Annotated in this window: 181 protein-coding genes, 1 tRNA gene, 2 pseudogenes and 1 riboswitch; of the genes and pseudogenes, 91 read left to right on the top strand and 93 right to left on the bottom strand. The window is 63.1% G+C overall.

Annotated features, from left to right (window positions below):
- Nucleotides 1-24: 24 nt before the first annotated feature.
- The 7 genes from NKJ89_RS14605 to NKJ89_RS14575 all read right to left on the bottom strand — a co-directional run bounded on the left by NKJ89_RS14605 (nucleotide 25) and on the right by NKJ89_RS14575 (nucleotide 6,831).
- The gene (locus NKJ89_RS14605; protein ID WP_352603345.1) at nucleotides 25-906 is read right to left on the bottom strand and encodes a branched-chain amino acid ABC transporter permease; all 882 of its coding nucleotides are present in this window, start codon (nucleotides 904-906) and stop codon (nucleotides 25-27) included.
- The gene (locus NKJ89_RS14600) at nucleotides 903-1,835 is read right to left on the bottom strand and encodes an ABC transporter ATP-binding protein (protein ID WP_352603343.1); all 933 of its coding nucleotides are present in this window, start codon (nucleotides 1,833-1,835) and stop codon (nucleotides 903-905) included. The genes NKJ89_RS14605 and NKJ89_RS14600 overlap by 4 nt, the downstream gene beginning before the upstream one ends.
- Before the next feature lie 122 nt (nucleotides 1,836-1,957).
- Nucleotides 1,958-3,061: a dimethylsulfone monooxygenase SfnG gene (sfnG, locus tag NKJ89_RS14595; protein ID WP_352603341.1), complete on the bottom strand. Its 1,104-nt coding sequence runs from the start codon at nucleotides 3,059-3,061 to the stop codon at nucleotides 1,958-1,960.
- A gap of 141 nt (nucleotides 3,062-3,202) precedes the next feature.
- Nucleotides 3,203-4,663, bottom strand: a complete 1,461-nt coding sequence (locus NKJ89_RS14590; protein WP_352603339.1) for an FAD/NAD(P)-binding protein — start codon at nucleotides 4,661-4,663, stop codon at nucleotides 3,203-3,205.
- Nucleotides 4,660-5,832, bottom strand: coding sequence for an FMNH2-dependent alkanesulfonate monooxygenase (gene ssuD, locus NKJ89_RS14585; protein ID WP_352603337.1), 1,173 nt, complete (start codon nucleotides 5,830-5,832; stop codon nucleotides 4,660-4,662). Before ssuD ends, NKJ89_RS14590 begins: the two co-directional genes overlap by 4 nt.
- Before the next feature lie 361 nt (nucleotides 5,833-6,193).
- Nucleotides 6,194-6,269: transfer RNA gene (locus NKJ89_RS14580), tRNA-Ala, on the bottom strand.
- Nucleotides 6,270-6,441: 172 nt separating this feature from the next.
- Nucleotides 6,442-6,831: a TIGR02300 family protein gene (locus NKJ89_RS14575; RefSeq protein ID WP_023761480.1), complete on the bottom strand. Its 390-nt coding sequence runs from the start codon at nucleotides 6,829-6,831 to the stop codon at nucleotides 6,442-6,444.
- Nucleotides 6,832-7,037: 206 nt separating this feature from the next.
- Between NKJ89_RS14575 and aroA the strand changes: the two genes are divergently transcribed.
- From aroA to rpsA, 3 genes are all read left to right on the top strand, one after another.
- Complete coding sequence (aroA, locus tag NKJ89_RS14570) at nucleotides 7,038-8,396, top strand: 3-phosphoshikimate 1-carboxyvinyltransferase (RefSeq protein ID WP_352603334.1); 1,359 nt, start codon at nucleotides 7,038-7,040, stop codon at nucleotides 8,394-8,396.
- A 254-nt stretch (nucleotides 8,397-8,650) separates the two neighbouring features.
- A complete protein-coding gene (cmk, locus tag NKJ89_RS14565; RefSeq protein ID WP_352603332.1) occupies nucleotides 8,651-9,301 on the top strand; it encodes a (d)CMP kinase in 651 nt (216 codons plus the stop codon).
- Nucleotides 9,302-9,509: 208 nt separating this feature from the next.
- Nucleotides 9,510-11,207, top strand: coding sequence for a 30S ribosomal protein S1 (rpsA, locus tag NKJ89_RS14560; RefSeq protein WP_013528183.1), 1,698 nt, complete (start codon nucleotides 9,510-9,512; stop codon nucleotides 11,205-11,207).
- Nucleotides 11,208-11,291: 84 nt separating this feature from the next.
- Here the strand turns inward: rpsA and NKJ89_RS14555 are convergent, their stop codons facing one another.
- The 3 genes from NKJ89_RS14555 to NKJ89_RS14545 all read right to left on the bottom strand — a co-directional run bounded on the left by NKJ89_RS14555 (nucleotide 11,292) and on the right by NKJ89_RS14545 (nucleotide 14,623).
- On the bottom strand, nucleotides 11,292-11,999 hold the full coding sequence (locus NKJ89_RS14555; RefSeq protein WP_352603330.1) for an SDR family NAD(P)-dependent oxidoreductase: 708 nt from the start codon (nucleotides 11,997-11,999) through the stop codon (nucleotides 11,292-11,294).
- A 189-nt stretch (nucleotides 12,000-12,188) separates the two neighbouring features.
- Nucleotides 12,189-13,778, bottom strand: a complete 1,590-nt coding sequence (locus tag NKJ89_RS14550) for a 5-guanidino-2-oxopentanoate decarboxylase (protein ID WP_352603328.1) — start codon at nucleotides 13,776-13,778, stop codon at nucleotides 12,189-12,191.
- Nucleotides 13,775-14,623: a dimethylarginine dimethylaminohydrolase family protein gene (locus NKJ89_RS14545; protein WP_352603360.1), complete on the bottom strand. Its 849-nt coding sequence runs from the start codon at nucleotides 14,621-14,623 to the stop codon at nucleotides 13,775-13,777. The genes NKJ89_RS14550 and NKJ89_RS14545 overlap by 4 nt, the downstream gene beginning before the upstream one ends.
- A gap of 216 nt (nucleotides 14,624-14,839) precedes the next feature.
- Between NKJ89_RS14545 and NKJ89_RS14540 the strand changes: the two genes are divergently transcribed.
- The 6 genes from NKJ89_RS14540 (at nucleotide 14,840) to NKJ89_RS14515 (ending at nucleotide 20,762) form a co-directional block, all read left to right on the top strand.
- On the top strand, nucleotides 14,840-15,655 hold the full coding sequence (locus tag NKJ89_RS14540) for an ABC transporter ATP-binding protein (RefSeq protein WP_352603326.1): 816 nt from the start codon (nucleotides 14,840-14,842) through the stop codon (nucleotides 15,653-15,655).
- Between the two features lie 54 nt (nucleotides 15,656-15,709).
- Nucleotides 15,710-16,507, top strand: coding sequence for a transporter substrate-binding domain-containing protein (locus NKJ89_RS14535; protein ID WP_352603324.1), 798 nt, complete (start codon nucleotides 15,710-15,712; stop codon nucleotides 16,505-16,507).
- A gap of 206 nt (nucleotides 16,508-16,713) precedes the next feature.
- Complete coding sequence (locus NKJ89_RS14530) at nucleotides 16,714-17,379, top strand: ABC transporter permease (RefSeq protein WP_352603358.1); 666 nt, start codon at nucleotides 16,714-16,716, stop codon at nucleotides 17,377-17,379.
- Nucleotides 17,379-18,188, top strand: coding sequence for an ABC transporter permease (locus NKJ89_RS14525; protein ID WP_023761471.1), 810 nt, complete (start codon nucleotides 17,379-17,381; stop codon nucleotides 18,186-18,188). Before NKJ89_RS14530 ends, NKJ89_RS14525 begins: the two co-directional genes overlap by 1 nt.
- 103 nt (nucleotides 18,189-18,291) lie before the next feature.
- Nucleotides 18,292-19,293 (top strand): Ldh family oxidoreductase, encoded by a 1,002-nt coding sequence (locus NKJ89_RS14520; protein WP_023761470.1) that lies wholly within the window; start codon nucleotides 18,292-18,294, stop codon nucleotides 19,291-19,293.
- Between the two features lie 494 nt (nucleotides 19,294-19,787).
- Nucleotides 19,788-20,762: a complex I NDUFA9 subunit family protein gene (locus NKJ89_RS14515; protein WP_352603322.1), complete on the top strand. Its 975-nt coding sequence runs from the start codon at nucleotides 19,788-19,790 to the stop codon at nucleotides 20,760-20,762.
- Nucleotides 20,763-20,787: 25 nt separating this feature from the next.
- On the opposite strand, the gene NKJ89_RS14510 is transcribed toward NKJ89_RS14515, so the two are convergent.
- Nucleotides 20,788-22,155 carry a cytochrome P450 gene (locus tag NKJ89_RS14510; RefSeq protein WP_352603320.1) on the bottom strand — a complete coding sequence of 456 codons (1,368 nt, stop codon included), beginning with the start codon at nucleotides 22,153-22,155 and terminating at the stop codon, nucleotides 20,788-20,790.
- A 212-nt stretch (nucleotides 22,156-22,367) separates the two neighbouring features.
- Here NKJ89_RS14510 and NKJ89_RS14505 point away from each other — a divergent pair, with 212 nt between their 5' ends.
- The 3 genes from NKJ89_RS14505 (at nucleotide 22,368) to gyrB (ending at nucleotide 28,279) form a co-directional block, all read left to right on the top strand.
- Entirely contained in the window at nucleotides 22,368-22,937 is a 570-nt protein-coding gene (locus NKJ89_RS14505; protein ID WP_352603318.1) for an NADPH-dependent FMN reductase, read from the top strand.
- A gap of 90 nt (nucleotides 22,938-23,027) precedes the next feature.
- Nucleotides 23,028-25,646 (top strand): caspase family protein, encoded by a 2,619-nt coding sequence (locus tag NKJ89_RS14500; RefSeq protein ID WP_352603316.1) that lies wholly within the window; start codon nucleotides 23,028-23,030, stop codon nucleotides 25,644-25,646.
- Between the two features lie 161 nt (nucleotides 25,647-25,807).
- The gene (gene gyrB / locus NKJ89_RS14495; protein WP_023761465.1) at nucleotides 25,808-28,279 is read left to right on the top strand and encodes a DNA topoisomerase (ATP-hydrolyzing) subunit B; all 2,472 of its coding nucleotides are present in this window, start codon (nucleotides 25,808-25,810) and stop codon (nucleotides 28,277-28,279) included.
- A gap of 13 nt (nucleotides 28,280-28,292) precedes the next feature.
- On the opposite strand, the gene NKJ89_RS14490 is transcribed toward gyrB, so the two are convergent.
- The 11 genes from NKJ89_RS14490 to NKJ89_RS14440 all read right to left on the bottom strand — a co-directional run bounded on the left by NKJ89_RS14490 (nucleotide 28,293) and on the right by NKJ89_RS14440 (nucleotide 42,064).
- A complete protein-coding gene (locus NKJ89_RS14490) occupies nucleotides 28,293-29,750 on the bottom strand; it encodes a hypothetical protein (RefSeq protein WP_352603314.1) in 1,458 nt (485 codons plus the stop codon).
- A 134-nt stretch (nucleotides 29,751-29,884) separates the two neighbouring features.
- Complete coding sequence (locus NKJ89_RS14485) at nucleotides 29,885-31,282, bottom strand: NAD(P)(+) transhydrogenase (Re/Si-specific) subunit beta (protein ID WP_352603312.1); 1,398 nt, start codon at nucleotides 31,280-31,282, stop codon at nucleotides 29,885-29,887.
- Nucleotides 31,283-31,288: 6 nt separating this feature from the next.
- A complete protein-coding gene (locus NKJ89_RS14480; protein WP_502904130.1) occupies nucleotides 31,289-31,714 on the bottom strand; it encodes an NAD(P) transhydrogenase subunit alpha part 2 in 426 nt (141 codons plus the stop codon).
- On the bottom strand, nucleotides 31,714-33,000 hold the full coding sequence (locus tag NKJ89_RS14475; RefSeq protein ID WP_352603308.1) for a Re/Si-specific NAD(P)(+) transhydrogenase subunit alpha: 1,287 nt from the start codon (nucleotides 32,998-33,000) through the stop codon (nucleotides 31,714-31,716). Before NKJ89_RS14475 ends, NKJ89_RS14480 begins: the two co-directional genes overlap by 1 nt.
- Before the next feature lie 84 nt (nucleotides 33,001-33,084).
- A complete protein-coding gene (locus tag NKJ89_RS14470; protein WP_023761460.1) occupies nucleotides 33,085-33,309 on the bottom strand; it encodes an aa3-type cytochrome c oxidase subunit IV in 225 nt (74 codons plus the stop codon).
- A 210-nt stretch (nucleotides 33,310-33,519) separates the two neighbouring features.
- Nucleotides 33,520-33,669 (bottom strand): DUF3096 domain-containing protein, encoded by a 150-nt coding sequence (locus tag NKJ89_RS14465; protein ID WP_013528205.1) that lies wholly within the window; start codon nucleotides 33,667-33,669, stop codon nucleotides 33,520-33,522.
- Between the two features lie 116 nt (nucleotides 33,670-33,785).
- Entirely contained in the window at nucleotides 33,786-34,556 is a 771-nt protein-coding gene (locus NKJ89_RS14460) for an N-acyl amino acid synthase FeeM domain-containing protein (RefSeq protein ID WP_023761459.1), read from the bottom strand.
- Nucleotides 34,557-34,791: 235 nt separating this feature from the next.
- On the bottom strand, nucleotides 34,792-37,107 hold the full coding sequence (locus NKJ89_RS14455) for a putative bifunctional diguanylate cyclase/phosphodiesterase (protein ID WP_352603306.1): 2,316 nt from the start codon (nucleotides 37,105-37,107) through the stop codon (nucleotides 34,792-34,794).
- Nucleotides 37,108-37,243: 136 nt separating this feature from the next.
- Entirely contained in the window at nucleotides 37,244-40,738 is a 3,495-nt protein-coding gene (locus NKJ89_RS14450) for an indolepyruvate ferredoxin oxidoreductase family protein (protein WP_352603304.1), read from the bottom strand.
- Nucleotides 40,739-40,923: 185 nt separating this feature from the next.
- Nucleotides 40,924-41,460: a hypothetical protein gene (locus NKJ89_RS14445; protein ID WP_352603302.1), complete on the bottom strand. Its 537-nt coding sequence runs from the start codon at nucleotides 41,458-41,460 to the stop codon at nucleotides 40,924-40,926.
- Nucleotides 41,453-42,064 (bottom strand): CGNR zinc finger domain-containing protein, encoded by a 612-nt coding sequence (locus NKJ89_RS14440; RefSeq protein WP_352603299.1) that lies wholly within the window; start codon nucleotides 42,062-42,064, stop codon nucleotides 41,453-41,455. Before NKJ89_RS14440 ends, NKJ89_RS14445 begins: the two co-directional genes overlap by 8 nt.
- Before the next feature lie 148 nt (nucleotides 42,065-42,212).
- Between NKJ89_RS14440 and NKJ89_RS14435 the strand changes: the two genes are divergently transcribed.
- The 4 genes from NKJ89_RS14435 (at nucleotide 42,213) to NKJ89_RS14420 (ending at nucleotide 46,713) form a co-directional block, all read left to right on the top strand.
- Nucleotides 42,213-43,118 carry a branched-chain amino acid ABC transporter permease gene (locus tag NKJ89_RS14435; RefSeq protein WP_352603297.1) on the top strand — a complete coding sequence of 302 codons (906 nt, stop codon included), beginning with the start codon at nucleotides 42,213-42,215 and terminating at the stop codon, nucleotides 43,116-43,118.
- Nucleotides 43,119-43,308: 190 nt separating this feature from the next.
- Nucleotides 43,309-43,893, top strand: a complete 585-nt coding sequence (locus NKJ89_RS14430) for a TRAP transporter small permease subunit (protein WP_352603295.1) — start codon at nucleotides 43,309-43,311, stop codon at nucleotides 43,891-43,893.
- Nucleotides 43,893-45,665, top strand: coding sequence for a TRAP transporter large permease (locus NKJ89_RS14425; RefSeq protein WP_352485807.1), 1,773 nt, complete (start codon nucleotides 43,893-43,895; stop codon nucleotides 45,663-45,665). The genes NKJ89_RS14430 and NKJ89_RS14425 overlap by 1 nt, the downstream gene beginning before the upstream one ends.
- A gap of 19 nt (nucleotides 45,666-45,684) precedes the next feature.
- On the top strand, nucleotides 45,685-46,713 hold the full coding sequence (locus tag NKJ89_RS14420; protein ID WP_352603356.1) for a zinc-dependent alcohol dehydrogenase family protein: 1,029 nt from the start codon (nucleotides 45,685-45,687) through the stop codon (nucleotides 46,711-46,713).
- A 161-nt stretch (nucleotides 46,714-46,874) separates the two neighbouring features.
- On the opposite strand, the gene NKJ89_RS14415 is transcribed toward NKJ89_RS14420, so the two are convergent.
- The gene (locus NKJ89_RS14415; RefSeq protein ID WP_023761451.1) at nucleotides 46,875-47,984 is read right to left on the bottom strand and encodes a TRAP transporter substrate-binding protein; all 1,110 of its coding nucleotides are present in this window, start codon (nucleotides 47,982-47,984) and stop codon (nucleotides 46,875-46,877) included.
- A 265-nt stretch (nucleotides 47,985-48,249) separates the two neighbouring features.
- On the opposite strand from NKJ89_RS14415, the gene NKJ89_RS14410 reads away from it, so the two are divergent.
- On the top strand, nucleotides 48,250-49,023 hold the full coding sequence (locus NKJ89_RS14410; RefSeq protein WP_023761450.1) for a gamma-glutamyl-gamma-aminobutyrate hydrolase family protein: 774 nt from the start codon (nucleotides 48,250-48,252) through the stop codon (nucleotides 49,021-49,023).
- Here NKJ89_RS14410 and NKJ89_RS14405 read toward each other — a convergent pair whose 3' ends face one another.
- From NKJ89_RS14405 to NKJ89_RS14390, 4 genes are all read right to left on the bottom strand, one after another.
- A complete protein-coding gene (locus NKJ89_RS14405; protein WP_352603354.1) occupies nucleotides 49,024-49,428 on the bottom strand; it encodes a hypothetical protein in 405 nt (134 codons plus the stop codon).
- Nucleotides 49,429-49,511: 83 nt separating this feature from the next.
- Nucleotides 49,512-50,495 (bottom strand): 2-hydroxyacid dehydrogenase, encoded by a 984-nt coding sequence (locus NKJ89_RS14400; protein WP_352603293.1) that lies wholly within the window; start codon nucleotides 50,493-50,495, stop codon nucleotides 49,512-49,514.
- On the bottom strand, nucleotides 50,492-51,514 hold the full coding sequence (locus tag NKJ89_RS14395) for a LacI family DNA-binding transcriptional regulator (RefSeq protein WP_352603352.1): 1,023 nt from the start codon (nucleotides 51,512-51,514) through the stop codon (nucleotides 50,492-50,494). Before NKJ89_RS14395 ends, NKJ89_RS14400 begins: the two co-directional genes overlap by 4 nt.
- A 191-nt stretch (nucleotides 51,515-51,705) precedes the next feature.
- Nucleotides 51,706-52,113: a DUF2000 family protein gene (locus NKJ89_RS14390; protein ID WP_352603291.1), complete on the bottom strand. Its 408-nt coding sequence runs from the start codon at nucleotides 52,111-52,113 to the stop codon at nucleotides 51,706-51,708.
- Between the two features lie 50 nt (nucleotides 52,114-52,163).
- Between NKJ89_RS14390 and NKJ89_RS14385 the strand changes: the two genes are divergently transcribed.
- Nucleotides 52,164-53,033, top strand: a complete 870-nt coding sequence (locus NKJ89_RS14385) for an AraC family transcriptional regulator (RefSeq protein WP_352603289.1) — start codon at nucleotides 52,164-52,166, stop codon at nucleotides 53,031-53,033.
- A gap of 27 nt (nucleotides 53,034-53,060) precedes the next feature.
- Here NKJ89_RS14385 and NKJ89_RS14380 read toward each other — a convergent pair whose 3' ends face one another.
- Nucleotides 53,061-53,531 (bottom strand): MarR family winged helix-turn-helix transcriptional regulator, encoded by a 471-nt coding sequence (locus tag NKJ89_RS14380; RefSeq protein ID WP_023761443.1) that lies wholly within the window; start codon nucleotides 53,529-53,531, stop codon nucleotides 53,061-53,063.
- 217 nt (nucleotides 53,532-53,748) lie between these two features.
- The gene (locus NKJ89_RS14375) at nucleotides 53,749-54,495 is read right to left on the bottom strand and encodes an intradiol ring-cleavage dioxygenase (RefSeq protein ID WP_352603287.1); all 747 of its coding nucleotides are present in this window, start codon (nucleotides 54,493-54,495) and stop codon (nucleotides 53,749-53,751) included.
- 200 nt (nucleotides 54,496-54,695) lie between these two features.
- Here NKJ89_RS14375 and NKJ89_RS14370 point away from each other — a divergent pair, with 200 nt between their 5' ends.
- From NKJ89_RS14370 to NKJ89_RS14360, 3 genes are read left to right on the top strand one after another with little or no spacing between them, the layout of a single operon-like run.
- Nucleotides 54,696-55,745, top strand: a complete 1,050-nt coding sequence (locus tag NKJ89_RS14370) for a CobW family GTP-binding protein (protein ID WP_352603285.1) — start codon at nucleotides 54,696-54,698, stop codon at nucleotides 55,743-55,745.
- Between the two features lie 18 nt (nucleotides 55,746-55,763).
- Nucleotides 55,764-56,129: an Imm45 family immunity protein gene (imm45, locus tag NKJ89_RS14365; protein WP_198032263.1), complete on the top strand. Its 366-nt coding sequence runs from the start codon at nucleotides 55,764-55,766 to the stop codon at nucleotides 56,127-56,129.
- Nucleotides 56,107-57,081, top strand: a complete 975-nt coding sequence (locus NKJ89_RS14360; RefSeq protein ID WP_352603284.1) for a WD40 repeat domain-containing protein — start codon at nucleotides 56,107-56,109, stop codon at nucleotides 57,079-57,081. The genes imm45 and NKJ89_RS14360 overlap by 23 nt, the downstream gene beginning before the upstream one ends.
- A gap of 8 nt (nucleotides 57,082-57,089) precedes the next feature.
- Here NKJ89_RS14360 and NKJ89_RS14355 read toward each other — a convergent pair whose 3' ends face one another.
- Nucleotides 57,090-57,542: a hypothetical protein gene (locus NKJ89_RS14355; protein WP_352603282.1), complete on the bottom strand. Its 453-nt coding sequence runs from the start codon at nucleotides 57,540-57,542 to the stop codon at nucleotides 57,090-57,092.
- 150 nt (nucleotides 57,543-57,692) lie between these two features.
- On the opposite strand from NKJ89_RS14355, the gene NKJ89_RS14350 reads away from it, so the two are divergent.
- Genes NKJ89_RS14350 through NKJ89_RS14340 form a run of 3 tightly spaced genes read left to right on the top strand, consistent with a single transcriptional unit; the run spans nucleotide 57,693 to nucleotide 61,223 of the window.
- On the top strand, nucleotides 57,693-59,072 hold the full coding sequence (locus NKJ89_RS14350) for an aspartate aminotransferase family protein (protein ID WP_352603280.1): 1,380 nt from the start codon (nucleotides 57,693-57,695) through the stop codon (nucleotides 59,070-59,072).
- Between the two features lie 32 nt (nucleotides 59,073-59,104).
- Nucleotides 59,105-60,490 carry a glutamine synthetase family protein gene (locus tag NKJ89_RS14345; protein ID WP_502904131.1) on the top strand — a complete coding sequence of 462 codons (1,386 nt, stop codon included), beginning with the start codon at nucleotides 59,105-59,107 and terminating at the stop codon, nucleotides 60,488-60,490.
- A 58-nt stretch (nucleotides 60,491-60,548) separates the two neighbouring features.
- Nucleotides 60,549-61,223, top strand: coding sequence for a UdgX family uracil-DNA binding protein (locus NKJ89_RS14340; RefSeq protein ID WP_352603350.1), 675 nt, complete (start codon nucleotides 60,549-60,551; stop codon nucleotides 61,221-61,223).
- Between the two features lie 62 nt (nucleotides 61,224-61,285).
- Here the strand turns inward: NKJ89_RS14340 and NKJ89_RS14335 are convergent, their stop codons facing one another.
- The 4 genes from NKJ89_RS14335 to NKJ89_RS14320 form a co-directional block, all read right to left on the bottom strand.
- Nucleotides 61,286-62,551 (bottom strand): glycerate kinase type-2 family protein, encoded by a 1,266-nt coding sequence (locus tag NKJ89_RS14335; protein ID WP_352603276.1) that lies wholly within the window; start codon nucleotides 62,549-62,551, stop codon nucleotides 61,286-61,288.
- Nucleotides 62,548-63,051, bottom strand: coding sequence for a heme-degrading domain-containing protein (locus NKJ89_RS14330; protein ID WP_023761432.1), 504 nt, complete (start codon nucleotides 63,049-63,051; stop codon nucleotides 62,548-62,550). The genes NKJ89_RS14335 and NKJ89_RS14330 overlap by 4 nt, the downstream gene beginning before the upstream one ends.
- A gap of 220 nt (nucleotides 63,052-63,271) precedes the next feature.
- Complete coding sequence (gene guaD, locus NKJ89_RS14325; protein WP_352603274.1) at nucleotides 63,272-64,588, bottom strand: guanine deaminase; 1,317 nt, start codon at nucleotides 64,586-64,588, stop codon at nucleotides 63,272-63,274.
- A 1-nt stretch (nucleotide 64,589) separates the two neighbouring features.
- Entirely contained in the window at nucleotides 64,590-65,807 is a 1,218-nt protein-coding gene (locus NKJ89_RS14320; protein WP_352603272.1) for a urate hydroxylase PuuD, read from the bottom strand.
- A gap of 132 nt (nucleotides 65,808-65,939) precedes the next feature.
- On the opposite strand from NKJ89_RS14320, the gene NKJ89_RS14315 reads away from it, so the two are divergent.
- The 3 genes from NKJ89_RS14315 (at nucleotide 65,940) to NKJ89_RS14305 (ending at nucleotide 69,202) form a co-directional block, all read left to right on the top strand.
- Nucleotides 65,940-66,860, top strand: a complete 921-nt coding sequence (locus tag NKJ89_RS14315; protein ID WP_023761430.1) for a LysR family transcriptional regulator — start codon at nucleotides 65,940-65,942, stop codon at nucleotides 66,858-66,860.
- A gap of 90 nt (nucleotides 66,861-66,950) precedes the next feature.
- Nucleotides 66,951-67,946, top strand: a complete 996-nt coding sequence (locus NKJ89_RS14310; RefSeq protein ID WP_352603270.1) for an LLM class flavin-dependent oxidoreductase — start codon at nucleotides 66,951-66,953, stop codon at nucleotides 67,944-67,946.
- Entirely contained in the window at nucleotides 67,943-69,202 is a 1,260-nt protein-coding gene (locus NKJ89_RS14305) for an LLM class flavin-dependent oxidoreductase (RefSeq protein WP_352603268.1), read from the top strand. The genes NKJ89_RS14310 and NKJ89_RS14305 overlap by 4 nt, the downstream gene beginning before the upstream one ends.
- Before the next feature lie 58 nt (nucleotides 69,203-69,260).
- Here NKJ89_RS14305 and xdhC read toward each other — a convergent pair whose 3' ends face one another.
- The 4 genes from xdhC to uraH all read right to left on the bottom strand — a co-directional run bounded on the left by xdhC (nucleotide 69,261) and on the right by uraH (nucleotide 74,407).
- On the bottom strand, nucleotides 69,261-70,139 hold the full coding sequence (xdhC, locus tag NKJ89_RS14300; protein ID WP_352603266.1) for a xanthine dehydrogenase accessory protein XdhC: 879 nt from the start codon (nucleotides 70,137-70,139) through the stop codon (nucleotides 69,261-69,263).
- A gap of 63 nt (nucleotides 70,140-70,202) precedes the next feature.
- A complete protein-coding gene (gene xdhB / locus NKJ89_RS14295) occupies nucleotides 70,203-72,554 on the bottom strand; it encodes a xanthine dehydrogenase molybdopterin binding subunit (RefSeq protein WP_352603348.1) in 2,352 nt (783 codons plus the stop codon).
- Nucleotides 72,554-74,029, bottom strand: a complete 1,476-nt coding sequence (gene xdhA / locus NKJ89_RS14290; protein ID WP_352603264.1) for a xanthine dehydrogenase small subunit — start codon at nucleotides 74,027-74,029, stop codon at nucleotides 72,554-72,556. The genes xdhB and xdhA overlap by 1 nt, the downstream gene beginning before the upstream one ends.
- A 3-nt stretch (nucleotides 74,030-74,032) precedes the next feature.
- Nucleotides 74,033-74,407, bottom strand: coding sequence for a hydroxyisourate hydrolase (uraH, locus tag NKJ89_RS14285; protein WP_352603262.1), 375 nt, complete (start codon nucleotides 74,405-74,407; stop codon nucleotides 74,033-74,035).
- 204 nt (nucleotides 74,408-74,611) lie between these two features.
- Between uraH and puuE the strand changes: the two genes are divergently transcribed.
- The 15 genes from puuE (at nucleotide 74,612) to NKJ89_RS14210 (ending at nucleotide 89,892) form a co-directional block, all read left to right on the top strand.
- Complete coding sequence (gene puuE / locus NKJ89_RS14280) at nucleotides 74,612-76,030, top strand: allantoinase PuuE (RefSeq protein ID WP_352603260.1); 1,419 nt, start codon at nucleotides 74,612-74,614, stop codon at nucleotides 76,028-76,030.
- Between the two features lie 10 nt (nucleotides 76,031-76,040).
- Nucleotides 76,041-76,907, top strand: coding sequence for a bifunctional allantoicase/(S)-ureidoglycine aminohydrolase (locus tag NKJ89_RS14275; RefSeq protein WP_352603258.1), 867 nt, complete (start codon nucleotides 76,041-76,043; stop codon nucleotides 76,905-76,907).
- Entirely contained in the window at nucleotides 76,904-77,395 is a 492-nt protein-coding gene (locus NKJ89_RS14270; RefSeq protein WP_352603256.1) for an ureidoglycolate lyase, read from the top strand. Before NKJ89_RS14275 ends, NKJ89_RS14270 begins: the two co-directional genes overlap by 4 nt.
- 69 nt (nucleotides 77,396-77,464) lie before the next feature.
- A complete protein-coding gene (locus tag NKJ89_RS14265) occupies nucleotides 77,465-78,058 on the top strand; it encodes a nucleoside deaminase (protein ID WP_352603254.1) in 594 nt (197 codons plus the stop codon).
- A gap of 61 nt (nucleotides 78,059-78,119) precedes the next feature.
- The gene (locus NKJ89_RS14260) at nucleotides 78,120-78,425 is read left to right on the top strand and encodes a type II toxin-antitoxin system MqsR family toxin (protein ID WP_352603252.1); all 306 of its coding nucleotides are present in this window, start codon (nucleotides 78,120-78,122) and stop codon (nucleotides 78,423-78,425) included.
- 2 nt (nucleotides 78,426-78,427) lie between these two features.
- Nucleotides 78,428-78,841: a type II toxin-antitoxin system MqsA family antitoxin gene (locus NKJ89_RS14255; RefSeq protein WP_352603250.1), complete on the top strand. Its 414-nt coding sequence runs from the start codon at nucleotides 78,428-78,430 to the stop codon at nucleotides 78,839-78,841.
- A gap of 78 nt (nucleotides 78,842-78,919) precedes the next feature.
- Nucleotides 78,920-80,905 carry a CocE/NonD family hydrolase gene (locus NKJ89_RS14250; protein WP_352603248.1) on the top strand — a complete coding sequence of 662 codons (1,986 nt, stop codon included), beginning with the start codon at nucleotides 78,920-78,922 and terminating at the stop codon, nucleotides 80,903-80,905.
- Nucleotides 80,906-81,059: 154 nt separating this feature from the next.
- On the top strand, nucleotides 81,060-82,643 hold the full coding sequence (locus NKJ89_RS14245) for an ABC transporter substrate-binding protein (RefSeq protein ID WP_352603246.1): 1,584 nt from the start codon (nucleotides 81,060-81,062) through the stop codon (nucleotides 82,641-82,643).
- 15 nt (nucleotides 82,644-82,658) lie between these two features.
- Complete coding sequence (locus NKJ89_RS14240; RefSeq protein ID WP_352603244.1) at nucleotides 82,659-83,615, top strand: ABC transporter permease; 957 nt, start codon at nucleotides 82,659-82,661, stop codon at nucleotides 83,613-83,615.
- Between the two features lie 8 nt (nucleotides 83,616-83,623).
- Entirely contained in the window at nucleotides 83,624-84,448 is an 825-nt protein-coding gene (locus tag NKJ89_RS14235) for an ABC transporter permease (RefSeq protein ID WP_352487669.1), read from the top strand.
- Nucleotides 84,448-86,103, top strand: a complete 1,656-nt coding sequence (locus NKJ89_RS14230; RefSeq protein WP_352603242.1) for an ABC transporter ATP-binding protein — start codon at nucleotides 84,448-84,450, stop codon at nucleotides 86,101-86,103. The genes NKJ89_RS14235 and NKJ89_RS14230 overlap by 1 nt, the downstream gene beginning before the upstream one ends.
- Before the next feature lie 59 nt (nucleotides 86,104-86,162).
- Nucleotides 86,163-87,002 carry an alkaline phosphatase family protein gene (locus tag NKJ89_RS14225; protein ID WP_352603240.1) on the top strand — a complete coding sequence of 280 codons (840 nt, stop codon included), beginning with the start codon at nucleotides 86,163-86,165 and terminating at the stop codon, nucleotides 87,000-87,002.
- Between the two features lie 241 nt (nucleotides 87,003-87,243).
- Nucleotides 87,244-87,810: a sigma-70 family RNA polymerase sigma factor gene (locus NKJ89_RS14220; protein ID WP_352603238.1), complete on the top strand. Its 567-nt coding sequence runs from the start codon at nucleotides 87,244-87,246 to the stop codon at nucleotides 87,808-87,810.
- On the top strand, nucleotides 87,807-88,475 hold the full coding sequence (locus NKJ89_RS14215; protein ID WP_352603236.1) for an anti-sigma factor: 669 nt from the start codon (nucleotides 87,807-87,809) through the stop codon (nucleotides 88,473-88,475). The genes NKJ89_RS14220 and NKJ89_RS14215 overlap by 4 nt, the downstream gene beginning before the upstream one ends.
- Nucleotides 88,465-89,892, top strand: a complete 1,428-nt coding sequence (locus tag NKJ89_RS14210; protein ID WP_352603234.1) for a S8 family serine peptidase — start codon at nucleotides 88,465-88,467, stop codon at nucleotides 89,890-89,892. Before NKJ89_RS14215 ends, NKJ89_RS14210 begins: the two co-directional genes overlap by 11 nt.
- Nucleotides 89,893-90,065: 173 nt before the next feature.
- On the opposite strand, the gene NKJ89_RS14205 is transcribed toward NKJ89_RS14210, so the two are convergent.
- The 3 genes from NKJ89_RS14205 to NKJ89_RS14195 form a co-directional block, all read right to left on the bottom strand.
- Nucleotides 90,066-90,983 (bottom strand): oxidoreductase, encoded by a 918-nt coding sequence (locus NKJ89_RS14205; protein WP_352603232.1) that lies wholly within the window; start codon nucleotides 90,981-90,983, stop codon nucleotides 90,066-90,068.
- A 50-nt stretch (nucleotides 90,984-91,033) separates the two neighbouring features.
- Entirely contained in the window at nucleotides 91,034-91,603 is a 570-nt protein-coding gene (locus NKJ89_RS14200; protein WP_352603230.1) for a TetR/AcrR family transcriptional regulator, read from the bottom strand.
- 299 nt (nucleotides 91,604-91,902) lie between these two features.
- On the bottom strand, nucleotides 91,903-92,925 hold the full coding sequence (locus NKJ89_RS14195) for a LacI family DNA-binding transcriptional regulator (protein WP_023761199.1): 1,023 nt from the start codon (nucleotides 92,923-92,925) through the stop codon (nucleotides 91,903-91,905).
- 364 nt (nucleotides 92,926-93,289) lie between these two features.
- Here NKJ89_RS14195 and NKJ89_RS14190 point away from each other — a divergent pair, with 364 nt between their 5' ends.
- The 5 genes from NKJ89_RS14190 to NKJ89_RS14170 all read left to right on the top strand — a co-directional run bounded on the left by NKJ89_RS14190 (nucleotide 93,290) and on the right by NKJ89_RS14170 (nucleotide 99,873).
- Nucleotides 93,290-94,645 (top strand): ABC transporter substrate-binding protein, encoded by a 1,356-nt coding sequence (locus NKJ89_RS14190; protein ID WP_352603228.1) that lies wholly within the window; start codon nucleotides 93,290-93,292, stop codon nucleotides 94,643-94,645.
- Nucleotides 94,646-94,897: 252 nt separating this feature from the next.
- Nucleotides 94,898-95,911: a carbohydrate ABC transporter permease gene (locus NKJ89_RS14185; RefSeq protein WP_023761197.1), complete on the top strand. Its 1,014-nt coding sequence runs from the start codon at nucleotides 94,898-94,900 to the stop codon at nucleotides 95,909-95,911.
- Between the two features lies 1 nt (nucleotide 95,912).
- Entirely contained in the window at nucleotides 95,913-97,067 is a 1,155-nt protein-coding gene (locus NKJ89_RS14180) for a carbohydrate ABC transporter permease (protein ID WP_352603226.1), read from the top strand.
- Nucleotides 97,068-97,071: 4 nt separating this feature from the next.
- Nucleotides 97,072-98,736 (top strand): beta-galactosidase BglA, encoded by a 1,665-nt coding sequence (gene bglA / locus NKJ89_RS14175; protein ID WP_352603224.1) that lies wholly within the window; start codon nucleotides 97,072-97,074, stop codon nucleotides 98,734-98,736.
- A 24-nt stretch (nucleotides 98,737-98,760) separates the two neighbouring features.
- Nucleotides 98,761-99,873 (top strand): ABC transporter ATP-binding protein, encoded by a 1,113-nt coding sequence (locus NKJ89_RS14170; RefSeq protein ID WP_352603222.1) that lies wholly within the window; start codon nucleotides 98,761-98,763, stop codon nucleotides 99,871-99,873.
- Between the two features lie 82 nt (nucleotides 99,874-99,955).
- Here the strand turns inward: NKJ89_RS14170 and NKJ89_RS14165 are convergent, their stop codons facing one another.
- The 3 genes from NKJ89_RS14165 to NKJ89_RS14155 form a co-directional block, all read right to left on the bottom strand.
- Nucleotides 99,956-100,192 carry a DUF680 domain-containing protein gene (locus tag NKJ89_RS14165; protein WP_352603220.1) on the bottom strand — a complete coding sequence of 79 codons (237 nt, stop codon included), beginning with the start codon at nucleotides 100,190-100,192 and terminating at the stop codon, nucleotides 99,956-99,958.
- An 80-nt stretch (nucleotides 100,193-100,272) separates the two neighbouring features.
- Complete coding sequence (locus NKJ89_RS14160) at nucleotides 100,273-100,482, bottom strand: DUF680 domain-containing protein (protein ID WP_023761192.1); 210 nt, start codon at nucleotides 100,480-100,482, stop codon at nucleotides 100,273-100,275.
- 71 nt (nucleotides 100,483-100,553) lie between these two features.
- The gene (locus NKJ89_RS14155) at nucleotides 100,554-100,751 is read right to left on the bottom strand and encodes a DUF680 domain-containing protein (RefSeq protein WP_023761191.1); all 198 of its coding nucleotides are present in this window, start codon (nucleotides 100,749-100,751) and stop codon (nucleotides 100,554-100,556) included.
- A gap of 509 nt (nucleotides 100,752-101,260) precedes the next feature.
- Nucleotides 101,261-101,462: riboswitch (cobalamin riboswitch) on the top strand.
- 115 nt (nucleotides 101,463-101,577) lie between these two features.
- On the opposite strand from NKJ89_RS14155, the gene NKJ89_RS14150 reads away from it, so the two are divergent.
- Both NKJ89_RS14150 and NKJ89_RS14145 read left to right on the top strand, forming a co-directional pair.
- Complete coding sequence (locus NKJ89_RS14150) at nucleotides 101,578-102,825, top strand: aromatic ring-hydroxylating oxygenase subunit alpha (protein ID WP_352603218.1); 1,248 nt, start codon at nucleotides 101,578-101,580, stop codon at nucleotides 102,823-102,825.
- 46 nt (nucleotides 102,826-102,871) lie between these two features.
- The gene (locus NKJ89_RS14145; protein WP_023761189.1) at nucleotides 102,872-103,972 is read left to right on the top strand and encodes an FAD-binding oxidoreductase; all 1,101 of its coding nucleotides are present in this window, start codon (nucleotides 102,872-102,874) and stop codon (nucleotides 103,970-103,972) included.
- Between the two features lie 18 nt (nucleotides 103,973-103,990).
- Here NKJ89_RS14145 and NKJ89_RS14140 read toward each other — a convergent pair.
- The 8 genes and pseudogenes from NKJ89_RS14140 to NKJ89_RS14105 all read right to left on the bottom strand — a co-directional run bounded on the left by NKJ89_RS14140 (nucleotide 103,991) and on the right by NKJ89_RS14105 (nucleotide 110,778).
- Nucleotides 103,991-104,394, bottom strand: a pseudogene (locus NKJ89_RS14140) (type II toxin-antitoxin system VapC family toxin).
- Nucleotides 104,391-104,624 (bottom strand): AbrB/MazE/SpoVT family DNA-binding domain-containing protein, encoded by a 234-nt coding sequence (locus NKJ89_RS14135; RefSeq protein ID WP_352603216.1) that lies wholly within the window; start codon nucleotides 104,622-104,624, stop codon nucleotides 104,391-104,393. The pseudogene NKJ89_RS14140 and the gene NKJ89_RS14135 overlap by 4 nt, the downstream one beginning before the upstream one ends.
- A gap of 71 nt (nucleotides 104,625-104,695) precedes the next feature.
- Complete coding sequence (locus NKJ89_RS14130; RefSeq protein WP_352603214.1) at nucleotides 104,696-105,442, bottom strand: FAD-binding oxidoreductase; 747 nt, start codon at nucleotides 105,440-105,442, stop codon at nucleotides 104,696-104,698.
- A complete protein-coding gene (locus tag NKJ89_RS14125) occupies nucleotides 105,439-106,050 on the bottom strand; it encodes a molybdopterin-dependent oxidoreductase (protein WP_352603212.1) in 612 nt (203 codons plus the stop codon). The genes NKJ89_RS14130 and NKJ89_RS14125 overlap by 4 nt, the downstream gene beginning before the upstream one ends.
- Nucleotides 106,051-106,192: 142 nt before the next feature.
- The gene (locus NKJ89_RS14120; protein WP_352603210.1) at nucleotides 106,193-107,722 is read right to left on the bottom strand and encodes a DegQ family serine endoprotease; all 1,530 of its coding nucleotides are present in this window, start codon (nucleotides 107,720-107,722) and stop codon (nucleotides 106,193-106,195) included.
- 263 nt (nucleotides 107,723-107,985) lie between these two features.
- Nucleotides 107,986-108,705 (bottom strand): MBL fold metallo-hydrolase, encoded by a 720-nt coding sequence (locus NKJ89_RS14115; RefSeq protein WP_352603208.1) that lies wholly within the window; start codon nucleotides 108,703-108,705, stop codon nucleotides 107,986-107,988.
- Between the two features lie 52 nt (nucleotides 108,706-108,757).
- Nucleotides 108,758-109,924 carry a diphosphate--fructose-6-phosphate 1-phosphotransferase gene (locus NKJ89_RS14110; protein WP_352603206.1) on the bottom strand — a complete coding sequence of 389 codons (1,167 nt, stop codon included), beginning with the start codon at nucleotides 109,922-109,924 and terminating at the stop codon, nucleotides 108,758-108,760.
- 86 nt (nucleotides 109,925-110,010) lie between these two features.
- The gene (locus NKJ89_RS14105) at nucleotides 110,011-110,778 is read right to left on the bottom strand and encodes a L,D-transpeptidase (protein WP_352603204.1); all 768 of its coding nucleotides are present in this window, start codon (nucleotides 110,776-110,778) and stop codon (nucleotides 110,011-110,013) included.
- Nucleotides 110,779-111,012: 234 nt separating this feature from the next.
- Here NKJ89_RS14105 and NKJ89_RS14100 point away from each other — a divergent pair, with 234 nt between their 5' ends.
- From NKJ89_RS14100 to xylB, 4 genes are all read left to right on the top strand, one after another.
- Entirely contained in the window at nucleotides 111,013-111,135 is a 123-nt protein-coding gene (locus tag NKJ89_RS14100) for a hypothetical protein (RefSeq protein WP_352603202.1), read from the top strand.
- A gap of 96 nt (nucleotides 111,136-111,231) precedes the next feature.
- Nucleotides 111,232-111,855, top strand: coding sequence for a LysE family translocator (locus NKJ89_RS14095; protein WP_352603200.1), 624 nt, complete (start codon nucleotides 111,232-111,234; stop codon nucleotides 111,853-111,855).
- 167 nt (nucleotides 111,856-112,022) lie between these two features.
- The gene (locus tag NKJ89_RS14090) at nucleotides 112,023-113,360 is read left to right on the top strand and encodes a tetratricopeptide repeat protein (RefSeq protein ID WP_352603199.1); all 1,338 of its coding nucleotides are present in this window, start codon (nucleotides 112,023-112,025) and stop codon (nucleotides 113,358-113,360) included.
- A gap of 80 nt (nucleotides 113,361-113,440) precedes the next feature.
- Complete coding sequence (gene xylB / locus NKJ89_RS14085) at nucleotides 113,441-114,895, top strand: xylulokinase (protein ID WP_352603197.1); 1,455 nt, start codon at nucleotides 113,441-113,443, stop codon at nucleotides 114,893-114,895.
- A gap of 194 nt (nucleotides 114,896-115,089) precedes the next feature.
- On the opposite strand, the gene NKJ89_RS14080 is transcribed toward xylB, so the two are convergent.
- Nucleotides 115,090-115,452: a nuclear transport factor 2 family protein gene (locus NKJ89_RS14080; protein ID WP_352603195.1), complete on the bottom strand. Its 363-nt coding sequence runs from the start codon at nucleotides 115,450-115,452 to the stop codon at nucleotides 115,090-115,092.
- A gap of 144 nt (nucleotides 115,453-115,596) precedes the next feature.
- On the opposite strand from NKJ89_RS14080, the gene xylA reads away from it, so the two are divergent.
- Together xylA and NKJ89_RS14070 are read left to right on the top strand one after the other, a co-directional pair.
- A complete protein-coding gene (gene xylA, locus NKJ89_RS14075) occupies nucleotides 115,597-116,922 on the top strand; it encodes a xylose isomerase (RefSeq protein WP_352603193.1) in 1,326 nt (441 codons plus the stop codon).
- Nucleotides 116,923-117,335: 413 nt separating this feature from the next.
- A complete protein-coding gene (locus tag NKJ89_RS14070) occupies nucleotides 117,336-117,545 on the top strand; it encodes a hypothetical protein (RefSeq protein ID WP_023761176.1) in 210 nt (69 codons plus the stop codon).
- A gap of 41 nt (nucleotides 117,546-117,586) precedes the next feature.
- Here the strand turns inward: NKJ89_RS14070 and NKJ89_RS14065 are convergent, their stop codons facing one another.
- Nucleotides 117,587-118,567 carry a GlxA family transcriptional regulator gene (locus tag NKJ89_RS14065; RefSeq protein ID WP_352603191.1) on the bottom strand — a complete coding sequence of 327 codons (981 nt, stop codon included), beginning with the start codon at nucleotides 118,565-118,567 and terminating at the stop codon, nucleotides 117,587-117,589.
- Between the two features lie 77 nt (nucleotides 118,568-118,644).
- Between NKJ89_RS14065 and bcoG the strand changes: the two genes are divergently transcribed.
- From bcoG to NKJ89_RS14030, 7 genes are all read left to right on the top strand, one after another.
- Complete coding sequence (bcoG, locus tag NKJ89_RS14060; protein WP_352603189.1) at nucleotides 118,645-119,562, top strand: 3-dehydrocarnitine:acetyl-CoA trimethylamine transferase BcoG; 918 nt, start codon at nucleotides 118,645-118,647, stop codon at nucleotides 119,560-119,562.
- 22 nt (nucleotides 119,563-119,584) lie between these two features.
- Entirely contained in the window at nucleotides 119,585-120,214 is a 630-nt protein-coding gene (locus NKJ89_RS14055; protein ID WP_023761173.1) for an HD domain-containing protein, read from the top strand.
- Nucleotides 120,211-121,314: a carnitine 3-dehydrogenase gene (locus NKJ89_RS14050; protein WP_023761172.1), complete on the top strand. Its 1,104-nt coding sequence runs from the start codon at nucleotides 120,211-120,213 to the stop codon at nucleotides 121,312-121,314. The genes NKJ89_RS14055 and NKJ89_RS14050 overlap by 4 nt, the downstream gene beginning before the upstream one ends.
- A 4-nt stretch (nucleotides 121,315-121,318) precedes the next feature.
- Complete coding sequence (locus NKJ89_RS14045) at nucleotides 121,319-122,482, top strand: acyl-CoA dehydrogenase family protein (RefSeq protein ID WP_352603187.1); 1,164 nt, start codon at nucleotides 121,319-121,321, stop codon at nucleotides 122,480-122,482.
- Between the two features lie 64 nt (nucleotides 122,483-122,546).
- Nucleotides 122,547-124,625 (top strand): acetate--CoA ligase family protein, encoded by a 2,079-nt coding sequence (locus NKJ89_RS14040; protein WP_352603185.1) that lies wholly within the window; start codon nucleotides 122,547-122,549, stop codon nucleotides 124,623-124,625.
- Nucleotides 124,618-125,400 carry a carnitinyl-CoA dehydratase gene (locus tag NKJ89_RS14035; RefSeq protein ID WP_352603183.1) on the top strand — a complete coding sequence of 261 codons (783 nt, stop codon included), beginning with the start codon at nucleotides 124,618-124,620 and terminating at the stop codon, nucleotides 125,398-125,400. Before NKJ89_RS14040 ends, NKJ89_RS14035 begins: the two co-directional genes overlap by 8 nt.
- Nucleotides 125,401-125,614: 214 nt before the next feature.
- A complete protein-coding gene (locus NKJ89_RS14030; RefSeq protein ID WP_352603181.1) occupies nucleotides 125,615-126,553 on the top strand; it encodes an alpha/beta hydrolase in 939 nt (312 codons plus the stop codon).
- A 28-nt stretch (nucleotides 126,554-126,581) separates the two neighbouring features.
- Here the strand turns inward: NKJ89_RS14030 and NKJ89_RS14025 are convergent, their stop codons facing one another.
- The 3 genes from NKJ89_RS14025 to NKJ89_RS14015 form a co-directional block, all read right to left on the bottom strand.
- On the bottom strand, nucleotides 126,582-128,240 hold the full coding sequence (locus NKJ89_RS14025; protein ID WP_352603179.1) for an FAD-binding dehydrogenase: 1,659 nt from the start codon (nucleotides 128,238-128,240) through the stop codon (nucleotides 126,582-126,584).
- Nucleotides 128,241-128,267: 27 nt separating this feature from the next.
- On the bottom strand, nucleotides 128,268-129,254 hold the full coding sequence (locus NKJ89_RS14020; protein WP_352603177.1) for a Gfo/Idh/MocA family protein: 987 nt from the start codon (nucleotides 129,252-129,254) through the stop codon (nucleotides 128,268-128,270).
- Nucleotides 129,255-129,370: 116 nt separating this feature from the next.
- Complete coding sequence (locus NKJ89_RS14015) at nucleotides 129,371-130,261, bottom strand: LysR family transcriptional regulator (protein WP_352603175.1); 891 nt, start codon at nucleotides 130,259-130,261, stop codon at nucleotides 129,371-129,373.
- Between the two features lie 96 nt (nucleotides 130,262-130,357).
- Here NKJ89_RS14015 and NKJ89_RS14010 point away from each other — a divergent pair, with 96 nt between their 5' ends.
- The gene (locus tag NKJ89_RS14010) at nucleotides 130,358-131,353 is read left to right on the top strand and encodes an aldo/keto reductase (RefSeq protein ID WP_352603173.1); all 996 of its coding nucleotides are present in this window, start codon (nucleotides 130,358-130,360) and stop codon (nucleotides 131,351-131,353) included.
- Between the two features lie 273 nt (nucleotides 131,354-131,626).
- On the opposite strand, the gene NKJ89_RS14005 is transcribed toward NKJ89_RS14010, so the two are convergent.
- The 8 genes from NKJ89_RS14005 to infC all read right to left on the bottom strand — a co-directional run bounded on the left by NKJ89_RS14005 (nucleotide 131,627) and on the right by infC (nucleotide 138,688).
- Nucleotides 131,627-132,229, bottom strand: coding sequence for a nucleotidyltransferase family protein (locus tag NKJ89_RS14005; protein WP_352603171.1), 603 nt, complete (start codon nucleotides 132,227-132,229; stop codon nucleotides 131,627-131,629).
- A 118-nt stretch (nucleotides 132,230-132,347) separates the two neighbouring features.
- Nucleotides 132,348-134,756, bottom strand: a complete 2,409-nt coding sequence (gene pheT / locus NKJ89_RS14000) for a phenylalanine--tRNA ligase subunit beta (protein WP_352603169.1) — start codon at nucleotides 134,754-134,756, stop codon at nucleotides 132,348-132,350.
- Nucleotides 134,753-135,175: a GFA family protein gene (locus NKJ89_RS13995; protein ID WP_352603167.1), complete on the bottom strand. Its 423-nt coding sequence runs from the start codon at nucleotides 135,173-135,175 to the stop codon at nucleotides 134,753-134,755. Before NKJ89_RS13995 ends, pheT begins: the two co-directional genes overlap by 4 nt.
- Nucleotides 135,172-136,269, bottom strand: a complete 1,098-nt coding sequence (pheS, locus tag NKJ89_RS13990) for a phenylalanine--tRNA ligase subunit alpha (RefSeq protein WP_352603165.1) — start codon at nucleotides 136,267-136,269, stop codon at nucleotides 135,172-135,174. Before pheS ends, NKJ89_RS13995 begins: the two co-directional genes overlap by 4 nt.
- A 146-nt stretch (nucleotides 136,270-136,415) precedes the next feature.
- On the bottom strand, nucleotides 136,416-136,817 hold the full coding sequence (gene rplT / locus NKJ89_RS13985) for a 50S ribosomal protein L20 (protein ID WP_006201247.1): 402 nt from the start codon (nucleotides 136,815-136,817) through the stop codon (nucleotides 136,416-136,418).
- A gap of 93 nt (nucleotides 136,818-136,910) precedes the next feature.
- Nucleotides 136,911-137,114, bottom strand: coding sequence for a 50S ribosomal protein L35 (gene rpmI, locus NKJ89_RS13980; protein WP_006201248.1), 204 nt, complete (start codon nucleotides 137,112-137,114; stop codon nucleotides 136,911-136,913).
- A gap of 204 nt (nucleotides 137,115-137,318) precedes the next feature.
- On the bottom strand, nucleotides 137,319-137,945 hold the full coding sequence (locus tag NKJ89_RS13975; protein ID WP_023761159.1) for a methyltransferase family protein: 627 nt from the start codon (nucleotides 137,943-137,945) through the stop codon (nucleotides 137,319-137,321).
- 206 nt (nucleotides 137,946-138,151) lie between these two features.
- Nucleotides 138,152-138,688, bottom strand: coding sequence for a translation initiation factor IF-3 (gene infC / locus NKJ89_RS13970; protein ID WP_013528312.1), 537 nt, complete (start codon nucleotides 138,686-138,688; stop codon nucleotides 138,152-138,154).
- A 207-nt stretch (nucleotides 138,689-138,895) separates the two neighbouring features.
- On the opposite strand from infC, the gene NKJ89_RS13965 reads away from it, so the two are divergent.
- From NKJ89_RS13965 to NKJ89_RS13950, 4 genes are all read left to right on the top strand, one after another.
- Nucleotides 138,896-139,684, top strand: coding sequence for an alpha/beta hydrolase (locus NKJ89_RS13965; protein ID WP_352603163.1), 789 nt, complete (start codon nucleotides 138,896-138,898; stop codon nucleotides 139,682-139,684).
- Nucleotides 139,685-139,688: 4 nt separating this feature from the next.
- Nucleotides 139,689-140,873 carry a benzoate/H(+) symporter BenE family transporter gene (locus tag NKJ89_RS13960; RefSeq protein WP_352603161.1) on the top strand — a complete coding sequence of 395 codons (1,185 nt, stop codon included), beginning with the start codon at nucleotides 139,689-139,691 and terminating at the stop codon, nucleotides 140,871-140,873.
- A gap of 75 nt (nucleotides 140,874-140,948) precedes the next feature.
- The gene (locus tag NKJ89_RS13955; RefSeq protein ID WP_352603159.1) at nucleotides 140,949-141,428 is read left to right on the top strand and encodes a DUF2852 domain-containing protein; all 480 of its coding nucleotides are present in this window, start codon (nucleotides 140,949-140,951) and stop codon (nucleotides 141,426-141,428) included.
- A gap of 112 nt (nucleotides 141,429-141,540) precedes the next feature.
- Nucleotides 141,541-142,299 (top strand): M48 family metallopeptidase, encoded by a 759-nt coding sequence (locus NKJ89_RS13950; protein WP_352603157.1) that lies wholly within the window; start codon nucleotides 141,541-141,543, stop codon nucleotides 142,297-142,299.
- Between the two features lie 3 nt (nucleotides 142,300-142,302).
- Here the strand turns inward: NKJ89_RS13950 and NKJ89_RS13945 are convergent, their stop codons facing one another.
- Nucleotides 142,303-142,521, bottom strand: a complete 219-nt coding sequence (locus tag NKJ89_RS13945) for a hypothetical protein (RefSeq protein WP_352603155.1) — start codon at nucleotides 142,519-142,521, stop codon at nucleotides 142,303-142,305.
- A 104-nt stretch (nucleotides 142,522-142,625) separates the two neighbouring features.
- Here NKJ89_RS13945 and NKJ89_RS13940 point away from each other — a divergent pair, with 104 nt between their 5' ends.
- The 6 genes from NKJ89_RS13940 (at nucleotide 142,626) to NKJ89_RS13915 (ending at nucleotide 148,235) form a co-directional block, all read left to right on the top strand.
- Nucleotides 142,626-143,285 carry a phosphoribosylanthranilate isomerase gene (locus NKJ89_RS13940; protein WP_352603153.1) on the top strand — a complete coding sequence of 220 codons (660 nt, stop codon included), beginning with the start codon at nucleotides 142,626-142,628 and terminating at the stop codon, nucleotides 143,283-143,285.
- Nucleotides 143,286-143,363: 78 nt separating this feature from the next.
- A complete protein-coding gene (gene trpB, locus NKJ89_RS13935; protein WP_352603151.1) occupies nucleotides 143,364-144,584 on the top strand; it encodes a tryptophan synthase subunit beta in 1,221 nt (406 codons plus the stop codon).
- 2 nt (nucleotides 144,585-144,586) lie between these two features.
- The gene (gene trpA / locus NKJ89_RS13930; RefSeq protein ID WP_023761150.1) at nucleotides 144,587-145,426 is read left to right on the top strand and encodes a tryptophan synthase subunit alpha; all 840 of its coding nucleotides are present in this window, start codon (nucleotides 144,587-144,589) and stop codon (nucleotides 145,424-145,426) included.
- Between the two features lie 48 nt (nucleotides 145,427-145,474).
- Nucleotides 145,475-146,401 carry an acetyl-CoA carboxylase, carboxyltransferase subunit beta gene (gene accD / locus NKJ89_RS13925; protein ID WP_023761149.1) on the top strand — a complete coding sequence of 309 codons (927 nt, stop codon included), beginning with the start codon at nucleotides 145,475-145,477 and terminating at the stop codon, nucleotides 146,399-146,401.
- Nucleotides 146,402-146,463: 62 nt separating this feature from the next.
- Nucleotides 146,464-147,789, top strand: coding sequence for a bifunctional folylpolyglutamate synthase/dihydrofolate synthase (locus NKJ89_RS13920; protein ID WP_352603149.1), 1,326 nt, complete (start codon nucleotides 146,464-146,466; stop codon nucleotides 147,787-147,789).
- Nucleotides 147,790-147,815: 26 nt separating this feature from the next.
- Nucleotides 147,816-148,235, top strand: coding sequence for a VOC family protein (locus NKJ89_RS13915; protein ID WP_352603147.1), 420 nt, complete (start codon nucleotides 147,816-147,818; stop codon nucleotides 148,233-148,235).
- Between the two features lie 34 nt (nucleotides 148,236-148,269).
- On the opposite strand, the gene NKJ89_RS13910 is transcribed toward NKJ89_RS13915, so the two are convergent.
- The 15 genes from NKJ89_RS13910 to NKJ89_RS13840 form a co-directional block, all read right to left on the bottom strand.
- Nucleotides 148,270-148,683: a PIN domain-containing protein gene (locus tag NKJ89_RS13910; protein ID WP_352603145.1), complete on the bottom strand. Its 414-nt coding sequence runs from the start codon at nucleotides 148,681-148,683 to the stop codon at nucleotides 148,270-148,272.
- On the bottom strand, nucleotides 148,680-148,928 hold the full coding sequence (locus NKJ89_RS13905) for a hypothetical protein (RefSeq protein WP_023810621.1): 249 nt from the start codon (nucleotides 148,926-148,928) through the stop codon (nucleotides 148,680-148,682). Before NKJ89_RS13905 ends, NKJ89_RS13910 begins: the two co-directional genes overlap by 4 nt.
- A 70-nt stretch (nucleotides 148,929-148,998) precedes the next feature.
- A complete protein-coding gene (locus NKJ89_RS13900) occupies nucleotides 148,999-149,280 on the bottom strand; it encodes a cupin domain-containing protein (protein WP_352603143.1) in 282 nt (93 codons plus the stop codon).
- A 244-nt stretch (nucleotides 149,281-149,524) separates the two neighbouring features.
- The gene (gene trxA, locus NKJ89_RS13895) at nucleotides 149,525-149,848 is read right to left on the bottom strand and encodes a thioredoxin (protein WP_352603141.1); all 324 of its coding nucleotides are present in this window, start codon (nucleotides 149,846-149,848) and stop codon (nucleotides 149,525-149,527) included.
- A 74-nt stretch (nucleotides 149,849-149,922) separates the two neighbouring features.
- The gene (addA, locus tag NKJ89_RS13890; RefSeq protein WP_352603139.1) at nucleotides 149,923-153,441 is read right to left on the bottom strand and encodes a double-strand break repair helicase AddA; all 3,519 of its coding nucleotides are present in this window, start codon (nucleotides 153,439-153,441) and stop codon (nucleotides 149,923-149,925) included.
- Complete coding sequence (gene addB / locus NKJ89_RS13885; protein WP_352603137.1) at nucleotides 153,438-156,572, bottom strand: double-strand break repair protein AddB; 3,135 nt, start codon at nucleotides 156,570-156,572, stop codon at nucleotides 153,438-153,440. Before addB ends, addA begins: the two co-directional genes overlap by 4 nt.
- Entirely contained in the window at nucleotides 156,569-157,297 is a 729-nt protein-coding gene (locus tag NKJ89_RS13880; protein ID WP_352603135.1) for a nucleotidyltransferase family protein, read from the bottom strand. The genes addB and NKJ89_RS13880 overlap by 4 nt, the downstream gene beginning before the upstream one ends.
- On the bottom strand, nucleotides 157,294-158,805 hold the full coding sequence (gene tsaE / locus NKJ89_RS13875) for a tRNA (adenosine(37)-N6)-threonylcarbamoyltransferase complex ATPase subunit type 1 TsaE (protein ID WP_352603133.1): 1,512 nt from the start codon (nucleotides 158,803-158,805) through the stop codon (nucleotides 157,294-157,296). Before tsaE ends, NKJ89_RS13880 begins: the two co-directional genes overlap by 4 nt.
- 8 nt (nucleotides 158,806-158,813) lie before the next feature.
- The gene (locus tag NKJ89_RS13870; RefSeq protein ID WP_352603131.1) at nucleotides 158,814-161,369 is read right to left on the bottom strand and encodes an ATP-binding protein; all 2,556 of its coding nucleotides are present in this window, start codon (nucleotides 161,367-161,369) and stop codon (nucleotides 158,814-158,816) included.
- 199 nt (nucleotides 161,370-161,568) lie between these two features.
- The gene (gene ahcY, locus NKJ89_RS13865; protein ID WP_023761137.1) at nucleotides 161,569-162,969 is read right to left on the bottom strand and encodes an adenosylhomocysteinase; all 1,401 of its coding nucleotides are present in this window, start codon (nucleotides 162,967-162,969) and stop codon (nucleotides 161,569-161,571) included.
- Nucleotides 162,970-163,145: 176 nt separating this feature from the next.
- Nucleotides 163,146-163,457 carry an HPr family phosphocarrier protein gene (locus NKJ89_RS13860; RefSeq protein ID WP_023761136.1) on the bottom strand — a complete coding sequence of 104 codons (312 nt, stop codon included), beginning with the start codon at nucleotides 163,455-163,457 and terminating at the stop codon, nucleotides 163,146-163,148.
- Nucleotides 163,454-163,855, bottom strand: coding sequence for a PTS sugar transporter subunit IIA (locus NKJ89_RS13855; RefSeq protein WP_023761135.1), 402 nt, complete (start codon nucleotides 163,853-163,855; stop codon nucleotides 163,454-163,456). The genes NKJ89_RS13860 and NKJ89_RS13855 overlap by 4 nt, the downstream gene beginning before the upstream one ends.
- 164 nt (nucleotides 163,856-164,019) lie before the next feature.
- A complete protein-coding gene (locus NKJ89_RS13850; protein WP_023761133.1) occupies nucleotides 164,020-164,484 on the bottom strand; it encodes an HPr kinase/phosphorylase in 465 nt (154 codons plus the stop codon).
- 149 nt (nucleotides 164,485-164,633) lie between these two features.
- On the bottom strand, nucleotides 164,634-166,418 hold the full coding sequence (locus NKJ89_RS13845) for a sensor histidine kinase (RefSeq protein WP_352603129.1): 1,785 nt from the start codon (nucleotides 166,416-166,418) through the stop codon (nucleotides 164,634-164,636).
- A 140-nt stretch (nucleotides 166,419-166,558) separates the two neighbouring features.
- Nucleotides 166,559-167,260: a response regulator transcription factor gene (locus NKJ89_RS13840; RefSeq protein ID WP_013528337.1), complete on the bottom strand. Its 702-nt coding sequence runs from the start codon at nucleotides 167,258-167,260 to the stop codon at nucleotides 166,559-166,561.
- 343 nt (nucleotides 167,261-167,603) lie between these two features.
- On the opposite strand from NKJ89_RS13840, the gene NKJ89_RS13835 reads away from it, so the two are divergent.
- The 3 genes from NKJ89_RS13835 to NKJ89_RS13825 all read left to right on the top strand — a co-directional run bounded on the left by NKJ89_RS13835 (nucleotide 167,604) and on the right by NKJ89_RS13825 (nucleotide 170,523).
- Nucleotides 167,604-169,214 (top strand): phosphoenolpyruvate carboxykinase, encoded by a 1,611-nt coding sequence (locus NKJ89_RS13835; RefSeq protein WP_352603127.1) that lies wholly within the window; start codon nucleotides 167,604-167,606, stop codon nucleotides 169,212-169,214.
- A gap of 85 nt (nucleotides 169,215-169,299) precedes the next feature.
- A complete protein-coding gene (arfB, locus tag NKJ89_RS13830) occupies nucleotides 169,300-169,737 on the top strand; it encodes an alternative ribosome rescue aminoacyl-tRNA hydrolase ArfB (RefSeq protein WP_352603125.1) in 438 nt (145 codons plus the stop codon).
- Between the two features lie 141 nt (nucleotides 169,738-169,878).
- On the top strand, nucleotides 169,879-170,523 hold the full coding sequence (locus tag NKJ89_RS13825; RefSeq protein WP_352603123.1) for an alpha-ketoglutarate-dependent dioxygenase AlkB family protein: 645 nt from the start codon (nucleotides 169,879-169,881) through the stop codon (nucleotides 170,521-170,523).
- On the opposite strand, the gene coaA is transcribed toward NKJ89_RS13825, so the two are convergent.
- From coaA to hisB, 9 genes are all read right to left on the bottom strand, one after another.
- On the bottom strand, nucleotides 170,510-171,469 hold the full coding sequence (coaA, locus tag NKJ89_RS13820) for a type I pantothenate kinase (RefSeq protein WP_023761128.1): 960 nt from the start codon (nucleotides 171,467-171,469) through the stop codon (nucleotides 170,510-170,512). The genes NKJ89_RS13825 and coaA overlap by 14 nt on opposite strands.
- Before the next feature lie 23 nt (nucleotides 171,470-171,492).
- Nucleotides 171,493-171,816, bottom strand: a complete 324-nt coding sequence (locus NKJ89_RS13815) for a phosphoribosyl-ATP diphosphatase (protein WP_352603121.1) — start codon at nucleotides 171,814-171,816, stop codon at nucleotides 171,493-171,495.
- Nucleotides 171,817-171,890: 74 nt separating this feature from the next.
- A complete protein-coding gene (gene hisF / locus NKJ89_RS13810) occupies nucleotides 171,891-172,685 on the bottom strand; it encodes an imidazole glycerol phosphate synthase subunit HisF (RefSeq protein WP_023761126.1) in 795 nt (264 codons plus the stop codon).
- Nucleotides 172,682-173,518: an arginase family protein gene (locus NKJ89_RS13805; RefSeq protein WP_352603119.1), complete on the bottom strand. Its 837-nt coding sequence runs from the start codon at nucleotides 173,516-173,518 to the stop codon at nucleotides 172,682-172,684. The genes hisF and NKJ89_RS13805 overlap by 4 nt, the downstream gene beginning before the upstream one ends.
- A complete protein-coding gene (gene hisA, locus NKJ89_RS13800; protein ID WP_352603117.1) occupies nucleotides 173,515-174,264 on the bottom strand; it encodes a 1-(5-phosphoribosyl)-5-[(5-phosphoribosylamino)methylideneamino]imidazole-4-carboxamide isomerase in 750 nt (249 codons plus the stop codon). The genes NKJ89_RS13805 and hisA overlap by 4 nt, the downstream gene beginning before the upstream one ends.
- Nucleotides 174,265-174,268: 4 nt before the next feature.
- Nucleotides 174,269-174,559, bottom strand: coding sequence for a DUF1330 domain-containing protein (locus NKJ89_RS13795; RefSeq protein WP_352603115.1), 291 nt, complete (start codon nucleotides 174,557-174,559; stop codon nucleotides 174,269-174,271).
- Nucleotides 174,560-174,565: 6 nt separating this feature from the next.
- Complete coding sequence (gene hisH / locus NKJ89_RS13790) at nucleotides 174,566-175,216, bottom strand: imidazole glycerol phosphate synthase subunit HisH (protein ID WP_352603113.1); 651 nt, start codon at nucleotides 175,214-175,216, stop codon at nucleotides 174,566-174,568.
- On the bottom strand, nucleotides 175,216-175,692 hold the full coding sequence (locus NKJ89_RS13785) for a DUF2628 domain-containing protein (RefSeq protein WP_352603111.1): 477 nt from the start codon (nucleotides 175,690-175,692) through the stop codon (nucleotides 175,216-175,218). Before NKJ89_RS13785 ends, hisH begins: the two co-directional genes overlap by 1 nt.
- Before the next feature lie 4 nt (nucleotides 175,693-175,696).
- Nucleotides 175,697-176,296, bottom strand: a complete 600-nt coding sequence (gene hisB / locus NKJ89_RS13780) for an imidazoleglycerol-phosphate dehydratase HisB (protein ID WP_352603109.1) — start codon at nucleotides 176,294-176,296, stop codon at nucleotides 175,697-175,699.
- Between the two features lie 213 nt (nucleotides 176,297-176,509).
- On the opposite strand from hisB, the gene hslV reads away from it, so the two are divergent.
- The 7 genes from hslV (at nucleotide 176,510) to NKJ89_RS13745 (ending at nucleotide 181,936) form a co-directional block, all read left to right on the top strand.
- Nucleotides 176,510-177,061 carry an ATP-dependent protease subunit HslV gene (gene hslV / locus NKJ89_RS13775; RefSeq protein ID WP_023761119.1) on the top strand — a complete coding sequence of 184 codons (552 nt, stop codon included), beginning with the start codon at nucleotides 176,510-176,512 and terminating at the stop codon, nucleotides 177,059-177,061.
- 53 nt (nucleotides 177,062-177,114) lie between these two features.
- Complete coding sequence (locus tag NKJ89_RS13770; RefSeq protein WP_352603107.1) at nucleotides 177,115-177,627, top strand: GNAT family N-acetyltransferase; 513 nt, start codon at nucleotides 177,115-177,117, stop codon at nucleotides 177,625-177,627.
- Entirely contained in the window at nucleotides 177,624-178,298 is a 675-nt protein-coding gene (locus tag NKJ89_RS13765) for a hypothetical protein (protein ID WP_352603105.1), read from the top strand. Before NKJ89_RS13770 ends, NKJ89_RS13765 begins: the two co-directional genes overlap by 4 nt.
- Nucleotides 178,289-178,774: a hypothetical protein gene (locus NKJ89_RS13760; protein WP_352603103.1), complete on the top strand. Its 486-nt coding sequence runs from the start codon at nucleotides 178,289-178,291 to the stop codon at nucleotides 178,772-178,774. The genes NKJ89_RS13765 and NKJ89_RS13760 overlap by 10 nt, the downstream gene beginning before the upstream one ends.
- Nucleotides 178,775-178,823: 49 nt before the next feature.
- The gene (locus tag NKJ89_RS13755; protein WP_352603101.1) at nucleotides 178,824-179,423 is read left to right on the top strand and encodes a DUF2585 domain-containing protein; all 600 of its coding nucleotides are present in this window, start codon (nucleotides 178,824-178,826) and stop codon (nucleotides 179,421-179,423) included.
- 4 nt (nucleotides 179,424-179,427) lie between these two features.
- A complete protein-coding gene (hslU, locus tag NKJ89_RS13750) occupies nucleotides 179,428-180,741 on the top strand; it encodes an ATP-dependent protease ATPase subunit HslU (RefSeq protein ID WP_352603099.1) in 1,314 nt (437 codons plus the stop codon).
- A 235-nt stretch (nucleotides 180,742-180,976) separates the two neighbouring features.
- Nucleotides 180,977-181,936, top strand: a complete 960-nt coding sequence (locus NKJ89_RS13745; RefSeq protein WP_502904129.1) for a DUF1402 family protein — start codon at nucleotides 180,977-180,979, stop codon at nucleotides 181,934-181,936.
- A 44-nt stretch (nucleotides 181,937-181,980) separates the two neighbouring features.
- Here the strand turns inward: NKJ89_RS13745 and NKJ89_RS13740 are convergent, their stop codons facing one another.
- The 3 genes from NKJ89_RS13740 to NKJ89_RS13730 are packed head-to-tail and all read right to left on the bottom strand — an operon-like array spanning nucleotide 181,981 to nucleotide 184,674.
- Nucleotides 181,981-183,219 carry an NAD(P)/FAD-dependent oxidoreductase gene (locus NKJ89_RS13740; protein ID WP_352603097.1) on the bottom strand — a complete coding sequence of 413 codons (1,239 nt, stop codon included), beginning with the start codon at nucleotides 183,217-183,219 and terminating at the stop codon, nucleotides 181,981-181,983.
- Nucleotides 183,216-183,530 (bottom strand): MocE family 2Fe-2S type ferredoxin, encoded by a 315-nt coding sequence (locus tag NKJ89_RS13735; RefSeq protein ID WP_352603095.1) that lies wholly within the window; start codon nucleotides 183,528-183,530, stop codon nucleotides 183,216-183,218. The genes NKJ89_RS13740 and NKJ89_RS13735 overlap by 4 nt, the downstream gene beginning before the upstream one ends.
- A gap of 52 nt (nucleotides 183,531-183,582) precedes the next feature.
- Nucleotides 183,583-184,674, bottom strand: coding sequence for a fatty acid desaturase family protein (locus NKJ89_RS13730; protein WP_352603093.1), 1,092 nt, complete (start codon nucleotides 184,672-184,674; stop codon nucleotides 183,583-183,585).
- 168 nt (nucleotides 184,675-184,842) lie between these two features.
- Here NKJ89_RS13730 and NKJ89_RS13725 point away from each other — a divergent pair, with 168 nt between their 5' ends.
- From NKJ89_RS13725 to NKJ89_RS13690, 8 genes and pseudogenes are all read left to right on the top strand, one after another.
- Complete coding sequence (locus tag NKJ89_RS13725) at nucleotides 184,843-185,874, top strand: LacI family DNA-binding transcriptional regulator (protein WP_023761110.1); 1,032 nt, start codon at nucleotides 184,843-184,845, stop codon at nucleotides 185,872-185,874.
- Nucleotides 185,875-186,169: 295 nt separating this feature from the next.
- Complete coding sequence (locus NKJ89_RS13720; RefSeq protein ID WP_023761108.1) at nucleotides 186,170-187,111, top strand: sugar ABC transporter substrate-binding protein; 942 nt, start codon at nucleotides 186,170-186,172, stop codon at nucleotides 187,109-187,111.
- A 101-nt stretch (nucleotides 187,112-187,212) separates the two neighbouring features.
- The gene (locus NKJ89_RS13715; protein ID WP_352603091.1) at nucleotides 187,213-188,289 is read left to right on the top strand and encodes an ABC transporter permease; all 1,077 of its coding nucleotides are present in this window, start codon (nucleotides 187,213-187,215) and stop codon (nucleotides 188,287-188,289) included.
- A 2-nt stretch (nucleotides 188,290-188,291) separates the two neighbouring features.
- Nucleotides 188,292-189,059 carry an ATP-binding cassette domain-containing protein gene (locus NKJ89_RS13710; protein WP_023761106.1) on the top strand — a complete coding sequence of 256 codons (768 nt, stop codon included), beginning with the start codon at nucleotides 188,292-188,294 and terminating at the stop codon, nucleotides 189,057-189,059.
- 172 nt (nucleotides 189,060-189,231) lie between these two features.
- The gene (iolG, locus tag NKJ89_RS13705; protein ID WP_352603089.1) at nucleotides 189,232-190,227 is read left to right on the top strand and encodes an inositol 2-dehydrogenase; all 996 of its coding nucleotides are present in this window, start codon (nucleotides 189,232-189,234) and stop codon (nucleotides 190,225-190,227) included.
- Nucleotides 190,228-190,263: 36 nt separating this feature from the next.
- Nucleotides 190,264-191,058, top strand: coding sequence for an SDR family oxidoreductase (locus NKJ89_RS13700; protein WP_352603087.1), 795 nt, complete (start codon nucleotides 190,264-190,266; stop codon nucleotides 191,056-191,058).
- Between the two features lie 91 nt (nucleotides 191,059-191,149).
- Nucleotides 191,150-191,402 (top strand): annotated as a pseudogene (locus NKJ89_RS13695) (type II toxin-antitoxin system prevent-host-death family antitoxin).
- Nucleotides 191,403-191,639: 237 nt separating this feature from the next.
- Nucleotides 191,640-192,731 (top strand): 3-deoxy-7-phosphoheptulonate synthase, encoded by a 1,092-nt coding sequence (locus tag NKJ89_RS13690; RefSeq protein WP_352603085.1) that lies wholly within the window; start codon nucleotides 191,640-191,642, stop codon nucleotides 192,729-192,731.
- The last annotated feature ends 244 nt before the right edge of the window (nucleotides 192,732-192,975 follow it).

Raw genomic sequence — 192,975 nt, 5'->3', positions numbered from 1 at the left:
CATCGTTCAGATCCTCTCGACGAGCTACTGGCCGACCCGGCAGGAAGGGCGGATGAGCAGGAATACGAGCGCGCAGCCATAGGCGAACCAGCTCTCGCTGCCGCCGCCGAAATAGTCGCCGATATAGACCTCGGCGAGCTTCTCGCTGGCGCCGATCAAGAGCCCGCCGACGATGGCGCCGAGGATGGAATCGAAGCCGCCGAGCACAAGCACGGGCAGCGCCTTGAGCACCACCAGCGACAGCGAGAACTGCACGCCGAGGCGTGCGCCCCAGAGCAGTCCCGCCACCAGCGCGACGAGGCCGGCGGCGGCCCAGACTGTCGCCCAGATCAAGGGCAGCCTGAGGCCGACCGCGAGTGCGGCGAACTGGTCGTCGGCGACAGCGCGGAAGGAGAGGCCGATGCGGGTGTAGCGGAAGAACAGCGACAGCAGGACAACCATGCCGGCGGCGACCACGGCGGCGAAGATGTCGAACTGGCTGATCAGCACGCCGCCGATTTCCAGCGGCACGTCCTCGATGCCGAGATCGAGGCCGTGGACCTGCGTGCCCCAGATCAGCTGGGCGGCGCCCTCGATGATGTAGGACAGGCCGAGCGTCGCCATGAACAGGGTGATCGGCGGCTTGTTGGTCAACGGCCGCAGCACCGTGCGCTCGATGGCGATGCCGATGGCCACCATGATGGCGAAGTTGATCACCAGCGCCAGCGCGAACGGAACCCCACGCTCGACAAGGCTGACGAAGGTGAGTGCGGCGAACAAGAGCATCGCGCCTTGCGCGAAATTGAGCACGCCCGAGGTCTTGTAGATCAGCACGAAGCCGATCGCGACCAGCGAGTACATGACGCCGGAAAGCAGACCGCCGACGAGCACTTCGATGAAGAACTGGTAGTCGAAGTCGGCGATCATATGCCTGCCCCGTCCTCATTGTCCGAGGCGACGCCGAGATAGGCATCGATGACGCGCTGGTCGTTTCTGACTTCCTCGGGTGTGGCATCGGCGATCTTGCGGCCGTAGTCGAGAACGGCGATGCGGTCGGACAGTCCCATGACGACGCCGACATCATGCTCGATCAGCACCACGGTGGTGGCGAAGCGGTCGCGCGCGGCGCGGACGAAGGCCGCCATCTCGCTCTTTTCGCTTGCAGTCATGCCGGCCATCGGCTCGTCGAGCAAAAGCAGGCGCGGCGCGGCGACCAGAGCGCGGGCGAGTTCGACCCGCTTCTGCAGCCCGTAAGGCAGTGTACCGGCAAGGCGATCACGAACAGCAGCAAGATCGAGGAATTCGAGGATCTGGTCGGCACGGCTGAGCGAGTCGCGCTGCTCGACACGCGAGCGGCCGATGCCCAGCACCTGGCCGGCAAAGTTGGAGCGGACCTTGTAAGCGAGGCCTGAAGCGACATTGTCGAGGACGCTGAGGCCCTTGAACAGCGCAAGGTTCTGGAAAGTCCTGGCGACGCCCAGATGCGCCAGCCGCTGCGTCGGGACCTGGGCATAGAAGATGCCGTCGAGCTGGACATGGCCGCGATCCGGCCGATAAACGCCGCTGATGACGTTGATCAGCGAACTCTTGCCGGCGCCGTTCGGACCGATGATCGCCCGTATCTCGCCGGGATGAACCGACAGGTCGATATCGGCCAGTGCTACGACGCCGCCGAACGACAGACCGATGCCTTGAAGCGAGAGCAGTGGAGCAGTGGCACCGGCAGCGGACCCTGCCGGCTCGTCACGGTCCTCGGACTGCTGCTCCCGCAGGCTTGACGGCAGGCCACGCGCAAAGACTTCCGGTGCATAGGCGGAAGCCTCCATCACTCCTAAGGCATAACTGGGCAGAGGCATTCCAACAGTCCTCGATGTCTTCAGCAGGCACGCAAATCCCCGTGGCCGCTCGACGGATCGAGCCTGCCGGGCAACCCTTCATTCGTTTGCTGGCTGGAACCAGTCCGGCCAGGCTGTGGGGGCTACTCTGCTGCCAGCGACGCTGCCGCCTCGGCGTTTTCCAGCTCGCGAACGAGCGGGATGACATGCTTGCCGAAATACTCGACTTCTTCCTGGAAGTGCAGGAAGCCGAGCAGGATGAGATCGGCACCGGCGCGCTTCAGGTCGACGATGCGCTCGGCGACTTGCCTCGGCGTGCCGATCAGGTTCGAACGGAAGCCGTCATTGTACTGGACCAGATCGTCGAAGGAGGATTTCGCCCAATTGCCCTCGCCCTCCGGCGAAGCCTTGCCGGCATTCTTGACCTCATGGCCAAAGGCGTTGACCGCCTTGGGATTGGCCTTGGCGATGATCTCGGCAAGCACCGCCCTGGCTTCGTCCTCGGTCTCGCGAACGACGGCAAAGGCGTTGACGCCGACCTTGACGGAATGGTTGTTGGCTCTCGCCTTGGACTGGATATCGTCGACCTGCTTCGCGATCTCGGCCGGCGTGTTGCCGTTGGTGAAGTACCAATCCGAGACGCGCGATGCCATATCGCGCGCGGCACGTGACGATCCGCCCTGGAAGATTTCGGGCAGCGGATGCGGCGGTTTCGGCTTCAGCGAATATTCGTTGAAACGATAGAAATCGCCGCGGAAGGTGAAGCTGTCTTCGGTCCATATTCCGCGCAGCGCACGGATGAATTCCTCCGAGCGGCGATAGCGCTCGTCATGGTCGAGCCAATGCTCGCCGATGGCGTGAAACTCGCCGCGGAACCACCCGGAGACGAGGTTGATCGCCACGCGGCCGTTGGTCAAATAGCTGATGGTGGCGATCTGCTTGGCCGCCAGCGCCGGGTTCCACGGTCCGGGCAGGATCGCTGCGATAACCTTGAGCGTCGTGGTCGCCGCCAGCAGATCATGGCTGAAGGCCACCGATTCATGCTGTTCGTCGGCGCCGTAGCCGGCGGTGAAACGGATCTGGCTGAGCGCGTAGTCGAAGCCGGACTTCTCGGCGATCTGCGCCAGCTTTCGGTTGTACTCGGCCGAATGATTGGTGCGCTGCTCGATGTTGGAAATCACCAGGCCGCCCGAAACATTGGGCACCCAGTAGGCGAATTTGATCGGGTCGGCTTCTGCGTGTGCCATAAACTGTCTCCCATTCAGGCCGTGTCGTTGATCGCTCCGGTCGCGCCGGCTTCCCGATATTTATTATGTTTATAGAATATATATACAAAGAAGGATTTTCCGTTTTTGGGGCCCTCATGGGACGGAAATACCAATTTCTGCTCAGCAGGTTGCCGATGTCAGCCCGCGAGCAGCATTGGCACTGACGGCCGGCGGCAGCGCTTCGACCAGCTTTGCAATTTCGGCCGCGACGTTCTGGGCATGGCGGGCGACCTCGGGCAGGCCCATAAGTTCGCCGAAAGTCCCTCGTGCCAGCGGGCCGGCGACGAAGAGTGTCGTGACCGACCTGCCATCCCGGTCGACGGCGCGGCTGTCGAGACCCGTCTCGATGCCAAGCCCGTATCGGTCAGCCTTGATCAGCCCGGCTTCAGTCAGCGAGCGCAATGCCGGGTTCAGTTGTAGCGCCTGCTGATGCGCCGGGCCGGTGGTGTTGATGATGGCATCGAAGCGCGTCGTCTCGATCCGCGTCTGCCCGCGCCGTTGAAAGCTGACAGCCAGGCTGCCGTCCTCATCGTTCGATGCGACAAGCCTGGCAGCAATGGTTTCGAATGTGCCGGCCGCATGGCGGCGGTCGAGCACGGAAGCGACCTGCGGGGCGATCCTGAAGCGATGCACGTCCCAGAACACCCGCAGCTGGCGGACCAGCCTTGCCCGCTCCGGTGGGGCAAGTGCGGCCCACAGCACCGGGCCCTGCAGGCGCAGCTGGTCGAAGACGGACTGCCAGTTGACATTGGCCACATGTGCCGCTGCCAGCGTCGCGCGAATGTTCTTGAGCAGGCCAAGCGCCGTCGTGGCCGGTGCGGACGCAAAGTCGCCGAAGGGTTCGCCCCTGAAGTCCGGGTGGCCGCGCGAGCGCAGCCCGCGGCGCGACAGCGCCAGGATGCGGCCGCGATGGCCACGGCGGTCGAGCTCGGCGACCATGTCGGCCGAAGTCAGTCCGGAGCCGACGATCAGCACCTGTGCGTCCGGCGCGATCCCGGCAAGCGCGGCTGGCGCGTACGGATCGGCGATGAAACCCGATGCTTCAGACAGCGAGGCCAGTGCGGTGGGAATTCCAGGCTGCGGATGCGTCGCTGCCAGGACGACGATGTCGGCGGCAACCGATCCGCTGGGCGTGTACACAGTCCAGCCCGTCCCATCCGTCTCACGCGTCACGCGTGTCGCGAGACCCTCGACATGACGGATAACGCCGGAACTGAGATGGGGCGCCAGATGCTCGGCAACATAGCGGCCGAACACGCGCCGGCGCGGATAGGCATCGCCGTTCTTCCAGATGGCGTCCGGGTCGAGTTGCAATTCTCCGCTGCCAGTCAACCAGCGCGCAAAATGCTGCGGATCGTCGGGAGCCATGCTCATTCTGGCGGCCGGAACATTAACCCGATGCGACGGCTCCTCGGTGGAATAGGCAAGACCGCCGCCGAGCACCGGCCGCGGCTCGATCACGGAAGTCGACAGGCGCTCCGGCCAATAGCTTCGCGCCAGCTGCCAAGCTACCGCCGAGCCGGAAAAGCCGCCGCCGATTATGGCGACGTGCAATCGCGGGACCGAAGGCAGCGCGTTCACGAGGCGCTTGCGAGCGACTTCGGCCGGTGATCGCCGGCGATGGTCTCGCCGAACGGGCCGGTGTTGACGGACGAGGCGGCAAGTTTGACCGGATGATCGGTCGGCAATTTCGGCAGCACCAGTTCACCGAAGCGATAGGCTTCTTCGAGATGCGGGTAGCCGGACAGGATGAACGTGTCGATGCCGAGGCGTCGGTATTCGTCGATGCGCTCAGCGATCGTGTCGGGATCGCCGACAAGCGCTGTTCCCGCGCCGCCGCGCACCAGGCCGACACCGGCCCAGAGGTTGGGCGCGATCTCGAGCTTGGCGCGGTTGCCGCCATGCAGCGCGCTCATCCGCGCCTGGCCGACCGAATCCATGCGGGCAAAGACCTTCTGCGCCGAAGCGATCGTCGTGTCGTCGAGCCGGCTGATCAGCCTGTCGGCGGCGGCCCACGCCTCTTCGGTGGTTTCGCGGACGATGACATGCAGGCGAATGCCGAAGGAGAGCTTGCGGCCGGCCTTCTGCGCCAGTTCGCGCACGCCATCCAGCTTGCGCTCGACATCGGCGGGCGGCTCTCCCCATGTCAAATACTTGTCGATCTCCTGCGCCGCCACCACGGATCCGGCGTCGGACGAGCCACCGAAATAGAGCGGCGGATAGGGCGTCTGCACCGGTGGAAACAGCAGCCTTCCGTCCTCGATGCGGAAATGCTTGCCCTGGTGCTCGACCGTCTCGCCGCTCAGTACCCGCTTGTAGATCTGCAGGAACTCCTGGGTCACCTCGTAGCGCTCGGCATGCGACAGGAAGATGCCATCGCCCTTGTTCTCCAGCGGATCGCCGCCGGTGACCACGTTGATCAGCAGGCGCCCGTTGGAAATGCGATCCAGCGTCGCGGTCATGCGCGCGGCGAGCGTCGGCGACTGCAGGCCGGGCCGCACTGCGACAAGGAAACGCAATCGCTCGGTCAGTGGCGCCAGCGCCGATGCGATCACCCACGAATCCTCGCATGCCCGGCCGGTCGGCAACAGCACGCCGTAGTAGCCCAGCGTATCGGCTGCCTTCGCCACTTGCGTCAGATAGGGCAGATCGACGGCCCTGCCGCCTTCCGTGGTGCCGAGATAACGGCTGTCGCCATGCGTCGGCAGAAACCAGAGCACCTTGATGCGTTCGGGAATATCTTTGGTCATGGCCTGCCTCCCGTGCGCCGACTGGCCTGGTCGGATATAGCTGGCTTGGTTAAGGGGGAGCGCAAGAGAGTGGGCATGGCGTGTCCTGTCCGGGGAAAACCAGATCGCCAGTGCAGATTGCTTATTCAACAAAATCTGTAGAGTTAGTTTATTCCAATTCCGCCGCCGTTATTGGAATTTCTCTCCGTCGCTCGAACCCGAACTATCGGCTGCGACCCTTTGATGGACCGTGGGCCGCTGCCTCGCCATTCCGAAACCCGGCTACGGCGGACAGGCGATCGAGCAGCATGAAGCCATTCTCGAGCTGGCAAGCCTTTGAAGAGGCGCGATTATCCGCAAGGAAGTTTGCAGAGGGACTGTTTGGTGGAGCCAATCGGGATCGAACCGACGACCTCTTGAATGCCATTCAAGCGCTCTCCCAACTGAGCTATGGCCCCACTTCCGGCAGTCAACCGGCGCCGTTTCCGGCGAAGAGATCCGGCGCGGGTTGGAGACCGCGCCGTTAGTGCAGGCGGCTTCTAACCCCGCCTTTCGTCAATATCAAGCCTTCGAGAGCCGCTTTTTCGCCACAGGCCACGAAAGCCTGCAAACGCCCACTTTCAAGGCCGATCAGACCTCGTCGTCGTCGTCGCCGACGCCGATCATGTCGGCAACGTCGTCGTCTTCTTCCTCTTCGTCGGCGAGGAAAGTATCGTCTTCGTCTTCGCCGAGATCGACATCATCCTCGTCGTCGCCAAGATCCGGCAGGTCGTCGCCCTTGACGTCCTCGTCGGCCTCTTCGAGCGAGACGACCTCGACGCCCTCTTCTTCCTCGGCATCCACTTCCTTCTCGGCCACTTCCTCTTCCTCCTCGAGGGCGGCAATCTTGCCTTCCTCGAAATAGGAACGCGGATAGGTCTTGCCGGTGTACGGCGAGACGATCGGGTCCTTGTTCAGGTCGTAGAATTTTCGGCCCGTCTCCGGGTCGATACGTTTTGTGCCAAGTTCAGTTTTTGCCACGGCAAGCCTCGTCAATAAAAGAGTGGTCCCCTTAACCACAGTTTGCAGCGCTGTCAAAGCGAAAAGCCGGCGTCACAAAACCATGCATTGGAAGGCCTCGCGTCAGTGACGACCACGGGGGATGACCATTTCGGCCCGCCGTGATACGAGACCGCCGCAACAAATGAAAAGCGCCGGCCCGCCGGCATTCCGTCCAGGGAAATTCCATGTCTCACGCCGCCGCCCCAAAGCCGGCCACCGCCCGCAAATCATCCGCCCTTTCCGGCACGGCTCGCGTGCCGGGCGACAAGTCGATCTCGCACCGCTCCTTCATGTTCGGCGGCCTTGCCTCTGGCGAGACCCGCATCACCGGCCTGCTCGAAGGCGAGGACGTGATGCGCACGGGTGCGGCCATGAAGGCGATGGGCGCGCATATAGAAAAACGCGGCGCGGAGTGGGTGATCCGCGGCACCGGCAACGGCGCGCTGCTGCAGCCGGAAGGCCCGCTCGATTTCGGCAATGCCGGCACCGGCTCGCGGCTGACCATGGGCCTTGTCGGCACCTATGACATGGAAACGACCTTCATCGGCGACGCCTCGCTGTCTGGCCGGCCGATGGGGCGGGTGCTCGAACCCTTGCGCCAGATGGGCGTGCAGGTGCTGAAGGCGACGCCCGGCGACCGCATGCCGATCACGCTGCATGGGCCCAAGCACGCCGCACCGATCACTTATCGTGTGCCGATGGCCTCGGCGCAGGTGAAGTCGGCGGTGCTGCTGGCCGGGCTGAACACGCCGGGCATCACCACCGTCATCGAGCCTGTCATGACGCGCGACCACACCGAAAAGATGCTGAAGGGATTTGGAGCCAATTTGTCGGTCGAGACCGACGAGCGCGGCGTGCGCCATATCTTCATAGAAGGCCAGGGCAAGTTGACCGGGCAGACCATCGCGGTGCCGGGCGATCCATCCTCGGCCGGTTTCCCGCTGGTGGCCGCCCTGATCGTGCCCGGATCAGACATAACAATCGAAAACGTGCTGATGAACCCGACCCGCACCGGGCTGCTGCTGACGTTGCAAGAAATGGGCGGCAAGATCGACATCCTGAACCCGCGCAACGCCGGCGGCGAGGATGTGGCCGACCTGCGCGTGCGTTATTCCGAGCTCAAGGGCGTCACCGTGCCGCCCGAGCGGGCGCCGTCGATGATCGACGAGTATCCGGTGCTGGCGGTCGCGGCGAGCTTCGCCGAGGGCGAGACGCTGATGCAGGGGCTGGAGGAGCTGCGGGTGAAAGAGTCGGACCGACTGTCGGCCGTCGCCAAAGGACTGATGCTCAACGGCGTCGACTGCACCGAGGGCGAAGCTTCGCTTGCCGTGCGCGGCAAACCGGGTGGCAAGGGGCTCGGTGGACACCCCAACGGCCAGGACACGACCGTGCAGACCCATCTCGACCACCGCATCGCGATGAGCTTTCTGGTGATGGGCCTAGCCACGGAAAAGCCGGTTACCATCGACGATCAGGCGATGATCGCGACGAGCTTTCCGGAGTTCATGGGGCTGATGAAGGGGTTGGGCGCGGAGATTGGGTGACCGTTGATGGGTTGGAGCCAAACTGGAATGCTAGCGGGACAGCACCCCCCTCTGTCCTGCCGGACATCTCCCCCGCAAGGGAGATCAGTCGACATCGCGGGTTTCGCCAACAGTCAACGCTGCAGAATTGAGCGGAGCGCCAATGCTGCCAATCTCCCCCCTTGCGGGGGAGATGTCCGGCAGGACAGAGGGGGGTGCGAAGGATCGCGGCGCTTGTCCTTTTCATCGCGCCTTTCGATCGCGGCGGCCAGCCAATGAGCATCCCCTTCACCATCGCCATCGACGGACCCGCCGGCGCCGGCAAGGGCACCCTCGCCCGCCGGCTGGCCGACCACTACCGGCTGAACCTGCTCGACACCGGTCTCACCTATCGCGCCGTGGCCTACGCGCTGATCCAGCACGCGCTGCCGCTCGACAATGTCTCGGCCGCCGAAACCGCTGCCCGCCAGGTCGACCTGGCCAAACTCGACCGCATGGTGCTGTCGGCACATGCGGTCGGCGAGGCGGCCTCGAAGGTCGCGGTGTTCCCGACCGTGCGGCGCATCCTCGTCGAAAAGCAGCGCGACTTCGCCAAGACGCCGCCGGGCGCGGTGCTCGATGGGCGCGACATCGGCACCGTCGTCTGCCCCGACGCCGACATCAAACTCTATGTGACGGCGAGCGCCGAGGTGCGCGCGAAGCGCCGGCTGGCCGAGATCGAGAGCATCGGCGGCACCGCCGATTTCGCCGAAATCCTCGCCGATATCGTGCGCCGCGACGAGCGCGACATGGGCCGCGCCGACTCGCCCTTGAAGCCGGCGACCGACGCGCACTTGCTTGATACCAGCGAAATGGCTATAGAAGCCGCGTTTCTTGCAGCCAAGGCGATCATCGACGACGTGTTGGCCAAGAGAGACAACGCCTGATCCGGGTTTTTCCCTCGCGTTTCCGTTGTCGGAGGCGAAGAAGACACCCATATCGGGCACGAACCAGCCTGCCAGCATTCTTCATGCGCCGGAGTTGCCGCTTAAAGAGCGGCCCAGGGCTTTTGTAGCCCGGAACGCCGGCAGGCTAACGCAACGCTAACCCACGGCGCCCGTCCCGCTTGAGATGCGGGACATTCCAGGAGAAACAATGTCAGCTGCAAATCCCACTCGCGATGATTTCGCGAGCCTGCTCGAAGAATCATTTACCACAGGCCATTCCGGCGAAGGCCAGGTCGTTAAGGGCACGATCACCGCGATCGAAAAGGACATGGCCATCATCGACGTCGGCCTCAAGGTCGAAGGCCGCGTGCCGCTGAAGGAATTCGGCGTCAAGGGCAAGGACACCACCCTCAAGGTCGGTGACACCGTCGAAGTCTATGTCGAGCGTATCGAGAACGCGCTTGGCGAAGCGATGCTTTCGCGTGAGAAGGCCCGCCGCGAAGAGAGCTGGGTCCGTCTCGAAGAGAAGTTCACCAAGGGTGAGCGCGTCGAAGGCGTCATCTTCAACCAGGTCAAGGGCGGCTTCACCGTCGACCTCGACGGCGCCGTTGCCTTCCTGCCGCGCAGCCAGGTCGATATCCGCCCGATCCGCGACGTCTCCCCGCTGATGCACAACCCGCAGCCCTTCGAGATCCTCAAGATGGATCGCCGCCGCGGCAACATCGTGGTGTCGCGCCGTACCGTGCTCGAGGAGAGCCGCGCCGAACAGCGTTCGGAAATCGTGCAGAACCTCGAAGAAGGCCAGGTTGTCGAAGGCGTCGTCAAGAACATTACCGATTACGGTGCGTTCGTCGACCTCGGCGGCATCGACGGCCTGCTGCATGTCACCGACATGGCATGGCGCCGCGTCAACCATCCGACCGAAATCCTCAACATCGGTCAGACGGTCAAGGTGCAGATCATCCGCATCAACCAGGAAACCCACCGCATCTCGCTCGGCATGAAGCAGCTCGAGAGCGATCCGTGGTCCGAGATCGGCACCAAGTTCCCGATCGGCAAGAAGATCAAGGGTACCGTCACCAACATCACCGACTACGGCGCGTTCGTCGAGCTGGAGCCCGGCATCGAGGGTCTCATCCACGTTTCGGAAATGTCGTGGACGAAGAAGAACGTGCATCCCGGCAAGATCCTGTCGACGACGCAGGAAGTCGACGTGGTGGTGCTCGAGGTCGATCCGGCCAAGCGCCGCATCTCGCTCGGCCTCAAGCAGACGCTCGAGAATCCGTGGCAGGCTTTCGCCTCGAGCCATCCGGTCGGCAGCCAGGTCGAGGGCGAGGTCAAGAACAAGACCGAGTTCGGCCTGTTCATCGGCCTCGAAGGCGACGTGGACGGCATGGTGCACCTTTCCGACCTCGACTGGACCCGTCCGGGCGAACAGGTCATCGAAGAGTACAATCGCGGCGATATGGTCAAGGCGCAGGTGCTCGACGTCGATATCGACAAGGAGCGCATCTCGCTCGGCATCAAGCAGCTGGCCAAGGATACGGTCGGCGAAGCGGCGACTTCAGGCGAACTGCGCAAGAACGCGGTCGTCACCTGCGAAGTCATCGGCGTCAAGGATGGCGGTCTGGAAGTGCGGCTGGTCGACAGCGGCATCGAGACCTTCATCAAGCGCTCAGATCTGAGCCGTGATCGCGACGAGCAGCGCCCCGAGCGCTTCACCGTCGGCCAGAAGGTCGACGCCCGCGTCATCGCCTTCGACAAGAAGACCCGCAAGCTGCAGGTCTCGATCAAGGCGCTGGAAATCGCAGAAGAGAAGGAAGCCGTCGCTCAGTACGGCTCGACCGACTCCGGCGCTTCGCTGGGCGACATCCTGGGTGCCGCGCTGAAGAAGCAGGGCAGCTAAGCCTCTTCGCATAGGCTCGAAAACAAAACCCCGCCGGAGCGATCCGGCGGGGTTTTTCTTTGACCAATGTAAAAGGTTGGAAGGTTACGCCCTGCCGTAAAGCGGTACCAGCGCGCCGCTCATCGCCTGATTGGCCGGCGAGGCCAGATAAGCGATGGCTTCGGCGGCGGCTTCGAGGCTGACCCATCTGGTGACATCGGCATCCGGCATGTCGGCGCGGTTTGCCGGCGTGTCGAGCGTCGACGGCGCCACGGCGTTGACCAGGATGCCCTTGTGCTTCAGCTCCTCGGCCATCGCCACCGTCATTGCTGCCACCGCCGCCTTGCTGGCGGCGTAAGCGACCGAGCCGGCGCCCTTGCGCGGTTCCAATGCCGCCCGTGCAGCGATATTGACGATGCGGCCTGCCGTGCCTGACGCCAGCATCGAGCGCACCGCCGCACGACAGCACAGGAAGGCGGTGCGCGCATTGGTATCCATCATCTCGGCGAAGGAAGCCGACTCGATCTTTTCCACCGGCGCCGCGGTAAAGCCGCCGGCCAGGTGGATCGAGCCCCACAGGTCCGGAACCTGGCTGTAGAACGCCTCGACCTTGGCGGAGTCCGATAGATCGACATTGTGCACCAGCTTGACACGATCATGCGCGGTGAAAGGGAAATGCGATGGTGCGGCGGCATGGGCATTGGGCACATGGCAGATCGCGCCGTCGCTCAGCAGTTTGCCGACAACCGCACCGCCGAGCGCGCCGGTTCCACCGGTCACGACGATATGCTTGCCTTCAAGGGTTTCCGTCATCTTGGACCGCTCCTGTCATTTTTTTTATCGTTAGGTCGTTTCTTGCGCCGCCGACGCGAAGCGTCGCGCCTTTCGCGCCATCACTCAATTGAAATCTCGACATGGCAGTTGTTGCGTCTTTGCATGCGTCCAGCCGCGGGCCAGCCACGGGTCATGCCAGCCGAGACGGGAAGCTCGCGCCACCGATGTTCAGTCAACCGTGATTTCGATGACGCGCGGCAGTCCGGTGGCCCGCGCGCGCTTCAGCGCATCTGCCAGAGCGTCGATATCGGCAAGCCGTTCGGCGCCGATGCCATAGGCCTCAGCCAGCTTGCAGAAATCCGGCGGTGCCGGCGACACGCCCACCGGCTCGACGCCGACATCGAGCATCGAGGTTTCGATCTCGCGATAGCCGCGATTGTTCCACACGATGAAGATTACGGGCGCCCCGGCATCGAGCGCGGCGCCCAGCTCCGGCAACGTGAACTGGAAACCGCCGTCACCGGTGAGGCAGACGGCCGGCGCCTCGGGCACAGCAAGGGCAGCTCCAATCGCCGCCGGCGGGCCATAGCCGAGTGCGCCGAAACCTGTCGCGGCATTGAACCAGCCGCCTGGTCGATCATGGTCATAATAGAGGTTGGCAGCATAGATCGGCTGCGTCGAATCGCCGACGATGAGTGCGCCAGGCAGCGCGTCGCGGATCGTCTCGACGGCGCGCACCTGCGCCTGCAGCGTCGGATTGAGCTCGGCAAAGGCCGCTTTGCGGGCCGCGGCGGCGCGCAAAGGGCCGCCCTCGCTTGCCGGAACATGGCTGATTTGCGGAAGCAGCGCCTCGAGCGCCTCGGCACAATCGGCCTGGATCGAAACCGTCGCCGGGCGGCGGGCAAGCTGGTCCGCGCCGATATCGATGCGGATCAAATTGACGGGCAGGACGAAGCCGCCATCGCTGTAGCCGTCATAGTCGGTCGGGCCGAATTCGGTTCCGGCGGCAATCACTAGATCCGCTTCGGCCATCAGCGCCCGCACTGCCTTCAGGCTGGGGCTGGCCGGCACGCAAAGCGGATGACCATGCAGCAGGCCGCGCGCGTTGGCGGTCTGGACGACCGGCGCACCCAGCCGTTCGGCCAGACGCCGCAATGGCGCTTCGGCCCGCTTGGCGCCGCCCCCGGCCAGGATCAGCGGGCGGCGCGCGGCAGCGATGAGTTTGGCAGCGCTGGCAATTGCAACGCCATCCGGCGCGGGCGGTGCCGCATTGCTCAGCATGGCGGAGATGCCGTCCGCCGGCTTGACCATGACGTCGGTCGGAATCTCGATGTGCACCGGCCCGGGCCGGGCCGATGAGAACAGCGCGAAGGCCTGCGCCAGCGCACCTGGCAATTCGCTGGCCTGGGTGACGCGCTGCGAAAACAGCGCAACCTTTTCCATCATGCCGCGCTGGTCAGGCAGTTCATGCAGGAAGCCGAGGCCCTTGCCCAAGGTCGGCGTGGCGTTAACCCCGGAGATGACTAGCATCGGCACCGAATCGGCACGCGCCTGACCCATGGCGGTGATGGTGTTGGTCAGCCCCGGTCCGGTGATGACGAAGGCGACGCCCGGCCTGCCGCTGGCGCGCGCATAGCCGTCGGCCATGAAGCCGGCGCCCTGTTCGTGGCGCGGCGTGACATGGCGGATGTTGGAGCGCGCCAGCCCCCGGTAGAGTTCGACCGTGTGCACGCCGGGAATGCCGAAGACCGTGTCGACGCCATGGGCTTCGAGCAGCGAAATGAGCGCCTCGCCGACGGTCGGGCCAATGTTGGTCATTGGCGCAGCACTGGCCGCGTCAGGCAGGTAGGGCCGCCCTCGCAGGCGATGCAGAGCGCATCCGCCTCGAAGATGGAGACCACGCAGCCGGCGGCCTGCATGGCAGCCGCCGTCTTGGGAAAGCCTGCAACGGCAATGACCTGGCGCGGCGCCGTCGGCAGCACGTTGAGGCTGAGCCCGTTGGAGGCGAAAAACTCGTCGGCATCGCCCTCGACCAGCGTGATGCCGCGCGCCCGCAGCATCTGGTAGAAGGCGGCCGGCAGCAAGGGCGCGTAGACCAGCGCCAGATCGTCGGCGAGCGGACTGATCACCGACATCAGATGCAGGCAGGCTTCCTCGCCGTGCCAGAGCGGCAGGTCGAAGCCTAAGACCGAAATGCCCTTGGGCGAGAGCAGATTAGCGAGTTGCTGGATACCGTCCTGGTTGGTGCGCACGCCACGACCGACGGCCAGCGTGGTCGCATCGACCCAGACGCAGTCGCCGCCTTCCACCTGGCCAGGGCTTTCAAGGCGCCCAAGGATGGGAATGCCCATGCGCTCGTAAGCTGCCTCATGCAGGCCGGGCTCGGCCTGGCGCAATGCCTTGCCCATCGAGAGAATAATCGCGCCATGATCGGTCATCAGCGACGGATCGTGGGTGAAGACGGAATCAGCCAGCCCGTCATCGGCATCCGTCAGCCATTCGATCTCGGCGCCGGAAGCCGCGACCATGCCGGACAGCTGCTCATGCTGGGCTGCGGCCTTTTGCGGATCGAAGCCTGGACCATAGTGCCATTCCTGTGCCCTGGCATGACGCATGGCGCTGGCGGCGGACCGCATCAGCACGCGTTTCAGGGGTCCGGCCATGGACTGCGACCCGTATGATTTGCCCACTCAATTCTCCCGAAACGTTCGTTGCCGCCACTAACCACTACGGCAAGCTCCGATCAATAGTCCAAAAACCATGGTTGACGGAGGCAAGCGGAACGGTCCATCCTGAGAATGGGAACTCTGTCAGTGACGGGTAATGGGTAAAAGATACCAGCAGCGACCGATTCTACCGCGCCGCGGAGCGTCGAAGGGATGACGGTTACAAGCGCCGCATCCGCACTGAAATACACGGCGCAGGACGGCGCCGCCGAAGCCATCCATGTCGAGAACCTGCACAAGAGGTTCGGTGAGTTGCATGTGCTGAAGGGCGTGTCCCTGTCGGCGCGTGACGGCGAGGTGATCGCCATTATCGGTGGCTCAGGCTCGGGCAAGTCGACGCTGCTGCGCTGCATCAACTGCCTGGAAAATCCGACCAGCGGTGTCATCCGGGTCAATGGCGAAGAGATCAAGCTCAAGGCCGACAGCCACGGCCACACGGTTCCGGCCGATCGCAAGCAGATCGAGCGCATCCGTTCCAAGCTCGGCATGGTGTTCCAGAACTTCAACCTGTGGAGCCACATGACGCTGATCGAGAACGTCATCGAGGTTCCGGTGCACGTGCTTGGCGTCAAGCGCGATGTGGCGATCGCAGAGGCCGAAAAGCTGCTCGCCCGCGTCGGCCTTGCCGAAAAGCGCGACGTCTATCCGGCCTATCTGTCGGGCGGCCAGCAGCAGCGGGCCGCTATCGCCCGGGCGCTGGCCATCAATCCGCGCGTCATGCTTTTCGATGAGCCGACCTCGGCGCTGGACCCTGAGCTGGTCGGCGAAGTGCTGAAGGTGATCGGCGACCTGGCACGCGAAGGCCGCACCATGGTGCTGGTCACCCATGAGATGAAGTTTGCCCGTGAGGTCGCGACGCATGTCGTCTACCTCTACAACGGGTTGGTCGAGGAAGAGGGGCCGCCGGAGCAGATATTCGGCGCACCGAAATCCGAAAGGCTGAAACAGTTCATCCGCAACATCGGCTAGGAACAGGCCGGGGCGGGAGAAACCGGGAACCAACAACAAACTGGGAGTCGTGAAATGAAGACCGTTCTGAAGACATTCGCCGCAGCGCTGCTGCTCGGCGTCGCCGCGATGGGGGTGGCCAAGGCCGATCCAGTCAAGATCGGCGTCGCCGCCGAACCCTATCCACCCTTCACCTCGCCCGATGCATCGGGCAAGTGGATCGGCTGGGAGATCGAGTTCATCGACGCAGTCTGCGCCGAAGAGAAGCTTGACTGCGTCATCACTCCGGTTGCCTGGGACGGCATCATTCCGGCGCTGACGACGAAGAAGATCGACCTCATCGTCAGCTCGATGTCGATCACCAATGAGCGCAAGAAGACGATCGACTTCTCGGACAAATATTATAACACGCCGACGGCGATCATCGGGCCAAAGGACCAGAAATTCGGCGCCACTCCGGACGACCTCAAGGGTAAGGTCATTGGCGTTCAGGTGTCGACCGTGCACGCCGTCTACGCCAAGAAGCACTTCACCGGAGCGGCGGAAATCAAGGAATACCAGACCCAGGACGAAGCCAACAACGATCTTGCGGCCGGCCGCCTCGACGCGGTGCAGGCCGATTCCATCGCGCTTGGCGAATTTCTCAAATCGGACCAGGGCAAGGCCTGCTGCGATCTGAAGGGCATGGTGGCACCGGATGACGAAGTGCTCGGACCGGGCGTCGGCGCCGGCGTGCGCAAGGAAGACACCGAGTTGAAGGACAAGATCAACGCCGGCATCAAGGCGATCCGCGCCAACGGCAAATACGACGAGATCTCGAAGAAGTACTTCGATTTTGACATTTACGGCGGCGGCGGCGCGCAGTCGAACTGACAATCCTCGCATGAGCCGAGGGGCATGGCGCCAGCGCCATGCCCCTCCTGCCCGATCTTTCCCAGGCATGTTTGCCGCCGACGCAGCCGTCGGTGGTTAGAGCCAGCAATCCGGGGGCGACGCTGATCGACGCATTTCTTTCGGCCTCGGCGGCCGGCATCATCGAACTTCTCTCGCCCAATGCGCCGGGCTGGGGCGGGACCCTTTTGGTTGGACTGCTGCATTCGATCGAGATCGCGCTGGGCGCCACATGTCTCGGTCTTTTGATCGGCACGTGCGGCGCCTATGGCAAGCTTTATGGCGGCCCGGTGGTGCGCGACCTGCTTGTGGTCTACACCACCATCGTGCGTGCCGTGCCCGAACTGGTGCTGATCCTGCTGCTCTATTACGCCGGAACCGACCTGATCAACCAGGCGCTGACGGCAATGGGCTATCAGCGCGTCGACATTAGTGGCCTTGCCGCCGGCATCGCCGTGCTCGGCTTTGTCCAGGGCGCCTATTCGACCGAGGTGATACGCGGCGCGATCCTGGCCATTCCGCAGGGGCAAATCGAAGCCGCCCGCGCCTATGGAATGTCTCCCGGCCTCCTCTTGCGGCGCATCACCTTGCCGGCAATGCTGCCCTTCGCCATACCGGGCCTCGCCAATCTCTGGCTGATCGCCACCAAGGACACTGCACTGCTGGCGGTCGTCGGCTTCTACGAGCTGGCGCTGGCAACGCGGCAGGCCGCCGGCGTCACCAAAGCCTATTTCACCTTCTTCGTCGCCGCGGGCGTGCTCTATCTGCTGTTGTCGCTGTTTTCCAACCTCCTCATCGGCCGGGTCGAGGCCTGGTCGCGGCGCGGCATGCCTTCGCTGAAGGAGGCGCGCTGATGGCCAACGAGGCGGCTATCATCAACGTCGTCGCGCGGACGTCGCTGTGGCTGCAGCCGCACCGTATCGTGCTGATCCTGATCGCACTCGGGCTGGTTCTGTCGGCGGCGTTTTTCATGCGCTGGGACTGGCTGCCGCAATATTATGAGATGGGATTGATCGGCATCTGGCGCTCGCTGTGGATCTTGGCCGTCACCTGCATTCTGGGCTTCCTGCTCGCCGTGCCGCTCGGGCTGGCGCAGGCCACCGGCTCCTTCTGGTTCGCCGCGCCCGCCAAGGTGTTCTGCACGGTGATCCGGGGCACGCCGCTGCTGATCCAGCTGTGGCTGCTCTATTACGGCCTGGGCTCGCTGTTTCCGCAATATCCGTGGATCCGTGGTTCCTGGATGTGGCCGTATCTGCGGCAAGCCTGGCCCTATGGCGTGCTGGCGTTGACCTTGTCTTTTGCCGGCTATGAAGGTGAAGTGATGCGCGGCGCCTTTGCCGGCGTGCCCAAGGGGCAACTCGAGGCCGCCCGCGCCTTCGGCATGAGCCGCTGGAAGGCATTCCGGCGCATCTGGTTGCCGCAAGCCATCTACCGGGCGCTGCCGACGCTGACCGGCGAGACCGTGCTGCAATTGAAGTCGACGCCGCTGGTGGCGACGATCAGCGTGATCGACATCTTCGCCGTTTCGTCCAAGGTGCGGCAGGATACCTACCTCACCTACGAACCCTTGCTGCTGCTGGCGCTGATCTACATGACGATCACCGGTATTCTGGTCTTCGCCTTCGGCAGGATCGAAGCCAGGATCCCGAACAAGATCGGCTAGCGAGTTAGCGAGTTAGCGAATAGCGAATAGTAAGCACTCGATATTTCCGCTATTTCCGCTACTCCCTACTCGCCATTCGCTATTCGCCCAGGAACTCATTGTGATGCAACTCAGTCTCGATCAGGCAAAAGGACTGTGCCGGATGGCGGCACTCGGCGCCGGCGCCAATGAGGAAGCGGCACAATCGCTAACCGCTTCGATCATATCAGCCGAGTCGGAAGGGGTTTCCTCCGTCGGGTTTTCGCATTTCATCGATTACCTCGAGGCGCTGGAAGCCGGCCGCATCGACGGCAACGCAGACCCGGTGATCACTCGGCCGGCGTTGGCGATCTACCTCTCCGATGCGCGCGGCGGGCTGGCGCATACCGGCTTCGACCGCACCATCGACGACCTCGCCAAGACGGCAAGACTGTTCGGCGTCGCCATCTTCTCGCAGAAGAACGCCTATACATGCGGCGCGCTCGGCTATTTTACCGGCCGGCTGGCAGCACAGGGGCTGGTGTCGTTCGCCGCCACCAACGGCCCGGCCGTGCTCGCCGGCTCCGGCTCGGTGAAGCCGGTCTACTGCACCAATCCGATGTCGTTTGCCGCACCCGCCGCCGACGGCGCGCCGCTCGTCATCGACCAGTCGTCGAGCGCCACCGCCTTCGTCAACATCCGCAAGGCGGCCGAGGACGGCAAGACAATCCCCGAAGGCTGGGCGCTGGACGCCAGCGGCAACCCGACCACCGATCCGGCCGCCGCCATGAAGGGTGCCATGCTTGCCTTCGGCGGCCAGCGCGGCGCCAACATCGCGCTGATGGTCGAAGTGCTGGCGGCGGGCCTGTCGGGCGCCAACTGGTCGCTCGACGCGCCATGGTTCGGCGGCGGACCGGACAGTCCGGGCACCGGGCTGTTCGTCCTTGCCATCGAACCCAAGCTGCTCGATCCGGATTTCGAGCAGCGGATGAAGGACCAGCTCGACCGGCTGCGGCGGCGCTTCGGCGTGCACGTGCCCGGTCGTGCCCGCGCTGAGGCCACAGAGAAGGCGCAAGCGCGTGGCATCACCGCGTCCAAGGCCGTGGTGCAGCGCATTTCCGAATTCGCGGCGCGCTACTCCTCCTGAATAATCCATTAGATATCCGATAGTTATCTTGGATCTGCCCGCTTGAAGTGTGGCGCGGTGCAATTTTCTTTGCGCCCCGCTGAACCTTTCTGCGCGCCGCCGCGACCCAGCTTTGTCCAGGGCAAAGCGAGCTTGCCGATCCACACCAGAAGATCGGCGGCACCATGTCGGATGTTCAGGGCTGGGGTGGGCGTACTTGCTTTACGCCCTCCTGACACCGTCTCAGGTCAGGCCGCTCCGTCGGCTCCCTGACTTCGCATGGATGTAGCCCGGAAAGCCCCGCCTCGGCGGGGTTTTCTGCGTTCTACGTCCACTTCTTTGGGCGGCGATCCCGCTGTTCTTCGTCGTTCCCGGCGGCAACCGCCACTCGGCCGGCCCCTGCATCGGCAAGGCATTCTGATAAGGCTGACAGCGACCACGCGTCACCCTTTGCCTTTGGCGCGAAACCGATTATGAAACGGCTTCAGCCAAGCTTGCGAGCGCCGGAGCCAGCCATGACCGAAATCCTGCAGACCCCAAAGCTCGTCGTCATCTTTGGCGGGTCAGGCTTTGTCGGCCGCCATGTCGTGCGCGCGCTGGCCAAGCGCGGCTATCGCATCCGGGTCGCCTGCCGGCGGCCAGATCTCGCCGGCCATCTGCAGCCGCTCGGCAATGTCGGCCAGATCCAGCCGGTGCAGGCCAATGTGCGCGTGCGCTGGTCGGTAGACCGTGCCGTGCAGGGTGCCGACCACGTCGTCAATCTGGTCGCCGTCCTGCATGAGAGCGGCCGGCAGAAATTCCCCGCCGTCCACGAGTTCGGCGCCCGCGCCGTGGCCGAGGCAGCGCGCGCCGTCGGCGCCGGCCTCACCCATATTTCCGCGCTTGGCGCCGACTTGAACTCCGCATCGGACTATGCGCGCACCAAGGCGCTCGGCGAAAAGGCCGTTCTGGAGACGATCAAGGACGCCGTCATTTTCCGGCCATCGATCAATTTCGGGCCCGAAGACGCCTTCTTCAACCGCTTCGCCAACATGGCGCGCTATTCGCCGGTGCTGCCGCTGATCGGCGGCGGCCAGACCAAATTCCAGCCTGTCTATGTCGGCGACGTCGCCGAAGCAGTGGCGCGCTCGGTCGACGGCAAGGTCGATGGCGGTCAGATCTATGAACTCGGCGGCCCCAAGGTACTCACCTTCAAGGAATGCATGGAAGAGTTGCTCCAGGTGATCGAACGCAAGCGCATGCTGGTGCCGGTGCCGTGGTGGGTTGCCAACATCCTGGCCTCGATCCTTGGCCTCTTGCCCAATCCGCTGCTGACCAAGGACCAGGTGATACAGCTGCGCGAGCACAACATCGTGTCGGACGCGGCGGTCAAAGCCAACAGGACACTCGCCGGGCTTGGCATCCAGCCGCAATCGATCGCGACGATCGTGCCCAGCTACCTCTGGCGCTACCGCGCTGCCGGCCAGTTCCAGCGCAAGCCCGCGGCATGATTCATTCAGCTTGAAGGCTGTCAGCCTAGCGGGGCGTGACCTGCATCGGCAAGCCGCCTTGCGGCTGGGTGGTGAGTTTCTGTACCGGCCAGGGTTTCGTCTCTGCGGTGGTGTCGAAGCGGAAGCGTGACAGCATGATCGCCAGCGCGATGATCGCCTCCTGCATGGCGAAGCTGGCGCCGATGCAGACGCGCGGGCCCGCACCGAACGGCAGATACTGGAAGCGGTCGATCTTTTCGCGGTTTCCCGGATGGAAGCGCTCCGGCAGGAAGGCATCCGGCCTGTCCCAAAGCTTCCGGTGGCGGTGGACGACCCACGGCATCACCAGCACGGCGGCGTGCTTGGGGATATAGAGATCCTTCCACATTTCCGGTTCGATCGGCTCGCGGTTGATGGATGGTGCCGGCGGATAGAGCCGGAGCGCCTCGTCGAAGGCAGCGCGCGTCAGCGGCATGGCATCGAGCCACTTCGTCGGATCGGGCTCGCTCGCCAGCACTCGGTCGATCTCCTGCTCGACCCGGTTGCGCTCCCACGGGGATTCCGCAAGGCAATAGAGCGTCCAGCCAAGCGCGCGTGCCGTGGTCTCGTGGCCGGCGCCGATGAAGGTGATGATGTTGTCCTCGACTTCGGCTCGCGTCAGCCCCTCTGGACCTTCGGCCTTGAGCAGCAGCGTCAGGAAATCCTGCGGCACGGCATCGGGATCGCGCTTGAATCTCTCCTCGCGCATCTTGACCGTATCGGTGACGATCTTGCGGAAATAGGCCATGGTCTTGCGGCCGCGGATGCGGGTCAGGCGTGGCAGCCAGTCGGGCGCGCGCAACAGGTCGAGCGGATCGACGCGGCCCATCGTCTCGAACAGGCGGTCGATCTCGTTGGCGAAACTGCCGGGCCCGCCCGCGATCTCGCCGGAGAACAGCGTTTCGGCCAGGATGTCGTAAGTGAGCAGCGTCATGTCATGGGCGATGTCGGACATGCTGCCGCCTTCATATCGCGAGACGAACTCCCGCGTGCGCCGAAGCATCGGCTGGGCGAAGCCGAAAATGTGGCGCGGCGTGAACACCGGCGCCATCGCCTTGCGCGACCGCCTCCACACCTCGCCCTCGGCGGTCAGCAAGCCGTCGCGCAGGATCGGCCGCAGGATTTTCTGGCGCACAGTCGCCATCCTGTAATTCTTGGCGTTGTCGACCAGCACGTGGCGGATCAGGCCGGGATCGTTGGCAACGATCAGATGTCCACCAACGCCACTCGCCGAAATCCAGGGCTCGTTGTAGGTATGCTCCCCCCACAGTTCGAGCGGGTTGCGGTAGACGATGCGGATCATCTCCAGCGTCGAGGGCGGCGTCGTGCGCGGCTTCGGCGCCGGGGGAACAAAGGGGGCGGGCTGGACGTCCATTGGGCTGCTCCGCTGATACCACAATGTAGTGGCTGGCGACCCGGGCGTCCATGTGACCGGACGGCAGGCGCAAATTGTGCGGCCTGGGACGGACGGGAGACAGTCCGTTCAGCCGATTGTGACCGCCCTCCTGGCGGTGTCGCCTTGTCCACGGCCATGCTCTGCCATAGGTCACGGTCACCAACAGATACCGCCAGCCTTGGGAGCCAGCCTTGAAGCACCAGTTGAACATCATCATCGGCAGCACGCGGCCAGGCCGCGCCGGACCGGTTTTCGCCGACTGGCTGGAGAGATTCGCGCGCGAACACGGGAAATTCGAGCCGGTGCTGACCGACATCGCGGCGTTCAATCTGCCGGTGCTGGACGAGCCGCACCATCCAAGGCTTGGCAAATACCAGAACGACCATACCAAGGCTTGGTCGAAAGCCATCGATGCCGCCGATGCCTTTGTCTTCGTCGCGCCGGAATACAATTATTTCGTGGCGCCGGCGATCGTCAACGCGATCGACTATCTGCTGCGCGAATGGACATACAAGCCCGCTGGCATTTTCAGCTATGGCGGCGTGTCCGGCGGCCTGCGCGCGGCGCAGGCGCTGAAGCCACTGCTGACCTCGGTGGGCGTCATGCCGATCCCGGAAGGTGTCGCGCTGCCGATGTATCAGAAACTGCTCGACGAGAAAGGCGCTTTCAACGCCAGCGAGCAGGTGCAGGGCGGCGCCAAGACCATGCTCGACGAGCTGCTGCGCTGGAGCGAGGCGTTGAAGCCGATGCGGGCTGCCTGACGCGCCGGCCTTGCGCCAAAAGCCCGGCTTGCTCATGCCATAAAGAGATGGAATGTTCGCGCAGATGAACGAGCCGGGGGGCAGTTCGCCTTGCGTTTGCTGTTTGCCTTGCTGCTGATGCTCACGACCACCGCCGCGGCAGTGGCGGAGCGGCGCGTGGCGCTGGTCATCGCCACCGACAACTACCGGCGGATCCGGCCGCTCGCCAATCCGGTCCATGACGGCGAGGCAATGGAGGCGGCGCTGAAGAAGCTCGGCTTCGAGGTCGTTCTCGAAACCAATCGCGATCTGCGGCGCATGCGCCGCGCGCTCGACGATTTTCGCGAGGATGCCAAGGGCGCCGATGTGGCGCTGGTCTATTTCTCCGGCCATGGCATCGAAATCTCCGGCGACAACCGGCTGCTGCCGGTCGATGCCGACGCCTCCTCGCTCGATGCGCTGGAGAAGACCAGCCTGCCGCTGGAGGAGGTGCGCGACGCCGTGGCCGCCACTGCCAAGGTCGGCCTGATTATGCTCGACGCCTGCCGCAGCGATCCGTTTTCGGGCACGGTGAGCGAAGGTCGAGGCGCGACATCGCTGGCAAAGGATGTCGCGGAGAAAGTTAGGCCGGGGCTCGGCCGGATTGGCCGCGCCGAAAACATCCTGTTCGCCTTTTCGGCAGCGCCGGGCGGAACGGCGGCCGACGGAACCGGCGAGAACTCGCCGTTCACGACAGCGCTGACCAAATATCTCGGCACTGACGGGCTCGAGATCCGCTCGGTGCTGACGCTGGTGCAGCAGGAGGTCTATGACCTGTCGCGCGGCAAGCAGCTGCCCTATGTCGAGAGCGGCCTGCCGAAGCTGTTCTTTGCCGCAGCGGCCAAGGAACAGCTGCCGGAGCGCGAGCGCCTGCTGCTCGCCATGGCCGACGTGACGCCTCAGATGCGCGGCGAGGTCGAGCAGATAGCCAGCGATGCCGACATGCCGCTGGCGCCGCTCTATGGCGCGCTGATCAGCTCCGATGCCAGCCACCTCTCGGCGGACAGCCTGAATGCCAAGCTGCATGAGGCGGCCGACGCCTTCGTCAAGGTGCGCAGCGAAATGAGGACGCTCGCCTCCGATGATCCGCAAGTGACGGAACTGCGCCGGCAGGCCGAGGAGCAGCTATCGCTCGGCGCCTTCGACGGCGTGCGCGCCATCCTCGCCAAGGCCGCCGATATCGACAACGTCTCGCGCAACGCCTTGAGGGCCAATTTCGTCGGCCGCACGCTGTCCGAGGCGGCGACGCGTTTCCTGTCCGGCGGTGCGGCACGAGCCGATCTCGACTACGCCACGGCCATCAAGGACTACGAATCGGTGCTGGCCCTTTACGGCGAGGCCGGGCAAACTTCGCTGGCGCTGGACGACGCCGACCGCCAGATCCGGACGCTGGATGACCTCGGCAAGCTCTATACGCTCGTCGGCAACACCGATGCCGCAGGCCGCGCCTTTACGGCGCTTGTATCCAATCTCGAGCTGCGTTCGGCCCATGAAAGAGATCCGAGCGTCAAGCGCGATTTTGCCGTCAGCCACATCAAGCTCGGCAACATCAGGCTGGTGCAGGGCGACCTGCCGGAAGCGCTTGAGAACTATCAGGCCGCCAGAACCATGCTCCGGGATTTGACCGCGGCCGAGCCCGATCGTCTGCCATGGTTCGGCGACTTCGCCACGGCCGACGACAAGATCGGCGATGTGCTGGTGACGCAAGGCGACCTGGCCGGGGCCGCGCAGATCTACCAGGAAAGCCTGTCGATCAAGAAGCAGCTTGCCGACAACGAACCGGAGCGCACGGAGCTGCAGCGCGACCTGACCATCAGCTATGACGAGATCGGCGCGCTGGCGCGCAGCGCCGGCCAGTTGGACAATGCGCAGGCGGCCTATGAGCAAAGCCTGGATATCCGGCTGGCGCTGGCCAACAAGAATCCACAGGATCCAGGGCGGCAGCGTGATGTCTCTGTCAGCCATACGACGATCGGCGACCTCAAGCGCGAGCGCAGCGATGCGGTTGGCGCGCTCGCGGCCTATCGGGCCAGCCAGTCGATCGTCGAGCGGCTGGTGGACCGCGATCCGGACAACAGCGAGCTGAAGCGCGACCTGTCGGTCGGCTATGCCAAGATCGGCAATGCGCTGAGCGACCAGGAGAAATGGCCGGATGCGCTGTCGGCCTACAGGCAAGCTCTCGAACTGGCCCGCGCGCTGGCGGCTGGCGACCCGAACAACACGGATTGGCAGCGCGACCTCTCCGTCAGCCTCGAAAAGGTCGCCGGCATTCTGGCGATCCAAGGCGACCGGGCGGGTGCGCTCAAGGCCTACACCGACAGTTTCGTCATCGCCGACCGGCTGGCCAAGCTTGATCCGGCCAATGCCGACTGGCAGCGCGACCTGTCGATCACGCTGTCGGAGATCGGCATGCTCAAGGCCAAGCAACACGACATCAAGGGTGCACGGCAAGCCTTCCAGGACAGTCTCGACATCCGCCAGCAGCTTGCCCAGGCCGATCCGAACAACGCCACCTGGCAGCGTGATCTGGTGGTTGCCTATGTCGACTACGCCCAGGTCGCGAAAAGCCCCAAGGCCGTGCTTTCGCGGGCGCTCGACATGACGCTGGAACTTGATCGGACCGGGCGGCTGGCGCCGCGCTACAAGTTCATGATCAAGTTGCTCAGGGACCGGCTGGCCAAAGCCAGATAAGGCCTGGCGAGAGCGCGTCATGGACAGCCGGCTCATTCCCGGGGAAATGCCTGCAAACCTTGGAAAAACCGCCTTTAGCGCCTATATCTAGTGCATATCAGAGGCGCGATTCGGGGCCAATTTTCCGCGCCGTGCGAACGGCATCCAGACAACAGGTTTTCATGAGCGATCAGATCGACAACATCAGCGGCGCTGAAGCCGAATACGGCGCCGATTCCATCAAGGTTTTGAAGGGGTTGGATGCTGTCCGCAAACGCCCCGGCATGTATATCGGCGACACCGACGACGGTTCCGGCCTGCATCACATGGTGTATGAGGTGGTCGACAACGCGATCGACGAGGCGCTGGCCGGTCATGCCGACCTCGTCACCGTGACGCTGAACCCCGACGGTTCGGTCACCGTGATCGACAATGGGCGCGGCATTCCGACCGATATCCACACCGGAGAAGGCATTTCGGCGGCTGAAGTGATCATGACTCAGCTGCATGCCGGCGGCAAGTTCGACCAGAACTCCTACAAGGTCTCGGGCGGCCTGCATGGCGTCGGCGTCTCGGTGGTCAATGCGCTTTCGGCTTGGTTGAAACTGAAAATCCGCCGCAACGGCCAGATCTTCGAGATGAGCTTCACGCATGGCAATGCCGACGCGCCGCTGAAGGCGACAGGCAGCTATGAGCAGGACAAGCAGCCGGGCACCTATGAAGGGCGCAGCGGCAGCGAGATCACCTTCTTCCCGTCGACCGAGACCTTCACCATGGTCGAATTCGACTTCGGGACGCTGGAACACCGGCTGCGTGAGCTTGCTTTCCTCAATTCCGGCGTGCGCATCGTCCTGAGCGACGCCCGTCACGCCGACGTCGTGCGCCATGAACTGCACTATGATGGCGGACTGGAAGAATTCGTCAAATATCTCGACCGGGTCAAGAAGCCGTTGATCGACAAGCCGATCGCTATCAAGGCTGAGCGCGACGGGATAACCGTCGAAGTGGCGATGTGGTGGAACGACAGCTACCACGAGAACGTGCTGGCCTTCACCAACAACATCCCGCAGCGCGATGGCGGCACACATCTAGCCGGCTTTCGCGGCGCGCTGACGCGCCAGATCACCGGGTATGGCGACTCCTCGGGCCTAACGAAGAAGGAAAAGGTCTCGCTGATCGGTGACGATTGCCGCGAAGGCTTGACGGCGGTGCTGTCGGTCAAGGTTCCCGACCCGAAATTCTCCTCGCAGACCAAGGACAAGCTGGTCTCGTCGGAAGTCCGGCCCGTTGTCGAAGGACTGGTCAACGAAGCGCTTGGCACCTGGCTGGAGGAGCACCCGGCAGAGGGCAAGGTGGTCGTCGACAAGGTGATTCAGGCAGCGGCGGCGCGTGAAGCGGCACGCAAAGCGCGTGACATCACCCGCAAGAGTTCGCTCGGCGTCACTTCCCTGCCCGGCAAGCTGGCCGATTGCCAGGAACGCGACCCGGCAAAATCCGAAATCTTCATCGTCGAGGGCGATTCCGCCGGCGGCTCGGCCAAGGGTGGGCGTTCGCGCCAGAACCAGGCGATCCTGCCCTTGCGCGGCAAGATCCTCAATGTCGAGCGGGCGCGCTTCGACCGCATGCTCGGCTCCGACATGATCGGCACGCTGATCACCGCGCTCGGCACCTCGATCGGCAAGGATGAGTTCAACGCCGACAAACTGCGCTATCACAAGATCATCCTGATGACCGACGCCGACGTCGACGGCGCCCATATCCGCACCTTGCTGCTCACCTTCTTCTTCCGCCAGATGCCGGAATTGATCGAGCGCGGCCATCTCTACATCGCCCAGCCGCCGCTCTACAAAGTGACGCGCGGCAAGAGCTCTCAATACATCAAGGACGAAGGCGCCTTCGAGGAGTTCCTGATCGGTTCGGGGCTGGAGGAAGCGTCGCTTACGCTCGGCTCCGGCGAAGTGCGCGCCGGGCAGGACCTGCGCGGCGCCATCGATGATGCGCTGGCCGTGCGCCAGCTGATCAACGGCCTGCATACACGCTATAACAGGGGCGTGGTCGAACAGGCGGCGATCGCCGGCGGGCTCAACCCGGACGTCTTCACCGATCTTGGCCGCGCCAATGCCATGGCGGAGCGGATTGCAAAACGCCTCGACATCATCGCCGAGGACACCGAGCGCGGCTGGACCGGCCGCATGTCGACCTCGAATGAAGGTGTCGGCGGCTATGTGTTCGAGCGCACGGTGCGCAGCGTCAAGGAATACGCGCATCTCGATCTGGCGCTGATCAACTCGGCCGATGCACGCCAGCTCGACCGCTACGCTCAGCGCCTCAGCGAGGTCTATGGGTCGCCGCCGGTGCTGCGCCGCAAGGATGTCTCCGAAACCATCTCGGGGCCGCTGGCGCTGCTCAATGCCGTCTTTGCGACCGGCCGCAAGGGCCTGACCATGCAACGCTACAAAGGTCTCGGCGAAATGAACGCCGAACAGCTCTGGGAGACCACGCTCGATCCGAACGTGCGCTCGCTGCTGCAGGTCAAGGTCAATGACGCGACCGATGCGGACAGTCTGTTCTCGCGGCTGATGGGCGATGAAGTCGAACCGAGGCGCGAATTCATCCAGGACAACGCGCTGTCGGTCGCCAACCTGGACATTTGAGCCAGACCCATTCTTACGCCGGCGGTGGCTTACTCGGCTCCAGTTTGCGGCCGAGGTCGACAGCATCGCGCAGCACGGCAAGGTGCGAGCGCGGCCGAGCGCCGGCCTCGACGCCGGTCGCCGTCAACGACCAGTACAGTGTGTGGGTGAAGATGCGGCCGAGGGAACCGCGCAGCTCGACCTGGATATTCTCCACGCCGGGGCCGAACTTTTCAGCCATCGGTCCCGAAATCGGGTCGCCCGTCAACCAGCCATTGCCCCCGTCGAAGATGTTGGTCCAGCGCGTCGCGGCAAACACCGCGCCGTGATGCACCGCTCGCCGCGGTTTGCCTGACGGGCTGCGTCCCTCCTGATAAAGCACGGTGCCACCGGCCGCTGGCCCTTCGGCAATCGGCGGGCATGCCGAGAACAGTCGCTCGGCCATGCCGCGCCTGAATTGGGCGAGATTGTTCGTCACCAGAAACTCGCTGTGGGTCAGCGGACTGCCGAGTGTGATGAAATCGCTGATCTTCCATGGCAGCGGATGGTCGGCATCCGCAGTTCGCAGTTGCCGGTAGAGCTCCCACTGATCACGTCGGAAGCCGGCGAGGTCGTCCAGCTTGCTGGGCCATGCGGAGCCATCGGCAACAAGGGTCGCCTTGTCGATGGCACGGATCGCTTTCAGTTTGGCCCTGTCGCGGATGGCCTCCAGTTCTCGGGGCCTGAAATCGGCCCACAATATCTGCAGGAGATCATAGGCGATCATCGATCCAAGGCTGTGCGAAACCAGCACGATCCGGTCGTAGGCATCGTCCGTCATCAGACGTTTCAGCAGCCGCAGGCCGCGATCGCGGATCAGCGCGCGCTTCTCGACGGTCGCCGCTTCCGCACGCACATAGGCCGCAACATCGCCGAAATAGGGAATGCCGAACCGGTCCACCAACCAGATGATCAGCGAAGCCAGGATGGTGACGAGCAGGCCGGCGGCCAAGGAGATATGCTGCTGCCAAACCGACGTCGCGAGCGCGAGCGCCGCGCACAGGGCGACGACGACGGCAAGAAGCGTGACGATGTAGAGCTGGCGGGCGTCGGGAGGAATATCGGCCGGCCTGCGCCACAGCAGATTTGTCACCCAGGCGGCGAGCCGCCCCCGCGTCGTGCCCTGCGTGATGTCGGCCCAGTAAAGCTCGTAGAAATCGGTGCGACGGCCATCGACATCATAGGGCGTGGTGATGCGGCGAAGTTCGTATGAATTTGTCCGGCTGTCGGGTGTGATCCAGCTCTGGTTGATCTTCGCGCCGGCGGGGTCGGCCGGATCGGCGACGCGGGCATAAAACGGCGCGCGGTCAGGGTCATGGCTCCAGACAGCCTGGACAAAGCCGCGCAGCGTGTCCATCGGCCGCTGTTCGCCCATGCCATGCACGATCACCACCGCCTGGCCAAGCTTGCGCGGCGCTTTCCCAGTGGGCGGCGATGCTATTGGGTCGGGCACCAACGTCTCCGTTGACGACAATCCCGTCAGCGGGACAGGAAATTCGTCATCGTAGCCCCGAACAGCCGACACGCCAAGAAAAAGCCCGGCACAAAGCCGGGCGCTTCCTGGCGTGTCTCAGTGCCGATCGCCGATCAGTGATCCATCGCCTTGACGATTTCTTCGGTCATCTTCTTGGCGTCGCCGAGCAGCATCATGGTGCCGTCCTTGTAGAACAGCGTGTTGTCGATGTCGGCATAGCCGGAGCCGAGGGAGCGCTTGACGAACAGGCAGGTGCGGGCCTTGTCGACGTCGAGGATCGGCATCCCGTAGATCGGCGACGCCTTGTCGTCGCGCGCGGACGGGTTGGTGACGTCGTTGGCGCCGATGACATAGGCGACATCGGCCTGCGCGAATTCGGAGTTGATGTCCTCAAGCTCGAACACTTCGTCATAGGGTACGTTGGCTTCGGCCAAGAGCACGTTCATGTGGCCAGGCATGCGGCCGGCGACCGGATGGATGGCGTACTTCACGTCGACGCCGTTGGCCTTGAGCTTGTCGGCCATTTCGCGCAGCGCGTGCTGCGCCTGGGCGACCGCCATGCCGTAGCCTGGCACGATAATGACTTTCTGGGCGTTCATCATCAGGTAGGCGGCGTCGCCTGCCGAACCCTGCTTGACCGTGCGCTCGATGCCGTCGTCGGCCGCTGCCGCCGTCTCGCCGCCGAAACCGCCGAGGATGACGGAAATGAAGCTGCGGTTCATGCCCTTGCACATGATGTAGGACAGGATCGCGCCGGACGAGCCGACCAGCGCGCCGGTGATGATCAGCGCCAGATTGCCGAGCGTGAAGCCAAGCGCGGCCGCCGCCCAGCCCGAATAGGAGTTGAGCATCGACACGACGACCGGCATGTCGGCTCCGCCGATCGGGATGATCAAGAGGACGCCAAGGACAAGCGAGGCCGCCACAATCAGCCAGAACACCAACTTGGACTCGCTCGTAACCAGCAACACGATCAGCACGATCAGCGCGATGCCAAGGGCTGCGTTGATGAAGTGGCGACCGCCGATCATGATCGGCTTGCCGGACATGCGGCCATCGAGCTTCAAGAACGCGATGACCGAGCCGGTGAAGGTGATGGCGCCGATGGCGACGCCGAGGCTCATCTCGATCAGCGCCTGGGCGTGGATGTCGGCGACCGTGCCGATGCCGAAACTTTCCGGCGCATAGATGGCGGCGGCAGCCACCATGACGGCGGCAAGGCCGACGAGCGAGTGGAAGGCGGCGACCAGCTGCGGCATCGACGTCATGGCGATGCGCCGCGCGGTGACGGCGCCGACGCCGCCGCCAATGGCAAGGCCAAGCACGATCAGGCCGAAGCGTCCGGCCGAAGGGGTCGCCAGCGCCAGCGTGGTGGCGATGGCGATGCCCATGCCGATCATGCCGTAGAGGTTGCCCTGGCGGCTGGTGGTCGGGTGCGACAGCCCGCGCAGCGCCATGATGAACAGGACACCTGAAACAAGGTAGAGGAAGGACGCGAAGTTGGCGTTCATGGCGCTCTACTTGTCCTTCTTCTTGTACATGGCCAGCATGCGCTGGGTGACGAGGAAGCCGCCGACGATGTTGACCGAGACCAGCATCAAGGCGACGAAGCCGAAGCCCGCGGCGATGCCGGAGGCCGCGATGCCGACGGCCAGCAATGCGCCAACGACGATGACCGAGGAGATGGCGTTGGTGACGGCCATCAGAGGCGTGTGCAAGGCGGGGGTCACCGACCAGACGACATAATAGCCGACGAAGATCGCCAGCACGAAGATGGCGAAACGGAAAACAAAGGGATCGATGGCGCCGCCGGACAAAGCGTGCGCGGCACCACCCGCCGCCTCGGCGCCGCCGGGCGCGGTCGCCATATTCTGCACCGCCAGCCGAACGGCGGCGGTAGCCTGGTCGAGCTGGTCGAGGGCTTTCTGCAGGGTCTGATCCATCACGCAATGCCTTTCGACTTCGACGAGGGCGAGCTGGATGCGGCTGCCTTCTTGGGAGCGGCCTTCTTCGGCTTGGCCGAAGCGTCGGCGACCATGCTCTTGGCCGGGATTGCAGCCGGCTCGACATGTTGGCCCTTTGGCGGCTGCTGGTCGGCCTTGGCAAAGGCAGGGTGGACCACCTTGCCGCCGTCGGTCAGCATCGTCGCCTTGACCAGATCGTCGTCGCGATTGATGGCAAGCGTCTTGGTCGTCTTGTCGACCAGCGTCTCGACGAAGGCGAACAGGTTCCTGGCGTAAAGCAGCGATGCCGACGCCGAGACGCGGCCGGGCACATTGAGGTGACCGACGATCTTGACGTTGTTGGCGGTGGTGACCACCTGACCCGGCACCGCGCCCTCGACATTGCCGCCACGTTCGACCGCCAGGTCGACGAGCACCGAGCCCGGCTTCATCGATGCGACCATCGCCGCCGAGACCAGCTTCGGTGCCGGCCGGCCCGGGATCAGCGCCGTGGTGATGACGATATCCTGTTTGGCGATATGTTCGGCGGTCAATGCCGCCTGTTTGGCCTGGTATTCCCTGGACATTTCCTTGGCGTAGCCGCCTGCCGTCTCGGCGGCCTTGAACTCGTCGTCCTCGACCGCCAGGAATTTCGCGCCGAGCGAGGCGACCTGTTCCTTGGCAGCGGGGCGAACGTCGGTGGCGGTGACGACCGCGCCAAGCCGGCGCGCGGTGGCGATCGCCTGCAGGCCGGCAACGCCGACGCCCATGATGAAGACTTTTGCCGCGGGCACCGTGCCGGCTGCCGTCATCATCATCGGCAATGCTCGGTCATATTCCGAAGCGCCGTCGATCACCGCCTGATAGCCGGCGAGGTTGGCCTGTGACGACAGAACATCCATCGACTGCGCCCGGGTGATGCGCGGCATGAATTCCATCGAGAATGCGGTCACGCCGGCCTTGGCAAGGGCTGCCACGGCGGCATCGTTGCCATAGGGATCCATGATGGCGATGACCGCAGTGCCCGGCTTGTAGCTCTTCAGCTCGACATCCGTCGGCCGGCGCACTTTCAGCACCACATCGGCCTTGGCGATATCGGAAGCCTTGCCGATGGCGGCACCGGCCTTGGCGAATTCCTCGTCAGGGATGCGCGACCTCGTGCCGGCACCGGTCTCGACGACGATTTCGAAGCCCAGCGCCGCCAGCCGTTTCACCGTATCGGGCGAAGCCGCGACGCGCGGCTCGTTCGCGTCGAGCTCACGAGGGATGAAAACCGTCTGTCCCACCGCATGATCCTTTCGGCCGGAAGCTCGTTCCCGCAAGACGCCGGCCGGCCTCGCGGCGGCGCCGTGGACAAAAAGTCGGAAAATCTATCGAAGAATAAGGGCGCCGACGGCCATAATCAGCGCGAACAGGATGGTAGCAGAGAAGAAGCCGCCCGCGAAAAAGCCGAAGGCCATCGCCAAGAGCAGGGCTCCGCAGAAAAGCGATCCGTATTTGGCCAGCCTGAGGAAGCCCGCATAGGTGCGATCATGCTCGGCATAGTCCATCTTCGCGCCCAGTTCGACAGGACCGGTCGGCGAGTGATCAGCCATAGGAATACCCCTTCGAAGACATCTTTCAGGCACATAGCGAAAAGCCGGGCCGAGAGCAATGGCGCTATTGCCGCATCGCAGCCGACAACTGCCTCAACGGAAAATTGAAGCCGGCTGCCTGCCGACGTGACGCCGGGGCTCGACATCGGATCCGGCCACCTGATGCGGAAAGATACTTCGAAACCGGTCGAGGCGGGCGCCTGCGCTGCCTCAACCGGCAAGATGCGGGAAAAGCCCGAGCAGTCCGACCACGATCAGATAGAGCGCGACGATATAGTTCAACAGCCTTGGCATCACGAGGATCAGCACGCCGGCGATCAGCGAGATGAGCGGGGTGAGCGCAAGCGTGGAAATGGTCATGTCGGGTTCCTTCTGGCAAATCCGTTGAAATGGAGACGCGGAGCGTCAACGCGCCGCCTTCATCAGAACGCCTGTCTGGCCGGAAAGCTCCGGACGCTCCGCAAAAATCGGAAGCCTCAGGCGGCGTCGCGATAATATTTCGCTGTTGGAACAATCGACAGGGGTGTCAGTCGGTTGATGGCCGGATTGGCAAACATCAGCCGCTGTTCCATCGGCGTCGACCTGAAGAATGGGAACCGTTCGAGCGTCAATCGCATATTCTCGCCGGCGGGGATTTCGAACAGTGCGATCTTGGTAAGAACGCCCGGAAATACTTTTCCCTCGGTCCTCTGCACGGCATTGAAGTAACGGGAATAAAAATTGGAATGCTCGATCTTGACCGGCGTAAGCACCGAGTTCTGGCCAAAATAGCGCGAGGCCACCATGGCTAGCCTGAGGGTCAGGAAAGGCAGCACTCCGGGCGCCGGCGCACCGTCAGGATCGGTTGCGAAGCGGGTTCCGTCGATGAAAGTTTCTCCGCGGGCAAGTCGCTCGATTAGTATTTCCGGATAGGCATCGACGGAGGGCGAATTCGGGTGCTCGCTGGAAATGTAATGGAAGCGGATCGTGCTGACCAATTCGCCATAGCAATAGACACCGAACCGGTAGGAATTGGGCAGATTGTCCCAGCGATCCTCGAACATCCCGCTGGCGATTGGGCCGCACATGCCTGAGCGCAGATAGGATTTATAGCGAAGCCGGTAAATCGCCTCCAAATCCTCACCCCCGGTGATGAGGCGATAATCGACATGCTCCAGCAGTTGCATAATCGATCGATTCAGCACCGAATCCCCGGCTGCGCTGACCGCGCCGGACGTATTGCTTGCAGCCCTTGCAGCATCCATCATCTGTCCTCGAAATTCCGCCTACGGACAAGCTATTCGAGTAAGGATGAGACACAAGCTGAAATTTAGATGTTGTTGATTTACCTTCTGTTAACCTTAACAGCTGAGCCGCCCACTTGAGAATGTATTTGATGAGGAACGCGCCCTGAGAAGGATGTGGATCATTGCCTCCAGACATCGCACCTCCAGCAACACAGGTGCGTGAGCTCAGCCAACGCTTGAGCTGTCGGTCACAGCGCTAACTGGCTGTCCGTTTGCCAGTGAGGCGCAGGTCAGCGGCGAAAGGCCAAGTGACATTCGACATCGTCTCGATACCCGACGCACTGAGCGCGGCACCGAACAGGAAGCCCTGAACGAGATCGGGTTTGACCTGCAAGGCCAGGATCTTGAGCTGCTCGAAGGTCTCGACGCCTTCGACGGTCACGGAAAGCCCCAGCGGCCGCGACAGGTTGACGATGCCCTTGAGTAGTTCCAACGAACGCGGGTTCTGGGTGACGTCCATCAGGAACGAGCGGTCGATCTTGATCTTGTCGAGCGGCAGCTTGTGCAGATAGCTCAGGCTCGAATAGCCGGTGCCGAAATCGTCGAGAGCGATGCGCACGCCAATCTGCTTCAATTCCTCGATGTACTGGCGTGTCAGCGACTTGTCGTCGAGCAGCGCCGTTTCGGTGACCTCGATTTCCAGCCGGCCAGCGGCGAGGCCGGAGCTCACCAGCGCATCGCGAACCTTCTGGATGACATCGCGGCTGCGGAAATCCTTGGCGGACAGATTGACCGAGACGCTGGTCTGGTCGGGCCATTTGGCGCATTCGGTACAGGCTGCCTGCAGCACGAAGGTGCTGATCTCGGAAATGATTCCCATTTCCTCGGCCAGCGGAATGAAGATGCTGGGCGAGATCGGCCCGAGATCGGAATGGTCCCAGCGGCAGAGCGCCTCGCAACCGGCGATGCGCATCGTGTTCATCGCCACGATCGGCTGGTAGACTACCCGCAATTCCTTGTTTTCCACCGCGCTGCGCAGATCCGCCTTCATCAGCTGACGGTTGCGGAACGCTGCGTCCATTGCCGCCTCGAATAGCCGCCAGCCGTTCTTGCCGAGTTCCTTGGCCTTGTAGAGCGCCAGGTCAGCCTTGACGATCATGGCGTCGACATCGGTATCCTTCACCCGCGACAGCACCGCGCCGCCGCTGGCCTGGATGCGCAGGCCGTGACCGGCAACGTCCACCTCCCCCTGCAGTCCGGCGAAAATCTCGTCGAGCTGGCTTGTCAGATGGCTCTCATCCTCGACTCGGTCGAAGAAGACCATGAATTCGTCGCCGCCGAAACGGCTGACCGTGATGCCTTGCCCGGCAATGGCTGCAAGCCGCTCGGCAACGGCGTAGATCAACCCGTCGCCGATCGGATGTCCAAGCGTGTCGTTGACGCTTTTGAAGTCGTCGAGGTCGAGCACCGCCAGCCCGCAGAAACGGTCGCGGTCGCCGGACGCCATGGCCTCGCCGATCAACTCGTGGAAATAGGCACGGTTGGGCAGGCCGGTAAGATTGTCGTAACGCGCCATGAAGCGGATCTTGTCTTCCGCCTCGACGCGCCCCGTCACGTCCTCGAAGGTGATGACGCCCAGCTCCTGGCTGCCTTCGCGTGCCGAAAATTCGTAGTGCTGGCCGTTGGCGAGGGAAACGAGCACCTTGCGGTCGCGGCCCTCGCGCAAGGCGCGCGTCAACTGGGCCTCGATGTAACGGCAATCCTTCGGTGCCAACATGCCCGCGGCGACGCCACGCATCAAGAGACCGTGGATGGATCGCCCAAGCAGCGCATCCCCGGACTTGAGCGACATCAGATGGGCAGCTTCGGCATTGGCCACCGCCACGCGCCCGTCGGGGCCGAGCATGACCAGGCCATGTGACATGGTGTTGAGGGCGCGATCGAACCTGTGCGCGAGCTTCTTCGCTTCCTTGTGGCCGATGACCGCCGAGAAAAGCACGTTGCGGACGTGGTCGGCGCTGTTGATCGTGATAAACGTCAAGGGGATGATCATCAGCCCCAGAACGACCGAGGGGACATCCATGCGCAGCAAGAGTGCAAGTGCTGCCGGACCAATGAAGGTCACGGAAAAAATCCGCACCATGAGCGGAGATCCGTAGTTCCGGCCAACAACCGTCACCAGGGTTGCGATGGCCAGCGACGTCGCGGCCAGTTCGGCAAAGGGATCAGGATACACATAGATCGATATGAAGCACAGCGCGCCCAGGCCCAGGCCCTGCAGGCTGCCCTTGAGGATATAGTTGCGCTCCCACTGCTGCGCCTCTTGGACATTGGCTATTACACCGCCCGCCTTTTGGAAGTCGCGAATGCCGAAATAGCGGAAAAGGCTGATTGACAGCAGACTAAAAGAAAAAGCCAGGAACAATGAATCGTGCGTGCGCAAGTAGATCATGAATCCTAGGATCCAGTAGCACACGCCGCCAATCACCAGCATGTGAGCGTTGTCGAACAACGACCGCACAAACTGGATATAAACATCCGCCGGGATGTTTTCGGTCTTTGTTCTGCCCATATCGTCGGCCCAACGCTAGGCCTCGTCATCCCACATCCGCCTTAAGAAAGGCTTAGAACAGAGGCTTTGGCTCGGTTGCCGCAAGAGCGCAAAAGCAGGACAGACCGGGAAATCGAGCTTCAGGTAAACAAGGCCTTCACTCGGCGGCCCGAAGTGCCGCCCCCGCCGGTGCGTTTGCGAGGCGCTGGAGCAACCGCGAGCGCTCGCCGGCCGCCTGTTTGGCACTGGCTTGCCGGACATGGCCATAACCGCGAATGAGAGCCGGCACCGAGGCCAGCGCAACCGCCGCGTCGACCCGGGCTGGCGCCAGCGCTCCGGCGATTAGCTCCAGATCCGCCTCGTACTGTGCCAGAAGCTGTCGCTCCATGCGCCGCTCGGCGGTGTAGCCGAACAGGTCGAAGACCGTGCCGCGCAGGCCTTTCATCGCTGCCAGCAGGCGAAAACCCTTCATCATCCAGGGGCCGAAACTCGATTTCCTGGGTTTGCCGTCATTGCCGCGCCGGCCCATGATCGGCGGCGCGAGGTGGAATTCGAGTTTGTCGTAGCTCTGGAACTGCTTGCTCAATTCGGCGGCAAACGAGCCATCGCTGTAGAGCCGCGCCACTTCGTACTCATCCTTGATCGCCATCAGCTTGAACAGGTTCCTGGCTGCGGCTTCCGACACCGCGGTCGAACCGGGCACCGCCTTCGCTTCGGCGGTTCGCAACAGGGCCAGTCTTTCGGCATAACGCCTGCTATAAGCGCCGTTCTGATAGGCGGTCAGGAATGCGACGCGGCGGGCAATGATGTCGTCCAGCGTCTCGGCGACGTCCGCAGCGTGGCCGGTCTTTCCAGGAACGGTTGGGCCCGGCTGGGCGACGAGGCCGCGCACGAAGTCCGGCTGATGGGCAGCACGACGGCCCCAGCGGAAGGCGGCGATGTTCATCGCCACGGCTTCGCCATTGAGCTGGATCGCCTTCTCGACCGCCTCGGCGGAGAGCGGCAAACCGCCATGCTGGAAGGCAAAGCCGAGCATGAACATGTTGGCGCCGAGTGAATTGCCGAAAAGTGCCGTGGCGGTGCGGGTGGCGTCGAAGAAATGCGCCTTGTCGTCTCCGGCAGCAGTGCGGATCGCTTTCTTCAGGCGCTCTATCGGCAACGAGAAATCGGCCGAACGGGCAAATTCGCCGGGCATGATCTCGGCGGTGTTGGCGAGGAAGATGGTGTGGCCCTCGCGCACCGCGGTCAGCACCTTCTTGGCGCCCGACACGACGAGGTCACAGCCAAGCACGAGATCGGCCTTGCCGGCCGAAACGCGGATCGCGTGGATGTCGTCCGGGGTGCGGGCGATGCGGACATGGGTAAACACCGAACCGCCCTTCTGGGCAAGGCCGGCCATGTCGATCATGCCGCAACCCTTGTCCTCGAGATGTGCGGCCATGCCAAGCACGGCACCGACGGTGACCACGCCGGTGCCGCCGACACCGTCGATGATTGCCGCCCAGCCCTGTTCGCCAAGCGGGAATTCGGCGGGCGTCGGCACGCCGTCGAGCGGGTTGGCCTTGCCGGCAAGGCCCTCGGCCTTGCGGATCTTGGCTCCGTGCACAGTGACGAAGGATGGGCAGAAGCCATTGACGCAGGAGAAATCCTTGTTGCAGCTGGACTGGTCGATCCTGCGCTTGCGGCCGAATTCGGTCTCGACCGGCTGGATCGAGACACAGTTCGATTGCACGCCGCAATCGCCGCAGCCTTCACAAACCAGCTCGTTGATGAAGACCCGCTTGTCGGGATCTGGGAATGTGCCGCGCTTGCGGCGGCGGCGTTTTTCGGCAGCGCAGGTTTGGTCGTAGAGCAAGACCGATACGCCCTTGACGTCCCGCAGTTCGCGCTGGACGAGATCGAGATCGTCGCGGTGATGGATGGTAGCGCCGACCGGGAATTCGGCCTTGCCGGCATATTTGTCGGGTTCATCGGTGACGATGGCGATGCGGTCGACGCCTTCGGCCCGCACCTGCCTGGCGACCATATCGACGGTCAGGCCACCTTCGTGCGGCTGGCCGCCGGTCATCGCGACGGCGTCGTTGTAGAGGATCTTGTAGGTGATGTTGGCGTCGCTCGACAGTGCAAAGCGGATCGCCAGCGTGCCTGAATGATTGTAGGTGCCATCGCCGAGGTTCTGGAAGATATGGCCGCGCTTGGAGAACGGCGCCTGGCCGACCCATTGCGCGCCCTCGCCGCCCATCGCCGTGAAGCCAAGGGTATTGCGGTCCATCCACAACGCCATGAAGTGGCAACCTATACCTGCAGCGGCGATCGAGCCATCCGGCACCTTGGTCGAGGAGTTGTGCGGGCAACCGGAACAGAAGAAGGGTGTGCGCGAACCGATGTCGGTGGCGTCGGCGAGCATTGCCTGGAACTGGCGCAGCTTTGCCACCCGCGCCGAAATCTCCTCGGACGGGCCGATGGTCCTGACAATCCTCTCGCCAAGCGCGATGGCGATCTCGTTGGGGTCGAGCGCGCCCTTGGCAGGGAACAGCCAGTCGCCGCGCTCGTCCTTCTTGCCGACAATGACCGGCTGCGTTGCGGTGCCGTAGAGGCTCTCGCGCAGCTGTACCTCGATCAGCGAGCGTTTCTCCTCGACGACGACGATGGTGTCGAGGCCGCGGGCGAAATCGGCGATGTGATGCAGATCGAGCGGCCAGGGGCAGCCGACCTTGAACAGCCGCACACCGATGCGGTTGGCGGCCGCCTCGTCGATGCCGATGTCCTCCAGTGCCTGGCGAACATCGAGATAGCTCTTGCCCAGCGTGATGATGCCAATCTTTGGGTTGCGGCCGCCCGAATAGACAATGCGGTTTAGCCCGTTGGCACGGATGAAGGCGGAAGCCGCGGCACGCTTGTGCTCATGCAGTCGTTCCTCCTGGCCGAGCATATCGATCTCGTGGCGGATATTGAGACCGCCAGGCGGCATGTCGAAATCCGGCACCACGATGTTCAGCCGCCCGAGCGAGGCATCGACCGAGGCCGTCGATTCGATGTTGTCCTTGACGCATTTGATCGCCGCCCAGGTGCCGGCAAAGCGCGACATAGCAAAGCCGTAGAGCCCATAATCGATGATCTCCTGGACACCGGCCGGGTTGAGGATCGGCACCATGGTGTCGACGAACAGGAATTCGGTGGCATGGGCGTTGGTCGAGGATTCGGCCATGTGGTCGTCGCCCATCAGGGCGAGCACGCCGCCATGCTTGGACGAGCCGGCGAGATTGGCATGGCGGAACACATCGCCGGATCGATCGACGCCCGGCCCCTTGCCATACCAGACCGAAAAGACGCCGTCATGGGTGCCCTCGCCCAGCAGCTCCGTCTGCTGCGCACCCCAGCAAGCGGTGGCGGCCAGTTCCTCGTTGAGGCCTGGCTGGAAGACGATGTCGGCCTGGGCGAGTTGTTTCTTGGCCTTCCACAGCTGCATGTCGAGGCCGCCGAGCGGAGAGCCGCGATAGCCGGAGACAAAGCCGGCCGTATTCAGGCCGGCGCGGCGGTCACGCTCGCGCTGCATCAGAAGCATGCGGATGACCGCCTGCGCGCCGGACAGGAAGATGCGCTCCTTTGCCAGGTCGAACTTATCGTCGAGCGCGACGTCATGCAGCGTCATCAGGAATTTCCTCTGCGGAGGCCGCGCGGGGGCAGGCGGCCAGCGTCGGGATCGGATGACGCATCCTTTCTCCCCTTGCAAGGCAGGTCAAACAAAATCGCAGGTGCCAGGCAACGCACAACGAGCAGTCGGCGATCATCGCTGCGGGCATTGCGCGGCATTGCAACCGAGCTGGCTGCGACGGGTCAGGTGCCCTTCGAGCAATCCGGCTTCGGCTCGCCCGGCAGCTTGCCGCCGGGATGGCCGACGAGATCGGGATTGGCCGTATAGAGCTGGTCGATGACCAGCGGCCGATCGGGCAGGATCGACTGGTCTTCCGTCGACATCAACGTGGTGTCGATCTCCTGCAGGACCGTACCGTCGGCCCCCTTGATGCTGATGGCAATCGCATAGGGCTTGTTCTTGACGACGCAGGTCAGAGCCGGGCTTTCCAGTGTCACCTTGTCGAGCTTCGGCCAGACCTTCTGCTCGACCACCAATGGCGCGCCGCCGGCCGGGTCCTGGAAGCTGGCGACCGCCACCTGGCCTTCTCCCATCGGCTTCAGCGGCCGTAGCGTCACGACATAGGTCGCCCTGGCGAGGCGGTAGTTGAAGACGAATATCTTGCCGGAAATCTCGAACAGCTTGCCGTCGTCGTTGCCGGTGTCGCGGCAGCCGCCGAGCGCAACGGCGGCAACGAGTGCAGCGCCGACGACGACCGAACGGGAAAGACCTCTAAGCATTCTTGACCTCATTTTCCGCCATGCGGCGGCGACGATAGTGACGACTTGCCTTCTGGCGGTTGCCGCACACCGCCATGTCGCACCAAAGGCGGCTGGAATTGCGGCTTCTGTCGACGAACAGCCAGGTGCAGTTGGGACAGATTCTGAGCCTTGCGGTGGTGTCGTCGCGCAGCAGCGAGAGCGCCGAAACCGCCAGCGCCGTCTCGAAGGCGATCGGCGTCACCGGATCGCCGAACGGCCTTCCCGGCGCACCGATCTCGGTCCCGCTACCGGCCAGGCCATCGGAGCAGGCTGTGAGGAAGCCCGGCAAATCGGAGGTCGCAATCGAACCCTTCGACACCGCCCCACGAAACAGCCGGTCAGTCGCCTCGCGGATCGACAGCACGACGGGTGCAATCGTCTCTGGTGACGGCGCTGCCAGCGGCCTGCCGCCAAGCTCGGCGGCGCGGAAGCGGCTCGCCGCATCGGCGAAGCGGGCAATCTCGGCCGGATCATCGAAGCGGTCGAAAGACCTCTGCGGATCGCCGCGCCGCACGACGGTGTTCGCCGTGTCGAGCGCAAGCAGGCCGCCAGTGAAGCGGTGCGGGGTCCAGGATACCGTCATGCCAGAAATCTAACCGATAAATCGCGTTTGACAAGTTAGTTTCAGCGATGCAAACCTTACCGCAGGGTGCGGTCTCCGCAGCCTTTTGAGCATGTCGTCGTCACAAAGCAACTTCGCACTTTTGGGCGACATGCTCCGAGGATTTCGCATGCTCTATTTCTTCCAGCAGGTGCTGAACGGGCTGCATTCGGGCGCTCTCTACGCCCTGCTCGCCTTCGGCTATGTGCTGACCAACGGCATCCTGCACCGCACCAACCTCGCCTATGGCGCGCTGTTCGCCTTTTGCGGCCAGACGATGATCCTCACCGCGGCTTTCGGCTATCAGGTGCTGTGGCTGACGCTGCTCGCGGCGGTGGCGCTCGGCGTCGTCGCGGCTTTCCTCTATGCCACGCTGATCAGCCACGTGCTGTCCCGCAGCGTCTTCGAACCTTTGGCCGACCGTACACCCAACGCGATCGTGGTGACGACGCTCGGCATCCTGTTGCTGTTGTCCGAGGCGAGCCGCATCGCGGCCGACACGCACGATTTGTGGCTGCCGCCGATGCTGGCACAGCCTGTCGTTTTCGCGCAGGGCGCGACCTTCAAGGCGACGCTGACGCTTATCCAGCTCATCGACTGCGCGGTGGCGCTGGCGACAATCGCCCTGGCCAGCTGGACGTTTGCCCGTTCGGGCTTCGGCCGGCGATGGCGCGCCGTTTCCGATGATCCCAAGGCAGCCGCGATGTGCGGCGTCGACGTGCGCGCGGTGTTACGGCATGCTGTGCTGTTCGGCGGTTTCTGCGCCGCGCTGGCCGGCATCATGGCCGGCCTCTATTACGGCAATGTCAGCTTCGGCTCCGGCCTCGTCTACGGGCTGAAGATCCTGTTCGTGACGGCGGTCGGCGGCTATCTCTCGCCGCCGCGGGCGGCGCTGGGCGCGGCCGCTTTCGGCATGGCCGAATCGCTGTGGACCGGCTATTTCCCGGTCGAATGGCGCGATGCGTGGATGTACCTGTTCCTGGTCGCGATCCTGGTGCTGATCGGCGCCGGCCGCGACACCGGCAAGATTGCCTGAACCGCATCAGACTTTGGTTGCATGACGCGGGGCAGAGAGCCGGTATCCGCCCAACTCTCCCGTGCAATGATATCTTGCCGCCGCTATCCTTGTTGACCCGTCAGTCCACGCACGGCATACCGTTGGACCACGTGGCGTGACGGGACAATAAGGGGGAGCCGGCACGCCTCCGACATACAGGGAGGAATGCATGGCAGGGCTTCTCGCTCTATCCAGGACCATCGATCGTGCGAATGAGTTCATTGGCAAATGGGTGTCGTGGCTGATCCTGCTGGCGATCCTGGTGAGCGCCGCCAACGCCATCATCCGCAAGATGTTCGACATATCCTCGAACGCCTGGCTCGAGCTGCAGTGGTATCTGTTCGGCGCCGCCTTCATGCTGGCCGCCGCCTATACGCTGAAGCAGAACGAACATATCCGCATCGACATCGTCTACGGCCTGTTTTCACGCCGCGTGCAGCACTGGATCGACCTGCTTGGCCATCTGCTTTTCCTGATGCCGTTCGTGACGCTGATGGTGATCTATTTCGTTCCCTATGTGTCGCTGTCGTTTCGCAGCGGCGAAATGTCCAACAATTCCGGCGGGCTCATCATCTGGCCGGCCAAGGCCATCCTGCTCATCGGCTTTTTCCTGCTCGCGCTGCAGGGCGTCTCCGAGATCATCAAGAAGATCGCCATCATGCGCGGCGACATGGACGATCCCAACCCGTTCATATCTGTGCATGAGCAGGCCGAACTCGAAGCCAAGGCACTGGCCGACGAGGTGCGCTCGTGATGGAGTTCATCGCCCAGAACATGGCGCCGATCATGTTCGCATCGCTGATCATCTTCCTGCTGATCGGCTATCCAGTCGCCTTTTCGCTAGCCGCCAACGGCTTGATGTTCTTCTTCATCGGCGTGCTCCTCTCGCCCTATTCCGGTGGATCGATCAACCTCGCCTGGCCGCTTCTGCACGCACTGCCGGATAATTTCTACGGCAGCCGGGTGATGTCGAACGACACGCTGCTGGCCATTCCGTTCTTCACCTTCATGGGCATCGTGCTTGAACGATCGGGCATGGCCGAAGATCTGCTCGACACGATCGGCCAGCTGTTCGGGCCAATCCGCGGCGGCCTCGCCTATGCGGTGATCTTCGTCGGCGCCCTTTTGGCGGCGACCACCGGCGTGGTGGCCGCGTCCGTCATCGCCATGGGCCTGATCTCGCTGCCGATCATGCTGCGTTACGGCTATGACCGGCGCGTGGCGGCCGGCGTCATCGCAGCGTCTGGCACGCTCGCCCAGATCATCCCGCCGTCGCTCGTGCTGATCGTCCTCGCCGACCAGCTCGGCCGTTCGGTCGGCGACATGTATGCAGGCGCGCTGATCCCGGGCCTCGTGCTCACCGGGCTCTATATGTCCTACATCCTGATCATGTCCTTCATCCGGCCGAATTCGATGCCGGCGCTGCCGCTCGAGGCCCGTAAGCTCGGCCATGGCGTGATGTCCTTGCTGGTGGCGCTGGCGGTCACATCAGCGGTTTCCTACGCGGCGTATCGCTATCTGGCGCCGACGCATGGCGACAATGCCGACATTCTCGGCGCCACCGCCGGAGTGCTCTTTATCTACATTGTGGCCATTGCCGACAAAGGCCTGAACTTCAACATGATGTCGAGGCTCGCGCAGCAGGTGATCATCGTGCTGATCCCGCCGCTGGCGCTGATCTTCCTGGTGCTGGGCACCATCTTCCTCGGCATCGCCACCCCGACCGAAGGTGGCGCCATGGGCTCGGTCGGCGCCTTGATCATGGCGGCGGCAAAAGGCAGGCTGTCGCTGGACGTGGTCAAGCAGGCGCTGACCTCGACGACGCGGCTGTCGTCCTTCGTGCTGTTCATCCTGATCGGCGCGCGGGTGTTCTCGCTGACCTTCTACGGCGTCAACGGCCACATATGGGTCGAACACCTGCTGATCTCGCTGCCGGGCGGCGAGGTCGGCTTCCTGATCGGCGTCAACCTGCTCGTCTTCTTCCTCGCCTTCTTCCTCGACTTCTTCGAGCTCGCCTTCATCATCGTGCCGCTGCTGGCGCCGGCCGCCGACAAGCTCGGCATCGACCTGATCTGGTTTGGCGTGCTTCTGGGCGTCAACATGCAGACCAGCTTCATGCACCCGCCCTTCGGCTTCGCGCTCTTCTATCTGCGTTCGGTTGCGGCCCGCGTGCCCTATCTCGACCGCCTCACCGGCAAGCAGATCGCGCCGGTAACCACCGGGCAGATCTATTGGGGTGCGGTGCCCTTCGTCTGCATACAGGTGATCATGATCGGGCTGACCATCGCGTTCCCGCAAATGGTGATGCACTACAAGGGAACGACCGTCGATCCGGGCACGATCGATTACAAAGTGCCGGAGGCACCCGGCTTGTCACCGCTGGGCACACCATCTGCCGGCGGCACGGCACCAGCCGCTCCCGCCGCGCCCGATGATCTGTCGCAGCCGCCGAGCTTCGGCGAACCGGCGCCGGCCCAACCGGCGGCACCGCAGCCGGATCTGTCGCAGCCGCCAAGCTTCAACTGAACCCGGCATGGGCAAAATCATGAAGGCGGTTCGGCTGGAAGCGGTGGGCAGCATCGCGCTGCGCGAAGTCGACAAACCCGATATCGGGCCGGACGAGCTTCTGGTGCGTGTCGAAGCCTGTGGCGTCTGCGGAACCGACCGGCATCTGTTTCACGGTGAATTTCCGTGCACGCCGCCGGTGACGCCCGGCCATGAGTTCTCCGGCATCGTCGAGGCGATCGGAGCATCCGTATCCGGCTTTGCCATTGGCGATCGTGTCACCGGCGACCCCAACATCGCCTGCGGGCGTTGCGCGCATTGTCATGCCGGACGGGTCAACCTCTGCAGCAATCTGCAAGCCATCGGCATCCATCGCGACGGCGGTTTTGCCGAATATCTTGCCTTGCCGCAGAAGCAGGCTTTTGTCCTGCCTGTGGGCCTGGATCCAATGCACGGTGCATTCTGCGAGCCGCTAGGCTGTTGTCTGCATGGCGTGGACCTTGCCGCGATCAGACCAGGCAGCTCGGTGGTCGTGCTTGGCGGCGGCGTGATCGGCCTGCTCACCGTGCAACTGGCTAGACTGGCCGGGGCCACGACCATCGTCCTGTCGACCAGACAGGCCTCGCGGCGCGCGCTCGCCGAGGAACTCGGCGCCACGACGACGGTCGATCCGACCGCCGCCGATGTCATCGAAGCCATCGCCGGACCAGCCGGTCTGGTGCCGGGCGGAGCCGACGTGGTGTTCGAATGCGCAGGCGTGCGAGAGACCGTCGAGCAGTCAATGCGGCTGGCCCGCACCGGCGGCACGGTCGTCGTCGTCGGCGTGACGCCGCAAGGCATGAAAGCGGAATTCGAGCCCTTCGACCTGCTGTTCCGGGAACTGAAGGTGCTCGGTTCCTTCCTCAATCCCTACACCCATCGCCGCGCCGCCGAACTCATTGCATCGAGTGCAATCGAGATCGACAGGCTGATCTCCAGGCAGGTGCCGCTCGAAGACGCGGCAGCGGTGATCGCCAATCCACCGGCGCCCGGCGAGGTCAAGGTGCTGGTGGTGCCCAGCCAGGGCTGAGTGGCTACCGCAGATTGTTATACGAGCGTTTGCGCCGCCCCTCATCGCCCTGCCAGGCACTTCTCCTCGTATAGTGATGGGGAGAAGGTGCCGGCAGGCGGATGAGGGGCGGCGCAAACTTCAATCCTTTGCCGCGCAAGCCCTAGGTCTCTCCGATGGGGCTACAGCTTGCCGTTGCGCTGCTGGACCATCATGAAGGTGTCGTAATTGTATTCGGCCACCTGCGCCCAGAGATAGTGCTCTTTGCGGAAGCCCTTGATCGATTCCCAGATCTTCTTGAACGGGGCGTTGGAGGCTTCCATTTCGGCATAGACCTCGTTGGCTTTTTCGAAACAGGCCGCCATGATCTCCTGGCTGAACGGGCGCAGTTTCGCGCCGCCGGCCACCAGCCGCTTCACCGCCGCAGGGTTCAAATAATCGTACTTCTGCAGCATGTTGGCGTCCGCGGCCTGTGCCGCGGTGCGCAGAAGCGACTTGTAAGTCGGCGAAAGCTCGTCGTATTTCGCCTTGTTGAACATCAGGTGGACGGTCGGGCCGCCTTCCCACCAGCCGGGATAGTAGTAATAGGGCGCGACCTTGTAGAAGCCGAGCTTCTCGTCGTCATAGGGCCCAACCCATTCGGCGGCGTCGATGGTGCCTTTTTCCAGCGCAGGATAGATATCGCCGCCGGCGATCTGCTGCGGCACGACGCCGAGCCTCTGCACCACCTTGCCGGCAAAACCGCCGATGCGCATCTTGAGGCCGGAAAGGTCGGCCACCGTTTTGATTTCCTTGCGGAACCAGCCGCCCATCTGCACGCCGGTGTTGCCGCCCGGCAGGCCGAAAAGGCCCTGCGTGGCGAGAAACTCGTTGAACAGGTCGATGCCGCCGCCATGGTAATGCCAGGCATTCATGCCGCGTGCGTTGAGCGAGAAGGGAACCGCCGCACCGAGTGCCCATGTCGGGTCCTTGCCCCAGTAATAATATGCCACCGTGTGGCAGGCTTCGACCGTGCCGGCGGTGGTGGCGTCGGCGGCCTGGAGGCCCGGCACCAGTTCGCCGGCGGCGAAGACCTGGACCTGGAAATTGCCGTCGGTGGCTTCCGACAGCATCTTCGAGAACACCTCGGCGCCGCCATAGATGGTGTCGAGGGACTTCGGGAAGGACGACGCCAGCCGCCACGTCACCTTGGGATTGGACTGAGCTATTGCGGGCGCCGCCAGAGTGGCCGCCGCCGCCGCGGCGCCGACGCCTGTGACACCAGCCTTGCGAATGAATGAACGACGATCCATGCAGTTCCTCCCTTTTGGATCAAAAGACCGACGTTCGGGGATATCCTCGATTTCCGTGTCGGTTCGTTCGAGACAATACACGGGCAAGAAGTCGAGTCCAGCACGGCGGCCCGATTTGACGGCGAAGCCCAGCCGCCCTGCAACTATAGTCTAACGGGCCGTTTCCTGGCCTATGTGACACGTTGAAACTTGGCATGGAAAAATCCCCAGGGATCGCCTATTTTGGAGGCAGGAATCCCTTGCTCAGATGGAACACAGAGCCAAAATGCATCAGCCGCTCGTCGCCATATCAACCGACGTCCGTCAGTTCGACAACTACACCTGGCATGCCGTCCCGCAGCAATATCTGGAAGCGGCGATCACCGGCGCCGGCGTGTTCCCGGTGCTTGTGCCGTCGTTTGGTGACCGGCTCGACTTCGACGAACTTCTGTCGTCGGTCGATGGCGTGATGGTCACCGGCTCGAAATCCAATGTGCATCCTTCGCTTTATGGCGGCGACGCCAGCGAAGCCAACGGGCCCTATGACCCGGCGCGCGACGCCACGACGCTGCCGCTGATTCGCCGGGCGATCGAGCGCGGCGTGCCGCTGCTCGCGATCTGCCGCGGCATCCAGGAATTGAATGTGGCGCTCGGCGGCACGCTCGGCACCGAGATCCAGGAGCGCGAGGGTTCGCTCGACCACCGCGCCCCGGTGAGCGACAATCAGGACGAACGCTTCGGTATCCGGCAGACGGTGACGATCAAGCCCGGAAGCTGCCTGGCCGGTGTGTTCGGCGAGGGCGACATCATGGTCAATTCCGTACACCGCCAGGCGGTCGACCGGCTCGGCTCGAAGCTGCAGATCGAGGCCGTCGCCAACGACGGCACGGTCGAAGCGGTGTCGGTCAGGGATGCTCGCGCCTTCGCCGTCGGCGTCCAATGGCACCCTGAATATTGGGTCAAGTCGGACAGCAACTCGGCGAAAATATTCCGCGCCTTCGGCGATGCTGTTCGCCTGCACGCCGCGGCGAAAGCCGGAGCGCGCGCTGCGGCAGAATAATCAGTCGCCAGATTTAGAGTCACTGGTGGCCGCCAGCGACAGCAGCGGCAGCGCCGGGGCGTAAGATTCGTAGCCATTGCCGTCGGCAGCCGCGAATGTGACGATCGGATCGACACCGTTGGCGCTGAAGGCGACCGTGCCGTCGTCTTGCTCTCGCCAGAACTTCGCCTGCTCTATGCCCGGCAAGAGTTTGCGGCAGATCGGGGCGACGGCAAGCAGGGACAAGCCATCCGAGATTTCGGTCCCGCGACTGACCGCACACGCCGCCTCGTCGCCATTGGCGACCAACCTGTAGCTGTTGGACGGCACGACTTCGTCGGCGGCACTTTCACTGCTGCCACCGTGAAACAGCTGAATGCTGCCAAACAGGGCTGCGGCAGCGATCAATGCGGAAATTGCTTTCATCATTCTTCATCCACGCACACCGGACAGGATAAAGAATGATTCCTGAGGGTTAAGCCGACGTTAATAAACGCGGCAGCCGCAGCTCAGCCACGAGCCCTGACTCCGACCGTCTCCGGCACCGGCGTCAGCGGGCGGCGCTCGATGAACCAGGACACCAGATTGTCTACGCACAGGTCCGCCATGGCACGGCGGGTGTGATCCGAGGCCGAGCCGACATGCGGCAACAGCGAGGTGTTTGGCGCGTCGAGCAACGCCTTGGGCACGTTCGGTTCGTCGGCAAAGACATCGAGGCCGGCAGCGGCGATGATGCCGTTGGCGAGTGCTGCCGCAAGCGCGGGCTCATCGACCGTGCTGCCGCGGCCGATGTTGACGAAGACGCCATCGGCGCCAAGCGCCGACAGGATTTCGGCATTGACCGCCTTCTCCGTCGAGGCTCCGCCAGGCGCTACCGAAATCAGTGTGTCGACGGATTCGGCAAGGCCTTTCAGCGTCGGATGGTACTGGTAGGAAAGCCCTTCGACGCGACGCCGATTGTGGTAGGAGACCGGCAGGCCGAAAGCTTCGAGCCGCCGGGCGATAGCTTGTCCGATGCGGCCCATGCCGAAAATACCCACACGGCGCCCGCGCAAGGTCAGCCGGCTCAGCGGATAGTTGCCGTTGCGCACCCAACTGCCATCGCGCAGCCAGGTTTCGGCTCGCGGCAGGTCGCGGACAGTGTTGATCAGCAGCCCGATGGCAGTGTCGGCAACTTCCTCGGTCAGCACGTCGGGCGTGTTGGTGACCATGACGTTCTTCGCCGCCGCATGGCCGACATCGACCGAATCATAGCCGACGCCGAAGGAAGCGATGAGTTCGAGATTGGGCAGTGCATCCATCATCGCCGCGTTGATGCCGGCGAACGAAGCGATGCCACGCACGTTGCTGCGCATCTCGTCGGTGACCAGGGACGGATCGGCACGTTCGATTGTGACACGCCTGAATGTGCGGTCGATGCGGTCGACCGCATGATCGTTGAAATCGCCCGGCACCAGGATGGTGACGGTTTGCAGTTGTTCGGCCTTGGTCATCCACGCTCCACCGGCTTGCCGGTCGACTGACGTACATGCAGTTCCGGCTTGATCAATTCCTGCGAGGGCCGCACCATCTGCCCGTTGAGCTTGTCGAGCAGGGCGCTGGCGGCACGGCGGCCCACCTCGCGCTGCCCATTCCAGACGGTGGTGAGTGCCGGCGTCGCAATCGCCGCCTCTTCGAGATCGTCATAGCCGGTGACGGAAATGTCCAGGCCAGGCACGAGGCCGGCTCGCGCGATGCCGTTCATGAGCCCGATGGCGACAAGGTCGTTCCAGCAGCAGGCCGCCGTCGGTCTATCCTTCAGCGCCAGGAATTGCCCGGCGGCCTCGAAACCGGCCTGCTTGGTGCGCGGGCCGGCGATGCGCCAGGACGGCCTGACCTCAAGCCCGGCCGCCTCCATGGCGTTGACATAGCCCTGGTAGCGATCGCGGCCGGTCGAGGTCTGGTCGGTGCCGCCGATCATGGCGATGCGCTTGTGTCCGAGCGAGATCAGATGGTTGGTGGCGAGCCCGGTGCCATAAGCATCGTCGCCGCGGAAGACCGGCACGTCGGCGCCCTCGACGGTGCGCGCGATCAGCACCGCCGGCAGACCGTTCTCCTCGGCCATCACGATATCGGAAGCGGGTGTGCCGATGGCCGGCGACATGATGACGCCGTCGGCGCCGAGCTGCAAAAGCGTGTCGATGAAAGTGCGCTGCTTTTCAAGCTGATCGTAGTGGTTAGACAGGATGAAGGTCTGCCGGCTGCGGTCGAGCTCGCTTTCGATCGAGCGCAGGATTTCGGCGAAGAACGGGTTCATGATGTCGTGGACCACGACGCCGACAATGCCCGAACGCGAGGTGCGCAGGCTGGCGGCGCGGCGGTTGTAGATGTAGCCGATGGCGCGAGCGTGTTCCTTGATGCGGTCGCGCGTGATTCCGGCAACCAGAGGGCTGTCGCGCAGCGCCAGCGAGACCGTGGCCGTGGACACGCCGAGCGCATCCGCGATCGTCGAAAGCTTGATTTTTTGTGCCAGCGCTCTGCGCTCCCCGACCGACCTGAGTTCTTGACCTAAACAGTTTAAAGGCGGCGTTATGCCACCGATCGAAGGCAAATCAAAGTTTTTTTGCCGCCGGCTGCCGGCAAGCCAATTGTCGCCCGCCGCTAACCAGAAGGCCGGCTGGCACAACAAGAGCCGCCGGCAGGCTTTGGTCGATGCGTTTGAGGCTAGGCGTGCATGCGGGCGCCCTTGGTGATCTTGTCGACCAGCTTCTTGTCGGCGCGAAGCGCAATACCGACCACCTTCGCGTCTTCAGGCGAGAATTCGGCGAAGACGGCGCGGTTGGCCGCATCAAAGCCGGTCGAAAACATCTCCTCGACATAGAGCGAGGTCGTCACGCCGCGCTCCAGCGTACGCCCGTGGATCGTGCCAAGCGTTGCCTGGTCGGCCGACAGCACGATGACCGGCTGGATCGACAGTGGATTGTAGAGATTGTCGGCGCGGTCGCGATAGGGCTCGCCGATGATGTCCGGAAACTGCGCGACGATGCCGCTGGTTAGAAAGGCCGTGACGTTGAGTTTCTGCCAGACCGGCAGATCTTCCCGCAGTACGATTGCAAATTTTGTATCGAACATGAGACATTGACCATTCGAAGTTGCACCTCAATGCGAGGCTGAAGGAGACGATGTCGCACGATCTAGACAGCCAGGCCTTTAGGGGTCTTGGACGTTTGTGCGTCGATGCGGCGGAAGACTGCATTATCTCCGCCCCCAACCCCGCCGGCATGGAGCGGATCGAGGCGCGCTTCCATGGCAGCGCCTTCGACCTGCATCGCCACGACACCTATGCGATTGGCGTGACGCTGCACGGGGTGCAGACGTTTCGCTATCTCGGCGCGACGCGCCACAGCCTGCCCGGCCAGATCATCGTGCTGCATCCCGACGAGTTGCATGACGGCGGCGCGGGTACGGAGGTCGGTCTGCGCTACCGGATGCTCTATTTGGAGCCGTCTTTGATGCTGGAGTGCCTTGGCGGCGCGTCGCTGCCGTTTGTCAGGGATGGCGTGGTGACGGACGCGGCCTTCTGCGCCACGCTGCTTTCGGCGCTGGGGCCGCTGGAGCAGGAACTCGACGAGTTGTTCGTCGACGACTTCCTCGCGCAGTTGATGCAAAGCCTGACGCGGCATGCCGGCCAGCCGGCAAAGCCGATGGCCAGGACGGCGTGGCGGGCGGCTGCACTGGCTCGCGACTATCTCACGGAAAACCTGACCCGCCCAGTGCGTTCCGGCGAGTTGGAAGCGGTAACGGGGCTCGACCGCTATGCCCTGTCACGGCATTTCCGAGCCGCCTTCTCGACCAGCCCGCATCGTTTCCTGGTGATGCGCCGGCTCCAGCGCGCGCGGAGGATGATCGCCGCCGGCGAGCCATTGGCGCAAATCGCCATCGACGCCGGCTTCAGCGACCAAAGCCATTTCATCAGGCAATTCAAGAAGGCGTTCGGCATGACGCCGGGACGCTGGTCGTCGCTTATCCAAGGCTCTGCAGCGGCGGCTTGAACGCCTGCCGCCCAGACTAACGCACAATCAGTCGTCCGACTCGGCGTCGTCGTCGATCAAAGCCAGTTCTTCGTTCGAGAGGTTGGCCTCGATGCGGGCGAGCAGCTTGAACAGCGTCTTCTGGTCCTTCTTGTCGAGGCCTTTCAGCGCCTGCTTTTCCGTCTTCTTCACCGACTTCTCGATGGCGTGAATGATCTCGCGCCCGGTATCGGTGAGGAAGATATGCGCCTGGCGCGCATCGGCCTCGGAGGCGCGTTTATCCAGGAATCCTTGGGCCTGCAAGCGGTTGATGGTCTTCGTGATGGTCGGCGGCCGCACGCCGAGACGTCCGGCAAGATTGCCGGGCGTCTGGCCATCCTCGCGGTCGAGCGCCAGCATGATCTGGTCCTGGCCGGCATAGAAGCCGTGCGCCAGAAGCCGTGCCGCCAGCGCAGTTCTTGCCAGCCTTGCCGCCGAATGCAGCCGGCTCATTGTCGCAGTCTTGTCCGCCTTGGCCATGGTCATCCCTCTTCGGCCGTACCGGTGCGGGCAGCATAGAGGCAGCCGGCCGGTTGGCAATGACGATCAAAAAGATTTCCGGCGCTTCAAACAGCTTTGCCGGCAAGCATTGTGGTGTCCGCGGTGGCTAATGCCAGATGTTTATTTCAGTTAGATGACAAACGAGTTTTCGCGGCCGGAGTTTTCGTTACGGGCAAGGCGCGTGAGCGAATGTCGCTCAGCCAGGCTTCACCGCGACGATCATCAGCGCCTGATAGGCATCCTCCACCTCGCGCAGTGCCGCCTGCGACAGCGGTCCGGCCTGCCTGGTGATGCCGTCACTGGCGTTCGAGGTGTCGCGTTTGCCGGGCCGGTCATTGTAGGGCGCGACCGTGGTGAATATCTGCTCGCTGAGACTGTCGGGGAAAAACAACTGGCCGGTCATCACCGAACTGTCGTCGGGGAAGACCTTGAAATGGATATGGGTGGTGCGGCCGCGATACCAGCCGGGATAGATGGTGGCAAAGGAAACGATGCCCATTGCATCGGTCTTCTGCCAGCCGCGCAGGAAGGTCTGGCCCGACGTGTCGACGTCCCTGCCGTCACCTTGTCCCGGATAGCCCGAATAGGCACCTTGAGCGTCGCAATGCCAGATGTCGACACGTGCGCCGGCAAGCGGCCGGCAGGCCGCGTCGACGACCTGCAACCGGACATCAAGGGCTATGCCCTTCTTGCCTTCGGTGACATCGGCACGTTCGAGTTTCGGGTCGAAATAGAACGGTCCCTCGGTCACTTCAGGTGTAATGGCGCAGACACCGGCGCCGGTCTCGAAAAGGGCCAGTCCGGCATAGGGCGAGGCCTGCGTAACCGAAGATTGGGCGGCCATTGCCGCGGCCGGTAGGAAGACACCTCCGCCGGCGGTAACCGCGATCAAGCCGAGCGCCTTGCGCCTGTTCAATGAGAAGGAGGATGGCTTGCCGGACATATCGTGCCTCTCGAATTGGCCCCCTTATCCTGATCTAGGCGGTCATAGCGGCTCTCGCCAATGGAAATTCGGTAATGTCGGCAAGCCGGTTTGGCCCATCGGTTTGCCTCGTGCAAAAGCCCGGCGCACATCCTATATGGAGCCGACAATCTCATTTCGATGGCCGGATCTTTCGCGGCCCAGATAGTTCGAGGCAATCCATGAGCGACGCACAGACCCAGATTCCCGTAACCGTTCTCACCGGCTATCTCGGCGCCGGCAAGACGACGCTGCTCAATCGCATCCTGTCGGAAAACCACGGCAAGCGCTACGCCGTCATCGTCAACGAGTTCGGCGAAATCGGCATCGACAATGACCTGATCGTAGAATCCGACGAGGAAATCTACGAGATGAACAATGGCTGCGTCTGCTGCACGGTGCGCGGCGACCTGATCCGCGTCGTCGAGGGCCTGATGCGTCGGCCCGGCCGCTTCGACGCCATCGTCGTCGAGACCACCGGGCTCGCCGATCCGGTGCCGGTGGCGCAGACGTTCTTCATGGACGACGACGTGCGTTCCAAGACCAGGCTCGACGCGGTGGTGGCGCTGGTCGACGCAAAGCATCTGCCGCTGCGGCTCAAGGATTCCAGGGAAGCCGAGGACCAGATCGCCTTCGCCGACGTCGTCGTGCTCAACAAGACCGATCTCGTCACCCCCGAAGAGCTTGCCAAGGTCGAGGCGACGATCCGCGCCATCAATCCGGCGGCGAAGATCCACCGCACGGCGCGAGCCAGCGTCGACCTATCCGAAGTGCTCGACCGCGGCGCCTTCGACCTGTCCAGGGCACTGGAAAACGATCCGCATTTCCTCGAGGCGCATGACGCTCACGACCATCATGACCACGATCATGACGGTCACGATCATCATGATCATGACGGGCACCATCATCACGCGCATGCTTCCGACATCCATGACGTGACCGTGCAGTCAGTTTCGCTGCGCGGCGGCGAGATGGACCCGAAGAAATTCTTCCCGTGGATCGAGAAGATCACCCAGATGGAAGGCCCCAACATCCTGCGGCTGAAGGGCATTATTGCGCTCAAGGGCGACGATGAACGCTATGTCATCCAGGGTGTGCACATGATCATCGAAGGCGACCACCAGCGTGCCTGGAAGGATGGCGAAAAGCATGAGAGCCGGCTTGTTTTCATCGGCCGCGAACTCGACGCCGAGAGGCTGAAGAAGAGTTTTGACGCCTGCCAGGCGGCCTGACCGTTACCAATGGCGCGTTTGCTCGATCTGGCCGATGATTTCCTGATCATCGGCGACATCATTCAACTTTCCGATAATTACGATGTCGGCCCCGGCTCTGGGACCGTCGATCTTATGGTGTTCGATCCTCAGGAGGATGAGGCCGGGCTTGGACTCATGGTGACGTCCGGCTACAAGGCGGGTCTGGTCTTCGCAGTGCTGCCGGAGGAAAGCCGGTTCGAGAAAAAACCTGGACTTTCGAAAGCCTGGTTGATCGAAAACTGGGACAAATGGTTCGTGTTCACCTATCAAGGCGGCCCGGTTCCGATCGAGGAAACCGTGATCCTGCGCTGGAACGAACGAATGACCGTTGAGACTTGCCATGCCGACCGTCGCCCCGCTTGATCTCGATGGACATTGCGTCGCCGCCGTCTTTCTCGGCGACGTGCCGCATTTCGCGATGGCCGATGGCGCCGTCCATCGGCTCGACCTTGGCCACAAGACGGTACAGGCCAATGACGGGCTGCTGGCCGCCTTCCATGATGCGGCCAACGACCGGCTGATCACCGGCGGCGAGGACGGCAAGATGTTTGCCGTGAAGGCGGGCGGCGAGGCCACCGAGCTGACCAATGCCGGAAAGAAATGGATCACCAGCGTAGCTGCCGGGCCGCAAGGCGCCATCGCCTATGCGACGGGCAAGACCGCCTTCGTGCGCTTTGCCGACGGCAAGACCCGGGAATTCGTCCATCCGCGCTCGGTCGAGGGACTGGCCTTCTCGCCCAAGGGCATGCGTTTCGGCGTCGCTCGCTACAATGGCGCGACGCTGCATTTCCCGGCCGCCGAGGGAAAGCCGGTGGAACTCGAATGGGCCGGCGCCCACACCGGCATCATCTTCTCGCCCGATGGCGTGTTCCTGGTCACCACCATGCAGGAAAATGCATTGCATGGCTGGAAGCTCGCCGACGGCAAGCACATGCGCATGAGCGGTTATCCCGGCAAGGTCAAAAGCCTGTCGTGGAGCGTGAAGGGCAAGTGGCTGGCGAGTTCCGGCGCGCCGGCGGCGATCGTCTGGCCATTTTCAAGCAAGGATGGTCCCATGGGCAAGGCCCCGCTGGAGCTCGGCACGCGCGGCAATGCCATGGTGACATCAGTCGCCTGCCACCCGAGCCAGGACGTCGTCGCCGTCGGCTATGATGACGGCATGGTGATGGCGGTGCGCTTTGCAGACGCCAAGGAAGTGCTGTTGCGGCGGCCGGGCAAGGGCGCAATAACCTCGATGATGTGGGACAGGGAAGAGCGCCGTGTCGCCTTCGGCAGTGCCGCAGGCGACTGCGGCGTCATCGACATCACGGCTTAGTTTCGGATTTACTCAGCCCCGCACGACACCTTGCCCGTCAACTCAACAGTCTTGCCGTCCTTGTCCGTGTCAGCGGATTTGTCATAGACGGCGAGCGTGTACTGACCGTCATAGACGCCCTCGTCGCTGGTCTTGGTCAGGATCGTGAGTTCGACATAGTTGTAGGCATCTGCGAGCTGATGCTCGCGGTAGATGTTCAGCCGCAATTCCTTGCCGTCCAGCCAGTACTGGGTCAGATTGGGATCCTCGAACACGGTCTTGCGCAGGTCGTCGCCGACCGGCCTCGTCTTGATTTCGAGATCGCCGCGAAAGTTGAAGGTCGGGTCGCCCATGCCTCTAGTGACGCCGGCACCGACGTCGAATGCCACAGCATCATCGTCAACGTTGCACCAGATGCCACCTGAGGCGAAGGCCGCGCTGGCCGATAACAACAGCGTCGCCACACCGATAATCGCCCGCATTTCTGTCCCCCATGGTCGCTTGTATTGGCGCTGACATCGTCAACGGGGTCAAGCGGTGCCCATACCGGCTGAGCCAATGCAGGACAGATGCGCGGCCAATTGCGCTTGCGGACACCGATTGGCTAAGAGTGACGGACCAGAGGGGGGTTCATGCACAGCGACACGTCAAGGACATCAATCGGCGGCATCAGCCGCGACCGCATTGCCGAATTGCGCGAGACCGAAGGTGCGGCCTTCCGCAAGGCCCGGCCAAAGTCGCAAGCCAAGGTCGGCAACGGCCTGCCCGGCTTCTTCGGCGGCGTGCCGATGCACTGGATGAATGACTGGCCGACGCCGTTTCCGATCCTGGTCGACAGCGCCAAGGGCGCGACCATCACCGATATCGACGGTATCAGGCTCGACGATTTCTGCCTTGGCGACACCGGCTCGATGTTCGGCCATTCGCCGCCGCCGGTGGCGCGCGCCATCCGCCGTCAGGCCGGGCGCGGCCTGACCTATATGCTGCCTTCGGAAGACGCGATCGCCATCGGGCCGTTGCTACAACAGCATTTCGGCCTGCCGTTCTGGCAGATCGCGACGACGGCGACCGACGCCAACCGCTTTGCATTGCGCGTCGCCCGTGCCGTTACCGGCCGGGAGAAAATCCTTGTCTTCAACGGCTGCTATCACGGCTCGGTCGACGAGACGATGGTGCGGCTTGTCGATGGTATCGTGGTCAATCGGCCGGGGCTGGCGGGCGAATTCCGCGACCTGACCCGCACCGCCAAGGTCATCGAGTTCAACGATGTTTCAGCACTCGAAGCCGCGCTCAAGGACAAGGATGTCGCCTGCGTCATCGCCGAACCGGTGCTGACCAATTCCTGCATGGTGCCGGCCGATGCCGGTTTCCACAATGCGCTGCGCAGACTGACGCGCGAGGCCGGCACGCTGCTCTTGATCGACGAGACGCATACGATCTCGACCGGCCCGGGCGGCTACACCAGGAAATACGGGCTGGAGCCGGACTTCTTCGTCCTCGGCAAGCCGATTGCCGGCGGCGTGCCGGCCAGTGTGTGGGGCATGAGCGACGAAGTCGCATCGCGCTACGCAGATTACAACAGGACCAAGGAGCCGGGCTATTCCGGCATGGGCACGACGCTCTCGGCCAACCCGCTGCAGTTCGCGGCGATGCGCGCCACGCTCGAAGAGGTGATGACGCAGGAAAATTATGACCGCATGGACCATCTGGCGCAGCGGCTGGATGCCGGGCTGACCGGCGTGATCGACCGCTACCGTCTGCCCTGGCATGTTTCGCGCGTCGGCGCGCGCGTCGAGTTCATCTGCGCGCCCGGCCCCTTGAGGAATGGCGCCGAGGCGGAGATAGCGCATGCGCCGGAACTGGAGGCAGCTATTCATGTCGCGCTGGTCAATCGCGGCGTGCTGATCGCACCCTTCCACAACATGATGCTGATCTCGCCGGCGACGTCAGGAGCCCAGGTCAACCGGCTGATCGCCGCCTTCGGCGCGGTTGCGGCAAAGCTTGCGGCATGAGACAAGCGGCGATGGACCACTCCAATGCCATGATGACCTCACCTTCGGGCTCGACGCCCACCGAGGCGCAAGCCTTTCTCGATGCCCATCCCGAGATCGAGGCTTTCGATATCGTGCTGACCGATGCCAATGGCGTCGGCCGCGGCAAGATCGTGCGCCGGCATGAGCTGAAAAGCATTTTTGAGGGCGGCCGCCATATGCCGATCTCGATCCTCGGCCTCGACATCACCGGCGAGGATGTGCATGAGACCGGGCTGATCTGGACGACCGGCGACGGCGACCTCAGGGCATGGCCGATCCCCGGCACGCTGGTGCCGCTCTACGGCACGAATCCGCCACGCGGCCAGTTGCTGATGGCTATGTACCAGCTCGACGGCCAGCCGATGTCATCGGATCCGCGCCTCGCGCTGGCACGGCAGGTCGACATATTGGCAGCCAAGGGTCTCTATCCGGCCGGCGCCTTCGAACTCGAATTTTTTCTTCTTGCCAATGAGCGCGATGCCGACGGCAAGGTGCAGCCGGCGCGCGCCGTGCTCGACGGTCGTGTCTCAGGCAAGACCGAGGTCTATTCCGTCGATCACTTGCATGGCATGGAGCCGCTGTTTTCCGACATCTATGCCGCAGCTAGGGCACAAGGCATCCCGGCCGAGACGGTGATTTCCGAATATGCGCCGGGCCAATACGAACTGACGCTGAACTACCGCAAGGATGTGATGCGAGCGGCCGACGACCTCGTCATGCTGAAGCGGCTGGTCCGCGCGCAGGCGCGCCGCCACGGCGTCACCGCCTGTTTCATGGCCAAGCCGATCGAGAAATATGCCGGCTCCGGCATGCATTTTCATGTCTCGCTGCAGGACAAGGCTGGCCGAAACGTCTTTGCCGAAGCCGGCGGCGAGAGCTGGTCGCTGCCGCTGCTGCAAGGGCTCGGTGGCTTGATCCAGACGATGGCGGAATCGATGCTGGTGTTTGCGCCGCACGCCAATTCCTGGCGGCGATTCGTCTCGCAGTCCTATGCGCCGGTGGCGCCGACCTGGGGTGTGAACAACCGCTCGGTGGCGCTGCGCGTGCCGGCGGGCGACGCCAAGAACCGGCGCATCGAGCACAGGCCGTCCGGCGTCGACGCCAACCCCTATTTGATAGCCGCGACCGTGCTGGCAGCTATAGTCAAGGGGCTCGACGAAGGTCTCGATCCCGGTCCCGAAACCACCGGCAACGGCTACGAAGCGGCAGTCACGCGCACGACCATGCCCGTCGACTGGCGCGCCGCGATCGAAGCCGCGCGAGCATCCAGCTTCCTGAAGGGCGCGCTCGGAGAGGACCTGCACCGGACCTTCGTGGCGATCAAGCAGTCGGAATATCTGCGCGTGGCGCGCACGGTCAGCGAACTGGATTACCACCTCTATCTGCACGAGGTGTAAGGAAAGGAACCATCGCCGATCTCGTTCATTTCAATATCGAAATGGACGAGGCAAGATGATGGCGACCACGGGCCTTCCGCATGAGGCGAAGATCCCTGCCCGGCGTGTTTCTATTGCACGTGCGGAGCCGATAGCGGACGAAGCCAGCTCGATCACGAACCTGCGCGAGGCCGCAGAGGGCTGCCGTCGCTGCCCGCTTTGGCGTCATGCGACGCAGACCGTGTTCGGCGAAGGCCCGGACGATGCCAAGGTGATCTTCGTCGGCGAACAGCCGGGCGATCAGGAGGATCTCGCCGGCAAGCCTTTCGTCGGGCCTGCAGGCAGGGTGTTCGACGCCATCCTTGATGACGCCGGGGTTGACCGTCAGAAAGTTTACGTCACCAACGCGGTCAAGCACTTCAAATTCGAACCGCGCGGCAAGCGGCGCATCCATTCCAAGCCGAATGCCGGCGAGATTCAGGCCTGCCGCTGGTGGATCGACCAGGAATTCGACCTGATCAAGCCGAACATCGCCGTGGCACTCGGCGCGACAGCGGCGACGTCGCTGCTGGGCAAGGCTGTTCCCGTGATGAAGATGCGCGGCCAGGTGATCGAGCGCGAGGACGGGTTGCGCGTCTTTGTCACCATCCATCCCTCCTTCATCCTGCGCATTCGCGAGCCTGCGGACAAGCAAGCCGAACGAGACCGGTTCCTGGACGATATGAGAAAGGTGAAGCGGTTGATGGCTGCGTAATCCGTTGTTTTGCGCAATTCCGGACGAAAAACCGCTTCACACTTTTCCTGGAATTGCTTTGGCTACCTGATCAGGATCGCCCTGAGATCGTTGACATTCGTACCGGTCGGGCCTGGCACGAAGAGATCGCCAACCGCATTGAATGCCGTCCAGGCGTTGTTTCCGGCCAGCATGGCCTTGGCATCGACCCCGGCTGCCCGCATGCGCGACACCGTCGAACCGTCGGCAAAGGCGCCCGCATTGTCTTCCGAACCATCGATGCCGTCGGTGTCAGCGGCCAGTGCGTGAATGGCTTCGACGCCGCTGATGCCAATGGCGAACGCGAGCAGGAATTCCGAATTGCGGCCGCCCTTGCCCCTGGCACGAAGTGTCACCGTGGTTTCGCCACCCGACAGGATCAGCACCGGCTTTGGAAATGGCCGGTTGCGCGTCGCCACTTCGCGGGCGATCGCCGCGTGGACGCCGCCGACCTCGCGCGCTTCGCCTTCGATCGAGTCGGAGAGGATGACGGCCTCGACGCCTTGCCGTTTCGCTTCCGCGGCCGCTGCCTCGAGCGATACGCCGGCGGAGGCGATCAGATGTACTTCGTTGCGCGAAAAGCGTTCATCATCAGGACTTGGCGCATCGGCCGCCGGCGAATTGATATGCGCCATCACCGAGGCCGGCAGTTTCATGCCATAGGCTGATATCGATGCCAGAGCGTCTGCGCGGCTGCCTTTATCCGGAACCGTCGGGCCGGAGGCGACCAGCGCCGGGTCGTCGCCGGGAATATCGGAAACGACCAGCGACACCACCTTGGCCGGATACGCCGCGGCGGCCAGCCTGCCACCCTTGATGGTCGAAAGGTGCTTGCGGATGGTGTTCATCGCTGCGATCGGCGCGCCGGAGGCGAGCAGCGCCTCGTTGACGGCGATCTCGTCGGCCAGCGTCAGGGTGGCGGCCGGCGACGGCAGGAGCGCCGAGCCGCCGCCCGAAATCAGCGCCACGACCAGGTCGTCCGCCGTCAACCCCTGGACCTTGGCGAGCAGGCGGCGCGAGGCTTCAAGCCCGGCTGCATCCGGCACCGGATGCGCGGCCTCGATGATCTCGATACGCTCGCATTTCGCGCCGTAGCCGTAGCGGGTGACGACCAGCCCTTCGATCGGACCGTCCCACACTTTCTCGAACGCCGCCGCCATCTGCGCCGAGCCTTTTCCCGCGCCAATGACGATGGTGCGGCCCTTAGGCCTGGCCGGCAAATGATCCCGGATGGTTCGTTCCGGATCGGCGGCGGCGACGGCCGCGTTGAAGATCGAGGTAAGGAACGATTTGGGGTCGAGCACGGTCATTCGGCTTCCCGAGGCAATGCCAGCCCGCGCTTGTCGACGCCCAAATGATCGCACAGGGCATCGACCACGACGCCGTGATCCTGGCGCTCCGGCAGTCCGGAGACAGCGATCACACCGATGACGCCGGCGCCCTTGACGGTCACCGGAAACCCACCGCCGGCCAGCACATAGTCCGATATGTCGAGGCCCTCACCGATCTTGAAGGTGCGGTCGGGGCGCTGCTGTTCCAGCACCATGCGGTAGGTGCTTTTCAGGAATCGCCTGACGACATTGATCTTGCGACGCGCCCAATCGGGATTGGACGCGTTCGAGCCGGGCATCGCGGCATAGAACAGCGGCCGATCGAAGGTCCTTATCTCGACGATAACAGGCAGGTTCTCGGCCAAAGCCCGTTTGCGGATGGCCGAGCCGATCTTGAACGCAACGGCCTCGTCGAAGACGGAGAAGACAAGGGTCTCTTCCTGTCTCTTGATCAGAGCGATGTCGTCAGCAACGGCCATTTTCTCTCTCCGAAAATCGTCACACGTCGTTTGTACGACAAGCTCCGCCCGGTCAAGCGCGCGTCGCGGCAGCCCCCTCATCCGGCCGCTTGGCGGCCACCTTCTCCCCGAGGGGAGAAGAGACGAGCACGGGCCTCGGCTTCCTCCTCTCCCCTCGGGGAGAGGTCGGATTGCCCCGAATTCCCTTTGCAATTCGGTTGGCAATCCGGGTGAGGGGGTCTTACCCCGCGATCATATCGTTCTTGGCGGCCCGTCCGGCGACGTAGACCTCGCGTACGGCGCGGTCGTCGCCTAGCGTTTGCAGCAGGAACAATTCCTGCGCCAACGTCTCGACCGTTTCCATCCTGAGCCGCATCGCCGGCGTCGCCCTGGCATCCAGGACGACGATGTCGGCGTCGGTGCCTGCGTCCAGCGTGCCGATCCTTTCCGCCACCGACAGCGCCTCGGCATTGCCGCGCGTCAGCTGCCAGAAGGACTGGAACGGGTTCAGCTTCTCGCCGTTCAGTGCGATCACCTTGTAGCCCTCGTCCATGGTGCGCAGCATGGAATAGTTGGTGCCCCCGCCGACATCGGTGGCGGCGGCGATACGGATCGGCCTGTCGCGGCGGCGAAAGCGCTGATAGTCGAACAGGCCGGAACCAAGGAACAGGTTCGAGGTCGGACAGAACACCGCCACCGAACCCGAGGCCGAAAGCGCGTCCGCCTCGCGCTCCGACAAATGGATGCAATGGCCGAACAGGCTTTTTTTCCCCAACAGCCCATAGTGCTCGTAGACGTCGGTGTAGTCGCGCGACCACGGATAGAGTTCTTTCGTGAAGGCGATCTCGGCGTGGTTTTCCGACAGATGCGTCTGCATGTGCAGGTCGGGGTATTCCCGGCACAGCGCGCCGGCCATCTCCATCTGCTCCGGCGACGAGGTGATGGCGAAGCGCGGCGTGATGGCATAAAGCTGCCGTCCCTTGCCGTGCCACTCGGCGATCAGCGCCTTTGTGTCGTCGTAGCCGGATTGCGGAGTGTCGAGCACGCCGTCTGGCGCATTGCGGTCCATCATAACCTTGCCGGCTATGTTGAGCATGTTGCGGTCATGCGACTCTGCAAAGAAGGCTTCGGCAGAAGCCTTATGCACCGAGCAGTAGGCGGCGACCGTCGTGGTGCCGTGGCGCACCACCTCGTCGAGGAATAGCCGCGCTATGCGCCGGCCGTGCTGGGCGTTGGAGAACTTCGTTTCTTCCGGAAAAGTGTAGGTGTTCAGCCAGTCGAGCAGTTCTGCGCCATAGGAAGCGATGATCTGCATCTGCGGAAAATGCGCATGCGCGTCGATGAAGCCCGGCAGCAGCAGATGCGGCCGATGATCTATTTTTTTCACCGCTTCGCCAGCCTGCTTTTCAACTTCGGCATAGGCACCGGTGGCAACGATCCTGCCGTCGCGGATCAGCAGACCGCCATCCTCCTCGTAGCGCCAGGCGGAGTGGTCGTCGATGGTTTGCGGCCAGCGCTCGAAGGACAGCGTGCGGCCACGCAGAAGTGTCGAAATCATGCTATTTCCCTGAGCCTTCGAACCAGGCCACCAGCAGCGCGCGTTCCTTGTCGGTGATCTGGCTAACGTTGGCGGGCGGCATGGCGTGGCTGCGGCCGGCCTGAAGATAGATCTCACGGGCGTGGTTGGCGATATCCGCATCGTTATCCAGCATCACGCCCTTCGGCGCATGATAGAAGCCCTCGTAGGCCGGCTCCGCCGCATGGCACATCGAGCAGCGGCCGAGCACGGTGTCGCGCACGGCCGGGAAATGCACCGAAGCGACATAGACCTGCGCGGCGGCCGATTGCCTGGGTTCGCCGGTCAGCACCTTCGGCACGGTCGACAGCCAGATGATGATGATGAACAGGACAAGTGCTGCCATCCAGGTCCAGGTCGGGTTGCCCTTGCGGGCATGGACGCTATTGAAATAGTGCCGGATCAGCACGCCGATGATGAACACCAGCGAGGCGATGACCCAGTTGAACTCAGTGCCGAACGCCAGGGGATAGTGGTTCGACAGCATCAGGAACAGCACCGGCAGCGTCAGATAATTGTTGTGGAGCGAACGCTGCTTGGCGATCTTGCCGTATTTAGGGTCGGGCTTGCGGCCTGCGATGAGGTCGGCGACGACGATCTTCTGGTTGGGGATGATGACCATGAAGACATTGGCCGACATGATCGTCGCGGTGATGGCGCCCAGATGCAGGAAGGCGGCGCGGCCGGTGAACAAATGCGTCAGCCCCCAGGCGATGAACACCAGCACGCAGTAGAGCACCAGCATCAGGCCGGTGTCGCTTTTTCCCAGCGGCGAGCGGCACAGGAGATCATAGACCACCCAGCCGACACCGATGGTAGCCAGCGACAGCAGGATACCTACCGGCACGGACATCGGCAGCACGTTGGGATCGATCAGGAAAAGATCGGCCCCGGCATAATAGACGACGCACAGCATGGCGAAGCCGGACAGCCAGGTGGCGTAGGATTCCCATTTGAACCAGGTCAGGTGCTCGGGCATCTCAGCCGGCGCCACAAGGTATTTCTGGATGTGGTAGAAGCCGCCGCCATGCACCTGCCATTCCTCGCCGAAGGCTCCGACAGGCATGCCCGGCCGCTGGCGCAGACCGAGATCGAGCGCGACGAAGTAGAACGACGAACCTATCCAGGCGATGCCGGTGATGACATGCAGCCAGCGCACGGCAAAGCTCAGCCAGTCCCAGAAAATCGCAAAATCCATCATTGAAGTCGTCCCTGCCGATTGGCTGACTTTACGGGCTGGAGCGCAAACGGAAAGGGGCGAGGTGCACGATGACTTTCAAAAAAAAATGGAAAATACTAGGCTTATCGCTGCAAACCGGCGAAGGTGCTCCGTATGGCCTATCTCGACAACATCGCCGTCTTCGTCCGCGTCGTCGAACTCGGCAATCTGTCGGCGGCCGGGCGCGACATGCGCATTTCGCCGGCGGTGGCCTCCAACCGCATCAAGGAGTTGGAGAAGCATCTTGGCGTGCGGCTTTTCAACCGCACAACACGGCAATTGATGCCGACCGAACACGGCACGGTTTTTTATTCAGGCGCCAAGCAGGTGCTGGAGGCGATCACCGAGGCCGAAGCGGCTGTCTCGGCCCTTTCCGGCCAGCCCCGCGGTACCATCCGTGTCACGGCACCTTTGGGCCTCGGCCGCCGGCTGGTGGCTTCGGGCATCCCCGATTTCCACGACAAATACCCTGATATCGAGGTGCGGCTCAGGCTTTCGGACCACAATGTCGACATCATGAAGGAAGGCATCGACGTCGCCTTCCGGCTCGGCATCATCGAGGATTCCAGCCTCAGAATGCGTGGCATCATGGAATGCGAGCGCGTGCTGGTGGCGGCGCCGAAATATCTTGAGGCGCGCGGCGAACCGTTGGAGCCGCAGGAACTGATCGGCAAGAAACATGACTGCCTGATGCTGCGCTACTCCGGCGCGCGCGAATATGTTTGGACGCTGCAGACACCCGCAGGCCCGCAGAAATTCGAAGTGCACGGGCCCTACGATACCGACGATGGCGACGTGCTGACCAGCTGGGCGCTGTCGGGGCGCGGCATCATCAACAAGCCGCGCTTCGAGGTCGAGCCGTTTATCCGCGACCAGCGCCTGAAAGTGATCCTGAGCAACACGCCGCCGACGCCGGTGCAGTTCGCAGCCGTTTATCCGCACAAGAAGCTGCAGGATCCGAAAGTGCGGCTGCTGCTCGACTTCATGGCCGAACGCTGCCAGCGGCTGATCAACGATCTCCTGGCCGGCAAGTGATGGCCTCGTGGCCCATCCGGGGCAGTTGCCCTGGGCGAAAGCCAGCCTAGGTTGGTAGCCGAATGGCTGCACGCTATCGCTGATAGCCAAATGGACAGCAGAATGCATCTCGCCGTTTCGCTCAACATCGCTTCCACCGCAGGGCAGACCGGCCCGACATTCAGTGAGATAGCCGGCTTCGTGCGAAAGGCCGAGGCGGCAGGTATCGACATGGTCGTTATCTCCGACTCATTGGCGAGCGGCGAGCCGTCCAGCAGTCCCTTCGAAGCGACGACGCTCATCGCCGCACTGGCGACAGTGACGAGCAGGATCGGCCTCGTTGCCGCAGCCTCGACAATTGCCCACCAGCCCTACAATCTGGCGCGCCGTTTTGCCTCGCTCGACATCATCAGCCATGGCCGCGCCGGCTGGAACGCGACCATGACGCAGGCGCCACGCGAGGCCGCCAATTTCAGCCGGCCCGAAGGCTTTTCCGGCGACGATTTTCGCCGTCGCACGCAGGAATATATCGGCATCGTTCAGGGCCTGTGGCAGGGCTGGGATGCGGACGCACTGCTGTTCGACCAAAGCGGAGGCCGCTTCCACGACCCCGAAAAGATGCACTTTCTTGACCATCAGGGCGAGTTCTTCTCCGTGCGCGGACCGCTGAACGTCGCACGGTCGCCGCAGGACACGCCGGTGCTTGTCTTGTCGGATCTGTCGGAGCCCGATCTGGATATTGTCGCTCGCGCCGCCGATGTGATCCTGCTGGGCGACGGACCGATCGAGAGTGCGAAAGCAAACTATGACGAACTGAGGCGCCGTGTTGCCGCCTGCGGACGCGACCCGGATGCCGTGAAGGTGCTGAGGAACGTCGCGTCTATCGCCGATAGTAAGCCGGCTGCCGTCACCGATAGCTTGGAAGAAGAATTCCGCACACCAAGCTGCGACGGGTTCAACATCCAAATGCCGGCACAGCTTTCCGCGCTCGACGATTTCTTCGGTCTGGTCTTGCCGGCTTTGCGGCGGCGCGGCCTTTTTCGACAGAGCTATCGCGGCGCAACCTTGCGCTCGCATCTCGGGCTTGCCGGCGGAGGTGGCCAATGACCGCTCGCCAGATGAAGCTCGGCGCCTTCCTATGGGCGACAGGGCACCACATCGCCGCCTGGCGCCACCCCAAGGCCCACGTGACCGCCGGAATCGACATCGACCATTACATCCAGCTGGCACGTACGGCGGAGGCGGCGAAATTCGACATGGTGTTCTGCGAGGACGCTGCCGGCCTGCGCGAAGCAAATATCGACATCGCCAGCCAAACGTCGCGCTCAATCGGTTTCGAGCCGATCAGCCTGCTTTCGGCGCTAGCCGCCCAGACCAGCCGCATCGGCCTCGTCTCGACCGCGTCGACCAGCTACAACGAGCCTTACGGGCTGGCGAGGGCCTTTCTGTCGCTCGACCATTTAAGTGGCGGTCGGGCCGGCTGGAACCTGGTCACCTCGGCCAGTCCCATCGAAGCAGCCAATTTCGGCTCGACGGGCCTCAAGCCCCATGCCGACCGCTACGAACGGGCGCGGGAGTTCGCCGAAGTGGTCGCCGGGCTTTGGCACGGCAAGCTCGATGAAGCTTCCAGTCATGCCAGCCAAAGCTTTTCGGTGCGGGATCCGCTCGACTTGCCGCGTTCGTCGCAGGGCGCGCCGGTCATGGTCCAGGCCGGCGCCTCTGAGGTCGGCCGCGACCTCGCCGCCCGCACCGCAGACGTGGTGTTCACGGCCGCGCAGACGTTCGAGGAAGCGAAAGCCTTTTATGACGATCTCAAGGGACGCATGGCGGCCTATGAGCGTGAGCCGGGCGACATCAAGATCATGCCCGGCGTAGCGCCAGTGGTGGCGGAGACCGAGGCAGAGGCCCAGGAGAAATACGCGGAATTGCAGGAGCTGATCCCCGACGATGTCGGCGTGGCGCTGCTTTCCAGCTATCTCAGCATCTCCGATCTGTGGCGCTATCCGATCGAGGGGCCGCTGCCGGAATTACCGGAGAGCGAGGGGATGAAAAGCCGGCAAGCACTGGTGATCGAGCAGTCTCGCCGCGACAACCTTTCCATCCGCCAGCTTGCCCGCCATTTCGCCGGCGCCCGCGGCCATTGGCGCATTGTCGGCACAGCCGCCCAAATCGCCGACGAGCTGCAGGCGCGGTTCGAGGGCGGTGCGGCCGACGGCTTCAACGTCATGCCCTCGTATTTCCCCGGAGAGCTCGATGCCTTTGCGACGCTGGTCGTGCCGGAACTGCAGCGGCGCGGCCTGTTCCGCATCGACTATGAGGGTCGCACACTGCGCGACCATCTGGGGCTGAAACGACCCCGTTGAGATGCGTCGAGCAAACGGATTTTCGGGCGATTGAAACCGAATATCTGTCCGGCAAAACTTAGCCGGCTATCGCCTTCTCGTGCGGGACTTGTTGACCAGCATTCGGCGCCGCGGCGTGCATGACCAGCGCCGTCATGATCTCGGCCGCCGCAAGCGCCGCGATGACTTGCGGCCGCTTGTCCTTGACGGCGTCGCCGCCGATCGGCGAAATGAGGCGGGCAAATTCCGCCTCGCTGCCATCCGCCGATTTCAGGAACCAGTTCTTGAACGTCGCTTTCTTGGTCTTCGACCCGATCATGCCGACATAGGCGGCGTCGCCGCGTTTCAGCGCTTCGGCCACGATCAGGAAATCCAGCGCGTGGTCGTGGGTGAGGATGGCGAAGGCGGCCCCCGCAGGAGCATCGCGCACCATAGCTTCCGGTATCGGCGTCAGCCGGGTCTCGACGGTTTCCGGCATGCCTTCCAGCGCCTCGGCCCGCGTCTCGATGACGACGCCATACACGGGAAGAAGTGCGATCGTCGACGCCAGCGCCTGGCCGACATGGCCGCCGCCGAAGATATAGACATGCGGCAGCTGTGCCTCCTCGGCTTCCGCAGCCGCGACCAATTCGGCGGCGAGCGCCGCATCCACCAGCCGGATCAGCACTTCGACCCGCCCGCCGCAGCATTGGCCGATCTCGGGGCCTAGCGGGACGTCGAGGGTCGCGGCGCGGCGTCTCTCCCCCCTTGAGGGGGAGAAAAGCATCTGCCTGGCTTTGTCGATGGCCATGTATTCGAGCTGACCGCCGCCGATCGTGCCCAGGATTGCCGATTGCGCGACGAGCATGAGCGCGCCCTTCTCGCGTGGCGTCGACCCTTTCGTGCCGGCGACCTCGACCAAAGCGATGCGGCCTTGACCAGCAAGGAAGTCTTTGAGGCTTTGCACTTTCGAATTCATATCTTGTATTCCCGATAGGGAAATATAGGGTTTTTCGGTCCGAATTGCACGTTTTTGCCGGATTCAAGCGCCGGTCTTCGCCTCGGTCTTAAGCCGCTCGATCGCCATCAGAACCCGTTCCGGGGTCGCCGGCGCGTCGAGGCGAGGACAGATCCTGTTGTCGGCGACGCTCGCCACCGCATCCGACAGGGCGTGCAGCACCGACATGCCGAGCGGGAACGGCGGCTCGCCGACCGCCTTGGAGCGGTGGATGGTCGGCTCACCCGCTTCCGGCCAGTCGGCCAGGGTGACGTTGAAAATCTTCGGCCGATCGGAGGCGAGCGGAATCTTGTATGTCGACGGCGCATGGGTGCGCAGCCGGCCTTTGTCGTCCCACCACAGTTCTTCCGTCGTCAGCCAGCCCATGCCCTGGATGAAGCCGCCCTCGATCTGGCCGATGTCGATAGCCCGGTTCAGCGACCGGCCACAGTCATGGAGAATATCGGTGCGCTCGACCATGTATTCACCGGTCAGCGTGTCGACCGAGACTTCCGAGCACGAGGCGCCATAGGCGAAATAGTAAAACGGGCGGCCCTCGCCCTTGTCGCGGTCCCAGTGGATTTTCGGCGTTTTGTAGAAACCGGCTGCCGACAGCTGGATGCGGGCCATATAGGCCTGCTTGACGAGGTCGACGAAGGCGATCTCCTGGTTGCCGATGCGCACCCGGTTGGGCAGGAAGAGCACCTGATCGCGCGACACCTGATATTTTTCGGCGGCGAAATCGGTCAGCCTATCCTTGATCTGGCGAGCGCCGTTCCGCGCCGCCATGCCGTTGAGATCGGAACCGGACGACGCCGCCGTGGCCGAGGTGTTCGGCACCTTGCCGGTCGTCGTCGCGGTGATCTTCACCTGGTCGAGGTCGATCTGGAACTCTTCCGCCACCACCTGCGCCACCTTGACGTAGAGGCCCTGCCCCATCTCGGTGCCGCCATGGTTCAGATGCACCGAACCATCGGTGTAGACATGCACCAGCGCGCCAGCCTGATTGTAGTGCGTGGCAGTGAAGGAAATGCCGAACTTGACCGGCGTCAACGCCAGGCCACGCTTGATGAAACGGCTGTTGGCGTTGAAGGCCGATATTTCGCGCCGCCGCCGCGCATAGCTGGCGCTCTCCTCCAGTTCGGCGACGATGCGCTGGATGATGTTGTCCTCAACCGTCTGGTGATAGGGTGTGACGTTGCGGTCTGATGTGCCGTAGAAATTCTTCTTGCGGATTTCGAGCGGGTCCTTGCCGACGGCAAAGGCCACCTCGTCGATGACGCGCTCGGCGCCAACCATGCCTTGCGGGCCGCCGAAACCACGGAAGGCAGTGTTCGACACGGTGTTGGTGTAGAGCGGCGCCGACTGCGCATGCACCGCCGGCCAGAAATAGGTGTTGTCGCAGTGGAACAGCGCGCGATCGGTCACCGGGCCGGAAAGGTCCGACGAAAAGCCGCAGCGCGCCGCGAACATGAAATCGACACCGAGGATGTTGCCCTCATTGTCGAAGCCGACCTCATAGTCGACCAGGAAATCGTGACGCTTGCCGGTGGCGATCATGTCGTCGTCGCGGTCGGGCCGGATCTTCACGGCGCGATGGTGCTTCTTCGCGGCGATCGCGGCCAATGCCGCAAACTGGTTGCCTTGCGTCTCCTTGCCGCCGAAGCCGCCGCCCATGCGGCGGATTTCCACCGTGACCGCGTTGCTCGGCACACCGAGCGCGTGGCTGACCATGTGCTGGATTTCGCTCGGATGCTGGGTCGAGGAATAGATGGTGACGTCCTGGTCCTCGCCGGGAATGGCCATCGCAATGTGGCCTTCGAGATAGAAATGCTCCTGGCCGCCGATGCGCATCTGCCCTTTGAGCCGACGCGGCGCCTTTTCGATCGCTGTAGCGACATCGCCGCGCTTCAGGGTCAGCGGCGGCGTGACGAGCTTGTCCTTCTTCGGATCGAGCTCGCCGATGTCGGTGACGAAAGGCAATTCCTTGTATTCGACCTTGGCCAACCTGGTGGCGCGGCGCGCCTGCTCGCGCGTCTCCGCAATGACGCAGAAGATCGGCTGGCCGTAGAATTGCACCTTGCCATCGGCCAGCACCGGCTCGTCGTGGCGGCCGGTCGGCGAAATGTCGTTTTCGCCCGGCACATCCTTGGCCGTCAGCACGTCTACAACGCCGGGCGCCGTACGCACCGCCGAAAGATCCATGCTGGTGATGGTGGCATGTGTTGCAGCCGAAAGCCCGAGGCAGCCGTGCAGCGTGCCGGCCGGTTCCGGCATGTCGTCAATGTAGACGGCGGTGCCCGCGACATGCTTGTGCGCGGAATCATGGCGCTGATCGGTGGCGACGCCACCTTCAATCTTTTCAGCCCTAGGGTTGGGCGCTGCGTGCTTGTTCATCATGCCGCCTCGTGCCTCGAAACCTGGACCGGCGCCTTGGTGCCGCTCGTCTCTGCAAAGAAGCGCAACAGCAGGTTCTTCGCCGCCAGCGCCCGGTATTCTGCGCTCGCCCGCATATCGGTCAGCGGCGTGAAATCCTCGGCATATCCGGCCATCGCCACTTCCACCGTCTGTTCGGTCCACGGCTTGCCAAGCAGTGCTTTTTCCACAGAAGACGCACGCTTCGGCGTCGCCGCCATGCCGCCATAGGCGATGCGCACATCCGCGACCGTGCCATCCCCGGCCAGCGTCAGGAAGAAAGCGCCGAGGGCTGCCGTGATGTCCTCGTCGCGGCGCTTGGTGATCTTGTGGACGGCGAATTTTGTGCCCTTGGCAGGAACCGGCACATGCACGGCCTCGACGAACTCGCCCGGCTGCCGGTCCTGCTTGCCATAAGCAATGAAGAAGGTTTCCAGCGGGATCGTGCGCCGCTTCTTGCCCTTGCGCAGCGTCAGCCGCGCGCCGAGAGCGATCAAGGGCGGTGGTGTGTCGCCGATCGGCGAGCCGTTGGCGATGTTGCCGCCGATAGTGCCCATGTTGCGCACCTGATCGCCACCGATGCGATCGAACAGCGGCCCCAGCGCAGGGATGCGTCTGGCGAGCGTCGAGAATGCTTCGGTGTAGGTGACGCCGGCACCGATCGAAATGACGCCATTGTCTTCCGAGATTGTGCAAAGCCCGTCGAGATTGCCGATGAAAATGGCCGGCGAAATTTCGCGCATGTGCTTGGTCACCCACAGGCCGACATCGGTCGAGCCGGCAACAATGGTGGCGCCGGGCTCCTCGTCTAGCACAGCGGCGAAATCGTCGACATTGGCCGGCACGACAAGCCGTGCCTTGCCCGCGCCGATCTCGACCCTCGCACCGTCATGCATGGCCTCGAGCCTTGCGGTGATCGCCTTGCGCTCGGCGGCGAGCGGGTCCTTCACCACCTTGCCGTAGCTGGAGATGGCATGCGCCGCGCGTATGATCGCCTCGTAGCCGGTGCAACGGCAGAGGTTGCCCTGCAACGCCTTTTCGATTGCCGCGTTTGACGGATCTGATGATCTCATCCACAGGCCATAGAGCGACATGACGAAACCCGGCGTGCAGAAGCCGCATTGCGAACCGTGGAAATCGACCATCGCCTGCTGCACCGGGTGCAACTGCCCGGGTGACCCGCGCAAATGCTCGACGGTCACGACATGGGTGCCGTCCAGCGAGCCGAGGAAGCGTATGCAGGCATTGACGGTTTCGTAGACCAATCCACCAGCGGATAGTTTGCCGACCAACACCGTGCAGGCCCCACAATCGCCTTCGGCGCAGCCTTCCTTGGTGCCGCGCAGCGAGCGGTCGAGCCGCAGCCAGTCGAGCAAGGTTGCATCGGGCGCCACCGTCGAAAGCACGACATCCCTGCCATTGAGGATGAAGCGTATTTCGTTTCGGATGTTGACCATGCCTCAGCTCCCTCTGTAGGTCGAATAACCATAGGGCGAGACGAGCAGCGGTACATGGTAGTGCACCGGCTCGGCCATGCCGAAGCGGATCGGGATCACATCGAGAAAGGCGGGCTTCGGCAGGCTCAGCCCCTGCTGGCGCAAATAGTCGCCCGCGGCAAAGACCAGTTCGTATTCGCCGGTGCGGAACTCCGCGCCGGCAAGCAGGGGGGCGTCGCAACGGCCGTCGGCATTGGTGATGACAGTCTTCAAATGTGTCCGTGTGTCGCCATGGAGATGGTAGAGCGCGATCGACAGTCCCGCCGCCGGCTTGCCGGTCGCTGTGTCGAGGACATGGGTCGTCAGACGCCCGCCATCGGCTTTCGACGTTTCTGCCATTGGCCGCCTCCCATTTCCGGTACGAGCGAATTTGGCCCGGTACGATCGAGTATCAACAGTGAATTGTGCGCCAATTAAAGGCGATGCATAAGTCCCGGTCGAGCGGAGTGCGACAAAAACACTTTCAAAAATTTTCGGGGGAATGCGCAGGCAGCCCTTTCGATATTCTCACCACACTTCGGGCCATGCCCGGCAGGAGGGACGATGCGGTACACCAGAGACATGCGCGGCTACGGAGCCAATCCGCCGGATCCGAAATGGCCTGATGGTGCGCACGTCGCCGTGCAGTTCGTCGTCAACTACGAAGAGGGTGGCGAGAACTGCGTGCTGCATGGCGACAAGGCTTCGGAAGCCTTTCTGTCGGAAATCGTCGGCGCGGCGCCCTGGGTGGGCCAGCGTCACTGGAACATGGAATCAATCTACGAATATGGCGCTCGCGCCGGCTTCTGGCGGCTGCTCCGACTGTTCACGGAGGCTGAGGTACCGATCACCTGCTACGGGGTCGCCACCGCGCTCGCCCGTTCGCCCGACCAGGTCACGGCCATGCAGGAAGCCGGCTGGGAAATCGCCTCGCACGGACTGAAATGGATCGACTACCGCGACCATAGCGCCGAAGATGAGCGTCGCGACCTCGAAGCAGCGATCCGCCTGCACTATGAGGTGACCGGGCAGCGACCGACTGGCTGGTACACGGGCCGCACATCGGTCAACACGGTGCGGATTGTGGCGGAAGAGGGTGGCTTCGACTACGTGTCGGACACGTATGACGACGAACTGCCTTATTGGTTCGAGCACGCGGGCGGCACGCAGCTCATCATCCCTTATACGCTTGATGCCAACGACATGCGCTTCGCCACGCCGCAAGGGTTCAATTCGGGCGACCAGTTCTTTGCCTATCTGAAAGACAGTTTCGACACGCTCTACGCCGAAGGCAAGGCCGGCAGGCCGCGCATGATGAACATCGGCCTGCATTGCCGCCTCGTGGGGCGTCCGGGGCGGGTCGCGGCGCTGAAGCGCTTCGTCGACTATGTCAAATCGCATGACAAGGTCTGGCTGGCGCGACGCATCGATATCGCCAAGCATTGGCAGGAGAACCATCCCTACAAGCCGGCGGCACTCAGGCCATCCAAGATGGAATTCGAGACCTTCGTCCATACGTTCGGTGGCGTGTTCGAGCATTCGCCCTGGATCGCAGAACGAGCCCATGAACTGGAACTAGGCCCGGCGCATGACACGGCCGGTGGCCTGCACAATGCGCTCTGCCGTATCTTCCGCTCCGCCAGCGAGACCGATCGGCTTTCCGTGCTCAATGCCCATCCCGACCTTGCCGGCAAGCTGGCCAAGGCCAAACGGCTGACGGCGGAATCGACCAGGGAACAGGCCTCTGCAGGGCTGGACGCGCTGACGGACAAGGAGCGCGAGCTGTTCTCCAAGCTCAACGCCGCCTACGTCACCACCTTCGGCTTCCCCTTCATCATCGCGGTGAAGGGCAAGACCAAGGAGGAAATCCTCGCCGAATTCGAGACGCGCATCGGCAACAGTCGCGGCGTCGAATTCGAGACTGCCTGCAAACAGGTCGAGCGCATCGCGCTGCTCCGCCTCAAGGACATGCTTCCGCAATAGGTTTGAACCCATGGATACGATCAGGATGCCCGAGCGAACCTATTATTATGCACCGCATGGCGGCCACCCCGGCCAGAGCGAGCTGTTGACCGGCCGCGCCGTCTTCACCGAGGCCTATGCCGTCATCCCCAGGGGCGTGATGCAGGACATCGTCACCAGCGCTCTGCCGTTCTGGGACAAGACCCGCGTCTGGATCTTGTCGCGACCGCTGTCCGGTTTTGCCGAGACGTTCTCGCAGTACATTGTCGAGGTCGCGCCCGGCGGCGGCAGCGATCGGCCGGAACCCGATGCCGGCGCCGAAGGCGCCCTGTTTGTGGTCGAGGGCGAATTGACGGTTCTGCTTGCAGGAAAGAAGCATGTGTTGCGGCCCGGCGGCTTTGCCTTCCTGCCGCCGGCTAGCGGCTGGACAGTTCGCAACGAAGGCAAGGCCGATGTCCGCTTCCATTGGATTCGCAAGGCCTACGAGGTGGTCGACGGTCTCGATGCGCCCGAAGCTTTCTTCACCAACGAACAGGAGATCGCGCCAACGCCGATGCCCGGCACCGAGGGCCGCTGGGCGACGACGCGTTTCGTCGATCCAGCCGATTTGCGCCATGACATGCACATGACCATTGTGACGCTGGAACCCGGCGCGGTCATTCCCTTCGCCGAGACCCATGTCATGGAGCACGGGCTCTATGTGCTGGAGGGCAAGGCGGTCTATCGTCTCAACCAGGACTGGGTCGAGGTCGAGGCCGGTGATTATATGTGGCTGCGCGCCTTCTGTCCGCAGGCCTGCTATGCCGGCGGTCCGGGCAAATTCCGCTATCTGCTCTACAAGGACGTCAACCGGCACGCCAAGCTCGGCGGCGCCGGCATCGCAAAGCGCGCGCCATGACCCGTATCGTCGCGCGGCCGCTGACCCGCGAAAGCTTTGCCCCATTTGGCGACGTCATCGACATGGGCGGCGACAACCACTACCCGATCAATGGCGGCAAGGCCGAGCGCTACCACGATCTCGCCACCGTGCAAGCAACCGGGCCGAACGCCCGCGTGCTGATCTCGATGGTGCGCGGCACGCCCTACAAATTGCCGCTGAAGCTGACGATGGTCGAGCGCCACCCCTTCGGCAGCCAGGCCTTCATTCCGCTGTCGCCACGCCCGTTCCTGGTCGTTGTCTGTCATGACGGGGATGAGGGGCCGGGCGAGCCGCATGCCTTTATCACTACCCCCGGACAAGGGATCAATTACCGGCGCAATCTCTGGCATGGCGTGCTGACGCCGCTCGGCGAGGCGCAGGATTTCCTGATCGTCGACCGGGGCGGCGACGGCCCCAATCTCGAGGAATTCCATTTCTCGCACGCCTACGATATCCATCTCCCTTGATTTTTTGTGCATGTCGTCGCCCCAAAACCAGGGGGCACTTTTGGGCGACATGCAGCAGGAGACCCCGTAATGACCGACATTTCGCTGATCGACCGCCTGCTCGACGTCATCGAGCACGATATCGTGCCGAAGACGGCCGAAGGCGTCGCCCATGGCAACAAGCTGTTCGGCGCGGCGATCCTGCGCAAGGACGACCATTCGCTGGTGCTGGCCGAGACCAACAATGAGATGGAGAACCCGCTCTGGCATGGCGAGGTGCATTGCCTGAAACGTTTCTACGAAATGCCCAGGGCAGAGCGCGTCGACACCAAGGACGCCATCTTCATCGCCACGCACGAACCCTGCTCGCTGTGCTTGTCGGCGATCACCTGGACCGGCTTCGACAATTTCTACTATCTGTTCAGCCACGAGGATTCGCGCGACTCTTTCGCCATCCCGCACGATCTGAAAATCCTGAAAGAGGTCTTCACCCTCGATCCCGGCGGTTACAATGCCGAGAACGCCTACTGGAAGAGTTTTTCGATCCGTCGACTGGTGCGATCGCTGCCCGGAGCCGAACGCCAGCGGCTGGAAACACGCATCGACAAAATCTCGGCCCGTTATGACGAGCTGTCAGGCGCCTATCAGGCGAACAAGGATGAGAACGACATTCCGCTGAATTGAACTCTCAGACATGATGGTTCGACTCTCTTGAATTGCCCCCTTTATGGTGGCATATTGTGTCATGGAGAAACGCAGGCCCAGTTACGATCTTGATGCCATCAAGACGATATTCGGGTCTGTCGAAACGCTGGCGATCACGACGTCCGCCCTGCGGGATGCCACCGGCCTTGGCTTCGACCGTGCCGGTGTGGTCGAGGTGATCGGCGGCATGACGCGAAAAATGTTCGTGAAGTCCATGACGACCTTTGCGGATCATCGGGTCTGGCAGGATGTCTATCACGTGCCGGCGCGCGACCTGATCCTCTACGTGAAATTCCAAGCGGATGTCGTGACCGAGTTCACGGTCATGTCGTTCAAGGAGAAATGACCATGGCGACAAGAGAAGAAAATCGGACCATGATTTCCCCCGAAACCGGGGAAACGCTCACGCGTGAAGTGCGTCCATTCACCGTAGCGTACAAGGGCGAGAGCATAATTGTCGACCTTCCAGGTTACTATCCAGCATCCGGTGACGAGGGTGTGCATGTCGGAGATGACATGGCTGCCGTCGATGCCGCGCTCCGCGCCCTCAAGGAGAAGATCGATGGTGTGCCGGCCCCGGCAACCATCCGCCGCATGCGCACAAAGCTCAATCTATCTCAGCGCGAGGCAGGATCCCTGTTCAAGGTCGGCGAGAATGCTTTCGACAAGTATGAAAGAGGCCTGATCGAGCCGAGCGGCCCGACCATTCAGCTGATGACGCTGCTGGAAAAACACCCCGAACTGCTGGACGAATTGCGGTAGCGGCACAGGTCGCATTTTTCGCTGCTCCAGTCGCGAATGGCGATTGAAAGTCGCCGGGTCGCGGGGCGTTATGTAGCCATGAAAACCGTCACCGAATTTCCCCGCAAGGTCGTCGAATTCCCGGACATGGCCATCGTCATGCCGGATGGCTGCCGGCTGTCGGCGCGGGTGTGGATGCCGGAAGATGCCGGCGACGATCCGGTGCCGGCGATTCTCGAGCACCTGCCCTACCGCAAGCGCGACGGCACCATCTTTCGCGATCAGCTGACGCATCCCTATTTCGCCGGCCACGGCTATGCCTCGATCCGCGTCGACATGCGTGGCAATGGCGATTCCGAAGGGCTGATGGACGACGAGTATTCCGAGCAGGAATTGCAGGATGCATGCGACGTCATCGCCTGGGCTGCAAGCCAACCCTGGTGCAACGGCAATGTCGGCATGATGGGCATTTCCTGGGGCGGCTTCAACTGCCTGCAGGTCGCGGCCAAGCAGCCGCCGGCACTGAAGGCGGTGATCAGCCTGTGCTCGACCGTCGATCGCTATGCCGACGACATCCATTACAAGGGCGGCTGCCTTTTGATCGAGAATTTCGGCTGGGCTTCGACCATGCTCTCCTATTCATCACGGCCGCCGGATCCGCTGCTGGCCGGCGACAACAGGTGGCGGGATCTGTGGCTGACCCGGCTGGAGAACCAGCCCTTCCTGGCGCCGCTGTGGCTGAGACACCAGCACCGCGACGCCTACTGGAAGCGCGGCTCGATCTGCGAGGACTTTTCCACCGTCAAGGCCGCGGTGCTGTCGATCGGCGGCTGGCATGACGGCTACCGCAACACGGTTTCGCATCTGGCCAGCAACATCGAAGCGCCGGTCAAGGGCATCATCGGGCCGTGGATCCACAAATACCCGCACTACGCCGGGCCCAAGCCCGCCATCGGCTTCCTGCAGGAGGCGTTGCGCTGGTGGGACCGCTGGCTGAAGGATATCGACACAGGCGTCGAGGCCGATCCCGCCTACCGCGCCTATGTCATGGACAGCGTGCGTCCGGCACGCTGGCATCCCGAGCGGCCGGGCCGTTGGATTGCGGAACAGCGATGGCCGTCGTCCAACATCAAGACGCAATCGATCGAGCTTATCGCCGAGGGCGGCAACCCCGCGATCGTCGCCTCGCCGCAAAGCTGCGGCCTGGCCGGCGGCGAGTATTTTCCGTTCACCTTCGGCCCGGAACTACCGGGCGACCAGCGCCCCGACGATGCGCTGTCTGTGTGCTTCGACCAGCCGTTGCTCACCGAAGCGATCGACATTGTCGGCGCGCCGGAAGTCCTGATCCGGGTGGCGTCCGACTGGCGCCAGGCCAACGTCGCGGTCCGGCTTTGCGACGTGCATCCCGACGGTGCCTCCGAACTGATCTCTTATGGCGTACTCAACCTGACGCATCGCAATTCGCACGAATTCCCGGAAGCGCTGGTGCCGGGTGAAACGGTGTCGGCGCGCGTCGTGCTCGATCAATGCGCCTACCGCGTGCCGGCCGGCCACCGCCTGCGTGTTGCCGTTTCGAACGCCTATTGGCCGATGATCTGGCCGTCGCCGGAGCCGGCCCAACTCTCCTTGTCGACCGCGACGTTGTCCCTGCCGCTGCGGCCGCTGGCGACGGGCGATGAAGTGACGTTCGCCGAGCCGGAAGGCGCCTCCCCCTGGGAGACAGAAACGATCCGCGCCACCAATTCCGAGCGCCACGTCGATCGCGACGAGAAGACCGGAATTGTCACCCTTTCCATCGTTGATGATTTCGGCGGGGTGCGCGATCTCGATCACGGCCTTGCCAATGGCAGCATCGCCCGCGAGACCTGGACGATCCATCCCGACGATCCGCTGTCGGCCTCGGGGAAAACGCATTGGACGCAGACCCTGTCGCGAAATGAATGGTCCGTGCGCACCGAAACGTCTGCCGAATTGCGATCGGACGCGCAAAACTTCATCATCAACGCCAGAATCGAGGCCTATGAGGGCGAAAAGCTCGTTTTCGAGCGCAATTTCGACGAGAAGATACCGCGCGCGCTTGTTTGAACGCCGAGTTCGTTGATCCAATTGCGACGTACGATTTACGCCACGGCATGTCGCATTCGGTCTTGCTTACCGCTTTCCCTTGCGGTCATTATTCTCCTCACAAGAAACAAGAAAAACGACCGCAGAGTCGAACCAACAGAGTGAGGAACTCAAAATGTCGAATGAACTGGAATACCTTAGCCGGCGCGTTGCGTCGGGCAAACTGAGCCGTCGTGATTTTCTCGGCCGGGCGGCAGCGCTTGGCGTCACCGCGCCCTTCGCCAACTCGCTGCTTTCAAGTTCGGCGCGCGCGGCGGGCCCCGTCAAGGGTGGCACGCTGAAGGCAGGCATGCAGGGTGGCGCGTCCACCGACACGCTCGATCCAGCGTTAGCCGCAAGCCAGGTTCCTTTCACGTTTAACCGCCAATGGGGCGAGCAATTGGTGCAGTTGACTCCGACGGGTGAGGTCGCTCCCTGTCTGGCCGAAGAGTGGGGCGCTTCCGACGACGCCAAGGTCTGGACTTTCAAGATCCGCAAGGGCGTGCAGTTCCACAATGGCAAGGAGATGACCCCGGCCGACGTGGTAGCTACTATGGATCGGCACTCCAACAAGGATTCAAAATCCGGTGCGCTCGGGCTTATGGGAGCGATCGATACCGTCAAAGCCGACGGGCAGAATGTCGTTATCAGCCTAAAGGAAGCTAACGCGGACCTGCCCTACCTGATGGATGACTACCACCTGCTGGTGCAGCCGAACGGCGGCAAGGACAACCCGACCGAAGGCATCGGCACCGGCCCCTACAAGGTCACCGTCAACGAGGCCGGCGTGCGGCTGGGCGGCGAGAAGTTTGCCGGCTACTGGCGCGACGACCGCGGCTTCGCCGACCAGATCGAGGTCATCGTGATCAATGACGCAACGGCCCGTGTCTCGGCGCTCCAGGGTGGCCAGGTTGACATAATCAACCGCGTCGAGCCGAAGATTGTCGAGTTGATCAAACGCGTTCCCGGCGTCACCATCAAAAACGTGTCGGGAAGAGGTCATTACGTATTCATCGCCCACTGCAACACCGCGCCGTTCGACAACAATGACCTGCGGTTGGCGCTGAAATACGCCATCGACCGCGAGGAGATGGTGCAAAAGATCCTGATGGGATACGGCTCTGTCGGCAACGACACGCCGATCAACAAGGCCTACCCGCTCTTCACCGACATGGAGCAGCGCAAGTACGATCCGGACAAGGCGGCCTTCCACTACAAGAAATCAGGCCATTCCGGCTCGGTCCTGCTGCGCACTTCCGACGTCGCCTTCCCCGGCGCTGTCGACGCTACCCAGCTCTACCAGCAGAGCGCCGCCAAGGCCGGCATCACTATCGAGGTAAAGCGCGAGCCTGGTGACGGCTACTGGTCGGAAGTCTGGAATAAGCAGCCTTTCTCTGCTTCGTATTGGGAGGGCCGACCCACCCAGGACCAGATGTATTCCACGGCCTACTATTCGAAGGCCGACTGGAACGATACGCGCTTCTTCAACGAGACCTTCGACAAGATGCTGTTTGCAGCGAGGGCCGAACTTGACAAGGACAAGCGCACGAAGATCTACGCCGACATGGGCCAGATCGTGCGCGACGAAGGCGGTACCATCACACCGATGTTCAATGACTTTATTGATGCGATCGGACCGAAAGTGGATGGCTGGGTCGAGGACGGCAACTATGCGATGTCCGGAGGCTACGCTCTTCAAAAGTGTTGGCTCAAGGCGTAACCTGGTCCCGCCTGCATGTCGCCGATCGTAAGGCTCATCGCCCAGCGCATCGCGCTGGGCGTCCTCCTCTTGTTGGCCGTTTCGGTCCTGATCTTCGCCGGCACACAGATTCTGCCCGGCGATGTCGCGCAAGCCATTCTCGGGCAGTCGGCAACTCCGGAGTCACTCGCCAATCTGCGTGAGCAACTCGGGCTGAACGAGCCGGCCTATATCAGGTATTTCCACTGGCTCGGCGGAGTGGTGACAGGCGACCTGGGTACGGCCATGTCGAGCGGCCAGGACATCGCGACATCGATCAAGGGCCGGCTTTGGAACACGCTGTTCCTAGCCTTCTGGGCGGCGATTGTCGCCGTGCCGCTGGCGATCATCCTCGGCCTTATCGCGGTCCGCTACCGCAATGGCTGGGTCGACAAGCTGATCTCCGGATTGGCGCTCGCCTCGACCTCCTTCCCTGAATTCTTCATCGGCTATGTGCTCGTCTACTTCTTCGCGGTGAAGTGGCAGATCTTCCCCGGCATCTCGACCGTCTATGACGGCATGCCTTTCGGGGAACGGATGCAGGCGATCACGCTGCCGGCGACGGCGTTGACGCTGGTCGTGCTCGCCCACATGATGCGTATGACGCGCGCGGCGATCCTCAATGTCATGCAGTCGGCCTATGTCGAAACGGCGGAACTGAAGGGCCTGTCGGCCTTCAATGTCATCCGCAAGCATGCGTTCCCCAACGCGATCGCGCCGATCATCAACGTCGTCATGCTCAACCTCGCCTACCTGATCGTCGGCGTCGTCGTTGTCGAGGTGATCTTCGTCTATCCGGGCATGGGGCAATATCTCGTCGATCACGTCACCAAACGCGACGTACCGGTGGTGCAGGCGGTCGGCCTGATCTTCGCCGCTGTCTACATAAGCCTGAACATCATTGCGGACATAGCGGCGATCGTCGCCAATCCGCGTCTCCGACATCCGAAATAGGGGCGGGCATGCTCGATATCAAACGCATCCCCATTCCCGCGCTGGTCGGCATAATACTGACCGCACTGTTCGTTCTGGCGGCTATCTTCGCGCCCTGGATCTCACCGCATGACAATGGCGAGATCGTCGGCGATGTCTGGGAGCCTATGTCGGCGGCGCATTGGCTGGGCACCGACAATCTCGGCCGCGATCTGCTGTCACGAATGATCTACGGCGCCCGCATCACGCTGTTCATCGCAGTGCTCGCCACCGCGCTGTCGTTCTCGCTCGGCGCCATCCTTGGCTTCTCGGCGGCGGTGTTCGGCGGCTGGTTCGATACGCTCCTGTCGCGCCTTGTCGATCTCTTGATGTCGATCCCGACGCTGATCATGGGCCTTGTCGTGCTATCCGTGCTGCCGACCAACCTGGTGACACTTATCCTGGTCATGGGCATTCTCGACTCGACCCGCGTCTATCGCCTGTCGCGCGCGGTCGCCGTCGACATCAACGTCATGGACTATGTCGAGGCGGCGAAGCTGCGCGGCGAAGGCAGTGCCTGGATCATCTTCCGCGAGATCCTGCCCAACGCACTGTCGCCGCTGGTTTCGGAACTCGGCCTGCGCTTCATCTATGCGGTGCTGTTCCTGTCGACGCTGTCCTTTCTCGGCCTTGGCGTGCAACCGCCTGACGCCGACTGGGGCGGCATGGTCAAGGAAAACAAGGACGGCATCGTCTTCGGCATCGGGGCAGCGCTGATCCCGGCGGCAGCGATCGCCATGCTGGCGATTTCGGTCAACCTGGTTGCGGACTGGGTGCTCAACCGGACGACAAGCCTGAAGGGAGGACGCGGGTGATGGCAGAGAGCAAAGCGAAACCCGGCGTGCTGCTCGACATCCGCAATCTGCGCATCGAGGCGACCGTCTTCCCACCCGGCGAACCGCCGAAGAATATCGTGCTGGTGCACGATGTCTCGTTGACGCTCGAGAAGGGCAAGGTGCTTGGCCTGATCGGCGAATCCGGCGCCGGCAAGTCGACGATCGGCCTGTCGTCGATGGGCTATGGGCGCGGTGGTGTGCGCATCACCGGCGGCGAGGTCATCCTGAACGGCCGCGACATCCTCAAGGGCGGCAAGGACGGTTTTCGCAAGCTGCGCGGCCGCGAGGTCTGCTATGTCGCGCAGTCAGCGGCGGCCGCCTTCAACCCGGCGCACAGGCTGATGGACCAGGTGGTGGAAGCCACGCTGCTGCACGGCACGGCGACGCGCGCCGAGGCCGAAAAGCGCGCCGTCGCGCTGTTCAGGAAGCTCAGCCTGCCGAACCCCGAAACCATCGGCGAACGCTTTCCCCACCAGGTCTCGGGCGGCCAGCTGCAGCGCGTGATGACGGCGATGGCGCTCTGCTCCGAGCCGGATCTGATCGTCTTCGACGAGCCGACCACGGCGCTCGACGTGACGACGCAGATCGACGTCCTGGCGGCGATAAAGGACGCCATTCGCGACACCCATGTGGCGGCACTCTACATCACGCACGACCTTGCCGTCGTCGCCCAGGTCTCCGACGAGATCATGGTGTTGCGCCATGGCCGACTGGTCGAATGGGGCGGTACAAGGCAGATCATCAAGGAGCCGCGCCAGGAGTACACCAACGCGCTGGTGTCGGTGCATGAGATCGAACACGCCGAACAGAAGCCCGGCACGACGCCGTTCCTGTCGGTGAAGAACGTCACCGCCGCCTATGGCCGCAGCCATATCAAGGTGCTGAAGAACGTCTCGGTCGACATCTATCCGGGCCAGACGCTTGCCGTCGTCGGCGAGTCGGGTTCCGGCAAGTCGACGCTGGCGCGCGCCATCACCGGGCTCTTGCCACCCGAAGAAGGGACCGTCACCTTCGACGGGCGTCCGCTGGCAAACCGGCTGGCCGACCGGCCGAAGGAGGACCTGCGGCAATTGCAGATGATCTATCAGATGGCCGACGTGGCGATGAACCCGCGTCAGACCGTCGGCACCATCATCGGCCGGCCGCTCGAATTCTATTTCGGCATACGCGGCCGCGAGCGCGACAGACGCGTCGCCGAACTGCTCGACAAGATCGAGATGGGCAAAGGCTTCTCCGACCGTTATCCGGCCGAGCTTTCCGGCGGCCAGAAACAGCGCGTCTGCATCGCCCGCTCACTTGCCGCCAAGCCGAAGCTGATCATCTGCGACGAGGTGACCTCGGCACTCGATCCGCTGGTGGCACACGGCATCCTCGAACTGCTGCTCGAGCTGCAGAAGGAGGAGAATGTCGCCTATCTCTTCATCACCCATGACCTGGCCACGGTGAAGTCGATCGCCGATTCGATCGCGGTGATGTACCGCGGCGAGGTGGTGCGCTACGGCCCGAAGAGCAAGGTGCTGGCGCCGCCTTTCGACGCCTATACCGACCTGCTGCTTTCCTCGGTTCCCGAGATGGAGATCGGCTGGCTGGAAAAGGCGATCAAGGGACGGCGCATGGCCAGTGGGGGGAACTAGGGAATTCGTGGCATAAGCCGCGAAACATCCTTCAACGACAAAGCCTTCCGGAGTCGCCCATGGCGCTCGCGACAAAACTGTTGCTGATCATCCTCGACGGCGTGCCCTACAGGAACTGGCGCCGGCTGATGGGCAATCTCGAAGGCTGGGTGCAATCGGGCGAGGCGCGGGTCTGGAAGATGCGTTCCGTGCTGCCGTCGACCTCGGCCTGCTGCTATGCCTCGATCCATACCGGAGTTTCGCCCCAGGTGCACGGCATCTTGTCCAACGAGAACCGGTTTCGCGTCGCGCAGCCCGACATCTTCTCCGAAGTCAGCAAGGCCGGCGGCAAGACGGGTGCCGTCACGCATTCCTACTGGTCGGAATTCTTCCGCGCCTACCCCTTCGACCTGGTCGAGGACATGGAATTCGACGAGCCGGGCGGGCCGATCACGCATGGCCGCTTCCACACCATGACCGGCTACAATGGCTGCAACCAGATGACGCCGAGCGACATCGACCTGTTCGCGACGCTGACCATGCTGATCAGGCGCCACGGCATCGACTACGGCATCCTGCACACCTGCACGCTGGATTCGATGGGGCACCGCTTCGGCCATGACTGCCACGAGATGGACCACGCCGTCTATGCGATGGACGGTATGCTGGCTGCCTTCTTGCCGCGCTGGATCGAAGCCGGCTACGAGGTCATGGTCACCGCCGATCACGGCCAGACCGACCGCGGCCATCATGGTGGCCATGGCGACGAGATGCAGGATTTCGCGTTGTATTATTTTGGAGCCGGCAAGGGACCGCAGGCCGACACATTGCTCGACCAGCTGCAGCTGGCGCCGACAATCTTAAGCCGTCTCGGCGTGCCAGTTCCGGCGACGATGAAGGCGAAATCGTTTTTGGGGTGATGTGGACGCGACGTCGGCGCCCCCCTCCCACCTGCCGGCATTCGTCGTTCCAAAAGCCAAGCAATTGGCTTTTCGTCCGCTGCGCGGATCACGTCTCACCTCCCCGGTAAATGACGGGCAGAAGGGATGCTCTGGCAACCGCCTCGCTCTTCGGCTAGCCTCCGAAATTCCTTGGCGGAGGATGAACCTTTTTGGATCGATCAGCGACAGAGCAGACAGGAGCCAGGCGGCTCGACCGGCCATGACGGCATCGACGGAGACCGATCGCGCGCTTGTCGACCGGGTCGCGAAGGGCGACCGTGCCGCCGTGCGGCTCCTGTTCATGCGTCACCACGCGCGGGTCTACCGCTTCGTGGCGCGCCAGACGGGATCGGAAATGATGGCTGACGATATCGCCAACGAAGTGTTCCTCGAGCTCTGGCGCCAGGCGCCGGGCTTCGAAGGGCGCTCCGAAGTCTCGACATGGCTGCTCGGCATCGCCCGTTTCAAGGCGCTGTCCTTGCTGCGCAAGAAGAAGGAAGACTGGATCGACGACGAGGCCGCCGCCGCGGTGCCCGACAGTGCCGACACGCCGGAAGTCGTCACCATGAAGGAAGACAAGGCTGCCGCCTTGCGGCGCTTCGTCGACGCCTTGCCGGAAGAGCATCGCGTTGTGATCGATCTTGCCTATTATCACGGACAGTCGGTGAGCGAGATCGGCGAGGTGCTCGACATTCCGGTCGCGACCGTCAAGACCCGCATGTTTTACGCCCGCAAGAAACTCGGTGAGGCCCTCAAGGCCGCCGGTTACGACAGGGGGTGGCCATGAGCGCCGCTGAAAAAATGTCGCGCCGCGACGAAATGGAAATGCTGCTGCCGTTCTACCTGAACGGCTCGCTGGAGGGCTCGGACCTGGAAGCCGTCGAGGAATGGCTGGCTAGCGATCCGGCGGCACTTGCCGCCCTTGGCGAGGCGGAAGCCGAATTCTCCGGCACTGCGGCTGCCAATGAAGCGATCCGTCCGCCGGCCGATGCGCTAAGCCGCTTCGCCAGGGCGCTCGATGCCGAGGCCGGACCGGCGCGAGCGCCGGCAGGATCGTCCTGGCTGGCGCAGGCCTGGGGCCGCTTCATGGCGGTGCCGGTCGGCGTCGCCTGGGCCGCGGCCGCGGTTCTGCTGGCCCTGGTCATGGTGCAGTCATTTGTCGAGCCCGGCGGCAAGGGCAGTGATTTCGAGATAGCCGGCGCGCAAGACGATCTGGCGAAAATGCCGTTCGCCCTGGTCAAGTTCAAGCCGGATGCGAAGATGTCGGATATTTCTGGCTTTCTCGGCAGCAACGGGCTGAAGATTATCGGCGGGCCGACCGCCGACGGCGTCTTCCGGCTTGGCATTCCCGCGACGACCGCTGCCGATTACACAAGGCAAATCGGCCTTATTGCCGCCCAGCCTTTCACGCAGACTTTGATCGAGGGAAGGAAGCCGGTTGATGGCGGCTGAGGCGGTCATTCGATTTGCGGCCATGCTTGCGTCGGCGGTGACAATCGCCGCCGTGCCTGCGTCGGCGCAGACCAGCGCGAAGCCTGACCCCACGAAAATCGACTGCCGCAACGGGGCCAATGCGGCAGGAGCCGACTGCGCCAAGGGTGACGCGAAGAGCGCGACGGACGCAGCGCAGGCCGGCGCGGTGTTCTTGCCAGCTCTGATCGTAGACCTGTTTCCCAACCCGGTGGCGCCCCCGGCACCGATGCCGACGCCGCGGCCGGCTTCGGCGACACCTCCCGCCGGTAGTCAGGCCAGCCCTCCGCCTGGCGGCCCGATCGTCTCTCCGACCGATCTCGTCGCCGTTCAGCCGCCGCGCGCGGTGGTCGGCGATTTCGTGCCGGACGAGGTGCTGGTGACGGTCGACGGCGATGCCGGGGCCGTGCAGCAGATCGCCGCTTCCTTCGGCCTCCAGGTGCGCTCGCAGCGCCAGTCGCGGCTGCTTGGCACCACGCTGGTGCGTTTTGGGATTCCCGACGGCCGGCCCGTCGGCGTCGTGCTGGCGCAACTGGCCGCCGACGGCCGCACCCAGCGGCGCGAGCCCAACCATGTCTATTCGTTGCAACAGGCCGCCAGCATCGTCAACTATGCCTTCGAGCGCATCGCGCTCGATTCCAAGCAGGCCAGCGGCGAAAACGTCCGCATCGCGGTGATCGACACCGGCATCGACGACACCAATCCGGCGCTGGCTGGCGTCATTGCCGAACAGTTCGACGCCATGCCGGGCGTGCCGATCGAAAAGCGCGACCACGGCACGTCGGTCGACGGCCTGATCGCCGGTGTCGGCGCGCTGGAGGGCATGGCGCCGGGTGCCAGGATCTACCATGCCCGCGCCTTCGAGGGCGGCAAGTCGACCATGGATGTGATCCTTGCGGCGCTCGACTGGGCGGCGGACCAGGACGTGCGCATCATCAACATGAGCTTCGTCGGGCCGAAGAACGACCTGCTCGGCGTCGCCTGCCGCAATGCCCGGGCGCTCGGCATGGTGCTGGTCGCCGCCGCCGGCAATAATGGTCCGAAGGCGCCCTATGGCTATCCGGCCGCTTTCGACGGCGTCATCGCGGTGACCGCCACCGACGCCAAGGACGGGCTGATGCCGCAGGCCAATCGCGGCGCCTATGTCTTCATCTCGGCGCCTGGCGTCGAGATGGTGGCGCCGAGCGGCGCCGGCTCGGATGTGGTCACCGGCACCTCGTTCGCGGCGGCGATCGTCAGCGGCGCCATCGCCAATCTCATCCACGCCGCGCCCGATCGCTCGCCCGACGACATCGAAAAGGCGCTCGGGGCTACGGCAAGAGATCTCGGCCCCAAGGGGCGCGACAATGATTTCGGCTACGGGCTGCTGGACATCAGGGCGGCGGCCGCGAAGGAATAGGTCTAACGCTTAGAAGCTTCTGCTTTATGCATGTCGAAACTCAATCAGATGGTTGCCCCAACGGCCGAGATTGGGTGGAAAGCCGAAGGTCTGCCTTTTCGGCGTTTCCACACGAAAGCAGTCTCGGGCGCCAGCGTGGGTCGATAAACCGCTCTTGCCACGTCGTGATGAGATCAGGCGGCCGGCAAGCCTGGGTCGATGCCGGTCATGGCGATCGAGACGTCCCAGAGTCGCTTCGCGGGCGCTGGATCTTCGGCATGGGGCGCGCGCTTTGCTTCGCCGGCTGCACCGCGGGTTCCGCCAAAGCCGGTGGGACCGTAATAGCCTCCCGGCTTCACCTTGCCGGTCGCGGCCAGAAGCGCCGGCCAGGCGCCCTTGTCGGCGCTGTTGAGCAACAGGCCGACGATCGGGCCCGCGAACTGGACAATCCCCATGTGACGGCCAAGACTTGTGCTGGCGATGCCAGGGTGAACGCCGATTGCCGTGACGGGCGACTTCGCGGCGCGCAGGCGACGATCCAGTTCGAAGAAGAACAGTGCGTTCGCCAGCTTGCTGGCGCCGTAGCGATCGGCCTTGATGTAGCTCTTGTCGGCATTGAGGTCGTCCCAGTCGATCTTGGCCTTCAGATGCGCGACGCTCGCGGTTACGACCACCCGCGCTCCCGGCGTCTCCGCCAGCTTAGGCAGGAGCAGCGAGGTGAGCGCGAACACGCCGAGATGATTGACGCCGAATTGCGATTCGAACCCCTGCTTCGTGCGCGTCAGCGGCGGGTTCATGATCCCGGCATTGTTGATGAGCGCATCGATCCGTGGCTCCTTCGCGGCGATCTCGGCTGCGGTGCGAACGCTGTCCAGGTCACCGAGGTCGAGCGGCAACCAGACGAGATCGGCGTTCGGCGTGATTCGCTTGATCCGCGCGATGGCATCCTGCGCCCGGGTCTGCTCGCGGCAGCCAAGCAGGACGCGCGCGCCCCTGGCGGCAAGCACCCGCGCGATTTCGAACCCGACGCCCGCGTTGGCGCCTGTGACGATAAAGCCTTTTCCCGTCTGCTTGGGGACGTCGGCTTCGGTGAAACCCTTGCTATTAGACATTTTCGTTCCTTGTAGGTGAGTAATTACATACTCATTTATAGGTTAAAAATTCAGGCGGCAGACCCCTTCCAGAACAGGTCGAACCCGGCCTGCCGGATGGCGTCACTTTCCCGAGGTTTGGCTGTGACCGCGTTGCTGCTGATGTCGGCCAGGTCGAAAAGAATGGTATCGATGTAGAAGGCGATCCTGTCAGGCGCCGCATGGCCGGCGAGACACTCCTCCACCATCGTCCGCGCATCCCGCTGCATGGCGTGGCACCGGTTCCGGCTTTCCGCTGTGACGCGATCCGACACCTTCAACTGGCCAAGGGCCTTGCGCGCCGTGGCGTGAGCCAGTCCCCAGTCAATCAGACGGTTCCAAACCGCGAATAGCAGGTCTTTGGCGGAGGCGTCCGCCGGATATGGCGCCAGCATCGTCTCTACCAAGTCGGCCTCGATCTCGAGAAAGAGCTGGTTGAGCAGATCGTCCTTGGTTGGAAAGTAAGTGAACAGCGTCCCCTCGGACACGCCAGCAGCCTTTGCGATCTTGGCGGTGGACGCGCCCGTGCCAAGGCGCGCGACGAACTCGGCCGCTGCATCCAGCAGCGCCTGTCGCTTTTCTTCACTGAGGGGACGCGCCATATTTCTGTCCAACGATATTGAGTGAGTAGATACTCAATCATATAAGGGATGGCGTGAGATTGGTCAAGGGATGCATCTTAAAGCCATCTGAAAATTTCGAAGTGCCGATGCCAGACTAGAAATATTGAAAAGCGGATGATCAATTAGGTAGCTTTGGTGCTTCGCGAAGGTCGCAGGCAATGGCTTGCCTTCATCGAGCGGTCAGAGCTCATCGGCAGCTCTTGCGAAAGCATCAAATTCGACCGAACGACCGGAGTGGGGCCAACTCGGTCGCGCGGAGTGATTGCGTTTTTCGACCTCTAGCCAGGCGCGCCGGCGACGGATCCCCTGACCACCAGGTCGACGGGCCAGACTTCGCCGCGGGCGCCCTCTTCCAGCCCCGAAATCCGGGCCGCCAGCCGCTCGGCGACGCGGGCGCCCGCGAGGCGGATGGATGAACGCGTCGTCGACAGCGGCACCGAAAAATTCTCCGGCCGCAGCCAGGGGAAGACGTCGTCATGGGCGATCAGCGAAACGTCGCCCGGAATGCTCAAGCCGAGGTCGCGCACCGCACGCACGACGCCAAGCGCCATGATCAGGCTGGAGCAGGCGATCGCCGTCGGCGCATCGCCCTCTTCCAGCAAACGCCTGGTGGCGCGATAGCCGTTCTCTTCGGTCATGACCACCGAGCAGACATGGCGTTCGTCTAGTTCCAGCCCGCTCGCGGCCAGCGCCCGGCGCACGCCGCGTTCGCGATGGATGGCAAAGGTCTCGCGGTTGTCGCCATTGATAAGCGCCAGCCGCCGGTGGCCGAGTTGGATCAGCAGCCTGGCCGCCTCGCGGAAGGCGCCCTCGTTGTCGATGTCGGTAAAGGCATAGTCGAAATCGAAGCCTTCACTTCGGCCATGGACGATGAAGGGTATGCCGAGCGTGTTGACCAGCGCCACGCGCCGGTCGGCGGGCCTCGGCGAGGAGATGTAGACAGCGTCGACCTGGCGGTTGGCGACGATGCGCCGGTAGGTCGTCTCCTGATCGTCGGCGTCGGCCGGCGACAGCACCAGATCGAGCTCGTGCGAACGGGCATAGTCGCCGAGGCCGGACAGGAACTCGACGAAATGCGGATCGATGTCGACGGATGCACCGGTCGGCAGGACATAGCCGATCATCCCGGTCTTGCCGGTCGCCAGCCGGCGCGCGCTGGGATTGGGGCGGTAGCCGTGGCGCTTGGCGGCGTCCATGACACGCCTTCGCGTTTCCTCGTTGACCTCAGGATAGCCATTCAGCGCGCGGCTTACCGTAGTCTGCGACAGTGCCAGCATATGGGCAAGCTGCTTGAGGTTCACGAAAACTCTCCATCTCCCTCAAAGCGCTTTTAAATTGAATCGACCCAAGTGCCGCCGGGGTTGGGCCGTTCAACAACGGACCATAAGCGTGGTTCAGTCGTGTTTGAAACAAAAATTGCTGCTGCACTGCCATAAATGCATGTTGCAGTGCACTTTTCAGGCCGCAAACGCGTCAGATTAAATCGATTAGCCCACCTGCCTCTTGACTTCCGGACGATTCAATGGCGAGATCAAAAAGGCCAAAGCGCTTTGGAAGACTCTTCGAAAGGTTGCGGTTCCTTTCTGACTGAGTCACAGTCCTGCGGCGTCGGCGGGCGGAATGGAGGTTCCGTCCGGTGTGTATGATCCACTGGGAGGAATACCGATGAAGAAAATGCTTTTGCTGGGTGCCGCGTTTGCCACGCTCGCCCTGAACGCGCCCGCGCATGCCGAACTGAAATTCAAGCCGGGTGAGGACAAGCGCTTCAACTGGGCGAACTATGAAGAGCTAAAGAAAGTCGACCTCAAGGGTGAGACGCTGTCGATCTTCGGACCGTGGCGCGGTGAGGACGAAGGCCTGGTGCGCGGCGTTCTCGATTATTTCTCGGAAGCCACCGGCGTCGAGATCAAATACTCCTCCTCGGAGAATTACGAACAGCAGATCGTCATCGACACGCAGGCCGGCAGCCCGCCGAACATCGCCGTGCTGCCGCAGCCAGGCCTGATCCAGGATCTCGCATCGAAGGGCCTGTTGACGCCGCTCGGCGACGACACCGCCAAATGGGTCAAGGACAATTACGGCGCCGGCCAGTCATGGGTCGATCTCGGCACGTTCAAGGACAAGGACGGCAAGCCGGGCTTCTTCGCCTTCCCCTACAAGGCCGACGTGAAATCGCTGGTCTGGTACTCGCCGGACAATTTCGAGGAAGCCGGCTACAAGGTGCCGAAGACGCAGGAAGAGCTCGCCGATCTCGAAAAGAAGATCATCGCCGACGGCGGCAAGCCGTGGTGCATCGGCCTCGGCTCCGGCGGCGCCACCGGCTGGCCGGCGACCGACTGGGTCGAAGACCTGATGCTGCGCACCCAGCCTCCGGAAGTCTACGACAAATGGGTTAAGAACGAGATCCCGTTCAACGACCCGGCAGTGGTCAGCGCCATCGACATCTTCGGCAAGATCGCGACCGACGACAAGATGGTCGATGGCGGTGCCAAGGCAGTTGCGGCGACCGATTTCCGCGACAGCCCGAAGGGCCTCTTCTCGGTGCCGCCGAAATGCTACCTGCATCACCAGGCGTCGTTCATCCCGACCTTCTTCCCGGAAGGCACCAAGATTGGCCAGGACGCGGACTTCTTCTACTTCCCGCCCTATGCCTCCAAGCCTGAGCTGGGCACGCCCGTGCTCGGTGCCGGTACTCTGGCGATGATCACGAAAGACAGCAAGAGCGCCCGCGCTTTCATCGAATTCCTGAAGATGCCGCTCGCCCATGAGATCTGGATGGCCGAAGGCGGTTTCGTGACGCCGCTCAAGTCGGTCAACAAGGAGGCCTATGCCAGCGACGCGCTGAAGAAGCAGGGCGACATCCTCGCCAACGCCTCGACTTTCCGCTTCGACGGCTCCGACCTGATGCCCGGCAAGATCGGCGCCGGCGCCTTCTGGACCGGCATGATCGACCTGGTCGGCGGCAAGTCCGCTCAGGATGTCGCCACCGACATTCAGAAAAGCTGGGACGCCATAAAGTAGGCAAGCCGCCGATTGTTCGGCTGGACGTTTTGACCTATCGATCCTGACTGGATCCGGACCCTGGGGGCCCGGATCCAACCTGCGGCCCGTGCCGCGGCGACTATCATGAGCACACAGACATCCGGCATGAAGCGCGACCCAGCAAAGAGGAAGACCTGTCTTGCCTGGCGATGGCGCTCTGAACAACTGAATCGGCGCATCTCACCGCCCTGACCGTTCGGCCTTGGCTAGTGATGCGCAGGGGAGGGACCCATGGCGGCTCAGATTTTCTCGGCCATATTCGTCATCATCGTCGGGGTCGGCGGTTGCGTCGCCTATTTCTGGGGCGCCAACAAACTGGTCGACCTGATATTTCCCTCGCGTGGCGTCGCTGGCGCCGCGGCTATCGACAATCTGCGCCGGCAAGGGCTGGTCCGGCCGTGGCTGTTCGTCGGTCCGGCGATGATCATCTTGACCATCTATCTGATCTATCCGGTGGTCGAGACGCTGCGGCTGTCGTTCCTCGATCGCGGCGGCGTCAATTTCGTCGGCCTGGCCAATTATGAATGGGCCTTCGGAGATCGCGAGTTCCGCAACTCGATCCTCAACAACATCGTCTGGCTGGCGGTGGTGCCGGCCGCCTGCACCTTCCTCGGGCTGATCATCGCCGTGCTCACCGACAAGATATGGTGGGGCACTATCGCCAAGAGCCTGATCTTCCTGCCGCTGGCGATCTCCTTCGTCGGCGCGAGCGTAATCTGGAAATTCATCTACGAGTATCGCGGCGAGGGCCAGACCCAGATCGGCATCCTCAACGCCGTCATCCAGCATTTCGGCGGCCAGCCGCAGGTCTGGATATCGCTGCCGTTCTGGAACAATTTCTTCCTGATGGTGATCCTGATCTGGATCCAGACCGGCTTTGCCATGGTGATCCTGTCTTCCGCCCTGCGCGGCATTCCCGAAGAAACGCTGGAAGCCGCCGTCATAGACGGCGCCAATCCATTCCAGATCTTCTGGAAGATCATGGTGCCGCAGATATGGGGCACCATCGCCGTCGTCTGGACCACCATCACCATCCTGGTGCTCAAAGTGTTCGACATCGTGCTGACCATGACCAACGGCCAGTGGAACAGCCAGGTCCTGGCCAATTTGATGTTCGACTGGATGTTCCGTGGCGGCGGCGATTTCGGCCGCGGCGCCACCATCGCCATCATCATCATGATCGCGGTCATTCCGATCATGGTCTGGAACATCCGCCAGGCGAACAAAGAGACGGGAGGACATTGAGATGGCCGTTGCGACCGGAAATTCCTTCGCCAGCCGCTTCGGCGTCCATATCGCCGTGCTTGTCTTCGTCGCGATCTGGACCATACCGACGCTCGGCATCCTGGTCTCGTCGCTGCGCGACAAGAACCAGATCATCGCCTCTGGCTGGTGGAATTCGTTCGCCAGTTCCACTCAGACCGAAGCCGGCCGACTGCCGGCCGCCTCGACGCAAGTCGAAAAGGACGGCAAGTTCGTTCTCGAGGGCAACATCTTCGGCGACGGTGCCAAGCGCAACATCAGCGCCTTCGGTGTTAAATCGGCGGCGCCAACGCAATATCCCGCTGGCACTTCGGCCGATCTCGGCGATGGCGAAATCTTGCAGCTGAATGAAGACGGCAGCTTCGTCATGCAGTCGCCCAAGGCATTCGAAGGCGATCGCGGCCAGCGCGTCTACTATGCCTCGTCGGCGCCGCCGAAATTCACCACCGAGAACTACAAGACAGTCTTATTTTCCGAGGGCATCGGGCGGTCGTTCATGAATTCGCTGACCGTCACCATCCCGGCGACCGTCATCCCGATCCTGATCGCCGCCTTTGCCGCCTATGCGCTGGCCTGGATGCGGTTTCCCGGCCGGGCGCTGCTGATCGCGGTCATCATCGGCCTGCTGGTGGTGCCGCTGCAGATGTCGCTGATCCCGCTCCTGAAACTCTACAACGGCGTCGGCGCTTTCTTCGGCATGCCGTCGAAAACCTATCTCGGCATCTGGCTGGCGCATACCGGCTTCGGCTTGCCCTTTGCCATCTACCTGCTGCGCAGCTATATTGCCGGCCTGCCGCGCGAGATCATGGAATCGGCGCGTATCGACGGCGCCAGCGATTTCGAGATCTTCGTCAAGATCGTCTTGCCGCTGTCCTTCCCAGTGCTGGCTTCGTTTGCCATCTTCCAGTTCCTATGGGTATGGAACGATCTGCTGGTGGCGATGGTTTTCCTGGGTACAGAGGCAGACCAGATCGTGCTGACCGCCAAGCTCAATGCGCTGTTGGGCTCACGCGGTGGCGACTGGGAGATTCTGACGACATCGGCTTTCGTGACCATAATCGTGCCGCTGATCGTCTTCTTCTCGCTGCAGCGCTATTTTGTCCGCGGGCTGCTTGCCGGCTCGGTGAAAGGAGGCTGAGACGATGCAATCCGCTTTGAAGGCCAGCTCGAAACCTGACCTCGCCATCGATCGCGACTGGTGGCGCGGTGCTGTGATCTACCAGATCTACCCGCGCAGCTACCAGGACTCGAACGGCGACGGCATCGGCGACCTCAAGGGGATCATCGGCCGCCTCCCCTACATTGCGGCACTCGGTGCGGACGCCATCTGGATTTCGCCGTTCTTCAAATCGCCGATGAAGGATTTCGGCTATGACGTCACCGACTACCGCGACGTCGATCCGATGTTCGGCACGCTGGCCGACTTCGACGCGCTGACCGCCGAGGCACACAGGCTGGGCTTGAAGGTGATGATCGACGAAGTGCTGTCGCACACCGCCGACAACCACCCGTGGTTCAAGGAAAGCCGGTCGAGCCGCAACAACCCGAAGGCCGACTGGTACGTCTGGGCGGACGCCAGGCCGGACGGCACGCCACCCAACAACTGGCTGTCGATCTTCGGCGGCTCGGCCTGGCAATGGGATACCAGCCGCCAGCAATATTACCTGCATAATTTCCTGGCCGAGCAGCCCGACCTCAACTTCCACAGCCGCCAAGTCCAGGATGCGTTGCTGGACGTCACCCGCTTCTGGCTGGAGCGTGGCGTCGACGGTTTTCGGCTCGACACCATCAATTTTTACTTCCACAGCCAGGGCCTGGAAAACAATCCGCCGCTGCCGCCGGAAGAGCGCAACGACCAGACCGCACCAGCGGTCAACCCCTACAACTATCAGGACCATCTCTACGACAAGAGCCGCCCGGAGAACCTCGGCTTCCTCGAGCGCTTCCGCGCCCTGCTCGATGAATATCCGGCAACAGCCGCGGTCGGCGAGGTCGGCGATTCGCAGCGCGGACTGGACGTGGTGGCTGCCTACACGGCCGGCGGCAAGCGCGTGCACATGTGCTACTCCTTCGACTTCCTGGCGCCGGAAAAGATCAGTGCGGCCAAGGTCCGCTCGGTGCTGGAATCCTTCGGCAAGGTCGCCAGCGACGGCTGGTCGTGCTGGGCCTTCTCCAACCACGACGTGATGCGCCCGGCCTCGCGCTGGGCGGCCGGCGAATCCGATCCGACCGCCTACCTCAAGGTCATCTCGGCGTTGTTGATGTCGTTGCGTGGTTCGGTCTGCATCTATCAAGGCGAAGAGCTTGGGCTCGCCGAAGCGGAGCTGCGCTTCGAGGACTTGCAGGACCCCTACGGCATCCGCTTCTGGCCGGAATTCAAAGGCCGCGATGGCTGCCGAACGCCGATGGTGTGGGACGGCAGCGCCAAGAATGGCGGATTCTCCCCGGCAAAGCCCTGGCTGCCGGTGCCGACCAAGCATCTGTCGCAAGCTGTCAATGTCCAGCAGGGCGACGAGAATTCGCTGCTTGAGCACTATCGTCGCTTTCTCACCTTCCGGCGAGCCCACACGGCACTTGTCAAGGGTGACATCACCTTCATCGAAAGCGATGGCGACACCGTCGCCTTCACCCGCCGCGCAGGCAACGAGCAGGTCGTCTGCGCCTTCAATCTGGGAGCCGGGCCAACCAAGGTTGACCTTGGCAGCCGATCGCCGCAACCTTTGCCCGGGCATGGATTTTCGGGGCAGGCAAGCAGCGGTTCCATCGAGCTTGGCGGCTACGGCGCCTGGTTCGGGCGCGTCGACTGAATTTCAAATCACTGGAGGAAACCAATGGCCGATGTCACGCTAAGGCAAGTGAAGAAGTCCTACGGCAATCTGAACATTCTCCACGGCATCGACCTCGATATCAAGTCGGGCGAATTTATCGTCTTTGTCGGTCCGTCGGGCTGCGGCAAGTCGACATTGCTGAGGTCGATCGCCGGGCTCGAGGAAATCACCTCCGGCGAGCTCAGAATAGCCGGCGAGGTCGTGAACGACGTGCCGCCGTCGAAGCGGGGCATCGCCATGGTGTTCCAGTCCTACGCGCTGTACCCGCACATGACCGTCTACGACAACATGGCGTTCTCGATGAAGATCGGGAAGGAGAACAAGGCCGAGATCGACCGGCGCGTACGCCAGGCGGCGGAAATCCTGCAGTTGACGAAATATCTCGACCGCTTGCCCAAGGCGATGTCGGGCGGACAGCGCCAGCGCGTCGCCATTGGCCGCGCCATCGTGCGCAATCCGAAGGTGTTCCTGTTTGACGAGCCGCTGTCGAACCTTGACGCCGCACTTCGCGTCGCCACCCGCATCGAAATCGCCAAGCTCAAGGAATCGATGCCCGCCACGACCATGATCTACGTCACCCATGACCAGGTCGAGGCGATGACGCTGGCCGACCGCATCGTTGTGCTCAAGGAAGGCCATATCGAGCAGGTCGGCACGCCTATGGATCTCTACAAGAAGCCCGGCAATCTGTTCGTTGCCCAGTTCATCGGCTCGCCGGCCATGAACATCCTGCCGGCGACCATCGAAAGGACCGGAAACCCGACTGTCGTCAGCCATGTCGGCGGGCGCAAGGCAACCGTGCCGATCACGACCCCTGCTTCGGCAAAGGGCGCCGCGGTGAGCTTTGGCGTGCGGCCGGAGGACCTGATCATTGCCAGCGGTGCGGACTATCTGTTCGAAGGGACGGTCGACTATGTCGAGCAGCTCGGCGAGGTCCAGCTTGTCTATGTCGACATCGGCCGCGCCGATCTGCCACTGGTGACCAAGCTGCCCGGCAATGTCGAGGTCAAGCGCGGCTCGACATTGCGGCTGAGCGCCAATGCCGAAGACCTGCATATCTTCGACACGGATGGGCGGTCCTTCGCGCTTCACGAAGCAGAGGCTAAGGCGGCCTGAGGTTCCATGATGAGACTGCACGTTGCAAAAACAAGAGCGGCGGGCCTGCCCGCCGCTCTTGTTTGGAGATCAGCTTCGGCTGTTAGCGGCCGAAGAGATTCCGGTCGCTGCCCTGAGGGGCGGACTTCGGTACGTCGCCCGACGAATTGAGCAGCTTGTAGACCGGCGAACCGGTGTCGCGCACCGAAGACGTCGGCGTGGTGTCGACGTTGGAGGTCGCCAGCTTGTTGATATCGGTGCCACCAACGTTGTCGTTGCGGGCATAGGCGCTGCCGGCGGCAATCAGAAGAGCGGCGGCAGTAAGAACAATCTTTTTCATTTTTGACACTCCGTATTCTCGAATTCGATGCTGCGGGTTAACCCGCAGCATCGCTGTCGGATGTTGGTTTTGATCGGATGTTAGTTGTTGCCGAACAGGTTGCGGTCGCTGCCATGGTTGACAGGCGCCTGCGTGGCCGGCTCCGACTTCTTGACGGAAGCCGTGTACGAGCTGTCGACGGCGGTGGTGGCAGGCTGGTTGGCGCCGTTCGAACCATAGTTGTCGCTAGCGGCGAAAGCGCTACCCGAGATGGCCAGAACAGCGGCGGTAGCAAGAATGATCTTCTTCATTTCAAGTCTCCTGAATTTTCTGGATTTCGCCAGGACGGCGGGCGAACCCGCTGTCAACTGGGAATTGGTTGTTAGTGGCCGAAGAGGTTACGGTCGCTGCCCTGGGCAGGCGTCTGAGCAGCCGGTTCCGACTTCTTGACCGAAGCGGTGTACGAGCTGTCGACGGCAGTGGCTGCCGGGGCGTTCGAACCGTAGTGGTCGCTGCCATTAGCGAAGGCGCTGCCGGAAATGGCCAGAACGGCGGCGGCAGTGAGAATGATCTTTTTCATTTTTTGTACTCCAGTATCTTCTTTTTCGTCCGTCTAGCGGCGTGTCTTGGAAATGAAATCGCGTCGTTCGGACAGCCCCGATGTGGGAGGGCATCCTCGCCTTTTCCAATCACGAAGTTGTTTCGTGTGGACCATGATTCCGCTACTTGAAATTGTGCCAAGGGCTTCCACACGCTACTTATTATTTATATTTTTCAATGGTTTAAGCAAAACCGTCCGCTGGATCACTAACTGTTGCCAAGGCCCGGCGTTCACAACGTCCTGCACGCACCGTCAACAGAAACGAACCGTTCGGTTCGATTTTAGAATCAGCTAATAGTCACTTTTCGAAACCGTTAGCCTTTTTTGGCCGCCAGCAAGGGTTGGCTTTCGAGGAGATTGCAAGTGGCGATGGCTGCCGAAGAGATAGGATTTCAGCCCGGCAATCGCCAACCCGAACGTTTCGCACGCGTGTCGCGCCGCATGGATACGATGTCGTTTTCATGCCGATGACGCGCCAGCGATCGTGGTTAGATCATGCCATCTCAGGTGCCGCTTCGTGACGACGGGGCGGAGAATTGGGAAGCCGGTCAAAATCCGGCGCTGCCCCCGCAACGGTGGTGGAGTTCAAGTCGCAACGGGAGACCACTGGGCAACTGCCTGGGAAGGTGTCGCGATCGTCCGCAAGGACAACTCCAAAGCCCGGAAACCAGCCCGAGATTTCTAGACTCGACTGATCGCGGTGGGCGATCAAGAGGTGGATAGTGCATGCACGGCGCCTCGCCGGCCTGCGTCCAATCCTTCCTCCGTCACCACCAGTTCAGTCCTTAGATAACGAGGACAGGACATGGATATTCGCAACGACATGCTGAGGCTCTTGAACAGCCGTCGGCAAGGCTTTTCGCTAGAGCAGCCCTTCTACACCGATCCAGACTACTTCAAGCTGGACATGGAGCTGATCTGGTATCGCGATTGGCTGTTCATCGGCCATGATTGCGAGCTGCCGAAGCCGGGCAGCTACATTACCGTGCAGATCGGCGACTATCCGGTTGTTCTTGTCCGTGACCAGCAAGGCAAGATCAACGCCTTCCACAATTCCTGCCGCCATCGCGGCAGTCGCGTCTGCAACACCGACAAGGGTACTGCGGCAAAGCTTGTCTGTCCCTATCACCAGTGGACCTATGAGCTCGACGGCCGCTTGCTGTTCGCCCGTCAGATGGCCGACGGTTTCGACAAGAGTGAGTTCAGTCTGAAGCCGGTCGCCTGCGAGAGCGTCGGCGGCTATATCTTCATCTGCCTGGCCAAGGAGCCAGCGGATTTCGCGCCGATGCGGGCGATGATCGAACCTTATCTGCTGCCGCACCGGTTGCGGGAAGCAAAGGTCGCCTTCGAGAGCACGATCATCGAGAAGGGCAACTGGAAGTTGGTCTGGGAAAACAACCGCGAGTGCTATCACTGCGTCGCCAATCATCCCGAGTTGTGCAAGACCTTCCCCGAGGCTCCGACCGTGACCGGCGTCAACGGCGCCGACAGCGACCCCGAAATGGTCGCGCATTGGGCCAAATGCGAGGCCGTCGGACTGCCGAGCATATTCCGCATCGATCCGGCCGGGCAGTATCGCGCCACCCGCGCGCCGCTGCTGCGCGATGCCGTCAGCTACACCATGAGCGGCAAGCTGGCGGTGAAGAAGAACCTCTCCGACGCTGTCTCCGCCGATCGCATCGGCACCTTGATGCACTATCACTATCCGACGACATGGAACCACATCCTTATCGATCACGCGGTGACGTTCCGGGTGGTGCCGATCAGCGCCACGGAAACGGCAGTGACGACGAAATGGCTGGTGCACAAGGACGCGGTCGAGGGTGTCGACTACACCATCGAAGACCTTACCCATGTGTGGACCGAAACCAACGACCAAGACCGCCGCATCGTTGAGGAAAATGCCCTCGGCATCCTGTCGCCCGCCTATGAACCAGGCCCCTATTCGGAGCTGCATGAGGGTGGCGTGATCCAGTTCGTCGAATGGTACGCGTCGTTCATCGGCCCGCGCCTCGCCGAAGGTGGAAGGCCGGCGCTGCGCAGCGTCGCCTAGTTGCATCACATGCACAAAACATGAGGGACAAGAGAGGATGAATGCGATGACGGATCTTGGCCTCTATCGCCATCTCGACCAGATGACGCCCTGGAACGACAGGCTGCAGGTGCTGGAGGTGATCGGCGTCAGCGACGAAGCGCCTGACGTCAAGACCTTCACCTTCCGCTCCGACAACCAGACCTGGTTCCGCTACAAGCCGGGCCAGTTCGTGACGTTGGAACTGCCGACTGCGGACGGGCCGCTGATGCGCACCTATACGCTGTCGTCCTCGCCATCGCGGCCGTTCTCGATCGCAGTGACGGTGAAGGCGCAAGCCGGCAGCACCGGCACGCGATGGATGTTTGACCATCTGACGCCCGGCTCGCACGTCAAGGCCTATGGGCCGACCGGCGATTTTTCGCTGCACAGTCACCCGGCGGCCAAATATCTGTTCATTTCGGCCGGATCCGGCGTGACGCCGATGATGTCGATGCTGCGCTGGCTGAACGACTGTGCGCCATGGACCGATGTCGGCTTCGTCAATTGCGCGCGCCGCCCGGAAGAGATCATTTTCCGCAAGGAGCTCGAACTGCTCGGCAGCCGCATGCCGGGCTTGTCGCTCGGTTTCATGATCGAGGAGCGTTCGAGCCGAGAGGGCTGGTTCGGCCATATGGGCCGCATCGACGCCATCAGGCTGCCGCTGCTGGCGCCCGATTTCCGCGAGCGCGAAATCTTCTGCTGCGGCCCCGATCCTTTCATGCGCGCCGTGCGCGGCATGCTGGACTCCGCCGGCTTCGACATGACGAAATACCATCAGGAGAGCTTTGCGGCGCCGGCCGTGGAGGAGATCCCGGCGCCGTTCGCTTTGCCGGCGGGAGACGACGCCGTCGCCCCGATCGAAGCCGTGACACCGATCCGATTCTCGCTTTCGGATGTCGATGCCGACTGCGTCGCCGGCCAAACCGTCCTGCAGACCGCGCGGGCCTCAGGCGTGCGGATTCCCGCTGCATGCGAGTTCGGCCTGTGCGGCACCTGCAAGGTGAAAAAGGTCGCGGGCGACGTCGAGATGAGCCACAATGGCGGCATCCTCGATCATGAAATCGACGACGGTTTTATCCTTGCCTGTTGCTCAAAACCGCTTTCGGCGCTCGAAATCGAGGCGTGACCGGCGGTTGGTGCCATTTCAGGAGTCCGGAGTGATCAGTCTCAAAGACGGGAAATAGGTCCGGTATCGACCGACATCGCGGGTCAGAAGCGGAAGCTGAGCGACCGCGGCATGGGCGCCAATGAAGTAGTCGGGCAACACGCCAATCCTGGATCCTCCTGATCGGCGGTACTGTGTAAATACCTTCCCGGCCAGGAAATGAGCTGCTCTTGGCATCGGAGCCATTTCGAGGCCGGCCGCATCCAGAAATGCGTCGAGATCCTCGACGCTGATGTAGCGAACAGCAAGCTCGGCATAGACCGCATCATTGATCAACAATGGTCCATCGAGGCTCGCTGCCTCGAGCTGTGCAACCAACCAGTCCGCCCAGGTCGGATCGTCCGTAACGAGGTCGAGCAGAACATGGTGTCGACCAGCGTCACGCTTCGCCACGCGTCAGTGCCATGATCGCGTCGGTCGTGAGCTCCTCGCCGGCATGGCCGCACAACTTGGCGAAGCGGCTCGCAGGCGGCTCTTTGTCAACGCGAGGCAGCACCACGCTGCCATCGGCAGCGCGTCGGAAATCCACTCTGCTGCCCGGGACGATTCCAAGGAGATCGCGGACCGGTTTGGGAATTGTCACTTGTCCCTTTGCCGTAACAGGAGTGGCCATCTTCATCCTCGTGGTAATACCATCTTTCACGAACTGTCAGCGCCAAGACCACATGCGTTAACAACGTCCATTCAAACTCCGTAGCGCTCGGTGCGAATGTTTCCCGCTGCAACGCCGGCATCAATCAGCGCCTGGGCGGCGACTGATACAAACGCGTTGGAGCCGCAGACAAAGGCGAGACCAGGCGGCTCGGGCAGCCGCGCCATTGCTTGCGCCATCATCGCGACGTCCACCCGCCGCGCATAATCGGCCGGGCGCCGGGCGGCTTCGCGTGTCAGTGTCAGCACTAGGTCGAACCCGTCCCTGCGGTCGTCGAGGGCGATCAGTTCGTCGCGAAAGATCACTTCGTCCCAGATCCGGGCTGAAAAGACCAGAACGACGGGCACTGTCGAATTGCGCGCGGCGCGATGGCGAGCCATCGACATCAAGGGCACGACGCCGGAACCGCCGCCGACAAGCACAAGCGGTCCGCCCACATCTTCTGGCCAGACGAAATGCCCGCCGAGCGGTCCGCGAAGTTCGATTTCGTCACCAATCGCCGCGACCTCGTGGAAGAAGGGCGAAACCTCGCCATCGTCGAGCTTCTCGATCGCCAGTTCGATCGCGCCAACCGTCTCGGGCGCGGAGGCAATGGAGTAGGAGCGACGCGCCTGGTAACCATCCGGCGCCGTCAGCCTGACATCGACATGTTGCCCGGCGCGGTAGGCAAACGGCCGCGATGGCCGGAAAAAGAAGCTGGTAACACGCGGCGTGCGCTTTTCGATGCGGACGATCCCGGCCGTCTGCCAGGGCGATTGCACTGCTGCCACATCGCTCATGGATCCCCCGTATAGCGCTGTTCGCGCCATGGATCGCCATAGATGTGATAGCCGCGCAATTCCCAGAAACCCGGTTCGTCGCGCGTCGTGAATTGCAGGCCGTTCAGCCATTTGGCAGACTTCCAGAAATACAGGTGCGGCACCAGCAGCCTTGCCGGGCCGCCATGGTCCGGCGTGATCGGCTTGCCTTCGTAGAGCAGCGCCACCATGGCCTTGCCGGCGGTGAGATCCTTTACCGGCACATTGGCGGTGTACCCGTCGAACGCGTGCGCCAGCGTGAAGCTGGTCGGCGGCTCCAAACCCGCGTCGGCAAGGATATCGTCGACCAGCACGCCCTGCCACGGCGTGTCGAACTTGGTCCACGCGGTCACGCAATGGATGTCGCGTGTCATCTTGGTCAACGGCAGCGCGTTGAATTCAGCCCAGTTCCACTTCTTGATCGGCCGTGGCCCATGCTTCAGCGTGAACGACCAATCCTCCGTGCGCACGCGCGGCGTCGGACCGGCCGACAGTACCGGAAAACCCTGTTCGAGATATTGACCGGGCGGTATGCGCGCATCGTCGTCGGTTGGCGGGCGCCGTCCTGGAGAGAAACCTCGGGTGACCATCGCGGTAATTCCTCTGCAGCAGGCATGCATCAGCCTGTCGCAGTTTTCTCGATGATGCCGCTGCAGGCAACTTAAATCTTGGCGCACAAAGCCGGCAGGCCCGGCGAGCCTGCCGGCTTTGCATTCGGTTCAGCGCCTCGCGTCAGCCATTGGCGAATGGCACCGCGACATAGATCTGGCCTCCGTCGCGCTCGACCAGCAACAGCACCGACTTCTTGCCGGACTTGCCGGCCTGAGCGATCGCCTGGGTGACCTGCCTGGCGCTCTTCACCGGCACCTGATTGACGGCGACGATGATGTCACCGGCCTGGATTCCGGAAGCCGCGGCCGACTTGTCGGGATTGACGCTGGCAACGATCGCACCGCGCTGATTGTGGGCGAGATTCATCTGCTGGCGAATGTCAGGAGTGATGTCCATCAGGCCAAGCCCGATCGCCGCGACGCGCGAGCCTTGCCCGACGCCAGGCGCGCCGGACCCGTCGTCCAATGATGCGGTCTTCACGTCGTCGGTGTTGCGCCCGACATCGACGGAAATATCCACGGCCTTGCCCTTGCGCCAGATGTTCAGTGTCTCCCTGGCGCCGGGCGCGACATCGGCGACCGCCCGCGACAGGTCCTTGGGATCCTTCACATCCTGTCCGGCAAAGCTGGTGATGACGTCGCCGGCCTCGACTCCGGCCCTGGCGGCGGGCGAACCCTCATTGACCCGCGAAACCAGCGCGCCGGCGGGATGATCAAGGCCGATTGCGCTCGCCACATCCGCCGTCACCGGCTGGATCTCGACGCCGAGATAGCCGTACTGGATCGAGCCGTCCGTCATCAGCTTGGCGACCACCTTCTGGGCCTGGTCGGACGGGATGGCGAAGCCAACGCCGACGCTACCGCCATTGGGCGAATAGATCGCCGCGTTGATACCGACGACATTGCCGGCGACATCTATCAGCGGCCCGCCGGAATTGCCGTGGTTGATCGGGGCGTCGATCTGGATGAAGTCGTCGAACGGGCCGCTGTGCAGATCGCGGCCGCGCGCCGAAACGATGCCTGCGGTGACGGTGGTGCCGATGCCGAACGGGTTGCCGAAGGCCAACACCTGGTCGCCTGGCATTAGCTTGTCGGAATCACCCCATTTGACGGTTGGCAGGGGTTTGTCCGCCTTGACCTTGAGCACGGCGAGATCGTTCTTGGCATCGCGGCCGACCAGCTTGGCGGGGAGTTCGGTGCCGTCATCGAGCGCAACCTTGATCGAGGTGGCACCATCGATGACGTGATTGTTGGTGACGATGATACCATCCGCGCCCACGATGAAGCCGGAACCAAGTGCTTCGGCACGCTGCGGTTGCTGTTGTGGCGGTGTCTTGGGCATCGGCATGCCCTGGTCACCGAAGAACTGACGAAAATAGTCGTCGAAAGGCGAGCCGCCGTCGAACGGAGAGGCATCGCTCGTCGTTCCAGGCTCTGCCTTCGTGACAGTGGTGATCGTTACCACCGCCGGCTTGTCGGCCGCCACGATGGGAGCGAACGAGCCGTTGGGAGCGGTGAGGCCGGCTACCGGTGTCTGGGTCGTCGGAACGCCGTTACCCTCGCTTTGGGCGAAAGACATGACGAAGGGGGATACGATCAGCGCAGCGCCCAGCAAGGCCGCGACGCGATGTCTGCGAATTATGTCTGACATGGTCGTTTGTCCGGGCGAGAGTTGATCGGTCGCCGTGGAGGTCTTCTTGTGCGGAAAACCGGCCATTCGGCGTGTCGAACGTCGCGATTGCCTGTCTCGCCTGGCACGGCAGCCGGACCGGATCGACATCTCTGAATCTAGGGCGCAGCTTGGCCCGATTTAGGGATTCCGGGCCACCTTACGAAGATTTAATTTCCGGAATGACGGCGGTCACGATGTCGTCAGGCGACGGGCCAGTCCGGTCTTCCCTGCCCGCCGGGGGCTCAGATCCCGCCGGTTCGTCCGAGATAGGCAGTGGCGATGTCGTGCATGCGCTTGCTGTCGAAGCTCGGTCCGTGGCCGCCATGGCCGATGCGGATCGGTAGGTCGAGCAGGCGCTGCATCGTACTGATGTAGGCCGATCGATCCGAATCCGGCAGGTCGTCGATCAGCGTGTCGTCGTAGATCGCGTCACCGCTGAAGAAAAGGCCATCGGCCTCGTCGAACAGCGCGATCGAATCCGGCGAATGGCCGGGCAGATGCAGCACACGGAATTGCCGGTCACCGAGATCGACGATGTCGCCCTCGTCCAGGGTTCGCGTCAGCGGCGCGGGCGGGATCTTGTAGTCGGCCGCCCTCCAGCCCGGCGCCGGCAGCTGCGAGACGGCGCCGTCGAGATCGTGGAACATGTAGGCGTAGGTCGCCGCCTCATCCATGTTCGCGAACTGCTCCGCGCTGTGCCTTGGCCCTGCTCGCCACGGAAATTCGTGTAGTGAGCCTACATGGTCGAGATGAATGTGGGTGGCGACGACCAGCAGAGGCTTGCCGTCGGGCGTGTCGATCTCCGGCGCGAGCCGGCAGATGCCCATGCCGGTGTCGACCAGAAGGTCGGCATCTCGGCCGCGCAGATGCCAGATATTGGCACGCACATAGGCATGCACGAACGGCTCGGTCAGCATCGTCGTCTTGTCGTCGACAATGCTTTTGCTGAACCACTCAGGCATCACCTGTGGGCCGGCATCAGGTGTAAGCCAGGCATCAGGTGTGAGCCAGGCATCAGACGAACGGCTTCCCGACCTTGTATTTTTCCGGCACCAGCCGCTTGAGATAAGCGATGCCGGCATCGGACAGCTGATTGACATCGGGCTTCATGAAATCGTCCGGCATATGGCGGGTCTTGCCGGCGACGTCCTTCAGCGGCACCTTCTTCAGCACCGTTTTGCTGCCGTCATATTGCAGCGCCACCGAGCCGCCGCGCTGTTCAGCGACAGTGACGGCGAAAGCGCCGGCATCGAAAGCTTCCTGCGCGTCGATCGCGCTGATGGCGCCGACATAGCCGCGCGGCATGTAGCCGAGTGCGTCGACGCGGGCCCGCTTGCCGGGCAGGCCTTCGGCCAGCGCGCGCTCAAGCGCGGCCGGCAGGTCGCTGCCCGACAGCTTGACGTTGCCATGCGCGTCGCGCTCGAGCTTGTCCGGCGGCACCAGGCTCTCGACCAGTGCCTTGCCGTCGGCGGTGCTGACACCTTCCGAAACGGCGACGATGCAGCGCTTGTGACGATCGAGCGTGGCGCGGACGTCGTCGATGAAGCCGGCGGCCGAGAACGGGCGCTCGGGCACATAGACAAGGTGCGGGCCGCTGTCGGGGTCAAGCTGCCATGCCGCCGCGGCTGCGGTCAGGAAGCCGGCATGCCGGCCCATGACGATGCCGACATAGATGCCGGGCAGGGCGCGAAAATCGAGGTCGACGGACAGGAAGGCGCCGGCGACGAACTCGGCCGCCGAAATGAAGCCCGGCGTGTGATCGTTTTCCTCGAGGTCATTGTCGATGGTCTTTGGCGCATGGACGAAGGCGATCTCGCCGCCTGCGGCATCGGTCAGGATCTGCTGCGTGCCCGACGTGTCGTTGCCGCCGATATAGATGAAGGCGTCGGCGCCTGCCTTCTTCAATCCGTTGAGGATGATCTCACAATAGGCGGCATCCGGCTTGTCGCGGGTCGAGCCAAGGGCGGCACTTGGCGTGCCGGCGATCAGCCGCAGCCGGTCCTCGGGAATCGCGGAAAGGTCGACATAGTTGCCGTCACGGATGCCGCGCACGCCGTGGATGGAACCGAGGACCTTGGCACCGGGATGCCGCTTGCGGATCTCCAGCGTCGCCCCGACCACCGTCTGGTTGATGACGGCGGTTGGGCCGCCGCCCTGCGCGATGACAAAAGTTCCGGCCATTCCCGACGTCTCCCGAGCGATGAATTCGCAGGCACATTCGCCTGTCTTTCGCTATCGCGCAACGGAAGAGTGGGGCGGGCGGCCTGTCAGACGACCACCACCGGGTTTTTCCTGGAGACGCGGCTGTAGAGATCGATGATGTCCTGGTTGATCAGGCGCACGCAACCCGACGACATCGCCTGGCCAATGCTCCACCATTCGGGCGAGCCGTGGATGCGATAGCCGGTGTCCTTGCCGTCCTGATAGATGTAGAGGGCGCGCGCGCCGAGCGGATTGGTGAGGCCGCCGGGCTGGCCGGCCTGCCATTTCACCAGCTCGGGTTTGCGGGCGATCATCTCGGGCGGCGGCGTCCAGGTAGGCCATTCCCTGCCGTACTGGATGTTGGCACGACCGGACCAGCGGAAACCGTCCTTGCCGATGCCGACGCCATAGCGGATGGCATCACCACCCGGCTGGACGAGATAGAGCATGCGCTCCTTGAGATGGACAACGATGGTCCCGGGCGCCTCGCCTGTGGTGTCGACGACGATCTGGCGGCGGAATTCCGGCTTGACCTTCAGATACGGCACTTCCGGCACGTTGAAGCCGCCATCCGTCAGTGCGGCATACATCACGCCGGGGCTGGTGACGTTCTTGTCGACGCTGATCGCCGGCCGCATCGGCAGCACCGAACCGGTGGAGACGTCGTCGAGCTCCAGCGCCGGCAGGCCACCGCCCGAGGTCGAGCAGCCGGCGACGCTAAGCAGCGCCAGCGCCCCTGCCCCGGACAGGATAGCCCTGCGGGAAAGACGATGATCGGCTTCGATTGTGTCGCCATTCCGCGGCGGCGTCAGACCTTGCGGCAACTCGCGCATATACCCAAACCCCACGCTGTCGGCGGGAAGCACGGTCCGGCCGGATGGCAGTCATTTTCATCATTCATGGTTGATAAAGCGTGAAGACCTTGCACAGCCTGCGTTCGCGCATTGCCCATGGGCGATCGACCTTCTGCGCGATCCGTTGACCGAGAGCTGCTGCACAAAAGACCTCGGCGGGTCATGATCCCGGCGCCGGCGTTTCCTATCGTTCAGGGGTCAGCGGGGACCTCCATGTGCAAAACCTTAAAAGCCGACACCACGTTTTTTGCCGCTGCCATTGTCGCGGCGGCAACCGTTCTCGGTGCCAATGTCAGCCTGGCCGAAATAATGAGCACGCTGAGCGGCGCGAACTGACGCCGGTCTGCCGTTGGCGAAATTAGGGAAATCGCCTCTTTACATTCTCCCGGACGCAAGGATTTATCCTCTTCTTTACGCTCAAAGGAGACGAGCATGTCCTTCGAAAACTGGGCCGCCTTCGCTGCCGCATCGACGATCCTTCTCATCATTCCGGGTCCCACCATCCTTCTGGTCGTGTCCTATGCGTTGGGCCAGGGCTGGCGCACCGCACTGCCGATGGCCGTCGGCGTGGCGCTGGGCGACTTCACCGCGATGACCTTGTCGATGCTGGGCATCGGCGCGCTGCTGGCCGTTTCGGCGACCGTCTTCACCATCCTGAAGCTGATCGGCGCCGGCTATCTTATTTATCTCGGCGTGAAACTGTTCCGTGCCGGCGGCGCGCTGAAAGCCGAACCGCGCACCGATGCGGTGTCGTCGGCCAAGATGATGGCACATGCCTGGCTGGTCACCGCGCTCAACCCGAAGAGCATCACCTTCTTCGTCGCCTTCCTGCCGCAGTTCCTCGACCGGCATGCCGATTTCTGGACCCAGATGCTGATCTTCGAGGCGACATTCCTGGCGCTCGCCTTCGCCAACGCCTTCGGCTATGCGCTGATCGCGGCACGCGCACGCAACGTCGTGCGCAATCCCAAGGCAATCCGCATCTTCAACCGCACCGGCGGCACCTTGCTGGTCGGCGCCGGCATCGCCACGGTGGCCATGCGTTCCAGCAATTGAGGTAGGGTTGGATTCGCCCATCACGCAGCGTTTGCGCTGCCCTTCGCCTGCCTGCCCCGCGGCTAGACCGGCGCAGCGAGCGGTTGGCGTGCCCGTGGCCCATGCGTTAGGATCGCCCTGGGCCGAAGCATCGAACGGCCAGTCAATGGTCGATCGAAGGACATTGCATGGCAATCAGGGACGCATTGGGCCTGACATTTTCGGGTGCCACGCAGGCGGGGTTCGCGCCCTACTGCCAGGCAGTGCGTGAACTGCAGTGCTTCATCGGCGATCCCGTGGCCTCCATCGACCGCGCCATCACAGAAGCTCCCGGCTTCATCATGGCGCATGTCTTCAAGGGCTACCTTTTCGGCCTCGCCACCGAGCGAGAGGCGACGGACGTAGCCAAGGCTTGCCATCAGGCCGCATTGCCACTTGCCGCGACCACGCGCGAGCAGGCGCATGTCGCTGCCCTTGGCCATCTCGCCAACGGACGCTGGCATCAAGCCAGCCGCATTCTTGAGGATGTCACCATCGAGACCCCTCGCGACGGGCTGGCGCTGCAGGTCGGCCACCAGATCGATTTCTTCACCGGCAATGCCCACATGTTGCGTGATCGCATCGCCCGTGCCCTGCCATCATGGCAAAGCGGCATGCCTGGCTACCACGCCATGCTCGGCATGCAGGCGTTCGGACTTGAGGAGATGGCTGACTATATCAGGGCCGAGCAGCTTGGCCGCGCGGCAGTCGACATGGAGCCGCGCGACGGGTGGGCGCAGCATGCCGTCGCTCATGTCATGGAAATGCAAAGCCGGCAAAGGGATGGTATTGCCTGGATGCGCGCCGATCCCGAGGCGTGGACAAGGGAAAGCTTTCTGCAGGTGCACAATTGGTGGCACCTGGCGCTGTTCCACTATGATCTCGGCGAGACAGACGAGGTGCTGGCGCTCTATGACGGACCCATCTATGGCGGGCAGTCGACCATGGCGCTCAACATGGTCGACGCGTCGGCAATCCTGTGGCGGCTTTACCTTGGCGGCATCGATGTCGGCGACCGCTGGGCGGGGCTCGCCGCCAACTGGCGCAAGGCCGGGGCCGGCAATTATGCCTTCAACGACGCCCACGCGATGATGGCGTTCGTCGGCGCCGGGCTCGACGCCCCGGCCCAGACCTTGCTCGAGGCTCAACGCGAGGCGATGGGCGGCAGCGACGACAATGCGGCTTTCACCAGGGATGTCGGCCATCCCCTGACGCTCGCCATCAAGGCCTTTGGCGAGGGCAACTATGCCGAGACCGTGCGCCTGATCCGGCCGATACGGGCGATCGCCCACCGTTTCGGCGGCAGCCACGCCCAACGCGACGTCATCGACCTGACGCTGATCGAGGCGGTCCTGCGCGCCGGTGACGGTGCGCTTGGCAGGGCGCTCACGGCCGAACGGGGAATGGCGCGGCCCGGCAGTCCACTGTCGGCGCTGCTTTCTCGGCGCGCGGCCAATTTATCAGAGACCAATTTGTCAGAGAATTGACCCGCGATCGATCTTGTCTTAAAAACTGACAAGCCAGATTTTTTCGGGACTCGAAAAAATTATCGGCAAGGGAGGAACACATGTATCTCGGCCTCGATCTCGGGACGTCGGGCGTCAAGGCGCTGCTGATCGATGCCGGGCAAACCGTCATCGGTTCCGGCCATGCGTCGATCGACGTCTCGCGGCCACATCCGGGCTGGTCGGAACAGAACCCCGACGACTGGATCCGCGCTTGCGAAGAGGCGATTGCCGACCTCAAAGCCAAGCATCCCGCGGAGCTCGCCGCGGTCAAAGGCATCGGCCTGTCCGGCCACATGCACGGTGCGACGCTGCTCGATGCCGCCGACAAGGTGCTGCGTCCCTGCATCCTGTGGAACGATACGCGCAGTCATGCCGAGGCGGCCTTGCTCGACGCCGATCCGCGCTTCCGCGCGCTGACCGGCAACATCGTGTTTCCCGGTTTCACCGCGCCGAAGCTTGCCTGGGTGAAGAACAACGAGCCAGCTGTCTTCGCCAAGGTCGCAAAAGTGCTGTTGCCCAAGGATTTCCTGCGGCTCTGGCTGAGCGGCGAACACATTTCGGAAATGTCGGATTCTGCCGGCACGTCCTGGCTCGATGTCGGCAAGCGGCGCTGGAGTACCGAGCTGCTCGCCGCGACATCGCTCGATGAAAAGCAAATGCCGGCGCTCGTCGAGGGCACTGAGAGGGCAGGCGCGCTGCGTGCCGAACTGGCCTCAAAATGGGGCGTTCCGGCCGGCATTCCCATCGCCGGCGGTGCCGGCGACAATGCGGCCTCGGCCTGCGGCATGGGCACGGTCGGCGCCGGCCACGCCTTCGTTTCGCTCGGCACATCGGGCGTGTTGTTTGCCGCCAACGCCGCCTACCTGCCCAACCCGGCTAGTGCCGTGCATACCTTCTGCCACGCACTTCCGAACACCTGGCACCAGATGGGCGTCATCCTATCGGCAACCGATTCGCTCAACTGGCTGTCCGAAATCACCGGGAAGAGCGCCGGCGAGCTGACCGCCGAACTCGGCGACACGCTGAGGGCGCCCAGCGGCGTGTCCTTCCTGCCTTATCTCTCGGGTGAGCGCACACCCTACAATGATTCCGCCATTCGCGGCGCGTTCACCGGGCTGGCGCATGAATCGAGCCGTGCCGTGCTGACGCAGGCCGTGCTGGAGGGCGTCGCCTTTGCCTTCCGCGACAGCCTGGAGGCCCTGGCCAAGGCCGGTACGACCTTGACGCGGGTGACGGCGATCGGCGGCGGTTCGCGCTCGCGCTATTGGCTGAAGGCGATTGCCACCGCGCTTCAACTGCCTGTCGACATTCCCGCCGACGGCGACTTCGGCGCCGCCTTTGGCGCCGCGCGGCTCGGCCTGATCGCGGCGACGGATGCCGACCCGCTTGAAATCTGCACGGCACCGAGGACCGATGCCACGATCGAACCGGACGCCGCACTTGGCGGCGTCTATGCAGATGCCTATCAGCGCTACCGGGCGCTGTACCCGGCAATCAAGGTCGCCACGGCGTGAGCGGGAGTCTACCCCCCTCTGCCCTGCCGGGCATCTCCCCCTCAAGGGGGGAGATTGGAAGCTTCACTGCCGGCGCCTACAGACATACGTTTGTGATTGGCGAAAGCCCCGAGGCCAGCCGATCTCCCCCCTTGAGGGGGAGATGGCCGGTAGGCCAGAGGGGGGCGCTTCACGCCCGCCTCCCCCAGAAGTCCTCACTGCGCCGGCACCTTGTCGAGAAAACCGGTGACGCTCTTCAGGCGGCCGTTCTCGATGATGCCGATGTCAGTGCCTTCGATCACCGAGGCCGTGCCCTCCGGACCGAGATTCCACGAGAAGCGGATCTTGTCGGCAAAACCGTCCGGCGTGCCCTTCAGCGAGAACCGGAAGCCGGCAAATCGCTGCTGCACGCCGTCGATGAGTGCCGCGACACCCGCATGGCCATCGCCCTGCATGAGCGGGTCGCGATAGCTGACGTCTTCGGTGAAGGTTGCCTTGAGCAAGTCGGCCCGACGGCCGGCATCACTTTCGTTCCAGGCGGTGATGTAGCTTTGGGCGATCTTGTTGAGGTCGGTCATGGCGTGTCTCCTTTGTCTGACTGTTTTGACACGAGCCTTTTCGACCAGCGGACGAACGAAACCAATTACGCCTGAGGTAATCACGGCGAATTACCTGAGGTAATCAGGGCCTGAGGTAGGGCCAACTATTCGAGAGGAAAAAACATGAGCAGCGGATTTTTTGGCGACATCAAGAAGATCAAATATGAGGGGCCGGATTCGACCAATCCGCTGGCCTACCGGTTCTACAATCCCGACGAGGTGGTGGCCGGCAAGCGGCTGGAAGACCATCTGCGCTTTGCCGTCGCCTACTGGCATTCCTTCGCCTGGCCGGGCGGCGATCCTTTCGGCGGCCAGACCTTCGACCGGCCGTGGTTCCCCAAGGCCGGCGGTGTCGACACGATGGAACTGGCGAAACTGAAAGCAGACGTCGCCTTCGAGATGTTCTCGCTGCTTGGTGCGCCCTATTTCTGCTTCCACGACGCCGATGTGCGGCCGGAGGGCAAGGACTTTTCCGAGAGTGCGGCACGCCTCGACGAGATCGCTGACTACTTCGCGGGAAAGATGAAGCAGACCGGCGTCAAGCTCTTGTGGGGCACTGCCAACCTGTTCTCCAATCGCCGCTTCATGTCGGGCGCGGCCACCAATCCCGATCCGGATGTCTTTGCCTACGCGGCAGCGACGGTAAAAAGCTGTATCGATGTCACCAAGCGGCTGAAGGGCGAGAACTATGTGCTGTGGGGCGGGCGCGAGGGCTATGAGACGCTGCTCAACACCGACCTCGCCCGCGAGCAGGAGCAGGCCGGCCGCTTCCTCAGCCTCGTCGTCGACTACAAGCACAAGATCGGTTTCAAGGGCACGATCCTGATCGAGCCGAAGCCGCAGGAGCCGACCAAGCACCAGTATGATTACGATGTCGCGACCGTCTACGGCTTCCTCAAGCGCTTCGGACTGGAGAAGGAGGTCAAGCTCAACATCGAGCAAGGCCACGCCATCCTGGCCGGTCATTCCTTCGAGCACGAGCTGGCGCTGGCCAATGCGCTCGGCGTCTTCGGCTCGATCGACATGAACCGCAACGACTATCAGTCGGGCTGGGACACCGACCAGTTCCCCAACAACGTGCCTGAAATGGCATTGGCCTACTACCAGGTGCTGCAGGCCGGCGGCTTCAAGACCGGCGGCACCAATTTCGACGCCAAGCTGCGCCGCCAGTCGCTTGATCCGCAGGATCTGCTGATCGGCCATATCGGCGGCATGGACTCTTGCGCACGCGGCCTCAAGGCCGCAGCCCGCATGGTCGAGGACAAGGCGCTGTCGGCACCGCTGGCCGAACGCTATGCCGGCTGGAACACGGCCGAGGGCAAGGCGATGCTGTCGGGCAAGCGCACGCTGGAAGAGATCGCCGAGCGCGTCGTCAAGAAGAAGATCGAGCCGCAACCAAGGTCGGGTCGCCAGGAACTACTGGAAAACATCGTCAACCGGTACGTGTGAACCCCGATCTGGACCGACATCCGCCATCTCTGTCTGAAGCCGCGGCAATCGCCTTCCGCTGGAGCAATTCCAGGAAAAGTGTGACGCGGTTTTCCGTCCGGAATTGCGTCAAAACAAAGAGTTAGAGGGTTCGCCGTTTCCGTGAGACGGTGAAATGCTCCAGTCAGCCCATTCGCGACAGGCAGCCGAGGATCGCATAGATCCTCGGCTGCCTGCTGTTCGAAAGCAGCTGTAGATCTCTCCTTGGCCTGACCTGCCCAGACACGGGAACAAACTTTGCGCAAAGCCGGGTGCGACGACACGGTTTTTGCCCTTTGACGCCCTTCAATGACCTCGCTCTTGCCTTCAAACTGCCGTCACGTATCTCGTATAAGACTGCTCGTGGCGGGAGAGGAAGAAGGAGGCGACCCGATATGCAGAACGAACGTGAAATCGACGCCCTGCTCTCACCGGGCGAAGTCGAATCGATTATCGACCGGCTGATGGCAATGCCGCATCCGAAGGATGGCACGCGCCGCTCGAACGAATGGGACCGCGCCGTTGCCAGCCGTTTCGAGACCCATCTTGCCAGGCAAATGCGCTCGCAGATCGACGGCGGCAGCGACCACCAGAATGCTGCCTGAACTTTCTGTGCATGTCGTTGTCCTTTTGGGCGACATGCACGTCAGCCCCGGCGCAGCCTGACCGGCGCTTCGCCGAAAGCCCTTGAAAATGCCCTCGAAAACGCCGCGGCGGACGAAAATCCGGTCCGCCCAGCAATATCGGCCATCGCCACCCTGGTGTCGACCACCAGCCGGCGCGCCACACCCAGGCGCAGCCTGAGATAATAGGCGCCCGGCGTCTCGCCGATCGACTTGCGAAAGATGCTTTCCAAGGTTCGCGCCGTCACTCCGGCGCGTTTGGCCACCGCTTCTATGGTCAGCGGCTGATCGACATGCGATTCCATCAGCCGGATGGCCTGCGCCAGGCGCGGATCGTAGCCATCGAGCCGACCGAGCGAGACCAGCGGCTGCGCGTCGGTCGCGGCACGTGCCTGGTCGTAGATGAAGACGCTGGCGACATCGAGCGCCACGGCCATGCCCAGCCGCGTGCGAATGAGATGCAGCATCAGGTCGAAGGTCGGCGACGCGCCGCCAGACGTGAACACCGGCCCGTCGATGACGTAGCGGTCCGGGCGCACGTCGACGCCAGGGAAGGCCGACGAGAAATCCTCCATGTCCTCCCAGTGGGTGGTGGCGCTTCGCCCTTCCAGCAGGCCGGCGCGCGCCACCAGCCACGTGCCGGCCTCGACACCGCCGCACGCGCGGGCCGTACGCGCCGCCCGGCGCAGGCCTGACAACAGCGACGATGTCGCATAGTTCTGGGTGCCAAAGCCGGCGACGACGACAAGAACGTCGGTCGCCTCACCCGCATCGAAGCGGCCGCTAACCGCCACCGGCAGGCCGCAGGTGGTGACCGGAGCCTCGCCGGTCACCGAGACCAGCTTGAAATCGAACAAGGTCTCGCCGGAGATGCGGTTGGCGGCGCGCAAAGGATCGACCGCTGACGCGACACACATGATCGACGAGCCGGAAAACACCAGCAGCGTCACCTTGAGTGGAGAGCGTTCCGAACGAAAGATGGTCGGTTTTTCGCTTTTCATCATGGAAGCTTCGTAAAACGCAAAACAGTTTCCGGCAAGTCGGGCATTGTTGTGGCTTGTTTCTTTCGGAGGAGAGTTCCATGCCGCTTGCGATGAACCGTGAGGTTTTCATTACCTGTGCCGTGACCGGATCCGGCGGCTCGCAGGATCGCAGCCCGCATGTACCGCGCTCGCCCAAGCAGATCGCCGATTCGGCCATCGATGCGGCCAAAGCCGGCGCTGCCATCGTCCACTGCCATGTGCGGGACCCTGAAACCGGCAAGCCGAGGCGCGACGTGCATCTCTATCGCGAAGTGACCGAGCGCATTCGCGAGGCCAATGTCGATGTGGTGCTGAATCTGACGGCCGGCATGGGCGGCGACATGGTGTTCGGCTCGCCGGAAGCGCCGCTGCCGCTCAACGAGAAGGGCACCGACATGGGCGGCGCCACCAACCGCATGGAACATGTGCGCCAGTGCCTGCCGGAAATCTGCACGCTCGATTGCGGCACCATGAATTTCGCCGAGGCCGACTATGTCATGACGAATACGCCGGGCATGCTACGCGCCATGGGTGGCATGATGACGGCGCTCGGCGTCAAGCCGGAGATCGAAGCCTTCGACACCGGCCATCTGTGGTTCGCCAAGCAGCTGGTCGAGGAAAAGGTGCTCATTCCCGACGCGCTTGTGCAACTCTGCATGGGTGTGCCGTGGGGGGCGCCCGACGACCTCAACACCTTCATGGCAATGGTCAACAACGTGCCGTCGACCTGGAACTGGTCGGCCTTCGCCATCGGCCGCAACCAGATGGCCTATGCCGCCGCCGCCGTGCTGGCCGGCGGCAATGTCCGGGTCGGCCTGGAAGACAATCTGTGGCTCGACAAAGGCGTGCTGGCGACCAATGCGCAGTTGGTCGAACGAGCCGCCAGCATCGTCACCAATCTGGGCGCCAGGATCATCGGCCCGGAGGAAGTGCGCAAGAAGCTCAACCTCACCAAGCGGGCGCCGATAGCGGCATAAATTATTCGCCGGGAGGGTCGATATGACTACCGTAAAATTCACGGCGATGAAGGATGGCGACCGGGACGACTATGAGTTCCTGACCGCGCATGAAATCGACTATGCGGCCAGGACCGGCGAGCGGCTGCTCGACGCGCTGGTTCAGCTCGACGCGGGCCTGTCGGGCTACAAGATCACCCGGCTCGGCCATTCGCTGCAGGCGGCGACCCGCGCCTGGCGCGATGGCGCCGATACCGACTGGATCGCGTGCGCGCTGCTGCACGACATCGGCGACATCTACGCGCCCTACAATCACGATGAATATGCCGCTTCGATCCTGAAACCCTTCGTACGCGAACAATGCACCTGGGTGGTGGAAAAGCACGGCGATTTCCAGCGGCTCTACTATGCCCATCATCTGGGCGGCAACCGCCATGCGCGCGACCGCTTCGCCGGCCACGCCTATTTCGATGATTGCGATCAGTTCTGCGAGCGCTGGGACCAGTCGAGCTTCGACCCCGACTACGACACGCTGCCGATCGAATTCTTCCGGCCCTTCGTGCTCGAAGTGTTTGCCCGCAAGGCTTACGATCCCCCGGTGATCCGCGCCGGCGAGCGCGTGCCTCTCATCGATCCCGCAACAGCCAAGACAAGAACCGGAGCTTCCGCATGAGCATCATCAACAAGGCGGCCGCCATCGGTGGCGGCGTCATCGGCGCCGGCTGGGTGGCGCGCCTGTTGCTCAACGGCATCGACGTGTCGATCTTCGATCCCGATCCCGAAGCGTCGCGCAAGGTTGGCGAAGTGATGAAAGGCGCGCGCCGCGCCTACAAGCAGATGGTGCCTGGCGGCTTGCCGAAAGAGGGCAAACTGACCTTTGCCAAGACCATCGCCGAGGCGGTTGCCGATGCCGACTTCATCCAGGAAAGCGTGCCTGAGCGGCTCGATCTCAAGCACCGCGTGCTGGCCGAGATCGATACCCATGCGCCGGCAAACGCCATTGTCGGCTCCTCGACCTCGGGCATCAAGCCGACCGACATGCAGGTGGCGATGAAGAAGCACCCGGAGCGGCTGGTCGTCGGGCATCCGTTCAACCCCGTTTACCTCTTGCCGCTTGTCGAGATCGTCGGCGGCGAACAGACCTTCCCAGAGGCGATCGAGGTCGCCAAGGAAATGTATGCCTCGATCGGCATGAAGCCGGTGGTGATCCGCAAGGAGATCGAAGCCTTCGTCGGCGACCGCCTGCTCGAAGCGGCATGGCGCGAGGCGCTGTGGCTAATAAAGGACGGCATCTGCACCGTCGAGGAACTCGATGACATCATGCGCTTCGGCTTTGGCCTGCGCTGGGCGCAGATGGGCATGTTCCAGGTCTATCGCGTCGCAGGGGGCGAGGCCGGTATGCGCCACTTCATGGCCCAGTTCGGGCCGTGCTTGAAATGGCCATGGACCAAGCTGATGGACGTGCCGGAGTTCAACGATGAACTGGTCGACCTGATCGCCACGCAGTCGGACGACCAGGCGCATGGGCTGTCGATCCGCGAGCTGGAAAAGATCCGCGACGACAATCTGGTTGCGATCATGGACGCGCTGTCGAAGCAGAACAAAGGCAAGGGCTGGGGTGCCGGTGCCTTGCACAAGGACTATACCAGGCAACTGGCCAAGCTAGCGGCCAAAAAGCCTGTGGCCTCCAAGGCGGCCGAGAAGGCCAAGACGTTGAAGCCGGTGAAGAAAGCCGAAAAGCCGAAGAAAAAGACCGGCAAGAAGAAGGGCTGAGATCATGGATTTCGGGTTGTCGGAGGAACAGAAGCTCATCGTCGAGGCGACGAAGGCGTTCGTCGAGAACGAGCTATACCCGCATGAGCGCGAGGTCGAGCGCACCGGCGTGCTGCGCCGCGAGTTGATCGAGCAAATCAAGGCCAAGGCGATCGAGGCCGGGCTCTATGCCGCCAACATGCCGGCCGATGTCGGCGGCGCGGGCCTGGATACGGTGACCTGGCTGCTCTACGAGAAAGAGCTCGGCCGTGCCAATTATGCGTTGCACTGGACCTGCGTGGCGCGGCCCTCCAACATCCTCTTGGCCGGCACACCCGAGCAGCGCGAGAAATATTTGTTCCCCTGCATCCGCGGCGAGAAATGGGACTGCCTGGCGATGACCGAGCCGGGCGCCGGCTCCGACCTGCGCGGTATGAAGGCGACGGCCGTGCAGGATGGCGACGACTGGGTGCTCAACGGCACCAAGCATTTTATCTCCCACGCCGACCTCGCCGACTTCGCCATCGTGTTCATGGCTTCCGGCGAAGAGGATTCGCCGCGCGGCAAGCGCAAGAAGATCACCGCCTTTTTTGTCGACAAAGGGACCAAAGGCTTCACCGTCCGCGACGGCTACCGCAACGTCTCGCATCGCGGCTACACCAATGCCATCCTCGAATTCGACGATTGCCGCTTGCCGGCCTCCCAGGTTCTGGGCGAGGTGCACAAGGGCTTCGATGTCGCCAATTCCTGGCTCGGCGCCACTCGGCTGCAGGTCGGCGCCACCTGTCTCGGCCGCGCCGAGCGGGCGCTTGGCCATGCGGTGGAATATGCCGCGCAGCGCCAGCAGTTCGGCCAGCAGATCGGCAAGTTCCAGGGCGTGTCGTTCAAGCTTGCCGACATGGCGACCGAACTGAAGGCCGCCGACCTGATGGTGTTCGAAGCCGGCTGGAAGTACGATCAGGGCACCGTCACCGACCAGGACATGGCCATGGCCAAGCTGAAGGCCACCGAAATGCTCGCCTTTGTTGCCGATGAAGCGATCCAGATCCATGGCGGCATGGGGCTGATGGACGATTTGCCGCTGGAGCGCATCTGGCGCGACGCCCGGGTCGAGCGAATTTGGGAAGGCACTTCGGAGATTCAGCGACATATTATTTCGCGGGCGCTGCTGCGTCCGTTCGGGGCTTAGAGCATGATCCCCCAAGGTCGGAGCTAGGCTTGGGAGAAGATGATGCTCAAACGAAAAGATGACCATGCATAAACTCGAACGTCTTTTGCGCCCCAAATCGATTGCCGTCTTCGGCGGCGCGCAGGCCGCAGTCGTCGTGGCGCAATCGATCAAGATGGGTTTTGCCGGCGAGATCTGGCCGGTGCATCCGAGCAAGGAAGAGGTTGCCGGCCGAAAGGCCTATCGCTCCGTCGCCGATCTTCCCGGCGCGCCGGACGCCGCCTTCGTCGGCGTCAACCGGCACTTGACCATCGAGGTGGTCAAGGCGCTGGCCGAGCGCGGCGCCGGCGGTGCAGTCTGCTTTGCCGCCGGCTTCCTCGAGACCGAGGCCTATGACGACGACGGCGAGCGGCTGCAGGCCGAGCTGGTCGCGGCGGCGGGCCAGATGCCGATCATCGGCCCGAATTGCTACGGCCTGATCAACTATGCCGACGGCGCACTTCTGTGGCCCGACCAGCATGGCGGCATCCGACTGGCCGACGGCGGCAAAGGTGTCGCTATCATCACCCAGTCGTCGAACATCGCCATCAACATGACGATGCAGAAGCGCGGCCTCCCGATCGCCTTCCTGATGACCGCCGGCAACCAGGCGCAGACCGGCCTGTCCGAAATGGCACTCGGCCTGATCGAGGACGAGCGGGTCACCTCGCTTGGCCTGCACATCGAAGCCTTCGATTCCGTAGCCGGCTTCGAACGGCTGGCGGCCAGGGCCCGCGAGTTGAAGAAGCCGATCATCGCCATGAAGGTCGGCCGTTCCGAACAGGCGCGGCAAGCGACCGTCTCGCACACCGCCTCGCTGGCAGGGTCGGACGCCGCATCGGGCGCCTTCCTGAGGCGGCTGGGCATAGCGCGCGTCGATTCCATCCCCGCCTTCATCGAGGCGCTGAAGCTGCTGCATATCACCGGACCGTTGCCCGGCTATAGGCTGTCATCGATGAGCTGCTCGGGCGGCGAGGCTTCGGTCATGGCCGACAGCGCCGAAGGCCGCTGGGTCAATTTCCCGGTGCTCAGCGACACCCACCGTGCCCATGTCAAATCGACGCTCGGGCCGCTGGTCGCGGTGGCCAATCCGTTGGACTATCACACCTTCATCTGGAACAATGAGCCGGCGATGACCGCCACCTTCACCGCCATGGTGTCGGGCGGGTTCGACCTCAACATGCTGGTGCTCGACTTCCCGCGCCCCGACCGCTGCTCGGACACCGACTGGTGGGCGACGCTGCGTGCCTTCGAATCTGCGCTTAAGACCAACAAGGCGCAGGGTGCCATCGTCTCCTCGCTGCCGGAGAACCTGCCGGAGGAATACACTGCCGGCCTTATGGCGCGCGGCATGGTGCCGTTGTTCGGCATTTCAGAAGCCATGGACGCCGCCGGGGCGGCAGCCTTCATCGGCTGGGCGTGGCACGAACCGCAGGCGCAGCCGATCGACACCTCCGCCTCCGGCGCGCCTGTCGGCGAACACGTCACGCCCGACGAGGCCGAGGCGAAATCCTGCCTCATCAAGGCCGGCCTGCCGGTGCCGAAAGGCGAGCGCGCCGCCAATGCGGTCGAGGCGGTGATCTCGTCGATGGCGCTCGGCTTCCCGGTGGCGCTGAAGGCGCTGGGCGTCACCCACAAATCCGACGTCGGCGCGGTGCAGCTCAACCTCAAAGACGCCGAGTCCGTCAGCACCGCGGCGCATGATCTCTTGCCGCTCGGCACCGGGCTCTATGTCGAGCGCATGGTGCGCGACGGCGTCGCCGAACTGATCGTCGGCTTCACCCGCGACCCGATGTTCGGCGCGGTGATGACCCTGGGCACCGGCGGCGTGCTGGTCGAGCTGCTGCGCGACAGTGTCACGCTGATGCTGCCGGCGACCCGCGATGACATCGAGGCAGCGTTGCGCGGCCTGAAGCTGTACCCGCTGCTCGAGGGCTATCGCGGCCGGCCGAAGGCCGATGTTCAGGCTGCCATCGACGCCATTTTGGGCATTGCCGCCTTCGTGCAGGAGAATGCCGGCGAGATCGAGGAACTCGACATCAACCCGCTGATCGTCTGCGCGGAGGGAAAGGGCGCCTGGATCGCCGATGCGCTGCTGGTGCTGGGAGACAAGAAGAATGTCTGACGTCGTTTCGACCCGCCGCGAGGGCACGATCCTGGAGGTCACGCTCGACCGACCCAAGGCCAACGCCATCGACCTGAAGACCTCGCGGCTGATGGGCGAAACCTTCAAGGCATTCCGCGACGATCCGAACTTGCGTGTCGCCATCGTCAAGACCGCCGGCGACAAGTTCTTCTGCGCCGGCTGGGACCTCAAGGCGGCTGCCGGCGGCGACGCGGTCGACGGCGACTATGGCGTCGGCGGCTTTGCCGGCCTGCAGGAACTGCGCGACATGAACAAGCCGGTCATCGCCTGCGTCAACGGCATGGCAGTCGGCGGTGGCTTCGAGCTGGCGCTGTCCTGCGACCTCATCTACGCCTCCGATCATTCTTCCTTCGCGCTGCCCGAAATCCGCGCCGGCACGCTGGCCGACGCGGCAACGATCAAGCTGCCGAAGCGCATTCCCTATCATGTCGCCATGGACCTTCTGCTCACCGGCCGCTGGATGGATGTCGCGGAGGCGCATCGCTGGGGCCTAGTCAACGAAGTGCTGCCCAAGGAGAGGCTCGAGGAGCGTGTCTGGGAGATAGCGCGGCTGCTCGCCGGCGGCCCGCCGCTGGTGTTTGCCGCGATCAAAGAGACCGCGCGGGTGGCCGAGGCGCTCACCTTCCAGGACGCGATGAACAGAGTGACGCGCCGGCAGCTGCCGACGGTCGACGCGCTCTACGGCTCCGAGGACAATATGGAAGGCTTTCGTGCTTTTGCGGAAAAGCGTGAGCCGGTGTGGAAGGGGAAGTAATGGGAACGATGGCGTTCCGTCACACCCCCCTCTGTCCTGCCGGACATCTCCCCCGCAAGGGGGGAGATCGGATGCCATTTCTGCTTTCGCCAACTGTCAACGTTGCAAGGAGAGCACCGCGATCAACGCTGCCAATCTCCCCCCTTGCGGGGGAGATGGCCGGCAGGCCAGAGTGGGGTGCCCGGGCTCAACCTTGGCAGCCCTTCCAGCGCCTATGACCGACTACAAAACGCTCATCGACGCCGAGACCTGGGCTTTCATCGAGCGGACCAATTCCTACTATCCGCCCGACACGATCGATTACACGATCGCGCAGCAGCGCGACATCTACGACCGCATGTGCCGCGAATTCTTTGCCGGCTACCCGCAAGGCGTCGCGGTCGAAACCTCCGCCATTGCAACGCGAACGCACGAGATCCCGATCCGCATTTACCGAAGCGCACGCCAAGCAGCCGTGACGGTGCTGTATTTCCATGGCGGCGGCTTCATTCTCGGCGGCCTGAACAGCCATGACGATGTCTGTGCCGAACTCTGCGACCGCACCGGCTACGAGGTGATCTCGGTCGATTACCGGCTGGCGCCGGAGCACTTGCATCCATCGGCCTTCGACGACGTGATGAGCGCCTTCGAATGGGCTGGCATCGCCCGCAGCCACCCAATTCTTCTATGCGGCGACAGCGCCGGCGGCAATCTTGCCGCCGCGGTCAGCCACGCGACACGCGGCCATGCGAAACGGCCGATCGGCCAGGTGCTGATCTATCCCGGTCTTGGCGGCGACCGGTCGAAGGGATCCTATCTCAGGCATGCCGAAGCGCCGATGCTGACCATGCGCGACATCGAATTCTACAAGAACATCCGCACCGGCGGGCGAGACGGTACCGGCGACATCACGCAGTCGCCGCTTGCCGACGCCGATTTCGCCAACCTGCCGCCGACCGTGCTGATCACCGCGCAATGCGACCCGCTGTCGTCCGACGGCGAAGCCTATCGCGACCGCATCGTCGCTGCCGGCGGACGGGCATACTGGTTCGAGGAACCGGGCCTGGTGCATGGCTATCTCAGAGCCCGGCACACGGTCGGCCGCGCCCGCGCGAGCTTCACCCGGATCGTCGATGCAGTGGCCGCGCTTGGACAGGGCGCCTGGCTCTGGTGAGTGGTTTTGTCGTCTCGCGGTTTGGGCCTTATTGCACGGCCTCGGCCGCCGCCCGGCCGGCGCTGCGGCCGGAAAAAATGCAACCGCCGAGGAAGGTGCCCTCAAGCGCCGCATAGCCATGCACGCCGCCGCCGCCGAACCCAGCGGCTTCGCCGACGGCGTAGAGTCCCGCGACCGGCTGGCCATCGGCACCCAGAACGCGGCTGTCGAGATCGGTCTGCAGGCCGCCCAGCGTCTTGCGGGTCAGGATGTTGAGCCGCACGGCGATCAGCGGGCCATTTGCCGGGTCGAGCATCTTGTGTGGCTTGGCCGTGCGGATCACCCGGTCGCCGAGATAGGCGCGGGCGCCGCGCAAAGCGGTGATCTGCATGTCCTTGGAGAACGGATTGTCGAGCTGCCGATCGCGGGCGCGGATTTCGCGCTCGACCTGAGCGACGTCAAGCAGCGGCTCGCCGCCGGCCAGCGCATTCATGCGTGCAACCAGCGTCGGCAGATCCGCCTCGACGATGAAGTCCTCGCCCTTCTCCATGAAGGCTTTGACAGGACCCGGAATGCCCGAGGTGGCGCGGCCGAGCACCTGGCGCCAGCTCTTGCCGGTCAAATCGGGGTTCTGCTCCGAGCCCGACAGCGCGAACTCCTTCTGGATGATCTTCTTCGTCAGGATGAACCAGGAATAATCGAAGCCGGTGCTCATGATGTGGGACAGCGTGCCCAGCGTGTCGAAGCCAGGATAGAGCGGCACGGGCAGGCGCTTGCCCCGTGCATCAAGCCACAGCGAAGACGGGCCGGGCAGGATGCGGATCGCATGGTCGGTCCAGATCGGCGACCAGTTCTTGATGCCCTCGACATAGTGCCACATGCGGTCGCGGTTGATGATCGAGCCGCCGGCCTGCTCCGTGATCGCCAGCATGCGGCCATCGACATGGTCGGGCACGCCGGCGATCATGCGCTTTGGCGCCGCGCCGAGCCGCTGCGGCCAGTTTTCGCGGACAAGCTGATGGTTGGCGCCAATGCCGCCGGAGGCGACGATCACTGCCTGCGCTCGGAATGCGAAATCGCCCGCGATGTCGCGTGAACTCTTGTGGCCGCGCTCGACAGTGCTCGGCTGCAGTATATCGCCGCGCACACCATCAACGGTAGCACCCGTGCGGGTCAATTCGTTGACGCGGTGGCGGAATTTGAAGCGGATCAGCCCTTGCTTCTGAGCCTCGCGCACACGCTGGACGAAGGGTTCGAGCACGCCCGGGCCAGTGCCCCAGGTGATGTGGAAACGCGGCACCGAATTGCCGTGGCCGATGGCGTTGCCGCCGCCGCGCTCGGCCCAGCCCACCACGGGAAAAAACTTCAGGCCGCGCTGCAGGAGCCAGGAGCGTTTCTCGCCGGCGGCGAAGCCGACATAGGCTTCCGCCCATTGGCGCGGCCAGAAATCCTCGGGCCGATCGAAAGCCGCTGTGCCCAGCCAATCCTCCAGAGCCAGATCGTGCGAATCGCGGATGCGCATGCGCCGCTGCTCCGGCGAATCGACAAGGAAAAGGCCGCCGAACGACCAGAATGCCTGGCCGCCAAGCGATTGCTCCGGCTCCTGGTCGACGATGATGATCCGCTTGCCGGCCTCGGCAAGTTCGGCGGCGGCAACCAGCCCGGCAAGGCCGGCGCCGACAATGATCACGTCCGCGTCGTCAGACATTTTCCCCTCCCAATCAGCCGGCTAAGCTCAGACTGTCTCCCAGCTGTCCTTGCCGCCGGCGCGGAAGATGGTGTCGATGACTTTCTGGTTGAGCACGGATTCCTCCAGCGTGAAGACGCGCTCCTTGCCGCCCTGTGCCGCACGCGCGAAGGTCTCGACCTCCAGCCGGTATTGCTGCGTACCGGGAAAGCGGAACACTTGCGCCTCGGTGTGGTTCTGGTTGTGCAGTTCGACCCGGTGATGGTCATACAGCCCGGCGTTGAAGGGCGAGAACACTTCAATGAAACCCTTCTCGCCGTGGAACACCATGAACTGGCGCGCCGCCATCTGCGTCGAGAGGTAAAAGGACAATTCGAAATCACCGAAATCGGCGCGGATCGAGGAATAGATGTCGGTGCCGAATTTCTCGTCGCGTTCGATTGTCGCCTGCAAGCGCAGCGGCTCCTTGCCAGTCGAAAAGCGCGTCGACACAGTCGGATAGACGCCGATGTCGGGCAGCGCGCCGCCGCCGAGATTGAGCTTGTTGCGCATATTGTTGGGGTCGACATTGTAGTAGGAGAACGCGCCCTGCACATGGCGCAGCCGGCCGATGGCGCCGCTGGCGATGAGATCGCGCACCTTGATCCATTGCGGGTGGTAGATGACCATGAACGCTTCGCAGACGAGCACTTTTTTGGCGTCGCGCAGCTTGATCAGCGGGAGAATGTCCTTGGCGTCGAGCGCCAGCGGCTTTTCGACCAGCACATGCTTGCCGGCTTCGATGGCCTTGGCTGTCCATTCGACATGTTGCGAGGTCGGCAACGGGATGTAGACGCCGTCGATTTCGTTGGAGGCGAGCAGGTCCTCATAGGAGCCGAAGGCATGGCGGGCGCCAAAGCGCTCGGCCAGTGCCTTGGCCTTCGACAGGTCGCGACTGGCGATCGCCGACAGCACACCATTCTCCGCCTCGACCATTGCCGGCAACAAATGCTCGCGGCCGATCTTGGCTGTGGACAACACACCCCATCGAAACATCAGGCTTCTCCATCACGATTTACAGGCCACGAGGTTTGCCCGATATCGGAAGAAAAGCCAATGTGCAGTGCTGGCTCATCGCCCACCATGGCCACAAGGGCAGGGTAAAGCGCCGCCTACCCGCTCACCTTGAAGAAATCGACGAAGGCGCGCAGCGCCGGGCGCATCTGGCGGCGACTGGGGTAGTAGACGAAGAACCCGTCGAAGGGCGGGCACCAGTCCTCCAGCACGCGGATCAGCCGGCCGTCGGCAAGCGGTGCCCGCACATAGTCCTCGAAGACGAAGGCAAGCCCGGCGCCATCGACCGCTGCTTGCGCGATGAGCCGATCCTCATCGAGGATCAGTGGCCCCTGCGTGGCGATCTCGATCACCTCGCCATTTCTCTCGAACTCCCAGCGGTAAAGGATACCGCTGGAGAAGCGGAAGCGGAGGCAGCGATGGTCGGCAAGGTCGCGCGGGTGGCGCGGTCTGGGCATGACCTCGAAATAGGATGGGGCGCCCACCACCGCGCCGCGAATGTCCGGCCCGATCCGCACCGCGATCATGTCACGTTGCAGACTCTCGCCCAGCCGAACGCCGGCATCGAAACCGCCTTCGACGACATCGGTGAAGCGGTCCTCGATGGCGATCTCGAGCACGATGTCGGGATAGGCCGCGGCAAAAGCGCCAAGCCGTGGCGTCAGCACCAGATGCGCTGCCGTGCGGGGTACGCTGAGCCGCAGATTGCCGGCAGGCCGATCGCGCGCTTCGATCGCCGTCTCCAGCGCCAGGTCGATCTCCGAAAGAGCTGGGCGCAATCGCTCCAGCAGCTGCGCGCCTTCTTCCGTCGGCGCGACGCTGCGCGTGCTGCGCGCCAACAGCCGTACGCCAAGCCGTGTTTCCAGGCTGGACACCGCGTGACTTACCGCCGACGGCGCGATTGCCATTTCCTTGGCCGCGCCGCGAAAGCTGCCGCATTGGGCAACGGTTGCCAGCACTGCCAGCTGTGAAAGATGTGCTCGGTTCATTGATCTACTTTTTAGAGCAACCCGTACAAACATGAGCGGATTATCGAACGCAAAGCAAGGCGCTATCTTCCAGGCATCACAACAAGGAGACGCGTGATGCAAACTCGCAAGCTAGGAACTGAATTGAATGTCTACCCGGTCGGCCTCGGCTGCATGGGCATGAGCTTCGCCTATGGCGGCCAGGCTGAAGCCGACGCGATTGCCACCCTGCACCGCGCCGTCGAGATCGGCGTCAACTTCTTCGACACGGCGGAAGTCTATGGCCCCTACGAGAACGAGATCCTGCTCGGCAAGGCGCTGAAGTCGGTGCGCAACAAGGTGACCATCGCGACAAAATTCGGCTTCAAGATTTTGGAAGAAGGCACCGGCATGGACCGCATGGCCGGTGTCGACAGCCGTCCCAAGCACGTCAAGGCCGTCGCCGAGGCCTCGCTGAAGCGGCTGGGCACTGACGTCATCGACCTGTACTACCAGCATCGTGTCGACCCCAACGTTCCGATCGAGGATACGGTCGGCGCCATGGCCGAATTGGTGAGCGAAGGCAAGGTGCGCGCGCTTGGCCTGTCGGAGGCGAGTGCCGCGACCATCCGGCGGGCCCATGCCGTGCATCCGATCGCTGCCGTGCAGAGCGAATATTCGCTGTGGAGCCGCGACCCGGAAGACGAGGTATTCGCCGTCTGCCGCGAACTCGGCATCGGCTTTGTCCCTTACAGCCCGCTCGGCCGCGGCCTGCTCACCGGTACCATCGCCAAGCCCGAGGCATTGAGCGACGACGACTGGCGCCGTGGCCTGCCGCGCTTCCAGGCCGATGCCATGGCGGCCAACGCCGCCGTCATCGCCACGCTGGAAAAGATGGCGGCTGAAAAGGGCGTGACCACGGCACAGCTGGCGCTGGCCTGGGTGCTGCACCAGGGCGACTTCATCGTGCCGATCCCCGGCGCGCGCAAGATCCGCCATCTTGAGCAGAACACGGCTGCGGCCGCGATCGAGCTGAGCGCTGCCGAGGTAGCGGCCATAGGCGATGCGCTGTCGCCGGACAAGGTCGTTGGCAAGCGCTACACCGAGGAGTTGCTGGCGCTGGTGAATGGGTGAGTCAGGTCACCGTTGGAGGGGCGCTTCGGCGCCCCTTTTTCATGCGAACGTGACAGCGAAGGTTGCGAGAAGTCAGCGCGAAACACCCCCCTCTGTCCTGCCGGACATCTCCCCCGCAAGGGGGGAGATCGGATGCCGTTGCTGCTTTCGCCAATCGCCAAGGTTGCAGGAGGAGCGACAAGGCCGAAGCTGCCAATCTCCCTCCTTGCGGGGGAGATGGCCGGCAGGCCAGAGGGGGGTGCCTCGCGCCGACATTTTCTTATTCCGGCACTTCTACCACGGCACCACTGAAATCTCCGGCCAGGTCTCCTTCGCACGCTTGCCCTTCACCTCATGCGTGCGCTGATTGTCCATCACCCGGTTCGGCACGATGCGGAACGAGAAGATGTCGTCGAGCCCGAACGGCGCAACCAGATCGAGCTGCCCGTCCGCGTCGTGTCGCACACCGACCGCGTGGGTCTTAGAGGCGAAATAGCTGACGGATTCGCTGGAGCTCGTGTAGCGCGGGCAGGATTGACCGAACTTCTGCGGATACCACAGATGCACCCGCGCCTGGTTGCGCACCTCGACCGGCAGAGGCAGTCCTTCGAAATGCGCCGCCGCGCGGCGGATCACCGCGTCCTCCGCCTCGTAGGACAGGTCGCTGTCATCGAAATAGAACAGGTCGACATCTTTGATGCCATAGCCCGGCGGCTTGCCGGTCAGATGGTTCCAGACAGAGTTGTAGAGCGCGCCGGAGACGACCAGCCAGTCGGCAAGACCAAGCGCGCGGGCATGCGTCAGCGCTTCGCGAACAAGCGGATCGGCCGAGACGATCTCAAGAAACGCCATGCGTTGCGTTTCGAAAGGAAGGCCGGAATAGCGCAGATGGTCCATCGCCCTTTGGACGGCGATTCGCCACCTGCCTGCAAGTCTTGGTTCCTGCGCAATTCCCAAGGGAAAGCGCTATGCGTTTTTACCGGGAAAATCGCTACGCACTTTTCCCAGAATTGCTCTAGCCGCGCAGAACGCCGCCGGTCTGCTTGCCGACATTATCGACGATGCGCTTGGCCAGCGCCTCGAAATCCTCGTCGGTCAACGTCTTCTCGACCGGCTGGATCGATACTTCGATGGCGATCGACTTCTTGCCCGCTCCGAGCGATGCCCCTTCGAAAATATCGAAGACCGAAACGCCTGATATCAGCTTCTTGTCGGCGGCGAGCGCTGCGCGCACCAGCGTGCCGGCCTCGAGGGCATTGTCGACGACGAAAGCGAAGTCGCGCTTGACCATCTGGAAGGCGGAGAGCTCGAGCTTCGGCTTGGTCTTCGTCGGCTTGGCCTTCGGCTCGGGCACGGCATCGACGAACACTTCGAAGCCGCAGAGTGGCCCGGAAGCGTCGAGGCCCTCAAGCGTCTTCGGGTGAAATTCACCGAAGGTGCCGAGCACGGTTTTCGGGCCGAGCTTGATCGTGCCGGAACGGCCGGGATGATACCAGGCCGGACCACCCGCCTCGATCTGCAGCCGCTCGACCGGCGCACCGCAGGCTTCGAGCGCGGCGATGGCGTCGGCCTTGGCGTCGAACACGCCGACCGGACCGGAATTGCCGGCCCAATTGCGGCCGGAGCCGTCGAGCTTGGCGGTACCGCGGCGCACCCCGGCGGCCACGCGCCGCTGCTGGTCCGCGCCATCGCCTTCATAGGTGCCCGAAACTTCGAACAGCGCCACGTCGCCGATGCCCCTGTCGGCGTTGCGCTGGGCAGCGGCGATCAGCCCCGGCAAAAGCGAGGGCCGCATGTCGGACATGTCGGCGGCGATTGGGTTGGCGAGTTTCAATGCCGTCTGGCCACCGCCGAACAGTTCGGCGTGCCTGGCCGGTATGAACGACAAGGTGACGGCTTCCATCATGCCGCGTACGGCAAGCGCGCGCTTGGCCGTGCGGGTGCGGACCTGCAGCGTGGTGAGTATCCTTGCGTTGACCGCGTCATGCGCGCCGAGCGGCTGCGGGGCGATGTTGTCGACGCCGTGGATACGCATCACCTCCTCGACCAGGTCGGCCTTGCCGTCGACATCGGGACGCCAGGACGGCACCGCCACATCGATGACGTCGCCCGAGCCCTCAGGCCTGAAGCCAAGGCGCGACAGGATATGGCGACTCTCCGATGTTGGCACTTCGATGCCGGTCAGCCGCTTCACTTCCGAGAGCGGGAAGGAGACGATCCTGGGCGTGTGGCCGGCATAGCCTGCCACTTCGATCTCCGTCGGCGTGCCACCGCAGAAATCGAGCACCAATCTGGTCGCCAGCTCGACGCCGGGCACCATGAATTCAGGGTCGACGCCGCGCTCGAAGCGATAGCGCGCATCGGTGATGATGCCGAGCGTGCGGCCGGTGCGCGCGGTGGTAATCGGGTCCCAAAGGGCCGATTCGATCAATACGTCCGTGGTGTTCTCGTCGCAGCCCGAATGCTCGCCGCCCATGATGCCGGCAATCGACTCGACGCCGTCTTCATCTGATATGACGCACATCTCCGGCGTCAGCGTGTATTCACGGCCGTCGAGCGCCTGTACCTTTTCGCCATCGCGCGCACGGCGCACGGTGAGATTGCCTGAGACCTTGCTGGCATCGAAGACATGCAGCGGACGGCCGCGATCGAAGGTGACGTAGTTGGTGATGTCGACCAGCGCGCTGATGGGCCTCAGACCAATGGCGATCAGCCGCTGCTGCAGCCATTTCGGCGACGGGCCGTTCTTGACGCCCTTGACCAGCCGCAGTGCGAAGCCGGGGCAGAGCTCCGGCGCTAAGATCGTCACCTTGACCGGGCACATGCCGTTGCCGACATGGGGCATGATGGCGCCGCCGACGAGACGGCCAAGTCCGCTCGCCGCCAGATCCCTGGCGATGCCGTAGACGCTGGTGGCGTCCGGCCGGTTCGGCGTCAGGTTGATCTCGATGACCGGATCGTCGAGATGCGCATAGGCTGCGAAGCTGGTGCCGACAGGCGCATCCTGGGGCAGGTCGATGATGCCGTCGTGCTCGTCCGACAGTTCCAGCTCGCGCTCGGAACACATCATGCCATGGCTTTCGACGCCCCTGATCTTGCCGACCGTCAGCGTCACGTCGATGCCGGGGACATAGGTGCCGGGCGCGGCAAAGGCGCCGATCAGACCCGCGCGGGCGTTAGGCGCGCCGCACACCACTTGCACGGGTGGCCTGCCATCGCCCGTATCCACGGTCAGCACGCGCAGCCGGTCGGCATCGGGGTGCTGAACCGCCGTCAGCACCTTGGCGATGACGAAGGGTTTCAGGCTCGACTTGTCGTCGACATGCTCGACTTCGAGGCCGATCGAGGTCAGCCGCTCGACGATCTCGCCGAGCGTGGCGTCGGTCTCGAGATGATCCTTGAGCCAGGAGAGGGTGAATTTCATTGGACTGTTCCGTCTGGTCTTTTGACGCTTGTTTTCAGATGTCTCGGCAGGTCGTCAGACATATGCAGGAAGGCAAGCTGCTCGCTGACATAGGCATGCAGCGTCGGCTCGAAATAGGCTGGTGCGTCCATGGCGCCGAGCATGAAATAGATGTCGTCCTCCAGCCGCTCGTCGACATAGGCGATGGGCGAGCCGCAAATGCCGCAGAACGAGCGCGTCACCGGGCCGTTCTCGAACATCTTCAGCGCCTTGCCTGTGAACGCGACCTGACCGGCCAGGAACCCGACAAAGGCCGATACCGGCGCGCCGCTCGCCCGCCGGCAATCGCCGCAGTGGCAATAGCTGACGTGATGCGGTTCGGCCGTGGCCTCGAACCGCACAGCGCCGCAGCGGCAGCCGCCGGCGTGCGGCGCTGTCATGCGCTTAGGCCCCCGAACAAGGTCGGCATGTCGAGCGGCCTGAAACCGTAATGCGACAGCCAGCGGACATCGGCGTCGAAGAAGGCGCGCAGGTCCGGCATGCCGTATTTCAGCATGGCGATGCGGTCGATGCCCATGCCCCAGGCAAAGCCCTGATATTCGTCCGGATCGAGCCCGCCATGGCGCAGCACGTTGGGATGCACCATGCCGCAGCCGAGGATCTCCATCCAATCGGAGCCTTCGCCGAAGCGTACTTCGCCGGGCCGCGAGCGGTCGCACTGGATGTCGACCTCGAGGCTCGGCTCGGTGAACGGGAAGAAGGACGGCCGGAAGCGCATCTTGACCTGCGGCACCTCGAAGAAGGCCTTGCAGAACTCCTCCAGCACCCACTTCATGTTGGCGACATTCGCCGTCTTGTCGATGACCAGCCCCTCGACCTGATGGAACATCGGCGAGTGGGTGGCGTCGGAATCCTGGCGGTAGGTTTTTCCAGGAATGACGATGCGGATCGGCGGCTTCTTCGTCTCCATGGTGCGGATCTGCACCGGAGAGGTGTGGGTGCGCAAAAGCTTGCGCTCGCCCTTCTCGTCCGGCTGGAAGAAGAAGGTGTCGTGCATCTCGCGCGCCGGATGGCCTTCCGGGAAGTTCAGCGCGGTGAAATTGTAATAGTCGCTCTCGATATCGGGACCTTCGGCTATGGAGAAACCAAGATCGCCGAAGATCGCCGCGATCTCGTCGATGACCTGGCTGATCGGATGGATGCGGCCGCGCTCGGCCGGCGACTGCCGCATCTGCAGCGTCACGTCGACCCTTTCGGCGGCGAGACGCGCGGTGATCGCCGCATCCCTGAGCTCGGCCTTGCGGGCCGTCAGCGCATCGGTGACGCGATTCTTGAGGCCGTTGATGGCAGGGCCTTTCACCTGGCGCTCCTCGGCGGTCATGGCGCCGAGCGTCTTCAGCATTTCGGAGATGGAACCCTTCTTGCCAAGAGCCGCGACGCGCACGGCCTCGATCGAGGCCTCGTCGGAGGCCGCTGCGATGTCGGCAAGCAGCGAGGCCTCCAGCGCTTCAAGATTTCCAGCTGTGTCGTTCACGGCGAAACTCTCTCGATCGGGCGACCGACACCATTTTGGTTCGTCGTCACCATTTTGGTTACATCAGGGTCAAAAAAGAACCCGCGCCAGCCGTGCCAGCGCGGGTTCCCCAAATCAGAATTGCGAATGCTTGGGAAGCGCTGGTCTTAGGCGACAGCGCTTTCAAAAGCGTTCGGCGTGGTGTTCTTCAGATATTCAAGCGCCACCTTGGCCTTGGCGACCAGGGCTGCGAAAGCCTGCGGCTCATGGATGGCCATGTCCGACAGGATCTTGCGATCGATCTCGATGCCGGCCTTGTTGAGGCCGTCGATGAAGCGGCCGTAGGTCAGGCCATGCTCGTGGGTCGCTGCGTTGATGCGCTGGATCCACAGCGCGCGGAACGAGCGCTTGCGGTTCTTGCGGTCGCGGTAAGCGTACTGCAGCGACTTTTCCACCGCCTGCTTGGCGATGCGGATGGTGTTCTTGCGGCGGCCGTAGAAGCCCTTGGCGGCTTTCAGGACCTTCTTGTGCTTGGCGTGCGAGGTGACGCCTCTCTTTACGCGTGCCATGTCATGATCTCCTTAAAAGCAATTCCAGGAAAAGTGCCTTGCGGTTTTCCGTTCGGAATTGCGTAAAACAAATGCGTGTCCGGACCGAATGCCTTAGAGGCCGTTCGGAAGAAAATTCTTGATGACCTTCTTGCCATCCGGTTCAGCCAGAACCATCGTGCCGCGGGCATTTCGAATGAACTTGTTGGAACGCTTGATCATGCCGTGACGCTTGCCGGCCGCAGCCGACAAAACTTTACCCGTACCTGTGATCTTGAACCGCTTTTTGGCGGCGGACTTGGTCTTCATCTTGGGCATTTTGCTACTCCGTTTCTATGAGGTCCCTGTCGTGCCTCCGGCACTCCACGCCTCTTGTCTTGTTCGCTTCGGGCCGACCAAAGCCCGAAAAGCAAATGAAACCGCCACGGCATGCCCTGCCGGGCGGTTTTCTTGAACGGCGGTCCTATACGTCAAAGCCGGCGGCTGTGCAACACCTGTAGAGATGCGGCTCTGCCCTTTGAGTCAGGGCAGCCGGAACAATACCGGCAGCATGCCCGACTGCTGGGCGCCGTCGATCAGTTCGAAGGCCGGCAGCGCGACGAGGAACACCAGGCCATCGAGCAGCGTGGTCAACAACAGGCGCGGCTTGAAGCTGCCGGTATCACCCTCCTGGTAAAGGGAAAGCTTCGGGAAGAAGCGCGGCACTCTCGCCAGATACGCCTGATATGTGGCGGGAAGCGCTTCCTTGAGGAATTTCTCCTCGCGCAGGATGACGATATGGAAGGCGCCCGCGCACAGAAGCGCGAAGAGAGCGATGCCGGAGAACGAGCCGATCTGTGCCCCGACGCCGGCCGCGGCTACGGTCGAGAAGACATAGAGTGGGTTGCGGGTGATCGAGTAAGGCCCGCCGGTCACCACCTCGGAAGATTTGCGCCCGCCTATGTAGAGCGTCGACCAAAGGCGCCCGACGATGCCGAGGAAAATCAGCAGCACGCCGAACATTTCGATCGACTCATGCACCGGCGTGTCGGGCGGAAAGGTCGATTGGCCGAACAGCAGCGCTGCGAACAGCACCGCCACGAGCCCGGCAAGCACCATCCGACGCGTACGCTGGTAATTGCCCAGCCCGTATTTGAGTTCTTTATCCAACCTTGGAATCCGATCATCGTAGAGCGTGATGCATGTCGCCCGAAGGCGCGGTCTTGTGACATGCATAAAAAAACCGGCGATCGCAGCCTCGGCCAAAGAAAACAGGCGTCCCGCCGATCGCCGGGACGCCTTGGGATGTGATTCAGGCGGATTTAAGCGCGTTAGCGCGTCATCGTGACTGAGGTGTGTTGATAGTTCAGCACACCTTAGCGCGGCGACAGCACCATCATCATCTGCCGGCCTTCGAGCTTCGGTTCCGCTTCGACCTTGGCAATCGTCGCCACTTCCTCGCGGACCTTGTTCAAAAGCTGCATACCGAGTTCCATATGCGCCATCTCACGGCCACGGAACCGCAGCGTCAGCTTGACCTTGTCGCCTTCCTCGAAGAAGCGGCGAACCGCCTTCATCTTGGTCTCGTAGTCATGGCTGTCGATGTTCGGGCGCATCTTGATCTCCTTGATCTCGATGACCTTCTGGTTCTTGCGCGCCTCGGCCGCCTTCTTCTGGTTGGCGTATTTCAACTTGCCGAGATCGAGAATCTTGACGACGGGGGGCACCGCATTGGGCGATATCTCGACGAGATCAAGCCCAGCCTCTTCGGCGAGCAGCAATGCGTCGTTGATGGAAACATCGCCGCGGTTCTGGCCTTCGGCGTCGATAAGCTGGACCCGGGGAACCCGGATATCACGGTTGGAGCGCGGGCCATCCTTGGTCGGCGCCGCTGCTTTGAAAGGTCTGCGAATGGTCGTGGTCTCCTTGGCCGTTTCGTTCAGGGTTTGTCAGTGTTGATGCGTGGACGCGTCAATGTGGTGAGCGCGCGGGCGGAGTCAATAGCACAGCATTGATAGAAAATCACCCTGATCGCTGCCCTGCACCAAACAAAGAAACATCGCGAGCACTTTCCGCCTCGCCGCTGGCTGTGCCACAAGACCGACGTTGAGGAAAAAGCCATGAACGCCACGCCCCCCGTCTTTATCGATGTCCCAATCTTTCCCGGTGTTGGGGGATCGCGCATCGCGGTGCGCCATAGTGCCGGCTCCGCGCCCGGCATCGTCTGGCTTGGCGGCTACAAGTCGGACATGCTGGGCACGAAGGCGCAGACGCTGTCGGATTGGGCGGCAAGGGAAGGCCGCGCGTTCCTGCGCCATGATTATTCCGGCCATGGCGAATCCGGCGGCGCCTTTGCCGACGGCACGATTTCGACATGGCTCGCGCAGAGCCTTGCCGTGTTCCGGCATTTCACCCAGGGCCGGCAGATCCTGGTCGGCTCCTCGATGGGCGCCTGGATAGCGCTGCGCATGGTGCAGGAATTGCACAAAGCGGGCGGCAGCAACGTCGCCGGCCTGGTGCTGCTGGCGCCGGCGCCTGATTTTACCACCGAACTGGTCGAACCGGTGCTGACCAAGGCGCAGAAGCGCGATCTCGTCAAAAAAGGTTTCTTCGAGGAGCCGTCGGACTATTCCGCCGAGCCTTACATCTATACGCGCGCTCTGATCGAGGACGGGCGCGAAAACAGGGTGATGACGGGCCCAATCGACACGCATTGTCCGGTGCACATCCTGCAGGGACTGGCCGATGCTGACGTGCCGGCAAGCCACGCGCTGAAGCTGGTCAGCCTGCTGCCGGCCGACGACGTGACCTTGTCGCTGATCCCCGATGGCGACCACCGCCTGTCGCGGCCGCAGGATCTCGACATGTTGGTGCGGGCCGTCGATGCGATGGCACAGAGGGGAAACTGAACTGATGCGCCTTTCCATTCCGATATCCGCCTTCGTCGCGGCGATCGTCGGTTTCGGCGGCACGCTGGCCATCGTCATTGCCGCCGCCAAGGCGGTCGGTGCGACGCAGATCGAGACGGCGAGCGGCGTGACCGCCATCTGTCTTGCCATGGCCATCGAGTGCCTGTGGCTATCGTGGCGCACGAGGATGCCTGTCATCACCGCATGGTCGACACCGGGCCTGGCTCTGATCGCCGCCTCGAGCGGCTTTTCGATCAGCGAGGCGGTAGGCGCCTTCATGGTAACCGGCATCCTGTTGATGGTCACCGGCCTGTTCGGGCCCCTGACGCGGCTGATCGCCAGGATACCGGCGTCGGTTGCCTCGGGCATGCTGGCCGGCATTCTCGTCAGTTTCGCCATCAACGCGGTCAAGGCCATTCCCGCCGATCCATGGCTGATCCTGCCGTTGATAGCGACCTTTTTCGTCATCAGGCTGTTCAATCCGGCAGTGTCGGTGCTGGTGGTGCTGATCGGCGGCGGCCTCGCGGCATTTCTCACCGGCCGCGTCGGCGGCCTGCCGACACCGGAACTGTCGACGCTGACGCTGATCGCGCCGCAGTTCAGCGCCGCCGCGATCATCGGCCTCGCGCTGCCGCTCTATCTCGTCACCATGGCTTCACAGAACCTGTCGGGTCTCGCCGTGCTGCGCGCCGCCGGCTATCACCCGGAGCCGGGCCCGCTGATCGGCGTCACCGGCCTGTTTTCGCTGCTGTCGGCGCCCTTTGGCGGCTCGACCACCAATCTGGCGGCGATTTCGGCGGCGATCTGCACCGGACCTGACGTCCATCCGGACCCCGCTGAGCGCTGGAAGACCGGCCCGTTCTATGCGCTCGCCTATCTCATCTTCGCCATTTTCGGCGCTTCGCTGGTGGCGATCTTCGCCGTCCTGCCGCAGAGCCTGATCGTGCTGGTGGCCGGTCTGGCGCTGATGTCGCCGCTTGCCAATGCTTTGTCGATCGCCTTGAAGGACGAAGGCGAACGCATGCCCGCCACCGTCACCTTCGCCGTCACCGCGTCGGGACTGACGCTGTTCGGCGTCGGCGCCGCGTTTTGGGGACTTGTTGCCGGGTTGGCCGTTCTTTTCCTCGAAGCGCTCAAAAAGCAACAATCATTTCAGCCTCTTGTCCGGTTTTGGCGGATATTGTCTTGAATCGCCGTTTTCTTCTTCCCATTTCGATTCCACGCAGCCGGTCTAGGCTGTCTCCAACCGAAGGAATGGGAGAAAATGAACACATCTGCATTGATCCGCCCGGCCTGGACGCCGGCAACCATCGCGTTGATGGTGATCGGTTTCATGGTGTTCTGGCCACTCGGCTTCGCCATGCTCGCCTACATCATCTGGGGCGACCGCCTCGACGGCTTGAAGCGTGACGTCAACCGGGCCACCGACGGCATCTTCGCCGGCTGCCGCCGTGGCTCCGACAAGGCGGCGCGCTGGGGTCACGGCTCCGCCCGCACCGGCAACGTCGCCTTTGACGACTGGCGCGAAAAGGAACTTGAGCGCCTCGCTGAGGAACGCCGCAAGCTCGACGAGATGCTGACCGAGTTCGACGACTACGCCCGCGAATTGCGCCGCGCCAAGGACCAGGACGAGTTCGACCGCTTCATGGCCAACCGCAACAAGTCGACGGCGCCGACGAAGGCCAATCCGAGCACCGGGACGACCACCAAGCGCGGCAAGGGTTCGAACCTGCTTGACGACTGACATCCAGCGACTGGTCAGATCGTGAAAAAACGGCGTCGCACGAGCGGCGCCGTTTCTTTTTTGTTCTATTCTTTGTTCTATTCGTTTTCCTCGAATCGCGTATCGTCCGGCCATGTCCTTCGGCTTCTTCCGCAATTTGACAAAGCCCAAGCCCGCGCCTGTCGAAGAGCGCGAGCATGTCGTTGCCGGCCGCTCGCTGCCGCTCAAGATCGTCGAAAACGACCGCGCCCGGCGGCTGACGCTGCGCATCGATTCCGGCGGCCGTGGCCTGCGCATTACGGTGCCGCCGGGCTTGCGCCGGGGCGAGGTGGAAAAATTCCTCGACCGCCATCAAGACTGGCTGGAACAGCGGCTGGCCAAGGTCCCGGCTCGGCCGCAGGTGCGGCCCGGCATCAAGATCCCGGTGCGTGGCGTGGCGCACCGCATCGTCCACGAGCCGTCAAAACGCGGGACCGTGACGGTGTCGAGCGATGAGCGCGGCCCGCTGCTGATCGTGCACGGTGATCGCATACACCTGCCGCGCCGCATCGCTGACTTTCTCAAGCGCGAGGCCAAGAAGGACATCGAGAAACTGGTGCTCAAGCACACCCAGGCGTTGGGCAAGCGCGCCAAGGCCGTCCGCTTCAAGGACACGTCGAGCCGCTGGGGCTCCTGCACCTCCGACGGCAATCTGTCCTTCTCCTGGCGGATCATGATGGCGCCGTCGCCGGTGATCAATTACCTCGTCGCGCATGAAGTCGCGCATCTCAAGGAGATGAACCACGGTCCGAAATTCTGGAAGCTGTGCGAGCAGCTTTGCCCGGACACCGAGCGCTGCAAGGTCTGGCTGAAGCGCAATGGTGGTGCGCTTCAGGCGATCATGTTCGAATAACCGTCAATCGTCATTCGTCGCGTTGAGTTCCTCCGGACGCAGCCCCTCTTCGCCGTGATGCGGCCAGGGCAAAAAATTGCGGTCGAAGGCATCGCTGCCGAAATAGTCGAGCGCGCGGTGCGCCTCGGCGCCGTTGAAGGCGGCCTTGTCCATCAGGTGCGCAATGACGTCGCGCGCCTGCGTGATCTTCTGCCTGAGTTCGGCAACGGTTCTCTCGGTCATGATCGTACTCCCGCCTTGTCCATCCATAGGTAGCGCCTTTGGCGTTGCCGGCAAACAGTATGCTTTTTCTCGACTCTTTTCGCTTTTCATGCCAATTCCCGCGCATGGCACTCGACATCAAGATCTGCGGCTTGAAGACCGACGGGGCAATGGCCGCGGCGCTGGCCTGTGGCGCCAGCCATGTCGGCTTTATTTTCTTTGCCAAAAGCCCACGCTATGTCGAACCTGCCGAGGCTGGCCGTCTGCGCGAAGTCGCACGCGGCAAGGCCAAAGCGGTTGCCGTCACCGTTGACGCCAGCGACGCCTTCCTGGACGAAATCGTAGCCAAGATGCAGCCCGACATGCTGCAGCTGCATGGCGCGGAAACGCCGGAGCGGGTGGCCGAGATGAAAGCCCGCTATGGCCTGCCGGTGATGAAGGCGCTGCCGCTCAGCGAGGCCGCGGATCTCGAACGGATAAAGCCGTTCGTCGGCATCGCCGACAGGTTCCTGTTCGACGCCAAGCCGCCGAAAGGCTCCGAACTGCCGGGGGGCAATGGTGTTGTCTACGACTGGCGCATCCTCGCCGGCCTTGACGCCGGCGTCGATTACATGCTTTCCGGTGGGCTCAACGCCGGCAATATCGGCGATGCCCTTCGGCTTGCCAATCCGCCCGGAATAGACATTTCCTCAGGCGTGGAAAGTGCGCCGGGCGTCAAGGATCCGGCGCTGATCGAGCAGTTTTTCCGGGCCGTCAGGGCAGCGCGCGACAACCGCGCCGCCTGACCGGTTCAATCCAGAGCATGCGGGGAACCGGTTTTCCGACAAGCATGCTCAAGAAATCAAGATGCCAGGAGATCGGCGATGAACAAGCCGGCGATACCCAATTCCTTCCGCACCGGGCCCGACGAACAGGGCATGTTCGGCATTTTCGGCGGTCGTTTCGTTGCCGAAACGCTGATGCCGCTGATCCTCGACCTGGAGCGGCACTGGAACGAGGTCAAGAACGATGCGGATTTCAGGGCTGAACTGACTGACCTCTCGACCCATTATGCCGGGCGACCTTCGAAGCTTTATTTCGCTGAAGGCCTGACACGCCATCTCGGCGGCGCGAAAGTCTATTTCAAGCGCGAGGATCTGAACCATACCGGCTCGCACAAGATCAACAATTGTCTCGGCCAGATCCTGCTGGCCAAGCGCATGGGCAAGAAGCGCATCATCGCCGAGACCGGTGCCGGCCAGCACGGCGTGGCGTCGGCCACGGTCGCGGCCCGCTTCGGCTTTCCCTGCGTCGTCTATATGGGCGCCACCGATGTCGCCCGGCAAAGCCCCAACGTCTTCCGCATGAAGCTGCTCGGCGCCGAAGTGCGGCCGGTGACCGCCGGTCACGGCACGCTGAAAGACGCCATGAACGAGGCGCTGCGCGACTGGGTCACCAATGTCGAGGATACTTACTACCTGATCGGCACCGCCGCCGGCCCACATCCCTATCCGGAACTGGTGCGCGACTTCCAGTCGGTGATCGGCACAGAGGCGCGGGCGCAGATCCTCGAGCAGGAAGGCCGGCTGCCGGACACCATCATCGCCGCTGTCGGCGGCGGTTCGAACGCCATCGGCCTGTTCCATCCCTTCCTGGACGACAAGGAGGTGCGCATTATTGGCATCGAAGCCGGCGGGCGCGGCCTCGACGGCATCGAGCATTGCGCCTCGATGAATGCCGGCGCACCGGGCGTGCTGCACGGCAACCGCACCTATCTCCTGCAGAATGCCGACGGCCAGATCATGGACGGGCATTCGATCTCGGCCGGTCTCGACTATCCCGGCGTCGGGCCGGAGCACTCCTGGCTGCGTGATTCAGGCCGCGTCGAATATGTGCCGATCCTCGACGACGAGGCGCTGGAGGCCTTCAAGCTGACGACGCGGGTCGAAGGCATCATCCCGGCGCTGGAGTCGGCGCATGCCATCGCGCATGCGGTGAAGATCGTGCCTACAATGGACAAGGACCAGATCGTGATCGTCAACCTGTCCGGCCGGGGCGACAAGGACGTACATACGGTGGCCTCGATGCTGGGCATGGAGATCTGATCATGGTGACCCGCATCGATCGCCGCATGGCGAAGCTGAAGACCGAAGGCCGCCCGGCGCTCGTCACCTATTTCATGGGCGGCGACCCGGACTACGATACCTCGCTGTCGATCATGAAGGCACTGCCGGGAGCAGGCGCCGACATCATCGAGCTCGGCATGCCGTTTTCCGATCCGATGGCTGACGGTCCGGCGATCCAGGCCGCGGGCCTCAGGGCGCTGAAAGGCGGCCAGACGCTGGTCAAGACACTCAAGATGGCGGCGGAGTTCCGGACCGGCGACAACGAGACGCCGATCGTGCTGATGGGTTATTACAACCCGATCTACATCTATGGCGTCGACCGCTTCCTCACGGACGCTATTGCCAGCGGCATCGATGGGCTGATCGTCGTCGACCTGCCGCCGGAGATGGATGAGGAACTGTGCATTCCGGCGCTGAAAGCCGGTATCAATTTCATTCGGCTGGCGACGCCGACCACCGATGACAAGCGCCTGCCCAAGGTGCTGCAAAACACGTCGGGCTTCGTGTATTATGTGTCCATGACCGGCATCACCGGCTCGGCGCTGGCCGACACCGGCAAGGTGGCGGCGGCGGTCAAGCGTATCAAGGGCCATACCGGCCTGCCGGTCTGCGTCGGCTTCGGCGTCAAGACCGCCGAGCAGGCCCGCGTGATCGGCGCCAATGCCGACGGCGTCGTCGTCGGCACCGCGATCGTCAATGCGGTGGCCAATGTGCTGGGGCCGAAAGGCGAAAAGACCGCCGACCCTGCCGAAGCCGTGGCCACGCTGGTCAGCGGCCTTGCGCAAGGTGTGCGCTCGGCCCGCCTTGCTGCCGCCGAATAGTTTCCCTACCTCTTTACCCAACTCTTCGTCAGGACAGGAGCCGAAGCGATGAACTGGATCACCAATTACGTTCGCCCGAAGATCAATTCGATGCTCGGCCGGCGCACCGACATGCCCGAGAATCTCTGGATCAAGGATCCGGAGACCGGCGAGATGGTGTTCCACAAGGATCTGGAATCCAACCAGTTCGTCATCCCTTCGTCAGGTCATCACATGAAGATCTCGGCCAAGGAGCGGCTGAAATTCTTCTTCGACGACGGAAAATACGAGACCCTGGACAACCCCAAGGTCATGCAGGACCCGCTGAAATTCCGCGACGAGAAGCGCTATGTCGACCGGCTGAAGGACGCCAAGGCCAAGACCGGCCTGGAAGACGCGATCATCAACGCGCTGGGGACCGTCGAGGGCCTGCCGGTTGTGGTCACGGTGCAGGACTTCGCCTTCATGGGCGGCTCGCTCGGTATGGCCGCCGGCGACGCCATCGTGCATGGCTTTGAAGTCGCCCTGCAGCGCAAGCGGCCGCTGATCCTGTTTGCGGCCTCCGGCGGTGCCCGTATGCAGGAAGGTATTTTGTCCCTCATGCAATTGCCGAGGACCACGGTCGGCGTCGACAGGCTGAAGGAAGCCGGTCTTCCCTACATCGTCGTTTTGACCAACCCGACCACCGGCGGCGTCACTGCCTCCTACGCCATGCTGGGCGACGTGCACATCGCCGAGCCCGGCGCGCTGATCGGCTTTGCCGGACCGCGCGTCATCGAACAGACCATCCGCGAAAAGCTGCCAGATGGCTTCCAGCGCTCCGAATATCTGATGGAGCACGGCATGGTCGACATGGTGGTGTCGCGGCTGGAACTGCGCGAAACCATCGCGCGCCTTCTCAGGATGCTGCTCAAGCTACCGGAGGAGCAAAAGCCGATCGAGCCGGAAATCCTGCCGCCGGCCACCATTCCGACGGAAGCCCGACCGCACGCCTGACGCGACATCGTGCGCCGCGAACCGCGATTGCGCGTGCTTTGCGGCCCGCATAGGATTCTTCCATGATGACGCTTGCCGCCGACCGCGAAATCGAAGCCCTGATGGCGCTTCACCCGAAAGGCTTCGACCTTTCGCTCGACCGCATTTCGCGGCTGCTGGAGCGGCTTGACAACCCGCAGGACCGGCTGCCGCCGGTCATCCACATCGCCGGCACCAATGGCAAGGGTTCGTGCGCCGCGTTTTCGCGCGCCCTGCTCGAGGCGGCGGACTACCGCGTCCATGTCCACACCTCGCCGCATCTGGTCAATTGGCATGAGCGCTACCGGCTGGCCGCCGATGGCGGCGGCAGGCTGGTCGAGGACAGGGTGTTCGCCGATGCCATAGCGCGCGTCGCCAGGGCCAACGAAGGCGAGACAATCACCGTCTTCGAGATCCTCACCGCTGTCACCTTCCTCCTGTTTTCCGAACACCAGGCCGATGCCGCCATCATCGAGGTCGGGCTCGGCGGCCGTTTCGACGCCACCAATGTCGTCAAGGAGCCGGCCGTATCGGTGATCATGCCGGTGTCGCTCGACCACGAGGCCTATCTCGGCGACCGTGTCGAACTGATCGCCGCCGAAAAGGCCGGGATCATCAAGCCTGGCTGCCCGGTGGTCATCGGCGCACAGGAAAGCGAGACGGCACTGCAGGTGCTGATCGAAACCGCCGATCGGCTTGAGTGCCCGACCTTCGTCTACGGCCAGGATTTCCTCGCCTATGAGGAAAACGGCCGCATGGTCTACCAGGACGAGGACGGGTTGATGGACCTGCCGCCGCCACGGCTGCCGGGGCGCCACCAGTTCGCCAATGCGGCGGCGGCGATCGCCGCGGTCAAGGCGGCCGGTTTCGAGATCAGCCATCGCGCCGTCGAAAAGGCGATGATCAATGTCGCATGGCCAGGCCGCATGCAGAAGCTGGCGCAGGGCCGGCTGGCGGAACTGGCACCGAAGGGTGCCGACATCTGGCTGGACGGCGGTCACAATCCGGGCGCCGGCATGGTGATTGCCGAAGCGCTTGCCGAGCAGGAAGAGAAGAACCCGCGTCCGCTCTTCCTCATTTCCGGCATGATCAACACCAAGGATCAGAGCGGCTATTTCCGGGCCTTCAAGGGCCTCGCCCGGCATGTCTACACGGTGCCGGTGAGCCTCAGCGAGGCCGGCGTGCCGAACGACGAACTGGCGATCCGCGCGACCGAAGCGGGACTGACGGCCGAGCCGGTGAGTTCGGTTGCCAATGCGCTGATGCTGCTGCGCGACACCTGGGACGGCCCGCCGCCGCGCATCCTGATCGGCGGTTCATTGTACCTGGCCGGCGCGGTGCTGGCCGAGAACGGCACGCCGCCGACCTGAGGCCAGACCTTCGAGAGGAGCCAGTCATGATCAAGGTCAGGCAGCTCACCCATGTCTGCATCTTCGCGCATGACCTGGAAGCGACACGAAGCTTCTATCGCGACGTGCTCGGCCTCGACACCCAGTTCAATTTCCTGCGCGACGGCAAGATTTTCGGGTTCTACCTCAATTGCGGCGGGCGCAGCCATGTCGAGGTGTTCCAGAAGGACGGCACTGCATATAGCGAGCAGAACCAGATCAACCACTTTTGCCTTGAGGTTGAAAACATCGACGCGGCGATCGCCCATATCAGATCGAAAGGCGTCGATGTCCCGGATAAGAAGCACGCCTGCGACGACACGTTTCAGGCCTGGATACGCGATCCCAACGGTGTGAAGATCGAGCTGTTCGAATACACCGCCAAAAGTGCGCAATTCGTCGGCGGCGATCGCATCGCCGACTGGTAGAACATTCCGCCTGTTCCGTGAACGGTGAGACGCCCTAGAAATCCCAAGGTGAGATCAGCTCAAGGTTGGCCGGGCCGAAGTCGTTCAGGTTACGCGTTGCCAGCCGACCGCCATTCACGCGCACTGTCGCTGCAATCATGCCATCGGATGCCGACATGCCCCGGCCCTGGCGCGTCGCCGTTCCCATAATCTCGCCATAAGCCAGAGCCGCCTCCTCCGTCAGCCCAAAAATGCGACCGGCAAAGCGATGGCGCCATTGGGAGAGACCTTGCTCCAGGCGATCGGCACGCTCGTCAGGTCGTATCTTTTGGATGCCGAAAGCGATTTCGGCAATCGCCACCGTGGGAAGCGCCAGTTCGGCATCGTTGCGGACCAGCCAAGCCATGACAGCCGCGTCAGGCGCCTTTCTAAGGCTCTCTGAAATCACATTGGTGTCGACGAAAATCAAAGCTCCGGCCCTGTATGGACCTTGCGGTTTTCCCGGATGATTTCTTCCAGATCGATGTCGACGCCAACGCTTGCCGTCAGGCGAGAGTAGAAGGCGGATGCCGGTTCTCGCCCGGCCTCCCGAATCTCATAGGATTCAAGCGCGCGTTCGACGATATCAGCTATTGAGCGGTTTTCGCGACGAGCGAGTCGATGCGCAAGATCACGTGCTTTTGCGCTGCGGACGGAAAGCTGGGGTTCGGCCATTTCAAACTCCCTTTTGAGAAAGATAGCCTTTTCTACTCCTGCCATCAAGATGGCAGATGATGGCATGCCATCACTTCAGCTCGATCTCGATGAAGGCATACTCGCCGTCATTGGCGTTGATGACGTCATGCTCGACGCCTTCCCTGCGGAAATAGGGCGCGCCCTTCTTCATCTCGGCGAAGGATTCGCCGTCCTTGGTCAACAGCTTTACCTTGCCGTCCATCAGCGGCACGACGACATAGTCGTGGCCGTGGCGGTGCCAGCCGGTGTTCTCGCCCGGCGCGAAGCGGTATTCGGTGACGATGACGCGTTCATTGTCGATGAAGACGGTGGCCTTGGCGGATCCGGTCATGTCGTTTCTCCCTGCTTGCGCTGCCAACAGAAGACATCCTGCATCGACAACAGAAGACATGGAGTGCCCGGATGTGAGGGCCAGAGCCGCCCAGCGCATGACCCAGAAACTCGGTCTCGATTTTCCGAAAGGATCATGCGCCAATCCAATTGCTACGCGTGCGGCCATAGACGCGCGGCCCTGTAGTGACGCCAACAAAAAGCCCGGCGCGAGGCCGGGCTTGATATCAGGAATTTCAGATGGATTAGGCGAGGCTGCCATTGATCCAGTGCGACAGCGCGGTCTTGGGCGCCGCGCCGACCTTCATGTCGGCCACTTCGCCGCCCTTGAAGATCATCAGCGTCGGGATCGAGCGCACGCCGAACTGCGCGGCAAGCTCGGGATTCTCGTCGATGTTCAGCTTGGCAATCTTAATCTTGGCGCCAAGTTCGCTGGCGATATCCTCAAGCGCCGGCGCGATCATCTTGCAGGGACCGCACCATTCCGCCCAGAAATCGACGACGACCGGTACGCTGGCGTTAAGCACATCGGCCTGGAAATTGCTCTTGTCGACCTTGACGGTGGTCATGCGGAAATCCTTTCGAAATTTTTCGTCGCACCAAATGTGGTGGTGATCGCGCCCTTCTTCAAGCAGGTGTTGTGTCACGCTCCCGTGAGTCGAGCAAGGGCGTCATCCATGGCGCTCGCCGGCAGCTCGATCAGCCGCGGCGCCTCGGTGAACAGCAAGGCTGCCTGGACCGCGCGACCGGGATAAAGCGGCTGCAGCAGGGCACGATAAAGCGCCAGCTGCAGGACATAGGCCGGCGGCACCTCGGCCAGAGAGGCGGGTGCCGGCCGATTGGTCTTGTAGTCGACGATCGACACATTGTCGGATGTCACCGCCAGCCGGTCGATCTTGCCGGAAATCGAGCGCTTTTTGCCCTTGACCTCCAGGCTGCCCATGATCGCGACTTCGGCACGCGACGACGGCGCAAACAGCTGACTGAAGCGGGGATCCGCAAGGATCGAAGTGACCGAAGCCAAGGCTTTCTCCCGCTCTGACGGAGGCCAGCCGGCGCCGGTTCGTGCGAGGTAGCGTTCCGCTGCTCCCGCGCGTTCGGGCTCGGCAATACCGGGCAGCATCTGCAGCAGCTTGTGCAGGGCAAGCCCACGCAGCACGGCAAAACCTGGCTCCGCATCGGCATCGATAACCGGCGACGCCTTGTCGATCACGGCTTCCTTGCCTTCGTCGATCAGCGCCGCGGCGCCGGATGGCGACAGGGGACGCGGCAAGTCCTCGAACGGCGGCAAGGGCCGGAACAGGCCCGACGGCAAAGGCTCGAAAGCGTCGGCCTGCCGTGCCTGCTCGCTGGATACCAGTGCGACCGGCGGCAGCTTCGTGACATGGAAACGATGCGCCGGCTCGCCGCCGGCGGGATGCGGATGCTGCTGGCTCTCCGGAGCGCCGACCAGTGCGCGGCTGACGATCGAGTGCCAGGTGCCGCCGTTCGGCGCCCGCTTGCCGTGATAGCCGCAGACGATCAGCCGATCCTCGGCACGGGTCATGCCGACATAGAGCAGCCGGCGGTATTCGTCGTCGGCAAGTTCTCGTGCCCGCGCTGCCGCTGCCTTCGAAAAGCCGTTGGCGACGTCGCTGGCCGAGCGCCAGAGATAGCCCTTGCCATCCCAGTTGGTGCCGGAGCCATCGAAGGGCATCAGGCGCGGCAGATGCTGGTCGCTGAACGGGGCCGAACCGCCATCGACCAGGAACACGACCGGCGCTTCCAGGCCCTTGGCGGCGTGCACGGTCATGACCCGGACCTCGTCGCGGGTCTGGTCCATCTCGCGCTTGATCTCAGGACCGGCGTTTTCCAGAGTCGACAGGAAGGCTTCCAGCCCCGGCAGGCCGGTTCGTTCCTCGGCAAGGCAGAAACTCAGGAACTCGTCGAGAATGTCACCGGCCTCAGGCCCGAGCCGCGCGATCATCTTGCGGCGCACGCCATCGCGCGCCAGCAGCCCGGCATAGAACTCGAAGACCGGCTTGAACGCGGCCTCGCTCGCCCAGGTATCGAGCCGGGCGATGACCGCCGCCAGCCGCTCGCTGTCGCCAGCCTGGGTGCGCAGCGATGCGAGCAACGACAGCCCAGATGGCCTCTCCGCGGCGAGCGTAAACAGCGTCTCTTCAGGCAGATCGAAGATCGGACTGCGCAGCACGGCGGCGAGCGACAGATCGTCCTGCGGCTGGATCAGGAGATGGCCAAGCGCGATCAGGTCCTTGACGGCGATATGGCCGGGCAGGCTCAGCCGGTCGGCGCCGGCGACCGGGATGTCGCGGCGTTTGAGCGCCCGGGTCAGCGCATGGACGAAGCGGTCGCGCTTGCGCACGAGCACCAGCACGTCGCCTGGCCGCAGCCGCTTGCCGCGGCCTTCGATAATCTCACTGGTGCCGATCCAGCCGGCAATGGTGGCGGCGACGTTCTCGGCAACGCGCACCGCCGGCGCATGCGCATGGTCGATGGCTTGCGTCCAATCGTCGGGCTCGTCGACGACGTCGGCGCCTACCGACGGCCAGACCTCGACATAGCCCGGCGCATCGGTGCGGATCGCCTTGTGGCTCAGCGGATCGGGATCATGACTGATGCCGCGCCGCACGAGGGGATCGGCGAAGACGCGGTCGACGGCGGCCAGAACGTCGTCGGTCGAGCGGAACGACCAGGTCAGCTTGAGGTCGGCGAAGGACGCTTCGGCGTCGCGCACCCTGCCAGCAAACAACAGCCGGCTGTCGGCGAAGGAATCCGGCGCCGCACCCTGGAACGAATAGATGGACTGCTTCTCGTCACCGACGGCGAAGACCGTGCGATGGACCCTGTCGCGGGCGCCGAAGCCGGCAAAGAACTCTTCCGCCAGCCGCTTCACAACCTCCCATTGATCCGGGCTGGTGTCCTGTGCCTCGTCGAGCAGGATGTGGTCGATGCCCTGGTCGAGCTTGTATTGCACCCAGGGGCCGGCATCGGGCCGCGCCAGAAGGTTGACGGTGCGGGTGATCAGGTCGTTGAAGTCGAGAAAGCCGCGGCTGCGCTTCAGCACTTCGTAGCGGGCGATCAGCCAGTCGGCGATGGTCAGCGCGGCAACCGTGCCTTCCAGCATCCGGAACAGGGCCAGCCGATCGACGGTTTCAACGATCGTACTGGCTGCTGAGAGATAGCGCTCCGCCAGATCCGGCAGTCGGTCGACCAGCGCCTTCTTGAAGGCTTTTGCCGGGTCGTAGGCGTCGCCATCGGTCTTGAGGAAGGCTCTTGCGAGCAATTGCAGGCGGCGAATGGGATCGTTCTCGGCGAAGGCCTGGCGCGCATAGGGGAGGATGTTGTTCAGCACCGTCCTGGCATCGGCGGCATCGGCGGCCTGGGCAAAGCCGGCAAAATAATCGGGCAGGAAGCCCGGCAACGGCCAGACCGATGCCGCTATTCCTTCGGCGGTCTGACCGCGGCGGAAATGGAATTCGTCGAACAATGCCTGGAAGCGCGTGCCGTCGCGTCCGACCGCGTCGATGAAATTGCGCAAGCCGTCGCGCTTGCGCACGATTTCGCCCAGCAAGGCATCGAGCCCGGCTTCGCCGCCACGGTCGAGGATGGTGGCAAAGGCCTCGGCCAGATCCCGGTCGCCGGCGGCAGTTCCGGAGATCATGTCGCGGCGCGCCGCGGCAAACAGCGAGGCCTCCATCTGGCCGTCGAGCATTTCGAAATGGGCCGGGATGTTGGCCTCCAGAGGGAACTGGTGCAGCACCGATTCGCAGAAGGCGTGAATGGTCTGGATCTTCAGCCCACCGGGCGTTTCCAGCGCCTCGGCGAAAAGGCGTCGCGCCCTGCGCATGGTCTCCAGATCCGGCCGGCGGCCTTCCAGGGCCTCGACCTTTGCCGCCAGGTCCGCGTCACCGAGTGTGGTCCATTCCGACAGTGTCGAGAACACCCGGTTCGACATGTTGGCGGCGGCGGCGCGCGTGTAGGTCAGGCACAGTATCTTCGACGGATCGGTGCCGCGCAGCAGCAGCCGGATGACGCGCTGGGCCAACACATGGGTCTTGCCGGAGCCGGCGTTCGCCGACACCCAGGCGGAATTCTGAGGGTCGGCGGCGCGGGCCTGGCTGGTCGCGGTGTCGCTCGGGATGGGATAGGCCTTTTTCATGCCTCCCCTCCCTCGTCACCGGCGTCGCCGCCGGCCGACCATTCCAGCACGCGGGCAAGATGGTCGTAATCGCCATCGGTCTCGCCCTCGCGAAACGGCAGCGCGCGCGACAGGTAACCGGTCGCCGGGTCGGCATAGTGGATCAACAGCTTTTCCAGCCGCGCCCAGGCCTCTTCGGCAAGATCGGCTGCGGTGCGCGGTTGGCGGTTGTGTTCGAGGATCGATTCCTCGAACACCTCGCCATTCGGCTTCAACCTGATGAAGGCCAGTTGCGACGGTTCACGCGCGCCCAAATCCTTGAAGGCGCCGCGCCTGAGCAGAGCGCCCTCCAGCGCCAGTTGCGGCGCCAGCAGCGTGTGCGCCTGCGCCTTGGACGGCGAGGAGCCGGTCTTGTAGTCCAATATGTCGGCCATGCCGCCAGCCAGCAGGTCGACACGGTCGGCATAGCCGGACAGCGTCACGCCGGACTGGCCAACGACGGTCTTTCCGGCGCGCTCCTCGGCATGCCGCCGGATCACCGCGCCGGCGCGCGTGCGCTCCCACTCGATGATGTTGGCGGCAAGCTTTTCGAAACGCGGCCACCACACCGCTTCGACATCGACTGGAAGGGCCGCATCGGCAAAACAGGCACGGCCGGCTGATATGAGGCCAGCGAGCGCGTCGGGCACGCGTGGGTCGGCGACGCGCGCCGCGAACAGGTGCAGGATGGCATGGAACAGCGTGCCGCGCTCGGCCGCACCGGGGTCGCGGATGACCGGATCGAGCGGCATCAGGCCGAGGATTCGCCTTGCGTAGACGGCATAGGGATCACGACGCAGTGTCTCGATCTCGGTGACCGAGAAATGGCCAGGGCGCACTGACAAGGGCGGCTTCGGCTGCGGCCGCGGCGCGAAATCCTGTCTTGGACCGGAGTCGAGCGCGCGCGCCCAGGTGAGCAGTTCGTCACCACGGCGGCGCAGCGCTGCCGCCTGGTCGTTGCCGATGAACGTGAGCAGGCGCTGCAACCAGCGCGACGGCACCGCCGGTGCATCGCCGGCACGCGCCGAGCGGGCCAGCAGCACCTTCTTCGCGCCCATGGCCATCTGGAAATCATGCGCGGCAAGGCCGATGCGCCGTTCCGCCGGTTCGAGATCGATGCCAGCCTTCATCAGCCGCGACATGAAGCGGTCGCTCTCGGGCTTGCGCGGCCATACGCCCTCGTTCAGCCCGCCGATGACCAGCGTGTCGACAGTCTGCAAGCGTGCTTCCAGCGCACCCCAGATGGAGATATTCCTGTCGGTGCCTTGCGCCGGTTTTACCGTTTCAGGCGCGACCAGCGCCGCCATCACGTCGGGCCATTCGTTCGCCGCGAACGACAAGGGCGCGGAAGCCGCGATCAGCCCGCGCAGCAGTTCGGCAAGCTTTTCGCCGGCGTCACCGGCATAGAGTTCGCCAAGGCCGCCATCGGCGGTGCGGCCGAGATTTTCGAGTGCGACGACGCTGGCTGTGACCAGCGCGGCAAGGTCGGCGTCATCCTGGCCCCGGAAGGCCGCAAGTGGCGCCAGTGCTTGCGTGAGACGGTCCAGCAAATTCCGTGCGCTTTCGATGGTGCGCACGGTCAGCCGGGAAAACCAGAAAGGTGGCCGGCTGCCGCTGCCCAGGCCGGTGAGGCGAGCCTCGAACAATTCCGGAAGCGAAACGATGTCGGGGCGGCCGATACCGCCGCGCAGCGCCACCAGTTCTACCAGCTCCGCCGCACCGCGCACATCAGCCCGTTCGAGGCCAAGGCCAAGCAGCGGATGCTTGAGCAGTGACAGCAGGCCGACGGGATCGCCTGGCCGGAACACCGCCTCGAGCGCCAGCCTGAGCAAGCTGGCCGCCGGGGTGTTGGCGAGCGGCGTGCCGCCGGAATCGTCGGCGACGACTCCGAAGCGCTGGAGCTCGACCGAAACGCGTCGCGCCAGCGCACGGTCGCCGGTGACGAGAGCGGCCTTTTGGCCTGGGTTTTCGACCGCGCGCTTGAGCGCGACGGCAATGGCCACGGCTTCATCGCGTTCGCTGGCGGCTTCGAGCAAGGTCACGCCGGCGAATGCCCCGGCGACGTCGGACGGCGAAAAGCCATTGCGTGTCTCGGACCACAATTCGGTGGTCTCGGCTGGCCGCAGCGCTTCGCCGACAAGAGCGGCGCGAAGCGCAAGCCGTGGCTCGGCCGCGCCGATCTCCTCGACATCGCCGCGCAGCACCCCGATCTTGCCGATCAGCCTGGCCAGACCGTATTGCGGGTGGCCAAGCACGGCCGGGCGGGCGCCGGGCGCGGCGATTGCTTGGAAGGAGGCTTCGTCCAGCGACCGGTCGAGGCCGGGCAGCACGATGGCACCGCCGGGCAAGCGGGCGATTGCCGCAAGCAGCTCAGCGGTGGCGGGTATCGAGCCGGTCGACCCCGCGGCGATGACCGGTCCGGCCGGCGGATTGCGCTGCAGCCGCGCCGCCTCGGCACGGATCAGCGCGCTGCGATGCGCGGCTGGATTGGAGCGATCGCTTTCCGCGAGGAATTTCGGCCAGGCATCGGTGACGATGCCGAGGAATTCGAGCGTCACCTGCCACCAGCCGGCAAGATTTCCGGTCACCAGATCCGTGAGCTTGGCCCAGTCCGTTCCTTCCGTCTCGATCTCGTCCATCAGCCTTGCGAGATCGCGTGCCAGCCAGATCGCGTCGGCGGTGGAGGCCGGGATGACGATCTCCTCGGCGAAGAGCGCGGCGACATGGGCCGGCAGCCGGCGTTTCCAGGCGCGCACCAGCGGCGTCAGCAGCAACAGGCGCTCGATCGCGGCGATCGGCGGCGCGAGATCGATGGCCGCCGCTGCCTCGGTCTCGAATACGGCCTCGTCCTCGTCGAACTCGCCGAGTGGCCGGATGACCGGCAGGATCGCCGAACCGCCGCCACCGCGTGCCGCCAGGCTGTCGACGAAGACACCCCGCAGCGCGCGCGCTGCCCGGCGCGTCGGCACATAGATGGTGACATCGGCCAGAGCGAGCGGGTCGCCGTCGAAGCGAAAGCCAGGAACAAGGCGGCCGGCAAGCAGCGCTTCGGCAAGCGTCGGTAGAAACGGCGCTCCGGGCGGGATCGAGAAAACGCGGCTTGAGCCGCTCATTGCGACTCGATTAGCGCGCCGGCGACCGCCGCTTCGGCAAGCGGAATGGCATCGGGCGTGCCGACGGTGATCCACTGGCCGTGCATCGGCATGCCGAACAGCCGCCCGGCGGCGATGCTCGAATCGAAATAGGCGTTGAGCGAGTGCGGCCCGGCCGCTGCTTGCCCGAACAGGCGCGGATGGACGATCGCCGCCCCAGCATAGATCAGGCCCGCCGGATCGCCTTTCGAGCGCCGCAAGGCACCATCCGGCGCCACCAGGAAATCGGTGCTGCCGCAGTGTCCGGTCGCCTGATGGAGATCCGCCAGCATCAGCAGAATATCCATTTTCGCCGCGTCCCATGCAAGGGCGAGGCGATCGAGATTGAGGGGACCGTCGTCGATCCAGAAGGTGTCGGCGTTGAGGATGTAGAAGGGCTGCTCACCCAATTCCGGCAACGCCTTGACGATGCCGCCGGCGGAATCGAGAAGTCTTTCGCTCTCATCGGAAATGACGACCTGTGGCGCGTGGCGCGTGGCGACATGGGCGACGATCTGTTCGGGAAAATAATGGACGTTGACCACGGCCTTGCCGACACCGGCGGCGGCCAGGCTGTCGAGGCTCCAGTCGAGCAGCGTCTTGCCGGCGATCCTGACCAGCGGCTTGGGAGTGGTGTCGGTGATCGGCCGCATGCGTTTGCCGAGCCCGGCGGCAAGTACGATGGCAGTGTCCGGTTTTGCTGTCACAGCGCTCGCTCCTCCAGCAAACCGTTGGCGTTGTAGAAATCGCGCATGCTTGCCAGCGCCGGATGAGACAAGGCCCGGCGCAGATAATCGCGAATGCGCGGCAGATGTTTTAGATAATAGGGCTTGCCGTCGCGCTTTTCGAGCCGGACGAAGATGCCGAGGATCTTGGAGTTCCGCTGCGCCGCCATGATGGCGTAGGATTCCAGGAAACTTGCTTCGTCGAAAGCGCCGGCTGCGTGGCGCGCCGCGATATAGGCATCGAGCGTCTCTCTCTCGATCTCGGGCGACATCGTGACGCGCGCGTCCATGGCGAGCGAGGCGACGTCATAGGCGGACGGGCCGATCAGCGCATCCTGGAAATCGACAATGCCCAGCCGGTCATGCCCGAAACGATCGCCGCGCCAGATGATGTTGGGCGAATGGAAGTCGCGCAGCATCAGCGTGACTTCGCGGCCGTGCAGACGGTCGAGAAGCGCATTCCACTCCCTGTGGTAGCCGGCGCGCAAGCTGTCGCTTGCCGGGCTGCCCGATAGCGCCGGCACGTACCAATCGACCAGCAGATCGACTTCGATGATCATGGCATCACGGTCGAAAGGCGGCACGTCGTGGAAACCGCCGTGCCCTGTTTCCAGGCGCTGCGGCCAGGTCCTGCCATGCATCATGGCCAGCAGCTCGGCCGCCGCCGTGCAGCGCTCGGCCACTGGCTGGCCATCGCCGCCGAGAAATCCTTCAGAACCAAGGTGTTCGAGCAGCAGGAATCCCTGCTCCTGGTCCTCGGCATGGATTTCCGGAACGCTGACGCCGCCGGCCTTCAAGGCGCGGTCGACGGCGACGAAGGCGGAGACCGACTGGGCGGTATGAGCGATCTCGGCATAGGCTCTGCCGTCGCGCACGGGTGGGCCGAGCACCAGCCGAGGCGAGTTCATCAGCACTCGCGGCTTCCGGTCCGGCAGCGAAACGATCTCGTAGGAGCGGGCCGAAGCATCGCCAACGAAATGGCGGCGCTGCGCTTGCCCCCAGCCGGCGTTCACGAGAAAGTCGCGCATGGCCAGCGATCGTGCCGCCCGATCGAAGGGAGCGCCCTGCCCCGACAATCTCGCCAACCGGCCGTCGCCATGCTGGACGAGCTCGATCAGGACCGTGGTTTTCGGCAGATAATCTTCGGCCCGTTCCGGCCATTCGACCAAAGCGGCGCCTTGGGTCAGGGCTTCGTCGAAGCCGAGCTCATCGATCTCGGCCGCCGAGGACAGGCGGTAGAGATCGAAATGATGGACCGGGATGCGCGTGTCGTAGCTCTGCACCAGCGTGAAGGTCGGGCTCGGAACATCGAGACTGGCATCGTCGGCCAAGGTCCTGATCAAGGCCCGCGCCAACGTCGACTTGCCGGCGCCGAGATCGCCCTTGAGGGCAAGCACATCACCCGGGCGCAGCGACAGGGCAAGATCTTCGCCCAGCCGTGCTGTCTGTGTCTCGTCGGCGAGCAAACGCTCCAGCACCAATCCCGTCATCGAGCGTGCTACTCGGCCGCGGCACGGATGCCCGGCATGTCGGGAAAGGTGCAGATGACGGTCGTGCCCTTGTCCTTGCCGGTTTCGATGCGAACGCTGCCGCCATGCAGCTCGACAAAGCTCTTGACGATCGACAGGCCGAGACCGGCACCACGCCGGCGGCCGCCATTGGCGCGCGGCTCGAAGCGGCGAAACACCGAATCGAGCAGGTCCGGCGGCATGCCGGGACCGTCGTCATGAACCGAGAATTCCACCCCGTCCGCCAGATTGCGGCAAGTGAGCCGGATGGTGCTGGCTTCCGGGGCGTAGTTGGCGGCGTTGCTGAGCAGATTATAGAGGATCTGGCGGACGCGGATTTCGTCGCCGTGGAACGTCTTCGGCGCAGCACTGGCGTCGACCTCAAGCCTGATCGAATGCTCTTCCAGCCGGTCGGCGACCAGTTCGGCCGCGGCCGCAATGGTGCGATCGACGTGCACCTCGGAAATGTCGAGCTCCATGATGCCGGCGTCCACCGTCGCCAAATCGAGGATGTCGTTGACGATGGTGAGCAGCACCGAGGACGACGAGCTGACATGCTCGACATATTCGCGCTGTTTCTGCGTCAGCGGACCGGTCGTGGGCTGCGACAGCAGTTCGGTGAAGCCGATGATGTTGGTCAACGGTGAGCGCAGTTCATAGGAGACGTGCTGGACGAATTCGTTCTTGAGCTGGTCGGATTTTTGCAGCGCCTCGTTCTTGTCCTTCAGCGCCCTTTCGACATGAACGCTGTCGGTAACGTCGACGAAGGTCATCATCACCTGCCCGTTGGGTAACGGGATCATGGCGTAGCTCAGCACATTGCCGTTGTTGAGTTCGGTCTGGCCGTGGCGGTCGCGGCGCTCGTCGTCGAAGCCGGTGATGGCGGCGACGAAGCCTGGCCAGGGACTGTCCGCCGCCTGCCGGTCGCAAAGGTCGCGGATCGTGGACACGTGGACATTTGGCTTGGCCGCTTCGCCGCTCAAACCCCAGAGTGTGGCAAAGGCGGGATTCGACAGCCGAAGCCTGCCGTCGGGGCCGAACACCGCGACGCCTTCGGCCAGATTGTCGAGCGTCTCGCCCTGGACCCGCACCGCTGTCTGGTAGCGGCTTTCGAGGTCCATCTTCTCGGTCAGGTTCTCGAACACCCAGGTCACGCCACCCTTGGGCTGCGGGTTGGCGACGACGCGGATGGTCTTGCCGTCCGGCAGATGCCACCAATGCTCCTGCGATTCCACGGCACGATAGGCGCCGAGCAAACCTTCCTTCCAGCGGCGCCATTCCGGTTGCTCGGCGATCTTGCCCTCGCTGCGCAGCCGGTCGAGCAGCAGCGCATTGTCGGGAGCGCTGTGCAGGAAACCACTGTCGAGGCCCCATAGCTTCTGAAAGGCCTGATTGAAGAACCGCAGCTTCTCGTCGGTGTCGAAAATGGCGACCGCCGTATTGAGCTGGTCGAGCGTGTCGGCGTGGCTCCTGACGGTCCGCTCGTATTCGCCGCGAACCGTCTCGATGGCGCTGGTGTCGCAAGCAAGGCCGGCCGAGCCTTCGCTGCCGGCGAAATCGGTGACCGCAAACACACGGCGATCACCTTCGATCACGGTGGAAAGCGACTGTTCGAAGACCGGATGCGTCTTGTGCTGGGCGGCAATCGCGTCGCGTGCCTGGCCACCGAGGAACTCTTTTGCCTCCCGAACCGCGGTTTCGGCATTTTCGGATTCGACCGCATCGGCATAGGCCCGGTTGACCCACTTCAGCCGCCCATCCGCGCTGCGAAGCCAGGCCGGCATGTTCAGCGCGTCGAGCAGGCCGATCATCGTATCATGGTCGGCGGCCAGCCGTTGGTTCTCGATCTTCAGCCTGGCCTGGCTGCGCTGCGTCTCCGAAAGCGAGATAAAACGCACGAGCACATGCGCCGCGCTCTTGCGACCATGCACTTCGAGCGGAGCGCCGGCCTGCGATTCGATGACGAGGTCGAAGGGTTTGGCCTTTTCGCGCAATCCCGCAACGGCATGTTCAAGTGCTGCCGCCGAACGCGGCATCAGCCACCGGCCGAAAGCAAGGAAAGCAGCCCGGTCCTCCGGAGCGCCGCTTTCGACGGGCAATGTGCCTATGAGTTCCGGCTTCTTGTTTTCCGCAGCCCAGACGACCACGCGCTGGTCGCGCAGATTGAGCAGCGCCTCCGAGCGGCGGAGCGCCGCGTTGATGTCGGCGAGGCGGCTCCTGAGTTCGACATTTTCCGCCGAGGTGCGGGCTCTTTCGCGGATGAGAACGATGGCGGAGAGAAGGGCAGCGCCCGTCACCCCGACAAACACGGCAAGCTGCATCACCTCGACGGCGCTCATCGACAATCCGGCGACGGCGGAACCAGCGGTCTCGGCATGCGCGACAGCACCTGCCAAAGGGCCGGCAAGCGCGGAGGTGGCAAGGAAGATCGACGCACGGGCGCGCCAGGACAGGCCCCCGCTTTGCAAGGCGGAGCCAGTGATCCTCGAATCGTCATGGCCGCCGGAAACGGCCCGTCCCGCTCTGTGCGGGTGTTGCCCCGGCATGTCTTGGTCCTCTCCGCCGCCTGAATGCAAGACCGCCCTGATGCACACCTCTCTTGAACCCCTCTCGGGCTGGAAGCGTCGCGAATCACCTGACAATAAACCCTCGCCGAATCGTCGTGAAGGCGATTGCGCGCAAAAATAAAGCCGGGCGAAAAGTCAATCGCCCGGCCTCAATATCTGGTAGCACTTTTAGATTTGGTTAATAGCGGTAGTGTTCCGGCTTGAACGGACCCTGCGGCGTGACGCCGATATAGGCCGCCTGCTCGCCAGACAATTCGGTGAGGCGGGCGCCAAGCTTGTCGAGATGCAGGCGCGCGACCTTTTCATCGAGATGCTTGGGCAGGACATAGACCTGGTTCTCGTACTGGCCGGGCTTGGTGTACAGCTCGATCTGGGCAAGCACCTGGTTGGTGAAGGACGCCGACATGACGAAGCTCGGGTGGCCGGTTGCGTTACCGAGATTGAGCAGGCGGCCTTCCGACAGAAGGATCATCCGCTTGCCGTCCGGGAAAGTGATCATGTCCACCTGCGGCTTGACGTTGGTCCATTTCAGGTTGCGCAGCGCGGCCACCTGGATCTCGTTGTCGAAGTGACCGATGTTGCCGACGATCACCATGTCCTTCATCGAGCGCATGTGGTCGAGAGTGACGACATCCTTGTTGCCGGTGGTGGTGATGACGATGTCGGCGGTGGGTGCCGCGTCTTCCAGCGTGACGACTTCAAAACCATCCATCGCCGCCTGCAGGGCGCAGATAGGATCGACCTCGGTAACCTTGACGCGGGCGCCGGCGCCCTTGAGCGAGGCCGACGAGCCCTTGCCGACGTCGCCGTAACCGCAGACGACGGCTACCTTGCCGGCCATCATCGTGTCGGTGCCGCGACGGATGCCGTCGACGAGCGATTCCTTGCAGCCGTATTTGTTGTCGAATTTCGACTTGGTGACCGAGTCGTTGACGTTGATGGCGGGGAAGGGCAGCAGGCCCTTCTTCTGCAGCTGGTAAAGCCGGTTGACGCCGGTCGTCGTCTCTTCGGTGACGCCACGGATCGCCGCCTTCTGCTTGGTGAAGAAGCCGGGCGAGGCCTTCAGGCGCTTCTTCACCTGCGCGTAGAAGTACTCTTCCTCCTCGCTCTGCGGGTTGGACAGGACGTCCTCCCCGGCCTCGGCGCGGGCGCCGATCAGGATGTACATGGTGGCGTCGCCGCCATCATCGAGGATCATGTTGGAGAGGCCGCCGTCGGCCCACTGGAAAATCTTGTCGGTATAATCCCAGTACTGCTCGAGCGACTCGCCCTTAACGGCGAACACCGGGATACCGGCCTCGGCGATGGCCGCGGCCGCGTGATCCTGGGTCGAGAAGATATTGCAGGAGGCCCAGCGGAGATCGGCGCCGAGCGCCTTCAGCGTCTCGATCAGGACCGCGGTCTGGATGGTCATGTGCAGCGAGCCGGTGATGCGCGCGCCCTTGAGCGGCTGCTTGTCGCCGAATTCCTCGCGGCTGGCCATCAGGCCCGGCATTTCGGTCTCGGCGATCTCGATTTCCTTGCGGCCCCAGCCGGCAAGCGAGATGTCGGCGACCACATAGTCCTTGCTACCCGTCATGGCAGTGCTCCGAAGTTTTGTGCTGCGAATTGGTTGCGGATGCGCCCACGCCGGCAGGCGCGTCGAAGGGCGCGAATTGCCGGGTTGACTAGCAGATCGGCACCGGGACGACAATGGGATATAAAGAAATCTTTATCCGTGCATGTCTCTCGGACACGCGTTCGCGGTGTGACGGATCAGCTTTCCTCGCCGAAGCGGGACGCCACCAGTTGCTCCAGCGCGTCGATGACCTGCCGCGCCTGCGGCCCGCTGGCGGTGACTCGGATCGAGTAGCCGGGGCTTGCCGCCAGCATCATCAGGCCCATGATCGAGGTGCCACCGACCTTGACGCCGTCCTTCTCGACATGCACCGAGGCGTCGAAGCCGCTGGCCAGCTGGACGAATTTCGCCGAGGCGCGGGCGTGCAGGCCGCGCTGGTTGATGATGGGGAAGTCCCTCGTGATGGTATCTTTGGCGATCTGATCTTTTTCCGGGGACAGCGCGTTCATTTGCTGCTCAGAAGCTGACTGGCGACATTGATGTATTTGCGGCCGGCCGCCTGAGCCTCGTCGAGCGCGGCGGCCATATTGTCGCCCTTGCGGATCGAGGAGAGCTTGATCAGCATCGGCAGGTTCATGCCGGCGATCACTTCGGTGCGGCCGGACTCCATCACCGAGATGGCAAGGTTGGAGGGCGTGCCGCCGAACATGTCGGTCAGCACGATGACCCCCGCCCCGGTGTCGACACGGGCAACAGCGTCGACGATATCGCGGCGACGCTGCTCCATATCGTCATCGGCGCCGATCGCCACGGTTTCGAAATTGTCTTGTGGCCCGACGACATGTTCCACGGCATGTCGAAACTCGGCGGCCAGTTGACCGTGCGTTACAAGCACGAGTCCGATCATTCTTTGGTGGCTCCCGTCATCGCCGCTTCACAGGCGCATTTTATGCTCGCCAGCCATTCCAGGCGGCGGGAGCGCTATCTTGTCGACGCACGGCCCGTTGACAAGCCCAAAATTGCGCAGGTCCATGCCATTTTGACGCATTGCAGCAAAAAAGCCGGGGCGGATCATAGAAAAGGCGCGATCGACAGCCGCGCCATCACGGCGGGCAGTGCCGTGGCGGCGTTACGCTCGGCAAGGTCGATACGCGGCACCGGGCAGCCTGCGACAGGCTCGCTGATTTCCTCCTCCTGGAAACGGGCCATCTCTGCCTTTGGCACCAGCCTCACATGCAGGTCGATCACTCCGCCCGGCTCGAACGGCAGCGGTCGCGGCAAGAACCCAGGCACTTCGGCGAGACCGGCGATGGTCGCAGGCACGCGACAGACCAGCCGCCCGGCGCGGGCCGCGGCAAGCAGCCTGTCGTCGCCGATCAGCCGCGAGAACAGTCCGCGCGCGCGGCAATGGTCCAGGAGTGTCAGCGCCAACGTCGTCTTACCGGCGCCGGACGGCCCGGTGATAAGGACGCCGCGCTCGCCGATCAGGATCGCGGTTCCGTGAATGTTTTCTGGCTGCGCAACTGGATCAGGCACGATCTTGCACGATCATGCTTTTGGATGAAGCATGATGATCTTGTCCGAAAACCGGTTTCCACTTTTCGGGATCATGCCGGTTGGATGAAGCATGATCTCTGGACGAACGGAACCGTTCGTCCGAGAAAACCGGTTTCCACTTTTCGGGATCATGCTTCGGCCGGCAGCGTCACGACAAAGCGCGCGCCCTTGATCTCGCCGGGTTTGGTGCCGGGGATGTTCTCGGCGGTCAAGGTGCCGCCATGGGCCTCGACGATCTGCCTGGATATCGACAGGCCAAGGCCTGAATTCTGGCCGAACGCCTCGCCGGCCGGCCGGTCGGTGTAGAACCGTTCGAAGATGCGGTCGATGTTGTCGGCGCGGATGCCGGGACCATTGTCGTCGACGGTGATGATGTTGAACTTGCCGGCGCGCGCCAGCGACAGGCCGATGTGGCCATGGTCCTCGGGAACGAAGGAGCGGGCGTTCTCGATCAGGTTGGTGATGACCTGGCCGATGCGCAGATCATGGCCGACGACGAAATAGCCTTTGACGCCCTGCGGCAGTTTGGCGACCTTGAACTCGATCTCGACCGCCTTCTTGTTGCGCGTGGCTTCACGCGAAACGACGACGAGATCGGTGATAAATTTCTTCAAGTCGACGGTCCCGGCATCTTCGCGCGCGAGCTCCGCATCAAGACGGGAGGCATCGGAAATATCGGTGATGAGCCGGTCCAGCCGCCTGACATCGTGCTGGATGACGTCCATCAGCCTGCCGCGCGAATCGTCGTTCTTGGCCAGCGGCAAGGTTTCCACCGCGCTGCGCAGCGACGTCAGCGGGTTCTTCAATTCATGCGACACGTCGGCCGCAAAGCTTTCGATCGCCTCGATGCGGGCGTAGAGAGCGTTGGTCATGTCGCGTATCGCGATCGAGAGATTGCCGATCTCGTCCTGGCGGTCGGAAAAGTCGGGGATTTCCTCACGGCTCTTGACGCCGCGCCGCACCCGCACCGCCGCCGCCGACAGCCGGCGCAGCGGATTGGCTATGGTGGAGGCGAGCAGCATCGACAGGATGGCGGTGACCAAGGCCGCGATGCCGAAGACGCGCAGGATCGCCTTGCGCTCTGCGGCGACGATCTTGTCGATATCGCCGCCTTCGGTCGACAGCATCAGAACGCCGAGAACGGCGCGGAAGCGCTGGATGGGCACCGCCACGGAAACGATCTGCTCACCCTGCTCCGAGATGCGCACGATGGTCGACGGGCTGCCGGTGAGCGCCTTGACCACTTCCGGGAAGGCGGCGCCATTGCCGCCCGGCTGCTCGTGATAGACTGGCAGCTCGGTGTTGCGGAAGAAGTCGAAGACGAATTTCTGGATGCGCTCGAGCAGATCGGGCTGTTCCTCTTCGACCGGCGGCAGGTCGTAGCGCAGGATTTGGCCGCGCGAATAGAGATGGCGTGAATCGAGCAGCAGGTTGGCGTCGCGATCATAGATGCGGGCGCGGGTCCGGGTCGGCGAGATCAGCCTTCTCAGCACCGGCGCGACACGTTCCGGGTTGATCGGGAAGTCGAGATTGTCGAGCTGGTCGGAGCCCGGTCCAAGGCTTTCGCCGGCCTGCAGCTCAAGCAGCTTTTCCGGGTCGATGCTGATCGAATCCGTCTCGACCGTCGCCGACGCCGCGATCGCGCCGGCGATGATCTCGCCCTGCGTCATCAGGCTTTCGACGCGGGCGTCGATCAGCCCGTCGCGGAAGGTGTTGAGATAGAGGATGCCGGTCACCAGGACAGCAAGGCCGGCAAGATTGAGGAAAAGGATACGCCGCGTCAGGCTGGAAAAGATATGATGGCCGAGGAAGCGGCGCATCGGGACCGTGATCTTCGACACGAAGGACGGCATGATCCGCGACGGCCGCCTCGAGGCGCCCGCCGGTCTGCTTCGCTGTGCCTCGACTGCCATCGAATAGCAGCTCCCGCCTAGTCTCTAGTTAGATGCATGTCGTCATCCCAAACCGGGACCACTTTTGGGCGACATGAAATACCTTGCTCTGGTGCATGTCGTCACCCCAAAAACCGGGACCACTTTTGGGCGACATGCACTCACGCCTCGCGGAACCGGTATCCGACTCCGTAAAGGGTTTCGATCATCTCGAAGTCGTCGTCGACGGCCTTGAACTTCTTGCGCAGCCGCTTGATGTGGCTGTCGATGGTGCGGTCGTCGACATAGACCTGTTCATCATAGGCCGAATCCATCAGCGCATCACGGCTTTTTACGACACCGGGACGCTGCGCCAGCGAATGCAGGATCAGGAACTCGGTGACGGTGAGCGTCACCGGCTCGCCCTTCCAGGTGCAGGTGTGGCGCTCCTGGTCCATCACGAGCTGACCGCGTTCGAGCGAGCGGGCCTGCTGGCTGGGTGTCTTGGCGGCGGCCTCGCGGGCACTGGCACGGCGCAGCACGGCGCGCACCCGCTCGACCAGCAGACGCTGCGAGAACGGTTTGCGGATGAAATCGTCGGCGCCCATCTTGAGGCCGAACAATTCATCGATTTCGTCGTCCTTGGAAGTCAGGAAGATCACCGGGAGGTCGGACTTCTGGCGCATCCGGCGCAGCAGTTCCATGCCGTCCATGCGCGGCATCTTGATGTCGAGGATGGCAAGGTTAGGCGGGCGTGCCGCCAATCCCTCCAGCGCTGACGCACCATCCGTGTAAGTCTCGACGCGATACCCCTCGGATTCGAGGGCGATCGACACCGATGTCAGAATGTTGCGGTCGTCATCGACAAGCGCGATTGTTGCCATTTCAAGCGGCTCCCTCATGAGCTGTCCCTTCTTTCGTAGAGAAGGGGCTTTTGCAGGACAAATTAGGTACAAAATGTGGCATAGGCCTTGTCCGCTGTCACGCGCGGCTTGCCGGCGGCCACAATCCTACCTCGATATGGATTGGACGAACGAACATCGCCAATCCTTTGGGCAACCGCGAAACTTTTTGCACATATAAACGATTTAAACAACTTTCAAAATATTTAAATCGATTAATGATTTGATATCATTCGGCTTTTCTGTTTCTGAGCATTTCAGTCCGCGGTGCGGGCTTGTCGGAAACACGCCGGCAAAGATGCGGCAAATCCAAGAAGGGACACCCATGTCGGAAGTCGGCAAACGCAATCCTGCCTGCGCGATCGATCATATCGGCCTGAAAACCACCGGCGTGGTGCGCTATAATTTCGGTGCGGCAGCCCTTTATGAGGAATCGATCCGACGCGGCGAAGCCAGGCTGACCGCGCACGGCGCGCTGCTCGCCGAGACCGGCCAGCACACCGGCCGCTCGCCCAAGGACAAATTCGTCGTCCGCGACGGCGCCACCGAGCCGCATATCTGGTGGGACAACAACAAGGCGATCTCGCCGGCCCAGTTCGACGCGTTGCTTGCCGATTTCCAGGCGCATGCCGCCGACAAGGATATTTACGTCCAGGATCTGGTTGGCGGTGCCGATGAGGAGCTGAAGCTGCCGACCAGGGTCGTCACCGAGTTTGCCTGGCACTCGCTGTTCATCCGCAATCTGCTCATCCGTCCGAATGCCGCCGAACTCGAGCATTTCGTACCGGATATGACCATCATCGACCTGCCGTCCTTCCGTGCCGATCCAGCCCGCCACGGCAGCCGTACCGAAACGGTGATCGCCGTCGACCTCACGCGCAAGATCGTGCTGATCGGCGGCACCTCCTATGCCGGCGAGATGAAGAAGTCGGTGTTCACCATGCTCAACTATCTGCTGCCGGCGAAAGGTGTGATGCCGATGCATTGCTCGGCCAATGAGGGCGCGGCCGGCGATGCAGCCATCTTCTTCGGCCTGTCGGGCACCGGCAAGACGACGCTTTCGGCCGATCCCTCGCGCACGCTGATCGGCGACGACGAGCATGGCTGGGGGCCGCATGGCATCTTCAATTTCGAAGGCGGCTGCTACGCCAAGACGATCAAGCTGTCGGCGGAAGCCGAGCCGGAAATATTTGCCACCACGCAGCGCTTCGGCACCGTGCTGGAAAATGTCGTGCTCGATGTCGACGGCGTGCCGGATTTCAACGATGGGAGGCTCACCGAAAACACGCGCTGCGCCTATCCGCTGGACTTCATCCCCAACGCCAGCAAGACGGGACGCGCCAACCACCCCAACAACATCATCATGCTGACCGCCGACGCCTTCGGCGTGATGCCGCCGATCGCGCGGCTGAGCCCGGCGCAGGCGATGTATCATTTCCTCTCCGGTTACACCGCCAAGGTGGCCGGAACCGAAAAGGGCGTGACCGAGCCCGAAGCGACGTTTTCCACCTGTTTCGGCGCGCCGTTCATGCCGCGCCATCCATCGGAATACGGCAACCTGCTGCGCGAGCTGATCGCCCGCCATGGCGCCGATTGCTGGCTGGTCAACACCGGCTGGACCGGCGGCGCCTACGGTACCGGCAAGCGCATGCCGATCAAGGCGACGCGGGCCTTGCTTGCCGCCGCACTCGACGGCTCGCTGAAGACGGCCGAGTTCCGCACCGACCCTCATTTCGGTTTCGAGGTGCCGGTGGCGGTTCGCGGCGTCGACAGCGCCATTCTCGACCCGCGCTCGACCTGGTCTGACAAGGCCGGCTATGACCTGCAGGCGGCAAGACTGGTCGGCATGTTCGCCGTCAACTTCGAGAAATTCGAACGTCATGTCGACGCCGTGGTGCTGGGCGCCGCGCCGCGCATGCAGGAAGCGGCGGAGTAATCACGCCATCGGACTCAGCCGTCGTTGAAAGGCCCGGTTTCGATCGGGCCTTTTCTTTTTTGATCCGCCGCGCCATGACTGCGGCATGGCGAGCGACGACAACATCATCATTGCCGACGATGCGGTGATCTACCCGGGCGACCTGCACGAGGACTTCATCCGTTCGTCCGGTCCGGGCGGCCAGAACGTCAACAAGGTGGCGACGGCGGTGCAACTGCGCTTCGACGCGGCCAACGCAACGGGCCTGTCGGAGCGCGTGCGCGAGCGCACGATCAAGCTTGCCGGCCAGCGTGCCACCAAGGACGGCGTCATCGTCATCGAGGCAGGCCGCTTCCGCACCCAGGAACAGAACCGGGCGGACGCACGGGCACGGCTCACGGCGCTGGTCGCCAAGGCCGCCGAACCGCCGCCGCCGCCGCGCAAGAAGACGCGGCCATCGAAGGGTGCAGTGGAGCGGCGGCTGAAGAGCAAGGCCGGACGCGGCACGATCAAGAAACTGCGCAGCCGGGTGGAGAACGATTAAGCACTACACAGCCAATGGCGAGCGCACAAAACAACTTCCAATTTCGAACCGCTGTTGGCATGAGCGGCGACTTTCGGGTCGCCGTTTTCATTTGGCGATGGCATGCTTGACTTTTGACGAACGGATCTAGCGACCAAGCCTATGCTCGTCCTGCCCAAAGGCGTCCGCCACATGCCGGCTTACCTGTCACGCAGCGTGCAGGAAGCGCTGGTCGATGAGGTGAGAAGCGTCGTGCAGCAGGCGCCGCTGTTCGTGCCGGCGATGCCGCGCACCGGCAAGGAGATGAGTGTGCGCATGACCAATTGCGGCCCGCTCGGCTGGGTCACGGACAAGGAGCAAGGCTACCGCTACCAGCCGACGCATCCAGTGACCGGGGCGCCATGGCCGCCAATCCCGAATAGCCTGCTCGAGCTGTGGCGGCAGGTCTCGGGCTATCCGCATCCGCCGGAAGCGTGCCTGGTCAATTTCTACACGCCAGAGGCAAAGATGGGCCTGCACCAGGACCGCGACGAGGCCGATTTTTCGGCGCCGGTGGTTTCCGTCTCGCTCGGCGACGATTGCCTGTTCAGGGTTGGCCAAGTGACGCGCGAGGGGGCGACGCGCGAGGGCGGCACAAAGTCGTTTCGACTGAAAAGCGGCGATGTCGTGGTGCTCGGCGGCGAAGGCCGCCTGTGCTTCCACGGCGTCGACCGGATCTATCCCTCGACTTCGGCGCTGCTGAAAAATGGCGGCCGCATCAATCTGACGCTGCGACGGGTGACGAAGCCGGCCGTCACAGCTTCCTGAGCGCCACTTCCTCGACCCGGTGATCGGCGCCCTTGCGCAGGATGAGGTCGGCGCGGGCTCGCGTCGGCAGGATGTTCTCGCGCAGGTTCTTCAGGTTGATGTTGGTCCACAGACCTTCGGCGATGGCGCGCGCCGAACCCTCCGAGAGCTGCGAATAGCGGTGAAAGAAGGACTCCGGGTTGCGGAAAGCGGTCTCACGCAGCCGCATGAAGCGGGAGATGTACCAATTGTGGATCAGCTTCTCGTCGGCATCGATATAGATGGCGAAGTCGAAGAAATCCGACAGGAAGGGCACGATCTTGCCGTCCTGGGGCAGCTTGCCGGGCTGCAGGACATTGATGCCTTCGAAGATCAGGATGTCGGGCCGGTCGATGGTGACGAACTCGCCGGGAATGACGTCATAGGTCAGGTGCGAATAGACCGGCGCGCGGACATCGGGCAGCGCGGACTTAATGCCCGAGAGGAAGCGCAGCAGAGCGCCGACATCGTAGCTGTCTGGAAAACCCTTGCGTTCCATCAGGTTCTCGCGGCGCAGGACCTCGTTGGGCAGCAGGAAGCCGTCGGTGGTGATGAGGTCGACCTTGGGGCTCGACGGCCAACGCGCCAACAGCTCCTTCAACACGCGCGCGGTGGTCGATTTGCCGACCGCGACGGAACCGGCAATGCCGATGATGAAAGGCGTCTTGACGATGTCCACCGCGTTGAAAAAGGCCTGGCGTTGCCTGAACAGCAGCTGGCTCGCCTCGACATGCGCGGACAAAAGCCGCGACAGCGACAGATAGATGCGCTTGACCTCTTCGAGGTCGATCGGGTCGTTGAGCGAGCGCAGGCGGCGGAATTCGTCCGCGCTTAGCGTCAATGGCGTGTCGGCGCGGAATTGCGACCATTGCTCGGCCGAGAAGAAACGAAAGGGTGAATATTTCTCGGTTGGCGCGAGCTGATCCATCGAGATGCCTGCCCTCCTCGCGGTCAGCCCTTGGGCCGTGACGCCTTCTCGGCGATGCCCGAATGCCCGGTGCGGCGTTCGAGTTCCCTAAGCACGTCGCTCAGCGAAACCCCGGAGAGGCCGAGAACGACGAGCCAATGATATACAAGATCGGCGCTTTCCGAAATGAGGGCCTGTTTATCGCCCTTGACGGCGGCAATGACGGTCTCGACCGCTTCTTCACCAAGCTTCTGCGCCGCCTTGTCGATGCCGCGCGCAAACAGGTTTGCAGTCCAGGAGTCCGGATCACCGGAATGGGCGCGTTCCCCGACGATTTTTTCCAGGTCGGATAGCGAAAACTCGGTCATGACCGTTCATCTATCTGCTTGTTTCAGCATGATCTTTTTGCCGAAAACCGGTTCCCACTTTTCGGGATCATGCTTTAGGACCGATTGCCAAGCGAGTCCAGCCGCATCGGCAGCCCCGCAGCGGCCATATGCGCCTTGGCCTGCGCTATCGTGTAGGTGCCGAAATGGAAGATGGAGGCCGCCAGCACCGCGCCGGCATGCCCATCGCGAATGCCTTCGACCATGTGATCGAGCGTGCCGACACCGCCGGAAGCGATGACCGGCGCCCGCACCGCGTCGGCAATGGCGCGGGTCAGCGCGATGTCGTAGCCGGCCTTGGTGCCGTCCCGATCCATCGAGGTCAGCAGGATCTCGCCGGCGCCGCGATCGACCATTTTTCGCGCGAACTCGACCGCATCGATGCCGGTCTTCTCTCGCCCGCCATGGGTGAAGATCTCCCAGCGATCGGCCTCGCCGGCGCCCGACACTTTCTTGGCATCGATGGCGACGACGATGCACTGGTTGCCGAACTTGTCGGCCGCCTCGGCGACGAAATCCGGGTTCTTCACCGCCGCCGTGTTGATCGACACCTTGTCGGCGCCGGCCAGCAGCAGCTTCCTGATATCGGCGACCTGGCGCACGCCGCCGCCGACGGTCAGCGGCATGAAGCATTGTTCGGCGGTGCGTGCGATGACGTCGAAGATGGTCTCGCGATTATCCGACGAAGCGGTGATGTCGAGGAAGCAGAGCTCGTCGGCGCCGGCCGCATCATAGGCCTTGGCAGCCTCGACCGGGTCGCCGGCGTCGATCAGATCGACGAAGTTGACGCCCTTGACGACGCGACCGTTCTTGACATCGAGGCAGGGGATGACACGGGCTTTCAGCATCAGCGGCCCTCTATCGTGGCGATGAGATCGTTGAGCAACTGACCGACCAGCGGCGGGACATCGCCCTGCGCGTCGAAGGCCGGATCATAGGCGGAAACAGTGATGCCGACGACCGGCACCGCAAGTGCGACGGCACAAGCCGCGTCGCGCAACTGTTCCGGGCTCGGCCCGCCGGAACTGACGTAGCGGTTGGCCTGCAGCTGCTGGGGGTCATGCACGTCGAGGTCGAGATGCATGTGCACGCGTCTGGCGCCGGCGACCTTCAGTCTTTCGGTCGCCTGGGCCACTCCCGGACATTCCGTCCGGATGATCGGCAATGTCTCGAGGAGCTGCTTTTCCGCGACATCGAGATCGCGTGCGTTGATGAGCACGCAACATGACGGATCGATCGGCTTGAAGCCGGGAATGGCCGCCGCCATCGGGCGCCAGCACAGGCCCAGAACAGTGGCCAGCGCCATGCCGTCGAGAAAGCCATATATGGATGTCTCGGGCGTGTTGAGGTCACCATGCTGGTCGGCCCAGATGATCGCATCGGCGTCCTCTCCGGCGACCGCGCCAGCGCTGGTCAGGCAGTTTCCGGCAAGAACGATGGGAAACCGACCGGCGTCACGGGCAAGGCGAACCTCGGCGGCAACCGCATTGCAGACGGCAAAGCCGGTGGCGATCTCGCGCTCCTGAATGTCTCCGACCTTGCCGATGTCTTCCACGGCAACATCGTGGCCAGCTATGGTCAGCGCGTCCACGAGACCGCCCGATATCAGCGAATCCGGACCTTGGCCCATGCCGCCATGGTAGTGGCCGCTGTCATAAGAGGCCAGAATGATGGAGATTTTCACGACCGCGTCTCCGCCGCAGGCCGGCCTTTCAGGATCGCCAGCGCCTCGGTCGGATCGATGCGGCCATCATAGAGCGCGCGGCCGGAGATCGCGCCCTCGAGCTTTTTCGCGTCGGGCATGGTCATGCGCACGATGTCCGCGATCGAGGCGAGGCCGCCGGAAGCGATGACCGGGATCGACACGGCGTCGGCGAGGTCGATGGTGGCATCCCAGTTGATGCCGGTCAGAACGCCGTCGCGGTCGATGTCGGTGTAGACGATGGCGGCGACGCCGGCGCCCTCGAACTTCTTCGCCAGTTCGATGACGCCGAGGCTCGACGCCTCGGCCCAGCCTTCAACGGCAACCTTGCCGCCCTTGGCGTCGATGCCGACGGCCACCTGGCCCGGGAATGCCTTGCAAGCCTGCTTGACCAGATCGGGATCGCGCACCGCCACCGTACCGAGGATGACGCGGGCCAGCCCGCGATCGAGCCAGTCCTCGATCTGCGCCAGCGTGCGGATGCCGCCGCCGAGCTGGACCGGATTCTTCGTCGCCTTGAGGATGGCGCCGACCGCCGCACTGTTGACGCTCTGGCCCTGGAAGGCACCATTGAGGTCGACGACATGCAGCCACTCGAAGCCCTGTTGTTCGAAGGCTTTGGCCTGGGCCGCCGGATCGTCATTGTAGATGGTCGCGGTGGCCATGTCGCCGTGCTTGAGGCGCACGCATTGGCCGTCCTTGAGGTCGATGGCTGGGAAAAGGATCATCCGTTCAGGCGCCTTCAACGATGACGAAATGGCCCGATGAGGCGGCAAGCCGAAACTTCGAGGCGTGCTGATATTCCGGCGAATGATAGCATTCGACCGCCTTGTCGTAGGACTCGAACTCGACCAGCACGTGACGGTTGCCGGTCGGTCCTTCGGGGCTCTCGTAACGACCGGCCCGCACCGGGAGTTTCGCGCCGTATTTCGCGAAGGCGACGGCATTCGCCTCGATGTACTGCTTGTACACATCGGGATCGCGGACATCGATCATCGCCATCCAGTAGCCCTTCTTACTCATGGTGTTTCAGGGCCTCCAGCGCAGGAAATTGGTGATCAGCGCCAGGCCCAGCGCCTGGCTCTTTTCAGGATGGAACTGCGTACCGACGAGATTGTCACGGGCGACCGTGGCCGTCACCGGGCCGCCATAGTCAGCGACCGCCAGGACCTCGTCCGCTTGGCGCGCATCAAGATGGTAGGAATGGACGAAATAGGCATGCAGCCCGTCCGGCCCGGTCGGAATGCCGGCAAACAGCGGATGCTGGCGTTTGAGGTCGATCGTGTTCCAGCCGATCTGCGGGATTTTCAGTGCCGGATCGGCCGGCCTGATCTCCTTGACGTCGCCTGATATCCAGCCGAAGCCATTGGTGACAATCTTTTCCAGGCCGCGCTGCGACATCAGTTGCATGCCGACGCAGATGCCCAGGAAAGGCCGGCCCTTGGCAATCGCGACCTCCTCGATCGCCTCCCACATGCCTTCGACGCCATGCAAGCCGGCCGCACAGTCGGCATAGGCGCCGACGCCGGGCAGGACGATGCGATCGGCCGTGCGCACCCTCTCCGCATCGGCGGTCAGGTCGATATCCGCGGATGTGCCGGCTTCCCGCGCGGCACGCTCGAAAGCCTTGGTGGCAGAGCGCAGATTGCCCGAGCCGTAATCGATGATGGCAACCCGCATCAGTGTCTTCCCGGAACATGGGTCAGCCCCAGCGCGATGCCCGGCTGCGATGGCCGCGCCAGGGCAGCGTCCGGGACCATGCGCGGTCCCGGTGCGGGCTGATCGGAACGTGCTTCCGTCTCGAGCGCATAGCGCGTATCGGCGTCATCGAGCCATCCGGCCTCGACCACGCCCCATTCGTGCCAGCCGCGCCGGCGAAGTGCCGATATGCGCAGCCCCTGCCCTTCCAGTCCGACATACAGCGAAACCAGCAACGAGAGCAGCGATGCGGCCGGGCCAAGGCCGAGCTTTTGGCCAAGCATAGAAAGCAGGCCCATGACGACGAAGGCAAGGGCTGCCTCGATCCACAGCCGATGCCAGGCGAACCAGAGCGGCGGCACCAGAAAACCCAGCCAGGTGAAACCGTCGCGGACAAAGGCGGTTGTATCGGCCCTCTCGCTGCGGCCGGGCGGTTCCATGACGACATAGGCGGTCATGACGCTATCCCTTCAAAGATCCCTTGGTGGAGGGTACCGCGTCAGGCTGGCGCGGGTCGCGTTCAAGTGCCATGCGCAGCGCACGCGCCACCGCCTTGAAGCAAGTCTCAGCGATATGGTGGTTGTTGGCGCCATAATGGTTGGTGACATGCAGCGTGATGCCCGCATTCTGCGCCAGCGCCTGGAAGAACTCGCGCACCAGTTCGGTGTCGAAGGTGCCGATCTTCGGCGACGAGAAGGAAACGTTCCAGACCAGGAACGGACGGCCGGACACGTCGATCGCGGCACGCGTCAGCGTCTCGTCCATGGCAAGGTCGATCGATGCATAGCGCATGATGCCGCGCCGTTCGCCGAGCGCCTTGGCCAGCGCCTGGCCGAGTGCGATGCCGGTGTCCTCGACCGTGTGGTGGTCGTCGATGTGCAGGTCGCCCTTGGCCTTGACCGTCATGTCGATCAGCGAGTGGCGGGAAAGCTGGTCCAGCATATGGTCGAAGAAGCCGACGCCCGTCGAAATGTCCGACTTGCCCGAGCCGTCGACATGGACCGATACCGCGATGTCGGTTTCCTTGGTCTTGCGGCTGGCTTCGGCGGAGCGGGGCGACATGACCTTGTCCTTGTCCCAGGGTTTTCACGTGTTCCAAGCCCTTCACCGCTTGAAAACGAGAGCCTTCTAGCAGCATGATCCGGCGATTGCCAGTTGCCATCCGGGTCGGTATCGAGCGGTTTGCAATCATCGGGCCCATGCATACATATGGCCGATCAAGTCACTCGTACCGCGCCAATCGCCTTTTGGGATAGCGCTGCTCGGAGCCGGAAAATGTCGAACGAACTGACCATGCACGCCACGACCATCGTGACGGTGCGCAAAGGCAACAAGGTGGTGATCGCCGGCGACGGCCAGGTCAGCCTTGGCCAGACTATCATGAAGGGCAACGCCAAAAAGGTGCGCCGCATCGGCAAGAGCGGCAATGTGATCGCCGGTTTTGCCGGCGCCACGGCGGACGCCTTCACCCTTCTGGAGCGGCTCGAAGCCAAGCTCGAACAATATCCCGACCAGCTGACGCGCGCCTGCGTCGAACTCGCCAAGGACTGGCGCACCGACCGCTATCTGCGCCGGCTGGAAGCGATGATGCTGGTTGCCGACAAGTCGGTCTCGCTGGCGCTGACCGGCACCGGCGACGTGCTCGAGCCCGAACATGGCGTCATGGCCATCGGTTCTGGCGGCAATTTCGCGCTGGCCGCGGCGCGCGCCCTGATGGACAGCGACAAGGACGCCGAGGAGATCGCCCGCAAGGCGATGCAGATCGCATCCGATATCTGCGTCTACACCAACAACAATTTCGTCATCGAAACGCTCGATGCCGGCTGACCCGGCCGCCGACCATGATCCCGAAAAGTGGAAACCGGTTTTCGGGAAAGATCATGGTTGAACAAGAAGATAGATATGATTTTCGGCCGGTGACCGAGAAAGACCTGCCGATGATCGCCTGCTGGCTCGCCGAGCCGCATGTGGCAGAGTGGTGGGACGATCCCGAAACGGAAATCGCCGAGATTCGCGATCATATCGACTCGATCTCCGTCGAGCCGCTGATTGTCGAACTCCACGGCAAGCCGATCGCCTATCTGCAGAGCTACGACCCGCATCTGGAAGACGACCACCCCTATGCCGACCAGCCATACGGAACGCTCGGCATCGACCTGTCGATCGGCCGGCCGGAGCTGGTCGGGCTCGGCCATGGCTCGGCAATCGTGCGCCAGTTCGTCGAACAGCTGTTAGAGGAAGGCGTGCCGCGCGTCATCATAGACCCGGGTCCCGCCAACGGGCGGGCTATCCGCGCTTATGAAAAGGCTGGCTTTGTTGCCTTTGACACCAGAATATCGGAATACGGGCCAGCATTGATGATGGCGCGCGACGCGCCACAGGAGCCCGATTGATCCGCGCGGAAACACTCGACAAGGCAATCGCCTCGGGTCTGATTTCGCAGACGCTGCGGGATCAACTTGAGGCCATGGAACGCTCGGTCGCGGCTGAGGCCCAGCACGTCAATGATGAGGGTGACGAGGAAAACCTGCGACTGGTCGGCGGCGGCAATGATCTCTTCATCACCGTGGGGACTGTTCTGCTCAACGCCGGTATCTTCTTCGTCCTCATCACCATGCTTCCTGGTCAGACGTTCTGGATTGCGGGCATTCTTGCGGTTTTCGCCTGGGCGCTCGCCGAAATTGTCACGCGTCAGCATCGGATGAAATTGTCTTCTTCCGTGCTTGCCCTGATCTTCACGGTCGCCATCCTGGTCGCGCTGGCACTGCGGGTTGAGGCCAGCTTTGACATCCGCATGCCGGAGACCATCTGGCAGCTATTGGCGTTGCGCCAGACGGCTTCCCGGGCCGGATACCTGTTTCTCGGCGGGGGAATAGCGGCGGCGGCGATCTATTTCTGGCGCTTTCGCGTCCCCGTCCTTGCCGGGGTCATCGCCATCGCCTTCACCCTACTTGCTTTCCTGCAAACGGCGATAGTCCTGTACGACGGCGTGACGACAGGCGCGGTTGGCCAAGCCTCGAGGATGTTCCCGAATTACTCCGCGCGGCACTCTACATGCCGCTGATCTGCGGCCTGATCGTATTCTCGACGGCCGTGGCTTTCGACATCCACGACCGGGATCGACGCAAGATCTGGTCCGATTGTGCGTTCTGGCTGCATGTCGTATCGGCGCCCATGCTGGTGCATCCGCTCTTTATCATGGCAACTGGCCAGAACGTCGCATTCGGACATATCGCGCCCGACGCCAATGCGACCATCATGCTGACGATCCTGATCCTTGGCTTCGTTTATGTTGCGCTCGCCATAGATCGCCGTTCGCTGTTGGTTCCCACATTGGCCTATTTCGGCTCGCTGGGCATCTACTATCTGGTCAACTCCGCCTCCCATTCGACTGGCATTCCACCTTTTGCCTTGATCTTGGTCGTTGTCGGCGCGTTGATCATCCTTTTCGGGGCGGGCTGGCAGCGTATCCGGCGAATTGTCGTCAAGCCCACTTTGCCGGCGGCCGTAATCCGCTGGCTGCCGCCGCTGAAGGCGTAGCGGGCTGTGATGACCGAAGAGCACGACGGGCATGAGGGGGAATGAGGGCATGAAAGCATCCGGCGAGGACAAAAACCTCTCGGCCTACGAAAACAGCTGGCGGATGGGGGTTCTCATCGTGCTCGGGCTGATCATCGTCCAGGCTGTCACGCTCTATTTGATGGGACGGACACCGATCTGCACCTGCGGCTACGTCAAGCTCTGGCATGGCGTCGTGCAGAGTTCGGAGAATTCCCAGCATATTTCCGACTGGTACACGCCATCGCATTTCATCCACGGCTTCCTGTTCTATGCCTTGGCGCGATTCCTGTTTCCGCGCTCACCGATCGGACTGAGGCTGGCATTCGCCGTCCTCATCGAAGGCGGCTGGGAGCTGGTCGAGAACAGCCCTTTCATCATCGACCGCTACCGCGCCGGCACCATCTCGCTCGACTATTACGGCGACAGCATCATCAATTCGGTGTCCGACACACTGGCCATGGTGCTGGGATTTGTGATGGCGCGAACCCTACCTATATGGGTGATCGTCAGTCTCGCCGTCGTTTTCGAATTGGGTACCGGTTATCTGATCCGGGACAATCTGACACTCAACGTGATCATGCTGCTGCATCCGTTAGAGGCCATCAAGCAGTGGCAAAGTGGAATTTAATGATATGACTACATTTTCTCCTCGCGAAATCGTTTCCGAACTCGACCGCTTCATCATCGGCCAGAAGGACGCCAAGCGCGCCGTGGCCATCGCCTTGCGCAACCGCTGGCGCCGCCAGCAGCTGGAAGGCCAGATGCGCGAGGAGGTGATGCCGAAGAACATCCTGATGATCGGGCCGACGGGCGTCGGCAAGACCGAGATTTCGCGCCGCCTGGCGCGGCTGGCCGGTGCGCCTTTCGTCAAGGTCGAGGCGACCAAATTCACCGAAGTCGGTTATGTCGGCCGCGACGTCGAGCAGATCATCCGCGACCTGGTCGAGATCGCCATCGGCCTGGTGCGCGAGAAGATGCGCGAGGACGTCAAGGCGCGCGCCCATATCAATGCCGAGGAACGCGTGCTGGAATCGCTAGTCGGCAAGACGGCGAGCCCGGCCACCCGCGATAGCTTCCGCAAGAAGCTGCGCGACGGTGAGCTCGATGACAAGGAGATCGAGATCGAAGTCGCCGACACCGGCACTGGCGGCATGCCCGGCTTCGAGATTCCCGGCATGCCGGGCGCCAATATCGGCGTGCTCAACATCAACGACATGCTGTCGAAGGCAATGGGCGGCAAGAAGACCAAGTCGCGCAAGACGACGGTCAAGGAATCCTACGAGCTGCTGGTCAACGATGAGTCCGACAAGCTGCTCGACCAGGACGAGGTGGTGCGCCGGGCGCTCGACGCTACGGAGAATGACGGCATCGTCTTCCTCGACGAGATCGACAAGATCGCGTCGCGTGAAGGCGGCATGGGCGCGGGCGTTTCTCGCGAAGGCGTGCAGCGGGACCTGCTGCCGCTGATCGAGGGCACGACGGTGGCGACCAAATACGGACCGTTGAAGACCGACCACATCCTGTTCATCGCCTCCGGTGCGTTCCACGTTTCCAAGCCGTCCGACCTTTTGCCGGAATTGCAGGGCCGACTGCCGATCCGCGTCGAGCTGCGCGCGCTGGAGAAGGACGATTTCGTCCGCATCCTGACCGAGACCGAGGCCAGCCTGATCAAGCAGTATATCGCGCTGATGAAGACCGAAGGCGTCGACCTGACCTTCACCGACGACGCCATCGATTCGCTGGCCGGCATCGCCGTCGACCTCAACGCCAGCGTCGAGAACATCGGCGCAAGGCGGCTGCAGACGGTGATGGAGCGGGTGCTGGATGAAATCTCCTATGACGCGCCGGACCGCAACGGCACCAGCGTCACAATCGACGCCGCCTATGTGGAAAAGCATGTCGGCGATCTGTCGCGAAACACAGATTTGTCGCGATTCATCCTTTAAACGACGGCGCCGGGGTCATTCCGGCGCCGGTCCGGACGACACGGTTCCGGCAAATAGTTTGGGGTGTGGCCAGATGGTACCATCTGGCCATCTTTCGTAGTGCTGGGCGAAGGGGTGCTCTCGACTCGATCAAGAGCTTTGCCTAGTTTGCGCGGCATTCTCGATCTCTTGGTTGACGCAATTCCGGGCGGAAAACCGTTTCACACTTTTCCTGGAATTGCTTGGGCGGCGGCGCATGAAAAAACTGATCCTGCTCATTCTCGGCTTGACGCTGGCGGCGACGCTGTTCGCCACTGAAGCGGCGACATTGGTGCCGGCGGGAAACCGTAATGCCGTACAGCCGGACATTCCCGGCGCTTCAAGCCGGCGCACGCAGGCGACCAACACCACCTTCCAGGCGAAGTACCGCAAGGTCTACGCCCTGCTGCAGAACGACGCCGACCTGCGCGGTAAGATCAAGAAGGCAGCAGCCACCTACGGCATTGATCCTATGCACATCGTCGGCGCCATCGTCGGCGAGCACACCTACAATGTCGACGCCTACGACCGGCTGCAGACTTATTACGTCAAGGCGATCTCTTACCTGTCGAGCAAGCTGTCCTTCGCTTATGACGGCGAGGACGTCACTGATTTCGTGCAGCGGCCGGAATTCAAGAAATGCGCCGGCGTCTCGGACAGCTATGATCTGTGGGAATGCCGTGAGCAGGTGTGGAACCATTCGTTTCGCGGCAAGAGCGTTGGCGGGACAAGCTTTCCAGACGACCGCTTCGGAGCAACCTTCTTCCAGCCCTATTATGCCGGCCAGACCTTCGGCCTCGGCCAGCTCAATCCGCTGACCGCCCTGCAGATGAGCGACCTGGTGCACAGGGTTTCCGGCCTGCCGGAGCTCGATGTCGCCGATCCCAACTCGGTCTACAAGACCATCATGGATCCAGACCTGACGCTGCCTTACGTCGCCGCGACGATCAGGAAATCGATCGATGCCTACAAGAGCATTGCCGGCTTCGATATTTCGGGCAATCCGGGGCTGACCGCCACGCTCTACAATGTCGGCAATCCGGAGCAGCGCGCGCATGCGCTGAAGGCGGAGAACGACAGGCGCCGTGCTGCTGGAGAGCCGGAGAAGCTGCCGGAGGAGAATTACTACGGCTGGCTGGTCAACGACAAGCTGCCGGAGCTGAAGGCGCTGTTCTAGAGAGCCTCAGCCCTCCATTCCTGACTGTCTTCGCCTTCGCAAGCTCACGCCGCCAGCAATGACTTCAGCTTGACGGATTGCGAACCAAGCGCTTGCGATGCCGGTTTCGCCTGCTTGCCGATCAGCATTTCGGCCAGCCTGATGTCGCGAGCGACCGCATTGCCGGGGCCGATGCCACTGGCCGCCACCAGCCTGTCATCTTCGGCCAAATGGAAGAGGATGAAGGCGCCATCGCCGACATCACGGCGCACCGTGCTGCGGCCCTCGTCGGAGAGGCCTGCGATCTGCAGGCTCAGGCCGTACTGATCCGACCAGAACCACGGCACCGCCGCATGCGCCTCGCCGGCACCCAGCATGTTCCTGGCCGCCAGCGCGCCTTGTTCCTGGGCGTTGCGCCAGGCTTCCAGCCGGACGCGGCGGCCGCCATAGACGGCAAGCGGAAACGAGCAGCAATCGCCGGCGGCAAAGATGTCGGGATCATTGCTGCGCAGCTCGGCATCGACAGCGATACCGTTGTCGATCGCCAAGCCGGCTTCGGCCGCAAGCCCGGTCACCGGCACGGCGCCGATGCCGATGACGGCGAGGTCGGCTGATATCTCCTGTCCATCGGCAACCGTGATGCGCACCTCGTTGCCATCGTCGGCGATGGACGCGATGCCGGTCCCGCACAGGATCTTCACGCCTTCGGCGACATGCGCCTCATGGATGATCTCGGCGATTTCGGCCGGCACGCCGCGCATCAGGATGCGCGGCTGCGCCTCGATGACGGTAACCGACGCTGCGAGCTTGCGCGCCGCGGCGGCGAGTTCGAGGCCGATGAAGCCGCCGCCGATGATGGCGATACGATTGCCGGCCTTGAGATGCGCGCGAATGGCGAGTGCATCGGCGAAGGTGCGGAGATAAACGCAGCGCGAACCCAATCCCGGCATCGGCAGCTTGCGCGGCGTCGAACCGGTTGCCAGCAGGAGCTTGTCATAGGGCAGGACTGAGCCGTCCGACAGGCGAACCGCATGCGCGGCGCGATCGATCGCGACTGCCTGGACGGAATGGATATGCCGGATCGACTTCTCGGCCAGAATTGCATCGCTGGCGATTGCCTTGATCTCGGGCGTATCGCTGACCATGGCGTCCTTGGACAGCGGCGGGCGTTCGTAGGGCAGATGCGGCTCGTCGCCGACCAGCGTCACAGGCCCCTCATAACCGAGATCGCGCAGTGCCAACGCTGCTCGCCCACCGCATTCGCCGGCGCCGATGATGACCATTCCCCGCGCCATATCGGTCATCCGACCTGGATCAGGACTTTGCCGGCATCGACCTTGACCGGATAGGTTTTCAGGTTGACGCAGACCGGCGCGCCGCGGGCGTCACCCGTCTTGTAATTGAAGCGGCCATTGTGCTTGGGGCATTCGATGATTTCGTCCATCACCAACCCGTCGGCCAGATGCACCTTTTCATGCGTGCAGAGGCCGTCAGTGGCGAAGAACTCATCATCTGGGCTGCGATAGATGGCGAAGGTGCGTCCGCCATGATCGAAGCGCATCACATCCTCCTCATCGATATCGCCGGTGTCACAGGCCTCGACCCAGTCGCTCATAGATTCCTCCTCAACAATCGGGGCTCGCCTGGAAATCCGGACGACCGAGCGATCATTCCGCAGCAGCCGCGACGGCATCGTTGTGGAATTCCTCGCGGTATGGCCTGGCGGTCGGCGGCAGCTCGCGCTTGAGGAAATAGTCCTCGTTGCGCAATTGGCGCAGGAAGACCGGGATCATCTCGCGGTAGCCGGCCAGGATCGACGGTGTCGGCGCCGGCAGATCGTGCTTGATCAGTTCGTGCAGCTTCGGCAGCGCATGATAGGGCACCATCGGGAACATGTGATGCTCGACATGGTAGTTCATGTTCCAGTAGATGAAGCGGCTGATCGGGTTCATGTAGACGGTGCGGCTGTTGAGCCGGTGGTCGGTGACATTGTCGGCCAGGCCGCCATGCTGCAGAAGGCCGACCATGACGTGATGCCAGGCCCCATAGAGCCTGGGCAGGCCGATCAGCATCAGCGGCAGAAACGAGCCGGTGTAGAGCGCCAACACAATGGTCGTGGCATAGATCGCCGTCCAGATACGGGCGACGCGGATCGCCCTTGACTGCTCCTGCTCGGGAATGAAGGTCTTTTCCGCGGCGCTGATGTTGCCGGCGGCGTTGCGCAGCATGTCGCTCATCGCATGCCAGGCGTCGAGCACACCGACGAACCCCAGGACGACGCGGACCAGGTCCGGCGGTCGCATGACCGAGATTTCCGGATCGCGGCCGACGATGATGGTGTCGGTATGATGGCGCGTGTGGCTCCATCGCCAGGTCACCGGATTGCGCATGATCATGAAGCAGGCGATCTGATAGACCGCATCATTCATCCACTGCGTCCGGAACGCGGTGCCATGGCCGCACTCGTGCCAGCGTGAATCCGTCGAGGAGCCGTAGAGAACGCCGTAGACGAAGAAGAACGGCACGCACCACCATGTGCCCCAGAACCAGGCACCGCCGGCGCCGCTGACGATCAGGGCAGCGAGCCAGATGATGGTATCGCGGATCGCCGGCCCGTCGGAGCGCTGCATCAGCTCCTTTATCTGCTTGCGCGGAATCTCGGTGTGATACCATTCGGCCGCCGACAGGCCTGTCTCGACGGCGAGCTTGGCGTCGCGGCCGATCAGGCTGTAGTCACGCCGGGACGGCGCAGCATGCATGGTTGCCTCCCTCGGCGAGGCACTCGTCGGAACGAATGCCCGAAATCCATTTGGCTTCGAGCCTGAAAAATAGTGCCAGATCATGATAGACTCAACATCATAAAGATAGTTTCTATCATTTCCCATCAGAATGGTGTAGGAAGCCTCAGGCGATCCAATGAGGCAAGCATGGCGAAACGGCCCACCATCACCGATCTGGCGCGCGTCTCGGGCGTCAGTGTCGCCACCGTCGACCGCGTGCTGAACAACCGGCTGCCGGTGCGCGAGGAGACCGCGCGCCGCGTCTACGAGGCCGCTACCGATATCGGCTATCACGCCGCCGGACTTATCAAGCAGCGCATGCGCCAGGAATTGCCGGAATACCGGCTGGGCTTCCTGCTGCTGCGGGGCAATGATGCCTTCTACGGTGACTTCGCGCGGGAACTCGAACTGGCCATCTCGCAATCGCAGCGCTTCCGTGGCGTTGCGACCATCGACTTCGCCAGTTCCCTGGCTCCCGACGAGATCGCATCCCAGATGCGCAGGCTGGCGGCAAAATCGCGGGCTATCGCCGTTGTCGGCCCGGACCATCCGACCCTGACAGCGGTCGTGGAAACCTTGAAGGCGAGAGGCCAGCCGGTCTTTTCGGTGCTGTCCGACTTTGCCGCCGGCATCCGGGAGGGCTATATCGGCCTCGACAACCGCAAGGTCGGGCGCACCGCCGCATGGATGATCTCCAAGGCAGCGAAGGAACCCGGCAAGGTCGCCCTCTTCGTCGGCAGCCACCGCTTCCACGGCCACGAGCTGCGCGAGATCGGCTTTCGCTCCTTCTTCCGCGAGCATGCGCCGGACTTCAGCGTGCTTGAAACGCTGGTCAATCTGGAAGCCAACCAGGTGACCCATGATGCGATGATCGATCTTCTGGCGTGTTATCCGGATCTTGTCGGCTGCTACGTCGCCGGCGGGGGCATGGAAGGTGCGGTGTCGGCGCTGCGCGCAGCAAAGCCCGCGAACATGCCGGTGGTCGTTTGCAACGAGATCAACGCCGAATCGCGCGCGGCCCTCGCCGACAACATCCTCACCATGGTGATCTCGACGCCGCTCGCCGCTCTATGTCGTGAGCTTGTCGACCTGATGGCGCATGCCATCGAAACCGGCGCCGCCAACGCTCCAGGCCAGACCTTCCTGCCCTTTGACATCTATCTGCCGGAAAACATCTAGCTGCCGCCGCGCGAGCCGCCGAGGCAAATGATAGAATCCATCAGGGCGATGCGCAAATAGGCCCGCAGGCCGCTGAATTGCCCTTGACGCCCCGATGTGAAATGGAATAAATATTTCATCAGCTACGTATTTTGGTCCTTTCGTTCCGGACATCTGTTTCAAAACTGGGAGCCTGGCGTTCCCCTAGGAAAACGCCATCCGGAACAGAAAAGGCCGTGGGAGAGATTCCCCGGGGAGATCGGGGATTCCGGATAAATCGGTGAAACCGGACACCAATATGTGGAGGAGAAACACAATGAAGAAACTGCTTTTGGGCGTCGCCTTCGCGGCGCTGATGAGTTCATCTGCCATGGCCGCCAAGGTCGGCGTGTCGATGGCCAAGTTCGACGACAACTTCCTGACCGTGCTGCGCAACGGCATGATCGCTCAGGCCAAGGGCATGAGCGGCGTCGAGCTGCAGGTCGAAGACGCGCAGAACGACGTTGCCAAGCAGCTCGACCAGATCAAGAACTTCGCCGCCTCGGGCGTCGACGCGATCATCGTCAATCCGGTCGACACCTCGGCCACGCAGGCGATGTCGGATGCCGCGGCGGCCGCCAAGATCCCGCTGGTCTACGTCAACCGTGAGCCGGTCAATGTCGACACGCTGCCCGACAACCAGGCCTTCGTCGCCTCGAACGAGGCCGATTCCGGCACTCTCGAGACCAAGGAAGTCTGCCGCTTGTTCAAGGAAGCCGGCAAGAAGGAAGCCAACGTCTACGTGATCATGGGCGAGCTCTCCAACCAGGCCGCCGTGCAGCGCACCAAGGATATCGAAGAGGTGATCGCGACGCCGGATTGCAACTTCATCAAGATCATCGACAAGCAGACGTCGAACTGGAACCGCGACGAGGCGCAGAACCTGATGACCAACTGGCTGTCGACCGGCAAGCCATTCGACGGCGTCATCGCCAACAATGACGAAAGCGCGATCGGCGCCATCCAGGCGATGAAAGCCGCCAACATCGACATGAAGTCGGTTGTCGTCGGCGGCGTCGACGCCACCCAGGACGCGCTTGCCGCCATGCAGGCGGGCGACCTCGACGCAACCGTGTTCCAGGACGCGGCCGGCCAGGGCGCCGGTGCGCTGGATGCGGCGCTCAAGCTCTCCAAGGGCGAAAAGGTCGAACACAAGGTCTACGTCCCCTTCCAACTGGTGACGCCGGCGAACATCGACAAGTTCCTGAAGAAGAACTGAGCAGCGGACATGCGGAGCGGCGCTCTCACTGCGCCGCTCCTCTTCCCCTCAGCGCCGGCAAGGCAGCAAGGGGAGAACTGCGGCTGACGGAGGAAAGAACGATGGCACAGACATCTCATGGCGTCGGCGGCCTCACCTATGATGCGAAGAAGCGCGCATGGCCCGCCGAACTCAACGTCTTCCTGGCGCTCGTCATTCTTGTTGTCGTCTTCGAATTGATCGGCCGGCTCTTTCTTGGCGACAGCTTCCTGTTCAACACCCGCAGCGACGTCAGCGCGATCTTCAACGAAGCCCGGCTGCAGATCATCATCCTGCAGGTGTCGATCGTCGGCATCATCGCCATCGGCGTGACGCAGGTGATCATCACCGGCGGCATCGACCTGTCCTCGGGTTCGATCGTCGGCGCGACGGCGATGATTGCCATGAGTTTTGCCCAGGTGGCGACCGTCAACGGCAATCCCAACCCCAAGGCGATGTTCCTCGCGCAGGGCTGGACCGACCTGCCGGTGATCGTGCCGGTGCTGGTCGCGATCGGCTGCGGCCTGTTTGCCGGCCTGATCAACGGCGCCTTGATCGCCTACACGCGCATTCCGCCGTTCATCGCCACGCTCGGCATGATGGTGACCGCGCGCGGCATCGCCAAATGGTGGTCCAAGGGCCAGCCGATCTCGTTTCCCACCGAGAGTTTCGCGGCGATCGGCAAGGGCCTGATGCCTGTCATCATCTTCCTGTCTCTGGCGGTGCTGTTCCAGCTGATCATGACCTACACCAGGTACGGCAAGCATTGTTACGCGATCGGCTCCAATGAGGACGCCGCGCGCATGTCCGGCATCAAGATCGCCAACCACAAGATCCTGGTCTACGTCATCGCCGGCGTGCTCGCCGCGCTCGCCGCCGTGGTGCTGAGCTCCAAGAACCTCACCGCACAGTCCGGCATGGGAGTGATGTACGAACTCGACGCCATCGCCATGGCGGTCATCGGCGGCGTCTCTTTGTCGGGCGGCCGCGGCTCGATCATCGGCACGGTAATAGGCTCGCTGATCTTCGGCGTCATCATCTCCGGCTTTACCTTCCTGCGCCTCGACGCCTACTACCAGGAAATGGTCAAGGGCGTGATCATCGTCGGTGCTGTCGTTCTCGACCAGTGGCGCCAACGCCTGCGGGCAATGAGGGCTTGATCATGTCAGACATCGTCCTGAAGACCGAAAACCTGACCAAGCGCTACGGCGGCGTGCATGCGCTCGAAGGCGCTAACTTCGAACTACGCAAGGGCGAGCATGTCGCCATCATGGGTGATAACGGCGCCGGCAAGTCGACCTTCGTGCGCCAGATCACCGGTGTCGAGCAGCGCACCAGCGGCCAGATCTGGTTCGACGGCAAGGAAGTGAATTTCACCGGGCCGATCGAGGCGCGCGAGGCGGGCATCGAGACGGTGTTCCAGAACCTGGCGCTGGCCGACGACCTCGACGTGCCGTCGAACCTGTTCCTCGGCCGCGAAAAGGTGCTGTTCAATCTCGGCCCGTTCTCGATCCTCGACCGCAAATACATGCGCAAGGCGACCGAGGCCGCACTTGTCCGCACGGCGGTGAAGATCCCCAATTTGTCCAACACCATCCGCCATATGTCGGGCGGCCAGCGCCAGTGCGTGGCGATCGCCCGGACCGCGACCTTCGCTTCAAAACTGATCATCATGGACGAACCGACGGCCGCACTTGGCGTGCAGGAGACGGCGCAGGTCGAAAACATCGTCCGTACGCTGAAGGACAATGGCGAGCCGCTGATCCTGATCAGCCACAACATGCGCCAGGTGTTCGATCTTTGCGACCGCATCGTCGTATTCCGGCGCGGCCGCATCGTCGCCAATTTGCGCAAGGAGAACACCGACGGAAACGATATCGTCTCCTACATCACCGGCGCCAAGACCGGGGAGGCAGAGCTCGCGGCCTAAACAGGGTGATCACCCGGTTTAGGCACAATCTGGCGCGTTGAGCAATTCCGGGAAAAGTGTGACACGGTTTTCCGGTCGGAATTGCGCCAAAACAAAAAATACGCCTGCTACCCTTCCTGACAGGAAGGGTGGAGACACCACTCTCTCGAACCCATCCCCAGAGGAAATTTCCATGACTCTCCGCTTCGCCCTCCTCGGTGCCGGCCGCATCGGCAAGGTCCACGCCCGCGCCGTCGGCTCCAATCCGCAGGCCAAACTGGTTGCCGTGGCCGACGCGTTCGAGAAGGCGGCGACCGAGTTGGCGAGCGCCTATGGCGCCGAAGTGCGCACAATCGACGCCATCGAGAAATCCAAGGACATTGACGCCGTCGTCATCTGCACGCCGACCGATACCCATGCCGACCTGATCGAGCGTTTCGCCAAGGCCGGCAAGGCGATTTTCTGCGAGAAGCCGATCGATTTGAACGCCGAGCGGGTCGAGAAATGCCTGGCGGTGGTCGACAAGACAAAGGCGACGCTGATGGTCGGCTTCAACAGGCGCTTCGATCCGCATTTCGCCGCCGTGCGCAAGGCGATCGACGACGGCGCCATCGGCACCGTCGAGATGGTCACCATCACCTCGCGCGATCCGGGTGCGCCGCCGATCGATTACATCAAGCGCTCGGGTGGCATTTTTCGCGACATGACCATCCATGATTTCGACATGGCGCGCTTCCTGCTCGGCGAGGAGCCGGTGGCGGTCAGCGCGCATGCCTCGGTGCTGGTCGACAAGAAGATCGGTGAGGCCGGCGATTTCGACAGCGTCAGCGTCATCCTCGAAACCGCATCCGGCAAGCAGGCCGTCATCTCCAACTCGCGCCGCGCCACTTATGGCTACGACCAGCGCATCGAGGTGCACGGCTCGAAAGGCATGATCGCGGCCGAGAACCAGCGCCCGGTGTCGATCGAACTGGCCAACGAGAAGGGCTATACGCGCCCGCCGTTGCACGACTTCTTCATGACCCGCTATCTCGACGCCTATGCCAATGAGATCGCTGCCTTCATTGCGGCGGCGACGTCGGGCAAGAAGGCGGCGCCAAGCGGCGCGGATGGCCTCGTGGCACTGAAGCTGGCGGACGCAGCACTAAAGTCCGCGACATCGGGCAAGACCGTCCGCCTCGACAAGTAAGAACCGGATTTCGGACCCCAGACAAGGAGCATCGCGATGAGCGCATCAGCCGATCGCAATTCACAGACACGCGCCATCGTCACCGGTGGTGCGCAAGGCATAGGCTTTGCCGTTGCCGAGGCGCTGGCCGACGAGGGCTGCCGGGCGCTTGCGCTCATCGGCCGCTCGCAGGAGAAGGGCGACAAGGCCGTTGCCCATTTCAGGAAACTGGGTGTCGACGCCATCTTCATCAGCGCCGACGTCTCGAAGGTCGCCGACTGCAAGCGCGCGGTCGCCACCGCGATCTCGCATTTCGGCACCGTCAACGCCCTGGTCAACGCCGCCGCCACATCGGCGCGCGGTTCGCTGGTCGAGACTTCGGAGGAGCTTTTCGACCAGATCTTCGACACCAATGTGCGCGGCCCGTTTTTCCTGATGCAGGGCCTGGTGGCGCATCTGCTCGATCGCAAGGCGCCTGGCTCGATCGTCAATGTGCTGTCTATGTCGGCGCATTGCGGGCAGTCTTTCCTGACGCCCTATTCCACGAGCAAGGGCGCGCTGATGACGCTGACCAAGAATGTCGCCAACGCGTATCGACACAATCGCATCCGCAGCAACGCTGTGCTGCCCGGCTGGATGGACACCGAGGGTGAGGATATCGTCCAGAAGAAATGGCACGACGCGCCGGACGACTGGCTGGCAAAGGCCGAAGCCGCGCAGCCGATGGGGCAGTTGGTGAAGCCGGACCAGCTGGCGCGGCTGATCAGCTACATGGTGAGCCCGCAATCGGGCGTCATGACCGGATCGCTGGTCGACTATGACCAGGGCGTTGCAGGGTCGGCGCCGGAATAGCGCCGGCAAGTCCAGCGGAAACGCCCGTCACCCGCGCCCTGTTGCCGACGCATCGCCATTCCATGTAGTCAGGATGGTCACGGAGGTCGAGATGCAATCTGCACCCAAAGAGGGTACCAACTGGACGGTCGCCGGAGCAAAGGCCCGGCTCTCGGAGGTTATCGCGCGCGCAGTCTTCACCGCAGACGATCACCAGAAACGGCAAACCAAGCGTGGTTGTCGTCTCGGCCGAGGAATGGCATCGCAAGACCGCGCGCAAGGTCACGCTTGCTGAGTTCCTGCAGGGCTCGCCGCTGCGCGGCGCCGATCTTGACCTTGAGCGCCGGCGCGACGAACCCGCGTGATCTGCCGTTGTGAGGCTGCTGCTCGGTTGCCATCGGGGCACGTGACAAACACTTCCGCTTCGACTATATGAGCTTCATGATCAACCTGACCGCCACGTATTGGTACTTTAGGAGCTCGCTGGCGGCGGGAGGATTGCGCTCGATCTGAAGATTGCAGCAACAAGATCCAAACAGCCGCCCATACCTGGCGGCTTTTTTGTTTCAGCCGGCAGGTTCCCCAAACAGGAGCAGAAAGCCGTGTTGACCACCACAGATGATCTTCGGGTCAAGGAAATCCGAGAGCTGAGTACACCCGACCAGGTGATGCGGGAGATACCGCGCACGCTGACGGCGACGCGCACCGTCAGCGCTTCACGCAACGCCATCCACGCCATCTTGAACGGCACCGACGATCGGCTGCTCGTCATCGTCGGCCCGTGTTCGATCCACGATCCGGTCGCCGCCGTGGACTATGCCAGCCGTCTGGCAGCGCTGCGCGAAAGCCTGTCGGACCGGCTGGAGATCGTGATGCGGGTCTATTTCGAAAAGCCGCGAACGACGGTCGGCTGGAAAGGCCTGATCAACGATCCCGATCTCGACGGCAGCTTCAACATCGACAAAGGGCTGCGGATGGCGCGCAACGTGCTCTCCGCCGTCAACAATCTCGGCCTGCCGGCTGCGACCGAATTCCTCGACATGACCACACCGCAATACATCGCCGACCTCGTCGCCTGGGGTGCCATCGGCGCGCGCACCACCGAGAGCCAGATCCACCGCGAGCTGGCATCGGGCCTGTCCTGCCCGGTCGGCTTCAAGAACGGCACCGACGGCAATCTGCGGATCGCCGCCGAGGCGGTGAAATCCGCCGCCCAGCCGCATCATTTCATGGCGGTGACCAAGGGCGGCCGCAGCGGCATCGCGACGACCACCGGCAACGAGGACTGCCACGTCATTCTGCGCGGCGGCGTCCAGCCGAATTATGACGCGGCGAGCGTCGAAGCTGCCTCTGCGGAACTCGCCCGCATCGGTGTCGCGCCCCGTCTGATGATCGATGTCAGCCATGCCAACTCAGCCAAGAAGCCCGAGAACCAGCCCAAGGTGGCGGCTGATGTCGCCGGCCAGGTCGCTTCGGGCGACGAGCGCATTATCGGCGTCATGATCGAGAGCAACCTCGTCGCCGGCCGGCAGGACGTGGTGGCGGGCAAGCAGCTCGTCTACGGCCAGAGCATCACCGATGGCTGCATCGACTGGGCGACCACCGAGACGGTGCTGCACGGCCTTGCCGGCGCCGTCGAGTGGCGCCGCTCGGTGCGCCGCGCCATGATCGACAGCCGCCAGGGAGCCGCCTAAGCCACTATTGCCGGCCTTTGCCCGGCACGGACCTCCACCCCTAACCCCTCCCCACAAGGGGGAGGGAGACTCCAGTCGGCGCTGACAACGGCAAACTGCCAACGTTCAGGCGCCAAAAGGATCGAATTGGAGTGCGCGGCAGCGTTCCCTCCCCCTTGTGGGCAGGGGAATCGCACATGAGTACAAAGGGACTCTTGTGTGGTGTGCGGAAATCGATTCTGAAAGGACCTCTGGATGATCGGAG

The organism is Mesorhizobium sp. M0047 (genome assembly GCF_040323315.1).
Lineage (GTDB): Bacteria > Pseudomonadota > Alphaproteobacteria > Rhizobiales > Rhizobiaceae > Mesorhizobium.
This window is presented reverse-complemented; position numbering and strand designations above follow the sequence as displayed.

Bases quoted from the DNA above. Each gene is read 5' to 3' on its own strand.
- NKJ89_RS14410 (WP_023761450.1), top strand. From the start codon at position 48,250: ATGCATCAGCCGCTCGTCGCCATATCAACCGACGTCCGTCAGTTCGAC.
- NKJ89_RS13770 (WP_352603107.1), top strand. From the start codon at position 177,115: ATGGTTGAACAAGAAGATAGATATGATTTTCGGCCGGTGACCGAGAAA.
- NKJ89_RS14130 (WP_352603214.1), bottom strand. From the start codon at position 105,442: ATGAGCGATGTGGCAGCAGTGCAATCGCCCTGGCAGACGGCCGGGATC.
- NKJ89_RS14345 (WP_502904131.1), top strand. From the start codon at position 59,105: ATGACCTCACCTTCGGGCTCGACGCCCACCGAGGCGCAAGCCTTTCTC.
- NKJ89_RS14330 (WP_023761432.1), bottom strand. From the start codon at position 63,051: ATGGCCGTTGCTGACGACATCGCTCTGATCAAGAGACAGGAAGAGACC.
- trxA (WP_352603141.1), bottom strand. From the start codon at position 149,848: ATGACCACCGTCAAGGTCGACAAGAGCAATTTCCAGGCCGATGTGCTT.
- NKJ89_RS14400 (WP_352603293.1), bottom strand. From the start codon at position 50,495: ATGACCAAGGCCGAACAACTGCAAACCGTCACCATCCTGGTGCCGGGC.
- ssuD (WP_352603337.1), bottom strand. From the start codon at position 5,832: ATGACCAAAGATATTCCCGAACGCATCAAGGTGCTCTGGTTTCTGCCG.
- NKJ89_RS13940 (WP_352603153.1), top strand. From the start codon at position 142,626: ATGGCACTCGACATCAAGATCTGCGGCTTGAAGACCGACGGGGCAATG.
- NKJ89_RS14255 (WP_352603250.1), top strand. From the start codon at position 78,428: ATGGCGACAAGAGAAGAAAATCGGACCATGATTTCCCCCGAAACCGGG.
- NKJ89_RS14260 (WP_352603252.1), top strand. From the start codon at position 78,120: ATGGAGAAACGCAGGCCCAGTTACGATCTTGATGCCATCAAGACGATA.
- NKJ89_RS14430 (WP_352603295.1), top strand. From the start codon at position 43,309: ATGGCAGGGCTTCTCGCTCTATCCAGGACCATCGATCGTGCGAATGAG.
- NKJ89_RS14080 (WP_352603195.1), bottom strand. From the start codon at position 115,452: ATGACCGACCTCAACAAGATCGCCCAAAGCTACATCACCGCCTGGAAC.
- NKJ89_RS14165 (WP_352603220.1), bottom strand. From the start codon at position 100,192: ATGAAAAAGATTGTTCTTACTGCCGCCGCTCTTCTGATTGCCGCCGGC.
- NKJ89_RS13955 (WP_352603159.1), top strand. From the start codon at position 140,949: ATGAACACATCTGCATTGATCCGCCCGGCCTGGACGCCGGCAACCATC.
- NKJ89_RS14215 (WP_352603236.1), top strand. From the start codon at position 87,807: ATGAGCGCCGCTGAAAAAATGTCGCGCCGCGACGAAATGGAAATGCTG.
- NKJ89_RS14305 (WP_352603268.1), top strand. From the start codon at position 67,943: ATGACCGCTCGCCAGATGAAGCTCGGCGCCTTCCTATGGGCGACAGGG.
- NKJ89_RS14210 (WP_352603234.1), top strand. From the start codon at position 88,465: ATGGCGGCTGAGGCGGTCATTCGATTTGCGGCCATGCTTGCGTCGGCG.
- NKJ89_RS13700 (WP_352603087.1), top strand. From the start codon at position 190,264: ATGAGCGCATCAGCCGATCGCAATTCACAGACACGCGCCATCGTCACC.
- NKJ89_RS14450 (WP_352603304.1), bottom strand. From the start codon at position 40,738: ATGACGCTGCATGACGTCGCGCTCGACGATAAGTTCGACCTGGCAAAG.
- NKJ89_RS13965 (WP_352603163.1), top strand. From the start codon at position 138,896: ATGAACGCCACGCCCCCCGTCTTTATCGATGTCCCAATCTTTCCCGGT.
- NKJ89_RS14185 (WP_023761197.1), top strand. From the start codon at position 94,898: ATGGCGGCTCAGATTTTCTCGGCCATATTCGTCATCATCGTCGGGGTC.
- NKJ89_RS14035 (WP_352603183.1), top strand. From the start codon at position 124,618: ATGTCTGACGTCGTTTCGACCCGCCGCGAGGGCACGATCCTGGAGGTC.
- ahcY (WP_023761137.1), bottom strand. From the start codon at position 162,969: ATGACGGGTAGCAAGGACTATGTGGTCGCCGACATCTCGCTTGCCGGC.
- addB (WP_352603137.1), bottom strand. From the start codon at position 156,572: ATGAGCGGCTCAAGCCGCGTTTTCTCGATCCCGCCCGGAGCGCCGTTT.
- xdhC (WP_352603266.1), bottom strand. From the start codon at position 70,139: ATGAATTCGAAAGTGCAAAGCCTCAAAGACTTCCTTGCTGGTCAAGGC.
- NKJ89_RS14555 (WP_352603330.1), bottom strand. From the start codon at position 11,999: ATGACGGAAACCCTTGAAGGCAAGCATATCGTCGTGACCGGTGGAACC.
- NKJ89_RS14095 (WP_352603200.1), top strand. From the start codon at position 111,232: ATGTCCTTCGAAAACTGGGCCGCCTTCGCTGCCGCATCGACGATCCTT.
- NKJ89_RS14065 (WP_352603191.1), bottom strand. From the start codon at position 118,567: ATGATGAAAAGCGAAAAACCGACCATCTTTCGTTCGGAACGCTCTCCA.
- NKJ89_RS14465 (WP_013528205.1), bottom strand. From the start codon at position 33,669: ATGACCATTTCCACGCTTGCGCTCACCCCGCTCATCTCGCTGATCGCC.
- guaD (WP_352603274.1), bottom strand. From the start codon at position 64,588: ATGATTTCGACACTTCTGCGTGGCCGCACGCTGTCCTTCGAGCGCTGG.
- NKJ89_RS13855 (WP_023761135.1), bottom strand. From the start codon at position 163,855: ATGATCGGACTCGTGCTTGTAACGCACGGTCAACTGGCCGCCGAGTTT.
- NKJ89_RS14355 (WP_352603282.1), bottom strand. From the start codon at position 57,542: ATGCGGGCGATTATCGGTGTGGCGACGCTGTTGTTATCGGCCAGCGCG.
- aroA (WP_352603334.1), top strand. From the start codon at position 7,038: ATGTCTCACGCCGCCGCCCCAAAGCCGGCCACCGCCCGCAAATCATCC.
- xylA (WP_352603193.1), top strand. From the start codon at position 115,597: ATGAGCAGCGGATTTTTTGGCGACATCAAGAAGATCAAATATGAGGGG.
- NKJ89_RS13870 (WP_352603131.1), bottom strand. From the start codon at position 161,369: ATGCCGGGGCAACACCCGCACAGAGCGGGACGGGCCGTTTCCGGCGGC.
- cmk (WP_352603332.1), top strand. From the start codon at position 8,651: ATGAGCATCCCCTTCACCATCGCCATCGACGGACCCGCCGGCGCCGGC.
- NKJ89_RS13860 (WP_023761136.1), bottom strand. From the start codon at position 163,457: ATGAACGCGCTGTCCCCGGAAAAAGATCAGATCGCCAAAGATACCATC.
- NKJ89_RS14375 (WP_352603287.1), bottom strand. From the start codon at position 54,495: ATGTCCGGCAAGCCATCCTCCTTCTCATTGAACAGGCGCAAGGCGCTC.
- NKJ89_RS14310 (WP_352603270.1), top strand. From the start codon at position 66,951: ATGGACAGCAGAATGCATCTCGCCGTTTCGCTCAACATCGCTTCCACC.
- NKJ89_RS14480 (WP_502904130.1), bottom strand. From the start codon at position 31,714: ATGGATCAGACCCTGCAGAAAGCCCTCGACCAGCTCGACCAGGCTACC.
- bglA (WP_352603224.1), top strand. From the start codon at position 97,072: ATGCAATCCGCTTTGAAGGCCAGCTCGAAACCTGACCTCGCCATCGAT.
- accD (WP_023761149.1), top strand. From the start codon at position 145,475: ATGAACTGGATCACCAATTACGTTCGCCCGAAGATCAATTCGATGCTC.
- NKJ89_RS14205 (WP_352603232.1), bottom strand. From the start codon at position 90,983: ATGTCTAATAGCAAGGGTTTCACCGAAGCCGACGTCCCCAAGCAGACG.
- NKJ89_RS13795 (WP_352603115.1), bottom strand. From the start codon at position 174,559: ATGAGTAAGAAGGGCTACTGGATGGCGATGATCGATGTCCGCGATCCC.
- NKJ89_RS14470 (WP_023761460.1), bottom strand. From the start codon at position 33,309: ATGGCTGATCACTCGCCGACCGGTCCTGTCGAACTGGGCGCGAAGATG.
- NKJ89_RS14420 (WP_352603356.1), top strand. From the start codon at position 45,685: ATGAAGGCGGTTCGGCTGGAAGCGGTGGGCAGCATCGCGCTGCGCGAA.
- NKJ89_RS14510 (WP_352603320.1), bottom strand. From the start codon at position 22,155: ATGGACGTCCAGCCCGCCCCCTTTGTTCCCCCGGCGCCGAAGCCGCGC.
- trpA (WP_023761150.1), top strand. From the start codon at position 144,587: ATGGTGACCCGCATCGATCGCCGCATGGCGAAGCTGAAGACCGAAGGC.
- hisB (WP_352603109.1), bottom strand. From the start codon at position 176,296: ATGTCGCCCCGCTCCGCCGAAGCCAGCCGCAAGACCAAGGAAACCGAC.
- NKJ89_RS13920 (WP_352603149.1), top strand. From the start codon at position 146,464: ATGATGACGCTTGCCGCCGACCGCGAAATCGAAGCCCTGATGGCGCTT.
- gyrB (WP_023761465.1), top strand. From the start codon at position 25,808: ATGAGCGATCAGATCGACAACATCAGCGGCGCTGAAGCCGAATACGGC.
- NKJ89_RS14390 (WP_352603291.1), bottom strand. From the start codon at position 52,113: ATGTTCGATACAAAATTTGCAATCGTACTGCGGGAAGATCTGCCGGTC.
- hslU (WP_352603099.1), top strand. From the start codon at position 179,428: ATGACTACATTTTCTCCTCGCGAAATCGTTTCCGAACTCGACCGCTTC.
- NKJ89_RS14415 (WP_023761451.1), bottom strand. From the start codon at position 47,984: ATGGATCGTCGTTCATTCATTCGCAAGGCTGGTGTCACAGGCGTCGGC.
- sfnG (WP_352603341.1), bottom strand. From the start codon at position 3,061: ATGGCACACGCAGAAGCCGACCCGATCAAATTCGCCTACTGGGTGCCC.
- NKJ89_RS14180 (WP_352603226.1), top strand. From the start codon at position 95,913: ATGGCCGTTGCGACCGGAAATTCCTTCGCCAGCCGCTTCGGCGTCCAT.
- NKJ89_RS14360 (WP_352603284.1), top strand. From the start codon at position 56,107: ATGCCGACCGTCGCCCCGCTTGATCTCGATGGACATTGCGTCGCCGCC.
- hslV (WP_023761119.1), top strand. From the start codon at position 176,510: ATGTCGAACGAACTGACCATGCACGCCACGACCATCGTGACGGTGCGC.
- NKJ89_RS14340 (WP_352603350.1), top strand. From the start codon at position 60,549: ATGGCGACCACGGGCCTTCCGCATGAGGCGAAGATCCCTGCCCGGCGT.
- NKJ89_RS14150 (WP_352603218.1), top strand. From the start codon at position 101,578: ATGGATATTCGCAACGACATGCTGAGGCTCTTGAACAGCCGTCGGCAA.
- NKJ89_RS14605 (WP_352603345.1), bottom strand. From the start codon at position 906: ATGATCGCCGACTTCGACTACCAGTTCTTCATCGAAGTGCTCGTCGGC.
- NKJ89_RS13845 (WP_352603129.1), bottom strand. From the start codon at position 166,418: ATGGCAGTCGAGGCACAGCGAAGCAGACCGGCGGGCGCCTCGAGGCGG.
- uraH (WP_352603262.1), bottom strand. From the start codon at position 74,407: ATGGCAGAAACGTCGAAAGCCGATGGCGGGCGTCTGACGACCCATGTC.
- rpsA (WP_013528183.1), top strand. From the start codon at position 9,510: ATGTCAGCTGCAAATCCCACTCGCGATGATTTCGCGAGCCTGCTCGAA.
- NKJ89_RS14440 (WP_352603299.1), bottom strand. From the start codon at position 42,064: ATGACGGTATCCTGGACCCCGCACCGCTTCACTGGCGGCCTGCTTGCG.
- NKJ89_RS14120 (WP_352603210.1), bottom strand. From the start codon at position 107,722: ATGTCAGACATAATTCGCAGACATCGCGTCGCGGCCTTGCTGGGCGCT.
- NKJ89_RS14485 (WP_352603312.1), bottom strand. From the start codon at position 31,282: ATGAACGCCAACTTCGCGTCCTTCCTCTACCTTGTTTCAGGTGTCCTG.
- NKJ89_RS14020 (WP_352603177.1), bottom strand. From the start codon at position 129,254: ATGTTTCGATGGGGTGTGTTGTCCACAGCCAAGATCGGCCGCGAGCAT.
- NKJ89_RS14070 (WP_023761176.1), top strand. From the start codon at position 117,336: ATGCAGAACGAACGTGAAATCGACGCCCTGCTCTCACCGGGCGAAGTC.
- addA (WP_352603139.1), bottom strand. From the start codon at position 153,441: ATGAAAAAGGCCTATCCCATCCCGAGCGACACCGCGACCAGCCAGGCC.
- NKJ89_RS14200 (WP_352603230.1), bottom strand. From the start codon at position 91,603: ATGGCGCGTCCCCTCAGTGAAGAAAAGCGACAGGCGCTGCTGGATGCA.
- NKJ89_RS13835 (WP_352603127.1), top strand. From the start codon at position 167,604: ATGTCGGAAGTCGGCAAACGCAATCCTGCCTGCGCGATCGATCATATC.
- NKJ89_RS14425 (WP_352485807.1), top strand. From the start codon at position 43,893: ATGGAGTTCATCGCCCAGAACATGGCGCCGATCATGTTCGCATCGCTG.
- NKJ89_RS14125 (WP_352603212.1), bottom strand. From the start codon at position 106,050: ATGGTCACCCGAGGTTTCTCTCCAGGACGGCGCCCGCCAACCGACGAC.
- NKJ89_RS14520 (WP_023761470.1), top strand. From the start codon at position 18,292: ATGCAACTCAGTCTCGATCAGGCAAAAGGACTGTGCCGGATGGCGGCA.
- NKJ89_RS14525 (WP_023761471.1), top strand. From the start codon at position 17,379: ATGGCCAACGAGGCGGCTATCATCAACGTCGTCGCGCGGACGTCGCTG.
- iolG (WP_352603089.1), top strand. From the start codon at position 189,232: ATGACTCTCCGCTTCGCCCTCCTCGGTGCCGGCCGCATCGGCAAGGTC.
- arfB (WP_352603125.1), top strand. From the start codon at position 169,300: ATGGCGAGCGACGACAACATCATCATTGCCGACGATGCGGTGATCTAC.
- NKJ89_RS14315 (WP_023761430.1), top strand. From the start codon at position 65,940: ATGGCCTATCTCGACAACATCGCCGTCTTCGTCCGCGTCGTCGAACTC.
- NKJ89_RS14030 (WP_352603181.1), top strand. From the start codon at position 125,615: ATGACCGACTACAAAACGCTCATCGACGCCGAGACCTGGGCTTTCATC.
- NKJ89_RS14455 (WP_352603306.1), bottom strand. From the start codon at position 37,107: ATGGGCAGAACAAAGACCGAAAACATCCCGGCGGATGTTTATATCCAG.
- NKJ89_RS14380 (WP_023761443.1), bottom strand. From the start codon at position 53,531: ATGGCCAAGGCGGACAAGACTGCGACAATGAGCCGGCTGCATTCGGCG.
- NKJ89_RS14335 (WP_352603276.1), bottom strand. From the start codon at position 62,551: ATGACCGTGCTCGACCCCAAATCGTTCCTTACCTCGATCTTCAACGCG.
- NKJ89_RS13900 (WP_352603143.1), bottom strand. From the start codon at position 149,280: ATGACCGGATCCGCCAAGGCCACCGTCTTCATCGACAATGAACGCGTC.
- NKJ89_RS14535 (WP_352603324.1), top strand. From the start codon at position 15,710: ATGAAGACCGTTCTGAAGACATTCGCCGCAGCGCTGCTGCTCGGCGTC.
- xdhB (WP_352603348.1), bottom strand. From the start codon at position 72,554: ATGAACAAGCACGCAGCGCCCAACCCTAGGGCTGAAAAGATTGAAGGT.
- NKJ89_RS13960 (WP_352603161.1), top strand. From the start codon at position 139,689: ATGCGCCTTTCCATTCCGATATCCGCCTTCGTCGCGGCGATCGTCGGT.
- NKJ89_RS14245 (WP_352603246.1), top strand. From the start codon at position 81,060: ATGTCGAATGAACTGGAATACCTTAGCCGGCGCGTTGCGTCGGGCAAA.
- NKJ89_RS14545 (WP_352603360.1), bottom strand. From the start codon at position 14,623: ATGGCCGGACCCCTGAAACGCGTGCTGATGCGGTCCGCCGCCAGCGCC.
- NKJ89_RS13785 (WP_352603111.1), bottom strand. From the start codon at position 175,692: ATGACCGCCTATGTCGTCATGGAACCGCCCGGCCGCAGCGAGAGGGCC.
- NKJ89_RS13760 (WP_352603103.1), top strand. From the start codon at position 178,289: ATGCCGCTGATCTGCGGCCTGATCGTATTCTCGACGGCCGTGGCTTTC.
- NKJ89_RS14105 (WP_352603204.1), bottom strand. From the start codon at position 110,778: ATGCGCGAGTTGCCGCAAGGTCTGACGCCGCCGCGGAATGGCGACACA.
- NKJ89_RS14270 (WP_352603256.1), top strand. From the start codon at position 76,904: ATGACCCGTATCGTCGCGCGGCCGCTGACCCGCGAAAGCTTTGCCCCA.
- NKJ89_RS14090 (WP_352603199.1), top strand. From the start codon at position 112,023: ATGGCAATCAGGGACGCATTGGGCCTGACATTTTCGGGTGCCACGCAG.
- xdhA (WP_352603264.1), bottom strand. From the start codon at position 74,029: ATGGTCAACATCCGAAACGAAATACGCTTCATCCTCAATGGCAGGGAT.
- hisH (WP_352603113.1), bottom strand. From the start codon at position 175,216: ATGCGGGTTGCCATCATCGATTACGGCTCGGGCAATCTGCGCTCTGCC.
- NKJ89_RS14225 (WP_352603240.1), top strand. From the start codon at position 86,163: ATGGCGCTCGCGACAAAACTGTTGCTGATCATCCTCGACGGCGTGCCC.
- NKJ89_RS13755 (WP_352603101.1), top strand. From the start codon at position 178,824: ATGAAAGCATCCGGCGAGGACAAAAACCTCTCGGCCTACGAAAACAGC.
- bcoG (WP_352603189.1), top strand. From the start codon at position 118,645: ATGCCGCTTGCGATGAACCGTGAGGTTTTCATTACCTGTGCCGTGACC.
- NKJ89_RS14110 (WP_352603206.1), bottom strand. From the start codon at position 109,924: ATGGCCGGAACTTTTGTCATCGCGCAGGGCGGCGGCCCAACCGCCGTC.
- NKJ89_RS14160 (WP_023761192.1), bottom strand. From the start codon at position 100,482: ATGAAGAAGATCATTCTTGCTACCGCCGCTGTTCTGGCCATCTCGGGT.
- NKJ89_RS14275 (WP_352603258.1), top strand. From the start codon at position 76,041: ATGGATACGATCAGGATGCCCGAGCGAACCTATTATTATGCACCGCAT.
- NKJ89_RS14050 (WP_023761172.1), top strand. From the start codon at position 120,211: ATGAGCATCATCAACAAGGCGGCCGCCATCGGTGGCGGCGTCATCGGC.
- NKJ89_RS14445 (WP_352603302.1), bottom strand. From the start codon at position 41,460: ATGCTTAGAGGTCTTTCCCGTTCGGTCGTCGTCGGCGCTGCACTCGTT.
- NKJ89_RS14320 (WP_352603272.1), bottom strand. From the start codon at position 65,807: ATGATGGATTTTGCGATTTTCTGGGACTGGCTGAGCTTTGCCGTGCGC.
- NKJ89_RS14550 (WP_352603328.1), bottom strand. From the start codon at position 13,778: ATGACCAACATTGGCCCGACCGTCGGCGAGGCGCTCATTTCGCTGCTC.
- NKJ89_RS14235 (WP_352487669.1), top strand. From the start codon at position 83,624: ATGCTCGATATCAAACGCATCCCCATTCCCGCGCTGGTCGGCATAATA.
- NKJ89_RS14250 (WP_352603248.1), top strand. From the start codon at position 78,920: ATGAAAACCGTCACCGAATTTCCCCGCAAGGTCGTCGAATTCCCGGAC.
- NKJ89_RS13725 (WP_023761110.1), top strand. From the start codon at position 184,843: ATGGCGAAACGGCCCACCATCACCGATCTGGCGCGCGTCTCGGGCGTC.
- NKJ89_RS14190 (WP_352603228.1), top strand. From the start codon at position 93,290: ATGAAGAAAATGCTTTTGCTGGGTGCCGCGTTTGCCACGCTCGCCCTG.
- xylB (WP_352603197.1), top strand. From the start codon at position 113,441: ATGTATCTCGGCCTCGATCTCGGGACGTCGGGCGTCAAGGCGCTGCTG.
- coaA (WP_023761128.1), bottom strand. From the start codon at position 171,469: ATGGATCAGCTCGCGCCAACCGAGAAATATTCACCCTTTCGTTTCTTC.
- NKJ89_RS14230 (WP_352603242.1), top strand. From the start codon at position 84,448: ATGGCAGAGAGCAAAGCGAAACCCGGCGTGCTGCTCGACATCCGCAAT.
- NKJ89_RS13915 (WP_352603147.1), top strand. From the start codon at position 147,816: ATGATCAAGGTCAGGCAGCTCACCCATGTCTGCATCTTCGCGCATGAC.
- NKJ89_RS14135 (WP_352603216.1), bottom strand. From the start codon at position 104,624: ATGGCCACTCCTGTTACGGCAAAGGGACAAGTGACAATTCCCAAACCG.
- NKJ89_RS14600 (WP_352603343.1), bottom strand. From the start codon at position 1,835: ATGCCTCTGCCCAGTTATGCCTTAGGAGTGATGGAGGCTTCCGCCTAT.
- NKJ89_RS14350 (WP_352603280.1), top strand. From the start codon at position 57,693: ATGCACAGCGACACGTCAAGGACATCAATCGGCGGCATCAGCCGCGAC.
- NKJ89_RS13825 (WP_352603123.1), top strand. From the start codon at position 169,879: ATGCTCGTCCTGCCCAAAGGCGTCCGCCACATGCCGGCTTACCTGTCA.
- NKJ89_RS14005 (WP_352603171.1), bottom strand. From the start codon at position 132,229: ATGGACCATCTGCGCTATTCCGGCCTTCCTTTCGAAACGCAACGCATG.
- rplT (WP_006201247.1), bottom strand. From the start codon at position 136,817: ATGGCACGCGTAAAGAGAGGCGTCACCTCGCACGCCAAGCACAAGAAG.
- NKJ89_RS13720 (WP_023761108.1), top strand. From the start codon at position 186,170: ATGAAGAAACTGCTTTTGGGCGTCGCCTTCGCGGCGCTGATGAGTTCA.
- NKJ89_RS14220 (WP_352603238.1), top strand. From the start codon at position 87,244: ATGACGGCATCGACGGAGACCGATCGCGCGCTTGTCGACCGGGTCGCG.
- tsaE (WP_352603133.1), bottom strand. From the start codon at position 158,805: ATGACGGGATTGGTGCTGGAGCGTTTGCTCGCCGACGAGACACAGACA.
- NKJ89_RS14145 (WP_023761189.1), top strand. From the start codon at position 102,872: ATGACGGATCTTGGCCTCTATCGCCATCTCGACCAGATGACGCCCTGG.
- NKJ89_RS14040 (WP_352603185.1), top strand. From the start codon at position 122,547: ATGCATAAACTCGAACGTCTTTTGCGCCCCAAATCGATTGCCGTCTTC.
- NKJ89_RS14010 (WP_352603173.1), top strand. From the start codon at position 130,358: ATGCAAACTCGCAAGCTAGGAACTGAATTGAATGTCTACCCGGTCGGC.
- NKJ89_RS14385 (WP_352603289.1), top strand. From the start codon at position 52,164: ATGTCGCACGATCTAGACAGCCAGGCCTTTAGGGGTCTTGGACGTTTG.
- NKJ89_RS13735 (WP_352603095.1), bottom strand. From the start codon at position 183,530: ATGAGCGACTGGGTCGAGGCCTGTGACACCGGCGATATCGATGAGGAG.
- NKJ89_RS13905 (WP_023810621.1), bottom strand. From the start codon at position 148,928: ATGGCCGAACCCCAGCTTTCCGTCCGCAGCGCAAAAGCACGTGATCTT.
- NKJ89_RS13715 (WP_352603091.1), top strand. From the start codon at position 187,213: ATGGCACAGACATCTCATGGCGTCGGCGGCCTCACCTATGATGCGAAG.
- NKJ89_RS14155 (WP_023761191.1), bottom strand. From the start codon at position 100,751: ATGAAAAAGATCATTCTCACTGCCGCCGCCGTTCTGGCCATTTCCGGC.
- NKJ89_RS14540 (WP_352603326.1), top strand. From the start codon at position 14,840: ATGACGGTTACAAGCGCCGCATCCGCACTGAAATACACGGCGCAGGAC.
- NKJ89_RS14055 (WP_023761173.1), top strand. From the start codon at position 119,585: ATGACTACCGTAAAATTCACGGCGATGAAGGATGGCGACCGGGACGAC.
- rpmI (WP_006201248.1), bottom strand. From the start codon at position 137,114: ATGCCCAAGATGAAGACCAAGTCCGCCGCCAAAAAGCGGTTCAAGATC.
- NKJ89_RS13815 (WP_352603121.1), bottom strand. From the start codon at position 171,816: ATGACCGAGTTTTCGCTATCCGACCTGGAAAAAATCGTCGGGGAACGC.
- NKJ89_RS13840 (WP_013528337.1), bottom strand. From the start codon at position 167,260: ATGGCAACAATCGCGCTTGTCGATGACGACCGCAACATTCTGACATCG.
- NKJ89_RS14460 (WP_023761459.1), bottom strand. From the start codon at position 34,556: ATGATGGATGCTGCAAGGGCTGCAAGCAATACGTCCGGCGCGGTCAGC.
- NKJ89_RS13740 (WP_352603097.1), bottom strand. From the start codon at position 183,219: ATGACCGATATGGCGCGGGGAATGGTCATCATCGGCGCCGGCGAATGC.
- NKJ89_RS14115 (WP_352603208.1), bottom strand. From the start codon at position 108,705: ATGCCTGAGTGGTTCAGCAAAAGCATTGTCGACGACAAGACGACGATG.
- NKJ89_RS14045 (WP_352603187.1), top strand. From the start codon at position 121,319: ATGGATTTCGGGTTGTCGGAGGAACAGAAGCTCATCGTCGAGGCGACG.
- NKJ89_RS13950 (WP_352603157.1), top strand. From the start codon at position 141,541: ATGTCCTTCGGCTTCTTCCGCAATTTGACAAAGCCCAAGCCCGCGCCT.
- NKJ89_RS14100 (WP_352603202.1), top strand. From the start codon at position 111,013: ATGTGCAAAACCTTAAAAGCCGACACCACGTTTTTTGCCGCTGCCATT.
- NKJ89_RS13730 (WP_352603093.1), bottom strand. From the start codon at position 184,674: ATGCATGCTGCGCCGTCCCGGCGTGACTACAGCCTGATCGGCCGCGAC.
- NKJ89_RS13995 (WP_352603167.1), bottom strand. From the start codon at position 135,175: ATGACAGCGCCGCACGCCGGCGGCTGCCGCTGCGGCGCTGTGCGGTTC.
- NKJ89_RS13945 (WP_352603155.1), bottom strand. From the start codon at position 142,521: ATGACCGAGAGAACCGTTGCCGAACTCAGGCAGAAGATCACGCAGGCG.
- NKJ89_RS14015 (WP_352603175.1), bottom strand. From the start codon at position 130,261: ATGAACCGAGCACATCTTTCACAGCTGGCAGTGCTGGCAACCGTTGCC.
- NKJ89_RS13745 (WP_502904129.1), top strand. From the start codon at position 180,977: ATGAAAAAACTGATCCTGCTCATTCTCGGCTTGACGCTGGCGGCGACG.
- hisA (WP_352603117.1), bottom strand. From the start codon at position 174,264: ATGATCCTTTTCCCAGCCATCGACCTCAAGGACGGCCAATGCGTGCGC.
- NKJ89_RS14170 (WP_352603222.1), top strand. From the start codon at position 98,761: ATGGCCGATGTCACGCTAAGGCAAGTGAAGAAGTCCTACGGCAATCTG.
- NKJ89_RS14025 (WP_352603179.1), bottom strand. From the start codon at position 128,240: ATGTCTGACGACGCGGACGTGATCATTGTCGGCGCCGGCCTTGCCGGG.
- puuE (WP_352603260.1), top strand. From the start codon at position 74,612: ATGCGGTACACCAGAGACATGCGCGGCTACGGAGCCAATCCGCCGGAT.
- NKJ89_RS14435 (WP_352603297.1), top strand. From the start codon at position 42,213: ATGCTCTATTTCTTCCAGCAGGTGCTGAACGGGCTGCATTCGGGCGCT.
- NKJ89_RS14265 (WP_352603254.1), top strand. From the start codon at position 77,465: ATGACCGACATTTCGCTGATCGACCGCCTGCTCGACGTCATCGAGCAC.
- NKJ89_RS14370 (WP_352603285.1), top strand. From the start codon at position 54,696: ATGAGCGACGCACAGACCCAGATTCCCGTAACCGTTCTCACCGGCTAT.
- NKJ89_RS14240 (WP_352603244.1), top strand. From the start codon at position 82,659: ATGTCGCCGATCGTAAGGCTCATCGCCCAGCGCATCGCGCTGGGCGTC.
- trpB (WP_352603151.1), top strand. From the start codon at position 143,364: ATGAACAAGCCGGCGATACCCAATTCCTTCCGCACCGGGCCCGACGAA.
- NKJ89_RS13710 (WP_023761106.1), top strand. From the start codon at position 188,292: ATGTCAGACATCGTCCTGAAGACCGAAAACCTGACCAAGCGCTACGGC.
- NKJ89_RS14405 (WP_352603354.1), bottom strand. From the start codon at position 49,428: ATGAAAGCAATTTCCGCATTGATCGCTGCCGCAGCCCTGTTTGGCAGC.
- pheT (WP_352603169.1), bottom strand. From the start codon at position 134,756: ATGAAATTCACCCTCTCCTGGCTCAAGGATCATCTCGAGACCGACGCC.
- NKJ89_RS14515 (WP_352603322.1), top strand. From the start codon at position 19,788: ATGACCGAAATCCTGCAGACCCCAAAGCTCGTCGTCATCTTTGGCGGG.